The following is a 230,686-nucleotide window of genomic DNA, read 5'->3' as shown; positions in this document are numbered from 1 at the left end:
CGGGCCAGGCTGGAATCCATGCTGGAGCCGATCGAGGACTGACATGACCTATGTCGCAAGACGCAGCAAAGGAGCAGCGGGACAACCGCTGTTCCTGACATTTCATGGCACCGGCGGAACCGAGGACCAGTTTCACAGCTTTGCCCGCCAACTGATGCCCACCGCGCATGTCACGTCGCCGCGCGGTGATGTGTCGGAACATGGGGCGCTACGTTACTTTGCCCGCATGGCGGAGGGTCAGTACGATATGGGTGATCTGGCAAAGCGTAGCACAGCGATGGCCGATTTCATTGCGGCTGAGCGGGAACGGTTAGAGCCGTCCCGCGTGATAGGACTAGGCTATTCGAATGGTGCCAACATTCTGGCTTCTGTCGCATTGCAGGTCCCTGACTTGGTGGATGATCTGATCCTGATGCATCCGCTGATCCCATGGGGACCGGCCCCGCAACCGGGCTTGGCTGGTCGCCGTATCCTTATAACTGCCGGGCAGGCTGATCCGATTTGTCCTGCCCCGCTGACACAGACACTGGCAGATTACCTGCAAGCGCAGGGCGCCGATGTAGATCTGCATTGGCATCCGGGCGGGCATGAGATTGTGGAGAGTGAGGTCGAGGCCATTCAGAACTTCATCGCCACTTAAAACGGGCATTTCGCAGTCATGCGCACGCCCTGCCCACCATCGGGGTGCCGGAACTGCAGTGTTTCGGAATGCAACATCAGCCGTGGATGGTCGCGCGTCGCCCCGGTCGCATAGAATGGATCGCCCAGGATCGGGTGACCGATCGCCAGCATATGCACCCGTAACTGATGCGACCTGCCTGTGCGAGGCATCAGCCTGACCCGCGTTTCGTCTGTCGTACTGCGAACAACCCGCCAGTCTGTGATGGCCTGTTTGCCGTTTTCGTGATCAACCATCTGCTTTGGCCGGTTTGGCCAGTCGACAATCAGCGGCAGATCAACGGTGCCGGTCTTTTCCATCATCTGCCCGGAGACCCGGGCAATATAGGTCTTTTTGGTTTGCCGCTTTTCGAATTGCAGCCCCAGATGCCGCTGCGCATGCGGTGTCAGCGCAAAGATCATCACGCCGGAGGTGTCACGATCAAGCCGATGTACCAGCAATGCGGTCGGAAAGGCCGCCTGAACCCGCGTCAAAAGACAATCGGCAAGGTCCGGACCCTTGCCTGGCACGGAAAGCAGCCCGCTGGGTTTATCGACCACGATCACCTGATGATCGTCGTGCAGGATTGTCAGCGGATCTTGGGGTGGGCTGTATGGTGTGCTCAATCGTAAACACGCTCACCAAAGATCGCGGATCCGACCCGGATATGCGTAGCCCCAAGCGCGATGGCGGTTTCGAAATCACCGCTCATCCCCATCGACAGGCCACGCAACCCATTGCGTTCGGCGATCTTGGCCAGAAGGGCGAAATGCAGTGCGGGTTCTTCCTCGACCGGCGGGATGCACATCAGGCCGACCAGCGGCAGGTTCAGCGCGCGGACATCTGCAATGAACGCATCGGCCTCTTGCGGCAGAACACCGGATTTTTGCGGCTCTTCCCCGGTGTTGATCTGAACGAACAGATCAGGGCATGCCCCTGTTTCCTGTGCCAATCGCGCGAGGGTGTTGGCCAGCTTGGGCCGGTCGACCGTATGGATCGCTTGTGCAAGCTCCATCGCCTGTCGGGCCTTGTTGGTCTGCAGCGGGCCGATGAGGTGCAGGATGATGTCATCATATTGCTCGCGGAAGGCCGGCCATTTGCCAGCTGCCTCTTGCACCTTGTTTTCGCCAAAAATCCGGTGCCCTTCGTCGAGAATCGCCTGCACGCGGTCAAGCGGCTGCACCTTTGATACAGCGATTAACTCTACATCTTGGGTGTTACGCCCTGCGGCATCACAAGCGGCACTGATACGGGCCTGAATATCGGCGAGAGGCATGGGAGGCTCCGAAAAATAAGGATCACGCTGTGTTTCGGCCTGAAATAAGGTGATTTGCCCCTGTTGTCATGGGCCAAAACGCTGTGTGTCCTTGATGCATCATTTCCGGATCACAGGACATAAAGCCGCCCAAATTGCTTGAGTGTGCAGGCGGTAAGGCGCAGGTAGTCCGCAATGCTAGTAAATCTGGCATTCTTGGGAATGCAAAAAACACGAGGGAAAATATCCATGAAAAGCATCCTTCTTGCCACGACAGCTCTGGTCGCCTTCGCTGGTGCCGCTGCTGCTGATGGCCACACATCCATTACCTTCAGCGGTAACACAGAGATCGGTTTCAACGACAGCGATCCAAGCGACAACGCACTTTTCATCGACGGTGATCCACTTGCTGGCGACAACCCGGACTTCAACGATGACGAGCAGGGTTTCTACTGGAACACCGACATCGATGTGACAATGTCCGCCACACTGGACAACGGTCTGACCGCATCGACATCGTTTGAGATCGATATTGTTGGTGACCCCAACAACAGTGCAACGCTGAGCAGCGACGAGTGGGTTGCTTCGCTTGAGTCTGAAAATGCTGGTATCTTTATCGGCGATACATCCTTTGCTGCTGAAACTCACTGGGTTTCCGCTGGCGACATGGAAGGCGACAGCTTCTCCGAAGCTGATGGCGAAAGCGCGATCCGTGGTGACGTGAACATTGGTCCGGTCTCCGCATCGGTTTCATACGTGCTGACCGACGCTGATGCTGACCCTGTCAGCATTGACGAGGGTACTGACACATTCAACGCATACGATGATGATGTGGATCAGCTTTCCTTTGGTATGTCTGCCGAGTTTGGTGTGGTGACTATTGCCGCAGCCTATCAGGAAGAGTCGGTTGCAGATGGCGATGCGGACGACACTGCCGACCCAGAGGACTATGATCCAAGCGACGAAAACGGTGACTTCAACACTGATGAAGTGTTTGGTATCTCCGTTGCTGGTACTTTCGCTGGTGCAACCGTGACCGTTGCATATGCTGAAGAAACCAATGCCGACGAGCAGTCGACTGGTGTCAAAATCGCATATCCATTTGGCCCAGTAACAGCGACAGCCTACTACGTTTCTGAAGATGGTGCTGGCGATCCTGAAGATAACTACGGTCTGAATGTTGCCTACGCTGACGGTCCAATTGCTGTCACTGCTGACTACCAGGACGACCAGGGCACTGAAAAGTGGAGCCTGGAAGGGTCTTATGACGTTGGCAACGGTCTGTCCGTCTTTGCTGGTGTTCTGAATGACAACGAAGGCGACGAAGACTACTACGTTGCTGCGACCTACGACCTTGGTGGTGGTGCAGAGCTGCTCGTCTCCTATGCTGAAGATGACGACAACGACAACGAAGACGAAATCGGTGCCGACGACTACCAGAACGGTACAACTATCGAGTTGTCCTTCGCATTCTAAGCGAAACATATATCGAACTTAGTCAGAGCGGTCCTTTGGGGCCGCTCTTTCTTTTTGGCGCATGGCCTTTTGGATATCCGCTTGTGACAGTGCCGCCCCTTCGCTACATATTCGGCCAACGTGAATTGATCCCGCAGGGGGAAATGCTTTGATTGCGATGATACGTCTTGCCCGTGCAAGCCTGATGGTTCTGCTCATTGGTGCGCTGGCTGCCTGTGGTGGTGGCCCGGCCCCGACCCCGCGCGGTGCTGAAAATGTCGCCGTGAACCGGTATCTGTGGGCTGCGTCCCTTGATGTGCTCAGCTTCCTGCCGGTTCAGACGGCTGACCCCTTCACGGGCGTTATCTCAACCGGGTTTGGCACGCCGCCCGGAAGCGGCCGCGCCTATCGTGCGACTATCCAGGTGACCGATCCTGCCTTGGACGCCCGTTCGCTGAACGTGGCCCTGCAGTCGCGCAACGGTCCCGTCGCGCTTGAGACGCAGCGCGCCATCGAGGATGCGATCCTATCGCGCGCCCGCCAGCTACGCATTGCCGACGGTGCCCTATAGCCATCGGCAACCCGCCCGATTATGAATAGCGCCGGGCCACCTCGCCCGGCGTTTCCCGTTTGAGAGATCATGATATGACCACTTACAATCCCGCCGAGATCGAGGCGAAATGGCAGGCCGCATGGGCCGAGGCCGAGACGTTCAAGGCTGTGCGCAGTGCGGACAAGCCGAAATACTACGTGCTGGAGATGTTCCCCTATCCGTCCGGCCGCATCCACATGGGCCATGTGCGCAACTATACGATGGGCGATGTGATTGCCCGCTACAAGCTGGCGACCGGCCATAACATCCTGCACCCAATGGGTTGGGACGCCTTTGGGATGCCGGCCGAAAATGCAGCCATGGCATCAGGCGGGCACCCCAAGGACTGGACCTATCAGAACATCGCCGACATGAAGGCGCAGATGAAGCCGCTGGGCCTGTCGATTGACTGGTCGCGCGAATTCGCGACCTGTGACCCAGAATATTATGGCCAGCAGCAGGCCCTGTTCATCGACTTTCTGGAAAAGGGGCTGATCTATCGCAAGAAGGCGGTCGTGAACTGGGATCCGATCGATATGACCGTGTTGGCCAATGAACAGGTAATCGACGGCAAAGGCTGGCGTTCGGGGGCCGAGGTTGAGCGGCGCGAACTGGTGCAGTGGTTTTTCAAGATCAGCGACTATTCCGAGGAATTGCTGACCGCGATTGATACGCTGGATAACTGGCCCGCCAAGGTCAAGCTGATGCAGTCGAACTGGATCGGCAAGTCGCGGGGGATCGAGATTCCGTTCCATCGCACCGATGATGGCGACGCGATTTTGTGTTATTCGACCCGCCCCGACACGATGCGCGGTGCCAGCTTTGTCGCGATTTCACCGGAACACCCGGTGTCAGTTGCCATGGCCGAGGAGAACCCCGAACTGGCCGCGTTCATCGCCGAGACCCGCAAGATGGACACGACCGAGGCGGCGATGGAGAAGGCCGAGAAGAAGGGGATTGATACGGGCATCCGCGTCAAGCATCCGATTTATGCAGATCAGGAACTGCCTGTCTGGGTCGGGAACTTTGTTCTTATGGATTACGGCACCGGTGCCGTTTTCGGCTGCCCGGCCCATGATCAGCGCGATCTGGACTTTGCCCGCAAATACGGTTTGCCGGTCCGTAACGCGTTCCATATGCCCGGCGAAGATGTGGACGTCGCTGATGAGGCACTGGTGCCACCGAAGACCAACAAGGTGGTGTTCATCGACCATTTCGCCGGGATTTCCGAATGCACCAGCCAGGAGGCGATTGACGCGACCATCGATTACTTCGAGGCGCATGATCTGGGCACCGCCCAGGTCAAATACCGCCTGCGCGACTGGGGATTGTCCCGGCAGCGTTACTGGGGCTGTCCGATCCCTGTTGTCCATTGTGATGACTGTGGTGTGATCCCCGAGAAGAAGGAAAACTTACCGGTGGAGTTGCCTTACGATGTCAGTTTCGACATTCCGGGCAACCCGCTGGACCGCCATCCGACATGGCGCGATTGCGCCTGCCCGTCCTGTGGTAAGCCCGCCCGTCGAGAGACGGACACGATGGACACGTTTGTGGACAGTTCATGGTACTTTGCCCGCTTTACCGCCCCTCATGCAGAGACGCCTACTGATCTGGAGGATGCGTCATACTGGATGAATGTGGACCAGTATATCGGGGGTATCGAACACGCCATTCTGCATCTGCTGTATAGCCGGTTCTTTGCCCGCGCCATGCAGATGACCGGGCATTTGCCGCAAGGCACGGAAGAGCCGTTCAATGCGCTGTTCACCCAAGGCATGGTGACGCATGAAATCTATGTCACCCGCGATGAGCGGGATCGACCCGTCTATCACCTGCCGGAACATATTGAATGGACCGAAAGTGGTGCGCGGCTGGGTGCTACCGGCGAAGCTGTGGATGTCATCCCCTCCGCAAAGATGTCCAAATCCAAAAAGAATGTCGTCGATCCTGACAATATTTTGGCCAAGTACGGGGCAGATACCGCCCGTTGGTTCGTGCTGTCCGACAGTCCGCCGGAGCGGGATGTGGAATGGACCGCCGCTGGGGCCGAGGCGACGTACAAGCACTTGAACCGTGTCCATCGTATCGTGACCGAGATCGCGGACATGCCGGATGGAACCGCAGAGGGTGATGACGAATTGACCCGCGCGATACATCGCACAATCCATGATGTGACGATGGGCATTGAGACGTTCGGCTTTAATGCCGCGATTGCCAAGCTTTATGCGTTTACCAATGTTCTGGCAAAGTCCAAGGCGGGCGGTACGGTGAAACGTGCCGCGGCCAAGGCGCTGGCGCAGATGATGTCGCCGATGACACCGCATTTGTCCGAGGAAATCTGGTCCATGCTGGGCGAAGAGGGGCTGATCACCACTGCGCCGTGGCCTGTTGCCGATCCTGCCATGCTGGTCGAAGACATGATCACCATGCCGATACAGATCAACGGCAAGCGGCGGGCTGAAATTCAGGTGGCACCGAACGCGAGCAAGGACGCGGTTGAAGAGATCGTCATGGGGCTTGATGCCGTCCCGCGCGCGCTGGACGGTGCCAGCCCTAAGAAATTGATTGTGGTGCCAGGGCGGATCGTGAACATTGTCATCTGATCGCATCTCTCGCCGCGCCGCCGCTTTAGGCCTTTTGGCCTTGGGCGGCTGCGGCTTTGCGCCAGTCTATAGCGATGGATCTGCACTGCGCGGTCTTGTGACATTTCAGACAGATGAAACCGTTGCCGGGTATCGCCTGCGTGAGCGGTTGGAACAACGACTAGGTGTGTCGCAGAACGCCCGATACGAACTGCGCGTTGCGCTTTCCCAGAACAGCCAACCCGCGGCGATCACCGCCGCGGGTGACACGGTGCGTTTTAACGTGGTGGGCCGTGCCGATTGGTCCCTGCGTGCAATTGCGACCGGTCAAATCGCAGCCGAGGGTAAATCTGAAAGCTTCACCAGCTATGCCGCAACCGGGACCACTGTGGCAACACAAGCCGCGAGTACTGATGCCAATGCCCGCCTGTCTATTGCGCTGGCCGATATGATCGTCAGCCGCTTGCTGATCCTGTCCAACGATCTTTCACAATGAAACTGACCGGGAACGCCGCGACAGCCTATTTCCGCAAGCCTGATCCGGGGCATACGGGTCTGCTGATCTTTGGTGCGGACCCCATGCGGGTGGCGGACAAACGGCAAGAGGCGATTGCCGCACTGGTTGGACCCGCTGGCGAGGAAGAGATGCGCCTGACCCGCATCAATGCCGCCGACCTGCGCAAGGATCCTGCCTTGCTGGATGATGCAATCAAGGCGCAAGGGTTCTTTCCGGGGCACAGGGTCGCCTTTGTTGAGGATGCGACTGACGGGTTGACCAAGGTGCTTGATGCAGCGCTTCAGGATTGGAAGCCGGGCGATGCCCAGATCGTTGTCACGGCGGGGCAGTTGACGGCCAAATCGGCGCTGCGCAAGGCCTTTGAAGGTCACAGCAATGCGGTGGCCATAGGGATCTACGACGACCCGCCCACCGTGGCGGATATTAAGCAGACGCTGGCGCAATCGGGCATCGACACGCCTGATCGCGATGTGATGGACGCCCTGATGTCCCTGGCCGGGTCGTTGGAACCGGGCGATTTTCGACAGACAATTGAGAAGATCAGCCTTTACAAGCGTGGCGACGCGACGCCGTTGACCATTGCCGATGTGATGGCGAATGCCCCCCAATCGGCTGAGGTCGATGTGGATGACGTGTTGGAGGTCGTATCGCTGGGTCAAGCGGATCAGCTGGGTCCGGTACTGCGCAATCTCTATGCACAGGGCGTCACACCGGTGACCTTATGCATAGGCGCGATGCGCCACTTTCGCAGGCTCCACACAGTGGCATCCGATCCCGGCGGACCTGCCGCCGGTGTCGGGCGGTTACGCCCGCCGGTTTTCGGCCCGCGGCGTGACAAGATCGCCAGGCAGGCGGGCCACTGGGGCCGCGACAGGCTGGAACGGGCTTTAACGGCGCTCACGGATGTTGATTTGCAGCTGCGGTCCGCCAATACAGCCCCGCAAAGTGCGCTGATGGAGCGGACCCTTATTCGTCTTGCGATGATGGCGCGGCGTTAGGTGTCTATTGGCTCGCGGCAGCCAGTGCCATCAGTGCAAACGCACCTAGCAGTAGATAGCCGCCATTCACCGATCCCTGTGGAGGATCAAAGGGCGCTGCGGGTGCGGCGACGGTTGGTTCTTCTACAGGAGTGGCCAAGCCACCAGCATGCGCCAATGACCCGTTTAGGCAAATAGATGCAGCCAATACTGTCGCTTTGAAGTTTCGCACTCTGTGTATCCCTGTCGAAAATAAGAACCGACGAATAATGAATAAGTTATCGGCAGTTGATTGGGGCGGCAATACTGAACCCGCAGTGGCGGCGAAATCTGCGGTGTTATTGGGGTATTGCGGGAATCATGCTGTCAGGCAGCAATAAGATCCGAATTGGAACTGGCGCAACCGCCAGTTCCAAGACAGTTTTCGCTTAGTCGTTTGCGTTCACGGCAGCTGCAATCAGCAGAGCGGCCAGAACGCCTACAATCAGGTATGTGCTGTTGATCGAGGAGCCGGCTGGTTCAGGCTCTTGAACGATCACTGGGGGTGGGTCCATGACAACGGGGTCAAGACCGCCAGCCTGTGCGGCAAAACCGGAAACCGACAGTGCGGCGGCTGTAGCAAGTGTAGTTGCAAAGCGCATGTTTATTTTCCCTTGTTCCAAACGGCCGACATGTGCCGGCCGATCAATTGTTATTTTTGTTTTTCGACTTAGTCGTTTGCGTTCACGGCAGCTGCGATCAGCAGGGCAGCCAGAACACCAAGGATCAGGTAGGTGCTGTTGATCGAAGACCCGGCTGGTGCTGGTTCGTCAACGATGACGACGGGGGCTTCCATCACTTCAGGTGACATACCACCAGCATTGGCGGCAAATCCAGAAACAGCCAGAGCGGCTGCGGCGGCGAGCGTAGTTGTAAGGCGCATGTCGGTACTCCATTAATGCACGGGTGGACGACGGCCTTTCGCCGCCCCACATTCGCGCATTAAATCAGCACAGTAGGCAAAATCCAAGATACCATGGAATAGTTTAGAAGATGTCGATTTGAAGGTATCCGGCATCGGGTGAGATGGCCTGAAGGCTGCGAATAATTGTCCCTGCGTCATTTACCCAATAAACATTGGCGAATTGCAGGTTTTCATTTCCGCATTTTTCTTCAAAACGGGTCGTATTCTGCTTGATTTGCAGCCTTTCGACGACTTCTCGCCCTTGCGAAGCGATGCGGCACTGCAACAGTTCCGTCGAAATTCCGTCCATATTCGTCAGAAATTCATGCACACGCTGCGCTTCACCACCGCCTGAGCGAATTGCCGCCCATGATTGCGATACGTCCGCTGCCATCAAATCGCGCACCAGACCGCGGGTCGCGACAACAATCCCGTTTTCGAATGTCACGCTGATGTTGGCACTATCGACCCAGGTGGCCCGATTTGCATTGCTGCCAGCCTGCACGCTGGTATCCCACCGGTTCAGGTCACGTATGTTGACCCTTATGTATTTGCCCGGGTTGGACAAAATCTGGTCCTGCGGCACAGATGAACCAGGCACCGGCTGTGTCTCTGCCCCGGTGACCCGCCCCATCACCAGACCACCCAGTTGCGATGCTGTGCTGCCTTCGTTCAAGGGCCCGCAAGCGGATAATCCGATTAAGACCGCGCCGGCAGCCATAAACCATTTGGACAGTGTCATCGCCAGAACCTCCCCCAAGTGTCGGACAGATCGGGCAGGTGACCTTCCCGCACAACGTCGTACAAACGCCCATCGACCTGCAACCGTGCCCCGCCATCGCCGACCCTAGTGCGGAACGTATTGCCGTAGCTTCCGCGCGTCGTTGTCCCGGTAAAGAAATCCTGTGGGATCGTGACCTGCACACCCTTGTTGTAGGATCCGCTGCCGAAATCCTCGTAAGACATATCCGTTTGGGTCACATAGGCCCCGATCACCCAGCCATTGTCGAATTCGCGATCAACCGAAACAGTCGCCCCCCAGTCGCCCGCCAGATAGCGACCCACATCCAGTTGCGTGTGATACCCGTTGCCAAGGTCGTAATAGGCCGACACATGTCCGGTGGTGACGTCATAGTCATATTCGTCGAACCCAAAACCCATATCCGTATCACGCTGTGCGACCTGATTGACTTCGATCCCCAGTCCGAAACTGCTTTCGACGGGCTTCCACAACAGCTCACCCGACACACCACCGAACATCCGTTCCAGATAGCCGACGCTGACCCGGCCATAGAGATTGGTGCCGGGGCGGGAGAACTGGTTCAGCGTCAGATTTGCCAAAACCGGCACGCCGTCATTGCCGTAAAGGCTGCCGTCGGACCGGACGTTTTGAATGTCCGGTGTCCGCTCCACGCCTGTCGGGTCATCTTCGGGGGGCACCACGCTTTGTTCGATGGCCCCGGACAGCACCAGATTGGGCCTGATCCGATAGACCCCACGCAGGCTGAGCCCCAGATCGACATCAACAGAGCCATCATTGCTGAACGGGTTGATCCGGAAGTAAGGGCCAAGACCCCAGGAAAAAGCGTTTTCGTCCGATGCCACGGCATCGAGCCCTTGCGAGCCGCCCGCATCGCCGAACCCGGACCGGTCGAGCATGGCCGCCGTGCCGCCTGCGCGATTTTCAAGTTGTTCGATATCCCGCCGCGAAATGGTGATGGCTGAGATTGGGATACCACGGCGTTCGGGTTCCAGAATGAACGTGTCGATGGAGGGCGGCATCACCTGCGTCATCATGCGCGCGGTGCGGCCTGCCGCCTGCGCCTCTGACCGGAAAGAGCTGTTGATGTAGCGAACCCGCGCGGTGGTATTGGTCAGCTCCAGCCCCGTCAGGGTGATGTTTTCGATTTCCAGCAATCCGCCCAACGCCCGGCGCAGTGCCCTATCGGGCAAGGCGGTTCTGTCCCAGCTTTGCGCGGCCAAGCTATCGGCAGGTCGGACCTTGACGGGCGGGGGCGATTTGTCGAGCCCGCTTCCGGTGGCACGCGCGTTGGGGTTCAGTTCGAAGCTGCCCGAGACGCCAAGCTGCGTGCCATAAAGATAAGACAACCCCAATTGGACGCCGGGGCGCGGTCTGTAGGTCAGCCCGTAGTTGACCGGAGACTCTGTTTCGCGCACCACGCCAAAGGCGGTTTCGGTGTAGTCGATTGTCGAGTACTCGGCCTTGACGCCCCACCGGTCATTGATCTGATATTCCACCCCACCGAAAATCGCTGCATCGCCCCGGAACCATTGGTCGGACCCAAGTTGACCGCCGGGCAGATCGGGGGTGGGGCGGACCTCAAAATCGCCACCAAGGGGGTTGGCGAACCCGTCACGGGTGCCCATCGCGCCCCAGCCAATACCCGTCGTCACAATCAGATTGTCACCGAATGATTTCGATGCCACGACATATTCTGACTGGAACCGACCGGGGGTCAGAAAGTCGCGCAGGCCCACAGCGATGGCCGGCACATAGGTCGTTTCGTTGTTGAACCGGTATTGCAGGTCAAACCCCCGTTCAACCTCGCGCTCTGTTCCGCTTTCAGGGGGATCGTTGAACAGTTCGACATTTGCATAACGAAAGCTGGCCGAAAGGCGCTGGTTAACCTGAAAGGTCAGGGTTACCTGCCCAAGCCCTTCTGTATATGAGAACGTGGCCGCCAACGCGTTTTCCGGCGCGCTTTGCGCTGTGGGCATTTCCAGCAGACCAGGTGTCCCGTAAAGCGAATAGGTCGCTGTTACCTCTTGACCGATGGCGCCCGTCGCAATTGCAGTTGCAACCGATGACACCAGACAAATGCCTTTTGGCATAACACGCTCCCCATTCGACGTAATGCCTAAGGTCTATCCTGATGCTGCCGGTTTGGGAATCCCGAATGCCAAACGTCAGTCTTACCTATTTTTCAATACCCGCTATGCGTGTAAATACTTTGTTAATAATTTTGCCATCAACTCAACCTATGTTAGTGTCACATCGTTACAAGTTTGTCCTGTTTCCGGACCCGTTAGGTACCTGCTCGTGGATTTCCCACGCGCTGCAACCTTGGCTCGATCAACCCATCCCATCAAACCGCCGCAATTGCAGCAAAACCTTGTTGCATCGCGATATGTCGCCTGCCGAGGCAGCACAGGCGTTTGACAGAATGGATTTCGCCTTTGAGGATTACACCCGGATCGCGGTCATCCGCAATCCATACGCCAAGATGGCCCAGCTTTATTACCGGCTGGCAATCGCCGATCCCGTGTGGCGCGCGCGCCTTCACCTTGGGTTTGAACCGCCACGATTCAACCGTTGGCTGCGTGGAACCCGCGTAAATGGCACCGGTGCGGGCTATCGCGGCAGCCGCGGATGGCGCCGATTTGGTGCGTGGTCAGCTGACGCGTGGTGCGGTGATCAGATCACACATATGGTACGCGCCAGCAACGCGGCCGAGGAACTGACACCCATTTTCAACGGTCTGGGGATCAGCCCTGCATTCGGGCATCGTACTTGTCACGATCTGGGCCGCCAGCGCCTTGCCCGGCTTTATGACAAGGCAAGCTGTGATCTGGTCCGTGAAAGATATGCCGCCGATCTCGCGCTTTATCAGCGCGATGCGCCGGAATTGCGTCTGATCGACGGCGGCAAGCTTCCGATGGACAAGCAGCGTTACCGCTTCGTCGCGTAGCGGACAGCCCCCGCGGCAGCCCGGCGCCCTGTCGCCAGACAACCTGTGATCAGGTAGCCGCCTGTCGGCGCCTCCCAATCCAGCATTTCGCCGGCGCAGAAGACACCGGGGCGGTCCCGCAACATCAGATCATCTGTCAGCGCGTCAAAGCGAACTCCACCGGCTGTCGAAATCGCCTCATCCATCGGGCGCGGACCATCGTGCCGTATCGGGAGCGCCTTGATCAATGGGGCAAGGTCATCGGGGAAGGGTCGCCCGAACTCCGACAATAGGGCGATATGCACGGGATCAAGCCGCAAAGCCTTGCGCAGATGATTGGTGAGCGTTTCTTTCTTTCGTCTGCGCGACAGGGCCGCGCGCAATCGATCCAACGTCCAGTCAGGTGCCAGATCCAGCGTCAACGGCGCGCCGTCGCGGACAGCGGCAGAGACGGCATAAATCCCGCCACCCTCAATCCCTTTTGATGAGATGATGAATTCCCCACGCGATGTCAGCGCCCCCGCGCGCAGCATCGTCGATTTGACAGGTTGGCCCCAGAACCGCGTCATATGAGGCGACCAGGACACGACGAAGCCCATGTTCGCCGGGGCAAACGGAGCAACAGCATCAGGCAGAAACCGCGCCCACGCACCATCAGAGCCGAGCCCCGCCCAGCTTGCGCCGCCCAAGGCCAAGACAGTGACTTTCGGATCGATAAGGTGGCGCCCGTCCGGCGTATCAAAGATGAATTGGTCACTATCCCAGCCCTGCCAGCGCCAGCGTGTTTTCAGGGTGACCCCCTGCCTATCCAGCCGCGCAAGCCAGGCGCGCAACAGCGGCGACGCCTTCATGGCCTTGGGAAAGACCCGTCCTGTCGATCCGGTGAACAAGGGCTGTCCCAGCCCCTCGGCCCAGCCCATCACGGCGTCGGGTCCAAAATCGGCCACGGTTTGTTTCAGGACATCTGGTGCGTCGCCATACGCGGCCAACACAGCCTCAATCGGTTCGGATTTGGTCAGGTTCAGCCCCGATTTGCCTGCCATCAGAAACTTGCGGCCCACCGACGGCATCGCGTCCGCCACAGTGACAGACAAGCCATGGCTCGCCATAACCTCTGCCGCCATCAACCCGGCAGGACCCGCCCCAATGACAAGCGCATCTGTCACGCAGGCAACGTGCCTTTCAATTCGACAACACGGTGTGGGTAGGGGATTTCGATATCGTTGTTTTTCAATGCATTCCAGATCAGGAATAGCACGTCAGAGGCGTATTTGTTTTTGCCGTCATCAATGCCGTTGACCCAGAATTCGACGCCAAAATCGATCCCGCTTTCGCCGAAGCCACGCAGTTCGCAGTCGGGTCCCTCGGGATCGTCCAACACCTCGGGGTGGGTTGCAACGGCCGCTTCGATAATGGCCGGAACCGTGTTGATATCGGTGTCGTAGCTGACAGAAAACGCGACCTCCAGCCGGTTGGCCGATCCACTGTCGGAATAATTGACGACGCGGGTGGTGATGAAATCCTCGTTCGGGACGACAATCCAGCGCCCGTCAAAGGTTTCCAGAATGGTGGCGCGGGCGGTCATCTTGATGATCGTGCCCGCCTCGCCGCCGTCCAGTTCGATATAATCGCCGACGGTCGCCTGCCCTTCGACCAACAGGATCACACCCGATATGAAGTTGGACGCGATTTTTTGCAGGCCAAAGCCAAGGCCGACACCGACAGCACCCCCGATAATCGCCAGTGAGCTGAGGCTGATCCCCATGATGTTCATCAAGAGCAGGAACGCGATGCCGAAAATCGCAAATTCGGCCACCTTGACGATCAACTGCCGGATGGCGGGCCGCATCGGCTGCCTCTCGATATAGGCCACCGATTGCGTGTTTGACCATTGCCCCAGCCAGAACAGCAGGCTGCCAGCGATGAGGCCACGGATGATGGCCAAAGCAGAGAAGCTGATATTGCCAAGGCTGACGACGGTTCCTTCCAGGGCGGCGATGACCTGATCCAGAAAGCCCAGCGCGTAGAGTGCGGCGACCGGCACGAGCACGTAGCGGGCAAGCAATTTCAGGAACGGGTCCCGAATGATGTGTTTGGCTAGCGCCCGGGCCGCAAGGAACAGGAAAACGCGCTTGCCAAAGGCGATCACGGCACCGGACCCGAACAGGGATCGCGTCACAACCTCGCCTATCGCAGTGAAACCATAAGCCAGCAGCGGCAACAGCAGCGGCATAAAGATCAAAACGAAACGGCGGGCTTTGGCGATGATCGAGCTGTTGTCAGGCTCTGGCGTCAGAAGCCGGGTCAGACGGGGTGCAATGATCCGATTGGCCAGGCGCGCGACCAGATAGGCCCCCACCAGCAGCGCGAATTGTGACCATGCAGCCGGTGACAGCAACCATTCCTGCGCCAAAATCAACCCTTGATCGAATGCCGCGCGGGCCTGATCCATCAGGCTATCTGCTTGTTCCATCACTCGTTCCCCCGATGCCGATCGTCAAACCCCTGCTATCATGCCTTTGATACTGGCCACATGGTTGTTTGTCGCCGCCAATACATTCTGCGTCAGGCCACGCGCCGATTGCATCAGGTCACCGGGATCTACAATCCGGTCCACAAGCCCCCAGGCCTGGGCCTCTGTCGCGCTGATTTTCTGACCAGCCATCAACACCATTTTCGTACGGGCCGGTCCGACCAGCCGTTCCATACGGATCGGATCAGATGGTTGGGGCAGGAAACCCAGCTTCATCACAGGATAAAAGAAATTCGCTTTGGGCACTGCGATGCGCAGGTCACAGGCGAGCACCATACCAAACGCCCCACCGGCCACGGTTCCGTTCAAGGCAGCGATGGTCAGGCCAGACATCGCTGCGATTACCGCTGACAACCGTTCCCAGACCGGATCAGTCGCCAGACCGGCCTTTGCCGCCTCAAGATCGGCCCCAGCGCTGAACACCGTGCCCGTTCCGGTCAGGATTAACGCCTTGGCCGATTGGGCGTCTTCCGCAATATCGGCCAATTCCAGCAACATGTCGCGGGTCAGCGCGCCTGCCTTGTCCGGCCTGTCGATGGTCACGATCCACAAATCGCCGTCACGGTCGTGGCGGATCATACAAGCCCGACCTTTTCGCGGATGTCATCCTCGCGCAGGCTGATATCGGTGCCCAGATAGTCATCTGCCACGTCCGTACACATCCATAACAGCGCCTGTGCCGGCCATTCTGGCGGGATATGTGTGGACCAGTCCAACTGGCTGACCGGGTTGATGCCGGACGCCTTGATTTCGCGCTGCATGTCCGTGGCAACGGTGCCGGGGGACAGGCCCATGATGCGCAGGCCCTTGTTGCGCGCTTCCTTGTCTCCCATGCGGGTCAGCATGTAGACCCCGGCCTTTGAACTGCAATAAGCTGACCAGCCTTCGACCGGACCGTGGGCCGCGCCGGATGAGATATTGATGATCGTGCCATGCCCCTGCGCGATCATGCCCGGCATCGCCGCACGCATGCCGTACATGACCCCTTTGAGGTTAATATCGATCGTGCGCGCCCATGCTTCGACATCGGTCTCAGCCAAATGTCCGATGGGTTCGATGACGCCCGCATTGTTGATCAGCACGTCAAGACCACCAAATGTCCGGGCGGTCGCGTCAATTGCGGCCTCAACCTCTGCATGGCGGGACACGTCACAGGGAATCGCAAGCGCCTTTTCCCCGATTTCGCCCGCCAGTTCGGCAATGGCATCGGTGGTGCGGGCAACCAGTGCCACATTTGCGCCGGCATCGGCGAAAGCGCGGCCCGCCGCGGCCCCGATCCCACGGCTTGCACCGGTCACGAGTACGGTTTTCCCCACCATATTCATCTTTTTCACTGTTATCCCTTTCGATCCGCGCTTGGGGTGGCTACTTACTGAATCGTCAATTCCGCCCCTTGCCTTATACTACGAACGCTTGGATCGGTCCGAAAGATACATAACGAAAGGTAATTCTCAATGACCTACACCACTCAATTGCGCAGCGCGGCTTGCATCGCTGCCCTTGTCGTCGGCGGGGCCGCCAATGCTGATGTGACCGCAGCCCAAGTCTGGGAAGACTGGAAAGCGCAACTGAACATGTATGGTGAAAGCAATGTCACCGTTGGCACCGAAGAGGCGTCGGGTGACACGCTGGTCGTGCGCGACATCACCACAACCATGGACGATGGCGAGGTCAAAGTTGTCACCAGTCTGGGCGATCTGACCTTTACAGAGCAGGGCGATGGCAGCGTGGTTGTTACGATGGCCGAAAGCTATCCGATTGTGATGACCGTTGAAGATGACGTCGTGATCACCGTTCTGGTCAGCCAATCAGACCTGGAAATGGTCGTCACCGGTGATGAGAATATCAAGAATTACGATATCTCGTCTGACCAAGTCACAATTGAGCTGCAGGATATTGTGGATGGCGACATCACGTTTACCGGCGACGTGAAGCTGACGGCGAACGATCTGGCAGGCACCTATAGCTCTGAGGTCGGTGATCTGCGCGAGCTGACCTATGATCTGGCGATGTCTTCGCTTGACCTGATTGTTGATATTGAGGTGCCGGGCGACGCAGGTGAATACGTCGTGGCCAGCGGAAAGATCGAAGGCATGTCCATGCAGGCCGATATGTCGATCCCACTGGATGCCGATTTCGAAAACCCTGACAACCTGTTTGTCGATGGCTTTGCCGCGGCAGGGGGCTATGAGATTGAGCGCGGCAATTATGTATTCGATATCAATGCTGACGGCGATCAGCTGGCCGGTTCTGTCAGCACCGGTACGGCGAAGCTGACGGGTGAGGTCAACGGCCAGACGATCGCCTATGATACTGAAACCAACGATGTGGCTATCAATGTCACCAGTGGCGACTTTCCGTTCCCTGTTGAACTGGCGCTGGCTCAGTACGGCGTCGGGTTTGCGATGCCTGTAGGTAAAACTGAAGAACCCGCTGATTTTGGTCTGAGCGTCGACTTTATCGACCTGACAATCAACGACATGATCTGGAACATGTTTGATCCGGGTACCGTGTTGCCGCGCGATCCGGCCACTGTTCAGTTGGACGTGTCCGGTAAGGCCAAGCCACTTTATGACATGTTTGACCCGGCACAGGCCGACGCCATGGCCAGCAGCGATATGCCAGTTGAATTGGACAGCTTGACGCTGAACAACCTGCGGGTTGCGTTGGCCGGTGCGCTTGTTACCGGGTCGGGCGCCTTCACCTTCGACAACAGTGATCTGGCGACGTTTGACGGCATGCCGCGCCCCGAAGGCGATGCGACAGTCGAGGTCACTGGCCTGAACAAGCTGATGGATAACCTTGTCGCCATGGGTCTGGTGCCTGAAGATCAGATCATGGGTGGCCGGATGATGCTGGGTATGTTTGCCCGCACCACGGGTGATGATCAGTTGGAAACAACACTGGAAGTGAATGGCGAAGGCCATGTTCTGGTGAACGGGCAGCGCATGCGCTAAACTGGCGGACAATCGGCGGCGTGGTGGGTGACCACCGCGCCGTTTTCTTTTGCAAAATAGGATTTTGATGATGCTGCGCCGCAACCTGCCCCCCGCCTTGATCCTGCTGGCCAGCCCGGCAATGGCCGATATTTCGGCGGATGATGTCTGGACCAACACCGTTGCGTTCTATCAGGCTACAGGCGGGACGCTGACCGCGGAGTTGAACCGCGACGGCGACACAGTATTCGTGGACAATCCCGTCCTGAATTATCGTTTCCCTTTCGATGCGGGCAGCCTGCAGATCAGCATGCCGCCCATGACCATGGTTGAAGAGACCGACGGCAGCGTGACGCAGAAACTGCCAAAGAGTTTTGATCTGGCACTGGACCTGCAAACTCCGCCAATGATCATGGGTGATTTCAGCTTTGTCACTGTCGTCACGCAGGCGGACTTTGCGGCAACTGCGACGGGAACAGCCGGCGATATCACGTATAACCGTGACGCTGCGGCTTATGGGGCCACCATCGAATTTGATGTGGGCGAGGAAGAGTTCGGGGGGATCAGCATGGCCTTCGAAATCACTGGCGATGGCTACGCGCAAACGACCCGCGTCACTGAAGGCGATTTGATCGAAGTCGTCTCGGACAGCACAACAGAGCCGATGCGATACAGCTTTCGTAGCGACGAAGGCTATGGCTACAGGTCCGAGGGCAGTGGGACCTATGGCACGACCACTAGTCGGGTAAGGATGGCTTTGCCCCTGGCTGGTTTGGATTTCACCAATCTGGCTCCGGCCTTTGCTGCGGGAATGTTCGTTGAAGGCACCACCACCACAACCCGCAGCAGGGACGAAAGCGTGACCTATTTTGAGGACACCGTCGCAACCCGTGAAGTCACCAGTGTGGGTCCGGGCCAATCGACGCTGCGCCTTTCTGCGGATGGTTTGGTCGGCAGCGGTGAGGTGCAGGACATCGCCGTGATGTTCGAGGAAAATACCTTCACAGGTCTGAATGTATCGGTAGATATCGATAACGGGTCCGCCAGCTACCGAGTGCCGTTCATGGCTGCAGACGATCCGCAAGACCTGAACCTGAACATGCTACTTACCGGGCTGACACTAAACGACGAAACCTGGGATCTGTTTAATCCCGATGGCACCATACCGCGGGACCCGGCCGATCTGCGCCTTGATTTGTCGAGCACTGTGAATCTTGGCGTTGATCTGCTTGATTTCATGGGGCTAGAGGCCGCATTCGCCGGCGCGGATGTTCCGATAAAGATCGAAACGCTGACGCTTGATGTTTTCGACCTCGACGTCGCTGGCGTATCGGCCAATGGTACAGGCGCGTTTACTTTCGACAATGACGATCTGGAAACATTTGACGGCTTTCCCAGACCCGAAGGGAGCGGCGCAATTGAAATCACCGGCGCGAATGGTCTGCTGGATAAGCTGATCGCCGCTGGCCTTGTCCCGCAAAGTGAGGCTGGGATGGGTCGCATGATGCTGGGGATGTTTACGCGCCCGACAGGTGACGACCAGCTGACCTCAACGTTGGAGGTCAATGCCGAAGGGCAGATCCTCGTCAATGGTGAGCGTATCAGATAGGCTTGCGGGCGGCGCTGACCCGCACTAGGTCATGGGCAACAAAGGACAGTCCATGACACAATCACTTTCTGATCTGACCCAACAGATGTTGGACGTGGCCCGCCGTGCCGGGGCTGATGCTGCCGATGCGATTGCTGTTGATGGCACATCGGTGTCGATCAATGTGCGCGCCGGTTCGCTGGAACAGGCGGACCGGTCGGAAGGCATTGAAATCGGCTTGCGGGTTCTGGTGGGACAGCGACAGGCTTGTGTTTCATCCTCTGACACGAAACCCGACACGCTGGCACAGATGGCTGAACGGGCTGTGGCCATGGCCAAGGAGGCGCCGGAGGACCCTTACGCCGGGTTGGCTGATCCGGCGCAACTGGCCACACAAACAGACAGCGCGACGCTGGAAATGTACGACCCCAGCGAAGAGCCGGACCCTGCCACCCTGCAACAGGATGCGCTGCGGGCCGAGGCTGCGGCCTTGGCCAATGCGGGCGTCAGTCAGGTGCAGTCCGCCTCAGCCGGGTATAGCCGCCGTCGCATTCATCTGGCCGCAACCAACGGTTTTTCAGCCGGATATGCGCGATCCGAACGGGGCCTTTCCTGCGTTGCGATCAGTGGTACCGGGACCGGCATGGAACGCGACTATGACTATGACAGCCGCATATTTCAGTCCGATCTCCGGGATGCTGACGATATCGGGCGGACCGCTGCGGCACGGGCTGTTGAACGGGTTGGGGCCAGAAAGCCCGCAACCGGGGCATTTCCGGTGTTGTTTGACGAGCGGGTGGCGAATGCGCTGATCGGCAGCCTGCTGCAGGCGACCAACGGCACCACCATCGCGCGCGGTTCCGGCTGGTTGCGCGACAAGCTGGGCGAACAGGTATTGCCCAAGGGCCTGTCATTGGTCGAGGACCCGCATCGCAAACGCACCTCTGGCTCGCGCCTTTTCGATGCGGAGGGTTTGCCGACGGCCAGACGCGCGATTGTCGATGATGGCGTGCTGACCGGCTGGACAATGGATTTATCGACATCACGTCAGTTGGACATGCCCAGCACGGCCAACGCGGCGCGGGGCACAAGCGCACCACCTTCCCCAAGTGTGACGAACGTGGCGCTGACACAGGGCGCCCAAAGCCGTGACGACCTGATCAGACAGATGGGCACAGGCCTGCTTGTCACCTCAATGATTGGATCGACGATCAACCCCAACACCGGGGATTATTCGCGCGGCGCATCGGGGTTCTGGGTCGAGAACGGGGAAATCACCTATCCGGTCAATGAATGTACGGTTGCGGGCAATCTGCGCGATATGCTGATGACGATCATTCCGGCCAATGATGCGCGCACCTATCTGTCGCGCGTCGTGCCATCGCTGCTGGTCGAGGGGCTGACACTTGCCGGTGACTGATCAGGCGCTGTTGGTGGCAGCGGCCCGGGCCTCGGGCGAGATCGCAAAAGAGTTCTTTCAGAAAAGCCCCGGCGTGACGGACAAGCCGGACGGTGCTGGCCCGGTGACAGAGGCTGATCTGGCAGTGAATACGATGCTGGAACGAATGCTGCGCGCCGCGCGCCCGGATTATGGCTGGTTGTCTGAGGAAACCGAAGACAGCGATGCCCGGCTGACAACACAGCGCCAGTTCGTGATTGATCCGATCGACGGCACCCGTGCGTTCATCGAAGGCAGCAAAGATTGGGCCCATTCGCTGGCTGTGGTTGAAGATGGGCAGGTGGTCGCAGCCGCTGTTTACATGCCGATCCGGGATCTGATGTTCGCTGCCAGCCTTGGGGCAGGTGCCACAGTCAATGACCAACCGGCGCGGGTGACACGTGCGGGGCTGGATGGTGCGACGGTGCTTGGCGCCAAACCCAACTTCGATCCCCGGCTTTGGCAAGGTGGGACGCCACCGATCAAGCGCGTGTTCCGGTCATCGCTGGCCTATCGCCTGTGCCTAGTGGCCCAAGGGCGATTTGACGGCATGATGACCCTGCGGCCGAGCTGGGAATGGGACATCGCTGCCGGTGCCCTGATCGCAACCGAAGCAGGTGGCCGCGTCACCGACCCGGCGGGGCAACCGCTGCAGTTCAATAACCCGCATCCTCAAGTTCCCGGAGTCATGGCGGCGGGGCCGGAATTACATGAAGGGCTGACCCGGCGGCTTGAGCCGCAAGCCGCAAACCCCTAATGTGCAACGCAACACAGCCCTCAACAAAGGTTTTTCCCCAATGACTCAACGCCTGCACCTCGTCTTTGGCGGCGAATTGGTTGATCCAACCAAAAACGCATTCAAGGATGTCGACAAAATCGATGTGGTGGGAATGTTCCCGAACTACAAATCAGCTTATGACGCCTGGAAAAATGCGGCCCAGCGCACCGTTGACGATGCGCATATGCGTTATTTCATCGCCCATATCCATCGCCTGCGGGACGAGGAGACTGAAGCGTCCCCAACCGAAGAGCTTGGCAGCTAAGACGCAGGAATGGCGCGCTCACGGTCACTGTCAATTGCCGCCTTTCTGGCCGGTCGGGGGGAACCCTATCAGATCAAGCGGTTGGAAACCCAGCCGCCACGCCCTTTTGGCGTGGTCATCTGGGCCCGCTGCAGCCATCCTGACCAGTTGACCGCGATCGACACGCTGAACCGCAAGCTGACCGAAGATGGTGATCCACTGCAGGTGATCGCCACCATGCGGGACTGGGACAAATCAATGTCTGACCGCGCCTTGGAAGAACCCAAGGGACGCGACAACATCAAGCTGTTTCTCCAGCATTGGCAGCCGGTTATGGCGATCTGGATCCGTGGCGATCTTGATCCGATCCTGCTGGATGAATGGCGCGAGGCCGCTATTCCCTGCATGCTGGTTGATGCAACGGCAGAGGGGTTGGAACAGGTCGCGGGCAGCTGGGTGCCGGGTGCCATGCGGTCGCTTTTGTCCCAGTTCGAAGCCGTGCTGGCACTGGATCAAGCCGCGGCAGAGGGATTGATCCGGGCCGGTACCCCGCAAGAGGTCGTGCGCATTACCGGGCCGATGGAAGACTGCGAACCACCCTTGCACTGCGAAGATGCAGAGCGACAGGAAATGGCAAGGGTCATCGGCACCCGCCCGGTTTGGCTGGCAGCATCGGTCACGCCTGATGACTGGGCCGACATCGCGGCGGCCCACAGGGTCGCCAGCCGCCAGGCCCATCGACTATTGCTGATTATTGTGCCCCGCGACCCGCTGGACGCCTACGATTGCGCAGCACAGATGGTATCGGAAGGGTTCTATGTCACACTCCGCTCGGAGGAGGAGGAGCCGAGCGATGTCACCCAAGTCTATATCGCAGACACAGATGATGAGTTGGGCCTGTGGTACCGCATTGCACCGATCACCTATGTCGGAGGCACCTTGCATGGCGGCGGTTGTCGCGACCCGTTTGAACCGGCAGCGCTCGGATCCGCGGTTCTGTATGGCCCACATGTGGCCCCGTTCCAGAAACACGCCGCCCGGCTGAACGCGGCGGGTGCATCGCATCTGATCCGGTCTGGTGCTGATCTGGGTCCGCTGGTCGAAACGCTGCAATCCACTGACAAGGCCGCGACTCTGGCCCATGCGGCATGGGACGTGACATCGCGCGGCGCTGATGTGACGAACCGCATTGTGCGGATTATCCAGCGTCGGCTAGAGGAACTGGGGCACTAGATGCGTGCGCCCGATTACTGGTTTACGCCGCCTGACAAACCTGCCCTGATCGCCCGATTGCTGGCCCCTGCCGCCGCGCTATATGCCGCCGCAACCGCCCGCCGCCTGCGAAGGCCCGGATACCGCGCCGGTGTGCCGGTGATCTGTGTTGGCAATATCAATGTGGGCGGGACTGGCAAGACACCCACGACAATTGCCCTGATCGAGCGGCTCAAGGAGCGGGGGCGCACCCCGCATGTCGTCAGCCGCGGTTATGGAGGTTCGCTGGAGGGGCCTGTCGCCGTTGATCCGACCTTGCATACGGCCAACCAAACCGGCGACGAACCACTGCTGTTGGCGGCCTTTGCGCCCACATGGGTAGCACGCGATCGCGCCGCCGGCGTCAAAGAGGCCGAGGCGGCAGGCGCGGACGTGATCCTGCTGGATGACGGGTTTCAGAACCCTTCGGTGATCAACGACCTGTCGATTGTCGTGGTCGATGCGATGCGCGGTTTTGGCAATGGCCGGGTTATGCCCGCCGGACCGTTGCGCGAACCGGTAGATACGGGCCTGTCACGGGCTGATCTGGTTTTGTCCATTGGATCGCCTGCGGCACAGGATCAGTTTGCGGCCAACTGGACATTCACCAAGCCCCACATCATCGGTCATCTGGCCCCACTGCCAACAGGTATGCCATGGCGGGACCTGAACCTTTTGGCCTTCGCTGGTATCGGTCATCCCGAGAAATTCTTTACCACCCTGCGCGATATGGGCGCAAAGCTTGTGCGCGCTGAAGCCTTGGCCGACCACCAACCGCTGACCCCGGCCCTGATGAAACGGCTCGAGGTCGAAGCCGCAGCCCACAAGGCACAGCTTGTAACGACGGAAAAGGATGCAGTCCGTCTGCCAGATCAATTTCGGATGAAGGTGCTGACGCTGCCGGTGCGCCTGCAATTGGAGAATGGGGCACCGCTTGACGATGCCCTCACCCGATTAGGTCTTTAGCCTAGCTTGCCGTCCAATGTGGCTGCAAACTCATCATAAGCCATGTTCGAATACTTCTGGCCGTCGATGATGAAGCTGGGGGTCGAATTGATCCCGTCGCGTTCTGCATTTTCCTGATACCATGTGAACAGGCTTTCTGCCTTTGGCCCGTCGCTCAGGCAGGCATCAAGTGTCGCATCGTCCAGGCCGGCTGTTTTCGCCAATGTGCGCAGGTCCTGCACGATGGTCGCGGGGTCACCGCTGGCCAGCCATTCGCGCTGTTTTTCATAAAGCAAAGCGGACATGTTGAAGAAGAAATCCGTGTCGCCGGGGCAGCGGGCGATCATGGACGCCCAAAGGCCGGGGCGATCGAAATATACCTCGCGGTAGACGAACTTGATTTTCCCGGTGTCGATATAATTGGCCTGCAGCGCCTGATACTGGTTTGCGTGGAAAGTTGCACAATGTGGGCAGGTGAAGGAGGCGTATTCGATGACTTCCACGGCGGCATCGGGGTTGCCTTTGACCATTTCGACCACTTCAGGCAGATCGCCCGATGCTTCCTGTGCGTTTGCCGCGCCAGGCAGCAACCCGGTCTGTTCGTCCGGGCGGGTCAGCAAATAGCCGCCACCAAGGGCCAGAAGGGCACCGCCACCAGCGGCCAAAAGAGTTCTACGTTCCATGTTCACCTCGGATCAGGGTTTTTGTTTCGATAGGACATTTGTTCCAAGCGCCGCAAGGGCTGCGCGCAAGTCTTCGTTCTTTACGTCATCAGATAGGGCCTTGGCCGCCGATTTCACCTTTGGATCAACGGTTCTTACGGTTTTCGGCGCGGGCGAGAAAGCCGCGCGACCTTCGGCAAACCCTGTTGGCGCGGTCTGCGTGATCCGCACGCGCGAAATGGCACGATAACCGTAGCAGGCATTGACCTTTTCGCGGATCTGTTCCTTTTGCATTTCCAGCATCGGGGCCTGTGCGCCGGTTGTCAGCAAGGTCAGCGTCGCCCCCATCCCGCCCTTGCCGTAACTGACATTCACCGGTGTGGCGATCTGTGCGGTGGCGTCGCCCACAACCTCGGCCCAGTGGGTCAGGAGGCGCGTCACCGCAAAACCACGATCCTCGCTAGCCTTGCGGATGCGCGACTGGACCAATGTGGCCGCCCGGGAAAATCCGCGGGTTGTGCTGGTGTGCCGTGGCTGTTTCATATCTACGCTCTAATCTATGACACCTGACGCGCCAAGTCAGTGAAACTGCGACAACAGGTAAATAAATATTGCGTGACCTCAGTGATCAGCTTTTGGCCTGGTATGATATTCATGCCCGCCAGATGCCGTGGCGTGTGTCGCCCGCCGACCGTAAGGCCGGTGTGCTGCCTGATCCCTACGCTGTCTGGATGTCGGAGGTCATGTTGCAGCAGACAACAGTCGCCGCGGTGCGTGATTATCATCGCAAGTTCATGGGATTGTGGCCGAAGGTCACCGATCTCGCCGCGGCAGATGATGCCGATGTCATGGCGGCATGGGCCGGGTTGGGCTATTATGCCCGCGCGCGGAACCTGCTGAAATGTGCCCGGGTTGTGGTTGCCGATCACGGCGGTGTTTTTCCGGATGATTATGACACGTTGCTGACCCTGCCCGGTATCGGTCCGTATACAGCCGCCGCCATTGCGGCCATTGCGTTTGATCGTCCCGAAACCGTCGTTGATGGCAATGTAGAGCGGGTGATGGCGCGACTGCATGACGTTCATGAGCCGCTGCCCGGTTCAAAACCCGTCTTGACGGATCATGCGCGAACGCTGACGCCCGAGGAGAGGCCCGGCGACTATGCTCAGGCGGTGATGGATCTTGGCGCAACGATTTGCACACCGCGCAGCCCGGCCTGCGGGATTTGCCCTTGGCGTGATCCGTGTGCGGCACGGATGGCAGGCACAGCGCCGGAGCTACCCAAAAAAACACCAAAGAAACAGACACCTACACGCTATGGGATTGCCTATGTGGCGCAACGCAGCGATGGTGCTTGGTTGCTGGAAACACGGCCCGAGAGCGGGTTGTTGGGTGGGATGCTGGGCTGGCCGGGTTCGGACTGGTCCGACGCACCTGAACCCGCGCCACCGCTGGAGGCCGACTGGGCGGCATTGGGCGAAGAGGCACGCCACACCTTTACCCATTTTCATCTGCGCCTGAAGATCATGACGGCCGTTGTCCCGATGCAGACCAAGGTGCTGCGTGGTGTGTTCGTCCCGAAATCTGATTTCAGCCCGGCGGCTTTGCCCACGGCGATGCGCAAGGTTTATGATCTGGCCGCGACGCGTTTTATCGAGAGTTGAATAATTAGGGCGTATACCCTAAACTGGTCTTCGAGCCATGGCAGCAGAGGTTTGAGATGACAGCGATACCCGGAACTCCTCGCGTTGGGCGGCTGACTGCGGCGCTGCCCTTCTGGCTGTCGCTGGCGCTGGTGCCATTGGCGATTTGGGTGGCGATGCAGGGCGGTTGGGCCCTGCTGCTGTTGCCTGTGTCGACCTGGTATCTGTTTACCGGGTTGGATTATTTTATTGGCCTGAACACCGCGAATCCCGATCTGGAAACGCCGGAGGATCAGTTGGTCTGGTATCGGCTGATCACGCTTGTCTGGCCGCCGGTGCAATTGCTTACCATCTTTGGGTTAATGATTTATGTGACACAGACCGGTCATCTGAGCGGGTTCGAGGAATGGGCATTGTTTGCCGGGCTTGGCGTGCTGTCAGGTACAATCGGGATCACCTATGCGCACGAGTTGATGCATCAGAAGCCAAAGGTGGAACGCTGGATGGCGGATATCCTGATGGCGTCTGTGTTGTATTCGCATTTCCGGTCCGAACATCTGCTGGTCCATCACCGTTATGTGGCCACGCCGCGCGATCCGGTCACGGCGCGATATGGCGAAAGTTTCTGGCGGTTTTTCCCGCGTGTGTTGTGGCAATGTGTGATGTCGGCGTTTCGGGCAGAAAAGGCCATGCTGGCACGTAAGGGATTGCCTTGGCACGATAAATCCAACCCGTTCTGGCGCTATTGGGCGCTGCAGGGTGGCTTTGTGCTGCTGGCCGCCCTAATCGGTGGTTGGTGGGGTGTTTTCCTGTTTGCAACACAGGCATTCTGGGCGGTTTTCCAATTGGAACTGGTCAATTACGTTGAACATTACGGGCTGACCCGCAAGCATCTGGGCGACGGAAAATACGAGCATGTTCTGCCCCGCCATTCGTGGAATTCAGCACATCGCGCGTCAAACTGGCTGCTGATCAATCTGCAGCGCCATTCGGATCACCATTACAAACCGGATCGGCGGTTTCCGCTGTTGCAGACCTATACGGCGGATGAGGCCCCGCAACTGCCCTTTGGCTATCCGGTCATGACGATGGCGGCGCTGTCGCCAACGATCTGGCGCAATGTGATGAACCCACGGGTCAGGGCGTGGCGCGAGATGTATTACCCCGAGATCACAGATTGGTCGGACTACAGGTCGTCCGGCAACCCGATGCCACGCTAGGATGGGTCAAGACCCATCTTACGGTGGTGCAACGTTCGGTGCCCTGACCGGGGCCGTGCAACACCTGCTTTCACCGAATCACGGCTGGACCAGTTAACAGAGGGGTTTTGGCCGATTTCGGCGGTCGGCATCGCATCGGCAAAACGTCGGACATGCGTCGGACCCTTTTGCAGCATTTGGCCGGGTTAACGGACCGCACGGTGCAAATGTAAATGCGGCGTTAAGGACTTGAGGCGACACCAAATGGATCGCCTGCCAGTCAGATCACCCTGATCTTCGTCAATCCGGACACGCCGTGTGACGCGATGGCCAAGGCAAACGCCGATGCGGAATTCTGCACGGGGAAAGGTGCGGTTGGGGGATGTCAGGACTGCGGCTTATCTGCCGCAGGCAACTCTGCGCCTATGGCCATCCGGCGTCACGCACCAATATTTGCAACGATCTTTTGAAGTGACTTTTCGGTGACTGCCATCAGCTTGCAGCGTTGTGTCATGCTATTGTCAGATAAAGTACCCAGTTGGCTTTAGCATCAGCACTGTCAATGACGTGTTGTGATGCGTCTTAGCCATTGATCGATAGCGCATATCGGCCTTGGTTTTACGGCGCCGCAGGGTTCGACCACCAAGCATCGGAGTCGGCAGTGGACTCAAGCATTAGGTCAAATATGTGTCTGTTCCTGATACGGCTGGGTCGGGCATGGGTGGTGCTGTAATCACTCGGATGGTCGTGGCAATGCAATATCAAAATCCCTATTCAGTTTTGAAATCGGGCCTGGCTGAATAACCAAAACTCTTTCCGGCGCGCCATGGTAGTAGTGAAGCGACGCGCCAAGAATTCCCCGGCCGCCAACGGAGCGGCTGAAGAAATTCCTAAGTGGCCGATCATTACCATCCAGTGCAACGACGCGGACCAAGTTGCGCCTATAAAAGCCGCCGACGAGTATCATGTTACCCTTGACCTGAAGGCCCTGAGGCAAGTCATCAACGGAGTAATAATCCCTGAGCAAATCCGGGAAAAAGGTCACCTCCACCCTGCCAGCCACTCTTTGTGGGACTTCGTCAAAGTTTTGATGATAAAGCAACAATTGACCATCGAAGAAGGAGTAAGGCCGATTTTCGATGGCTGATTGACGTTCAGGAACGGTTACATCCATGACCTGGCCAGCCTGATTGTAAAATATCAGCGGCTCTATCAGTGAGAAGCGGCTTTCAGTGAAGTCAAAAAGGAGATCGCTGAGGGCTTGCCCTACATGAAAACGCACGTGAGAACTGGACGCAACAATATCGAAGGATTTTGCCACATCGTCAGCGGATAATGAAGCGGGCGATCTGGTAAGTCGCTTGGCCATTTGCAGATCAACCACCGGCATTCGCATCGGAATTGACATGTCGTCCAACCCATTTGCGTAGCGTTGGTGCGTGTAATCAACAACCGGCACCGAGATTGCATGTTCGACCGTTCTACCGCCTTCGGTTTCCGCGACATATACGGTTGCACTGGAGATGGGTGCGCCGAACGCCGCTCGCAAAGTGACACCATCTGACGCCTGACTGTTCAATGCGCGGGCGGCTTCCAGCGCCTTATCTTCGTTGATCTCATTTTTCAGGTACAGATCCAGTAACTCAGTCGTTGCTTCCCATTGACCCTGTGGATCGGTCACACGCGAAACCTGACTTTGCGTCGTACGCACGGCATGACCATTGGCATTTTCAGCCTCAACATAAGCTCGCAACTCGCCCGGACTGATCGATTGCCCATCTGCTTGTTCGATAAAGACTTCCAAGTAGCGATCTGCGTAGTCGACAACGCTTATGCGATGAGATGAAGAACTACGCACGGCGTTGGGTTCAATTCTATCAAACACATACCAATCAAGCGCACCTGGAACCTGCAACTTAATGGTCCCAAGAGCGGCAGTTGGCAAGGGCAATGACTTATCATCGGGGTAGTACGCAATATAGCCCAAATGTGAAGGCCACCATCGGAGGCCGGTTCGACCTTCGGACCAGTAGGGTTTTACTTCGACAATATCTCCTCCGAAGGACACAGATTGAAAATCCACCTCGTGCTCGAACGGATACTCGAAAGGCGGGACGAATAAGACGCGATCGTCCAAGTGAGGGCGACCGTATTCAGCCATGAACGCCGCGAGGTAGGTCGAAGTCATTTCTTCGACATCGGGATAGAATTGAACGGCGCCCAGTTTTTGAGGCCATTCCGACACTATTTGCGAAGCTGAACTACTCAGGGACAGAAGTTCAGTCTCCTCGGCCGCAAATGCCTGCGCGCCCAAGCTTGCGAACTCCAGTCGCAAGGCATTGAAAGGCAACTGATTGAGTTGCTCATGAAAACGATCGCGCACCTGATTGAGCTCATCGCGACGGTTTTCGAGGGTCTGCGCTACCGACGCGTTCGGCACGAAAAGGACAAAAATGAAAAAACTGACAGTAAGACGCAAGGAAAATAACCTGTGATTGATCTGTGCTTGAAGGTATAAACATCAGGTTCAGCGACACTATGCAATGATCGCAAGAAAAAGCCCCGCCATCATTTCGATGTCGGGGTGAAAGTTAGTGTACACGGACCTTTCCACCATGGAAAGGCTTGCCGCAGGCACCGACGGTATCAACGTGGGGAATGCATGTTGTGACCTTGTTCCTGGTCAGTGCTTCGCGGTTGAATTTGCGCGTGTTGGCGATCCGTTTTTCGGCGACCTTGCGGTATGCGGCATCGCGTCGGCAAAACGTCGGACTTGCGTCGGACCTTTTTGCAGCATTTGGCCGGGTTAAGGCCCCGCACAGTCGAATCGTGAATGCCACGGCCAGGTTTTGACACTGGCCTTCGAGTGCCGACCGCGACTGATCTGGATCATTCCCGGGTTGCCCTCTCCGGCTATTGTCAGCGACCAACCGACCAATGATGGCGGCAATGACAGTAGATAAACCACCAAAGACACAGTCACAGGCAGCGAGAACGAGTCTTGAGGATTTGCAGGACCGTATTTTGTCCAGTGATTTGATCCCGAGCCATGAGCCTCTGCGCGATGGCTTGGCCAAGAAGCTGGCCTCAATCCAAGCCGCTGGTGTGCAGAATGCCGCCGAGCTGCTGGTCACCTTGAAATCAGCGAGGTCATCCGCAGCGCTTGCGACCTCCACGGGCATTGATCTGACATACCTGCAACTGCTGCGCCGCGCGATCAACGGGTTTTTCCCAAAGCCCCGACCATTGAAGGACATCGACTGGTTGGGTGACGACGCCGTGGCCAGTTTGGCGACGGCCGGCATCAAGAATACCGGGCAGCTATTTGAGGCCGCGTCTGATCCGGTGGCGCTGACCCAGCAGACAGATCTGCAACACAAAACCCTGGGTGAGATGGTCGCCATTGCCGATCTGTGCCGTATTCAATGGGTCAGCCCCGGTTTTGCACGCGTGCTGGTCGCGGGCGGCCTGCGTACTGCATCCGAGGTAGCGCGTGCCGACCCGGATGCGCTGTGCGCTGCTATTGCAGCGACCAACGCCGAGGCAAAGTTCTACAAGGGGAAAGTAGGCCTGAGGGATGTCAAGAGGCTGGTCAAGGCTGCAGCTTATGTGCCGTAGGAACATTGCAGGGTTTTGTTGTGCAATCGTCCGGCGAGAGGCTTTGCCCGTTGCGGCGCAAGCGCCGAAACTGAAAACCCCGACGGGCCTGCGACATTGATCATTGGCGCCTTCTCTCGGCTGCCGAATGTCGAATGTACCGGAGTGCAAATTGCGATGGCCGGGCAGATGCAGGGACTGCGCAGGCGGTATTCTGGCTGTGCCAAAAAAAGCCCCGCCATCATGCGATGGCGGGGTAAAAGTTAGTGCATACGGACCTTTCCACCATGGAAAGGCTTGCCGCAGGCACCGGCGGTATCAACGTTGGGAATGCATGTTGTGACCTTGTTCCCGGTCAGTGCTTCGCCATTTCTGCGCGGATCTGCTGGCGCAGCAGATCAATGGGCACCTTTTGCCCGTCGCGTTTAAACTGCCAATAGGTCCAGCCGTTACAGCTTGGCGCGCCTTCCAGATGCGCCCCGACCTGATGGATTGATCCTTTGATATCGTCCCCGATGAGTGTGCCGTCGGCCCGGACCTTGGCCTTGTGCCGTCCGTTCATCGACCACAGTTCCTCGCCCGGGCGCAGCATGCCCCGTTCGACAAGCACCCCGAAGGCGACGCGCGGTTCGGCGCGTTTGGAGGTGGAGACCTCCAATGCTTCCTTGTCGAATTTTCGGGTGTTGGCGATGCGTTTTTCGGCGACCTTGCGATATTCAGCCTCGCGTTCGATCCCGATGAAATCTCGCCCCAGCATCTTGGCCACGGCCCCGGTGGTGCCTGTTCCGAAGAACGGGTCAAGAACAACATCACCGGGGTTGGTGGTGGCAACGAGAACCCTGTGCAGCAGCGATTGCGGTTTTTGGGTTGGGTGGGCCTTGTCGCCCGCGTCGTTTTTCAGGCGTTCATGTCCGGTGCAGATGGGCAGCACCCAGTCAGAGCGCATTTGCACGCCTTCGTTGAGCGCCTTGAGCGCTTCGTAGTTGAAGGTGTATTTGCTGGCCTCTTCCTTTGACGCCCAGATCAGGGTTTCATGGGCGTTGGTCAGGCGTTTGCCCCGGAAATTGGGCATCGGGTTGGATTTGCGCCAGACGACGTCGTTAAGAATCCAGAACCCCTGGTTCTGCAATTCTGTACCCATGCGGAAGACGTTGTGATAGCTGCCGATGACCCAGATTGCCCCGTTGGGTTTCAGCAGGCGGCGGGCGGCCTTGAGCCAATCGCGGGTGAATTTGTCATAGACCTTGAAACTGTCGAACTGGTCCCAGGCGTCATCAACCGCGTCGACCTTGGAATTGTCGGGCCGATGCAGATCGCCCTTGAGCTGCAGGTTGTAGGGCGGATCGGCGAAGATCAGGTCGATAGAATTCGCGGGCAGACTGTTCATCAATTCGATGCAGTCCCCGTCAAGGATCGTGTTCAGAGGGAGCGCTTTTGCGCCCTTAACTTCGGTCTTAATCGTCATACTTGCCTCGTAGCCCCGGCGGTTTGCCCGCTCATTTGCTTGGCCCTAATGTGATTCAGAGACGATTCGCTGTCAAAAACTTTATTGAATCAATCACTTACGATTTTATCTTGATACAAGATGTTGTGTATGGGGGCGAAGGAACGTCTATGATGGGGGGTGACCCCAAGAGCCTCTAACCCCTTTTTATGTTGGGCGGTGCCGTATCCGGCATTGGTTTCCCACCCATAGCCGGGGAACTGTTGCGCCAAATCCACCATGTGTCGGTCGCGCCACAGTTTCGCGACGATTGACGCTGCGGCAATCGACTGGCTGCGCCCGTCCCCCTTGATAATGGTTTCGCAGGATATCGTCAGACCGCGCGGCACCATGTTGCCGTCGATCAGGATATGATCGGGCCGTTGCGCCAGCCCGTCGATGGCCCGCATCATGGCAATATGGGACGCCCGCAGGATATTGTGTTCGTCGATTTCGGCCACGGTCGCCTCTGCGATGCTGACCACAGCGCTGGTCATGATCTGGTCAAACAGCGCCTCGCGCCGCTTGGCTGACAGTTTCTTGCTGTCGTTGAGCCCTGCGGGGATATGCACCGGATCGAGGATCACTGCGGCGGCCACGACTGGACCGGCAAGCGGCCCGCGCCCAACCTCATCCACACCGGCGATATGGGTGAACCCGTTACCGTGGGCGGTTTGTTCAAAGCTGAAATCTGGTGTGGTCATGCGGTCAGTGACCAGACTGCGCTGGCCACTGCAAGCAAAAAGGGGCAGAGAGCCATGTCCAAACTCTCTGCCCCTGTGGGCGCATGTGACTTCTGTTAGGCTTTTGTTGTTTTGAAGCCACTGGCCCAAGGTGGCGCGGTAACCGGGGCTGTGCGACCGCGCTACTGGTCGGGCGGTCTTAGTGCCGCCGATCAGATCGATAGCCTTGCTCGCGCAGGCAAAGGGGGTCGTAGCCGCGACGCGGTCCGTTATTGGTGTAGACACGGACGGCGCAGCGATCTGGCAGGCTGTTCACATGGTTATAGTTCCGCTCCAGACAGCGCAGGCCGAACATGCGCTGGGTGCCAAAGCGGGTTTCGATGTTGCGCAGACACGCATGCGGGATCACCCGGCGGTTGGTCTGGCGGTTCAGATCGGACCAGCGGTTCGCATTGTTGGGTGTGACGCGCGGTGCGCGCATGTCGCGGTCACGAACCTGGGTCGTGGACCGGTCTTCGCGCCGGTTTTCGAGCGCGGCGTTGAGGGCTGCGATGGCGGCGATACCAAGGATCAGTTTGCCCACATCGTCGCGATCAAGCCCACCGGCCTGTAGGGGTGTGGCAAGGGTCAGCGAGAGGGCGGTAATGCCTGCGATCAGGGGTTTCAGCATGGGCTTTCCTTTCTTAGCGGGACGCGAGGAGGCGTTGATGAAAGGATTTTGGGGCTGATCCACCCCGCCAGACAATAACGGGGGATGGTTATGCGATTGCCATCGCGATAACATCTGGCGTTATTGAATATCATCACAGCAAAGTGTCAGTTGAGCGTCATGAAACATCTTTCTTTCACATTCATGATCCTGTTGTTCGGCGCCAGCATGGCGCAGGCCGCCTGTTATGCGGATTACAAGGCAAAACAGGACAACCCCTTGCGTCTGCATTATGGCGTGGCTGAAGTGCAGGGCGACTGCTCTGTCTCATCGGCAGAGGGGCAGTTGCGGCAACGTCTTGCAGGTGGTGGCTGGCAGCTATTGAATGTGCTTGGTGTCTTTGATGATGCTGGGCTTGATGGAAGAAAGGACAGCGCAGGTGAATACTTCCTCCGCTACTGAGGCACGTGAAATTGGCAGCAGGATTGTCGTCGCAGGAATTGCGGCGATTGTCGCTATTCTGGCCATTGCAGCCATCCTGTTGTTCATTAACCTGCCCGATGCCAATGCGTTCAACGCCCGCGTCGAACAGCTGTTCGTCGAAAATGACAATCTGACCGGCAATGCCGAAATCAAGCTTTTGGAGATATTGGCGCAGTCCGGCACGGCGTTTTCTGACACGTTGGCCTCTTACCGGTTTGTGATCTTTGTCCTGCTGATCTTTGCGACCGCATTGCTGATTGCCGCTGTTGCCTTTCTGGTGATGTTGATTGCGCTGAACCGCCGTATGGGCCGGATCGAGCGACAGGGAATCGAGGTCAACTCCCTGACTATCAGCCGTGATCAGAAGGCAGTGTATCTGAATGACTTTGAATTCAAGCTGACAGATGCGGCGATTGAGACCCTGTCTGTCCTGGCCGAGGCCCGCATGGATGATGAGGTCCTGTCAGGCGCCGAGATCGAAGGGGTCATATCTGGCCGCAGCGCGGCTGATTGCGACGAAGCGGCGGGTGCCACGCGGATCAAGCGACTGCGCGACACGCTAGGCAACCAGATGATCAGCGAACTGCTGATCAAGAACATCGCGCGCAAAGGCTATATGCTCGCCATCGACAAGGATGTGATCCGGATGGTCTGAGCCGATCAGGCGCATCTGTGGCCTGATTCTGCGTCCTTGAGAGTTTTCCGAGTTGGCAACAGTGCCCAATCTGACACGACATTGGATATTTTTTGCATACTGACGGTTTTTCTGGCGATTGCCGCTGGGTCGGGAAAGATTCGCCGCAATTTGCCCACAATTTCATACTTTTTATTCGCGCATAACACGAACAGAACCACGCAGGCGCCAGGAAACGGCTGACACCTGCATCACTGATTTGACAACGCATTCGTCGGGTAATGGAGATAACGGCATGAACCATCTGAAAAAAGCCAGCGCAGTCGGGGCGATGACCCTGGCCGGCTTTCTTGCAACGGCAAGCAGTACATACGCGCAAGACATCACGCTTAGGTCAAGCGATGGTACGGTGAATATGAATGGTGAACTCGTTTCTTTCGAAGACAACTCTTACGTGATCCGCACTGCACTTGGTCAGCTGCGCGTGTCGGCCAGCCGGGTCAGCTGTACCGGCGCGGCCTGTCCGGATCTGGCGGTGGGCGATATTGATGTTGCCGCATCCGGTTCGGATGCTGTTGGTCTGGGTCTGATGCCTCTTTTGCTGGAGGGGTACGCCGCATCAATGGACGCCGCCGCGACGATCAACAACACCACCCAGATTGGTCAGTTTGCAGCGGGTCTGGTTGCCGATCAGGGTTTTGGCGATGATATTGCCACGATTCAGGTGACATCTACGGGCACATCCGATGGCTTGGCCGATCTGCTGTCCAGACGGTCAGAAATCGCAATGGCCGCCCGCCGCATTCAGCCGGTTGAGGCCGAGGCGCTGAGCGCCGATGGCGCAGGTGATATGTTTGACCCCGCTCAGGAACATATCGTCGCCGTTGACAGCCTGATCGTGATCACCCATCCCGACAACCCGATCCAGACAATGAATGTCCGCCAGTTGCTGGGCATTTACAGCGGTGCGATCAGCAATTGGTCGCAGGTCGGCGGCCCCGATCTGCCCGTGCAGGTTGTGATCCGCAATGTGGGCTCAAACCGTCGCGACGTGTTCGAAGCCCGTATCTTTGGCAGCGACGCAACGGCGTTGACATCCGATGCACAGGTTGTCGCCAACAGCAACGAAGTTGCCCAGGCGGTCAACGCAAACCCCGGCGCGATTGGCGTTGTGGGCTATGCGTTCCAGCGCGGCGCACAGTCGGTCAATATCGTCAATCAGTGCGGTATCACGATGGTCCCCGACACATTCTCGGCCAAGACCGAGGAATATGCTCTGCAACGTCGTCTGTTCCTTTATACCCGTGGCGATACGCTTTCCCCGGAAGGTCGCGACTTTGTGGAGTATGCCACATCTGCCGAGGCGGACAATGTGATCCGCAAGGCAGGATTCATTGGCTTTAGCGTGGATCGCCGGGAACAGTCCCTTGAAGACGTGCGCGCCCAGGCCCTGCTGAACCCGAATGCGGACCCGAACGAGGTCCCTTTCATGCGCCAGATGCTGGCCCGTATGATTGACTATGACCGTCTGTCGACCACGTTCCGCTTCCGCACCGGGTCTTCGCTGCTGGACGAGCGGGGCCGGATCGATAAGCTGCGTCTGGTCGAATATCTGGAGACCCAGCCTGCTGGAACCGAGGTCCTGCTTGTCGGTTTCACCGATGAGGTTGGCCCCTTCTCCAACAACCTGGCCCTGTCAGAGCGTCGGTCGGCCCAGGTCACTGCCGAGTTGCAGGAATTTGCCGGTACACGCCTGAACGGCATCAGCTTTGCATCCGTCGGCTATGGTGAAATCGCACCGGCAGGCTGCAATGCCAGCGAGGATGGACGCCGCATCAACCGCCGCGTCGAAGTCTGGATCAAGTCGCCAGCGTAAACCAGTTGTCAAGCGGTAAACGCGCTTTGTCTGCACTCGGGCGACAAGACGGAATGAGAATTCCGTCTTGTCGCGGACTGTCTGACCAGGGCGGTAAAGAAGAAAACGATGACCGCGAAAACAAGCCTGACGGGCGTAGCGGCATTGTGCAACTTGTTGCTGCACCATTGCTTAGGGTGACCGTTGCATCTGGTGCGCAGGCGGGGAAAATCCGGCGGTTTCTGGGCGCGAGCGCATCAATCTTGCCGGACCGTTGAGTACCCTGAGCCAACGAATCATCGCATCAGCTTGTAATGTGGATGCCGGCATCGCCGTTGTCCAAAGCAATGCTGTGCTACAGATTTCGGCCGACCCGTTTAGCCGGATCAACCGCGCCCCGCTACACGGGAACCGCGGCTTTGTCATTCGGGGCGAGGAAATCCGCTCGTGCACCCCGCAGGTGATCGCGCAATTCAGACGCAGGTTGGAGCCAAAGACACCGCCCAGCTCATCGCCGAAGATTGATCCCGGCGTATCCTGTATTGAACGTATCGTCTGATGAATGCGGATTTTTTTGAGTCGATGATGAAATCAAGCTGATCGCGGGTGAAGTAGCTGATGAGACATCCTGCAGAGTGACCATGATCTGACCGGCCACCATCGCCTCGATGTTGGTCAGCAACAGCGTCCGATCTGACAGCGCGACCTCTTTTTGGTCCTTGCTGGCCTCGGCGCAGACAAAGCCCGTCAGGCGTCTGCTTTCAGAAACAGCGTAAACGGACCGACAATGAAGAGCGTTTCACACCCGGGCAGCGGTACATTGACATCCGCCTACACCCAAGCGCGGCCTGCCTTTGTGTCCAGATCATGAGTGGCCTTGACCGCATTCTTCAGCCCGCCGGGAATGTTGGCGCGGGCAGCATATCCGGCAGCTTGATGCCACCCAGATCGGAGATGAGACGGCGCGGATGTGCAGACGACTTTCTGCGAAAGCGCTGGTGCTGCAATCAGCTGCGGTGGCTCAATTCCTGCCATTTGTGACATGCCACATTGTGCTCGGTTCCGGCGGCCTCGAGGATCGGTTCTTCCACGCGGCAGTGATCAATAGCATGCGGACAGCGGGTCTGGAACTTGCAACCTGGCGGTGGGTTGGTAGGCGAAGGGATTTCCCCTTCGAGTTTCTGCGCCTTGCCCCGGTCATCAGGGTCCAGCGAAGGGATCGCCGATAACAATGCCTTTGTGTAAGGGTGGCGCGGAGCAGAAAACAATGTCCGCGTCGGAGCCGTTTCCACCAGACGACCTAGATACATGACTGCCACGTGGTCGCAGACATGGGCCACGACGCTTAGGTCGTGGCTGATGAACAAGAATGTCAGCCCCATTTCTTCCTGGATTGCTTTGAGCAGGTTCAGCACGTCCGCTTGAATGGACACGTCCAGTGCGGCAACGCTTTCATCGGCGACGATAAACTTTGGCCCCGAGACCAAGGCGCGCGCGATAGAAATGCGCTGTCGCTGGCCACCGGAAAATGCGTGCGGGAACCGGCGCAGGTGTTCGACATTCAGCCGACACTTTGCCGCGATTTCGCGCACCCGATCGTCGGTTTCCGCGCGTGATTTTGTAAGCCCCATCACCTCCAGCGGTTCTGCAATAATGTCGCGCACCGTCATGCGGGGGCTGAGCGCAGCATAGGGATCCTGAAAAATAAGCTGCGCCCGTTTACGGTAGTCCTTCAGATCCTTCTTGCCGAGGTTCTTGAGGGAGTATTCCACCTCACCGTCGTCAAACAGAACATCGCCCTTGCTAATAGGCGCGGCTCGCAGCATCGCGCGGCCAAGAGTGGTCTTGCCCGACCCGGATTCACCGACCAAACCAAAGAAACTGCCCGGTGCGACTTCGATTGTTACGTTTTCAACCGCACGCACGAAGGGCGCAGGACCGATCAGACCGCCGCGCAATGCATAATGGACTGACAGACCCTGTGCCGTGATCAAAGGTTTCATTGTCACAGGGAACCGCTTTCTGAGTCATGAAGATGGCAGGCGGCTGTGTGATCTGCACTGACGTTTGAAAATGCCGGTACCTCGCGTGCGCATCGTGGGCCCAGAACCTCTTGGCAGCGGGTGTTGTAGACGCATCCTGACGGTCGTTCTAGCGGCGACGGGATATCGCCGGGGATCGGCGTCAGTGGGGCGTCGATATCATCCAAGGTCGGCAACGCGGCCAGCAATCCGCGTGTGTATGGATGTGCAGGCCTGCGAATGACATCCCGCACGCTGCCATGTTCCACCAACCGACCCAAATACATGACCGCGACCGTGTCGGCGGTTTGTGCAATGACCCCCAGATCGTGGGTGATGAATATGATCCCCATTCCGAACTCGGACACGATATCTTTCATCAGGTCAATGACTTGCGCCTGAATGGTCACATCCAGCGCTGTTGTCGGTTCGTCCGCAATCAGCAGCCTGGGTTTGGTCGACAGGGCCATGGCAATCATCGCACGCTGGCGCATCCCGCCCGACAGCTCGAACGCATATTGGCCGAACCTGGTTTTCGCGTCCGATATCCCGACCCGATCCAGCATTTCGATGGACAGTTCCTTGGCCTGCGTCGGTGAAAAGCTGGTGTGGATCAACAATTGCTCGACCATCTGGTCGCCGATGGAAATGGCGGGAGCGAAGCTGGCCATCGGTTCCTGAAAGATCAGCGATATGGACCCACCGCGCACGATCTTCATGTCGTGGTCGGTTTGCAGCGACATCACATCAACCGGGCCATCGTCCAGATACAGTGTGATATTCGTATCGGGGCCATAGATCGCATTGCGCGGGTTCAGCTTCATCAAGGATTTGGCGGTAACTGACTTACCTGACCCGCTTTCGCCGACCAGCCCCATCACCTCTCCCGCCTCAAGGCTGAACGAGACGTTGTCCACAGCCGTGATCCGTCCCTCGTCGGTATCGAATTGGAGGGTCAGGTTTTCGACGTCAATCAGTCGGCTCATTTCTTGGTGTCCCCATAGGGGTCAGCCGCATCGCGCAAGCCGTCGCCCACAAACACGAAGGCCATGACGAGAACGATGAAGAAGATCACCGGAATGAAATACCATTGGTAATTCAGCAGAACATCGGCGCTGGTCACGTTTTGCAGCATCACCCCAAGCGAATTGACCGGGTCCTTGAGGCCCAGACCGATGAAGCTGAGCGCGGTTTCTGACAGCACCATGTAGGGAAAGGAAATGACCAGATCGACGATGATGTAGCTGGTGAAACTGGGCAGCAGGTGCTTTCGGATCACATGTCCCGATGAAGCGCCGCAAAGCTGGGCAGCAAGCACATATTCCTGATTACGCTCGGTTAGCAGATGCGTGCGCACCCGCCTTGCAAGCGTTGGCCAACTGATGAAACCCAATATGACGGAGATGAAGAAGAACCTCTCTTCGGCGCTCCAAGTATCCGGGATGAAGGCGGCCAATGCCATGAAAAGCGGAATGGCCGGAATGGTGCGGACCGCGTCAGTCACCATCTGGATGAAACTGTCGATCCAGCCACCATAATAGCCCGATATCCCTCCGATGATCAGGGCCAGCACGAAGGCCAGGAACACGCCTATCGTGCCCACGGCCATGGAGGTGTTGATCGCATGAAAGGTGCGCGAAAAGATGTCTTTGCCGGTGGAATCTGTGCCGAAAAGGTGGATGAACCCTTCATCCACGCCAAAAAGATGGGTCGAAAAGGTCATGAACATAAGCTGGTATTCGCTACCCTGAACAAAGAATTCGACATAGCGCCGCTTGTCCTTGTTTTCGGTGGTCACCCAGCGGAAATTCGTGTCGATCGAGCGTTCGCGTTCGTGTGTGTAAATGAACGGACGGAGAGAGCAGCCATTCTCATCACAGAACTGAGGAATGGTCGGCGCGCCGTTCAGATAATCCTTGTCGCGACCGGCAATGGTCGGATCATAGGGCGTCAGGAATGGCGCGAACATGCCCGACAGGATCAGGATCACCAGAACCCAGGCCCCGACCATCGCTGCTTTTTGTTTCTTGAAACGGGTCCAGATCAGCTGGCTTTGCGAGGCGGTGAAATAGGCATCCTTGGCGCTTTGGTCGACGGATGCGTCATAAATATTGGTGTCACTCATGTCATTTATCCCAAAATGCTATGACGTATGCGGGGATCGACCAGCGCCAGCACAATATCCGTGATGAAGTTGATAGCGACGATACTTCCCGTCAGGAAAAAGATGATTGCGCCCGCAAGCTGCTGATCGTTTGACCGCGCCAATGCTTCGATCAGCAATGATCCCGCCTCGGTCAGCGTCAGAATCAGGGCCACGATTGGCAACTCGTTGAAAATACGGTTCAGATCGAAACCAAGCGAATTGATGATCGGGCTCAGCGCGTGTCGTGCAGGATAGCGCAGCAGCAACCTGCGCCCCGACACGCCACGCGCGGACGCCGCAGTTACGTATAGCTTGCTGATTTCATCCGACATCAGCGCTCGGACGGTCTGGATCGCAAACGCGGTGGCGGACCAGCCCAGAATGAACACTGGCAACCAGACGTGGCCAAGGAAATCCTTGACCCGCGCCCAGTCCCATGGCGCGTCTCGAAATTCGGGTGAGAAGAGCCCGGTCAGACTGTTCCCGAACATGACGGTCGAAAACAGCATGATGATCAGCGCGAGCAGAAAGTTCGGCAGCGCAAGCCCCAGATAGCTGACCAGACGCAGACTGTTGTTCAGGAACGGGTTACGCGATGTGGCGGCGATGATGCCGACCGGAATGGCGATGGCATAGGCCAGCAGCAACGAACCGAGGCAGATACCGACGCTGAGCCAAACCTTTTGACCTAGCAATTGGTTGATATCCAGACGCAGAATGCAGCTTTCGCCAAACTCGCCCCGAAATGCATTCAGAATCCAGCTTGTCCAGCGTTCCAGATAAGGTCGGTCCAGACCCAGCCGGACACGCTCCGCCTCAATATCAGCGATGGAAATCTGGGCGCCTTGCGAGTTCTTGAATGCAAGGTAGCGCTCAGCACAGTCCCCCGGCACCAGTTCCATCAGCGAAAAAACGATGAAGGACACCAGACAGAGCGTGAAAACAGCAAGGCCAAAACGGATTGTCGCGAAGCGTAGAAACTGGACCATCTGTCTGACACGCCCTTGCGTATTATACGCCCCTTTAGGCGCTGTTGTTTTGGGCTTCGGGCCACATCAGCAGCCCGAAACGGTTATTTGACGTCCGGCAATGGCTTATTCGTCAAGAAACCACTGTGAAGGTCGATAAGGATATGTCCGATAAAAAGCATATGACGCGGTTCTGAACTGTGTGAAATTTTTCAGTGCGGCGTTGCGATAGATCGGTTGCTGCCCTTTGACCGTACCAATGAAAAGCAGATTGCCCGTCATGTTTTCAACTAACCGCAGCGCAAGCGCGTCGGATTCAGGCGTGCCAACCGGTGTAGCCTGAAACGCCCTGACATCTTCCATCATCTGTTTGACGTAGTCTGGCGGTTCCACACCCGCGGTACCATCAGATTCCACATATTCACCCCAAAGCATCGCAGTGCGCATGTTGAAATAATTGTCGAACGGAGGAATGAAGATTTCGGCGTTGCCAAGTACAACGGATAACGGCACGCTTTTCTCGAACAGGGACACGTCCAACTGGTTCGACGATTGTGACGAACGATATTCGTCTGTCGTCACCTCTTTGACGGTGTTGTTGATGCCGACATCACGCCAGTTTTGCCCAACAAGTTCTACGATATTGATCGATATCCCTTGCGTGGCCACCTGCAAGTTCAGTGTCAATGGATCCCCATTCGGCAATTCGCGCATCCCGTCGCCGTCAAGGTCAACGACGCCGATTTCGTCCAGCAATGACCGTGCCAGCTCAGCATCGAATTGCGCGTAGTGCTGTTCCCATTCTGGCGTGATAAAATCAGGTGTTGGTGAGAAACCGATATACTGCTGCGGCGCACCAAGACCAAACAAGGCAACTTCGTTGATTTCGTCGCGGTTGATCGCGACTGACATGGCTTGACGGAACCTTAGGTCACCAAAAACCTTGCGCTTCTCCAGATCCTCAGAGGTTACGTTGAACGCGATGGTGGGCATGGTGATTTCAGGCTTCAGATCGACTACAAAACCGGCAGTTTCCTGATTTTCCAGCAACAGCGGGACGTAATCCACCTGCAAGGCCTGCGCCTTGTAGTCGACTTCGCCGTTCATCAGCATCAGCAGACGCACTTCGCTTTCGCCAACAAAAATCTCGTCCATCTCGTTGATATAGGGCAGCTGATTACCGGCCGTGTCGACCATGTAATAGTACGGGTTGGTAACATATTGGCGCCCCTCCGTGCTTTCAGCAATAACGATGTGGCTTTCCAAAGTGGGTGCCGCATTCAGTGGCAGGTTTGCGACCTTGTCAGGATGGGCCAACATCGGTGTTGGTGTGTCCATCCAGTCCGAACTGCCGTAGTAGGCCCTGACCAGATCGTAGCCACCTTCAAAGCCAAGCGATTGCGCAAGCTCATCGGCATCGGGATTGATCGCGGGGTGATATTGCCCCAGGAAATGCTTCGGCTGAAAACCCTGCGCGTAGTGGCTGGCAAAGTGAGACAGGAACCCCGGCTTTGGCGATGGCATGTTGAAACGCACGGTTTGCGCGTCAATCACATCGACTGTCATCGGCTCACCGCCCGCAAGGACATAGTCTTTCGGGCTTTCGATCACATTCGGATCAAGGGCCAGATTTTCGTACCAGAATTCGACGTCTTCAGCGCCGAACGGCTGACCATCGGACCATCTGTGGCCTTCGCGCAAAACAAAGGTCAGCTGAGTGAAGTCATCATTCCAGGACCAGCTCTTGGCGACATTTGGCACGATTGTCGTCAGATCATCGGCATAGCGTACCAAATTGACATGGCGCACTGACATGAAGTCTGACGTCCCAGCCTCTGTCGCGTTGGACAGCGCATTGAAGACACCGCCGTATTTTCCAATTTCATCATATGGCGCGACGACAAGCGGCTCGGCAGGTAGGCGATCCGCCAAAGCAGGCAAATCCGGGTTGCCCCGAATGCGCGCGTTCAATGCCGCGATATCCGGGTTTTCGGACATTCCCAGATCGCAATTTGCGAGGCTCTGGAATTCGCTCAGCTCATACTGTTGCGGGAACGCGCCAGCGGCGACGCCCATCGGATCCGACACGGTCACGGCAGGACAATTTGCCAGCGCCATCCCTCCAATGGCTGTCAATGCGGCACTGGATAATAGTATCTTCCTCATTCGTCGTCTCCTTGTTGGTCGTAAACAAAACAGTCTGAGATTTCGCGCGCAGTATCCGTTGCTCGAACAGACAGCGCGGCCCCGGTCGGACGTTCGCGCAATGGCTTTGACATCAGGAATCCCCAGCAACTGAAAAAAGTAGGTAATAAAACTTGCAAGGAGTCAATATATTACGTTTTTCTTGCAATGTATCAATAATGAGCGCCTTGTAGCAAAACCAGTCTTTGTCGCATCCCGCGCCGTCCAAGAGGTCGAATTTTTGATCTATGATTTTCTTGTAATCGGCGGCGGAATATCGGGCGCGTCAGCGGCTTATGGGCTTGCCGATGCAGGGACCGTCCTGCTGCTCGAAGCAGAGCAAACCATGGGTTACCACAGCACGGGCAGGTCCGCGGCGCTGTTTACGCGCAACTACGGCGGACCCGTCGTGCGGCAAGTCAATAAGGCCAGCGAGGCATTTTTCAGGTCACCACCTGTCGCCTTTTGCGACAGACCTTTGTTATCGCCCCGTGGTGCGCTGACGGTCGCAATGCCAGAGCATCAGGGTAAGTTGGACGCGCTGCTGTCCATGTCCGAGCCCGACGAGGAGGTCTGTTCGATCGATCCAACGGACGCCGTTGCAATGGTACCGTTTCTGCGACCAGAGCGCATCAGCCGCGCCGTGTATGAGGCCAACGCCACCGACATCGATGTCGCCAATCTTCATCTTGGATATCTGAAAGGCGCGAAGGCACACGGTGCTAAAACGCTGACATCACAGCCGGTAAGCAACCTCTCGTATCAATCAGGGGCTTGGCGCATCCAGACCAAGGATGATCAATTCGTTGCCGCAACGATCATTAATGCAGGCGGCGCCTGGGCCGACGAAATCGGCACGATGGCTGGCGCGCGCAGCATCGGTCTGGTGCCCAAGCGGCGCACTGCCATCATCATAAACGGGCCAGACGGGCTTGACTGCGGTGCGATGCCGTTGGTCGATTTTGCGGGCTTTGGCGCATACATCAAACCTGACGCGGGCAAGCTGATGGCGTCACCAGGCGATGCGACAGCAACCGACCCGCACGACGCCTGGGCCGATGACATGGACATTGCGGTCCTCGCGGACAGGATCCAGCAGGAAACAACCATCGAAGTCACCAAGATCGAACACAGCTGGGCCGGCTTGCGCAGCTTTGTGGCGGATGACGCCCCGGTTGTCGGGTTTGACCCGGACGTGTCGGGCTTCTTCTGGCTAGCGGGTCAAGGCGGATATGGCATCATGATGGCGCCAGCTTTGGGTGTCATAACAGCTGACCTTTGTTTCAACCGATCGGTGGCTGACAAAACATCGCTCGTAGAAGGCCTTTCACCGCATCGGCTGCGCTAATGCCCGGTCCATTGAGATATCGTAAGGAAACCAGAAACAATTGACTTTCCGCAAGTTACGCTACCAAATTTTCCCGATGATAGTGGAGGCAGAATGACAAAATCTCTGCGCGACCGCCTTAGTCAAGCCGCAGCATCTGCATCAAAGGCGGACCGCGCGATAGCAACCTATATGCTGGCCGAACTTGGTAACCTTCCTTTCGAGACTGCTGCAAGTCTGGCCGCCAAGGTCGAGGTAAGCGAGCCGACCGTTGGTCGGTTTTGCCGTTCTATTGGCTATGAAGGTTTCAAGGACCTCAAGAACAATTTGCGCAACGACATGGGTGACCAGCCCTGGTTGATCGGCGACCGGTTGCGGGATCTGCAGGAACGCACCAAGGCAGGCGAGGATCAACTGACTCGCGGTCTGGAACTGGAGATGGCCGCACTCGTCGCCGTCTACGAAACCACGCATACGCCGGAATGGGACAGGGTGGTCAAGCGTCTGGCGCGGGCTAAGTCGGTCTTTGTCGTCGGTTTCCAGACAGAGCGAGGCATCGCGCAGATTTTCGTTAATCAACTTCAATATCTACGCGATGGGGTGCATTTGGTCGATCTGGCAAGCGGCAATTTTGCCGATGTGCTGGCGATGGATGATACCGACACGGCCTTGGTCATGTTCGAAGCGCGCCGTTATTCCCGTCAGGCCCGGTTATTGGCACAAGAAGCGCACGCCGCTGGCATTCCCGTGACGCTGATTACGGACCCATATTGCGATTGGGGTCATAACGTTGCGGATGAAAGATTTGTCGTGCCCACGTCCTTCAACCTATTTTGGGAATCCACTGCTCAGATGGCCAGTCTTGCCAATCTTTTAGTCAACGGCGTGTTCATGGAACTGGGTCCCGAGGTCGAAGCCCGCATGAACAAGATCGCTCGGCTTTATGGCAAATTCACGGGTCACGTTGGTGCAGCAGGGTCCGACAAAACTGCGGCCAAGCCCTGATTGTGCTTATGCCAGTCCAACCACAGAACACGTTGCTGCCATGAAGGATACGATCAGTGGGCTTCAAAGTATTAAGCGCCGAAATATCTCACGAGACAAACACGTTCAATATTCATCCGACAACCCTGCAATGCTTCTATGACCGTTTCCTGTTGGACGGTGATCAGGCTGTCGCGGCGCGAGGTGAACAAAATACCGAGCTTGCCGGACTACTGGACACGGGTCGCGACTATGACTGGGACATAACCCATGTCATCAGCGCTGCCGCTGGACCGGGTGGCGTTGTCACACGCGAAGCCTTCGAGACGCTGACAAAGCCGCTGATCAATGCGGCACATCGTGATTGGGACGGCATATTTCTGATCCTTCATGGCGCAATGGTCACCGACTTTTGTGACGACGGCGAAGGAGAAATCCTGCGCCGTCTGCGTGCCATTGTGGGCCCGGACCTGCCAATCGCCGTCACGCTTGACCCACATGCCAACGTGACCAAAGCGATGTGTGATCTGGCTCAAATCCTAGTCTCTTTCACCACCTACCCGCATGTTGATATCCGCGCGACCGGGCGCCGGGTGGCGGAGCTTTTGCAGCGCACAATGTCAGGTGATATTCAGCCCAGAACGCAGCGCGCGCGCCGGCCCATGCTGGAAGAAGCCAACGGAGGTCGCACAGATATGGGCCCAATGATCGAACGCCATGCGCTTGCGCGTGCCTTTGAAACGCGCAAAGGGGTTTATGCCATCAGCATCAACGGCGCATTCCCTTGTGCGGATATCGCCGAAGTCGGCCCAACGGTTCTGGTCACATGCGACGAAGACACCGCAGCCCATCGTCTGATTGCCGAGACACTGGCGGACGACATCTGGAACCGTCGTCACGAGACCCTGAATACCTACCTGACCAGTACCCAGGCTGCGGTTGCCGCCAGGCAATGGAACGGCGACGCAGGTCCGCTGGTCATTGCTGACTATGCCGACAATCCCGGCTCGGGGGCATACGGGGATGCAACGGCGCTGCTTGCTGCCTTAATTGAGAGCGACATCAAGAACGCGTGTTTCGGGCCATTAGTCGACCCGGTCGCTGCCACGTTCCTTGGCACCAAAACCAAAGGAAGTCCGATCACACTGAACATTGGCGGCACAACGGCGCCGGAACTGGGCGGCGGGCCACTTAACGTGACGGGCATTGTCAAATGGGCCGGGGATGGCCGTGTCGTCGGGACTGGACCTATATTGGGTGGATTAGAGCGCAGCTTTGGCGCGACGGCAGTGCTCGAAGTTGGCGGCATCGACATCCTGATCGTCAGCATTGCGCACCAGATGTTGGACCTCAGGCAGTTTGAAGCTTTCGGGATTGATCCGGCGAAGAAATCTGTTGTCGCATTGAAATCGATGCAGCACTTTCGGGCGGCTTTCGCACCTATCGCGGGGCGCATCATCGTCTGCGATAGCGGTGCGTTATGTACGCTCAATTACTCGTCACTGGGCTACAGGAACGTGCCGCATCCGACATTTCCTTTGGACGAAAGGTCTGCTGACTGACGTCTTGAGATACGCGCTGAGACAAAACTGATTGCAAGAGCAGACATTACTATTGCGTCGAAGGATGGACCTGCCCCTCGCATTCAATGACTTGCACTCAGCTGCGCGGTTACTTTCTCAGGTAAAAAATTTCGACCAAAATTCAAAAGCAGCCATTCCTGAGCCGCGCAGCATTCAACACTCTGGGCTCGAAGCAGACATCAGAGGCAGCGCAGTATCAGACTGATCGGCTTTGGCTTTCGAGGGTGAGGACCGGCCCATACCGGATCTTCGATCGACATTGAGGATGCTGCGTTCGCAGCCCTCTTTGCGGACTTTAGGCGACCAACATGTCCGGCGCTGTCTGGGCCAGATACCAGGCCTTATTGAAGGTATCGCCAGCGAACCCGAGGCTGAAATCGCCGTCCCGCTCGGGGGGTGCGAGTTCCACCATGCATTGCCTATCGCCAGAAACCGCATGGCCGTTACAGAAAGTCGTCGCGACGCGGAGTGAAGCTATCAATCAACGTACCCGGCACCAGACACACGCAGTCATGCGTCTGGCCGGAGGGGATGACAAAGCTGTCGCCAGCTTCAAATGCTTCTTCCCTGTCGCCGAGGATGAACCGGAAGTGCCCGCTTTCGACATAGGTCGCCTCGACATGGGGATGAGAATGCAGTGCCCCAATGGCACCGGACGCGGCAAAGCGGAACGCCACAACCATAAGGTCAGGATGATCCGACAACACCTGACGCGTGACGACTTCGCCCGTCGTCACAATTGGAAATCGAGACGATGTTCCGTCCCCTCCTCTCACGAAAAGAGAATGCCGCCATTCAGATCGATGTTGGTCCCGGTGATAAAGGCGCTGTCATCGCAGGCCAGAAACAGCACCAGATTGGCCGCATCGTCCACATGTCCCTGACGCTTCAGGGGGGCGTTTGCCTCAAAGCCGCGCCGACCGGCGTCCGGGGTGTGGACATTGTGGAAATCGGTGTCGATCATGCCGGGACACAGCGCATTGACCCGGATGTCGGGGCCAAGTTCCTTGGCCAATCCGCGGGTCATGGTCATTACCGCGCCCTTGGATGTTGCATAGGCGACGGCGCCCGGCCCGCCGCCATCGCGGCCCGCCTGGCTGGCAAGATTGACGATGGCACCGGATGACATCGTGGTAAGACAGGCTTGCGTCATCAGAAAGGTGCTGGTCAGGTTCAGGCGCATCACCGCTTCCCAGTGGTCGAGGGACATCTCGGCAATCGTCTTGCGCGCGATCAAGCCACCGGCGTTGTTGACCAGAATGTCCACGCCGCCAAAGGTCTCAACCGTCTTGGACACCAGCGCATCGACGTCTGCTTTCAGGTTCAAATCACCCTGCATGGCGATGGCGCGACCCCCAGCCACCTTGATCTGGGCCACGGTGGCCTCGGCCCCTTCGGAACTCGAGTAGTAGTTGATGGCGACGCTTGCGCCTTCTGACGCGAGCTTGATCGCAACGGCGGCACCGATGTCACGGCCCCCTCCGGTCACGATAGCGGTTTTCCCTGCGAGTTTCATAATTGTCCTTCCTTTTGCGAAGCCTGCGCCTCGCGGTTGTTATCTCTCGGGCATTTAGGGCCCTAGCGAAACGCCCCCGGCATGAGCGCCTTGGGCAGCCAGAGGATGATTTCAGGGAACGCCGCGAGCAAAATCAGGATCACCAGCATTGGCGCCAGTATCAGAACGACCTCGCGCAGGACCTGCACCACATTGAGCCCGCCAATCGCGGCTGAAATCAAAAGGCAAAGCCCGTAGGGCGGTGTCACCAGCCCGAAGGCGAGTGAAACGATACCGATGATCGCAAAGGCGATCGGGTCGACCCCACCGGCCTGTGCAACCGGCATCAGAACCGTGCCGAGAATGATGATTGTCGGTATCGCATCAATGAAGAGGCCAAATATAAGGAACAGGGCGGCAATCAGCAGCGCCGTCCCGAACGGCCCAAGTTCCCACGCCGTCAGAACGCTGACGATGAGGCGCGGCGCGTTGTAGAACGACAGCAGCCAGCCAAAGGCCGAAGCCGTCCCAATCGCAAAGAGCGAAATTGCCGCAAAGCGCGCTGTGTCATAGAGGATGTGGCCAAGATCCTTGGGCGTCACGGTTCGATAGACGAACATGCCAAGAACCAGAGCGTAGCCCGCTGCTATGATGGCGCTCTCGGTTGGTGTCACCAGACCGCCGACGATGCCGCCGATTACGAAAACAGGGGTCAACAGTGCCAGTGCCGCACCTTTCCAGGCCGCCCAGAACTCGCTCCAGTTCGGCGACGCGGTGACGGGATAGTTGCGGGCCTTTGCAAAGCCATAGACCGTGGCCATCAGCGCCAGACCGATCATCAGCCCGGGGATTGCGCCGCCCAGAAAGAGCGCGCCGACCGACACCTGCATGACGCCGCCCCAGACGATCATCAGGATCGATGGAGGGATGATCACCCCCATCACCGATGAACAGGCCGTGATCGCGACGGCAAATCGGGTGTCGTAGCCCTCTTTCTGCATTGCGGGGATCAGGATTTTCCCGATGCCAGCCGCATCGGCGGTGGACGAACCGGAAATGCCTGCAAACAGCATCGAGACCGCCACGTTCACATGGCCCAGCCCGCCCGGCATCCAGCCGGTCAGCACGCGCGCCAGTTCAATCAGGCGGTCGGTCACTTTGCCGGAATTCATCAGGTTGGCCGCAAGAAGAAAGAACGGCACCGCGAGCAGGATGAACGAATTATAGGATTGGAACATCCGGTCAAGCACGATGAATGGCGTTAGCCTCAGTTCCAGCACGACGACCGGAATGGTTGCGAGCCCGAGGGCGAAAGCGACGGGAATGCGCATAAAGATCAGGATCAGAAATCCAACGATCAGCATCGTTGCGGCAGTGGCGGTGGTAAGGATCATGAGTGGGACGACTCGCCTGAGCGGAACTGCGCGAACGCCTCGAACAGCCGGTAGCTTGCCAAGAGAAGCCAGAATCCGCCTGCGATGGGCACAGATACATGCGTGATCACCAGATTGGCCCGCATCATCACCGAGCGTTGGTTGCTTCCAAACTCGGCATATTCAAAGCCGTAGAACAGGAAAAACACGCCAAAGATCATGATGGCGAGATGCACGACACCGTCCTGCAGGAACCGCGCCAGTGGAGAGTTTGCGTCCGGCGTGATGCGGACGTCGAAATGTGTCCCGTCCCAAACCGCGACGATGGACCCGATCATGACGATCCACACAAAGAGAAACGTGGCGAGTTCCTCGGTCCAGAGAAATGTCGGGATCAGTCCCGTGTAGCGGGAGATCACCTGCATCGCGACCGGGATCGCCAATGCCCCCATCATCACGCCAAGAAGGAGCCGCAAGGCACCGCAGAACCGTTCCAAAAGCCGTCCAAACATGCTCTGCCCCGCATCCTTCTGGGGATACCGCTATCGGTATCCGAATAGAGTTGACGGGCGGTCGTAGGAACCGCACCGCCCGTCAACGCCGGGAGTTTACATGCCGCGCACGTTCTCAAGAAGCTCGGTCGCCCCAAGCTCTGCCGCGTAAGCGTCCTGAACTGGTTGCACCAGTTCAAGCATCTTGTCGCGGCCGTCGAAGGCGTGGATTTCGATCTGACCGGCGTCGGCCATCTCTTGCAGGATTTTTCCGTCAGCGCCGCTTTCAAGGGCCCGACCAAACGCACCGGCTGCTGCGCCGGCATTCATGATAGCGGCCTGAAGATCGGCATCCAGACCATCAAAGGTCTTGGCCGACATCACGATCGGACGCACCGTGATCGTGTGCTGGGTGAGCGAGATATGCGGGGCCACCTCGTAGAACTTGAGGTTCTGGATTGATGCGGCTTCATTCTCAAAACCTGCGATCACGCCGGTCTGAATGGCGTTGTAAACCTCGTTATACGCGATAGCCGACGGGGCCGCGCCCACTGCATCAAAGGTCTTGGCCTGAATTGGGGCCCCCATCACGCGCATGCGGTGATCGGCAAGTTCTTCCATGTTGGTGATCGGCTCTGCCGATGCGAGGTTGCGCACGCCGCCGCCATGGTAGCCCACGATGACGATGCCCGCACTTTCGCGCAGATCAGCTTCGAGCGGCGCAAAGGCGTCGGATGACAGAACCGCGTTCCAGTGGTCGAGATCACGGAAGAGGAACGGCATGTCCATCAGCGGAATGGATTCAGAGAACACCGCCATGTTGGACGGCGCGAGGATCGTGTAATCGACGGCCACCCCCTGGTTCAGATAGGTGACATAGTCGCTTTCCACACCGAGTTCGCCATTCAGGCGCAGATCGAATGCCACCTCGCCGTTGTAGTTTTCAGCGACCATACGCTCGAATTCCCGCAAGGTCTTGGTGAAGGAGTGATCCTCATCAAACATGCTGGCCCCGCGCAGCGTGACTTCGGCCTGCGCAGTGGTAACGCCGCCAAGTAAAATGGCCGAAACCGCCATCGTCTTCAGAGTGAAGTTGAACATTCTATCCTCCCAGATCAGGTTCAAGTTTTGTCTTTTGGGCCGGTCCCACAGGGTCGGGTAATTCGTTCGAAACCTTGGTCGGCCGTGGTGCCAGATCGGTGTCAGCCGATTTGCGGATCTTCAGATACCCCTTTGGCACGCCCGGTTATTCCGTCCTCAGTTGCTGTAGTAACCAACACGAAAACTTGGATACTAGTCAACAACTAAGTTCATCGATCAAACAAAATATAATTTCTGCTATGCTGAGAATGGGGAGTAGCATGTCGTCTAGTATGCAAATTTACACTGTTGTTTTGCCAAAAACTCTGCCAAACTGCTCCCAAACGGAGGTTGCGGAAGCAAGGCATGGTCGCAGTGGAAACCCTAGAGCGAACAACAAGCAGCGACGTTGTCTTTGACACATTGTTCGGGCAGATCACCCGGCTGGAGCTTCTGCCCGGCACCAAGATCTCTGAAACGGACGTCGCAAAATCCTTCGGGTTTTCACGCCAGCCCGTGCGTGAGGCCTTTACGCGTCTGGCCAATCTCAACCTGCTTTTGGTGCGGCCACAGCGCGCAACCATTGTCAGGCAGTTCTCGCGGCAACTGATTGCCAATGCCCGGTTCGTGCGGACAGCTGTCGAGTTGGAAGTTGTCCGCTTGGCTGCCGGTACACGGGACAAATCCGTCGACGCCGCCTTGAAGGCAAATATGCGCAACCAGGCCGATGCGATCGCTGTCGAGGACGTCGGCACGTTCCACGAGTTGGACTATCAGTTTCACAAGCTTCTATGCGCGGCCGCCCGACAGTCCTTTGCCTTCGATATCATTGCCGAGAACAAGGCGCAGGTGGATCGTCTGTGTATGTTGGCCCTGACCAGCAAGGAGGCGATGGGGGTTCTTTTTGACGATCACCAGGCGCTCTTGCAGGCGCTGTTTGGCGGCGATGCGCAGGCAGCAGATCGGGTTTTGCGGCTGCATCTTGACCGGCTAACACCGACGATCGAGGCCATCTACACCACGCACAAAGCGTATTTTGATGAATAGGTACCGCAGATGAGAACACTGTTTCTTGCTCTGGTCGCGCTGATCGCTGTCCTGCACCTTTACATCGCGTGGTTCGAAATCTTCGCCTGGACAAGCCGCGGGCCCGTGGTTTTTGACACATTTCCAGCTGAACTGTTTCCCCAGACGACGCAACTTGCCGCGAACCAGGGCGTCTATAATGCCTTCCTTGCCGTCGGTCTGATCTGGGCCCTTTTCATCCGGGACAGCGTCTGGCAGCGCCGTGTGGCCATCTGCTTTCTCGGCTTCGTTCTGGTGGCCGGGATCGCCGCCGCGATCACCGTTTCGCTTCGGCCGGGCCTGTTTCAGATCGTGCCGTCATTGCTTGCGCTGCTCATCGTTGCATTTGACAGGCGTAGGTAACTCACGTCGACGCACCAAGCGCCAGCCAAGGCCGCGTCGCATGTTGCTTCCTGACTTGGACTGGTGCGTTGTCCACCGTGATCCGTTTCTCGTAGAACCCGAATTGCAACCGAGAACTTGCGAAACTCTCCAACGCAATCATGCGATTCCTGCTCGTCACGGGCATAGTTGATATTGCAAATCCGGTTGGAATAGGCGCTAACCATCCATCACTTGCCGTTGAGCACGGTCCCAACCGACGCGAAACCCGCCGATGAGTTCGGCCCAAAAGACCGTCCGCTGATCGATTCCCTTGCGGACACGGGAATCCCGCGGACAAGAACGGCTGGGGATTCGCTGCATCAGAGCATTCTGCAGGCCGCTATCTACCCATATACTGGCATCATGCGCTGACCATCCCCAAAAACCAGTGATCCGTCTTGCTCGGCGGTTACTGCGCTACAGCGGCGCCCGATACGGGGCAGCTCCATGCAAAGCTGATCCCTCTCGACAGCCCAGCTGCCAGTCATCGTTCCCAAAGGTCCGCGTCCCGCGATCGATCCATCTGGCTGGAACGTCATTTCCATCCGCATTGCCATCCGTCTGATTTCAAATGTTTGGCCGGTGATCCGGTCCAATAGCGCGTCAGCCGTCAACGTCTGCGCCGCCGCATGAAAGGGCGCGAGCAGCGCAAACAACAATGCAGTCCCAACAATTTTCATTCGGATCTCCATTCAAACGCTTGATTGAATTAGATCTCCAGACTAGGTGTGTCAAACGATTGTTTGAAATGTGGTCCTATGCCTTCAGTGAACAAAACCTTACCCAATAGCGACACTCGCAAAGACGAGACGAGGTCCCGACTGATCGAAGCCGCGATGCGGCAATTCGGGCAGCATGGTTTCGAAGCGACTTCACTGCGCGCCGTCGTGGGTGACGCGAAGCAAAACATCTCGTCGGTCAAATACCATTTCGGATCAAAGGATGGGCTTTTCGACGCCTGCGTCAGAGCTGCGGCGCAGCGTCTGAAGGCCGAAGGACCGGGCGGCATCGTGACCTCGGAGACGACAAACCTGTCCAGTCTGTCGCCTGAGCAGGCGCGGACAATGATCCGCGTAGTGATCGATGTAGCGCTCCGCGATGCATTGCGCCCCGAGCTCGCGCATGAACTACGGTTCCTGCAACGCGAAATCGTCATCGGCGGGCGCGGTGCGGGCATCTTTTACGACGAGGTTCTCAGAGATCACGTGGCATTTTTTGCCAAGCTCTTCTCGATCGCGGAGGCGCTAAACGAGGAAGAGGCCCGATTGCGTGCTCTTGCGATCATGATGCAGACCGTGCTGTTTCTCTCGGCTGGCCCGGTGATCGAAACCGGGATCGGCTGGCGCATCACGCCCGAGCGTATTCCGGAACTGGTGGATGCACTCTATCCCGAAACGAAAACGGATTCTTCCTCATGAACTGGCGTGCCCTTCTGTTCATCCCTGCGGTTGCCGCCGGTGTGTTCCTCTTCATGATCCAGCAACGCAGCGATGACGCCGTCGAAGCCAATGCAACACAGACGATTGCGAGACCTGTCGCGGCACTGAACGCAGCGCCCGCGCCGATCGATATCGTGATAACGGGTTTTGGGCGCGTCGAAGCTGTCCGCACGTGGGAGGCTGTCAGCCAGGTGGACGGTCGGGTCTTGAGCGCGGCTGACGCGTTGGCCACAGGTTCGATCGTCGAGGCGGGATTGACCTTATTGCGTGTAGATCCGCGGTCCTACGAGATCGCCCGTGACCGGGCTGCCGCCAACCTGCAAACCGCCGAGGCGCAGTTGGCGGAACTTGACGCGCAGGCTGAAAGCCTGTCCGAACAGATCGCGCTTGAGCGTCGCATCGAAGCCGTCTTTCAGGCCGAGAGCGACCGGCAGCGGCAGCTTCTGGATAGGGGTGCGATCGCGGAATCCCGTCTGGAGCAGGCCGAGCGCGACCTGATCACCCAACAGCGCCGTGTTCTGGATATCCAGAACCAGATCGATCTGATCCCCGTGCAGCGCGTCAGTGCCGAGGCAACCCGCCGGACCCGCGAGGTCGAGCTTGAAGAGGCAGAGCGCGACCTATCAAACACCGAAATCGTGGCTCCGTTCACGGGTCGCGTGCTGGAGGAAGATGTTTCAGAAGGGGAGTATATCCGCCCCGGCGACAGGCTTCTGACGCTTGCGGCTGTAGATGCCGTCGAGATCACCGCTGAGGTGCAACCCTCCGAGGTCGGCGCGGCGCTTTCCTTGTTGCTGCCGTCGGCGGACGACGGCTCGGTCCTACTTGACTTGTCGGATCAGGATGCCGCCCGCCAGGCTCTGAACACTTCGGGGGTAGAGGCAGTGGTCATTCTGAGCCAAGGTGGACGCCACGAATACGCAGGGCAGATCGAACGCGTCGATGGTACGATAGATGAGAGCACCGGCACCATCGGCATCGTCGTCCGTGTCCCAAATGGTGGCCTGCCCGATCTGGACCTGCGACGACCGCCCCTGACGATCGGGGCATTTGTGTCGGTCGCGTTCCGGGGCACCACCAAATCGGACTGGCGCGCGATCCCGCGCGGATCGCTTCAGTCGGAAGCAGAAGAGACATTCGTCTATGTCGCCGATGCCGCCGACACGCTTCGGCGACGGCCGGCAGAACGCCTTGGGCAAGTGAACGGCCGCGCGATCATCGACGCCACCCTTGAAGACGGAGACCGCATATTGGTTGCACCGCCGGAACCGGCAATTCTGGGCCAATCCCTGTCAGTCACGGAAAGCGCAAGCGAATGATCCGTTACTTCGTCCGCCACCCCGTCGCCGCGAACATTCTCATGATTTCGGCGGTGATCCTTGGGCTCTCCGTCATCCGAGACATGGAGCGGGAAAGCTTCCCCGAGTTCACGCCCTCGCGTGTCTCGGTCGCGGTTCTCTACCCTGGTGCGGCCGCCATCGATGTGGACGAGCAGATCTGCGCGGAAATCGACCGCGCCCTGAACGCTCTGAGCGATCTTGACGAACTGGAATGCCAGAGTGTCGAGGGCCGCGCCTCTGCCACGCTGACCATGACTGAAGGCGGCGACATCTCGCAATTTTTCAACGACACATTGTCAGAGGTGCAGGCGCTCTCCGATCTTCCATCCGATGCCGAAGAGCCGACCGTCGCGATTGCCGGGCGCGAAGAACAGATCGCGCTTCTGGCCATTTCGGGGATCGACCAGCGGGACAGCCTGCTGCGCTATGCCGACCGCCTTGCGGCTGAACTAGCCACCCTTCCACTCGTCGCGGATGCAACCGTCGGCGGGATCAGCGAACGCGAGGTGATGATCGCCCTCGATCAGCTTGCGCTGCGCCGCTATGGGCTGTCGGCCCGCGATGTCACGGACGCAATCAATGCCCGCTCCTTCAATCAACCCTTGGGGACCGCGCGGACGGCGGATCAGGAACTGACGCTGCGTTATCAGGGCGTAAGCCGGTCGATCGAGACGCTGGAGAATGTCGTCATCCGCGAGGCTGAAAATGGCGGGTTTGTCCGTGTGCGCGATGTTGCCGAAGTCCGGCTCGCCCCTTCCACGCCGGAGCTGCAATCCTTCATCGACGGTGCGCGATCCGCCACGATCTCGATTTCAAAGACGCAAGCCGCTGACGCGATAGACGCCTTCGCGTCCGTGAGAGAGGTGATCGACCGCGAGGAGGCGGCCCTGCCTGATCCGTTCTCAATCACGGTGGTCAATGACGCGACAGAAAACATCCTCGACCGCATCCGGATCGTGGTCGAAAACACGGGCATCGGGCTTGTGCTCGTTCTGATCGTGATGGCGGCGGTCTTCAGTTTTCGCGAAGCCTTCTGGATCGCAGCGGCCCTGCCGATTTCCTTTCTCGGCGGGTTCTTCATCCTCAATGCGCTCGGCGTGACGATCAACATGATCTCGCTGATCGCGATGCTCATGGCCGTCGGCCTGATCATGGACGATAGCATTGTGATAGCTGACAACATCGACAAGTGGCGCGGCCGCGTCGGTCCGAAAGACGCGGCCATTCGCGGCGCAGGCGAGGTTGCCCCCGGTGTACTGTCGTCTTTCCTGACGACCGCGTGTGTCTTCACGCCGCTGATGTTCCTCTCGGGCGAAATCGGGTCGATCCTCGAAGTCGTGCCGGTCGTTCTCCTCATGGTGCTTGGCGTCAGCATCGTGGAAGCCTTCCTCGTACTGCCCAATCACCTGAGCCACGTCACACCCGACCGGGAACGACAGGAACGGAGGCTGGCCCCTCGCGCAATCCGCTGGATGACCGACCGTGTCGTGGTTCCCGCAGTCACCGTCCTTGTTGATTGGCGTTATCTGACGCTGGGTCTGACCTTTGCCGCACTGATTGCGACAGTCGGCCTGATCACCGCGGGCACCGTGAAGGTGATCGGCTTCCCGACGACCGAGGGTGACACCGTCGAAGCCCGGCTGGCGCTGGACCCCGGCACGCCGTTGGAGCGCACCGAAGCGGTGGTCGCCCGCGCGTTGGCCGCGCTGGAACAGGTGAACGCCGAACTTTCGCCGCGAACCGAGGGCGGTGCCCCGCTGGGCGAGCAGGTGCTGGTGCGCTTCGCGACCAATCCAGATGTCAGAAACAATGGCCCGCACACGGCGACGATAACAGTCGACCTGTTGCCCTCGGCCCTGCGCAACGTCGAGGCAGACCGCGTGGCCGCCATGTGGGAGGCGGGCACAGGCCCTGTCCCTGACATGGCACAGTCGAGCTTCGTGCAGACCTCCGCCACACCGGGAGGTTCCGATCTGGACGTGCAGCTGTCCTCCCGCGATCTTGCGCAACTTGAAGCCGCCAGCGCGGCGCTCTACACGCGTCTTGTCGCCCGGCCGGACGTAACGGGCGCCTATCAGGATTTCTCCGGCGGTCAGGCGCAGGTGGAGATCGCGCTGAACACCTTCGGGGCTAGCACTGGCCTGACGCCCCAGAACCTGAGTGGGCAGCTGCGCGCCGCCTTTTCGGGCAATGAAACCGACAGCTTTACTGAAGGCTTCAGCGAGCTTTCGGTGCGGGTGGAACTGGGCGACAGCGTGCAGACCCTCGCCGATCTCGAAAGCTATCCGATCGCAATGCCGGGGGGCAGGGTCACGACGCTGTCGCAGGTCGCGGATATGGCGGTGGTGGACGGATACGCCCAGATCACCCGCCAGGACGGCGCGGCCATCGCGCGGATCATCGGCCAGATCGACCGGGAAGCAACCACCTCGGCCGCCATCTCCGAAGAGGTCCGCTCAGTCTATGCGCCCGAAATCGAAGCCGCGTTCCCGGGCGTGACCGTGGGCATCGGCGGCGCGACCGAGGCGCAGCTGGAAACGCAAAGTTCCATCGTCGTGGCGCTGCTGATCGGCCTGATCGGGGTCTACCTGATCCTTGCCTACCAGTTCCACAGCTACACCCTGCCTCTTGTCGTGATGCTGTCGATCCCCTTCGCGATCATCGGCGTCGTCTTTGGGCACCTTGCCGTGGGCATCGACCTTGCCATGCCGAGTTTCGTGGGCTTCGCCTCGCTCGCTGGGATCGTGGTCAACAACGCTATTCTCTTCGTCGCTTTTTTCGAGATGGAGAGCGAGGACAACGCCGTGACGGGCGCAATCGAGGCCGTGCGTCACCGCTTCCGGCCCGTGCTACTAAGTTTCATGACGACGTTTGTGGGCCTCTTGCCCATCATCTTCGAAACCTCCCCGCAGGCACAAACGATGGTCCCGCTTGTGACTGCAGTGGCCTTTGGCCTTCTGTCCTCAACGTTCCTGACGATCTTCGTGCTACCCGCCGCGCTTGCGATCTATTTTGACTGGGCGACCCTCGATAAATGGCGTGCAAGCCGGACCGCGATGTCGGAGCCGGACGGCAAGGAGGTTCCAGCGGAATGATCGGTCGTCGTGAAACCCTGTTCGGTCTTGCGTCGATGGGGCTGATGGGGTGCGTGCCGCGTGGTGACTTTGCGCCGGCGTCGTCGGCAGGCGTGATGAGAAGACGTCGCATGATCATGGCGACGAACCGTCTGAACCTTGAAACAGCAGAGCGCGGCGACGGACTATTCTGGTATGATCTGAGCGTCTCCGTCCCTGCGAACCGGACGCCCGGCACCGTCCCAGTCTCAGGCGCTTCCGCCTTCGGGACAGAACGGGTTCTACCTTTGGATAGGTTCCCAGACCTTGGCGCAGCGAATGGTGAACCGCTCGTCGTCTGGATTCACGGATACAACAACACCGCAGCCGAGGCGGTCTACCGACACACCCAGATGGCCGAGGATATCGGCATGAACGGCCCGCAGGTCAGTTTTGTCTGGCCATCCGCCGCAAGCGGTCGCGGTTACTTCCATGATCGTGACAGCGTGCTGGATGCGCGGCGGCCGCTTGCTGACACGCTGTTGGCCCTGCGCCGGCGCTGGTCCGGCGACATCCTAGTCGTCGCACATTCGCTTGGTGTGTTCCTCGTCATGGAGAGCCTGACACGACTTGCCGCACAAGGATTCCCGGTCACGGACATCGCAGATGGTCTGCTGTTTCTGCAACCCGACATCGACCCGGATGTGTTCGGGGAGCAGGTCCGGGACCTCGGTCCACTTCCGGCACGCTCCGTTGTCGTCCTGGCCGAGGACGATCCCGCCCTGCGGATCTCCGGGAGGCTGGCGCAAACCGGCACGCGTGTCGGCAATACGTCGCACTCCGTGCCGGAAGGGTTCGAGGCGATCGACCTCACCGATGTCCGCGACGCGGCCACCTCGCATCTGGTTGCACTGTCTTCGCAGCAAGTTTTGGCGTTTCTCCGACAGATTTACCGGAGCGGGTTGCGCTAGATAGGGTCTGGGCAGACACAGCGCTGGCGTTCCAAGGGCATCCACGCTCGAGAGTTTTCAACGTCGCCCTACCCTTCAGATACTTTTTGTGTGATGGCACGATTTCGAGTCGACCGCCCAGCCGTGGCATTCGCGCAAGCATTCCCGCTCTGGCCGGTCGCCGACCGGAAGCCCCCCATGAGATTGTTGGATCATGAACACAGCGCATGCCGCCCTCTCCCCTCATCAACACCGTTTGGTGGTCGGTGGGAATGGTGGGGAGGTTGCCGGGATCTGAAAGAGAGGAAAAAGTGTCGAAACAAATCCTCATGTCCCCCGACGTGCTTCTGACCGGTGCAATCGTCTTGTTGCTGGCCATTATTGCGTCGCGATTTCCAGCATTCATTGGACCTTCAAACCTCGCGAACGTCTTCAATGACACAGCACCGCTCATCCTGCTTGCTATCGGTCAGATGATCGTAATCCTGACCCGATGCATTGATCTGAGCGGGGCGGCGAATCTTGCGTTGACGGGTGTCTGACGTCAGCGCTTATGGGTCCAAATAGCGGCATTTGATAAGAGAGCGTTGTTGGCTCATCGTCACCACGAAGGAGTGGACGATACCGAAGTCTTTGGCAAAGTTGAAATGTCGACCGCGCGCAGACGTCAGGATTACGCCCTATGGCTCAAACTGCTGCGCGCAGGTGATAGGGCCCAAGCGGTTCCTGGTACATTGGCAACCTACCGACGTGGTTCAACATCACTATCTGCCAATAAGCTTCAGGCAGCCGTCGGGACATGGCGCGTCTACCGGCAAATGGAAGAATTGGACCTGATCAAGTGTAGCTGTTACTTCATGTACTATCTGGTCGGTACTGCTTGGCGAAGACTTGAGCAGAGAACCGCCCGAAAAAATCACCATCAGTCTTGAGATACCCTTTGCAGGGGTTTCCAGTCACACTTTATATTTGCTGTCAGTTGGCGCTATATTTCATGGCAAAGTCACCCACATCATATGCCAAAGCCGTACCCGACCCGCCGCATCCAGAATTGGAAGTCGCGGGCCGACTACTTCCCTTGTCGAACCTGTTGGAAAAATGTCAGGAGTTTACAGGCCGCTCTTGTCGCTCATGTCTGCGGTAAACTGATAGAACAGGCGGTTCTGAGAAACCTGCCTGACCGCTATACTTTCGGCACAAAACGCCCTATCACCATCGGATAAGGCCAAAAATTTTTTAGTACATTTTACACCAAGTGTCGCAAAGCAGAATGGTATCATGATTAAGACATACGCCAAGGTTCTTTCGCTATTTGACGCAAAAGAACGCCGCGGCTTTTACCTTTTGATGCTGATGATGGTTTTTGTGGCCTTTGCAGAAATCATCGGCATCTCATCTGTTTTGATGTTTCTGAACCTTCTGGCTGATCCAGATCGCGTGACCGAAAACGCGATGTTGGGCTGGATCTATGAATACTTCGCGTTTCAATCGACCTATGCTTTTCTGATTGCCATGTCGGTGGCCGTATTCTGCATTGTGCTTGCCAGTCTGGGTGTGAAGGCGCTGAGTGCATTTACATTGATCCGGTTCGCCAACATGCGTGGTTATGCGCTGGCGCGTCGATTGCTTCGTATCTACCTCTACCAGCCCTACGCGTGGTTCCTGACCAAAAACAGCGCCGAGATTGCGCGGAATGTGTTGAGCGAGATGGATTATCTGGTCTTTACCGTGATCGTTCCGCTGCTGCGGATTATCGCAGGGACCATATCGGCGCTGGCGATTGTGTGTTTCCTGATCGTTGTCGACCCCTTGGTATCGTTGCTGTCAGCCGGGCTGTTGGGCGGGTCTTATGCCGCGCTTTATCTGGCTTTGCGCCCGGTTATTCACAATGCAGGACGGCGCAGGCTCTTGGCGAGCGACCAGAAGTACAGGATCGTCGGTGAGGCGACCGGCGGCTTCAAAGAGGTCAAGTTGATGGGCTTGGAGGAGAATTACACCCGCCAATTCAAAGCACCCGCGCTTGATCATGCAAAGTATGCAGCCCGCAACCAGACGCTTGGCGAGTTGCCGCGCTATGCGCTTGAGGCGCTGACGTTTGGCATCATGCTGACCCTCATTCTCGTTTTGCTTCTGCGGAGTAGTGGTGATTTGGTCGCCATCATCCCGACGCTTGGTATCTTTGCGTTTGCGGTGATCCGCATTTTGCCGGCGATCCAGCAAATCTACCACAGTCTGGTGTCTGTGCGCGGTGGCGAAGTATTACTCAACCACATCGTTGATGAATACAACGCAGATTTCCCCATCGAAGTGGCTGATATCGAGGCTGATCAGGCAGCTGGTCGACCAGCTCTGCAATTGAACGAGATGCTGGAACTGCGCGATATCGGGTTTGGCTACGACGAAGCGCAGCGGCAGGCCCTTCATCAGCTGAACATGCAGATCAAGTCGCGAACAACTATTGGCATCGTCGGCGGTACGGGTGCCGGAAAGACGACGCTGATCGACCTGATCCTAGGCTTGCTTCCCGTACAGGACGGACAAATCTGCGTCGATGGGGTTGAGATTACGGATGACAACCGGCGTGCCTGGCAAAACACCATCGGATACGTTCCGCAGGAAATCTATCTTGTCGATGACAATATTGCTCGCAACATTGCCTTTGGTGTCCCACAAGATCAGATCAACATGCAAGCGGTCGAGAAGGCGGCTAAGGTTGCCGCGCTCCATGATTTTGTCATTGATGAACTGCCCCAAGGTTATGACACAATGGTGGGTGAAAGGGGTGTGCGTCTTTCGGGCGGTCAGCGCCAGCGCATCGGGATCGCGCGTGCCCTTTATACAAACCCAAGCCTACTGATCATGGATGAAGCAACCTCTGCACTCGACAATATCACTGAACGTGTTGTGATGGAGGCTGTTCACAATATTCGCGCCGACAAGACTGTGATCCTGATCGCGCACCGGCTAACAACGGTCAAGGATTGCGATCAAATATACCTGATGGAACATGGTCGGGTTGTGTCGAGCGGAACTTACGATGAACTGGTCAGTGGCAATGAGACGTTTCGGAAGATGGTGGAAGGCACCTGAAGCTTGGCTGGTTCAAGATCTCCACGAGGCGGGCAGTCAGCGCAACACAAGTTCTGCACCGTAGACGGCTGCAACTGGACACCAGTCACCATGTTGCCTAGTCTACATCGCATTAAAACAAGTTTATTATGACTGAAGCCACAATATGATTTCGTTCAGACCTTTGCACGGGAAAATGCGCAGCCTGTTGCGCCAACCTGTTCCCGATATCCTGTCGAAAGATGCTGATAAATGGGAAGTTGCGCCTGGCAGTCCCAGTCATGTACCGCCAGCTATTTTTTTGCCGGATCAGATCGAGCGCATCAGGGGCACTGAGTTTTCACCACCTGACGCCGTGATCAGGTCTTTTCGCGGTGAATTTGATGTGGAGCAGGAGCCGACCTTTGGTTATCGCCTTAAAAATGTCGACCTGGTAGATGGGGTACTTTACGCGGACGGGCGGCAGCGGCATTTGCGTGCGCGCACGTCGAAATCTTTGACCTACGCGGTTCCGACCGATGTGTTGCATGGTGTGATGTATGAAAGCTGGATCGGTAACCGCTGGTTCGGAACATGGCTGCGTCAGGACTGTCTGACACACCTGCTGGCGGAACCGGAAGGTCAAACCGTCACAACCGCGCCACCGCCCAAAGGTCATGTTCCGCGCTATGAAGAATTGTTGGGTATGAGGCCGTTACGCCGACAGCATGTGCATTTCGATGAGTTGGTGCTGTTCGAAGATTTGCCCAATAACGAAGGAAAAGCAGAGCGGGCCCGGGATTTACGCAAACGCATATTGGCGGGTCGCGAGGTTGCGCCTTTGCCCGGTGTGTTTATCCTGCGCGGCAGCACAGGTGACGAACGGGTTCTCGAAAACGAACGCGAGATTGCCGACCAGCTGGCAGAAACCTACGGGTTTCATGTCCTTGACCCGACGGCGGCGACCGTCGATGAAATTGCAGACGTCTGTGGAGAGGCCAAAGTTATCGCCGGGATTGAGGGCAGCCATCTCGCGCACGGTCTTGCAACGATGCCACCGGATGCAACGCTATTTGTGATCCAGCCGCCTGAACGCGTTGTTGCCACGTTGAAGATGGTGACCGACCGACAAGGTCAGGGCTTTGCATTTGTCGTCGCCGAAGGCACCGATACAAGGTTTCGCGTGGATTGGGAGGAGGTTCAACGCACTCTGGATCTGCTGCCGCAATGATACTGGCCCCCCCGATGATCACCCATCGCTTGTCTGAAATGCGCAACGAGCTGCTGTCAAACCGAACTGTGGCGGCCCAAAATACTTGTCGAATGAAGGCGCCTGTGAAATGTGTCCCGCTGTCGTGGCGACCAAGGTTGGAGGCAACCGCGTGTTCCGAGTGTTGAAGGGTGATTATGAACGTCATGGGCGGTCTCTGTTCGAGCCCGCATTTGTGTCGTTGGCGATTTACCGGTTTGGTCATTGGGCAATTCACCTTAAGAATCCGGTGGCCCGCTGGATTGCCAACAAAATATACGCCATCTTCAAGATATTCATTCTCAACGTGACGAAGGTATGGATTCCGCCGCAGGTCCAGCTTGGCGAGGATTTCCACATCATCCACGCAGAGGGCAGTCTGTCGCTGCACCCCGATGTGGTGATCGGGGATCGGTGTGGTGTTATGCATAACGTGACCATCGGGACCAATATGGGCGATGGTGCGCCGGTCATTGGTGATGACGTGTTTATCGGCGTGAATTCCACCGTGCTGGGCAACATCAAGATCGGTGATCGTGTACGTATTGGTGCAAACACGGCTGTCAGCACCAACATCCCATCGGATTCCACCGTCATTGGCTCTCCGGCCAAAGTCTATCCGCGTTTGGCTATGTTCGCCAAACCGGCAGAAAAGCCCGACGACAAGAAAGAAGAGCCGTGAAGATGACCGGGACGGTTTACAGACTGCTTGCCGATAATCTGCCAGCGAACGCTGAAAAGACAGCGCTTATCGATGCGAAGCGTTCGGTGAGTTATGCAGATTTTGTGTTCGAGGCAGATGTGGTGGCTGACTATCTGACGCGGATCGGGGTGCAGTCCGGCGACCGGGTCATCGTCCATCTTCGCAAGAGCATCGAAGAGGCTGTGGCCATGTTTGGCGCGGCCAAAATCGGGGCCGTCGTCGTCAACGTGAACACGCAATGGACAGCAGAGCAGCTTGGTTATGTTGCTAAGGACTCTGGCGCGCGGGCCCTGATCACAAATACCACCGCGCTGAAAGGATTGTCTGACGGCAAGATACCAGATGGGCTCCTCGGTATTCTTGTAGAGGGCAAATCGGGTGCTGAAGGTGCTTATGATCTGTGGAGCGATCAAACAAAAACCGACACATCTGCGGAGGTGGAACAGGCCGATACTGAGCTGGCGATGATCATCTATACGTCAGGCTCCACCGGGATGCCGAAGGGTGTGATGCTTAGCCATCGTAATATCCGGATCGGTGCGGAAACTGTTGTTGAATACCTGGGGCTGCGTGACACGGACCGGTTGTTGTCGGTTTTACCTTACAGCTTTGATGCAGGGTTGAACCAGTTGACAACCATGTTGTTGATCGGAGGCAGCGTGGTGCATCAGCCGGTCGTGATGCCGACCGAGGTTGTGAAGGCGATCCAGACCCACCATGTCACCGGATTTGCGGGGGTGCCGCCTCTTTGGAACCAGGTCGTCAGACTACTCGACAATGCGCCATCGGACCTGCCATCACTGCGGTTGATCACGAATACTGGCGGGAAAATCCCGCCTGATATCCTCGAAAAGATGCCAATGGTCTTTCCGGGTGTCGATATCTTTCTGATGTATGGGCTGACCGAGGCGTTCCGATCCACATATCTGCCGCCGGCCAAGTTTGCCGAAAAGATGGGATCGATAGGCCAAGCGGTCCCCAATTCGCAGGTGTTTGTGATCCAGCACGGCAAAGGCCGCGCCGGGTCGGGCGAGCAAGGTGAACTGGTGCATGCAGGCCCACTGGTCAGTCTGGGGTATTGGCAACAGCCGGGACTCAGTCGCGAAAAAATCCGTCCGTGCCCGGAATTGCATGATCTGATTGGCGACGCCGATGTCGTCTATAGTGGCGATCTGGTGCGCGTGGACGAGGATGGTGATTTGTGGTTCGTGGGCCGCGTGGACGACATGATCAAGACCAGTGGCTTCAGGCTTAGCCCAACCGAGGTGGAAGATCTCGTATCGCGCAGCGGGCTTGTTGCAGATGTTGTGGCCTACGGAGTCGAGGATCATGATCTGGGTCAGGTGGTGCACATAGCAGTAACGACGATTGATGATTTTGATCAGGCGGCTCTGACCGGCCATTGCCGCAAGGTTATGCCGCCTTACATGATTCCGCGCCATATCCATCACTGGCAGGGTGCCATGCCCCGCACCGCCAGCGGAAAGCTGGACCGCCCCGCCATCATTGCAGAATCGAAGACCCAAAGTCACAATACGGCTTCATAACTCGACCCTTTTCCATTCAAGGACTTATTGCCCATGGCGCTGACTACCCAACAGCTGATTGACTATCTCAAAGACACGCTGAACCTTGATGACGGTATTGATGCCGAAACCGAGCTGTTTTCGTCAGGGATACTTGATTCCGTTGCCATGATGAACGTCATCGGATTTGTTGAGGAAACCGCCAGGATCGAGGTACACCCGGCCGACGTCACCCTCGATAACTTCGACACGCCATCGCGGATTGTTCAGCTTGTCGAAAACCAGTCCTGAAATGAACAGACTCGACTCGTGTCTCGCCGAGGCTGCCGAACGGTTCGGCACGCCGTCCTATGTCTATTTGACCGATGCAATCGAGACGCGCATCGCCGAGATCGAAAGCACATTGGGCCGCTGGTTCAGCCTGAGTTACGCGATGAAATGCAATCCGAACCCCGGACTGCTCGAATGGCTGGCGAAGCGTGTTGAGTATGTTGACGTGTCTTCGATTGGCGAGTTTCGTTTGGCGCGACAGGCTGGCTGGGGGCCAGCACAGGCCAGTTTTACCGGACCGGGAAAGCGTGACGCCGAAATCGCAGAGGCCATCGACGGTGATGTAGGCGAACTGGTCGTGGAAAGCGTGCACGAGGCCATCGCTGCAAACCGTGTTGCGGGCGAGGCAGGTAAGATTCAGAACATCCTGATCCGCATCGCGCCGTCCTCAGTTCCCAAAGGATTTGGCGATCACATGGCAGGTCGGCCAAGCCCGTTCGGGATTGATATTGAAGATGCGGCAGAACAATTGCCGCAGATACTGGCGCTTCCGAACTTGTCGGTGGTCGGGCTGCATATCTACTCGGGAACGCAATGTCTGAAGCCAGATGCGATCTGCGAAAACTATCGAATCTTCATGTCCGTTTTTCGCGAGCTGTGCGAAGCTTATGACATCACTCCGCAAAAGCTGGTATTTGGTTCTGGCTTGGGCATCCCTTATCACGCTGGTGATACACCGCTGGATCTGACCGATGTGGCCAGCGTTATCGGTCCCGAACTGGATGACTTCCGATCCGAGGACCGTTTTGCCAAAACGCAATTGATCCTTGAGCTGGGTCGCTATCTTGTTGGCGAAGCGGGCTACTTTTTGACGAGCGTGGTCACAATCAAGGACTCTCGCGGCACCAAGATTGGTATCTGCGACGGTGGTATGAATAACCACCTACCGGCGTCCGGGCATTTTGGCATGGTCATCCACCGTAACTATCAGATGCATCGCGTCGGCGGTGGTGAGGCTGACGAAAAGATCAACCTTGTCGGTCCGCTTTGTACATCAATCGACAGGCTGGCCAGTGGTGTCATGCTGCCGCATTTAAGTGAAGGTGATATCGTTGCTGTTCATGCCAGTGGTGCCTATGGCATCACCGCCAGCCCGATTTACTTTATCAGCCACCCGGCGCCGAAAGAAGTTTTGGTCGAAGGCGGCCAATTGACCGACGTCTCAAGAAAGTTCGAACTGGCGCGATAAGCGAAAACGACTGTCAGAGCAGGCACCGTTCCACTCATCACACCCAAGAATGCAACCGGTTGCAAAAACACTCCATCGGCTCTAAGGTGATTCCGATAACGGTCGAAATATGTCCGGGGGGATGCAGCCGGTATGCTGCAAAATGCGCGAAACTACACTGGAGTATCTGCCGAAAGGCGCGGTCAAATGACTGAATTGGCAAGTGAAATCGGTTGTCAAATCTCTGAAGATTACAACAGTGCAGATACATCAATGGCAGTGCCAGTTCGTGCACATGACCTGCATTCAAATACTAGTCGCCCCACGGCGGCCCAAAACCTCGTCGAGATCGCGTATCTGACACGGATCGCATCATGAATTGAGGTGAAATCATCGCCCCCAAAAGGGGTCCCGGTCTTTTTGTTGCGTGTGCCGGGCACGTTTTCTGGGAGGAAACCATGAAAAAACTACTACTGACCGCTGGTTTGACAGCATTGATCGGCACCACGGCGATGGCGGAAACTATCGGCGCTTCGATCGCGCGCTTTGATGACAACTTTCTGACCGTGATGCGAAACGGTATGGTTGACTATGCCGCTGGCATCGACGGCGTTGATCTGCAAGTCGAGGATGCGACCGACGATGTGGCCAAGCAGTTGGACCAGATCAACAACTTCATCGCATCCGGCGTTGATGCGATCATTGTGAATGCTGTCGATACGTCAGCAACCGAAGCAATGTCGCAGGCTGCCGCTGCAGCAGGCGTGCCTCTAGTCTACGTGAACCGCGAGCCGATCAACGTCGATACGTTGCCAGACAATCAGGCGTTCGTGGCATCGAACGAGATTGAATCCGGCACACTGGCCGCGTTCGAGGCGTGCAAGATGCTGCGCGCTGCCGGCAAAGCAGGGGGCGCCAATGGCTACCTGTTGATGGGTCAGTTATCCAACCAGGCCGCCGTGCAGCGGACCAAGGACGTCGATGATGTCCTCGGTATGGATATGTGCAACTTTGTCAACATCATCGACCGCCAGACCGCCGAATGGTCGCGGGACAAGGCGCAGGATCTGATGACAAACTGGCTGTCATCGGGCGAGTCCTTCGACGTGGTCTTTGCCAATAACGACGAAATGGCGATTGGCGCAATCCAGGCGATGAAAGCCAATGGGGTCTCAATGGATGATGTCGTGGTTGTGGGCGTTGATGCCACACAGGACGCGCTGGTGGCCATGCAGGCCGGTGATCTGGACGCGACGGTGTTTCAGGATGCGTTCGGTCAGGGTGAAGGATCGGTCGATGCCGCATTGGCACTGGCCCGCGGGGAAGACGTTGACCAGAAGGTCTACATCCCCTTCCAACTGGTCACGCCAGACAACATCGACGACTTCCTCAGCAAGAACTGATGAACACGGCTCTGGGCGCTCTGACGCGCCCAGAGCGCACGACTGACATCGACGACAGAGGAGCGGGTCATTGGCAGAAGCATCGCATGGTGTCGGGGGGCTGACTTACGACAAGTCCAAGCGGTCCTGGCCGAATGAACTGAACATCTTTATTGCGCTGATCATCATCATCGCCATTTTCGAGATTCTGGGGCAGCTGCTCCCCTATATGAATGGGCAGAGCTTCCTCTTCGATACGCAGGACCGGTTCAATTCAATCTTCAACGAAGCGCGTCTGAGGATCATCATCCTGCAAGTTGCCATTATCGGCATCATTTCACTGGGTGTGACGCAGGTGATCATTTCTGGTGGGATTGACCTGTCTTCTGGTCCGTTGGTCGGGGCGGCGGCGATGATCGTGATGTCCTTTGCCCAGACCGAACTGGTCAACGGTAACCCAAATCCCAAGGCGGTGTTTGGTGACTGGGCGTTTGACCTTCCGGTGATTGTCCCCGTGATCGTTGGTCTCTGCTTCGGCGCGTTTATCGGCGCAATCAACGGCTCACTCATCGCATTCACACGTATCCCGCCCTTTATCGCGACATTGGGTATGTTCCTGATCTGCCGGGGTATCGCCCAATGGTGGACCAAGGGCCAGCCGGTGTCTTTTCCCACGGAGAGCTTTGCCTGGCTGGGGTCTGGTATGATGCCGGTCGTCTGGTTTATCATGCTGGCCGTCCTGTGTCACATCGCCTTGCGATACACGGTCTACGGCAAACACACCTACGCCATCGGATCGAATGAGGATGCAGCCCGCATGTCTGGTATCAATGTCAAACGGCACAAGGTGCTGGTCTATATGATCGCATCGATGCTGGCGGCGTTTGCAGCCATTATTCTAAGCTCCAAGAACCTTACCGCACAGACAGGCATGGGCCAGTTCTATGAACTTTTCGCCATTGCGATGGCTGTTATCGGCGGCGTCAGCCTGACCGGTGGGCGTGGCTCTATCATTGGTACGGTACTGGGTGCGATGGTGTTCGGGGCGATCCAGTCAGGGTTCACCTACATCAAGCTGGACGCGTTTTATCAGCTGATGGCGATGGGTACGATCATCATCAGTGCAGTGGTCCTTGACCAGTGGCGACAACAACGCGCAGCGTCAGCGGCCTAAGGGGAAAACCATGTCGGATATCATTCTGGAAACCCGCGACCTGACCAAACACTACGGAGGTGTGCATGCGCTGGAAGGCGCGGATTTCATCCTGAAACAAGGTGAACATGTCGCCATCATGGGTGACAACGGCGCGGGCAAATCCACCTTCGTCCGTCAGATCACCGGGGTGGAACAGCGCACACGAGGTCAGGTGATCTTTGACGGCAAACCCGTCAACTTCGCGGGTCCTCTTGACGCCCGTGAGGCGGGTATCGAGGCAGTGTTTCAAACACTTGCCTTAGCTGACCACTTGGATGTGCCCGACAATCTTTTCCTGGGCCGAGAAAAGACCAAATTCAATTGGCTAGGCCCGTTTCGGTTTCTTGATTACAAGGCCATGCGGCAGGACACGATCGACGCGCTGCAAAAGACGGGTGTGAAGATCCCCAACATCAACAATACAATCGAACGGATGTCGGGCGGACAGCGGCAATGTGTGGCCATTGCGCGGACAGCCAGCTTCCGGTCCAAGCTGACAATCATGGACGAACCGACAGCGGCACTTGGCGTGCAGGAAACTGCCCAAGTTGAAAACATTGTCCGTACGCTCAAGGAACAGGGCGAACCCCTGATCTTGATCAGCCATAATATGCGGCAGGTCTTTGACCTCGTGGACCGTATCATCGTGTTCCGACGCGGCAGGATTGTCGCAAATCTCAATAAGGAAGAGACTGACGGGCAAGATGTCGTGGCCTATATCACGGGCGCCAAAACAGGTGCTGAATACGAAGGCGCAGCGTAGCAGAAGTGTCATCATCACGGGCTGGCTTGGTGCTTCGAAATTGGATAAAGACCCTTGAACTGACACAGGAGAACGCAGCTTGGCCGTGACACTCAAAGACGTTGCAGCCCGCGCGGGGGTGTCGCGCTCTGCGGTCTCGCGTACCTATACGGAGGGTGCGTCCGTCTCTGAAAAGACTCGCGCCAAAGTGCAAAAAGCAGCAGAGGCGCTGGGTTACAGTCCAAACGCGCTTGCATCGTCGCTGACGACCGGACGAACCAAGCTGATCGGGCTGGTGTCCAACAACTTCCACAACCCCATTTTTCTTGAGGTATTCGACCGCTTTACAAAGGGCCTGCAAGAGCGCGGTTTGCGCCCACTTCTGGTCAATCTTACCGACGAAGTAGATCCGGAAAACTCAATCCGTATGCTGCGCGCCTATTCTGTGGATGGCGTCATTGTGGCGTCATCGACATTGCCTGTCGCCTTCGCCGAAGGGTTTCGTGATGCAGGTGTTCCTGTGGTGCACTCCTTTGGCCGCCACTCGGCCAGCCCCAATGTGAATGTGCTAGGCATTGATAACATCGAGGCCGGGCGCATGGCCGCCAATACGCTGATTGCGCGCGGCTATCGGCGACTGGCGTTTCTGGGCGGGCCGGAAACAGCGACATCGACCCAGGACCGGCTGAAAGGTTTTGCAGAGGTCAACAACGCAAACCCCGATGTCGAGATGACAGTCACGTTTGCCGACTCTTATTCCTTCGATGCGGGCCGCGCGGAAATGCGGCGCCTGCTGCGGGAAACCCCGGCAGAGGCCTATTTTTGCGGTGACGACGTGCTGTCGATTGGCGCGTTGTCGGCAATCCAGTCGGCTGGCCTGCAGGTCCCAGATGACATCGGCATTCTTGGTCTCAACGACATGGAGATGGCGGGGTGGGAGAACATCAACCTGACCACTATTCACAACCCGATCAAACAGATTATCGCCTCTTCGATCGAGTTGATTGAGGCATCATTGAAAGACGACACACGCTATCCGGAAGCACGATTATTTGCGTGTCATGTTGTCGAACGGGGTACCTTACGTCCGTTTTCATAGGCAGTTTCAACGAAACATGGGCGGTCGTGCATCCAGCCAAACACCTTCATTTTTCCCTGATTCAGCAACGGCGTAGACAGCCGCCATAGACCGCAGGCCATCTTCGGCGCGGGGGTAAAGGTTCGCCGCTGGGTCCATCACGCGGCCCTCTTTGCGGGCGCTGATCGCTTCTGCCAGATCAGTGTAGATATTGGCGAATGCGAGCGGCATGCCTTCGGCATGGCCGATGGTAACGCGCGTCGTCCGGTCCGCCTCCCGTGACAGGTTTGCCTCTCCACGTTCGATCACCTGCAGACGACCCCCAAGTGGCATATAGTACAGTTGGTTGGGCTGTTCCTGGCTCCAGCGCAGCCCGCCAGTTTCGCCGAAAACCTGAATGCCAAGCCCATGTTGACGGCCGATGGCGATGGAAGACGTCCAAAGCCTGCCAACCGCGCCACCATCTATGCGGAAATTGACCATGGCGTCGTCTTCAAGCGTACGCACATCAATGCATGACACGGTATCCGCCGAAAGTTTCGTCACCTCCTGTCCGGTGACAAAGCTGGCCATGTGCAGCGCGTGAATACCGCAATCGGCGAACTGGGCCGATACACCGGCCTGTGCGGGATCATAGCGCCAGCGGACGCGTGGGTTGTCCGCATCAGTGGCGTCGGCGTGGTGGCCGTGGGCAAACTCGGCGTTGACCAGACGGACCTTGCCAATATCACCACGTGCGATCATGGCGCGCATATGCCGGACCAGTGAATAGCCGGTATAGCCATAGTTCACTGCACAGATATTGCCGGTCTTTTTGGCGACTTCCACGATTTCTTCGCCTTCCTCGACAGTCATTGTCATGGGTTTTTCGCACAGCACGTGAAACCCGTTTTCCAGAAAGGCTTTGGTGATCTCAAAATGGGTCGCGTTGGGGGTCGCGACGGTGACCAGATCAACCTTGTCGTCGCGCTTTTTCTCGGCTTCCAGCATGTCCTGCCAACTGCCATAGGCGCGGTCACCAAGGCCAAGACGACGGCCATAATCGATGCCCTGTTCGGCCCGATGGTCCAGCGCGCCGGCTGCAAAAGTGAACAGCCCGTCCAGACGCGCACCCAACCTGTGGGCCGGTCCGATCTGGCTGCCTTCACCGCCGCCGATCATACCCCAATTCAGCACTGCCATGGCTCAGGCCCCCTCAAAACCGATGGATTGCAGATAGGCACGATTCAGTTTCGCATCATCGATGGGTGACGTGTCGCCTGTCGGGTCGCAATCCTGTTCGACCGTGCACCAACCGTCAAAACCGGCGTCAAGCAGCACCTGCCGCACAGCCGGGAAATCAACGTCGCCGTCGCCCAGATTGCAGAAAATACCCTGCCCGCAGGCCTTGTAAAAATCTGTCCGGTTGGCCACTGCATCGGCTTTGACCGCCGGATCGATATCCTTGAAATGCATATAGCTGATCCGGTCGATATGCCGCTTCATGAAGGCCACCGGGTCAAACCCTGCATAGGAATGATGGCCGGTGTCGAAACAGATCTTGAGAATGCTGTCGTCAACCTCGTCCAGCAACCGTTCAAGCTCTGGCTCAAAATCGATGAACCCCGCCGCGTGGGCATGAATGCCCACCGTCAGCCCGTAATCCCCGGCGCCCATTTGGGCCACAGTGGCGATCCGGTCGCGGAACGCGGCCCATTCGGCACTATCCATCTGCTCGGCCTCAGACGCACGACCAGCAGTCGGTGCGCGGCGGAGCGATATGCTGTCGATCAGCACCAGATGCTGCGCGCCATGGGCCTGCAACGCCTTGCAGGTACGCACCGCCCCATCCATAACATCGTCCCATTTGTTGGGATCGTGGAATGGGCGGAAAACCACGCCGCCGACCAGTTCCTGCCCGAATTCTTCCAGAGCATCGCCCAGAATAGTGGGGTCTTCGGGCATGAAACCAACCGGCCCCAGCTCTATCCCGGTATAGCCTGCATCGGCGTTTTCCTGCAGGACTTTGCGCCAATGCGGATTGCGCGGATCGTCCGCGAATTCCACGCCCCACGAACAAGGCGCATTGCCGATCTTGATCATTCCTATCGTTCCTTATCAGTAGTCGGCGACATTGACCCAGGCCTGCTTGCGGCTGGAGTCCATGACGGCTGCGACGATGCGATTGACTTCGAGGCCTTCCGCAAAGGTCGGCCAGATATTGCGGTTTTCATGGATGGCGGTCAGGAAATCCCGCGCCTCGATGATGATCTGATCCTGATAGCCGGTGCCATGGCCCGGCCCCTGACAGAATGGCAGGTAATCGGGATGCGCCGGGCCGGTCAGGATCTTGCGAAAGCCGCGTTCGGATTCCGGCCCTTCGGTCGTATAAAGATGGATCGCGTTCTGGTCTTCCTGATCGAACCGGATATGCCCTTTGGTCCCATGAATTTCATAGGCATAGCCCATTTTGCGCCCAGTCGCGACACGGCTGAAAAACATATGCCCCTGCATCCCGTTTTCGAACCGGCACATCATTTGCGCCTGATCATCATTGGTTACCGCCTCACCCGCCCGTTCGGGATGTACGGTTTCGACGCTGGCGCACAGGCTGGTAATCGGCCCGATCAGCGCGCGTGCAGCGTTGATCATATGTGGGGCAAGATCACCCATGCAGCCATTCGCATCACCCTGCCCACGCCAGCCGCCAATGGTGGGGTCCGCAAAGAAATCTTCCGTCATTTCGCCCCGGAACCATGTCAGCTGCCCGATCCGACCCTCGGTGATCAGTTGGCGGGCGAACTGTGATGCCGGTGTGCGGATGTAGTTGAAACCAACCATGTTGATAGCATCCGCCGCCTGTGCCGCAGCGACCATGGCATGGCTATCTGCAAGGGATGCACCCAGTGGCTTTTCACACAAGACCGGTTTGCCCAACGCAAACGCAGCCTCGGCAATGGCGCGATGGGTATGCTGGGGTGTTGCGACAACAATCGCATCGACATCCGGGTCATCTACCAGCTTGCGCCAGTTGCTGGTGGCCCGGGCAAAACCATAGGCCTGCCTGTAGCGTTCCGCGGAGTCCGGTGAGGTTGCGCACACCATCTCTAGCTTGGGCCGCAACGCGGTATCGAAGACAGCCCCAACTGCGGCAAACGCCACTGCGTGGGCCTTGCCCATATAGCCGCCACCGACGATTCCGATCCGTATGTCGGTCATTGCGGCGGCCCTCCCGAAAAACCAATTGCAACCGGTTGCAAAATGGTTATCTTTGGTTGCAGCGCGGGTCAACAGGAATGTTGGCCGTTTTCGGTTTCACCGCTTGGGGAGGGCAGCTTGGGACAGGCAACGATTACCTTGACTGTGGCGCAGGCCATCGTCCGCTATCTGGCCGCCCAATATATCGAGGTTGACGGTGTGCGGACCCGGGTCTGCGGCGGTGGCTTCGGCATTTTCGGCCATGGCAATGTGACGTGTCTGGGTGAAGCGCTGTATGATCATCAGGATTCCTTGCCGCTGTATCGTGGACAGAATGAGCAAGGGATGGGATTTGCCGCAGCCGCCTATGCCAAGGCCTATCTGCGCCGTCGTTTCATGTTTTGCACAGCCTCTGCCGGGCCGGGTACCGCCAATCTGCTGACCGCCTCTGCCCTTGCCCATGCCAACCGTTTGCCCATGCTGATGCTATGCGGCGATGCCTTTCTGACACGCCTGCCCGATCCAGTCCTGCAGCAGTTGGAGCATTACGGGAACCCCGCGCTGGGCCTGAACGATGCGTTCAAGGCGGTAACCCGGTATTGGGACCGCATTACATATCCGGCTCAGATTATCCAGTCACTGCCAGCCGCGTTGAACACCATGCTGGACCCCGCCGATTGTGGTCCTGCGTTTATCGGTTTGCCACAGGATGTGCAGGGCTGGACCTACGATTATCCGCTGTCTTTCTTTGAAGAGCGTGTGCATCGCATTCGCCGTCAGGCACCTGATGTGGCAGAGGTTGCCGACGCTGCCGCTGTCCTGGCCGGGGCCAAACGCCCGATAATCATTGCAGGCGGGGGTGTGCAGTATTCAGGCGCGGTCGCAGAACTAACTGCATTTGCTGAGGCGCATGGCATTCCGGTGGTCGAAACAATTGCCGGTCGCGCCAACCTTCTGGATGATCATCCGCTGAATATCGGCCCGATTGGCGTGACCGGATCAGACAGCGCCAATACAATTGCCGAGCAGGCGGATGTGATCCTGGCCGTTGGTACGCGCCTGCAGGATTTCACAACCGGATCATGGACTGCCTTTGCGCAGGATGCCCAGATTATCGGGTTGAATGTCGCCCGCCATGACGCGGCGAAGCATATGTCGCTGGCTGTCGTGGGCGATGCCAAGCTTGGGCTGGATGCTCTGGGTCAGGCTTTGGACGGATACAAGGCCCCTGATGCGTGGAAAGCGCAGGCGCAGGCCGAGCGTGCCAAGTGGGTCGAGTACGTTGCCGAAAATACCCGCGTGGGCAATGGCCCCGCCTCATACGCGCAAGCGATTGGGGTGGTGAATGCCCATTGTCACAAACGCGACCGCGTGGTTGCCGCAGCTGGTGGACTACCGGCAGAGGTAACGGCGAACTGGCGCACGCTGGATATCGGGACCGTTGATGTCGAGTTTGGTTTCTCCTGCATGGGTTATGAAATCGCCGGGGGCTGGGGCGCCCGGATCGCGCAGGCCGAGATGGAGCCGGAGCGAGATACGATCGTGTTTACCGGCGACGGATCCTATCTCTTGATGAATTCGGACATCTATTCATCCGTCCTGACCGAAAAGAAGATGATCGTGCTGTTGCTGGACAATGGCGGCTTTGCTGTCATCAACAAGCTGCAGAACAACACGGGCAACGAAAGTTTCAATAATCTGATCGCCGATACACCAACGGCAACGCATCAGGTCGAGGTTGATTTTGAGGCCCATGCCCGCGCCATGGGTGCCTTGGCCGAAACTGTGGATAACCCCGCCGGTCTCGCCGTTGCATTTGCGCGGGCCAAGGCGGCCGACCGGACCTATGTGATTTGTATGAAGGTTGACCCCTATGACGGCTGGACGACCGGTGGCCATGCCTGGTGGGAGGTCGGGACACCGCACGTTTCAGACCATGAAAAGGTGACCGCCGCCCACAAGGATTGGGAAAGCACCCGCAGCCGTCAGCGCAAGGGGGTCTGAATGCTGCGCTTTGACGCCACGAATGCTGATCCAGTGACCATCGTTGAAGAATTGCTCAACGAGAAAGGGGCAGTTCTGATTTCGGGCCTGTTCACTGCCGATCAGATCGCAGAGGCGCGGCGCATCATCCACGAACATTCTGCAGAGGCGGATACCGTGACCCACTTTCAGGGGCAGGCCGCTGCGGACGGCAAACTGAACCTGCAGCGTCGGGTCTGGAACCTGCTGGCCAAGGGCGATGTGTTTTCCGACATGGCCGCACATCCAGTGATCATGACAATCCTGCGCAGGTTTCTGGGGACCGAGTTCATCATGGGGTCCATCGCGGCAAACCGGATTCTTCCCGGCGGGCCGGGGCAGGAACCGCATGTCGATTATCCCTATTGGGATTTCTACAAGGCAGAGACGCATCCAGTCGGGTTGAACGGCTCTTTCCCGATGAATGCGCAGGTTTCTGTGCTGCTCGACCCGTTTACGGAAGAAACGGGCGCCACTGCCTATGTGCCCGGTTCGCAGAAAGAATTGCGCTATCCAACCGAGGCTGACAATTTCTATGACAGATGCGAAAGGATGCTGGGTGAACCCGGTGATGTCGCGCTGTTTTACGGCGTTGCCTGGCATTGCGCGATGCCGAACAAGTCCGATCAGGACAGGTCTGCCGTCCTGATCAATTATCTCCCCAAATGGGTCAAGCCGTTGGAAGACATGCCAGCCGCCCTGCCTGACGATTTTATGACCAATGCCTCGGCTGACCTGCGTCAGTTGCTGGGACTCAACTACCCTTACCCGGAGGTGCTGGATCAGGCCAAATCAGGCAATGCGGTGGGCCGCAAATGAAGCGGTTGATGGACGGCATAAAGGCCAACAGCTTTGTCATCATTGGGCGGGCTGGCATGGACTTCTTTCCTGATCCACCTGGAACGAAAACCGAAGATGGTGTGACATTCACTGCCGCACTTGGCGGGTCGTCCGCCAATATCGGTGCCGGTATCTGCAAGCTGGGCGGCAAGGCGGCGCTGGTTACCCGCGTCAGCGATGACAGCATCGGGCGTTACTGCGTGAACCAGCTAGAGCATTACGGCGTCGATCCCCGCCATGTGACGCCGGTGGGTGGCGAATACCGCAACTCGCTGGCAGTCTACGAAAGCCGGATCGATGATCATCAGACGGTTATCTACCGCAACGGCGCGGCGGATTTTCAGATGGACGACAGCGATGTGGCGGCCGTCGATTACAGCCAGTATGGCGCGCTGATCACAGCGGGCACCGTGTTTGCCGCCGAACCGTCCCGTGCTGCCACATTCAAGGCGTTTGATCTAGCCAAAGACGCCGGTTTGCCGATCATCTTTGACGTGGATTACCGACCCTATTCCTGGCCATCGCCCAAGGTTGCCGAAGAGGTTTTGAGCCGGGCCGCAACCCGTTGCGACATGATTGTCGGCAATGATGAAGAATTCGGTTTCATGGCCGGGCATATTGACAAGGGGCTGGACAAGGCGCGCGCCTTGTCAGCCGACAACGCAGGTATTGTTGTTTACAAGATGGGTCAGGACGGCGCGATCACCTTTGCCGAAGGGCGCGAGATCCGCACCGGAATATACACGGTCGAAGCCCTGAAACCCACCGGCGCGGGCGACAGTTTCATGGCGGGGCTGATGACCTCGCTCGCTGCCGGGCATGACCTGAAGACGAGCATTTTGCGCGGGTCGGCCTGCGCGGCCATTACGGTATCAAAGCCGGGCTGCGCCCCAGCCATGCCTGACACCGCCATTCTGGAACAGTTTCTGGCCGATCATCCCGGTCCCACCGACGCATAAAGGAGCCAGCACATGCATATCGCGCCCTATGACAACCAGAATAAACCGATTGTCGATATCGATGATCCGACGGTGCCCCTGAACTATTTCAACATCGTAAAGCTGAAAAAGGGTGAGGCGTTCGAATATGCCGTGCCGGGATACGAGACCTGTATCGTGCCCGCGACCGGGACGGTCGATATCGATATCGAAGGGTTCAAGGCCGCAGCACTTGGCCACCGGGTCGAGGATGTCTGGGATGGTGAGCCTGAGGGTGTCTATGTCCCCACGGCGGCCAAGGCGGTGATGGAGTGCAAGTCTGACGAGGCCGAGGTGTTTGTTTGCGGCGCCCGTTATGACAAAGTGCTGGATGCATTCGCTATCAGGTCAGATGAGCTTGATCTGGTGCAATACGGGTCGGACGACACCAAAACCCATCGCAAGATCAAGCATATCCTTGGCACCAAATACCATGGCAAGGTGGGTCGCCTGCTGGTGTCGGAACTGTTCACGGTCGGCGAAGGCGGCTGGTCAGGGTTTCCCAGCCACAAGCATGATACGGACCGTTTGCCCGATGAAACGCGCCATGACGAAACCTACAACTTCCGCTTCAAACCCAACCATGGGTCCGGTGTGCAGATGCTGCAACGCGAGGATGGCGAGCCGGGTGATGCCTACCACATTGTCGATGGCTCGACGATCTGCCTTGATAGCGGCTATCACCCTTGCGCGGTTCTGCCGGGCTATCAAATGTATTACTTCACTATTCTGGGTGGCCTGTCCCAGCGTTCGCTGATTCAGTATTTCCAGCCCAGCCACGCCTATCAGATCGAAACGATCCCGGGCATCAAAGACATGATCGCGAAGTTCAAATGACGCTCGCTACATTGGCAGAGGTGCTGCAACCTGCCATGGCAGGGGGCTACGCAGTGGCCGGGCTGGTCACGCTGGGCTGGGAGGATATGCGCGCCTTTGTCGCTGCTGCAGAGGCCGAGGAATGCCCGGTGATCCTGCAGGCCGGACCAAGCTGCCGCGCTCATACGCCGCTGCCTGTTCTGGGCAAGATGTTTCGTCATCTGGCCGAAAGTGCGCGCGTCCCAGTCGTGGGGCATCTGGATCACGGATATACGGTGGACGAGTGCAAGGAGGCACTGGATGCCGGTTTCACATCTTTGATGTTTGACGGCTCGCGCAAACCGCTAGCCGACAATATCGCAGAGACGAGGGCCATCGCCGAGATGGCGCATGGAGCGGGCATTTCCTGCGAGGGCGAGATTGGGTTTGTCGGCTACGCCGATGGCGAGAGCTCTGCCGGGACGGACCCGGAAGAAGCAGCCCTGTTCGCCCGCGAAACGAGTGTGGATGCTATGGCGATCTCCGTCGGGAATGTGCATTTGCAGCAAGATAAGCAGGGTGGGCTGGATGAAGGGCGTATCGCTGCCATTCAGGCGTTAACGGATGTGCCATTAGTGATTCATGGCGGATCGGGGGTGCCGGTTGATCAGCGCAGGCGCCTCGCTCGGACCAGCAATATCTGCAAGTTCAATATCGGGACCGAACTGCGCATGGCATTTGGTGATGCCTTGCGTGCAGCGGTGAATGCCGACCCGGACCGTTTTGATCGGGTGGCGATCCTGAAGGAGACTCATGACCCGATGGTTGCAGCAACCCGGCGGGTGTTGGCGGCATTGAAAGGATGACGAAATGCTGAATATCGGGCTTTTGGGTTGTGGGCGCATCGGACAGGTGCATGGCGCGACATTGCGCGGGATGACGACCGCGCGTGCCGTGGCGGTGTCCGATGCTGTACCAGCAGCCGCACAGGCGCTGGCGGGCAGTCTGGGCGCTAAGGTGATGAGCAGCGACGATTTGCTGGCTGATCCGGCTATCGATGCAGTGGTGATCGGGACGCCCACGACCACACATTACGATCTGATCCATCAGGCGGCCGCCAACGGTAAGGCGATCTTTTGCGAAAAACCAGTGGATCTTTCGGTCGACCGGATCGGGGAATGTCTTGCAGCGGTGGAAAAGGCCGGCGTGCCTTTCATGACCGCCTTCAACCGTCGTTTTGATCCGAATTTTGCGCATCTGCAGCGCCAGATTGCGGATCAGGTGATTGGCGATGTGGAACTGGTAACGATCCTGTCGCGGGATCCGTCCCCGCCACCGATTTCCTATATCGAAACCTCAGGCGGCATTTTCCGCGACATGATGATCCACGATCTGGATATGGCCCGTTTCCTGCTGGGAGAAGACCCGGTCGAGCTGCATGCATCCGGGTCCTGTCTGGTTGATCCTGCGATTGGTGAGGCCGGGGATTTCGACACGGCCGCCGTCACGCTCAAGACGGCCAGCGGCAAGATCTGCCAGATTTCGAACTCGCGTCGGGCCAGTTATGGCTACGATCAGCGGATCGAAGTGCATGGGTCCAAGGGCCTGCTGCGCGCCGAAAACCAGCTCCAGAATACGGTAGAGCTGGCTAACGAGGCCGGGTTCAAGCGAGCAGCGACAGAGCCGTTTTTCCTCGAACGCTACGCCGCGGCTTACCGAGCCGAGATGACGTATTTCGTAGAGACGGTTGCGTCAGGGGGCGTCATGACCCCGTCCGGTGAGGATGGGTTGAAGGCACAGATACTGGCCGATGCAGCGACAGCCTCTGCAAAGGATGGCCAGTTGAAACGGCTCTAGTCGTCCCAATCGATGTCGAACGCGGTGACCACGGCTTGCACCTGATCGTCAGTAAGGGCACGCGCTGTGACGCCACGCATCATCATCGCCAGTCGGGCCGTGTTTTCCAGTTCTTCGATGGCGTTGCAGGCGGCCTCTACATCCTTACCTGCGACCACCGGACCATGGTTGGCCAGCATGACAACACTGCGCTTGCCCGCCAGTCCGCGCACGGCCTCCCCCATCGCTGGATCGCCAGGCAGGAAGAAAGGCAACAGCTTCACCCTTCCAAGTTGCATCAGCCCGTAAGGTGTCAGCGGGGGCAGGAAGTTGTCGGGATCGGCATCAGGCATCATGGACCAGGCTACCGCGTGACAGGAATGCAGATGCACCACAGCCCCGGCCGTTTCGCGGGTTTCGTAGAAGGCTGAATGCAACGGCATCTCCTTGGTCGGTTTGTCACCACCAATCAATGCACCTTGATCATCAAAACGACTAAGCGATCCGGGGTCGAGCCGCCCGAAGCTGGTGCCTGTGGGCGAGACCAGCAGCCCACCGTCGGGCGTGCGCGCAGAGACATTTCCGGTGCTGCCATGGGTTAGGCCGCGATCAAACAGTGATTTGGCCAGCAGGCAAATCTGCTCGCGCAGCTTCGCCTCCGCGCTCATGAGCCGCGCAACATGGCATCGGCCTTCGCAAAGAAATCCTCTGAGCCGAAATTGCCGGATTTCAATGCGACGACCAGTTTGTCGCCTGCGCGAAGGGCGGGCACACCGGGATCAATTTCTGGCCCAATTTCCAGTTTTTTCAATCTCAAGCCTTCGACCACGGCACCCGACGTCTCGCCACCTGCGGTGATCACCCGGGTGGCGCCGCCCGCTACAGCGCGGCGTGCGACCTCGGCAAAGAAGGTTTCTAATGCGCTGGCGGATCGTTCGCGCCCGAATTCTGCTTGGACGTCTTTCACGACGGCCGGATCGGCCGAACTGTAGACCAGCGGTAAGTCGGTTTGATCCATCAGCCATGAAACGACATCGGTGGCCGTCAGCCGACCTTCGATCACATCTGCCGCGTTGATCTCGCGCGCCGGATGGTCAGCTTTGTGTTGCGCCACTTGGCCAAGGGTCGCAATCGAGCAGGACCCGGACAGCGCGATGGCCTTACCGGGTTGGCCGGTCCATGGCGGGGTTCCGGGGCTACAGCCGAAATTGGCAGGCAGGCCCAGTGCTACGCCAGAACCGCCGGTGATCAACGGCAACTCCCGCGCCGCCTGACCGATTGCATACAGGTCCGCATCGCGGATGGCGTCAACAACAATGTGCCGATGACCTGCCTGATGTTGCCTTTCAAGCGCGGCCGAGATTGCGTCTGGCCCGGCAAAAACATCCTGCACTCCAACATGACCAACACTGTATTTTGTCTGCGGCTTCAGCCATCGCCGGATATCCGAGTCAGTCATCGGTGTCAGGGGATGATTCTGCATACCGCTTTCGTTCAGCGGCTTGTCCCCGACAAACAGATGCCCCTGATAAAGCGACCGCCCCGTGCCCGGAAAGGCAGGACAAACAATGACCTTGTGCGCGTCCAGAGCATCGGCGAGCGCGTCTGCAACCGGACCGATGTTCCCTTTAGCCGTGCTGTCGAAAGTCGAGCAGTATTTGAAAAAGATTTGCCGGCAACCCTGCGCCAACAGCCAATCCAGGGCCTGTAGTGATTTGCGCACAGCCTCGCCCGGTTCAACAGAACGGGACTTGAGCGCCACAACACCCGCCTGAACGCCGGTGCCGGCCTTGGTGTCGGGCACACCGGTATACTGCGTCACGCGCATTCCGCCCTTGGCCAGCGTGTTTGCCAGATCGCTCGACCCGGTAAAGTCATCGCCGATACAGCCAAGTAACATTCTCACACTCCTACCGTCATGACGGCAGAAAACGCTGTCACGCGTCTTGCGTCAAGTATAATGTATACATTATTTTAATGTTGGCCGTGCTGATGTGCCGGTTATGATCCGGTAACACATACAAGGATTGATCAGATGAAGCTTTGCCGTATCCGGACTGATGGTGGAGTACGCCCTGCGCTGGTGGATGCCGATGGGCAACTGCGTGATCTTGGCGGGCATATCGCTGATGTGGACGGGGCAACTGTGGGTCCCGCAGCGTTGGACGCATTGCGGGCAATTGATCCTGCAGATCTGCCACTGATCAGCGGAGAATATGAGCCGATCCTGTCTGATATCCGCCGGATCTTCTGTATCGGCCTGAACTATTCCGACCACGCCATCGAGGCGAACATGCCTATCCCCGACCACCCCATTCTGTTCATGAAAGCTTGCCCTGCCACAGGTGCCAATGACCCGATCATCATCCCGAAGGAGTCGGAAAAGACAGATTGGGAGGTAGAACTGGGCGTCGTCATCGGCAGCGAAACAAGGCATGTTTCGCAAGCTGACGCCCTGTCTCATGTCGCTGGCTATTGCGTGGCCAATGACGTGTCCGAACGCAGCTTTCAGATGGATTTCGGCGGCCAATGGATCAAAGGCAAATCCTGCGACAGCTTTGCCCCTATCGGCCCGTGGCTTGTGACGAAGGATGAAGTGCCGGACCCACAGGCATTGGACATGTATCTGGACGTCAATGGTGAGAGGCGGCAGACGGGAAATACACGAACCATGATCTTTCCGGTGGCCGACATCGTATCATTCGTCAGCCGCTTTATTACCCTGATGCCCGGTGATGTCATCATGACGGGAACGCCGCCCGGCGTGGGCATGGGAATGAAGCCAGCGCAATACCTGCGGGCCGGTGATGTCGTCACACTGGGGATCGACGGGTTGGGCACTCAACGACAAGAGGTTGTCGCTTATCGCGCGTGATAGGTATTCCGCTAAAACTTGGCAATCTTTACAAGGCAGCGACGCAAGGTTGCCACCTCTTCATCAGTGAAAGGGGCTGTCAGGTTTGCCTCAAAATCCTGCGCGGCGCGGTAGAGATCACGGAATGCCGCGCGCCCCGCGGCTGTCAATTTCAGCGTTTCATGCCGCCGATCATCGGGTAGCGGCGTTCGGGTCAGAAAGCGCCGCTTTTCCAGCGCTGACACGGCCCTGCTGACCTTGGTCTTGTGGATGCGGGCGCGGATGCAGATTTCTTTCGCGGTCATGTCACCATAGTGCCCGAGATGGAAAACCACCCGCCATTCCGTGCGCAGCATCCCGTACCTGGCTTTGTAATAGCGCTGGAAATCAAGGCTCGACATTTCGGCGGCCTGATTGAGAAGGTAGGGCAGGAAATCCTGCAGGTCGAAAGGGGTATCATCGGTCATCGGCGGAAACTATGGCTTGTTAGTTACAAAAACAACTAATATCTGAAGGCGCAAGCAGGAGGTTGCCATGAACAAAGACATCTCGCCCCATGCGCTGCAATCGGCTGGAACCTCGGTCGGAACGGTGGCCGGCTACATGCCCGGCTTCGGAAACGACTTTGAGACAGAGGCGCTGCCGGGTGCCTTGCCGCAAGGCATGAATTCACCCCAGAAATGCAACTACGGGCTTTATGGTGAACAGCTTTCAGGCACCGCCTTTACCGCGCCGAGCCATCAGAATGAACGGACCTGGTGCTATCGCATCCGCCCGTCGGTGAAGCATACGCATCGGTTTCAGAAGATTGATTTGCCACATTGGAAATCCGCGCCGCATATCGACCCTGATGTGATCTCGCTTGGCCAGTATCGTTGGGATCCGGTGCCTCATTCGGATCAGCCGCTGAACTGGCTGACCGGCATGCGGACGATGACAACCGCAGGTGACGTGAACACACAGGTCGGCATGGCGAGCCATATCTATCTTGTGAACGAAAGCATGGTGGATGCCTATTTCTTTTCCGCCGACTCCGAGCTTTTGGTCGTACCACAGGAAGGTCGGTTGCGGTTCTGTACGGAGCTGGGTGTGATCAACATTGAACCGCAGGAGATTGCGATCATCCCGCGCGGGCTGGTGTACCGCGTTGAGGTGCTGGACGGCCCCTGCCGGGGGTTTGTCTGCGAAAACTACGGACAGAAGTTTGACTTGCCTGGGCGCGGCCCGATCGGGGCCAACTGCATGGCCAATCGCCGCGATTTCAAAACGCCTGTTGCGGCATTTGAGGATCGCGAGACGCCATCGACAGTCACGGTCAAATGGACGGGTCAGTTTCACCAAACCGAGATCGGCCATTCGCCGCTGGACGTGGTGGCATGGCACGGCAACTACGCGCCTTGCAAATATGATCTGCGGACCTATTGCCCGGTCGGCGCGATCCTGTTCGATCACCCTGATCCTTCGATTTTCACAGTTCTGACCGCCCCATCAGGGGTAGAAGGCACTGCAAATATCGATTTTGTGCTATTCCGTGATCGCTGGATGGTGGCCGAAAACACCTTCCGCCCACCGTGGTACCACAAGAATGTCATGTCCGAACTGATGGGCAACATTCACGGCATTTATGATGCGAAGCCCAAGGGCTTTGTGCCTGGCGGAATGAGCCTGCACAACATGATGCTGCCCCATGGGCCGGATAAGAACGCGTTTGAAGGGGCATCGAACGCCGACCTGAAGGCCGAGAAACTGTCGGACACCATGTCGTTCATGTTCGAAACCCGGTTCCCCCAGCATCTGACCAGATATGCAGCGCAAGAGGCCCCGCTGCAGGACGACTATATCGACTGCTGGAGCGACCTCGAGAAGAAGTTCGACGGAACACCGGGGGAAAAGTAGCGCATGCCGCTGATGAAAAGCTGGGTGGAAAGCGCAAACAATGCCGACCGCCCCTTTCCACTGAATAACCTGCCTTACGGCGTGTTTTCTGTTGGCGATGGCGATCGACGCTGTGGAGTAGCCATTGGTGACCAGATCCTTGATCTGCGCGGGTTGTCAGAGGCTGGGGTGATCAGCTTTCATGGCATGATACCTTCAGAAGTGGCCAACCCCTTCCTTGCCTCAACATGGAATGGGTTCATGGAACTCGGACCCGGTCTATGGAGATGGTTTCGAGAAACACTTCAGAAGTCATTGGCAGCAGAAAGCACCAAAGCAGACACGATCCGCCCTCATCTTGTGCCGCAAGGCGACGCGACCATGCATCTGCCGATTGAGGTTCGTGAATACACCGATTTCTATGCCGGCAAGCACCACGCGACCAATGTCGGCACCATGTTCCGCGGACCCGAGAATGCGCTGCCACCCAACTGGTTGCACATTCCCATCGGCTACAACGGGCGCGCCTCGTCGGTCGTGGTCAGCGGCACTGATATCGTTCGCCCCAATGGTCAGACAAAGGCACTTGATGCGGATATGCCATCCTTTGGCGCCAGCAAGCGGCTGGACATCGAGTTGGAGATGGGAGCGATCGTTGGCACCGCGTCGGAACTGGGTCGGCCCGTCACCGTTGCCGAAGCGGACGACATGATCTTTGGTTATGTGCTTCTGAACGACTGGTCTGCACGTGATATTCAAGCGTGGGAGTATCAGCCTTTGGGCCCGTTTCAAGCCAAGGCATTCGCCACATCGATCAGCCCCTGGATCGTGACCAAAGCCGCGCTGGAACCGTTCCGCACCTCGACCCCACAACGTGAAAAAGACCTTCTGCCCTATCTGCGTGAACCGGGGCCGATGCTTTATGACATAGACCTGCAGGTCACGATGGCGCCAAAGGGCAGGGGTGCCACCACCATTACGCACACCAACTACAACCAGATGTACTATTCCGCCGCGCAGCAATTGGCGCATCACGCCAGTTCCGGCTGCGCGATGAATACCGGTGATCTGCTGGGGTCGGGTACGATATCTGGCCCGGAGAAGGATCAGCGCGGCAGTCTGCTGGAACTCACATGGGGTGGCAAAGAGCCGTTGACCCTATCCACCGGCGAGACGCGCACCTTCATCGAGGATGGTGACAAACTGACTCTGCATGGTGCCGCCAAGGGTGACGGCTATCAAATCGGGTTTGGTGAATGTACCGGCACGATCAGACCGGCCCCCAAATTCCCAGTATAAGAGGACAACAACATTGGCTAAGGCTTTCGCATCCCAAGGGGACATGACCGAAAAGAAGATCAGCTTTGACGAGGTCGGGCGTGATCTGTGGGCCTTTACGGCCGAGGGTGATCCGAATTCCGGCGTCATTATCGGTGATGACAGCGTCATGATTGTCGAGGCGCAGGCGACGCCGTTACTCGCTGCGAAGGTCATTGAAAAGGTGCGCAGCGTGACCGACAAGCCGATCAGCCATGTGGTGCTGACACATTATCACGCGGTCCGGGTGCTGGGGGCCAGCGCTTATGATGCCGACCAGATTATTATGGGCGATACCGCGCGCGGCATGGTCGCCGAACGGGGGCAGGAAGACTGGGACAGTGAATTCCAACGCTTTCCGCGCCTGTTCGAAGGGCATGAAAGCATCCCGGGCCTGACATGGCCCACAACGACCTTCAGCGACACGATGACGGTCTATCTGGGCAATCGGCGGGTTGATCTGATGCATCTGGGCCGTGCCCATACCGCCGGCGACATCGTCATTCACGTACCGGATGAGAATGTCATGTTCACTGGTGACATCGTCGAGGACCATTCCGCCTGCTATTGCGGCGATGGTTATTTCAACGAATGGGGTCACACCCTCGACAATATCGCGGCGTTTGATGTGGATGCGATTGCACCAGGCAGGGGCGCTGCCCTTGTCGGTAAATCTGCGGTTGAACGGGCCATCGAAAGCACCCGTGATTTTGTCGATAGCACCTATGATCCGGTGGCCCGCATTGCGGCCTGTGGCGGCTCCTTGAAAGAGGCATGGGATGCCGTCCGCGCTGCTTGCGATCCCAAGTTCAAGGACTACGCGATCTACGAACACTGCCTGCCCTTCAACGTCGCCCGCGCCTATGACGAGGCGCGCGGGATCGAACACCCCCGCATCTGGACGGCCCAGCGCGATCTGGACATGTGGGAAGCCTTGCAGGGCTAGGGTGGTTATGGCTGCAAGGTATCAGACCGCGTTTACACTTTATCCGTACGCCCGAGTTCCGGCACAATCACAGGCACCCGTCAGACATCCGGTTGTCATCGTTGGCGGCGGCCCGGTGGGTCTGATCCTTGCCCTGGATCTGGGCAAGAAGGGCGTGCCGGTCCTTCTGCTCGACGATCATGAGGGGCCGGGCCTTGGCAGCAAGGCGATCTGTTTTTCCAAACGTACGCTGGACATCGCGCACCGGCTGGGTGCCTGCCAGCCGATGGTGGACAAGGGCGTTGTGTGGAACGTGGGCAAGGTGTTTCATGGGGATGGCAAGGTTTTCGAATTCAACCTGTTACCGGAAAAGGGTCACCGAAACCCGGCCTTCATCAATCTGCAGCAGCCATATTTCGAAAAGTTCCTGTTTGAAGAAATCCGCAAAGCGCAAGACGCCGGTGCGCCAATCGAAATTCGAGGAGGCAACTGTGTCACCGGTGTGACCGAAGCAGATGACCATACCGTGTTGGATATCGAAACGCCGGATGGGCCTTATCAGGTGCAGGCTGATTGGTTGATCGCATGCGACGGTGCCCGTTCACCGATCCGGGATATGATGGGTCTCAGCTTTGATGGTCGCGTGTTTGAGGATAATTTCCTGATCGCTGATGTCAGGATGAAGGCCGATTTCCCGACAGAGCGGTGGTTCTGGTTCGAACCCCCGTTTGAAGGCGCAGGGCAATCTGCCCTGCTGCATAAACAACCTGAAGATATCTGGCGCATCGATTTTCAGCTGGGCTGGGATATCGACCGCGCGGCAGAGCTGGACCCGGCCCGCATCCGCACTCGCGTCGATGCGATGTTGTCGTCGCAAAGCGGCACGATCCCGGATTACGAGCTGGAATGGACCTCGATCTACACATTCCAGTGTCGGCGGATGAAGAAATTCCGCCATGGCCGCGTGATCTTTGCTGGTGACAGTGCGCATCAGGTGTCGCCCTTTGGTGCCCGGGGCGCCAATTCAGGTGTACAGGACGCCGAAAACCTGGCCTGGAAGCTTGATCTGGTGTTGCAGGGTATTGCGGATGAGACTCTGCTGGACAGCTACGCCAGCGAACGCGAATTTGCCGCTGATGACAACATCCTGAATTCGTCGCGCGCGACCGATTTCATGACGCCGAAGTCCGAAATCAGCAAGGTGTTCCGCAACGCTGTGCTGGACCTCGCAGAACGGCACGCTTTTGCCCGACCATTGGTGAATTCGGGTCGGTTGTCAGTACCGTGCAAGTATGAGGGTTTTCCGCTTTTCGGCGAGGACGCGCTGGGCGGGCCTGCATTGATGGGCCCTGGTGCGGTCTGCGCCGATGCGCCGGTGGATGACCGCTATCTGCTGGATCATCTGGGCGGCAGCTTTACGATCCTTGCCATTGGCGCAGCACGGGCAGAGGCGGCTTCCACTGCGGATGTGACCGCGAAAGTATTGCATATCCCTGCACCGAAACCAGAATTGACAGAGCGGTATTTAGGTTCAGCACCACAGGCCGTCTATCTGATCCGCCCGGACCAGCATGTGGTGGCCCGTTGGGCAGATGCGGATCCGGATACCATCAAGGCTGCATTGCGTCTTGCCATAGGAAAGGCTGATCCATGACGATCAATCTGACACCGAACATACCCGATCCGGATGGTTTTTATGATGAGCTATTGGCCGCTCACGAGGGGCTGAGCAAAGCAGAAAGCGACGCGTTGAATGCGCGGCTGATCCTTGTGCTGGCCAATCATGTAGGGGATCGCGCGGTTTTGCGAGAGGCGTTGGCCGCTGCAAAATGAACCTTGATGTAAAGCGTTACAGCGATAACCCGGATATCTGTAATCTGTAACGCTTTATTGCCAGTGCCCTTGTTTTGCGCTATTTTCGCAGGATAGTCCGATCGGCCGTCGCTCGACAGCCAACCGGAAGAAAGGGTGATCCATGTATGCACAGATGATCAAGTCAGAGGCGACTGCTGATGATCCGGACAAGCTGAAGGCATTTCAGGCCCGCATCGATGCTGGCGAAAAGATCGAACCAAAGGACTGGATGCCCGAGGGGTACCGCAAAACCCTCATCCGGCAGATTGGCCAGCACGCCCATTCCGAAATTGTCGGCCAATTGCCCGAGGGCAACTGGATCACACGCGCGCCAACGCTGGAACGCAAGGCAATCCTGTTGGCCAAGGTGCAGGACGAGGCCGGGCATGGCCTGTATCTGTATTGTGCGGCCGAAACGCTGGGCGTTTCACGGGATGAGATGACCAGAATGCTGCTTGATGGCCGCATGAAGTATTCGTCCATCTTCAATTACCCGACCCTGACCTGGGCCGATATGGGTGCGGTCGGTTGGCTGGTCGATGGCGCCGCGATCATGAACCAGGTCCCACTGCAGCGCACATCCTACGGGCCCTATGCCCGGGCCATGATACGTATCTGCAAGGAAGAGTCGTTCCATCAGCGTCAGGGCTTTGACATCATGATGAAGATGGCCAGCGGTACACCAGCGCAGCGCAAGATGGCGCAAGACGCGCTGAACCGCTTCTGGTATCCATCGCTGATGATGTTCGGCCCGTCCGACAAGGACAGCGTGCATTCGGCGCAATCGATGCGCTGGCGGATCAAGATCAACACCAATGATGAGTTGCGTCAGAAATTTGTCGACCAGACGGTCCCGCAGGCCGAATATCTGGGCCTGACCGTGCCAGATGAGACACTGGCATGGAACGAGGAAAAGCGCGGCTATGACTTCGCCGAACCTGACTGGGCCGAGTTTTATGACGTCCTGAAGGGCAATGGTCCCTGCAACACAGACCGGATAGCGGCCCGGCAAAAGGCCTGGGATGACGGCGCATGGGTGCGTGACGGGCTGATGGCCCATGCGGCCAAACGCAAGGCAGCAAAGGCGGCAGCGCAATGACAACTGAAATGCCTCTGTGGGAAGTCTTTATTCGCGGCCAGCACGGGATGAGCCATCGCCACGTCGGCAGCCTTCATGCCGCAGACGCGGAAACCGCGCTCCTGAACGCCCGCGATGTCTATACCCGTCGCAACGAAGGTGTGTCGATCTGGGTGGTGCCTGCGGCGCAGATCACGGCGTCGTCCCCATCCGAGAAGGGGCCCTATTTCGAGCCTGCGAATGACAAGGTGTATCGGCATCCGACGTTTTTCGACATTCCTGATGAAGTGGGGCCAATGTGATGTCGGACCCATTGTTCGAATTCCTTCTGCGTCAGGGCGACAATACCCTAGTCCTTGGCCACCGGATTTCCGAATGGTGCGGTGTCGCCCCGGCGGTTGAAGAAGACATCGCGCTCGCCAATACCGCGCTTGACCTGATCGGACAGACGCAAATGTGGCTCGGCCTTGCGGCAGAGATCGAAGGCGCCGGGCGCAGCTCCGATGATCTGGCGTTTCACCGCGATGTCTGGGATTTCCGCAATCTCTTGCTGGTCGAACAGCCAAATGGTGATTTTGGCCATACGATCATGCGCCAATTCCTGTTCGATGCATTTCAGGTGCCACACCTGACTGCCCTGCAGAACGCCAGTGATGACCGGATCGCCGGGATCGCTGCGAAATCGCTGAAAGAGGCGCAGTATCATCTGGAACGGTCGCGGGAAACTGTGATTGCCTTGGGCGATGGCACCGAAGAAAGCAACAGTCGGATGCAGGCCGCGCTTGATCGGCTTTGGCCCTATGCGGGAGAGATGTTTTTGCGCGACAGCGTCGATGACGCGATGCATGAAAGCGGAATTGCCGCCGATCCAGTCAGCCTTCGCGCCACTTGGGACGATACGGTACAGACGACCCTTGGCGAGGCGATGCTGACCATCCCTGCCAGCGATTTCGCCCAGCAAGGCGGCAAATCCGGCAAACGCCATTCTGAACATCTGGGTCATCTTCTGGCAACAATGCAATTTCTGCCCCGGTCCTACCCCGATGCCCGTTGGTAGCATGACACGCCCCGACATTGATCAGGTCTGGAGATGGCTCGATGCCGTGCCTGACCCGGAAATCCCCGTGATCTCGGTTGTTGATCTGGGTATCGTCCGGGCCGTGGACTGGGATGGCGACGTGCTGGATGTGACGGTCACCCCAACCTATTCCGGCTGCCCGGCGACCCGCATCATCGCGATGGATATCGAAACCGCGTTGTGCGATCACGGGGTAAGCGATGTCAGGATCACCACAAAGATCACGCCGCCATGGACAACCGAGTGGCTGTCGGACAAAGGCCGCGCCCGGCTTGAGGATTACGGAATCGCACCGCCACAACCCGCAGGCGGCCCGACCCGTTGCCCGCATTGCAAATCGCACGCGGTTGAGCGGGTCAGCCAGTTCGGCTCCACCCCATGCAAGGCGCAGTGGCGGTGCACGGACTGTCTGGAACCCTTTGACTACTTCAAATGCATTTAGGCGGATCTCATGGCGCAATTTCACCCTCTTGTCGTGACTGACATCCATAGAACGATCCGCGATGCGGTGGTTCTAACGCTGCAACCCGAGGACCCCGAGGCATTCGATTTCATTCAGGGCCAGTACTTGACCTTTCGCCACTCGTTCGACGGGGAGGAGCTGCGCCGGTCCTATTCTATCTGCGCAGGCAAGGATGATGGCATGTTGCAGGTGGGGATAAAAAAGGTCGATGGCGGTGCATTCTCCACCTGGGCCAACACGGCCCTGAAGGTCGGTGACCGGCTAGAGGCGATGCCGCCCAAGGGGCAGTTTCATGTCGCCCTGCAGCCCGGTCAGGCGCGGCATTATCTGGGCTTCGCCGGTGGTTCCGGGATCACGCCGATCCTGTCGATCCTGCGCACCATGCTGGAACGCGAACCGTCGTCGCAATTCACGTTGGTTTATGCCAACCGCGCCGTGAACAGTATCATGTTTCGCGAAGAACTGGGTGATCTGAAAAACCGGTTCATGGCGCGGCTGAACATCATCCACGTTCTCGAACAGAACGCCGACGACAGCGGCGTCTTCACGGGCCGGGTCGATGCAGAGAAATGCGCGCTGCTGTTCAAGCACTGGATCAGTCCCGATGACGTTGATGTGGCCTTCATCTGCGGACCGGAACCGATGATGCTGACAATCTCGGATGCGCTGCAGTCGCACGGCCTGCCCAAGGACAAGATCAAGTTTGAACTGTTCGCCAGTGGTCAGCCCGGTCGCCTGAAACGACCGGTCCAATCATCCCAGGTGGCGCAGCACGCTACATCCGCAACGGTTACGCTGGACGGGGAAAGCCGCAGCTTTGACGTAGCCCCTGATCAAAGCCTGTTAGAGGCGGCATTGGCCAACAACATCGACGCACCCTTTGCCTGCAAGGCCGGGGTCTGTTCCACATGCAGGGCAAAGCTGACACAGGGCGAGGTCGAGATGGTCGCAAATCACGCGCTGGAAGACGGCGAAGTGTCACGTGGCTATATCCTGACCTGCCAAAGTTACCCGCTGACGGACAAGGTGGCGTTCGATTACGACAGCCACTAAAGGCCGGGGATTCCGCGCAGACACAGCCCGCAGACCAGATTTGCGTAATCTGCGCGTGCTCGGCTGTCTGCGGCCTTGTTCCACATGTAAAACCAGTTAAGCATCCCGAACACAGACATAGTTGTGGCCCGCAGCTTGGCTTTGTCCCCGTCAAAGACCTGTGGCGCGATATCCGCAATCAGATCGCCGGCATGGCGCACCAGATCACGCTGGTAGGCGCGCAAGATGTCCTGCTGCGCGTCGGGCAAGAATCCAAGGCTGCCGACCTGCAACCGGTGTTCGTTATCTGCACCCTGATAAGCGAGCAGGATTTCAACGACCATCTGCTGAAAACGTGTCTCGGGAGACAAGTCTTCGTGCGGTAGCCCGCAAATCCGATCCCTCAGGCCGGACAGATAATTGTCGAGAATATCGAACAGGATATCGTCCTTGCTGGAATAGTAGTGATAGATATTGGCCTTCGAAATCTCGCACGCCTGCGCGATCCGGCTCACCGATGCGCGATCAAACCCTTCATCTGCAAACAACCCGGCGGCGCGATCCAGAATGATCTGCCGTTTAGCGTCATAATCCTTGGCGATGGTGCGGGCCATATCAGCCGGCCCGATTGCGATTATCTATGACGCGTTTGGCCTTGCCTTCAGACCTTGCCGCGGTGCCGGGATCGCCCACGTCGATCACCGCGCTGACGCCTACGGTATTCTTGATCTGGCGGGCCAGCGCCTGTGCTGCGGCTGCCTTGCTGGCCGGGTCGGCCGCTTCTGGCTTGGCTTCCACATGCACACGCATGGCGTCCATCGTGCCATCGCGCGACAGGATGATCTGGAAATGCGGCGCAAGGCCGGGGGTGGCCAGCAACTGTTCCTCGATCTGGGTGGGAAAAATGTTCACGCCGCGCAGGATGATCATGTCGTCGCTGCGTCCGGTGATCTTCTCCATCCGCCGCATGGACCGCGCGGTGCCCGGCATCAGCCGGGTCAGATCGCGCGTGCGGTAGCGGATCATTGGCATCCCTTCCTTGGTCAAGGTGGTGAAGACCAGTTCGCCTTTCTCGCCGCCCTCCAGAACCTCTCCCGTCACCGGATCAATGATCTCGGGATAGAAATGATCCTCCCACACGTGAAGCCCGTCCTTGGATTCCACACATTCGTTGGCGACACCGGGACCAAGGATCTCGGACAGCCCATAGATATCGACCGCATGCATATCAAACGCCTGTTCGACTTCCGCCCGCATCGCATTCGTCCAGGGTTCGGCCCCGAAAATGCCCACCTGCAGCGATGATTTGCGCGGATCAATGCCGCGGTTCTGATACTCTTCCAGGATGTTGAGCATGTAGGACGGGGTCACCATAATCGCCTGCGGCTGAAAATCCTCGATCAGTGTCACCTGACGGGCCGTCATACCCCCGCTGACCGGCACAACGGTCGCCCCCAACCGTTCGATCCCGTGATGTGCGCCCAGACCGCCAGTGAACAACCCATAGCCATATGCGTTGTGCACCATCTCACCCGGGCGCACGCCGGATGCCCGCAAGGATCGCGCGACCATGTTGGCGAATAGATCGGTATCGGCCTTGGTATATCCCACAACCGTCGCCTTGCCTGTGGTACCGGATGACGCATGCAGGCGCACGATCTGTTCACGCGGCACCGCAAACAAGCCGAAAGGATAGTTGTCACGCAGGTCGTCTTTGACGGTAAACGGGAACTTGGCGAGATCGCGAAGCGATTGCAGGTCGTCCGGATGCAACCCGGCGGCATCAAATCGCGTCTTATACATCGGCACATTTTCATAGGCATGGGCCAGCGACCATTTCAGCCGGGCCAGCTGCAGCGTTTCAATCTCATCACGCGATGCGACCTCAATCGGCTCCAGCTCTGCCCGTTTTGCACCAAGGTCCTTCATGTGCTGTCTCCTTCGGTAAATACCTGCCCTCTGACCGCGCGCGATGCACCACGAAAACTCGCGATCAGTTCACCATTCTGATTGGTCACCGTTACATCAGTGATACCGCTGCGCCCTGTCAGGCTGATTTCCTCAGCCTGGGCGGTCAGCCTATCGCCCAGCATCGCGGGCCGGATGTAGCTGATGGTGTTATGCTGGGCTACGGTGGATTGGTTGCGGCTATTGCAGGCAAATGCAAACGCGCTGTCGGCCAGACTGAACGTCACCCCGCCGTGACAGATGCCGTGGCCGTTTACGTGATCCTCGCCAACTGTCAGCGCCAGCGTTGCACGTCCTTCATCCACGGCGACCAGTTCCATCCCGAACCACGTGCTGGCGCGGTCATCCGCCCACATGGCCGCTGCAGCCTTTTGTGCCCTCTCCTGCGGTGTCATCAGTACCCTCCCCCCGACGCATGGGAAATTCGTTGCATAAACCGTCCGGTTGGTCAATTAATTGCTGAAGGGGGGACAGGATCATGGGTCTTCAGGACATCAGCAGCTACGTCGCGGGCCATTGGGTCAGACCCGATTCCGGCGCGCGCGAGATCGAGAATGCGATCACCGGACAGGCATTTGCGCGGGCAGGGAATGCGACACTTAATGCCGGCACCATGCTTGAACATGCCCGCACCGTCGGCGGTCCGAATCTTCGCCGTTTGTCATTCCATGACCGCGCCCGCATGCTCAAGGCGCTGGCGCTGCATCTGGGCGCCCACAAACAGGCGCTTTACGATCTGTCATTCGCAACCGGCGCAACGCAAGCCGATCATCTGATTGATATCGATGGCGGCATTGGCACGATGCTGGTTTTCGCATCCAAAGGGCGGCGCGAAATGCCAGATGGGCATGTTTATGTTGATGGTGATGTTGAACAGATCAGCCGCAAGGGCAGTTTCCTTGGCCAGCATATCTGTACCCCTCTGCAAGGTGTGGCGGTGCATATCAACGCGTTCAACTTCCCCGTCTGGGGGATGCTTGAAAAGCTGGCTCCGGCGCTGCTGGCCGGGATGCCCGCAATCGTCAAACCCGCCACAGCGACCTGTTATGTCACCGAATTGGCCGTGCGGATCATGCTGGATAGCGGGCTGTTGCCGGAAGGCGCCTTGCAGCTCGTCAGTGGCAGTTTGGGCGACATGCTCGATCATCTGGACTGTCAGGATGTAGTCAGCTTTACCGGATCCACCAACACTGCGCTGCAACTGCGGTCTAACCCGAATATCCTGCAAAACAGCATCCGTTTCACAGCCGAGCAGGATAGTCTGAACGGATCGATCCTTGGCCCCGACGTGCAACCGGGCAGCCCCGAATTCGATCTTTTCCTAAAAGAGGTCCAGCGCGAAATGACTACAAAGGCGGGGCAGAAATGCACTGCGATCCGCCGCATTCTTGCACCGCAATCATCAATCGATGCCGTCATCAATGCCCTGAAGGCGCGCCTGTCTGAAATCACCGTCGGTGATCCGACGCAGAAGGAAACGGATATGGGCGCGCTCGTCTCTGCCGCGCAAAAGCGTGACGTTCTGGCGAAGATCGCCCTGATCGCATCAGAGGCCGAAAGGGTCTTTGGCGAACCCGATACGCATCCCATGGCGCAGTCCAAGGGCGCATTCCTGCCACCCATGCTGTTTCACTGCGCTGACCCCGACAATGCTGCCCATATTCACCAAACCGAGGCTTTCGGGCCGGTCTCCACCATCATGGGCTACCGCGATATCGACCATGCCATCGCACTTCTGAACCGGGGCAAGGGCAGTCTTGTCGCGTCAGTGATCACACATGATCCCGACGTCGCGCGGCAGGTTGCATTGTCTGCGGGCGCGTTCCACGGGCGGCTTTATTTCAACAACCGCGACAGTATGGGCGAAAGCACCGGTCACGGGTCGCCCCTGCCCCACATGGTGCATGGCGGACCGGGACGCGCGGGTGGGGGCGAGGAACTGGGCGGCATCCGCGCAGTTCTGCATTACATGCAGCGTACCGCCATCCAGGGCAGCCCCGACATCCTGTCGGCGATCACCGGCACATGGGTCCCAGGCACGGCAGAGGTACAAGCCCCGGCTCATCCCTTCACGCGCGGTTTTTACGCCCTGATGATTGGTGAGACTATCATCACAGCATCGCGGACCGTCACAACCGAGGATATCGAACATTTTGCCGCCTTCACCGGCGATACATTCTACGCCCACATGGATTCAGAAGCCGCCAAGCGAAACCCGTTCTTCCCCGACCGGGTGGCGCATGGCTATTTGCTGTTGTCTTTCGCCGCTGGTTTGTTTGTGGACCCGGATGAAGGGCCGGTGCTAGCCAATACCGGGTTGGACAATCTGCGGTTCATGAAACCGGTCGTTGCAGGCGACTCAATCAAGGTTCGCCTGACGGTCAAGGCAAAGACCCGGCGCAATGACGACTATGGCGAGGTGCGCTGGCACGTGACCCTGACCAATCAGGACGATGACCGGGTTGCTGAATATGAACTTCTGACCATGAACAGCTACTGACGACCCCGGCAAACTGACCTAGGGTGCGGGGATGACCCGCACGATGACAACCCTACGGCAGGACTTACTGGATTTTGGCGACCTCAAGGTCTGGTCTGTTCTTGTCACCCTTCTGGGTGATCTGGCGTCGGAATCGGATATGCAGGTATCCGGCCCCATGCTGAACACCCTGATGGGCAGGATCAACATACGACCAGAGGCGCTTCGTGTTGCCCTGCACCGCCTGCGCAAGGATGGTTGGGTCACCGCCACCCGGGATGGACGCATCAGCCTTTATGCCATGACCGATCACGCAAGAGCGGAGACCGACAAGGTGCGCGCACTGGTCTACAGCCCTCAAATTGAAACATCCGCACCATGGTATCTGGTGGCGGCGCCAGTTGGCCATGGCCACGGCCTTCTGCTGAAAAAGGGGCTGTGGATCACTGATACGCCACCTAAGAATGATCAGGAGGTCATGTGCGCATGTATCGAAGCAGATCCGATGCCTGATTGGGTGATTGATGATATCCTGACGCCGGAACTTCGCCGATCATGTGCCGAACTGGCCGGTTTGTTGGCGGGCGGTGTCCCTGCCGGGTTGTCCGTAAAGGATCAATATGTGGTGCGCCTGTTGGCATTGCATCATTGGCGACGCATTGTGTTGAGACAAACGCCTTTGGCCGCAGCCTTCCTTGCTCAATCAGCAGAAATCGCAGGATATCGGGCGGCTATCATTGAGTTTCTCGACGCAATTCCGTTGCCGCAGGATATCTAGGGCTTTGGCGGGCGAAACCCGGAGACAACATCCTGAGCGAACGTCACCAATTGTCCTGCAATCTCGCGCGGCGCAAACCGTGCGGCGACATCTTCGCGTCCCGCCCGACCAAGTTGCGCGGCCAATACCCGTTCGTTCAGCAGCTTTTGCATTGCCTCGGCGAGGGCCTGCGCGTCGTCAACCGGGATAAGCAGGCCGTTTTTTTGGTGCCGTATGATCTCGGTCGGTCCTCCCGCCGCCGTGCTGATCGTGGCTGCCCCGGCAGCAAGCGCCTCCAACACCACATAGCCGAAGGTTTCGTAGCGCGAAGTGACGACAGCGATCGCATGCTGCTGCCGCAAGCTGTCGATCTGTTCCTTGCTTTGACTACCCAGAAACGTGATGCGGCCCCGCGCATCGCTATTCAGCGCTGCCAGAGCCTTGGGAAACGTCCTGATCGAGCCATCGGCCTGTGTCACGCCGCTATCCGGCCCGACAAAGGTCAAATATGCATCCGCTCCACCTGCGATCAGATCGGCAAATCCTTGCAACAATATGTCTGCACCTTTGCGGAGATCATGTCGCCCTACAAATAGGATGCTTTTGCGCTGCTGGTTATTCAGTCTGTCGTAATCCACTGGGTCCTTCACGCGGATCGGATTGTGAATGACCGATTGTTTCGAGGTCAGGTCAGCAATCTGCGCCCGTGTCATATCAAGCACATGTTGTGACGGGGCGGTCAGACCAGCACAATCTCGAAACGCCCGCGCCTCGCGCTGCTCCCGGCGGCGTTCTGATTTGGACACCGGTTGGCTTTGCAGTGATGTCTGGATGAACCATGGACCATGTAACGTCACGATCACGGGGATCGGCAGCATCTCTTGCACGATACCCGCCCAGCCTTGGGTCTCTTCCATCACCAGCACTTCGATGCTGCGCGTGTCGATTGCTGTACGAGCCGCCCCTACGATCCGTTCGGCAAAACGCTGGTGCATCGGTTCGCCCAGGCCAAATGCAGCGGTTGCACGTTCCTGCAAGGTGGGGCGGCGGTTTTCCGGTAGCGGGATACAGCGCGGATCTTCATCGCTGTCCGGTGATAGTGGGATCACCGTCACCTCGTGCCCCAAGGCTTCCAAGCCTTCGACCAGATACACAACTGTTGTTGTGATACCGTTCGCATGCTTGCCGCCAGGCCAGGCCGGTGTCACCAACCCTATGCGCATAATGTCTGTCCTGCCATTAGTCTGCCCTGCGATCTTCAAAAAGACCCTTAGTCGGTTATTTCTGCGCGCTGGTATAGGGCGTTGACGTATCCGTAACCAGCGGTTTTCCTTGCTTCGACTGAACCTGAAAACCACCAATCCCGGCTCGCAAGCGATTTTTGCTTTATGCTTTGGTGCAGGGAGGTTACGGTAGGTGCTATATTTATTGAGTGCCCTGATTATAACAGGGTGGTGAGGAATATTTTTATGAAGTTCTTTTGTGCGTTATTCGCTGTCAGAGTGGTGGTGCCTATATTCGAATTGGGCACCTGCCGCATGTCCGATGATGTGACTGCGAAACCTGTTTAAGGGGACGGATATGGCGCCTGTTCCATTTAATCGACCTACACTCATCGGTAACGAAATCGCCTATATCAGAGAGGCCATTCAGCGCGGTCAATTGGCCGGCGATGGGTATTTCACTGCGCGCTGCCAAACCCTGATCGAGGATATGACAGGCGCGAAAAAGGCGCTTTTGACCCACTCCTGTACAGCAGCACTCGAGATGTCCGCCATTTTATGCGACCTCGGCCCGGGGGACGAGGTAATAATGCCGTCCTACACCTTTGTATCGACGGCTAATGCGGTTGTCTTGCGCGGGGCGGTGCCGGTCTTTGTCGATATTGAACGCGACACATTGAACATTGACCCGGTCGAGGTCGCCGCCGCTGTGACCCCCCGGACCAAAGCGATTTTCGCGGTGCATTACGCAGGATATCCAGCGGACATGGATGCGTTGGCAGAGATCGCAGAAGCGCATGACCTGCTACTGGTCGAAGATGCCGCCCAGGCGCTGGGGTCCACTTACAAGGGTCGAAAGGCTGGCAGCCTTGGTGACATGGCCGCGTTCAGCTTTCATGAAACCAAGAATATCATCAGCGGCGAAGGCGGTGCGCTGACCATTATGAGCCCCGACCTGATCGAACGGGCCGAGATCATCCGCGAAAAAGGAACGGACCGGTCAAAGTTCTTCCGCGGTCAGGTCGACAAGTATTCCTGGGTCGATATGGGGTCATCTTTCCTACCGGGCGAACTGATCTCGTCCTACATGTGCGCCCAGCTGGAAACGGCGGACGTCATCAATACGCGCCGCCTTGCGGTCTGCAACCATTATCGCGACGTGTTCACCGATCTGGAACAGCAGGGCCGCGTACAGCTCCCTCGCCATGCAAATATGGTCACCGGAAATGGGCACATGTTCTACCTGATCATGCGCGATTTGGCCGACCGCTCTGCCTTTATCGCTCATATGAAGGCTGCGGAGATCATCACGCCCTTCCACTATGTCCCTTTGCACAGCGCGCCAGCGGGCAAAACATACGGACGCGCCCATGGTGGCATGACCGTAACCAACGACATTTCGGATACGCTTGTCAGGCTGCCCATGTATTTTGACCTTGGCGCGAATATCGAACATGTGCTGAGTGCCGCGCTCGACTATTTTGAGGAAAACCCATGACCTCTGACAAGGCGATGATCAGCGTTGTTACACCGGTCTACGGTTGCACCGACTGCCTTGAGGCACTTGTTGATGCTGTCCGGCATGCCCTGTCAGAGACCGGATTGAACTGGGAACTGATCCTTGTCGATGACAGGGGACCGGACGATCCTTGGCCCACCATCTGCGAACTGTCGGCACTGGATAGCCGTGTGCGCGGCGTGCGGCTGTCGCGCAATCACGGGCAACATTTGGCGATCTGGGCGGGTTTGCAGGCTTCCAAGGGCGACTGGGTCGCTGTGATCGACTGTGACCTGCAGGACGACCCGGCAATCATCCCGGCGCTGCTGGAACAGGCGAAAGAAGATCCGGAATTACAGGCCGTCGTGGTCGAGCGCGGCAAATGGAAAGACAGCTGGTTCCGCCGGGCAGCATCGCGGTTCTTCTATTGGTTCATCGACACGCTTGTTGGCGTTCGGCTGAACAACAATGTGGGCAATTTCGGCATCTATAGCCGCAGGCTGGTCAACATCCTGTTACAGTTTCGGGAACAAGAGGTGTTTCTGCCGGTCATGGTGGCGCTGACCAGTCAGAAACGCGGGTTTTACGTTCTGGACAGGTCTGACAGGGCTGCTGGCGAAAGCTCTTACAATTTGCTGCGCCTGATGCGGCTTGCGGTGGCCATCATCATCCGGTTCTCGGACAGACCACTGAAGCTAAGCGTGATTGTGGGTCTGCTCTTCAGCACGGCGTCGGCCGGGTTTTCGGTGCTGATCCTGATTGCGTGGTCAGTCAACGCGTTCACCGTACCCGGCTGGACCAGTATCATCCTATCGGTCTGGTTTTTGTCGGGGCTGATCTTGGCGGTTTTGGGCGTGCACGGGTTCTATCTGGGCCGCGTCTTTGCAGAGGTGCAGCAACGCCCACGCATCCTGATCGATTGCGAAACGATCTCGGGCGAAGTGGTGGAGTTTACGCCAGAGCCCGTGCAGGCAAACCGTAAATGGTAGCGCAGGAACAGGTGGCGCGGTTCGGGCGATACGGCGTTGTCGGGATCGCCAGCAACCTGTTTTGCTTTCTGGTCTTCCTTGGTTTGATCGCCATCGACATTTGGCCGGTTCTAGCATCTGGTATGGTGTATATCCTTGGCCTGACCATCAGCTATATCGCCAACCGCAGCTGGAGCTTTCGATCCACCAGTGATCACCGGCAGGACCTGCCCCGGTTTCTGGTGTCTTACGGAATCGGCCTTGTGTTTTCGATGGCCAGCATGTGGGTGCTGATCATGTGGTTACACCCGGCTGTCGCCCAGATCATCACCACCGTCCTAGCGGCGATAGTGATCTATTCCTGTCTGACGGTGTTCAAATTCGGCCAAGGGACCAAGCACTATGCCGATTGAGATCAACGCCCTTGAAACCAAACGTTTTGGTGTGACCTGCGCGAAGCGGATTGACGCAAATGCCCCGCTGCAAGACGTCAATGCTGCCGCTATGGCACAAGGCGTACAGATGATCAGCACACGTATTGATGCGGGCGATCTGGCGCAGGTGCATGCGCTTGAGGATGACGGCTACCGTCTCATGGATGCACTGGTCTATTACGGTCGCAAACTTGATGGGGCGTGGTCAGAACCTGAACCACGCCATGACTACACCCTGCGCCTGGCGACCACTGCAGATGCCGATGCTGTGGCGCAGGTATCGCGAACGGCCTTCAAAGGTTACATGGGTCATTACCACACAGACCCGCGGCTGGATTCCAGGCAAGCTGATGCGGCTTATGTTGAGTGGGCGGAAAACTCGGTGCGGCATATGACAGGCGATGATACTGCCGTTGTGGTTGTAGACGGGGACACTGTCGTGGGGTTTGTCACGTTGCGCCGCAACAGCGACGCTCAGTTCGAACTGGTGCTAAGCGGCGTGCAGCCGGACTATCAGCGGTCGGGCATTTACGCCAGTTTGCTGACCCGCGGATTTTCTACCGCCCGTGATCGGGGCGCCAGTGAGGTGATCCTGTCCACCCAGATTAACAACTACGCGGTTCAAAAGGTCTGGGCGCGGTTGGGCATGCACCACCAATCCAGCTACTATACGTTTCACAAATGGTTTGACTGATGCGCGGGCTGCCATCACTGCGCACTGCTATTGCGCTTGGTCTGGGTCTTTCGATCTTCGCCTATGTGGTACTGGCTTTGATTGGCACGCAGATCATTGTCTACGACACACATCATTTCGGCGATACGAGCTTTATTCTTGGCGCGGGCTGGCGGGTCTATAGCGGGCTGGAACCGGCCATCGACTTTGGCCATTTTTATGGCGGTTTCATATCCAGTTGGCTGGCCCTGGCCATGTGGCTGTTTGAGCCGTCGGTTCATGCCTATCATCAAGCCACATTGATGATGTTTGTTGCCGCGAGCGTTGCTGCGCTGGCGATCTGCTGGCGGCGCGTGTCCGGCACCATGATTTTGGCCATTATACTGCTGATTGCGACACTGCTTTTTACCCTGCACCCGCTTGAGGTTGATCAGTCCGTGACACGTATCTGGTCGGCGCATTCGTTCCTGTATAATCGGGTTGGTTTTGTGTTGATGATCCTGTGCGCGCTGTTCCTGGTCTTGCCTGGTGGATCAATCCTGCGCGAAATCTGTGTTGGTGTACTGATCGGTGCAATCGTCGTTGCGGCAGCCTACACAAAATCGCCATTTACCATCCTTGGACCTGCAGTCTTGCTGGGGCTTTTCATTCAGGCGCGCTGGGCTGCAGCGGCTGGTGTCGCGGTGACGACAGTTGCGCTTGTTTTAGTCATTGATCCGGGTGCGCAGCGGTTCCTCGCAGCGCATGCCTATATCGATGCAAATGTAGGCGCACGGGATGACGCACAGGTTTTTGCACTGTTGCGCAAGGCTGTACAGATCATTCTGGCCCAACCCATCGCTTTGGTTGCTGTACTCGGGGCTGTCATCACGGCGCTGCGTTATGAATGGGCGGGACTACGTGCTGTGCTTGGCACGCTGATTATCGTCGGCGCCGGGATCGGCATGGCCACGACCATGGGTGGGGGCGGCAATCTGGGGCAACTTGCCCTGCCCGCAGCCTGTATCGCGCTGATCTGCCTTGCCGAGCTGGCAAAGAACCGTGCTGACATTACAGCACCATTTCTGGATCTGATGGCGCTGGTCGTTCTTGCAGCCTTTGCCATGCCTCATCTGGCCAATCTGGCCGGCGCACATCTGGAAGGCTATGCCAACCGGTCCAGCGCTACAATTTCAGAAGGACCTTATCGGGATTACCTCAGCGTTCCTGAGGACGGGACCGAGAACGGTCAGTTATCGCAATATCAGATGTTGTCGGAAGGATTGGCTGAACTAACGGCGCTAGAATTGGACAGCCGACTGGGCATCATTGCTGACAATGGCGTGTCGTTCGAATTCGCACGAATGGCCAGACCGGTGCCGGGCTATCCCTTGTGGCCCCGACCCAATGCCCCCGAACTGGCCGCCGACCGCCCCATCCCGCCAGAGGCGGATATCGTGATGCTGGGGCGTGGGGCGCAGACCGATACATATGTTGGTCCCGCTCTGCGGGGCAAGCTGACGGATGACTTTGTATTATGTGCGAGCAGCCGGTCATGGGACATTTTTGTCCGCGCAAATCAGATCGTGCCTGGCTGTCGGATTAATTGATCCGGGTGACCAACCAAGTATGACAATTTGTATCCTCGACCCATTTGCGCTATGATTTGCGAAGTCTGCAAGGTCGATTGCTTGAACCGGGACTTCGGTTGAAATTGCCGCAACCATGCGTTGAATTGATCACGATTAAGGGTCAAATCAGTACAAATCGTTGCACCAGTGATACGCAAATCGGGCGATCAGACGATCTGTCGATGTTTTGCTTTATGCTTTGGAAATAGAAGTTTACACTTCAAAGTGAATATAAAAATGCCCTGAATGGGTGGGCTAAAGGGATCTTTATGATGACATTCCTGCGCGTATTATTCGCCACGTTGGTGGCATTCCCCTTGTTGGCAATCACGGCTTCGGCGCAAAGTGACTACCGGGTTCGCAGCGGCGATATCCTGCAACTCGAGGTTCTTGAAGACAGCAGCCTGAACCGCGAACTTCTGGTGTTGCCCGATGGACGTGTGAGCGTACCATTTGTCGGCACTGTTCGGGCTGGCGGTCGGACGCTTGGGCAGATTCGCGCGACCATCCGTGACGGGCTTGCGCCCAGTTTTGCGGAACCGCCAAATGTTTATGTAGGCCTGAGCTTTCTGGCCGAGATTGAACCGCGTGAGCCTATCACCATTGATGTCTACGTCATGGGCGAGGTTACCGAGCCTGGCAAACGTGAGATCGAACCCGGTACAACCATCCTGCAGTTTCTTGCGGAAATGGGTGGATTTACGCAGTTCGCAGCAACCAAGCGCATCCAGCTGCGGACAGCGCGTACCGGTCGTGAACAGGTCTACACGCTGAATTACAACGACGTTGAACTTGGTGCCGGTGTCGGGACCTCGACCATTATGGCCGATGGTGATGTGATTATCGTGCCGCAGCGGCGGTTGTTCGAATAACAAGGGGCAAGATGGTGGCCGTCAAATTTGTCCTGCGTACTGGTATCGGCGGGGTGGTCTGCCTGACCCTTGCGCCCGCCCTTGCCCAAGAGGCGGGCGGCATCCAGACCACATTCGGCATCGAACAAGGTATCGAGCTTGGTCGCAATCCCGCCCTGAGCATCCCCGCAGACGGTGACCGTACGACCCTTGCCACGCGACTATCTTATGGGTTGGTGACCGAAACGCGGACCCAAAGGCTGAGTTTTGACGCTGAAAGCACCTTTCGCATCGAGGATGTGGATGGCGAAACCGAAAGCGCGTTTGAATCACCCGCACTGACGTTTGGTTACACACGCGAGGGTGCTAACAGTTCGCTGGAGCTGTCAGCCAATTACGTCAGGCGCGACATTGATACGCTGCCATTGCTCAGCGATTTCGTAGGTGATGACGGCGTACTGGATTTGCCTGACGATTTCACGGATCTGGTCGGGACAGGTGAGCGCACCAGTTATGCCGTCGCCGGGTCGCTAGTCGTTGGAACCAGTGCCCCGCTGCAGTTCCAGCTCGATCTGGGTGCCAGCGGAACCAGTTACGAAGACGCCACAGACCCCGATCTGGAAGATATCGAAAGCGCAAATATCGGTCTTCTGACGACGCTGCGGATTTCGCCAGTGCTGACCGGAACCGGGGCGCTGCGCTATTCCCGGACAGAGGAAGACGACGCGACAGAAACACTGCGTACCACCCGTAACATCGACGCCGGATTGATCTATGAAATTTCGCCACGCGCCACATTCGGGGCGACAGTCGGTACGGAGCGGACCGAGACCGAGGAAACGATTGGCGATACTGAAACGTCGGGCCTGACTGGCGGTCTGGACTATGCATATGACATGCCGAACGGCGATCTGACCCTAAGCTTTGATGCCAGCCGCGATGTGGCGGGTGATGAAATTCTGACCTTTGTCATCGGGCGCAGTCTGGAACTGCCTGTGGGAAGTCTTGCGGCAACGCTGGGTGTGACACAACCTGAAAACGATGATGTAGAAATGGTTGGCTCGCTTGACTGGACGCGCGAATTGCCGACCAGCCGTTTGTTGTTTCGCCTGAACCGGACTGTCACCGTCGATACCGACGCTGACACACGCCGCAGGTCCCAAGCTGCGGCCTATTACACCTATGTCGTCAATCCCGCATCTAGCCTGAATTTGGGCGCGTCATTTGTTGTGTCAGAAGAAAGCAGCGCCGAAAACCGGGTGGAACGCACGGATTTGACGGCCAGCTACAGCTATGCCCTGACCGAGAACTGGGATCTGAACAGCACGATTGGCTATACAATCCGCGACGAAGACACGGTTGGGCGTGCTGAGTCTTCGCTGATCACCTTGTCACTGGCGCGGGAGTTCAAGGCCCGGCGCTGAACCCATCGGCGCACCGGTGCCCAAAAGCACATTGTAATATGGAATTGCCCGATATGATCCCCTAAGAGGGTGATTAAGAGTAGAAGTTATTTCATGAGGGTCAGGTGCTATGATTGAAGAAACAGCACTGCCTGGCGTCAAGGTGATTACCCCGCGCTGGTTTCGTGACAATCGCGGTGCATTTTGCGAAACCTACAATCAAGCTACCTGGGCTGAACATGGCCTGATCCAGACCTTCGTACAGGACAATCATTCGATCAGCCGTGACGTTGGTACGGTGCGCGGCTTGCATTTCCAAAGCCCGCCACATGGTCAGGCCAAGTTGCTACGGGTTGTCGCCGGCGCGGTATGGGATGTTGCGGTCGATATCCGCCGTGGTTCGCCCACCTATGGGCAATGGGTGGGCGTTGATCTTTCTGCAGAGGACGGTCGGCAGATTTACATCCCGGAGGGTTTTTTGCATGGGTTTGTGACCCGCGCGCCGCATACCGAAGTGCTGTATAAATGCTCCGCCGTCTATGCCCCAACCGCAGAGGGTGCCGTGCGGTTTGATGATCCTGACCTGAATATCGATTGGGGGATCGAAGCTGACAAGGCGATCCTGTCCGACAAGGATGCGGCTGCTGGTCGTTTTGCAGATCTCTACAGCCCATTCATCTGTTCCGACCCGAAAGGCGCATCATGAAAATTCTTGTCACCGGCGGCGCCGGGTTCATCGGATCAGCCGTGGTCAAGGCAGCGTTGGCGAAGGGCCATGAGGTCGTCAATGTCGATTGTCTGACCTATGCCGCATGTCTGGCCAGTCTGGAGGATGTGGCCGGTGACCCGCGTTACAGCTTTGAACAGGTCAATATCTGCGACCGTCCCGCCCTGAACAGGGTTTTTGAGACCCACCAACCTGATGCGGTCATGCATCTGGCCGCCGAAAGCCATGTGGACAGGTCTATCGACGGCCCGGAAACGTTTGTCCAAACCAACGTTATGGGCACGTTTCACATGCTGGATGCGGCGCGGAGCCTTTGGGAGGCAAAGGGGCGACCGGATACATTCCGGTTCCACCACATCTCGACAGACGAGGTGTTTGGGAGCCTTGGCGAAACCGGCAAGTTTGACGAAGAAACCCGTTACGACCCCAGATCGCCCTATTCGGCGAGCAAGGCAGGCAGCGACCACCTGGTCCGGGCCTGGCACGAAACCTACGGATTGCCGATCGTCCTGACCAATTGTTCCAACAACTACGGCCCACGCCAATTCCCTGAAAAGCTGATCCCTGTCACCATTCTGAATGCGTTGGCGCGTAAACCGCTGCCGATCTACGGCGCGGGCCTGAACGTGCGGGATTGGTTGCATGTGGAAGACCACGCAGAAGCGTTGCTGCTGGTACTGACCAAGGCGGCACCGGGTGCAACCTATGCCATTGGGGGTGAGGCCGAGGCGAAGAACATCGATATCGTGCAGACCTTGTGCCGGATACTGGATGACCGCCGACCAGATGGCGCGCCGCATGCTGATCTGATCACCCATGTGACCGACCGGCCCGGCCATGACCAACGTTATGCTATTGATCCCTCGCGCATTCGGGCCGAGCTGGGCTGGACCCCGGCGCACACTCTGCAGCAGGGGCTGGAAGAAACAGTCGACTGGTATCTGGCCAATCAAGCGTGGTGGGAACCACTCCAAAGCCGCGATGGTGTCGGCACCCGGCTTGGGCAAAGCAAATGAAGGTTCTTGTCTTCGGACAAAGCGGCCAGGTGGGCCGGGCTTTGGCTGCGCAGGCGCCGCTGCGTAATGTCGATATCTTTCAACATGACAGGCAAGCTGCGGATTTGTCTGACCCGGCCCGCTGCGCCCTTCTGATCGAAAACACGGATGCTGATGCCGTCATCAATGCCGCAGCCTGGACTGCCGTTGATGCGGCAGAAGATGCACAGGAAAGGGCGCATGTGATCAACGCTGATGCGCCCGGTGCCATGGCAAGCGCCGCTGCCGCAAGGGATTTGCCGTTTATCCATATCTCGACCGACTATGTCTTTCCCGGCACCTTGGGCCCGGCATGGAAACCGGACGACCCGACCGGTCCGCTCAGCGCCTACGGCCATAGCAAACTGGCTGGCGAGGTCGCTGTGAATGCGGCTGGTGGATCAGCGATTATCTTGCGGACATCGTGGGTTTTTGACGCAAAGGGCAAGAATTTTGTGACCACCATGCTGCGACTGGCCGAAAGCCGTGACACGCTGCAGATCGTGGCCGATCAACATGGCGGCCCGACCCCGGCCGCCGCTATCGCCGATGCCTGCCTGACAATGGCTGAGACGCTTCTGAACGGACCCGGGAAGGCCGGGGTTTACCATCTGACCGGAACGCCGGATGTCAGTTGGGCGGATTTTGCCCGAGCCATTTTTTCCCGCAGCGGCCACCGGGTGACAGTGCAGGATATCGACACAACCGATTATCCCACGCCCGCCGCACGCCCCCTGAATTCGCGGCTGGATTGCACCAGTACCAAGGCGGAATTCGGCATTGAGCGGCCCGATTGGGGTGCCGCTCTCGACCAGATTATCAAGGAGATCCAGTCATGAAACAACGCAAAGGCCTGATCCTTGCTGGTGGAACCGGATCACGGTTGTTTCCGATCACAAAGGGGATTTCGAAGCAATTGATGCCGATCTACGACAAGCCGATGATCTATTATCCGTTGTCAGTGCTCATGCTGTCCGGCATTCGCGAGATTGGAATTATCACAACCCCCGAAGATCAGGCGCAATTTCAGAACCTTCTCGGCGATGGTGCGCAGTGGGGGGTGAGCCTGACCTATCTCATCCAACCGAAACCCGAAGGACTGGCGCAGGCATATCTGGTGGGTGAGGCTTTTCTAGACGGTCAACCATCTGCGATGGTGCTGGGCGATAACATCTTTTTTGGTCACGGCTTGCCAGAACTGCTGCTTGCCGCAGACAAACGGCCCAGTGGTGGCACAGTCTTTGGTTATCATGTGTCGGACCCGGAACGATATGGTGTTGTCGGGATGGATGCGGATGGCCGGGTCACCCAAATTGTTGAAAAGCCCGAAACGCCGCCTTCGTCCTATGCGGTCACCGGGCTCTACTTTCTGGATGAAACAGCGCCCGAACGGGCGCGTGGTATCACCCCCTCAGCGCGGGGTGAGCTTGAGATTACATCACTCCTTGAAACCTATCTGAATGAAGAAACCTTGACGGTTGAACGCATGGGCCGCGGTTTCGCGTGGCTGGATACCGGCACCCATGGCAGCCTGTTGGACGCCGGAAACTTCGTGCGTACCCTGCAATCGCGTCAGGGCATGCAAACCGGCTGCCCGGAAGAAATCGCCTTCCAGAAGGGCTGGATCAGTCGCGATCAGCTTCTGGCCCAAGCGGCGCTTTATGCAAAGAATGCGTATGGCAGCTACCTTGAGGGATTGCTGGAGGAGTAGCCGGACCTTGGAAAAGTGGGACGACGCCAGTTATTCGTCGGGGGTGCTGTCACGGCTCATTATATCAAACTTACGCAGCTTGACGTAAAGCGACTGACGCGACAGGCCGAGCATCTCAGCAGCTGCCACACGGTTGTTCATCGTCAGTTCAAGTGCTGTTTCGATACACATCTTTTCGACAACATTGGTCGTTTCAGCCACAATATCACGAAGCGTTGCGCTGCCCACCAGTTCGACCACGGACTGCATGCTTTCGTCGTCGCCCGCTTTTGCCGGATTGCGGGTTGTTTCGGCGTGGTTCGCATCGCGTACCACGAAGCCAAAGACGGTATGCTGCCCGGCCTGCAGTTTCGTTACCGATAGCTCGACTGACCGGGGGCTGCCATATTCACCGGCGATCTTGGTCGTGTAAATTCGCATCCGACCGGTCCGAGCGGCATTTTCCATCATGACCTTAAGATCGACACTGCCTCGTTGCAGGTAGTCCGACAGGTTGCGCCCGCGCAAATTCACATCATGGGCAACGTCAATCAGATCAAGAAACGCATCATTGGCGGACAAGACATCGCCAGCATCGGATGTAAAAATGATCGCTTCGGGGCCGTTGACATACAAGCTCTTTACATTTTGTGTCAGGTTGTCTGCCCGCATGTTCTTTTCGTCCAACGGAGCGATCCGACACAACAGGACCCGTTCACCCGCAGCCCGAAACAACGTTGGCAATAGGTTGACCGCCTGCCCACTCCCGCGCAGCACCGTCTTTACCGGGTCATCGCGATCAGAAATCGCCTGGGTCGTCAGGCTATCAATCAGATCACCCCGCTTACGTCCTTCGAAACAAAGCGCGACTGCTGTACCGATCAGGTCCTCTCTGGATCGGCCCAAGAGAGAGGCGGCGGCCGGGTTCGCCTCGGTAATTTCACCGGTTTGAACAGATGCAAAAATCACCGCATCGGCAGTGCTATCCATCAATACGCGGAAACGCGTGTCATATTCACGCTGTACCTCATAATCGCGCTCCAGCGCGAGTTGCGCCTTCACCAGTTGTTGCTGCATCTCGGCGATCGGGCGCAAATCGCGGCCCAACATCAGGATCGCACCATCAGGACCGATACGATGGAAACTGTACCGCACCGGAAATTCCCAGCGCCCTACATCATCTGAATGGTTCAGTTCGACCGGCCGAATTGGGCTCGCACCATCAAGAAACGCGGCCAACCTGCTGTCAAACTTAGACACGCTTTCAATTGTCAGTGCGCTGCGGATATCCTTATTTTCCCAGCGCTCCAGCTTCTGAAATGTTTCGTTTGTCGGGCTGACAAGAACGGACAACACTATGCCAGAGTCCGAGATCACAATGCCCAAATCAGCGACCTCGGCAATGATATCGCCCAGTATCTCTGGCGCTATCAATGGGATGGCGCCACTGCTCCAGTATTTTGTTCCCCGCGATGTCATATCAGACGCACTAAGTATAGAACCCGTATCACTGCTCAGGTCCTGCGCATCGTGGGCACGCTGTTGAGTGGCGTTGTGTTTAGACCGCAAAACTTCAGGGCCTCGTATACTTGTACTGTCGCATAGTCAGCGCCTGTCAGTGCCGTCACATCTTCTTTTGATTCGACCTCCAGCAGCGACCCCCCAACAACGACGGGTGGCGGCTGATCTGTCGCAGTTTTCACAACATCGACGATCCGACGAAGCGATTCAAGCGTTTCGCCTTGTGACGATGATATGAATACCGCGTCGTATTTAGTGCGTTGCATCCGTTCTGCAACCTCTTCTGCGCGCGCACCCAGCATCATCCTGACGGACAGGCCAATGCGCCTCAGTTGTCCGGCCAGAACCATCGCCCCCAGCGTGTGATAAACTTCTTGAGGGACAAGCAGCATGATGGACGGTGCTGCCGGATCGGCGGATTGGTCACCGGACCAGTCCGGGCCCAATTCGCGCAACATTGACTGCAGACGGGACACCCCGATGGTGACGCCTGCAAAGCCAAGTTCGTCCGAGCACCATTCGTCCCCCATACGGCGGGCCACGCCGGGAATATAGAAATCCGCGATGTCCTCGCGACGTACTCCATTGGCGAGCGCACGCACGAGGACGTGGCTGCAGGCCTGACGATCCGCGCTCAGTGCGGCCTGATGCAGGTCGTCGAGGATGACAGGATCAAGATGTCGCGGAACGTCGCGAACGACTGCCATAGCCGCCCGCGCCGCAGTCCTTCCGGTCTGCCGCTCTGGCACGTCATTTCGCGCTTTGGCGTCTATGTTCCGACGATCGGGCATCCACGCATCCTTTTGCTGAATCTGCGTAGTAGGGCAAAAATTGCAGCATTGTAAGATATTGTCGGTTGCAGGAGGTATAATGTCAAAGCAAATTGACATATTTGATCATCGGCGAGGTCAAAAACCATTTAAGCATCTGTTATTTAACTTATAAACGTTGTTACCCGGCAACCGTCCGCAAGTGTATTATCAACACTCACATTGTGTAAGTTAAAGTTGACACCTGGTCCAAATGACACCTAGTCTAGACACATGGAATTGTCAGGGGCAGTTTACATGTCAATTGCGAGCGCAGAAACGGCGACCAATCGGCCACTGCAAAAACCGGCGGGAAATCGTCTTTATACTGATGCCGAACGGGCGCGACGCGATGCCACAAAGTGGACCCTGGTTCAGGGCATTCTGGCTCCCCTACAATTTGCCGTCTTCCTCGTCTCTCTCGCATTGGTGATCCGCTACCTTTTGACCGGTGCCGGATATGACGCCGCGACGCTGTCCATCGTGATCAAGACAGCCGTGTTGCTGACCATCATGGTCACCGGCGCGATCTGGGAAAAAGTGGTCTTTGGGCAGTACCTGTTCGCTCCCTCCTTCTTTTGGGAGGACGTATTCAGCTTCGCTGTTATCGCATTGCATTTGCTTTATATTTTCGCCCTTTTCTCTGACGCACTCTCGCCAACGGGCCTGATGTATCTCGCCCTTGCCGCCTATGCCGCCTACGTCATCAATGCCGCCCAGTTTGTGTGGAAATTGCGCATGGCCCGGCTTGATGCGGAGGCCCGCAAATGAACGCGCCACTTACCCCTGCCAATGGCGGTTGCCGCGATGCCCCCGTGCTCAAGGAACGGGGCCAGCGCGAGGTGTTCTGCGGCCTGACCGGGATCATCTGGTTGCACCGCAAAATGCAGGACGCATTCTTCCTCGTCGTCGGTTCGCGCACCTGCGCCCATTTGCTGCAATCCGCCGCCGGCGTGATGATCTTTGCAGAGCCACGATTCGGGACGGCGATTCTGGAAGAATCAGATTTGGCTGGCCTTGCCGATGCCCATGAGGAATTGGATCGTGAGGTTTCGCGGCTTCTGGCCCGCCGCCCGGACATCCGCCAGTTGTTCCTTGTCGGGTCCTGCCCTTCCGAGGTGATCAAAATCGATCTGGCCCGCGCCGCAGAACGGCTTAGCCAGGTTCATGCGCCCCATGTCCGGGTGCTGAACTACTCCGGCTCAGGGATCGAAACCACATTCACCCAAGGGGAAGATGCCTGTCTCGCCTCCATGGTGCCGGTGCTGAAAGACACGACCGCCCGCGAATTGCTGGTTGTCGGCGCGCTGCCCGATGTGGTCGAGGATCAGATGCTTGGCCTGCTCACCGATCTGGGCATCGGCCCCGTCCGGCTCCTCCCCGCGCGCCGGATCGATGACACGACCGCCGTCGGACCCAACACCGTCTTCGCGCTGACCCAACCCTTCCTTGGCGACACTCATGCCGCATTGGAACGGCGGGGTGCCCGGCATATCGCAGCCCCATTCCCATTCGGCGACGAAGGCACAACCGCCTGGCTGCGCGCCATCGCCAGTGAATTCGGCGTGAGCGAGGCCACGTTCGAAACCGTCACCGCTGCCCCCCGCGCCCGCGCCCGCAAGGCAATCGCGCAAGCGTCAGAGGCGTTGCGCGGCAAATCCGTCTTCTTCTTCCCTGACAGCCAGCTTGAAATCCCCCTTGCCCGGTTCCTGACCCGCGAATGCGGCATGACCGCGGTCGAGGTCGGCAGCCCCTACATCCATGACGCCTTGCATGGTCCTGACCTTGATCTGCTGCCAGCCGGTCCGCAGATTTCCGAAGGGCAGGATGTGGACAAACAATTGGAGCGCGCCCGCGCCGCCCGCCCTGATCTGACCGTCTGCGGCCTGGGCCTGGCCAACCCGCTTGAGGCCGAAGGGCTATCCACGAAATGGGCGATCGAACTGGTCTTCACCCCGGTCCATTTCTACGAACAGGCCGGTGATCTGGCCGGTCTTTTCTCGCGCCCACTCCGCCGCAAATCGGTCCTCCAACTGGAGGCGGCAGAATGAAACTGACGGTCTGGACATATGAAGGCCCGCCGCATGTCGGCGCGATGCGCGTCGCCACGGCGATGAAAGGTCTGCACTACGTGCTGCACGCTCCGCAGGGCGATACCTATGCCGATCTGTTGTTCACCATGATCGAACGGCGCAACCACCGCCCGCCGGTCACCTACACGACATTCCAGGCGCGCGATCTGGGGTCGGACACCGCCACGCTCTTCAAACAATCCTGTCAGGAGGCCGTTGACCGCTTCGATCCGCAGGCGATCATCGTCGGCGCGTCCTGCACGGCGGAACTGATCCAGGACGACCCTGCCGGACTGGCCGAAACCATGGGCCTGTCCATCCCCGTCATCCCGCTGGAACTGCCCAGCTACCAGCGCAAGGAAAACTTCGGCGCGGATGAAACATTCTACCAGATCGTCAAACATCTGGCCCAGCCACTGGACCGCACCGCGCGGGTGACCTGCAATATCCTTGGGCCAACAGCCCTTGGCTTCCGCCACCGCGATGACGTGGAAGAAATCACCGGCCTTCTGTCCGACCTCGGGATCGACGTGAATGTCGTGGCCCCGCTTGGCGCTACACCCGCCGATATCGCCCGGCTACCCGCCGCCCATTTCAACGTCCTTCTGTCGCCCGAAACCGGCGAAAGCGCTGCGCGCTGGTTGGAAAAAACCCACAGCCAGCCCTTCACAAAGATCGTGCCAATCGGCGTCGGTGCGACCCGCGATTTCATCGCGGAGGTCGCAACAATCACCGGCCTGCCCTGCAAGCCGGACGAAAGCCGCCTGCGGATGCCATGGTGGTCGCGGTCCGTGGACAGCACCTACCTGACCGGAAAGCGGGTGTTCATCTTCGGCGACGGCACCCATGTGGCCGCCCACGCCCGCATCGCCCGGGACGAGATGGGTTTCGAGGTCGTCGGCATCGGCTGCTACAACCGCGAAATGGCGCGGCCCATCCGGGCGCTGGCCAAGGAATACGGTGTCGAGGCACTGATCTCAGACGACTATCTGGAAGTGGAACAAACGATCGAGGCGCTCAGCCCCGAGATGATCCTCGGTACCCAGATGGAACGGCATATCGGCAAGCGTCTGGGCATTCCCTGCGCGGTCATATCGGCCCCCGTCCATGTGCAGGACTATCCGGCGCGCTACTCCCCCCAAGTCGGGTTCGAGGGCGCGAATGTCATCTTCGATACGCTGATCCACCCGCTGGTGATGGGGTTGGAGGAACATCTGCTGATCATGTTCCGCGACGATTTCGAATTCCACGACGACGCAGGGCCAAGCCATCACGGCGGCAAGGCCAAGGCGCGGGTTGATGAGGTCGAAACGCCAACCCCGCAGCCGCAGGACGATAACATCATCTGGCTGTCCGACGCCGAAAAGGAACTGAAGAAAATACCGTTCTTCGTGCGCGGCAAGGCCCGCCGGAACACTGAAACCTTCGCACTGGAAAAGGGGCTGCACGAAATCAGCCTTGATACGCTTTACGAGGCAAAGGCCCATTATGCGCGATGAGGTGATGCATAAACCCTACCGCGTGGTGATCGTCACGCTGGATGCGCATGCCGCGGGGCCTGCGTTACGCGTTTCCGCCCGCCTCGCCCCCGATTTCCCGGGGCTTGAGGTGCAGGTGCTGTCCTCTGCCGAATGGGGCGAAAGCCCCGAAGCACTGGCCGAAGCGAAAGAGGCCATCGCGACAGGCGACATCATCATCGCCAACCTGCTGTTCCTTGAGGAACATATCCGCGCCATTTTTCCTGCGATGCAGGACCGCCGCGATGCATGCGATGCGATGATCGGCATGATCGCCGACGCGGAAATCGTAAAACTGACGCGCATGGGCGATCTGGATATGGGCAAGCCCGCCAGCGGCGCCATGGCGTTCCTGAAGAAGCTGCGTGGCTCCTCCAAGCCATCGACCGAAAGCGGCGCGAAGAAAATGCGCATGCTGCGCCGCCTGCCCAAGATCCTGAAACTGATCCCCGGCAAGGCGCAGGATCTGCGCGCCTGGTTCATGTCCATGCAATACTGGCTGGGCGGGTCCGACGACAATGTCGAACAGCTGATCCGTTTCCTGATCGGGCGCTATGCCAACCGGCCCGACTGGCGCGGGGCCAAGGCCGCAGCGCCCATCGAATACCCCGATGTCGGGCTTTATCACCCTGACCTGCCGGGCCATCACATCGTCACCGATCTGGCCGACCTGCCCGGTCCGGTGACCCCCGTGGCCACAATTGGCGTGCTGATGCTGCGCTCCTACGTTCTGGCATCGGACTGCGCCCATTACGACGCGGTCATTCGCGCGTTCGAGGCACGAGGCATGCGCGTCATCCCCGCCTTTGCCGGCGGTCTTGACGGTCGGCCCGCCATCGAAACCTATTTCCAGGGCCGGGTGGATGCGCTGGTCTCACTCACTGGATTTTCCCTGATCGGCGGCCCCGCCTATAACGACAGCGCCGCCGCGGTCGGCCTGTTGGAGGCGCTTGATGTGCCCTACATCGCCGCCCAACCGCTGGAATTCCAGACGCTTGGCCAATGGGCCGCCAGCGCGCAGGGCCTCGGCCCCATCGAAACCACGATGCTTGTCGCCCTGCCAGAGATTGACGGCGCAACAAACCCCACAGTATTCGCCGGGCGCCACGGCGATGCAGGCTGCAATGGCTGCGCCATGGCCTGCACCGGCCAGTCCGATTGCAAGGCCATGGCCCCCTGTCACGAGCGGATCGAAAGCCTGACGGAAAAAACCCTGCGGCTGGCCACGCTGCGCCGCAAGCAGAACGCCAACAAAAAGGTCGGGGTTGTCCTGTTCGGCTTCCCACCCAATGCAGGGGCCGTTGGCACCGCCGCCTATCTCAGCGTCTTTGAAAGCCTGCACAACACGCTGACCGCGATGCGTGCTGATGGCTACACGGTCGATGTCCCCGAAACCGTGGATGATCTGCGTGCCGCCATCCTGCAAGGCAACGCTGCACAATATGGTCAACAGGCCAATGTGGCCGCCCATGTAGATGCAGATACCATCGTGCGCACATCCAAACATCTGGCCGAGGTAGAGGCCGTCTGGGGCCCGGCCCCCGGCAAAAACCAGTCCGACGGGCGCGGCGTTTATGTTCTGGGTCATCAGTTCGGCAATGTCTTCGTGGGTGTCCAGCCTGCCTTTGGCTACGAAGGCGACCCGATGCGCCTGCTCTTCGAACGCGGCTTCGCCCCGACCCATGCGTTTGTGACCTTCTACGACTGGCTCCGCGATACATATCAGGCCGATGTCCTGCTGCATTTCGGGATGCATGGCGCGCTGGAATTCATGCCCGGCAAACAGGCAGGCATGGGGGCTGCGGATTGGCCCGACCGCCTGATAGGCGAAATGCCGAACGTGTATCTTTACGCCGCCAACAACCCGTCAGAGGCGACGCTGGCCAAACGCCGGTCGAACGCGGTGACCATCACCCATCTGACGCCGCCATTGACCACCGCCGGCCTCTACAAAGGACTGGCTGAGTTGAAGGACAGCCTGACCCGCTGGCGCGAAATGCCTGCTGATGACGACCAGCGCGGCGATCTGGAACAGCTGATCCGCGATCAGGCGAATGCCGTCGACATGAACGCCCGCAATATCGACGCGCTGTGGCTGAAACTGGCCGAAACCGAAGGCGCGCTGATCACCGAAGGTCTGCACGTGGTCGGGCAACCGCTGTCCGCTGCGGCCCGGGCCGACATGATGCGGCTGATGCCGGAAGGCGAGGCGCGGGACCGCGCCGCCGAACTGCTGAAGGCAGATCACGAACTGCCCGCGCTGATGCGCGCGCTATCCGCCCATTACATCGCCCCGGTCCCCGGTGGCGACCTGATCCGGTCGCCCGAGATCGTGCCGACAGGCCGCAATATCCACGCGTTTGACCCGTTCCGGATGCCGACCGCCTTTGCCATCGCCGAAGGGGCCAAACAGGCCGATCTGCTGTTGAAAACGCATGACGCCATCCCGCGCACCGTGGCGCTGGTGCTGTGGGGGTCGGACAACATCAAATCCGATGGCGGTCCCATCGGACAGGCCCTTGCGTTGATGGGCGCCGTGCCCCGGTTCGACAGTTTCGGGCGTCTGTCCGGTGCTGACTTGATCCCGCTGGAAAAGCTTGGCCGCCCCCGCATCGACGTGGTGATGACCCTGTCCGGCATCTTCCGTGACCTGCTGCCGTTGCAGACCCGGATGCTGGCAGAGGCGGCGCTGAAATGCGCCCAAGCCGATGAACCGCTGGACCAGAACTTTATCCGTGCCCACGCGCTGACCTACGCCCACGAGATGGGTTGCGATCTGGAGATGGCGGCGCTGCGGGTCTTTTCCAACGCCGAAGGTGCGTATGGGTCCAACGTCAATCAACTGGTCGATAGCTCAGCCTTTGGGGATGAGGATGAACTGGCCGATGCCTATGAGGCGCGCAAAAGCTTTGCCTATGGCGTCAACGGCAAGGCGGCACAGAACCCCGCGCTGCTGCAAAAAGCACTAAAAGATGTCGATCTGGCCTATCAGAACCTTGAGTCCGTCGAATTGGGTGTGACCACGGTCGACCATTATTTCGACACGCTGGGCGGTATTTCCCGGGCGGTACGGCGCGCCAAGGGCGGCGTCAGCGCACCGGTCTATATCGGCGACCAGACCCGCGGTTCGGCCAAGGTGCGGACATTGCAGCATCAGGTGGCGCTGGAAACCCGCAGCCGGTCCCTGAACCCCAAATTCTACGAGGCTTTGTTAAACCACGGCCATGAAGGCGTGCGCCAGATCGAGGCGCATGTGACCAATACGATGGGCTGGTCGGCGACCACGGGCGAGGTGGAACCGTGGGTTTATCAGCGCCTGTCAGAGACTTTTGTTCTGGATGACGCGATGCGCGAACGGCTGGCAGCGCTGAACCCGCAAGCGTCGATGCGCATGGCAAACCGGCTGCTTGAAGCTTCGGATCGCGACTACTGGGCACCGGATGAAGACACACTGGCAGCGCTGCAAGACGCAGCGGATGCGCTGGAAGATCGGATGGAAGGGGTGGCGGCAGAATGACCTTTTTCACAATGAATTCAATGGAAAGGAGGCTCTGATGAGCCCCAAGGATAATGTCCCGGACCTCAAGGGTCTGGATGGTGAAGGATCAGTTCAGGTTCATCAGCCGGACGATGCGAAAATCGAAGGCGCGAAGGTGTTTTCGGTTTACGGGAAGGGCGGCATTGGGAAATCGACGACCTCTTCAAACTTGTCTGCGGCGTTTTCGATGCTGGGCAAGCGTGTGTTGCAGATCGGATGTGATCCCAAGCATGACAGCACGTTTACGCTGACGGGCACGCTGGTGCCGACCGTGATCGACATCCTGAAAGAGGTTGATTTCCATTCCGAGGAATTGCGGCCCGAGGACTTCATCTTTGACGGCTTCAACGGGGTGAAATGCGTGGAGGCCGGTGGGCCGCCGGCGGGCACCGGTTGTGGCGGTTATGTCGTTGGCCAGACTGTGAAATTGCTTAAGCAACATCACCTTTTGGAAGACACAGATGTGGTCATTTTCGACGTGCTGGGTGACGTGGTTTGCGGGGGCTTCGCAGCGCCTTTGCAGCACGCGGATCGCGCTTTGATCGTGACCGCAAATGACTTTGATTCAATCTACGCGATGAACCGGATCATTGCGGCAGTTCAGGCGAAATCGGCGAATTACAAGGTGCGGTTGGCGGGTTGTGTGGCGAACCGTAGCAAGGACACCGATGAGGTGGACCGCTATTGCAAGACTGTTGGCTTCAACCGCATCGCGCATATGCCTGACCTGGATGCGATCCGCCGTAGCCGTCTGAAAAAGAAGACACTTTTCGAGATGGATGATGAGGAAGACATCGTTCAGGTGCGCAAGGAATACATCCGTCTGGCAGAGACGCTTTGGAACGGGACAGAGCCGCTGGCCCCCGCCCCGCTGCCGGATCGGGAGATATTCGAACTCTTGGGATTTGATTGATGAAAAGGCTGTCGGCAAAACGTCGGACAAACGTCGGACTTGCGTATGGCAAGGAGGTCCCGGATCAGGTCCGGGACTGCGGTGTGCATAGATGACGAGTTATGCCGCCACACGCGACCGGGTTGAGCATTATTTCGACCGCAGCGCCACCAAGGTATGGGAGCGGCTGACATCGGACGCGCCGGTGTCAGGCATTCGCGCCACCGTGCGTGCCGGTCGCGACCGGATGCGTGATCTGATGTTGCGGCAATTGCCCGATGACCTGCGCGGCGCGCGGATACTGGATGCGGGGTGCGGTACGGGTGCAATGGCGGTGGAACTGGCGCAGCGCGGTGCTGACGTTGTCGCGGTCGATATCTCGCCTGCGCTGATTGACATCGCAAAAGAGCGGATGCCTGCAGACCTGCCCGGGCAAATAGAATGGATCGCAGGCGATATGCTGGAAGGTACCCGTGGCGGTTTTGATCACGCGCTGGCCATGGATTCGATGATCTACTACAGCGCGCCTGACATCGCAGAGCTGCTGGGCCGCGCCGCTAACCGGGTGGATGGCAAGTTCGTGTTCACATTGCCGCCGCGCACCCCGGCTCTGATGGCGATGTGGCGGGTCGGTAAACTGTTCCCCCGCGCTGATCGCAGCCCGACGATGGTGCCTCATACGACGGCGGATGTGGCCAAGGCACTACGGACCGCAGGTGTAGCTGGCAACCTGCGTGAAATCGACCGGGTGAAATCCGGTTTCTATATCTCGAATGCGCTGGTGTTCGAAGGGGGGCGGGCATGATCTTCAAAGCGTCCGCCCTGAAAAGGATCTCAGTCAACATGTTGCCGTTTGGCGACGCGGTCAGTGATGATCTGCCGCTGGGCCAATTGCTGCGCCTGTCACTGTTCCAGGTGTCGGTGGGCATGGCGGCAGTGATGCTGTTGGGCACGCTGAACCGCGTGATGATTGTTGAATTGGACATTGGCGCGATGCTGGTGGCGGCGATGATCGCCATTCCGGTGCTGGTCGCCCCGTTTCGGGCATTGGTTGGGTTCAAGTCAGACAATTACAAATCGGCCATTGGCTGGAAACGCATCCCTTACCTGTGGTTCGGGACGATGTGGCAGTTCGGCGGGCTGGCCATCATGCCTATGGCCCTGCTGGTTCTTTCAGGTGATCGGACGCTGGATATTGAATGGGCCGGTTATGCCGGTGCTGGTCTGGCGTTTCTGCTGACGGGCATCGGGATGCATATGACTCAGACCGCAGGTCTGGCGCTCGCGGCAGACCGTGCAACGGATGAAACTCGGCCCAAGGTCGTGGCCTTGCTATATGTGATGCATCTAGTGGGCATGGCGATATCGGCCATCATCATTGGTGCGTTGTTGCGCGACTACAGCGCCTTGCGGCTGGTGCAGGTGGTCCAGGGCACGGCCGTTGTGACCCTGCTGCTGAACCTGATTGCCTTGTGGAAGCAGGAAAAGGTGCGCCCGATGAGCAAGGCGGAACGCGCGGCCGCAAGCCCCACATTCCGCGACGCATGGACCGATCTGGCCAGCGGCGGCGATGCGGGACGGCTGTTGATGGTCGTGTTCCTGGGCACCATGGCGTTTAACATGCAGGACGTATTGCTGGAGCCTTATGGCGGCGAAATACTGGGGCTTTCGGTTTCGGCCACAACGCTGCTGACGGCCATGTGGGCGGGCGGTGCGCTTGTGGGCTTTGGCGTTGCCGCGCGTTGGTTGGCCCGCGGCGTTGACCCTTACCGGATGTGTGCACGGGGCATTCTGGCTGGTGTCGCTGCGTTCTGTGCCGTGATCTTTTCTGCGCCGATGGGGTCGCCTGCCCTGTTCTATGCAGGTGCTGCCCTGATCGGGTTCGGGGGCGGTTTGTTCGGGGTATCGACCCTGACCGCCGCCATGACGATGCCAACGCTTGGCAATGCCGGGCGGGGCCTTGCCCTGGGTGCCTGGGGTGCGGCCCAAGCCACGGGTGCGGGCCTTTCTATCTTTATCGGGGGCACCTTGCGTGACCTTGTGAACCATGCCGCTGGGAACGGCACACTGGGAGAGGCGCTCGCCACGCCTGCCACCGGCTATTCGGTTGTTTATCATACCGAAATTGGCCTTCTTTTCATCACTCTGGTCGTCCTTGGTCCGCTTGTGCGGGTCATGGCCGTACCGAACAGGACATCTGGCAAGCTGGGATTGCCGGATTTCCCGACCTAACCACCGAAAGGACAAAACAATGGTTGGTGTAGAATTTTTTGGAAACTTCGATCTGGCGAGCGCGGCAATCTGGCTCTTCTGGATTTTTTTCGCAGGGCTGGTGATTTACCTGCAGACCGAAAACATGCGCGAGGGCTATCCGCTGCGCGATGACGATGACGATGTGCCAGCGAATGAAAGCCTTTGGCCGATCCCGAAGGAAAAGACCTTTCATCTGCGCGATGGGCGCGGTGAACTGACCGTGCCGTCGAAAGAGTATGAAGACAGCAAGATGCGCACCGATCTCGCCTTGGCCCGGTCGTCAGAGGCGAGCGGATCGCCCTGGGTGCCGACCGGCGATCCGATGAAGGACGGTGTCGGCCCCGCGTCATGGGCCCCGCGCCGCGACATTGCGGAACTGGATGCCCACGGGCATGCCAAGATCAAACCGATGTCCACGCTGGAGGACTTCAAGGTTTCTGCCGGGCGCGACCCGCGCGGCAAGGCCGTTGTTGGCGGTGACGGAGAGGTCGTGGGCCGTGTCACCGATATGTGGGTCGATGTACCCGAACAGATGGTCCGTTATCTGACCGTTGATCTGAACCCTGAAGGCACCGGCAAGACCCGCCTGATCCCCATGACGATGGCCAAGATCGGCACCGACCGCGTCACGGTCCGGTCGCTACATGCCCATAACTGGGACGGCGTGCCTGCCACCAAGAACGGGGACGAGGTCACGCTTCTCGAAGAGGACAAGATCACCGCCTATTACGCTGGCGGTACGCTTTATGCCTCGCCAGAACGGTCGCAAACCGTTCTTTGACACCAGGGCGGTCCCGGCTCGCCACCGGGGCTGCATGATTGCAGAGGGAACCTGCCATGAGCCACGATGATTTCAACTTTGAACCCGTAAAGGGCCTGCCAGAGCAGTTGCCCAAGGATGAACATATCCTATGGCAGGGTGCCCCTGATCCCCGCCGTCTGGCGCGCGAGGCGTTGGGGCTGCGATGGGTGGCCGGGTATTTTGCCCTGCTCACATTCTGGCGGGTGGGTGTGTCATCGGCTGATTTTCCCTTTGGCATCGCCCTGATGCACGGGCTGCCGTTTGTGGTGTCGGGTCTGATTGCGTGTGGCATTCTTTATGGCATCGCCTATGTGCAGGCCCGGTCCACGGTCTACACACTGACCAACAAGCGGGTGGCGATGCGCATAGGTGCCGCCCTGACCATGACCCTGAACCTGCCTTACGTCTGCATCGGGACGGCCAAGCTGGACCTGAAGCCATCGGGTACCGGCACATTGGCGTTCGAGCTGATCGGTGAGGCGCGCATTTCCTATCTGATGACCTGGCCCCATGTGCGGCCCTGGCGCATGGCGCGGACCCAGCCCGCCCTGCGCTGCATCCCGGACGCCGAAAAGGTCGCCCGCATCTTTGCCGATGCCGCCGAAACCCGGATTTCCCAGCCCCAGGTGTCGCGCGTCGCAACTCATGACGGCGATGCCGTCGCAGCGGAGTAGGCCCATGTCACAGCTTGAACAACAGATGCGCCATCGGGACAAGGAAATGGTCCCACGGATACTGGTGCAGGGCATGTTTGCCCTGATGCTCGCCAGCCTCGGGATCGTGGCCTATGCGCAATGGGCACAGGTGCCCAACCGCGGCGTTCTGGTCGAAGCACCCGTGGTGCAATCACTTGACATCGTGATGACCGGCGACCGCAACGGGATCTATCAGGTGATGGGGACAGACGGCACGCTGCTGGCGTCCTCGGCTGATCACAAGGCCGGGTTTATTGGTGTGATCGGCCGGGTCGTGGATCGCAAGCGCCTTGTCTACGGCCTGTCCAGTGAACAGCCCTTGCAGGTTGTTAGGCGCGAAAACGGCAATATCGCGATTATTGACGAAACCACCGCCATGTCGGTCGAACTGATCGGTTACGGGGCGGATAACGTGGCAGCCTTTGCCCGGCTGCTGGATTGAAACCGTGCGTGGGTTAGCCACCCGCGCGCATCAGATGTGAAAGGGAACTCACATGGGACTACTTTTTAGAACAAAGGAAACCGCGCCTTGTACGGTAACGATTTCGCATCGGTTCGAAGAATTGTCGGCGCATGTGCGTCTGGATAACGGGGCGGTCATCCATCCCGGTGACACGGTGCAGGTCCAGGGGCCGGAAATCATGGCCGCCTTTGGCGAGTTGGTTGAGGAAAAGCGGACAGCGGTGATCACCCGTGCCAGCAAACTGGAACAGATGTGGACCCGCGCGACGGGCGATCTGGAATTCATGGAACTGTGCGAATTCTCATTCAGCGAAGAGGTGATGTCATGAACATGCATTCATCCGACGCGGCCACCGCAGAAGAAGCCATCGCCGCCCAAGAGGCCCTGCCGCCTTTGACCAACGAAGAAGCGACGCAAGTGGCGATGTCCAACACGCTGCTGACCCCGCGCTTTTACACTACCGACTTTGATGAGATGGACGCGATTGACGTCACCCCCGTCCGCGAAGAGTGGGACAAACTGATCGCCCGCATGAAATCGGACCCCAACAAGGGTCATTTCAAGAAAAACGAAGACTGGGACACTGTCGATTGGGACGGAATGGAGCCGAAGCTGAAGGCTGAGTTCATCGACTTCCTGATCTCATCTTGCACCGCCGAATTCTCGGGCTGTGTGCTTTACAAGGAAATGAAGCGGCGCGGCTCGAACGAGGATATCACGACCCTCTTCCAACTGATGGCGCGGGACGAGGCGCGCCATGCCGGTTTCATCAACGACGCCCTGCGCGAAGCGGGGATCGCGGTGAATTTGGGCTTTCTCACGCAGGCCAAGAAATACACCTATTTCCGGCCCAAATTCATCTACTACGCCACCTATCTGTCGGAAAAGATCGGCTATGCCCGCTACATCACGATCTATCGGCACTTGGAAAAGCACCCCGAGCATCGGTTCCACCCGATTTTCAAATGGTTCTGCGAATGGTGCAACGATGAGTTTTCGCACGGCGAAGCCTTCGCGCTTTTGCTGAAGACCGATCCAAAGCTGACGGAAAGCTGGGTTAACCGCATGTGGATCAAGTTTTTCCTGACGGCTGTTTTTTCGACCATGTGGGTGCGCGACCATCAACGCCCTGAATTCCACAAGGCGCTGGGCGTCGATCCTGAATGGTACGGGCAAGAAGTGTTCCGCAAGACCTCTGAAATCTCGCGGCAGGTGTTCCCGATGGTGCTGGATATCGACCACCCCCGTTGGAAGCCGACTTTGCGCCGGATGGAAGCGGCCAACGTGCAGATCGCCCATGGCCGCAAGCAAGGCGGCCTTGGCGGCTGGCTGAAACGGATGGCCGGCTCGGCCAAGGCGGGGTTTGCCTTTGTGTCACTTCTGACCATCCCGGTCGAGAAAAGCACGGTTCCCGCCAGCCCCCGGATGGAGCCCGCCTACTGATGACTTCACCCTGGATCGCATCGCTGTTTGCCATTTTCGTCTGGTGGTTTTCCACCGGGGCGATTTTGGTGGCGGTGCGCCGGGCGGATCGTTTGGGCCGCCACGGCATGACCGTCTTTTGCTGGTTGCCAATGCTTGCAGCCGGGGTTGCGGCGGTGGCCCTGTCGTTGCCCGTTGCCAATGTGCTCGGGGCCTATATGGGTTTCATCGGAGCGCTCGCGATCTGGGGCTGGATCGAACTTGCGTTTTTGGCGGGTGTGATCACCGGGCCTATGCGGCAGGAATGCCCGCCCGGACTGTCAGGCAAGGACCGGTTTTTTCGGGCATTCAGCACCGTTGCCTATCATGAACTGGCGCTGGTGATTGGTCTGCTCGCCCTTGTCGTTGTCTCGGACGGCGCCGGGAACCGGATGGCGGTATCAACCTATCTGGTGCTGTTTCTTGCCCGGATCTTTGCCAAGCTGAACCTGTATTTCGGGGTGCCCCGCATCAATACGGAGTTTGTCCCCGACAGACTGGCACATCTGAAATCCTATTTCCGGCGCGGGCCTGTGACCCTCGCTTTTCCCGCCGCAATTACGGTGCTGACCGCGCTGCTGGCGGTCTGTGCCGAACGGCTGTGGTCCGCACAATCGGAGGCCAGCGTCGTGGGCTTTGCCCTGCTGACCGCCCTTGCAGCACTTGCCCTGCTGGAACACTGGCTGATGGTGGTGCCGCTGCCTGACGCAAAACTCTGGCGCTGGATGCTGCCCGCGCCCAAGACAATGACCAAAGAAGAAAGATAGACCGATGGATTTTGATGCCCTGTTCAACGCACAACTGACCACGCTCAAAGACGAGGGCAACTATCGCTATTTTGCCGAGTTGGAGCGGAAATGCGGAAAGTTTCCACGCGCTGCCAACCATGACGAGGATGGCGTGCGAGATGTAACTGTCTGGTGTTCGAACGATTATCTGGGGATGGGTCAGCACCCAAAGGTGATCGCGGCCATGTGCGAAGCGGTCGAGCGCACAGGAACCGGCGCGGGTGGCACCCGCAATATCAGCGGCACCAACCACGATCATCTGCTGTTGGAACAGGAACTGGCGGATCTTCACGGCAAGGAAGCAGCGTTACTCTTTACCAGCGGCTACGTATCAAACTGGGCCGCCCTCTCGACCCTTGGCAGCCGGTTGAAGGATTGCGTGATCCTTTCCGATGCAGGCAATCATGCCTCCATGATCGAAGGCATCCGCCATTCGCGGGCGACCAAGGTCATCTGGAAGCATAACGATGTGCATGATCTGGAAATGAAGCTGCGTACACTGCCAAAGGACGTGCCCAAGATTGTCGCCTTCGAAAGTGTCTATTCCATGGATGGCGACATCGCCCCGATCCGTGAGATTGTCGAAGTGGCCGAAAAATACGGCGCCATGACCTATCTGGATGAGGTCCACGCCGTCGGCATGTACGGCCCGCGCGGCGGTGGTGTCAGCGAACGCGAGGGGCTGGCGGATCGCATCACCCTGATCGAAGGCACGCTGGGCAAGGCGTTTGGCGTTGTTGGCGGCTACATCACCGGGTCTGTTGCCCTATGCGATTTTATCCGCAGCTTTGCGTCCGGGTTCATCTTTACGACTGCGTTACCGCCTGCGGTCGCGGCAGCAGCCCGCACATCCATCGCCTATCTCAAGGAATCGCAGATGGAGCGTGCCCGCCAGAAACGGCAGGTGGCGCGCCTGCGCGCCGCGCTGGACCGCGAAGGCATCCCGCATATGCATAACGAAAGCCACATTGTGCCAGTTCTGATCAAGGACCCGGTCAAGACCCGGATGCTGGCCGATTACCTGATGCGCGAATGGGATATTTATGTGCAGCCGATTAATTATCCGACCGTTCCAAAGGGGACCGAGCGGTTGCGGTTTACCCCGTCGCCACTGCACACGGACGCCGATATTGACCATCTTGTCAAAGCGTTAAGCGTCTTGTGGCGACAATGTGCGCTCGCCCATGCGGTCGCCTGACGGGGTTAACGCATTCTTTTGCAGATGGGGGTGGACCGTGCCGCCTGTTGCATTACATTGAGCCACGACTGGGGCAAACGGTCACCAAAGTAAGATCGAAAAGGAACACGATCATGAAAAAGTTTACTATTGCAGCCGCATTTGCCGTGCTCGCAGCGCCTGCTTTTGCAGACGGCCATGCATCCACCCAAGGTGATGCTGCCGCCGGTGAAGAGCAGTTCAACCGCCAGTGCGTCGCCTGTCACGTCGTGGCAGATGCCTCCGGCGAAGTTCTGGCCGGACGCAACGCCAAGACCGGTCCGAACCTCTACGGGATCGCGGGTCGCATCCCCGGCACCGAGGAAGGTTTCCGCTACAGCGATTCACTCATTGAACTGGGTGAAGCAGACCTGGCTTGGACCGAAGAATCCTTCGTGGCCTATGTGCAGGACCCCACCGGCTGGCTGCGTGAAGTGCTCGATAACCGCCGCGCCCGTGGCAAAATGGCCTATCAGGTCCGCCAGGAAGAGCAGGCTTATGACCTGTACGCCTATCTTTCGACGTTTGCCGCCGAATAAGACAGACCTATCGCTAGGTTTTGGGGCCGCGAGCGGAAACGCTCGCGGCTTTTCTTATTGGTTGATTAGGGTAGCGATCGTGTTGGCGTCTTCCTCGTGGGCCAGATGCCCCAGACCGTCAAGTTCTGTCAGTTTTGCGTTGGGAAGTTTGTCCACCGCGTCCCGGCTGACCTGCGGGGGAACGGCCGTATCGTTCAGTCCGGTGATCAGATGGACCGGCGCATCGATCTGGCCCAGCCGCGACAACAGCCCGTCCAGCGACCACTGCGCCATCATCGACAGGGTCGCGTCCACATGCCCCTTGTCCGTGGCCAGCCGATAGTAAAGTTCCAGCCCCTCCTGCTCCAGCGTCGAACCGGTCCCCCGGATCAGGTTGCGCACACTGCTGCGGGTTGTCGTCGCCGCGAACATGCTGGCGCTGAAGGGCGTGACCGCCAGCGCCTTGGCCATCATCGGAAACAGCCAGCCGGCAACCCCCTTGAACTTTCCCAAGGCGGCGTTGATGCCAACAATCCCGTCGACAGGGCGCAATCCCAGTTCCCACAGGCGCAAGGCAATCGCGGCCCCGGCGGAATGGCCGATGATCCGAGACGGCACCCAGCCCTCATGCCGGATCAGCCCCAGTATATCCTCTGACATATGATCCAGCCCGCAGCGCTGCTGCGCCCCCAGTTGGGTAAAGCCCTGGCCAGGCAGGTCGAACATGACGACATGGTGGTCCTGTGCCAAAAGTGGAAAGAGGCCGCGAAAGCTTTGCGTCGCGCCGCCTGCCCCGTGGATCAGTAGGATTGTGTCGCCCGTCCCATGTTCCTGTACATGCCAGCGGTGGGGACGGTGCAGGACTTGCCGGGAATGTTCGGTCAGGGGCCAGATGGCCGGGTCCGGGGGCCAGCGCATTCAGTCGCCAAGCGCCGTGGCGACGGATTGCGACAGCCTGTGCGCATCGGCCCGCGGCAACGGTAGGTAGGCTGCGTCGAGTGTCTGGGCGAGGTTGCGCAGGGCCGGTTCGGGCCTGTTGCCCGTGTCAATGACAATGGCATCGATGCCATGGGCGCGCAGCGCCTTCGCGATTTGCTGGGCATCGGTCGCGGCCTGTTTGCGGTCAGCGGTTCCGTCGAGTGCGATATTGGCACGCCCGTCGGTCAGGATAGCGATAGTGGGGGTCAGACCCTTGCGCGTCGCGTGCGTGGCTTGTTCGAAGGCGGCGACCATGCCAGCGGCGAGTGGCGTGCCACCACCGCCGGGCAATCCTGCAAGGCGGCGTTTGGTTTGCACGAGGGAGCGGGTTGGGGGGAGCAGCAGTTCGGCCTCGGTCCCCCGGAACGCGACCAGCGCCACGTGATCCCGCCGCGCATAGGCTTGGGCGAGCAGCAGTTCGACGGCCCCTTTTGCCTCTGCCAGCCGAGTCAGCGCCGCAGAGCCGGACGCATCGACGGTGAAGATCAGCAGCCGGTCGGATTTCTCTTCGAACCGTTTGTTGCGGAAATCGTTGGGGCGGATGCGCAAGCCGTCGCGTCCGGTCGCATTGCGCCGGATCGTTTGCCATGGGGCGGCGGTGCGCAGGGTGCCAATGATATCGATCCGCGCCCCATCGCTGAGTTTGCCCGCGCGGGATGGCAGCGGGCGGCCGCGCCGGTTGCCTTTGCGGGCTGCACCCGTGCCGTTACCGCGCCCCTGACGCGCCTTTTGTGCCGCCAGCCGGTCAAGCAGGTTGTCGGGGAGGAGTGCGCGGACCGCGTCGAGCAGCAGTTCGTCGGGGAGATCGAGCGTGTCTTCGGTGTTTTGGTTTTCCGTTTGCTCTGGCGGTGGGGCCTCGGGCTCTTGCGGCTGAGGTTCGGGGATGCGGGTTGCGCGGTGGGCGAGGGTCAGGGCGCAAGCGGTTTCGATGTCTTCGGTGGTGATGTGGTCCCGGTCGTTCAGGATCGCTTGGGCCTTAGCCGCGCGCAGGGCGAAGAGCGGGGCGCGGAGGCTGTCGATGCCAAGGTCAGATGCGATGCGGGTGATTTGGTCAATGATGTCTGGCGGAACAGAGGGCAGTGCCCGACCGCGGGTGGGGGTGAAGCCCCCGCCCATGGGGGCGGTCGGGGGCTGCCCGGCCTTGCCGGGCGGTTCGGTGGAGATGTCGCGCAGCGCTATATCGGACAGATCTATGTGGAACGCCAGCCGTTCGGCAAGCTTGGGGTCAAGCATCTCGTCGGGTTCGGCCCCTTCGTCGAGTGCGATGAGCGTATGCCCTGTGTTTTTGTCCAAGGCCACCGCCAGATGCGCGGCCAGCCGCACGGGTGCCCGTTCGGCCATCGCAAGGATCATGGGACCGGGCGTGGCAAGAAGACCCTGCTCCTGTACCAGATGCCCGGTCGTCAATGTGGCCGACAGATCAAGCCCACCAAACAGTGCTTCGTCAGATATGGCGGGATGGATGCGTTTGGCGGCGGGATCGACCTGCTTAAACAACGCATCGCGGACCGGTCCGGATCGGGCGCGGATCGTGACCCCACCGAGCCCCGGATCAATCGCCAGCAATTGCTGCGCCAGCGTGGCTTGCTGCCAGCTATCCAAGTACGTCTTCCACCGTGCGCGCGACGCGGGTGCCGCTGCCCGCTTCATCCAGCGGATCGCGGCGCAGGCGGTGGCGCAACGCCATCGGGGCCACATCACGAATATGCGCGCGGGTCAGGGCGGTGTCATCGCGCCACGCGGCATAGGCGCGGGCGGCCTTCAGCAACGTCAGTTCACCGCGCAGCCCGTCTGAGCCGAGGGCGAGGCACAGTTCGGCGACGTCTGTCAGTGTCTTTTCAGGCGTTTTGAGCTTTGTTAGAGATTTGCGCGCCTTGAGAATACGGTCGCGGATCGCGGCATCTTCGGCCTGCCAGCGCAGCATGAAGGCGGCATTGTCATTCTCGAATGCATCGCGGCGTTTGATGACTTCGACGCGGGTGTCGATTTCCTTGGGTGACGTGACTTCGACCGACAGACCGAACCGGTCGAGCAGTTGTGGGCGCAATTCGCCCTCCTCCGGGTTTCCGGAGCCCACGAGGACAAAACGGGCCGGATGGCGGATAGAAAGCCCTTCGCGCTCCACCACGTTTTCGCCGGATTGGGCGACGTCCAGCAGCAGATCGACAATGTGGTCTTCGAGCAGGTTGACCTCATCAATATAAAGATATCCCCGGTTTGCCTTGGCCAGCAGCCCCGGCTGGAACGCCTTTTCGCCCTTGGTCAGTGCCTTTTCGATGTCGAGCGCGCCGGTCACCCGGTCCTCAGTCGCGCCAAGCGGCAGATCGACCACGGGGGTCGGCGTTTCGTGGACGCGCTTGGTTTTGAGGTTGGCCCAACCCGGCACTTCGGCGGCCTTGGCACTGTTCACGGGACAGTTCTTGATTGCCTTAATTGGTGGCAGCAGGGCCGCAAGCGCACGAACAGCGGTGGATTTGCCGGTGCCCCTGTCGCCAAAGACCAGCACGCCGCCAATGGAGCCGTCGATGGCCGTCAGGATCATGGCGCGCTTCATCTCGTCCTGGCCGACGATGGCGGAGAAGGGGAAGGGGGTCATGCGGCCTCCGATAGTTTGGCAAGGGGCGAGGTGCCGTTCCATGTGCCCCGGTCGGAATGAACGGCGAAACGGGCAAAGAGTTCTTCGGAAAACCAGTTGCCTGCGCGAACGGCCTTGATCGCGGCACCATGCGGGCCGGTGCGGGCGAAACCATCCATCGTGGCCTTGTCCGGCCAAATGGAAAAGGTGATCTGGTCCAGCATCGGCAATTCGCCGATCCCCGCCTTGAACATCACGTTGGGGTCAGCCCCGATATTGGCGGAAATGTTGGGCACCTGTTTCCAGAATTGCATCAGGGCAGACTTGCGGATGGATGCGCGCGTCAGCGCGGCCATGGGGCCTGCGGCAGGCGTGTCATCCGGTGCAAATGGTGCGACACCGCCCCACGCGCCCCGCACGGAACGGGGCTGCAAGAAAACGGTCCAATCCTCGGCACTGCGGGCGCGGTAGCGTTGAAAAACAGGCGCGCTGGCGGTCCGGTCCTGCGCCAACTCCAGCGTTTGCCAGGTGGCAAGAATGGCAATCGTGTAGGGGTTGACCGTCGGGCTGAACCCTTCGCCCTTGCCCGCGCCGCACAGCTTCCAGAAACCGATATCGGGGGTCCGCGCCAGCGGGCGTCGCGCCGCCCCCATCATCATCAGCGCCCACGCCCGGGCGCGCAGCCCGGAGAAGCGAAAGAATGACAGGGTGACAGTCTGGGTCACGGGCGGAAACCTTACGTAGTGTCAATTTATCCTGACATAGGACCGGCCAGTTGGGAAGATCGCGCGATAATATTTGTCAACTTAACCTTACACTATTACTGTTGAGGTATGATGACACCTGATCAGAGCGACTCGCACGCTGCTATCGTTATCGGTGCGGGGCTTGGCGGCCTTGCCGCAGCGATGCGTCTGGGTGCCAAGGGCTATGCCGTCACCGTGCTCGACCGGCTGGATCGGCCCGGCGGACGCGGATCATCTGTCACGCAGGATGGACATCGATTCGACCTTGGCCCGACGATCATCACCGTCCCGCAAGTCTATGAACAGCTTTGGGCGGCCTGCGGGCGCGATTTTCACAAGGATGTCGATCTGCGCCCGATGGACCCGTTTTACGAGGTGCGTTGGCAGGACGGGTCAACCTTCACCGCCCGGCAGGATACTGACGCCATGCTGGCAGAGGTCGCCCGCCTCAGCTCTGGTGATGTGAAGGGATACAAGAAATTCCTCAAGGACAGCGAGCGCCGCTATGTTCTCGGCTTCGAAGGCATGGTCGCCAAGCCGATGCACCGGCTCTGGGAAACGATCAAGGTACTGCCGCAATTCGCGATGCTGCGCGCCGATCAATCAATCCTTGGTCTGGCCAAACGGCGGGTAAAAGACGCCCGCCTGCGCATGGCGCTGTCGTTTCATCCACTGTTCATCGGCGGCGATCCGCGTCATGTGACGTCGATGTATGCCCTTGTGGCGTATCTTGAGAAGGAATTCGGCGTGCATTACGCGATGGGCGGGGTGCAGGCGATTGCGGATGCGATGGTCAAGGTTATTCGGTCTCAAGGCGGGCAAGTTCGCCACGGGGTCGAAGTGGACGAAATTCTGGTGAAGGACGATGCCGCGCAAGGCGTCCGCCTGACCGATGGTGAATTGATCCAAGCGCCTTTGGTCGTCAGTAACGCGGATGCAGGGCATACGTATCAGCGGCTGCTGCGCCGTAAACAGCGGAAACGCTGGACCGACCGCAAGCTGACATCGCGCCGCTGGTCGATGGGTCTCTTCGTCTGGTATTTCGGCACCGAAGGCACGGCGCAGATGTGGCCGGATGTGGGGCACCACACGATCACCAACGCGCCGCGCTACGAGGGCCTGCTCAAGGACATCTTTATCAAAGGCAAACTGGCCGATGACATGAGCCTTTACATCCATCGGCCCGCGGTCACCGACCCCAGCGTCGCACCTGCTGGTGATGACACGTTCTATGTCCTCTCCCCCGTCCCGCATCTGGGTTTTGACGATCCCGTGGATTGGGAAACCGAGACCGAGACCTACAAAGCCAAGGTGCAGGCCGAGGTCGAAAAATACCTCCCCGGTTTCGCCGCCCATATCAGCACTGAAATGACGCTCACCCCCGCCGATTTCCGCGACCGCTACCTGTCGCCCAACGGCTCCGGGTTTTCCATCGAACCCCGCATCCTGCAATCCGCGTGGTTCCGGCCCCATAACATCAGTGAAGAGGCCAAGGGCCTTTATCTGGTCGGCGCGGGCACCCATCCCGGCGCGGGCGTGCCAGGGGTCATCTCCAGCGCTGAGGTGCTGGGCAAACTGGTACCCGACGCTCCGGCGCAACCCGAACTGAAAATGGCAGCTGAATGATCCAACCTGACGATTTAGAACACTGCAAAGAAGCGATCCGCCACGGGTCGCTGTCGTTTCATGCCGCCTCCAAACTCCTGCCCGCCAAGGTCCGTGACCCCGCGCTGGCGCTCTATGCGTTCTGCCGTTTGGCGGATGATGAGGTGGATGAGGGTGAGTATCAGGCGGGGGCCGTGTTCCGCCTGCAAGACAGGTTGGAACTGGCCTATGCGGGCCGGCCCAAGGACGCGCCCGAAGATCGGGCCTTTGCCGCGATTATCGAGGATTTCGAGATGCCGCGGGCCTTGCCCGAGGCCCTGCTGGAAGGGTTGGCATGGGACGCGGCAGAGCATCGCTATGACACGTTAAGCGGTGTTAGAGACTATTCAGCCCGCGTCGCCGCCGCAGTGGGTGCCATGATGTGTGTGCTGATGCGCGTGCGCGATGCCGATGCACTGGCGCGCGCCTGTGATCTGGGCGTCGCGATGCAATTGACCAATATCGCTCGCGATGTGGGGGAAGACGCCCGGATGGGTCGGATCTATCTGCCGCTCGATTGGCTGGCGGATGCCGGGATTGATCCGGTGAATTTCGTGCGTGAGCCGCTGCCCACCAACGACGTGCGCAAGCTAGTCAAGCGATTGCTGGCCGAGGCGGATCGCTTGTATCGCCGGTCAGAGGCCGGGATTGACGTGCTGCCGTTGCGGGCGCGCACCGGCATCTGGGCGGCACGGTTGATCTATGCCGGGATCGGCAAACAGTTGCGGCGGCAAGGCTATGACAGCATTTCGATGCGCGCCCGCACCTCGACCGCGCAAAAGCTGGGATGGCTGATGCAATCAGGCGCACGCACAGGTCTGTCGCTGATCATGCCGAAATCGGCGGTCATCTATGCCAAGCCGCTGGATGAGGTCGCTTTTCTGGTCGATGCAGCCAGTCAGGGTCGGGTCAATGCCGGGCGTTCTTCATCGGTGCTGGATATTCTGGCCGAGTTGAAGGCGCGCGAGACGGGCATTGGAACTGACCGCCCGATGGCCTAGTTGTTGCCCCGAAAGGGGCCTGACATGGATATTTGGCTTTTCTTGATGTTTCTGGCGGCATGCTTTGGCGCAGGGGCGACTGGTGCCATGTTCCCTCCGGGAGAGTGGTACGAGAAGCTGAACAAGCCGTCATGGGTGCCGCCCAACTGGCTGTTTCCAGTGGCGTGGACGACGATTTATCTGCTGATGTCCTTCGCCGGGGCGCGGGTGGCCGGCCTGGACGGCAGCGCCTATGCGATGGCCTTCTGGGCCATGCAGATCGCTTTCAACACACTCTGGACCCCGGTATTCTTCGGGCTGCGTCGGCTGAAAGGCGCGCTGCCGGTAATGGCGGCTCTATGGGTCGCGGTGCTGGGCTGCACGGTAACGCATTGGCAGCTGGATTTCTGGGCCGGGTTGGCATTTGTGCCGTATCTGGCGTGGGTGACCGTGGCCGGGGCGCTGAACCTCGCCATGGTGCGGCTGAACCCGAACGTGGAGCCTTTGGAGGTGGGGAAGGTTTGACGGTCGATGAAATCGAGCAACGTTGCTACGATGTGCTGTTTGCTGCTGCGCATCAGATGAAGATTGCTAAACTGATTGTGATTGCGTTTCGCGGTGAAGACACTCCCTGTGATAAACATATGAATGCCGCTTTGGACTTGCTGAGCAAAAGGGATGATATCTTCGTTCTCGGTAATGTTCGCCGCTGGCGTCATACGGAGATAAAGAGAATGCAAGTAGCCGCCTCTAGACTTGCGGTAAAGAGTTGAGGGCATCGCCCGACCTGGAGGGCGTTAGAAACATTTGCGTTGAACGATGCATTGCCCAAAGCGTGACCTTGCGCTTTTCCAAACATTGCAAAATCGCCCTCCGGGGGAAGGTCGGGCGATGCCCGGTGGTGCCACCGGGCGGTACAATTGCAGATGCATGTGCATCAATTCCCTGTTTGTCGCCTACAGAAAGTGTGGGTCTTGCCCTCCCCCAAAAACGGTGAAACCATTGGGGATGGAACTTCACTTCAAATCATGGGCTGAGTCGGCCCCCCGTCTGGTCGCCGTCGCTGCGGGTCGTGAACCTGCTGATCTGGTCATTCACGGCGCCCGGCTCGTCAATGTGCAGACCCGCGAAATCCTCGACTGGCAGGTCGCTGTCGCCAATGGCCGTTTCGCCTATGTCGGACCGGATGCCAGCCACTGCATCGGACCTGATACACAGGTGATCGACGCGAAAGGCCGCTATCTGATCCCCGGCCTTTGCGACGGGCACATGCATATCGAAAGCGGGATGCTGACACCTGCCGAGTTTGCCGCTGCGGTCATCCCGCATGGTACCACGACCATGTTCACCGACCCGCACGAGATCGCGAATGTGTTGGGCTTGCGCGGCGTGCGGATGATGCATGATGAGGCGCTGATGCAGCCGATCAACATCTACACCCAGATGCCCTCCTGCGCCCCATCAGCCCCCGGTCTGGAAACCACAAGGTTCGAGATTTCGGCGGAGGATGTGGCCGAGGCGATGGCGTGGCCCGGGATCATCGGGCTGGGTGAGATGATGAATTTTCCCGGTGTGATCAATGGTGATCCGCAGATGCTGGCCGAAATGGCCGCAACAATGAATGCCGGAAAAACCGTCGGCGGGCATTATGCGTCACCCGACAAGGGGATCGCATTCAGCGCCTACGTGGCTGGCGGGGCTGCCGACGATCACGAAGGCACGGCAGAGGCAGACGCGATTGCCCGCGTGCGCAACGGGATGCGGTCGATGATGCGGCTGGGGTCGGCGTGGTATGATGTGGAAAGCCAGATTACGGCAGTCACGGAAAAGGGGCTCGACCCGCGCAATTTCATCCTTTGCACCGATGATTGCCACTCCGGCACACTGGTGAATGACGGTCATATGAACCGGGTCGTGCGCCATGCCATCGCCTGCGGCTGTGACCCGGTTGTGGCGCTGCAGATGGCCACCATCAACACCGCCACACATTTCGGGCTGGAACGGGAGCTTGGGTCCATCGCGCCGGGGCGGCGGGCGGACATGATCCTGACCTCCGATCTGACAACGCTGCCGATCGAACAGGTGATCGCGCGCGGGCAAACCGTGGCGCTGGACGGCAAGATCACGGTAGATTGCCCGCATTACGAATGGCCCACTGACGCGCGACAAACCGTGCGGATGGGCAAGACGTTGCAAGACACCGACTTCGCCATCAAGGCCCCGGACGGGGCCAACAACGTCAAGGCCAAGGTCATCGGTGTCGTGGAAAACCAGGCCCCGACCGAGGCGCTGACAGCTGAACTGCCCGTCGTCGACGGTCTTGTCGAAGGCGAAGGCGATACCTATCAGATCGCCCTTGTTGAACGGCACCGGGGCACGGGCGATGTGGTCAATGGCTTCGTGTCTGGCTTTGGCTATACCGGCCAGATGGCCATGGCCTCCACCGTGGCCCATGACAGTCACCATATGATCGTGGTGGGCACCGACCGCGCCATGATGGCCGCAGCCGCCAACCGGCTGGATGAGGTCGGCGGCGGTGTGACCGTCTGGAAGGACAGGCAGGAAATCGCACTGGTCGAACTGCCCATCGCCGGCCTGATGTCCGACAGCCCCGCGGCCGAGGTCGCGGCAAAGGCCGACCGGATGGTCGCTGCCATGGCCGAATGCGGCTGTACGCTGAATAACGCCTATATGCAGCATTCGCTGCTGGCGCTGGTTGTCATCCCCTCGTTGCGCATCTCTGATCTGGGTCTGGTGGACGTCGACAAATTTGAAATTACCGAACTCTTCGAGGAAAACGCATGAACGTGGCGCAAAAGGTCCATATCCAGACACCGGATACCCCCAAGGCAGAGGCCTTTACTGACGCGGGCAAAGCCGTCGAACGGTTGCAGGAGCTGTACCAGAGCGCCGTCGGCTTCCTGTCCGAAAACTTCATCAAGGCCCTGCGCGAGGGACAGCCGGAAACACGGGTGCGCGCCTATTATCCCGAAATCCGGCTGACCACGACGACCTACGCCAAAACAGACACGCGCCTGTCATTCGGACACGTGGCCGAACCCGGCACCTACGCAACAACCGTCACCCGCCCTGATCTTTTCGCCGATTACCTGCGCCAGCAAATCGGCCTGCTGATCAAAAGCCACGGGATGCCGGTGATCATCGGCCCTTCGAAAACCGAAATGCCGGTGCATTTTGCCGCCGCCAATGACCCAAACCTGACCGTGCCACATGACGGATCGCTGGAATTCAACCTGCGCGACACGTTCGATGTGCCGGATCTCAGCACCACGCATGACAGTATCGTCAACGGCGAGGGGTTCAAATACCCCGACGGTGCCCTGCCGCTCGCCCCGTTCACGGCCCAGCGGATCGACTATTCGCTCGCCCGCCTGTCGCACTACACCGCCACCGCGGCTGAGCATTTCCAAAACCACGTTCTATTCACCAACTACCAGTTCTACGTCGAAGAGTTCGAGGCCTATGCCCGCCACATGCTCGCCGATCCCGACAGCGGCTACACCAGCTTTGTCAGCACCGGAAACGTCGAAATCACGCAGGCCGACGCGCCACTGCCTGTACCTGCCAAACTGCCACAAATGCCGACCTACCACCTGAAACGGGCCAACGGCGCCGGGATCACGCTGGTCAATATCGGCGTCGGCCCGTCAAACGCCAAAACCGCGACCGACCATATCGCGGTCCTGCGGCCCCATGCCTGGCTGATGGTCGGCCACTGCGCGGGCCTGCGCAATTCGCAACGGCTGGGGGATTTCGTGTTGGCCCACGCCTACCTGCGGGAAGATCACGTGCTGGATGATGACCTGCCTGTCTGGGTGCCGATCCCTGCGCTGGCCGAAATCCAGATTGCGCTGGAAACCGCCGTGGCGGATGTGACCGAACTGGAAGGCTACGAACTCAAACGGATCATGCGCACCGGCACCGTGGCCACTATCGACAACCGCAACTGGGAACTGCGCGAACAGGCGGGGCCGGTCCAGCGGCTTTCCCAATCGCGGGCGATTGCGCTGGATATGGAAAGTGCGACGATTGCGGCCAATGGATTCCGGTTCAGGGTCCCTTACGGCACCTTGCTTTGCGTCAGCGACAAACCCCTGCATGGAGAGCTGAAATTGCCCGGTATGGCGTCGAATTTCTATAAAACACAGGTGGCCGCGCACCTGATGATTGGTATAAGAGCGATGGAAAGGTTGCGTGAAATGCCACTTGAACGCATCCACAGCCGCAAATTACGTAGCTTTGAAGAGACAGCTTTCCTGTAATTCGGCAAAAAACGACCCAAAACCCGTTATTTTCACTTGAAATGTGCCACTAATCGTTGTGGTGTCCCACAACATACCGTTATATGAGCGGGTAAGAGGCCCAACTGCTGGGCGAACGAGGGAGACCAGTAAAATGGCGACAAAACCAATGACAAAGGCGCAGCTGGTAGCTGCACTTGCCGACGAAACAGGCATGGACAAGAAAGCAGCAGGGTCTGCACTGGATGCCGTAACTGGCATCATCACCAAGGAAGTATCCGGCGGCGGCGCCGTGACACTGCCAGGTGTTGGCAAGATCTATTGCCGAGAGCGCCCAGAGCGCATGGTCCGCAACCCGGCCACGGGTGAGCAGATCAAGAAGGAAGCCGACAAGGTTGTCAAAATGACAATCGCCAAGGCACTCAAAGACAGCGTGAACGGTTAATCCCTTCGCACGATACCCCGCTAGGGTTTCGGAAAGGGTCGCCTGAACAGGCGGCCTTTTTTGTTTGTCGATTGTGAGTTGTGAGACGTCAGATGACTTGGAACCTGACGTCACACGCTCACCTGATCAGCGGATGCTGCTTGCGCCGCTAATGACCAGATTGAACCCACGATGTCCAATCCCATGCATTTTCCTAATGGCGGTTCTGGCGCACGAAGTTGCACTTGATCGCGTTGACACAAAGGTTCGCCGTATTCAATTGAAGTGATCCCACTTTAAGAACGCTGATCGACGTAATAGGATTGCGCATGCAGTATCATCTTAATGGCTTCCGCACCGGAGACCCGTCAGTTGCCTCCGCCAGTTCAACCATGGCGAAGGAAACCACCGATGTACTCATTATTGGCTGTGGACCTGCTGGATTGACGCTGGCGACACAACTCAGTGCTTTTGGGGACATCTCGGTGCGTATAATCGAGCGCAAATCTGGCCCCCTGGAATTTGGTCAGGCGGATGGAATCGCCTGCCGCTCTGTCGAGATGTTCGAGGCGTTTGGTTTTGCGGAGCGCGTGATCAAGGAAGGTTATCACGTCAATGAGGTGAGCTTTTGGCGACCCGGCGCAAACGGGGCACCACTTGTCCGCGCTGACCGCATTCAGGATGTGGAAGATGATCTTTCTGAGATGCCGCACATCATTCTAAGTCAAGCCCGAGTTCATGACTTCTACCTTGAGAACATGGCCAAATCGCCGAGCCGCCTCGTTCCAGACTACCACAAAGAATTGGTTTCCCTGACACGAGCGGACGACCGCGACTTTCCAATTGAAGCAACAGTAGCCTGTTCGAATGGGCCGGAGGATACTGAAACCATTCGGGCCAAATATGTCGTAGGTTGCGATGGCGCACGCAGCAAAGTCCGGTCCGAACTGGGCCTTGCTCTTAAGGGAAAATCCGCGCGACAGCTTTGGGGCGTGATGGATGTTCTATGCAAAACCAGCTTCCCCGACATCAGATTAAAATGTGCAATCCAATCTGCGGATCAGGGGAGCATCCTGATTATTCCCCGCGAAGGCGGCTATCTGGTTCGCCTGTATATCGAACTCGATGAGCTAGGGCCTGATGAGCGAGCCGCTGATCGAGGTGTCACATCGGACCGGTTAATCGAAAAGGCGCGTGAGATCCTTTTCCCTTTTGACTTTGATGTAGCGCAAGTCGCCTGGTGGTCGGCATACGAGATTGGACAACGTGTTTGTGACGCCTTTGATGATGTTGCCGACGCGGAACGGGGAGCAAAATCGCCACGAATATTCATCGCTGGTGATGCCTGTCACACGCACAGCCCTAAGGCGGGACAAGGCATGAATGTCTCAATGGCCGATGCCTTCAATCTGGGTTGGAAGCTGGCCGCTGTTCTTCGCGGCCAATCGCCTGTTGAATTGCTGGACACCTACTCCACAGAACGCCGCGCTAAAGCGCAAGAATTGATCGATTTTGATCGCGACATGGCGCGTCTGTTTAGCGCGAAGCCTGAGACCAAAGAAGATGCCGCCCAATTCCAAGCATATTTCAAAAAGCATGGGCGTTATACGGCAGGTGTTGAAACCTGCTATGATGCATCGTTGATCAGGGGAGATACGCGCCATCAGGAATTGGCGACAGGTTACCCTGTTGGTAAGCGTTTCCACTCCGGGCCTGTCATCAGGCTTGCCGATGCGAAACCAATGCAGTTGGGGCATAGTTTGAAAGCTGATGGGCGCTGGCGGATCATCATCTTTGCGCCAAGGAAGGACGAAGGCGACGCGAATGGTCCTGCGGCCGCTTTGTGTGCAGACCTAACCGCGTTGTTGGAGCGAGTGTCGCAAAAGGATGCCGATATCGACGCAGTGATCGATGTCCGTGCAGTCTTTCAGGCCTCTCACCGAGACATGGATATCTCGAAACTGCCAGATCTACTGCGTCCTCAAAAAGGGTCACTGGGCCTCACCGACTACGAGAAAGTTTTTTGCCCAGCCCAAGAAGTGGGTGACATTTTTGACATGCGCGGGATCAATCGAAACCTGGGTGCGGTCATTGTTACTAGACCGGATCAATACGTGTCTTTGGTGACCCCAATCACAGGAGGCACAGAGATCAGAGATTTCTTCGCTCGCGTGTTACTGTCCTAGGCAATCCGTTTTTCATGCAGCACGCGAAGCCCGCCATTCACGCCAGCTCGGGTAAGTTCTGCTCTGTCCTGCTCAACGAACCTTTTGGGTGAGAAGTGCTCGATGTTGAGTCAGGAAACCCGATGGAAAAATCCGCCTGTGTTTGGACAACCGGAGCACTCGGTCGGAGGCTCATTACGTTCTGCAAAGGTGCCGTAGAATTCGCGTCGGTTTGGTCCGCCTCCATGGATATGAAGCCTAGTTTCCGGCATCGAATGTGTACGTGCAAATGCAGCAATAACGCTCATTAAACCTTAACGGTGTGTTCATCTTTGCGCCGCACGCTGGATTAACCGCCGGAATTCTGCCTCAGGGGTCCGACAAAAGTCCGACGTTTTGCCGACGCGTATCCGACCACCCAAAACCCTCACAAAACCCTGCGTTAACGCATGATTCGCCGATTTCCGGCGTTCAGCGCGCGGTGCCTCTCTGGCAACACCACCGAACGTTGCGTGGGGCTGCGGTTGCATCTCTGCTTTCCGTCGATGGCAGAAGCGCGTTAGGCCGGGCCATGGACATCAAAGCGATCATCATGGGGTTGGCCTTTGCGCTGATGTGGTCGTCCGCCTTTACATCGGCGCGGGTGATCGTGGAATATGCCCCGCCGCTGACGGCATTGGCGCTGCGTTTTCTCATTTCGGGGCTGATTGGCGTCGGGATCGCGTTTCTGCTGGGGCAAACCGCACGGCTGAGCCGCAAGCAGTGGATGGGCGTTGTGATCTTTGGCGTTTGCCAGAACGCGCTTTATCTGGGCCTCAACTTTGTGGCGATGCAGACGATTGCTGCATCGCTGGCTGCCATCATCGCGTCAACCATGCCACTGCTGGTGGCGCTTGCTGGTTGGCTGATTTTTGGCACCAAAGTCAAAGCGTTGGGGATCGCGGGGCTGATCGCCGGCCTGATCGGTGTGACCCTGATCATGGGTGCACGCATTCAGGGTGGCGTGGATATCTATGGGCTGGTGCTGTGCGTCATCGGCGTTGTGTCACTGACCGTGGCGACGATGGCGGTGCTGGGGGCCTCTTCCGGGGGGAATGTCCTGATGATCGTGGGCCTGCAGATGCTGGTGGGCAGTGCGTTGTTGTGGGCACCCGCACTTGCGTTTGAAACATTGGTGGTCACGTGGAACTGGCAGTTGATCGTCGCTTTTGCCTACACCACCTTGGTGCCGGGGCTGGCGGCGACGCTGGTGTGGTTTTTGCTTGTGCGGCGCATCGGGGCGGTGCGTGCATCGACCTTTCACTTTCTCAACCCGTTCTTCGGCGTGGCCATCGCTGCGGTCCTGTTGGGCGAGCGGATCGGTTTTCTTGATGTGGTGGGCGTAGCGGTGATCGCTGGCGGCATTCTGGCGGTGCAAATCTCGAAACAGGCCTAGCCCAACCCAACAGTGCCGTATTTCAGGATCACGGGGACAATCAGCTCTTCCTCATCCAGAAGATGCCGGTTCAAGAGCCGCTCCATCGTGGACAGTTGGGCTTGGAACGCCCCCGCGGCGGTCTGTAACGCGGACCGTTCCTCTGCCTTTGAAATCACGGTGTTTGCCTGTTCGACAAACGTGTTCAAGTGCCCGTCGATCGCGTGATGATCGCTGTCCAGTATATCAAAACCGCGGGTGATCCGCGTATCGCGCTGGGATAGTTTGGGGAAGTAATAGGTGTCTTCGATTGTGTGGTGTTCGTGCAGGCCATTCACGAACATGCCGCCATAGCGCGATACCATGACCCTATATCGTTCAGGGTCTTGGTTGTGATCAATCAATGCTTCGGTGCTGCTGCGCATTTCATCCATCAGGCGGCGAAACGTCAGATGGCGGTCAAGCCAGAACCGGATCAGCCCGTCAAAGCCGGGGGCGGCCTCCCACCCCTCGCGCGGGTAGTCTTCCAGAAGCACTCGCAGGGCGTCAGGCAATCCTTTGCGGGTCTCCAAGGCCAGTTCTGTCATCATCATTTCCCATGTTTGACACGCAACAGATAAGCCTGAAAACGCCGGATCGCCATCACCCGACGAATCAAAGCAGCAACGGGTGTCTGTGTCCAAAGTCACATAATTTTGCGGATCGGCGAAAAACTATCCACATCTTGCGCATGTTCCGGGTTCACCCCCGCCGCAAACAATTGTCCTAGCGTCAATCTCCGATAGGCCTTGCCATTTCCGTTAACTAATCAAAAGATACCTGCATCCGCGCAACCAGCGCGCGACGAAACCGAAAATTGCACCGGTCAACGGTGTAAAAACAAGGGAGATTTTCATGACATTGAAAACAAGACTGATGGCGACCTCCGCTGCATTCCTCATCGCGACAGGCGGTGCGGTTTATGCGGATGGCCACGCCACGCACCCCGAAACCGGCGAGGTTCTCGCCTCTGATCAGACCTTTACCTATCGCGATCTGGATGAAAGCCCATCCATCGATCCCGGCGTCGCAGAAGACAGCGCTGGCAGCGATATTCTGCGTGACCTGTTCGAAGGCCTGATGAACCAGGATGCCGATGGTAACCTTGTCGCGGGTGTCGCAACCAGTTTTGAGGTCAGCGACGACAACCTGACATACACCTTCACCCTGCGCAACAACGCAAAGTGGTCCAATGGCGACCCTGTTGTGGCCGGTGATTTTGAATTTGCCTGGAAGCGCGCCGCGTCTCCGGAACTGGCATCGCCCTACAGCTGGTATATCGAGCTGATGTCGATTGAAAACGCCGCCGCGGTCATCGCTGGTGAGATGGAGCCATCCGAACTGGGCGTGACCGCCATCGACGACACCACGCTTGAGGTCAAACTGAGCCAGCCGCTGCCTTATTTCCCGCAGATGGTCACGCATTTCACTACCTTCCCCGTGCATCAGGCCACCATTGAAGAACATGGTGATGACTGGACCCAACCCGGCAACATGGTGTCGAACGGTGCCTATGTGCTGACCGAGTTTGTGCCGCAGGAACGCATGGTGCGGGAACGCAACGAAATGTACTGGGACAATGAAAACACGATCATTGAAAAGGTTGTCCGCCTCGTGATCCCTGACGAAAACGTGGCCCTGACCCGGTATCTGGCAGGCGAACTGGACCGGACAGATGTCCCTGCGGGCCAATTCCCGCGTCTGGCGGCGGAATATCCTGAGCAGGCTGTATCCGTGCCGTTGGCCTGTTCCTACTACTACACGATCAACCTGACAGATGAGAATTCCAACCCAGCTTTGCTGGATCCGAAAGTCCGTCAGGCATTGTCACTGGCCGTGAACCGCGATGTGATCGTGGATAACGTGCTGGCCGGTGGTCAGAAGGCGGCATACACCTTTACCCACTGGGCGACCGCCGGGTTTGAGACACCAGAAACACCCATCGCGACGATGGATCAGGCCGAACGCGACGCGCGGGCCAAGGAACTGATGGCAGAGGCCGGGTATGGCCCCGACAATCCACTGTCCGTCAACCTGATCTACAACACGTCCGAAGCGCACAAATCGGTCGCTATCGCGATCAGCCAGATGTGGAAGCAAACACTGGGTGTCGATACCGAACTGGCCAACCAGGAATGGCAGACATTCCTCGAAACACGCGGCAATCAGGACTATGAAATTGCCCGTGCTGGCTGGTGTGCCGACTACAACGAAGCATCGACCTTCCTTGATCTGATGCAGTCCAATTCGGGCTACAACGATGCCAAGTACAACAATGCTGAAGTTGACGCGATGCTGGCAGAGGCGAAAACCTCTGACAACCCGCAGGCGCTTTACGAACAGGTTGAACAAATCATCGCTGAAGAAGTACCGATCATTCCGATCTACCACTATGCTGCCGTCAAGATGTTCAACGAGAACCTTGAAGGCTGGCCTTACAACAACTTCCAGCAAAACTGGTATTCACGCGACCTTTACAAGATCGCTGGTGAGTAAACCCACTGGATAATCATGCCGCGCCCCAGAACTGGGGCGCGGCACATTTCTTCACAATTGCCAAAATTTGTGGACCCCTGACATATGTTTAGCTTTGTCGTTCGCCGCCTTGCCGTGGCCATCCCGACCCTGTTGGTGCTGGTCATCCTGTCGTTCATCCTGATGTACGCGGCCCCCGGTGGCCCCTTCAATTCGGAACGTCCGTTGCCGCCTGAAGTACTGGCCAATATCGAGGCCAAATACGGGCTGGACCAACCGTTCTGGCAGCAGATCGCCAACTATGTTTGGGGCGTTGTGTCGAGCTTCGATTTTGGACCATCGTTTCAATACAAGGATCGCAGCGTAAATGACATCATCGCACAGGGTTTCCCTGTGACGCTGACATATGGGTTTTGGTCATTTGTTGTCGCCGTGACCATCGGGGTATCGCTGGGCGTTGCGGCAGCGATCCGCCAGAACTCCTGGCTGGACTATCTGGCTGTTGGCATTTCGGTCGGCGCGCAGGTGCTGCCGAACTTTGTCATGGCCCCGATCCTGTTGCTCATCTTCACCCTCTGGCTTGGCTGGCTGCCCGGCGGGGGCTGGAACGGCGGGCAATGGGAATATCTGGTTCTGCCCGTGATCGCGCTTTCCACGTCCTACATGGCGTCAATCGCCCGGATCACCCGGTCGTCGATGCTAGAGGTGTTGAACACTAACTTTATCCGCACAGCCCGCGCCAAGGGCTTGCCAATGCGCCGCGTGATCTGGCGTCATGCGATGAAACCCACGATGCTGCCTGTCCTGTCTTATCTGGGACCTGCGTTTGTGGGCATGATCACAGGTTCGGTTGTGATTGATGTGTTTTTCTCGACCGGCGGGATCGGGCAGTTCTTTGTGAACTCTGCCTTCAACCGCGATTATTCGGTCATTATGGGGATCACCATTCTGGTGGGCACCCTGACAATCCTGTTCAACCTTGTGGTCGATATCCTTTATGCGTGGATCGACCCCAAGATCCGTTACTAAGGGGGTCAGATCATGTTTCCCAACAGAGCAGCCGTTGAAGGTGTTGGCGAGGCCGCGCAGCTGGCCGAGGTCAAGGGCCGGTCACTATGGGCCGACGCCCGTACCCGATTTTTCCGCAACAAGGCGGCGGTCGTATCACTGATCGTTCTGGGTTTTGTCGGATGTTTTGCCTTGTTCGGACAGTTCTTTGCCCAGTACGAGCGTGATTTCGTGGATTTTACCCTGATCGGCAGCAATGCCTACAAGGGGGTCCCCTCAATAGAGACTGGCCACTATTTCGGGACGGACAGCAACGGGCGCGACCTGTTCGCGCGGACCGTACAGGGAACCGGTATTTCACTGATGGTCGGGATCGTCGGCGCGATGGTGGCGGTGATTGTCGGCACGCTTTACGGCGCGACTGCAGGTTACTTTGGCGGCCGGATTGATGGCGGCATGATGCGCGTTGTCGATGTGCTGATGTCGATCCCGTTCATGTTTGTGCTGATCCTGATGCTGGTGATCTTTGGGCGGTCGATTTTCATGCTGTTTTTGGGGATCGGGCTGATTTCCTGGCTGGATATGGCGCGGATCGCACGCGGCCAGACGCTGACGATCAAGAACAAGGAATTCGTGGAGGTGGCAGTCGCCACTGGTGTCAGGCCCATCAAGATCATCCTGCGCCACATCGTGCCCAACCTGCTTGGGATCGTGATTGTCTACGCCACGCTACTGGTGCCCAGCATGATCATCTTTGAAAGCTTCATCAGCTTTCTGGGCCTTGGCGTGCAGGAACCCAACACATCGCTGGGCGCGCTGATCAACGAAGGGTCGCGCACCATGCAGTTCGGATACTATTGGCAGATCGCCTATCCGCTTTTCTTCTTTGTCCTCACCATCTTTGCCTTCTTCTTTGTTGGCGACGGTTTGCGTGATGCGCTCGACCCCAAGGATCGTTGAACATGCCACTTCTTGAAATCGAAAACCTCGCGGTCACGTTCACGACCGCCGACGGGGATGTGAATGCGGTCAACGGGCTGAGTTTCGACATCGACAAGGGTGAAACCCTCGCGATTGTTGGGGAATCCGGATCGGGTAAAAGCCAGACCGCCTTTGCCGCAATGGGACTCTTGGCCAAAAACGGCCGCGCCACCGGCACGGCCAAGTTTGACGGGGCCGATCTTTTGGCGATGAACCAGCGCACCCTGAACAAGATCCGCAGCCGCGATATCGCGATGATCTTTCAGGATCCCATGACATCGCTGAACCCCTATCTGCGCGTCAGTGACCAAATGGCCGAGGTTCTGACGCTTCATAAGGGGATCAGCAAATCCGAGGCAGTGACCGAAGCGGTGCGTATGCTGGACGTGGTCCGCATCCCCGATGCACGGGCGAGGGTCACCATGTTCCCGCATGAGTTTTCCGGCGGTATGCGCCAGCGGATCATGATTGCCATGTCGCTTCTGTGTCAGCCACGTCTACTGATCGCCGATGAACCGACGACAGCGCTGGATGTGACCGTGCAGGCGCAGATCATGCAGGTGCTCAGCGATATCCGAACTGAATTCGGCACTGCCGTGATCCTGATCACCCATGACCTCGGCGTTGTGGCGGGGTTTTGCGACAGGACACTTGTCATGTATGGCGGCCAGATTATGGAAGAGGGGCCGACCGACGATGTATTCGCCAAACCTACCCATCCATATACCAAGGGCCTGCTGAAGGCTGTGCCGCGTCTGGACCGTGCTGATGCCACATTGGCAGTGATTGCTGGTGAGCCGCCGGATATGTCTCATCTTCCGGTGGGATGTCCGTTTTCGCCGCGCTGTGCGCAGGTTCTGGACCATTGCCGCGCGGACCGCCCGGCGCTTGAACAGGTGGGCGATCGCCGTCGTGCCTGCCATTTGCCTGTCAAGGAGGTCGCGTGATGTCCCCGATCCTGTCTGTTCGCGATCTTTCGGTCACTTTCGACGTCCGCCGCCCCGGATCATGGCCATGGACGCCGCCGCGCAAGCTGCATGCCGTGTCAGAGGTATCATTCGATCTGCAAGCGGGTGAATGCCTTGGCATTGTTGGCGAATCCGGGTCCGGGAAATCGACCATTGCCCGCGCCATTGTGGGCACCATCCCGTCATCGGGTGGCAACATCATGTTTGAAGGCCACGACCTTGCCAATATGGACCCGCGCCAGCGCCGCGTGCACAGGCGCGACGTGCAGATGATCTTTCAGGATCCGTTGGCTGCGCTGAACCCGCGCATGACCGTGGGTGAGATCATTGCCGAGCCGTTGATCACCCATGAACCCAACACGCCCCGCAAAGAGGTGAAGGCCCGAGTGGGTCAGTTGATGGAACGGGTTGGGCTGTTGCCCAATCTGATCAACCGCTATCCGCATGAGTTTTCGGGCGGGCAGTGTCAGCGGATCGGGATCGCGCGTGCGCTGATCCTGAACCCGAAACTAGTGATTTGTGATGAGCCGGTATCAGCGCTGGATGTTTCGGTGCAAGCCCAGGTCATCAATTTGTTGATGGAATTGCAGCGGGATATGGGGCTATCGATGATTTTCATCGCCCATGACCTGAGTGTGGTGAAACATATCAGCGACCGCACGCTGGTGCTGTATCTGGGCCGGGTGATGGAACTGGCCGACAGCGAAAAACTGACGACCGCACCAGAGCATCCTTATAGCCAGGCGCTGATTTCATCGGTGCCGATCCCGGACCCGGTGCTGGAACGTGCCCGGCCCCGGCCTATTCTGGAGGGCGAATTGCCTTCGCCGCTGGCCCCGCCATCAGGCTGTGTGTTCCGCACGCGCTGCCCCAAGGTGCAACCGTCCTGTTCAAAGGAGAAACCGGTGCTTGAGGATATTGGCGGGTCACATCTGGTGGCGTGCCCCTATCACGAGGCCGAGAAGGTCTTGGCGGTAAATGGGTGACCAGCTTCGCTATGATGCAGAACCAAAATCGTCGACCTGCCTGAAGCAGATCAACAAGACGACGGATATAAATGCGCGCTTCAGTGCCATTTGGTCAGCATATGGTGATGCGATCAGCCCTGTTCTGAAAACAGCACCTTGGCGTTTTTGATGTGCCGTGCGACCAGATGCTTGGCGTGCTTGCCCTTTGGTGTCAGGCGCGCAAGTGGTCGGTTCATGATCGGCACATCGCCAAAGATTTCCTGAATTTCCTGTTTGGCGTCCGGGCTCATCGCTTTCATGGCTTCGGGGCCGGTGTAGAGCGTTTCTGCCAAGGCGCCATCAGCCTCTACAATTTCATGGTCGTCGCACATGATGTGGTAGTAGGTGACATTCTTGATGTCCGTGGCGATCTCGATCCCCTCCACCTCAAGCAGGTGCTTGGCCGGAATCAGGATTTCGTTGGTGTCGAACATCCGGATCGCCACTTTGGATTTCACAAGGATGCGGTGTTGGGGCGACACGACCAGATCACGGGACGGGATCCCATCGCCCAGCGCACCGGCCCTGATCCGGATCGGGCGCAGATTGGGTTTGTTCGCAAGGGTTGTCGACCCGAGCTTTTCATGCCCGATCCAGCGGATCGGCTGCTGGCCATGGTCGCAGGTTTCGACAAGATCGCCCACCTGCAGGGATTCGACGGGGCACAACCCATCAGCCGTCCGGATCAATGTCCCATCAGCAAAACAGACAATGGAAAAGTCGATGTTTTCGAAGTTCTGGAAGGCGATATTGCCGACCTGCCCGTCCTCATCCCCGCTGCTGATCTGATATTGCCCTGCCGGGCCACGGTCGATCCCGTTATCGCCAGCCAGCATTTGGCTGAATGTCGGCTCGCCCGGTCCGCCGAATGAGATCGGGGCACTACCATCCTTGGGCAGGAACACACCAACAGCCGTGTCGTCAATGCCGCTGACATCACCGGCCATCAGGCCAGAGGCGGTCAGGGTGATGCTGTCATTCTCTTCCAGCGCCTCGTCAGCGATGAAGGTTTCGACGCTGGTAATCGTGTCGGTGGTGCCGTCGAGGGATTTGATGACAGTGCCATTGCCGTCATCATCGACATTCACAGTGATCGTTTCGCCGACCAGCGATGTGCCTTGTGACGCATCATAGGTGTCGCTGCCAGCGCCGCCATCAATTGTGTCGGTGCCGGAACTGATGGCAATTGTATCGCCATCGTCGCCGCCGTCGATATCATCATCGCCAACGCCACCATCGATAAAATCCGCACCGGTTCCGCCGGAAATCGTGTCGCTGCCCTGTTCACCAAAAATCGTGTCGGCCCCAACCCCACCATCGATTGTATCGTCAAAGCTGCTGGCCAGATCGGAGGGGACGGTGTCAAAGAAGATCTCGGTCAGGTCGATACGCTGACCGCCCGGTTCGAGGTTGCCATAGGAAATCTCGATCGAGGAAACCGGCCCTGCGATTTCCACCAAGAGAGAACTTGCCGCCGTGCCGGGATTGCTGTTCCCGCTGCCATCAATAGCGGTCGCCGTGTCGTTGCCGGCAATGCCATCGGTGTCGGACAGCACCATGTTGGCACCGCCTGTCAGTGTCACCTCAACCGGATTACCATCGGCGTTGAACGCCCGGATCGTGACGATATCGCGCCAACCGGAATCATCGATATCGTTCAGGCGGAAATTGACATTCTGCACCTCGTCATCGACGAGCGGATCATTGGACGAAAACGATATTGTCGTGGTTGAGGTGTCGCCGGTTCCGTTGCCGCTGAGCAAGATCGCGTCGTTGGTGGTCGCGTCGCCGTTGTTCAGCCCATCGGTGAATTGTGTATCGGAGTTGTTGAAGGAAAATCCGGCAGCCGGTGTACTTGGGTCATCGTCTGCAAAGCTGAGCGTGACCTGCATTGTGCCGGTGTCCAGGCTGACGCCACCACTGAGGTCGTCGCCGTCATCGATGGCTGTGCCATTGCCGCTGGGGTCTGGAATTGTGCTGAAATCCGTCCCCTCGGTGTTGATTTCGGCAGGATCAATTGTGGAGTCGCCCCGGATGACGTCAGCACCGTCGCCGCCATTGATGATATCATCGCCAGCACCGCCATAAACGGTATCGGCACCGCTACCGGCGTTGATCGTGTCGTTGCCGCTGCCGCCGTCGATCGTATCATCGCCACCTTCGGCGTTGATGGTGTCATCACCGGCCCCGGCAAAGATTTCATCCGCCCCTGTCAGATCGAGGTTGGAATAGGGCGCGTCGTCAATAACCTCGTCCTGCGACACCAGATCGGCGTAAGGAACCTCGTCCGGGTTTGGCGTGAAATTGACCGTTCCGACCGTTGCGATGCCCGCTGGCAGGTTTGGTGGCAGGATTGTGAAATCGACGCTGCCGCCGCCAGAATCTTCCTCGAAATGGTAGCCGGTGAATGTCTGACCGGCGATGGTGAAGGTGAATGACGATTCCAGATAGAATGTCTGACCGTTGAAGATAACAGTGCCGTCCGACTGTCTGGCAAAGACGAACTGATCGCCCTCTGCATCCTCGGAATCCTCCGTGGAATTGGAACCGCCATCGCTGTCGCCTTCGATCACAAGATCGCCGGTTCCATCGACCATCAGGATTTCAATCGGGTCGGTGGCAGCAGGGTCAAATGTGCCGGATGGGTTTTCGGATCCGAACAGGTCGGAGTTAAGGTATCCCGTGTAAGATCTGATCGCCATCGACGGCCTTTCCGCGCACTCTTTACCCACCACTCAATGGTTGCCCAAACCAATAAAATCGGGCGAAATCTAGGCGTTACGTTACCGCCACCTAACTTTTAGACAGGTTTTCGTTCAGAAAGTGTGAAGAAAATCTCCGTTTCACGCGGAGGTGGTGCAGTCGTCAGTAATCCCGCTCGAAGAATATCCCGATGCTGGTATCGCCTTCCTGATCGACACTGCCCTTGGCCGTGATCTCGTTGGTCAGATCCAGGTTGAGGTTGATCTCGGTCCCGCCTTCGCTGGTCACGGTCACATCGGTGTAGACATTTTCAGATAGATATTTGCCTGCCCGCAGCGCTGTGGCCCCTTCTTCATCGGTCGTGACATCAAAATCATCTAGCCCGATATTGCGCCTGAGCCGATCCACGGCGCCCCCGCCCCGCCCTGCCAGCGTGCTGATCGCCGAGGCCAGTTGCACAGCCTGTAGCGGGCTGATGCTATCGAGATCGCGCCCAAAGATCAGTTGTGAAAGCACCTCGTCCTGGGGCAATTCTGGCGTGGATTCAAATCGGACTTCAGGTTCGCCAGCGGGACCTTCGACGATGATGTTGATTGTTGTGCCGTTGTCGGTCTGGGTTGTCGCAACCAACCGGATAAAAGGGTCGAAATCACCTTGCAGTGTTGCGCTGCCTTCGGTCAGTTCGAACCGCTGCTGCAAGATGTCGATCCTCCCGCGCAAAAGCTCGAACCGGCCCACCGGGATCACGTTGTTCGAGGTGCCTGTGATGCTGAGGCTACCGCCCAGCTCCGCGTCAAGCCCGCGCCCCCGGATGAAAATCCGCGACGGTGCGTTGATAACGATATCCAATGGATAGCTGCGTCGTGGACCTGCCCGACTGTCCGCGCTACTGCCGCCGCTTGCGCCATCCACGCCAGCGCGGACCAGCGTTCTTTGAACGGCGGCGGATTGGCCGATATGGCGCACCTCTGGCAGATCGCCCAGCGTGCTAATGCTGGAGGATGGTACCTGAATATCCGTCTGCCCCAGTTCCAGCCGACCAACGACACGCGCGCCGCCCTGCAACGGTCCATTGACCGTGATCGTCCCTGCGACAGAGCTTGAATAAAGCTCGGGGTCTTTCAGCACCACATCACGCAGGGCGACGGTAATGCTGGCATTATTGGGGCCCGTCAGGCTGACGGGACCGGCGAGGGTCACGCCACCCCCGGCCTCAACATTGGCGCGCATATCGATCTGCGCATTTCCATCCCGCAGCCCGATCTGCCCACCGATATCCGTCAGCGCCTGTGCCAGTGTCGGGGCCGCTAGACGGCCATTGGTGAAGGTGATCTGCCCGCCCAGTGAGCCGATCTGCGGTGGCCCATTCACAGACAGATCGAAATTGGCGGTTCCGCTCAGCCGTCGTGGCTCAAGCGCGGTGTTGGCCAACGCCAATGGCGCGTTCCCGTCGATATCAAGGTTCAGTTGCAGGTCCGGACTGATCTGTCCTGCGATGTTGGCGGCCAGTCCTCCGGGACCGGTGCCGGTGGCATCAATACCCCAAGTCCCATTATCGTCCAGCGTCGCCTCGCCCCGCGCCCGAATGGGCCCACTGATCTGGTCGGTCAAAACACCAACGTCGCGCAAACTCGCGTTGAACCGTCCCTGTCCGATCCCGGCGCGCCCGTTCAGCGCCCCCACGATCGAGAATTGTGGCGTCGTTGCTTCCAACGTGGTGACCGATAACGTGCCATCATTCAAAGCAATTTCCGTGTTCACCCGCCCCGTACCGCGCAACAGCACGTCTGCTGTTGGGTTCCCGATAGCCAGATTCTCGCTGCGTAGGTTGATTTTGGTGTCGAACCGCGACAGGTCCGGCACGACAGAGCCGCTTGCTGTCAGGCCGACGCTGCCTGATACAGGCTGGCCGATCAGCGCCTGATAGGCCGCCAAGTCATCGACCTGTGCTGTCAGATCACCGCTGATCGCGTTATTCGAGCGGGCGATGACAGCATCCAGCGTAACGTCGACACCCGGCCCGTTTGCAGCAATGTCCACCGCCAAATCATCGTCGTCGGTTGGCACGCCATCAATTCGGACAGTGATTGGCCCGCTCAATGACGGGCCAATCAAGGCCGCGTCGTTGATCCGCAGATCAATGTCGGCACCTGTCGGACTAAGCCCGTCGATGCTGGCGTCACCTGCCACCCGCACAGCAGGCGTCACCAAAAGCAGGTCGGACACCTGAAAAATATCGGCGGTCGGTCTTGCGATTGCGGCTGTAAACTGGCCCACACCATCAAGAAACGGATCCAACCGGTCGATGCCGGTGGTCACATTCGTCGTTTGCCCGGCAATATCCACGTCAAAACGCAAGCCCTCGGTCAACAACACGCCGCCCAGGGTGAAGCGGGCTGCACCGCTCAGCGGGCGCTGCGCCAGATCGGCATAGCGCGACAGATCACTTACGCTGGCCGAGAGCGCTGCATTGACGGTTCGCCCGGTTTCCGAAGGATTAACGGTGCCTTGTGCGTCAAGTTGTGCGGCAGGCCCGGTCCCTTCAATATCAAAGTCGATCACGCCATTTGCGGCGGCCTGTACGGTGCCGGATACCTGCGCTGGCCCGTCAAGCTCGGGCAGCACCACTGCCACGTCATTGAGCCGGGCGCTGAATTCGGCATCGCTGCCATCGCTGGTCAGGGCAGCGCGGGCGGTGATCTGTGCTGCGTCAGTGCGGATCAGCAAGCTTTCCAGCCTTGTTCCATCCGCATCGCGGACCGCACTGGCCGACAGGCTGCCTGCCCCGGCAAGCACCGCATCAGCCTGCGGGATACCAACGCTGAGATTTTCGGTCCGTCCTGCGATGGTCACGGCGAATAAGCCGTCGAGCGGGGTGACGTCAGCCAGGCCGGTCAGTTCTGCCGCACCGCCGATCTCTTGCCCGATCAGGGTCGAAAAACGACCTAAACCAGCAACGTTCACGGTGGCCGTCGCGTTGGCCTGCAATCCGTCACGGGGACCCTGTATTGTGGCTTGCGCGCGGGCTTCTATACCGGCTCCGCTGAGGGTAAAGCGCGTTATTTCCGTGGGCTCACCTTCGACGCGTGATGCCTCAAACGTGCCGGTGACGGCGTCGCCCAGCGCCTGTGCAGCGCCAGCATCGTCCAGTTCCAGACCCCGCGCACCATAGCTCAGGGTAGCGGTCACAAGTCCTTTCTGATCGCCTTCACCGTTGCGCAGAACACCACCGCCCTCAAGCCCGAGTTCGTCGATGAACAGGCCGGGCCGGTCGAGGTCATCAACAGTGATTTTTGCGGTCCAGTCATCGGACAGACTACCGTCATAATTGATTGCCAGTCGCATACTGCTGACAAAAGTTTCCGGACCGGCAATGGGCAAAAGCACCGGTTCGCTGCCCCTGACGATGCCGCCAGACAGGCGAATGCGTTCTGGCCAGCCCTGTGCACCCACCTGCAGTGCGCCGGACAGGTTCAGCCGCTGGGATTCTAAACTAAGCGCGGAAACATCAATGCGCCCATCATTGGTCTGGCGCGCTTCTACGTAAAGCTGCGCGTCATTGCCGAAAAAGCTTTGATAGGCGGGATCGAAAAGCGGTGTAATGTCACCGCCGACATCCAATGTGACCAGACGTTCCGCCCCATCATTTGTGAGAATGAAATCGCCGGTCAGACGGTCTTCGCCTGCGGTGGAGATCGCCAGTGTCGCCGCAAAATCATCAAGCGGCGCATCGCCTTCGATGCGTAGCCCGATGGCGGGTCGCCCGGGTAGATCGAGGATGCGCGCGGCAATGCCATCTGGCCCCTCTTCAAGGTTCAGAAGCAGGCCCAGAACCCTTGTTTCATTGGCGTAGCTGCCATCGATTTCAAAGATCCCGCGCTTGTCGCCCAGCCGTTCAGCAACCACATTGGCGGATCCTTCCCCGCCGCTGAGTTCGGCCGTGCCCCGCAGGCTGATGGCGATGGGTTCGCCCAGAAATGCCTCGCCCAGTTCAATGCGACCGATCTGCAATTGCTGCAGCGACACGCTAACCGGCAGTTCGGGCAGGGAAAATGGCTGCGCCTCGGGTGATGGTCCGGTGTCTTCAGACACAGGCGGGCGCGATACGATGATCCGTTCAGCACTGATTTCATCCACGTCAATGGCCCCGCGCAAAAGCGCGCTGCGCGTCCAGATGAGGGTGATATCTTCCAGTGTCAGCCACACACCTTCGGCATCGGCGATAGTCAGCACGTCAATCGTGGCTTCGGAACTCAGCGCGCCTTCGAAACCAATGATGTTCACCTCGCGACTGACACCTGACAGGTTATCCTCGATCAGGGAGGCGATGTAGCTTTGATCCTCTTCCTCCTGCGTTTGCTGGGCATGAGCCAGAAACGGGGCAAACAGTAAAGTGATGATCCAGATCAGATGTCTCAAAACGCTTGTCCGATCCCGATGTAAACCTCGACCCGTTCGCCTGCGTTGTCGCCGCTGGCCGGGGTGCCGATATCCAGGCGGATCGGGCCAATACCGGTTTCATAGCGCAGGCCGATCCCGGCACCAGCGTGCCAATCCCCATCGTCGAGCGGCGTTGCTGTTTCACCCACGTAACCGGCGTCGTAAAAGCCAACCAGCGACAGCCGGTCACGTAGACCAAAACGTGCCTCTAGCTGGGCACCGGCAAAGGATGCGCCACCGGTGCTGACTGTCTCGGTTCCAGATACCCTGTCGATACCCAGCGATTGATAGGGTTGCCCCCGGACTGTGCCGCCACCACCGGAATAAAACAGAAAGTCGGCCGGAGCTTCATCCAAATCCGGTCCCACAACGCTGCCCACCTGCCCACGCGCCGCAAGGGTCAAGCGTTCGCCAAACGTGTAATAGGTCCTGGCATCAGTGAATAGCCGGACCCCTGTGATCTCACCGTCGATGCTGATGAAGGGCGTGGTGGAGACGTCGATATAGTAGCCGTCTTTTGCGTTTGTTTCATTATCCCGCCGGTCCAGCGTCGCTTTCAGCGGCAGGGTCAACAATGTGTATTCGCGGTTGCCAACATCGCTTTCCTCGCGGGCCCGCAGGAGGCCCACACCAACCTGCACAGTCAGATCATCATTGATGATCCGGGTGAAGCCGGTTTCGACCGCGATCTTGTCGAGTAGATAATCCGGTTCATCCTCGCGGGAAATCTCACCTGACAAGAAGTATTCCGTGTCTGCTCCGAAGGTCGCGGGTCGGGTGAATTTGCCCCGCAGAGAATAGTCGATACCACCGGTTTCGCCGTTGATGCCTGCCACCTCTCCGTCGATACGCAACCGTTCTGCCCCGCCAAGCAGATTACGATGCAGCCAAAACGAAGACACAGTCAAACCTTCGATAGAGGACAATTCCAAACCAAAACCGATCCGGCGCGGCTTGGATTCGACCACTTGCGCACTGATGGGCAGCGTATCGTTGGGGCCAACCGTATCGCTTTCGGTGAAAGCCACGCTGTCAAAGGCCCCCGTGCGCCGCAATCGCCGCTCTGCCGCCTCCATCGCGGCGGGTGAATAAACCTCACCCGTGGGCAGGCCAGCAATCTCCCGGATCCGTTCGGTGCGCACATCGTCGTTGCCGCGGATCGTCAGCGGGCCGAATGTCAGCCGCGGGCCGGTCTCGATATTCACGGTCACATCCAACCGGCTATCGTCATGGCGCGCGACGACTTGCTGGCCCGCCACCCGCACCTTGGCGAAGCCTTGATCGCGCCAACTGCGCAGGCCAGCACCGACGGCGCTTTGAATTCGGTTTGATGCAGCGGTGCGGCCCGGCGAAAACTCTTCCGGCAGGGTCGCAGTAGGTGGAAGTGGGGTAATACTGGCGGCTCCAAATGTGAACTTTGGGCCGCTGTCAACGGTGATGACGACGCTGTTGATCACTGATGGCGCAGCGAGCGGCGACAGATTTGCCGCCTCAGCCCCATCAATCGTGATTGAAATTGTGCCGCCGTAATACCCTTCCGCGTAAAGCGCTGTCAGTAGACGGCGGTAATCCGCACGCGCGGCGGCGATATAGTCTTGCGGAACGGCATCATCGTCCAGTTGCCGTAGAAGAGAAGCTTCGCTGAGCGCATCACGCGCGGTTTCTGCGACCAGCCGCACCTCTTGCGCAGCCGCGCTGCTGGCCCAGGCCATCGCGGCCAGCAAAACCAAGACTCTGTGCGGCACTGCGTTAGCCCCTTTACTTGTCACCCGGCCCCATACTGAAGGATAACCCCGCTAACCGCCACAGGTTCCACGCGAATTCACACAAGCCCATCGTCACTTTTTGGCTAGGTCCCGTCACAAGGTGGCGCTAGTCTGCGCGGAATGAAGGATCACAGCTCACCCGCACAGGTCCCGCTGCGGCAACCTGAAACCGTGATGCGCTTGCGCCGACTTGGCGCGAGCTTCCCCACCCGTTTGTCATTTCTGCGCAGCCTGATGCGGGCGTTGGGCGCTGATAACGTCAAGGTGCATCGCCCGATATGGGAGATTGACGCAAAAGGGTTTGGTCACGCGGTCTATACCTTGCGGTTTCGCAGCCATGACTATGCACTGGTGGCTGTTTCTACCGAACTGCCGGATGAAATGCGCACTGACCGGGTGATCGCGACGGCGTGGGATACGACCTATGTGCTTTATGACGGTGTTCCGGACCAGGCCGAGATTGACCGGATCGTCGCCAACGCACCCCTGCAGGAGGCCGCGCGCTTTACCCATCGCGATCTTGTTCTGAGCCGGGCCAACAAATCGGTCCGCCTTTTCGATCATGTGGTGCAAGCCCTACGGGCGGGGCGGCAGCCTGATCCCGATCTGGTCCACAAGACGGGCTATCTGATGCGCACCACCGCCGTTTACGGCAACGGAAAATTCGGCATTGCAGATCGCACCCATATTGCCGAACGCCCCGGTCTGGACGGACCCTTCATGGCTGAAATGCTGACGATCTGGCTGATCCGTGGTTTCACACATGATCTGGTGGAACATGTCGGGGGCGCCGCACTCGACCGCGCGACCAAACGCCATCTGGGGATTGGGAATGCAACCGGTCTCGGTATGGCCCCGTTTCTGGTGAACCACCCGCTGTTGCTGGATGCCTGGATACAGGTTCGCGAGATTGCATTGGCCCGCGTGCGCGCCATCGCGCAACTGGAACCACACGATATCTCGCGTATCTATGAATTGGTGGCCCGGGCGGCACAGCATCTGGCGGAATGGAAGGTACCAGACCCGTTGGCCGCCGAACGGATCGCCACCATACGCTGCGAATGGCCCGCTTTTGCGGATGCGCTGACCCCGGACGCATTGATGGCAAAACGGCCCATTGATCGGATCATCAGAGAGAGCAGCCAATGGTCGGTTGATACGCAAGAGTTGATCATCGCGCTGATGCTGGAGCCATTTGGCGACCTGATTGATGAACTGACCTGCTGCATGGCTACGCCGTTTGTCCCGCGACTTGACCCCGGCATGCCCTGTCAGAAATTACGGGATCTGATTGATCGCGACTGGGCCTGGGCCTGCGCCGTCGACTTTGATGATCCCCAGGCCTGCGCCCGCTTCTGGTATGTCTCCGAGGAAAAACTGGAGCCGCGACTGGGTCATCGCCACAGCGAAGCAGGTGCAGAGCTGGAAACGCCGCTGGATATTGCCCGGCAGGTAAAGGCACTGGCGACCGATCTAACCGCTACGGGAAATGTGGCAACCTTTCTGGCGGCCTTCCCACATCATCGTGCAGCGGTCCGCCGGGTGCAGACGCTGGAACGCCATCCTTACGGCGAAATCCGCGACAACCTGATTGATGCCGATTGCCTACCCATCGACCTTCTGCGTTGCAAGCTTGCGTTTTTCGGGGCTGCCAAGTTCGACCCCAAATCTGATCTGTGGACGCGGATCACATTGGCGCAGGGCGCGCCGTTGTTTGACGAACTGGACCATGCCGATGACTGGTGGTTGCCGGTGGCACCGTCATGATGCGCGCGCTCAGCGAAGTGGGCGCCATCGTCCACAAGGCCGCGCTTGGCGCCGGTATCCCCGTGGGACAGGCCGATGACCTCGCACGCACCGCCGTGCATATGGCTGGGCATCGGGAAGCGCTGAAGCCGATCGTGGACGCGCTGACCGAACCGCAAGAGGCGGTTGATGTGGCGTGGGGCGGTGACCGGCTGGTGATCAAGGCGGGCCATGCGGCGATGACTGCACCGATCGTCAAAGACGGGTTTGCCACCGGGGTGCGCAAGGTCCGTTTGTGCCGCCCCAGCCATCTGTCGCTGGTCATCGCGATGTTGGCAGAGGCGGGGATGCAAGTGCAGGCTGATGGAACATTGATTGAAAAGATCGGCTTTGCGACACCTGACCCTGTCATGGGCCCGGTCGATGTGCCGGCCGAAATCTGGAACGCTTTCGCGACGCTAGCCGCCAAGACCTATGTCCCTGCATCCGAAACATCGCGGTCAGGTGGGGCTGGGGCTGGCCTGACTGACAATGATTGGGCGAACGGATCGGTCGGATAGCGCACCGCTGCCAGATAAAGGCCTTGTGGCGGACTGACCGGGCCGCACCTGCTACGGTCCCTCGCCTCCAGCGCGGCTGTGACATCATCAGGTGTCCACGCCCCGGCACCGATCCGCTCCAGCGTGCCAACAAAGCTGCGCACCTGATTATGCAGAAATGACCGCGCCCGCACGTGAAATCGGTACTCCATTCCGAACCGCCGGGGGATCGTTTCGACCCTTAGTTCATCCAGTGTCTTGACCGGGCTTTTGGCTTGGCAAATGGAGGACCGGAAGGTTGTGAAATCATGATGGCCCACCAGCCTGTCAGCCCCTTTTTGCATCGCATCTGCGTCCAATTCATGGTTCACGCGCCACATCTGTCCCGCCTCTGACGTCAGCGGCGCCCGGCGCGAGATCAGGCGGAACAGGTACTGCCGTTCGACCGCGTCGAAACGGGCGTGCCAATCATCTGGAACTTGTGCGCAAGCGAGGATCGCGACGGGATCGGGTTTCAGATGGTAATTCAACGCCTCTGACAGGCGAAACGGGTCCCAATCCTTGTCCAGATCGCAATGGGCGACCTGACCTGTGGCATGAACGCCCGCATCAGTCCGCCCCGCAGCAGCAATCGTGTGATCGCCCGGCTCCAGCTTGCCCAGCGCCCGTTCAATCGCGCCTTGCACCGACGGCAGGTCCGTCTGCCGCTGCCAGCCTGCAAACGGGGCACCATGATATTCAACCAAAAGAGCATAACGAGGCATTTCGGTGGCTTAGGGCCGCACCCCGGCAAAATCAATCCCTACACAACCCGGTCCAGCAGCCCTATCTTGCATCGCAAAGGTCAAAGGGGCAGCCAGTGGTCATCGCAACAATCGCCGATCAGATCGCACGCGGTATCGAAGGCGTGGCCGATACGCTGACCGCGCCGTTTTCCGATCCGGTCATCCGGCTGGGGGTCACGGGTCTTTCCCGAGCTGGTAAGACGGTTTTAATCACGTCACTTGTGGCTAATCTGATGGATCGTGGTCGTATGACCGGGCTGGCCGCTGCGGCCAACGGTGCGATCCGCACCGCATATCTGCAGCCACAGCCTGATGATACGGTGCCCCGTTTTGCCTATGAGGCACATTTAACCCGGCTGACCGCACCTGAACCGTCATGGCCCGAAGGGACAAGCCGTATCAGCGAGTTGCGCCTGTCCTTACGGGTCCAGCCCAGTGGATTGCTGTCCGGTTTTTCCGGGCCACGTACCGTACATGTCGATATCGTGGATTACCCCGGCGAATGGCTGTTGGATCTTGGCCTTCTGGATCGGACATATCAGGACTGGTCAGCAGGGGCGTTGGAGCGGGCCAAGGGGCGGCCCGGCGGTGATACTTATCTGGCCACAGTTGCAGACAGCGACGCATCTGCAAAGCTGGAAGAGCCTAACGCGCAGGCCCTGGCCGAAAGCTATACCGCGCATCTGAAAGCGTCGCGCGAGGCGGGGTTTTCAGACTGTTCGCCCGGACGTTTTTTGCTGCCCGGCGACATGGCCGGATCGCCTGTGCTGACATTTGCCCCCCTGGAGGGTGCCAGTTTCCCCCGCGGATCGCTGGGGCGCGAGTTTGAGCGACGCTTTGAAAGCTACAAACGCAATATCGTCAAACCATTCTTTCGCGACCATTTTGCCAAGATCGACAGGCAGATCGTGCTGGTCGATGTGCTGGGCGCGATCCATGCCGGCCCCGCTGCGCTGGACGATCTGCGTACGGCCATGGCACGCATTCTGGGGGCGTTCCGGCCGGGGCGAAATGCCTTCCTGACCCGGATCTTTCAGGGACGGCAAGTGGAACGCATCTTGTTTGCGGCCACCAAGGCCGACCATCTGCATCACAGCCAGCACCCGCAACTGACCGCTATCACTGAGGCACTGTTGCGCGAGGCAAAGGATCGGGCCGATTTCGCAGGGGCCAAGACGGCCGCGATGTCGATTGCCGCCTTGCGCACGACGGTCGAAGAAACAGTGGAGCACCGGGATGGCCCGCTGGATGTGGTGCGGGGGCGGTTGCTGGAAAACGGCAAGCAGGCGGCGTTCTACCCCGGCAAGCTGCCCGCCGATCCGTCACATCTGTTGGCCCCGGCGCGTGAAGGGTCGGACAAATGGCTGGATGCGGATTACAGCATCATGAACTTTGCGCCTGCGCCACTAACCTTGCGCCCGGGCGACGGACCACCCCACATTCGGCTGGACAAGGCCGCGCAGTTCCTCCTCGGTGATCGCCTATGATTTTGCGGGCGGCAACAAATCAGGATGTGAAGGCGATGGCGCAGATTATCGGTGACTGGTTCACTGCGACGCCATTTGTACCGCGCCTGCATACCATCGAAGAGGACCGTTGGTTCATCGGCCAAGCCGTTGAAAAGGATGATGTTATCGTTGCGGATGATAGCAGCGTGAAAGGATTTGTCGTGCGCAACGGTACAGAGATCAGTCAACTTTATCTAGCAGCCGCAGCACGGGGCCTTGGTATCGGCTCTGCCTTGCTGGAAAAGATGAAGACGCGGTCAGACCAGTTATCGTTGTGGTGTTTTCAGCCAAATACGGGCGCGCGCCGGTTCTATGAACGACACGGGTTTATCGCCGAAAGGTTTACGGACGGCGCCAAAAATGAGGAACAGGTCCCCGATATCCGCTATGTCTGGAGGGCTGGGTCATGAGCCGTGGACCTGTACTGATCGATCTCGAAGACGCCGAAGACGCCAAGCCAGAGGCTGCCCCTGCTGTCCCCGACATTGTCGGCCCTGAAAAGGCGGCAGCGATGCAACAGGTCGCCGCATTGGCGGCCCGCCGCCCGTCCCGCTTAACGCGATGGTTCTGGTCATTGGCGGTGGCGCTGATTGGCTTTGTCGCCTCGCTTGCTGCATGGGATTACGTGACCGGTTTGCTGGAACGGTCCGTCATCCTTGGCGGGATCGCCACGGCGCTGGTGATTTTGCTGGTACTGGTTCTGCTTGTCGTGGCCTTGCGGGAACTGGCGGCCTTTGGCCGGTTGCGCAGGCTGGACACGATTCAGCATCAGGCGGCAGATGCGTTGGCCGCATCGGACCTGAAAGGGGCTCGGGCGGTGATTGCCGCGCTCGACCGGCTTTATGCGGCACGCGAAGACACGGCGTGGGTCCGCGCTGAATTGACTGAGCGACAGGCGGATATTCTGGATGCTGATGGGTTACTGGGCCTCGCTGAAACGACATTAATCGCGCCACTGGACGCCCGCGCGATGCGCGAGGTCGAGGCGGCGGCCCGGCAGGTGGCCACGGTCACAGCGATTGTGCCCATTGCCTTGGCCGATTTGTTCACAGCATTAACCGCCAATCTGCGGATGATCCGCAGGATTGCGGAGGTTTATGGCGGGCGTGCCGGAACGTTGGGCAGTTGGCGATTGACCCGATCCGTGCTGACACATCTGGTCGCAACAGGTGCCGTAGCCGTAGGCGATGATCTGATCGGGTCAGTGGCCGGTGGCAGCGTGCTGTCTAAAGTATCGCGCCGGTTTGGTGAGGGCGTCGTGAACGGCGCCCTGACGGCGAGGGTTGGTGTGGCAGCGATTGAGGTGTGCCGACCATTGCCGTTCCACTTGGCCAAGCGCCCGTCTGTGACAGCATTGGTGCGCCGGGCATTAACAGGTTTGTTCGGGCGAGACTAACGCAACCGCGGCGCCGGTCCGATGGGCAACGGCCCGACTGACATGAATCCGTTTTGAAAACTGATCGGCAGTTCCAGCGTCTGGCCCTCTTGCGCCATGGTGCTGGCCATATTGGTGATTGTCGGGGCCACGCCGGGTTGGATCGCGCCGGCATTCACCAGTAGATCAATAATCTCGCGCCATTGATCGGTTTTGATTGTGATCCGGCCATCAGGCACGCCCAGCGCATCAATATCAATGGTTCCTGCGGCGGCCAGGGCGATATCACCCCAGTCAATGGCAAACCTGTTCAAGGTGAAAGACTGTGCAAGAGGGTTCGCAGCGTGTCGATCCAATGGTTGATCAAGCGTGACCTGGCTGTCCAAAACCAAACGATCAATCACATCAGTCAGTTGGTTCTTGGGATCAATTTGGGCAATCAGGTCGGCTGGCAAGATTAGACCATCTGCATCCATGTAAACATCATAGGTATTGGCCGCATCGGCGGCGCGGGTGGCAATCAATGCCCGCTCAAGCGCCGCAACCCAGCCGAAATCCGACGTGACCGACAAAGCGCCACTTTCAATTGTGGCCGAGTCAAACGATAGATCGGTATTGGCCTTCACCCCTGCACTGGCGCGCAAATCCTCCGTCATTAGCTGCAGGGTCTGGTCGCCCAAACGCAGGTTGTGATCGGGCGGGAAGGCGGCAATCACCTTGTTGGGCTGGTAGCTGAGCGCGAAGACCTGCAGGAACGGGGCCTGCCAAGACCAAAGGCCATCTGCAGCTGTTAAGGTCAGGTCGGTGACGCTGGTGTCGAAGCGCGACGGAAAACCGACCGTCTGCAGGGCGCTGTAGGACACGCCCCACCCGTCTTGCTGCGCCTGTTCGATGGCTTGCAACGCGCCCTGCTCAACCGAACGGGCACCGTAGAACCAGTATCCGCTGTAAAGCGCGCCAAGGATGAGCACCAGAAATGTCAGTTTGCGCATTATTTGGCCCCGATGATTTGCCGCCAGTGTCTAGCGTTGTGGGGCCTGTAGGGCCAGCGCGATGATGAGGTGGTGTCACAGACCGGAGGTTTTCAGCCGGACCATGGCCAGGAGCCCGCCAAGTTCCCGCGCTTCGCCCAAAGAAATCTTGCCACCATATGCGTGGGCGAGGTCGGCCGCGATTGCGAGACCCAGCCCCGTACCCGGCTTGGACGTATCCAACCGCTGCCCGCTGAGAGTAGCCAGTCCGTAATCATCTTCAGAAATGCCCGGACCATCATCTTCAATCAGGATTTCAACCTCGTCATCCGCCTGTTTTGCCGCGATGTAGATCGTACTCTCTGACCATTTCATCGCGTTATCCATCAGATTGCCAATGACCTCTTCAAAGTCGTTCTGATCCATCCGAACCCGCAGACCGGGATCAATGGCGGAAGTGAGTGCTTTATCCTGATTGCGTGCCAGCGCGCTGAAGGCGCGGGTCATGCGGCCCAGCGAGGTATCCAGGTCGGTGTAGGTGTGCATGGCCGCACTGCCTCCATCGGCACGCATACGGGCAAATGACCGTTTCAACTGGGCATCAAGACGGTCCAATGCCTCAATCGACGCACCCATCGGCTGCCCCGCCTTTGCCAGTTTTTCCAGTTCGTTGCGCACGATGGCCGAAGGCGTTTTCACCGCATGCGCCAGATCAGCGGCCTGACGGCGCGAGCGGCTCACAATTTCGCGGTTCCGTTCCAAAAGCGTGTTGATATCTGTCACAAGCGGCGCGACCTCAATTGGATAAGCAGCCGCATCCAGATCACCTTCGGTATCCCAGCGCGACAGCACATCGCGGCGGAGATCGTTCAGAGGGCGTAGGGTCGTTGATGCCTGTAAGAAAGCGCCAATGACACCGAGTGTCGCAATCAGACCAAAAGCCAGAACCAGATTACCGCGCAGCTTTGCTCTATCTTCAAACAGACTTTGCAACGACGCTGCCACCTGCACATGCCAGACCGACCCATCTTCCAGCGTGAGCCATTCTTCGATCCGGCGCAGTCGCTCGCCTGTCGGGCCGACAAAGTTCCCAATCGAAATGCGGCCGATCTGCGGACCCGGACGCGGCAAAAGCGTATCAACCAAAGAGGCTGAAACGTAAATCCCGCCATCAGGACCTTCGACCTGCCAGTATTGACCAGAGAAGGGCTGCCGATAAGCCGGATCACCGATGCGGTTTGCGATTTGATCTGGATTTTCATAGGCGTTGGCGACTTCGATCACGGCTTGTGTGTGGCGCGTGATCAATAGCTCGTCAAAGCGCGCTTGTGTCTGAGTATCGAGATATGATGCAAGCCCGAAGACGCCGATGAGGATGGAGCAGATCGCCCAAATAATCCCGCCGACAACAGCCCGAGTCCGCAAGGACCTCATGCAGCAACTTTGATGACGTAGCCGCGGCCCCTGACAGTTTCGATGAGTTCGTTGCCCAGCTTCTTGCGTAGACGGTTGACGAAGACAGCGATGGTATTGGAATCTCGATCGCCATCGTATTCGTAGATATGCTCCGACAGCTCGGTTCGGGACACCAGACGATCTGAGTTATGGAACAGGTAAGACAGAACCGCAATTTCCTGGGCCGTCAGTGTAGCCGGAATACCATTCAACGTCACTTGGTTGCTGCGCGTATCAAAGACCACATTACCCTTTTCAAACACGGGGTTTGTCTGGCCTGACTTGCGTCGGATCATGGCCCTTACACGGGCTGACAGCTCTGGCATGTGGAACGGCTTCGTCAGGTAATCGTCAGCACCGGCATCAAGTCCGTCAACCCTGTCGGACCATCCATCGCGCGCCGTCAGGATCAGCACCGGCGTGTCGATCTGCTTGGCGCGCAGATTCTTGAGAACGGTCAGGCCGTCACGTTGGGGCAGGCCAATGTCCAGAACGATGACGTCGTAAGGTTCCGTCTCTCCCAGAAACTGGGCTTCGGCACCGTCATGGACAACGTCAACAACACGGCCTTCAGAGCAAAGAACGCTTTTGATTTGGCTTGCGAGCACATGCTCGTCTTCTGCAAGTAATATACGCATAACGATGTGGCTAATCTGCCCTAATGTCTTTTTTGGGGCAAGTTTTTGGCTGACCTGGCGTTATCCTCGGCCATTTCCGCGGCCATTCCCGCCGCCGCTGTTGCCACCACCGTTACCGTTGCTGCCGGCACCGCTACCGCCGCCATTGCCGTTTCCGTTATTGCCACGGCCGTTGCCGCCGCCGCCACTGTTTCCACCGCCGTTGCCGTTGCTTCCGGCGCCGCTGCCGCCGCTATTGCCGCCGCCGTTTCCACCGCCGCTATTGCCGCCGCTGTTGCCACCACCGTTTCCGTTGCTTCCGGAACCGCTGCCGCCGCCATTTCCATTGCCGTTGCCATTGTTGCCATTGCCGTTCCCGCCGCCATTGCTATTGCCGCGATTCAGCAGGCCACTGGACGTGTTGCGACCGTTTCCGTTGGACTCCTTTGCAGTCGTAACGGCGCTTGGCGTGCGTGAAAGCTCGGTTACTTGGCGTCCAGCGCGAGATGTAGGTGTAATTGCGTGTCCGGTGCTGCCATCAACCATGATCGTTCCAAGCTGACCGTCGGGCTGGCGAACAAGCGCCCGGTAGGCGAGGATACCATCAACCAGAAATGCACGTACTTCGACGACCTGACCACCGGTATATCTTTCTACCCCGTTGATCAGGCGTGACGTTGCAATAACGTCAGAAGACGCAACAACGGACCGCAGCTCGGTTTGAGAGAGCTCCTGGATGTCGGCAAACGATGCCGAAGGCGCTAACCATGTTAGCATCACGAATGTCGGCAGCCACGATTTCATGGTAGCTCACTATTTAACTGGCCCCCACCAATTTCACACGAGATAAAGACGTCGTCCCCTATGATCTGGCTCTGATGCGCAGATCAGCAACTTCTGTGTCGCTGGTCAAGCGGTCAATGATATCATCAACCTTGGGAAAAGGATCAATCTCGATCGGTTTGGAGCGTTGCGGTGTATCTTTGCCCTCATTGCGCTTGCCAGCCATGAACTTGCGATGGCTGGAAATATGGGTCACGCAATCCGTCTGATCGACTGCGACGCATTCGTCTGTGGGGAACTGCCCGATAAACATGTAACACTCCATAATCCGGTACTTGTTCTGTCCTGCCTCCCCAAAGACATTAAGAACCCGTTAAAACCGGTATGAAAGGTGCATCATGAACGGTCAGAAAACACCTTGTTCATCTTCGGTTAATGTTGCGGGAATACCCCATTTATTGCGGCTTGACATACTTAACCCATAGTAAATTATCGATATTTATTCAACAAAATAAGGGCCTTACGGAAATCATGCCAAAAAAGAAATATTTATCTATTTTTAGGCTGACGTTGCGGAAATTTGGCGCTTAAGCGGGATAATGCCGATCCCAAGCACAACCTCTGCTAGAAAAACGCAATATCTTAGCCGAATCAATACCTTGCGATTCTCGTGTCCTCGCATTGACTTTAACTGAACGCCTGTTCATTTTTCTTGCGGGGAGGGCAGCGTGTTGCACCAACAGCCAACGATAGCAGAAACGCGAGATGCGTTTTGCTGGGCGATCCCCGAATACTACAATATTGGCGTGGATATATGCGACAGACCTGCAGCCACGGCCCCTGACAGCCCAGCCATCATCGATGTAGCTGCTGACCGTCGATCTGTTGTCCACACCTTCGCGGATTTGCGCCGCATGTCGAACCAACTGGCGAACGCGTTGACCGACCATGTGCCGCAAGGATCACGCATTGCCGTGCTGTTGCCCCAGTGTGTCGAAACCGCTGTCGCGCATGTCGCTATAACCAAGATGGGCGGCATTTCCCTGCCGCTTTTCACGCTGTTTGGGCCGGACGCGCTTTTGCACCGCCTGCGGGATTCTGCAGCGAGTGCAGTCATCACGAATGCAGACGGTGCAGCAGTGTTGGCAACCTTGCGTGACCAACTTCCCGATCTGTCCATCATTCTGAGCATTGACGGGGCCAGCAATGGCGCCGAAGACCTGCACGCGCTCACCACTACTCAATCTGATAATTTTTCTCCGGTACCGACCAAGTCCGACGATCCCGCGATCCTGATCTACACCTCCGGCACCACCGGCGCCCCCAAGGGCGCATTGCACGCCCATCGCGTCCTGCTTGGCCACCTGCCTGGGGTCGAGATGAGCCATGATTTCTTTCCCCAACCTGGCGACCGGATCTGGACCCCGGCGGACTGGGCCTGGATCGGCGGCCTGCTCGATGTGCTGATGCCCGCCTTGCACCATGGTGTTCCCGTTGTGGCCTGCCGGTTCCGCAAATTCACCGCGCACGCCGCGTTCGACCTGATCCGCACGCACAATATCCGCAACGCCTTCCTGCCGCCCACCGCGCTGAAACTGATGCGGCTCGATACACCGACCGAACCTGTGCCGATGCGGTCCGTCGCCAGCGGTGGTGAGACGCTGGGCAAGGAGCTGATCGCCTGGGGGCAGCAGGTATTCGGCACCACCATCAACGAATTCTACGGCCAGACCGAATGCAACATGATCGTATCCTCCTGCGCTGCATTGGAACCGGCGGAACCTGGGGTCATGGGCTTTGCAGTGCCGGGCCACACGGTCGAGGTGATTGATGAAAACACCCAGCGCATCTGCGACACGGACGAGGAAGGCAGCATCGCCGTCCGCGCACCCGACCCGGTGATGTTTCTGGAATACTGGAACAAGCCTGACGCGACCGCCGCCAAATTCATCACCATCGACGGTCAAAAATGGCTGCTGACCGGCGACAAGGGCTGCAAGACCCCCACCGGTCGCATCCGTTTCATCGGGCGCGACGACGATATCATCAGTTCCGGCGGCTACCGCATCGGCCCGGCCGAGATCGAAGATTGCCTGCTCACCCATCCTGCCGTGCAACTGGCCGGGGTCGTGGGTAAACCCGATCCGATCCGCGGCACCATCGTCGCGGCCTACATTCAGCTTGCCGCGGGGCACAGCCCGTCCGATGATCTGGCCAGCGATATCGCCGCCCACGTCAAAACCAAACTCGCCGCCTACGAATTTCCCCGAGTGGTGCGTTTCATCGACGACATGCCAATGACCACCACCGGCAAGATCATCCGCGCAGACTTGCGCGCCCGCGCCGAAAAGGAAGCAGAAGATGAACAATGAACCTGTCCTCTACCACGCCGAAAACGGCGTCGCGATTGTCACCCTCAACCGTCCCGATCAACGCAACGCGATCAACCCGGCAGTCTGCGACGCCCTGCGCGACGCATTCGACCGGGCCGAAGGCGACAAGGATGTGCGCGCCGCCATCCTGACCGGCGCAGGCAAATTGTTCTGCGCAGGCATGGACCTCAAGGCCTTCGCCGAAGGCGCCGCACTGGCCGGCGGGTTCGAGATGATGCTGACCTGCGACATGGCCATCGCCGGCCAATCCGCCCAATTCGCTTTGCCAGAGGTCCGGATCGGCCTGATCCCCGGCGCAGGCGGGGCCATCCGGCTGCCGCACTACATCCCCCGCGCCTTGGCCAATGAACTGCTGCTGACCGGCAAACCCTACGGCGCCGATCAAATGGCGCAATGGGGTGTGCTGAACAAGGTCACACCAGATGGCGAGGCCCTGACCGCAGCCAAGGCGCTGGCATCTGAGATTGCGCAAAACGCCCCCTTGGCCGTTCGTGGCACGCTTGAGATCGCAACCCGCGCCTACGAGGAGATGGATATCGCCCAATGGCCGTCCAATGATCAGATCATTGGCAAGATCGGTAATAGCGCGGACGCAACAGAAGGCGCGCGGGCCTTCATCGAAAAACGACCACCTGTCTGGAAAGGAGAATGATGCGGCGACGTAACGGAAACCTGACCGTCGTTTGACAAGCCCGGCACAACCGCAACTATGATCCACAACAAAAAGTAAACGACAGGGATCATCGCCATGGACGCGCTCATTTCAATCTTCCTGCCGATATCCCTCGGGATCATCATGTTGTCACTCGGGCTGGGGCTGGCCGTCGGCGATTTCGTCCGGATCATCCGGCAGCCCCGCGCCCTGATCGCGGGCCTGTTCGCGCAGGTGGTCCTGATCCCTTTGGTCGCCTACTGCTTCGTGATGATCTTCGGCATGTCAGGCGAACTCGCCTTTGGAATCATGATCCTGTCCGTCTGCCCGGGCGGCGTCACCTCAAACATCCTGACCAAACTGGTGGGCGGCACGCTGGCGCTCTCTATCTCGCTCACCGGGCTGATCAGCCTTTTGTCGGTGGTAACCGTGCCGATCCTCGTCGTCTTCTGGGCGGGACTGTTCATGGATGCGGGCAGTCTGGACATCAACATCACCAGCCTTGCGCTCGCCATGTTCGCGATTACCACGGTGCCAGTCGTGCTGGGCATGATCCTGCGGGCGGTGGCCCCGACATTTATCGGGCGGATCGAAGGGGCGGTATCCGTCCTCGCCACCATCCTCTTCGTCGTCATCGTCATTGGGGCGCTGGCCGCATCATGGGATGTGTTCACCGCCAATCTGGCCACCCTCGCCCCGCTGACATTCTGCATGGTCGTGGTACTGCTGGCCCTTGGCTGGGCCATCGCCACCGGCGCCGGGCTTGGCGTGCGTGACCGGGCGGCCATCGCGATGGAAACCGGCATCCAGAACTCCACCCTCGGCATCACGCTCGCCGGGATTATCCATGCGGGGCCAGAGGCGCTGCCAGCCATCGCCCTGCCTGCGGCCATGTATGGTATTCTGATGTATCTGGGGGCCTTGCCCGGCGGTTACCTGATGCGGCGGGCCACAAAGGGGGCGGCATGATGCAAAGCGATGTGGTGATCATCGGCGGCGGGCTGGCCGGGCTGGTTGCCGCCAATGAACTGATCGACCGGGGCAAAACCGTCACGATCCTTGATCAGGAAGGGCGGCAGAACCTCGGCGGACAGGCATTCTGGTCGCTCGGCGGGCTCTTCATGATCGACACGCCCGAACAGCGGCGGCTGCGGATCAGGGACAGTCACGCGCTGGCCCTGAATGACTGGATGGGTTCAGCCCAGTTCGACCGGCCCGAAGACCACTGGCCGCGTGAATGGGCCAACGCCTATCTTGATTTCGCGGCCGGCGACATGCGGCCCTGGTTGCACAGCCTCGGCATGCGCTGGTTTCCCGTGGTCGGCTGGGCCGAACGCGGCGGCAGCTTTGCCGATGGGCACGGCAATTCGATCCCGCGCTTTCACATCACATGGGGCACCGGCCCCGGCGTGCTCAAGCCGTTCGAAGACCGGGTGCTGGACGCAGAGAAGGCGGGCAAGGTCACCTTCGGCTTCCGCCACCGGGTCACGCAGCTGGACATCACAAACGGCAAGGTCACGGGCGTCGCCGGTGACATCCTCGCCCCCGATGACGCCGCACGCGGGGCCGCCACCAACCGCGACGTGATCGACTGTTTTGACATCCGCTGTGATCAGGTCATCGTCACCTCCGGCGGGATCGGCGGCAATTTCGATCTGGTCCGGCGCAACTGGGACGCCAGCAAATCCGGGCCACTGCCGGAAAAAATGGTGTCCGGCGTGCCCGAACATGTGGACGGGCTGCTGCTTGATATCGTGCGCGATGCCGGGGCCGAACTGATCAACACCGACCGGATGTGGCACTACACCGAAGGGGTGCATAACTGGGATCCGATCTGGCCCAAACACGGCATCCGCATCCTGCCTGGCCCCTCATCCATGTGGTTCGACGCCACCGGCGAACGGCTGCCAGCCCCCTGCCTGCCCGGTTTCGACACCATGTCGACCCTGCATGAAATCTGCAGACGCGGGCATGACCACACCTGGTTCGTCCTGACGCAAAAGATCATCGAAAAGGAATTTGCCCTCTCAGGCTCCGAACAAAACCCCGACCTGACCGGCGGGCAATGGCGGGGCGTGCTCAAGGAACGGCTGGGCAAGGGTGCCACAACGGCGGTCGAGGCGTTCAAGGAAAAAGGCGAGGATTTCGTCGTCGCCAATGATTTCGACACGCTTGTGCGCGGCATGAACCAACTCGGCGGCAACCTGATCGACCCCGCCCGCCTGCGCGCCCAGATCGACGCTCGCGATGCGCAGATCGACAACCCCTTCACGAAGGACGCCCAGATTTCCGCGATCCACACCGCGCGCAACTACTTGGGTGACAAACTGATCCGCACCGCCAAACCGCACAAAATCCTCGACCCGACCAAGGGACCGCTGATCGCCGTCAAACTGCATATCGTGACGCGCAAGACGCTGGGCGGCATCCACACCGACCTTGACGCGCGGGTTTTTGCGCCGGGTGGCAAAACCATCGACGGGCTCTATGCAGCGGGCGAGGCGGCAGGTTTCGGCGGTGGCGGCTACCACGGCAACAACGCGCTGGAGGGCACATTCCTTGGCGGTTGCATCCATTCCGGGCGGCGGGCCGGGCGGGCCGCGGGATGATCACGGTTCTGGGGGCCGGGTCCATCGGTTGCTATGTCGGTGGCATGCTGGCGGCAGCAAGGCACCCCGTCACCCTGATCGGGCGGGACACGCTTGTCACCGCACTGGCCAATGGGCTGACCGTCAGCGCGATGGACGGCACACCCCATCGCAGCACCCCGATTGTCACCGCCGACCCCGCGGCGCTGACCGATGCGACGATGATCCTGCTCTGCGTGAAATCGTCCGACACCGCCAGCGCGGCACAGATCATCCTGGACCATGCACCGGACACGGCACAGATCATCAGCCTGCAAAACGGGGTCACCAACTGCGACATGCTGGGGCAGGCGCTGGGGCCTGACCGGATCACCCCGGGCATGGTCGGCTTTAACGTCGTGCGCAGCAGGCCTGACCATTTCAGCCAGACAACCGACGGCGAAATCATCCTTGGGCCGACCGGGCGCGCGCTCTGCGATGCGCTGGCCAACACACCGCTGACCGCTCTTTGCCATGACAATATGCAAGGCGTGCAATGGTCCAAACTGTTGATGAACCTCAACAATGCGCTCAACGCGCTGTCCGGCCTGCCCTTAAAAACCCAGCTGGAAGATCGAAACTGGCGGCGGGTGCTGGCCGCCTGCATCAGCGAGGGGCTTGCCGTGGCCCGCGCCGAAGGCATCCGGCTGGAACGGCTGGGCAAGGTGCATCCACGCATTCTGCCCACACTGCTGCGCCTGCCCGATTTCATCTTCCTGCGGATCGCCCAATCCATGCTGCGGATCGATCCGGCAGCACGATCCTCAATGGCCGATGACTATGCACTCGGGCGGGCGTCCGAGGTTGCATGGCTCAACGGGCATATCGTCGCGCGTGGCGAGGTTCACGGCGTTCAAACCCCAGTAAATGCGAGGGTTAGTGCCATGATCGAAGGGGCGTTTGCCGATCCCCAGCGACCACCATTGCAACATCGCGCAAGGTTAATTTTGTCTTAACTTCTGTGGCGAATGTGCGCTGCGACACAGACCGTTCCCGCCGCAAGTTTTACCGTTTAGTCAACCTTGATTGGATAGCCTTCCATCAGGGTGCAACGGAGCCAGGGACAAAATGGAACCAATTATCGGACAGATCATGCTGTTCGCGGGCAGTTTCGCGCCGCGCGGATGGGCGTTCTGTGATGGTCAGCTGGTCCAGATTTCCCAGAACGAGGCCCTATTCGCCATTCTTGGTGTGACCTATGGCGGCGATGGCCGCACGACCTTTGCGCTGCCTGATCTTCGGGGGCGCACCCCGGTGCATGCGGGCCAGGGGGACGGGCTGACAGCGCGCAATCCCGGCGATGCCATGGGACAGGAAGACGTCACATTGACAGCTGCACAAATGCCCGCGCATCGCCATGACATGTCGGTCTGCAAGCGTGCCACCCATAACACACCCAAACCCGGCGACGCGCTTGGCCGGGCCAAGATCTATGTTCCACCGGTTGATGACGCCGCCGAGCCGGACATCCCGCTCAATGACAAAACCATCGGTTCCGCCGGCGACGGCGCACCGCACAACAACATGCAGCCATCGCTCTGCATCAACTACATCATCGCATTGCAAGGCATTTTCCCGTCCCGAAGCTAGCCTTGCATGAAGGGTAACGAGTAAACGGCGCGTCCCCGCGGCGCGCCACTTTCCAAAATCAGAAACCAACCAATAGAATGAGAGGCCCGATGTTCAACTTCTCCCCCGCCATTCCCGGACGCAGCGACCTTGACTGGTGCTGGTATCTGCGCCGCCATGGCGAGGCGGGCGAAGCGCTTGAGCGGGTGCTGCACAATATCGGCGTTATGGACCCCGGCGGCTGGGCGGCCTGGGGACGCAGCCAGTTGACTGCGACAGGCGCACCTGTCGAGATGCTGTTTTCTTCTGGTCAGCCGGACCTACAACTGACGACCGAGGTTGCCGACCCCATCACGGATCCCACCAGTCGGGTGGCAGAGGTTTGTCGGATCATGCGCAGCCTTGGGGCAAAAACGCCCCCATCCTCGCTGCGCGATGTGATCAGCGCCGCGCAAGGCACAGGCCCTCTGCGATATGGTGCGTGGCTTGGGCTGCGCCAAAGCTCCGATGGCCTGCATTGCACACTTTCCGCTGAACTGCCCGCGACCGCATCTGATCTGTCCGATCTTATCTGTTCCGATGGTGGTTGCCCGTCGATCACTGATCTGGGTGACAACACCAAGGCGACGATGGTCAGCTTTGACGGCACCACTGGGCAGGTCACGCTTCACTTTGAAATGCAAAATGCGACGCGCCGCTGCCTGCCGGACCTCGCCAAACGGGCGCAAGTCTGCCCCGAGGTTTTGTCGATGACCATTGACAGTATCACCGACAGGCCGGCGTCTACAGCAGCCCTGCCTGTCTCAACCCTGGGGTTCAGCTATACTATTGGCGGTGCAGGTGCGCTGCCGATCCTGACGCTTAGCCTGTCTGCGATCGACGCATTCGGGTCCGACGCCAAGACGGCGCGCCGGATCAAGCGTTTCGATGGGCAACGGCTGATGGGTTACGGCGCATTGGTCGACAATCTGCCGCTCATGTCGGGCGGTCAGTGCCATCACGGCAGAATTGGCCTGACGGCTCGCGTCAACGCAGCACCACAACTCTCCATCGGTGTTGCAGCACCGTGGAGCTGCCTTTTCGATGACAACTCAGCAAAGGATCCGATCCCGATAAACTGATCTGTATCGCCCGGTTCACGGGCAAATTGTGATTTCGATCAACTGACTGGCGCGCGTGACGCGGACTGGCCCGGCGGAGCCATTCCTGCATCAGACCATAGTATGTATGGACAATCGGGCGACGTTGGGTCACATCTGGCATACCCCTCTGCCACTGCCCCGCACTGCGGCACCGGCGCAACGCAAGCTGGACGCTGGATGAACGCTGAACAACTTCTGTCGTATAATTTGCCGCTTTTTGAAGGGCTTAGCCCGGCTGATCTGAGCGGAATTAACCTGAATTTCAGCGAACAGAAGCTGGCGGCGTGGCAAACCGTGTTTGACCAGCAAGACCCATCGTTTGATCTCTACTTTCTATTGTCCGGGTCGATTCTGGCGGTTTTCTGGACAGATGAGGGTCGCGAGATCGTCTTTTCCCGTTTCCCGGAAGGGGCCTATTTCGGCGAACTCGCCGCGCTCGATGGGATCCCCCGTTCGCTCGCGGTTTTCGCCAAAACCGAGGCACGGGTGCTATCACTGAAGCGGGACAGTTTCCTGGCGATGTTCAACAACGTGCCGTTGGTGCGTGACCGGATCACACAGCAGCTTGTCGCGCGGATCAGAACGCTGACAGAACGCAATATGGAAATGACCACCATGTCTGTGGAACAGCGGGTTGGCACCTACCTGCTGCGGCTGGCCGCAGAACATGGCAAGCTGGCCAGTGGCGCCGTGATCAACAATGCGCCAACCCATGCCGAAATCGCTGGCAGTATTGGTGCGAACCGGGAAATGGTCAGCCGGTCCATCAGCAAACTGGTTAAGCGCGGGGCGATCAAATCATCGCGTCAGCGCATCGAAATCCTTGATCTCGATGCACTTTCCGAAAGTTCGACATAATTTTTCGGATTAAGTGACAAAACGCACAGAACCCCGCAGCCGTTTGGCGTAGTCTCTGTCTTGTAACGAGTGGGGAGGTAAAGAGTTCATGCGTTTTATGAGTGTTCTTGGCCCCGAAGCGACAACCTTTATCGCAGTGGCGTTGTTGGCAATGATCATCAACATTCTGGGGTAGAACAAGGACAAAGACTTTTTAGTAGGTAAGATCTATTTTAAACTTTTCAAAATTTTCGGGCCCCCAGCATGTTGCAGGGGGCCTTATTATTTGCGCCGGGTCAAGTTACGCTCGGCCTGACCCATGCCACCACTGCCGACTTCGACGGCCTGGTTGTCATTGTTCTTGGCCTGTTCGGCAAGTTGCCGAATATCCGCCAAGGAGCTGATTTGCGGTCAATAAAGTGATTGAACGCGCCAGCGAAAATGCCCAATCGCTGGCGGTTGGTAAATCGATATGGACTCATGTGTTCATGTTTTGTACTATTTACGCAGAACAATCTCACCGTGTATTCCTTTGCGTCGTCCTTGGTCTGGCCGAAAACCCACACATCTGGATCCCACCAAAAAAATGCTTGGGGAACCGGGTGACCTTGGGTTAAACCACCCGAACACGATCACGAATCAAGGAGAATGCAATGCTCAGAAAGGATAACCTCACCCTCTGGTGCTAGGCCACGGCATTGCATGTCGGCGGCCCTGAATGGCCCGCTGATTTTTCCCAAGACGACATTCTGATCGGATACACAAATGCATCCCCCATTTTTCACGGTCGATCACAAGATCGGACCGGACATACACCACCAAAGCGACAGTCGGCCTGCCAAACGGCGCGGGATTGCAGAACGCTTGCGGTTGAGCCCTGCAGTCGCGGGCTGGCCACCGGCGCCATTGGTGGCCCCGTGGATATTGAGCGATGGTGAGGTAGAGCTGCCATCAGGCGCACCGGCGCTGGGACGGCCACAGCTAAAGGTTGTACCACCACCACGCCGGACCTTGCGCGATACGTTTGGTCGGTGGTTGATCCGGATGGGCCAGCGGATGATCCTGCAAAACCGCCTCGGGTAATTGACCCGGGGCGCGTCATCCTTAGGTTAAGGGCAGCCATTACAAGGAATGATCATGCTTCTGCGCCTCGCTGCCATTTTTTTTACCCTGATCGGCCTGCCCGCCGCCGCGCAATGTGTCGGTGAAAGCTATCTGAACCAACTGTCAGCGCAGGACAGGGCAGAACTGGCCGCAGCCGTCGCTGAAATGCCGTATTCCGAGGGGCTGCTGTGGACCGCCACAAAAGATGACAGGCGGGTTACCGTCGTCGGCACCATGCATATCTACGATCCACGGCTGGAAGATATCCGCGCCCGCATCCAGGACACGGTTCAATCGGCTGACCTGATCATGCTGGAAGCCACGCCAGAGGACAAAAAAGCGCTGGAACAGTTGCTGATCACCGACCCGGGCATCCTGTTTATCAACGAAGGGCCGACATTGCGCGATCTGGTGGACGATGAAACATGGGGGCTGATCGCTGACGCGGCCAACGCCCGGTCTATCCCGCCATTCATGGCCGCCAAGATGCAGCCCTGGTATCTGTCGGTTATGCTATCCGTGCCGCCCTGCGCGATGCAAGGCATGATGGCCGGCGATCTGGGGCTGGACCTGATGATCATGGAAGATGCCGAAAGCGCCGGGGTCCCGATGCAATCGCTTGAGGATGTCACCACCCTGTTTGATATCTTTAATAGTGACCCGATTGAGGATCAGATCGACATGCTGCGGATCAATCTGCTGTCGCCTGACGCCCAGAAACAGATGTTCGTGGCAATGCTGGATCGCTATTTTGCCGGGGACGTGGGCACATTATGGGAAATGTCGCGCTTTGCGATCATGACCACACCGGGCGTTGATCCGGCCGAGGCCGAGGATTTGTTCGCCCAGACCGAAGCCGCCCTGCTGATCGACCGCAATCGCAACTGGATGCCCGTGATCCGCGACGCAACGCAGATGCATGATGAGATCGTCGTTGCTGTCGGTGCTGCACATCTGATCGGCGATGACGGGATCCTGCAGTTTCTGGATGACGAAGGCTGGACCTTGCAGCAGATGCAATAGCGTTCAGACGTCCCCGTAATCTGCAAGCCCCTGATGACCAGCCTCTGTCAAATCATAGACGCCGCGGCTGACACGCTGAAACCAGCCATAATGATCGGCGGCCATGATACGGGTGGCATCCGGCACTTCGGCCCAGTTTTTGACAATCGCCCCTTTTGATGGACCGTGGACTGCCAGAAACCGGGCGCAGCGCAGGGCATCCTGCCGGTAACCTGTCACAATGCCATGCCGGGTCGCGCCGCCGCTGTTGGGGTCGCCCTTCAGGCGATCATAGGCGCGCAAGAGCCGCGCCGCCTTTTTCTTAGACCTGCGCGGCGCATATGGCCCGGGGTCGGCCAACACCTCGACATGTCCATCGCGCAGTCGCACGGTCATCACACCCAGACCAACCCTGCGGGCAAGCTTCACATTCGCCTTCAGCGCCTTGGTCTTTCCACCGGCTGGTATAGCCAGGTAAACCAGATCAGTAATCGCCAACCGCTCGATGCCCTGATGAAACAAGGCGAGCGAAAATCCAAGTTTCAACTCGACGATAACCGGCGCTTCGGCACGGCGCCGGGCCACAACATCAGCGGCCCCCACCTCGCCTTTTACGTCATAGCCTTGCCGCTTAAGATAGGCTTTTATCGGGGGGTATAAATCGGCCTCTCGCAGTTTTGTCATGGCGTGTAACTTGCGCAATGGATGTGATCATTTCAAACGGAAACTTCGCTGACGTGCACGGGTTAACCTTGTAACTACAAGGAAACGATCAACAAAAAATGTGTGCTGGCGTTAACACTATTTCGCGCAAGAGACCCGTATCCCCCCGTCAACCATTGACGCCCGCATATAACCTGCGAAGCTATCCCCAAAAAGCGTTCGAAACACTTGTGTGTACAAAGGCAAATCCACCGGACGAGCAGCCTTGGTTTGTATCCTTCCAATGACCAATTACGACAGGACGAATTCATGACCTTCACAATGAACAGCAAAGCTTCCATAGCGCTGGCCACGCTCGCATTGACCGCTTGCACTGGCGAAACATCAGACGGCGAAACTGTCTTTACCCCTCTGGCCCAGACCGGATTTGCCACACCAAGCGATGAAATTGCCTCATCGATCAATTTCCGCTCGCTCAGCGATGGGCGCATTGTCGTCTCAAACTCATCAGGTGATGCGCAGACCGTGCCGGTTTCGGTCCGGTTCGTCAGCGGTGAGACCCAGGATGGCCAGACAAGCGATCTCGCGAGAATGGTCGTCACGGTAGATGGGGATACGAGAACCCTTTTCCGCCAAAGTCCGACCAGCGACAGCTATGTCAGGTTTACCGGCAACGCCCTGGAAACAGATGCCCGGTTTACGACAGAACGGACGGCTGACGGGGCGGGTGGCACGGTCGTTCAGTCGGGGCTGCTGGAGTTCGACAACCCGGAGGATCCGAACAACAGCAGTGGCTATATCGTATTCGGATTTGATACAGACCCTGCGTTCATCGCGACCGAAACAGGATCTGTCGATTATAACGGTGGCATTGATGTGGTTGGATACAGCGACGGTGTATATGCCAACGCAGAAGGTACGATCACCGTGAGTGTGAATTTTGATGACCCGCGCAGCGTGACCGGTAGCCTCAACCACGGCGCCATAGAAAATATGCTGGACGCCCAGACATATCTGCTTTTGGACGGCGCTATAGATGCAAACGGGGTCACAGCCAGCCTTTCACCGCGAGACGCCTTTCAACCAGGTGAAACTTTTGACGGCGGCACCCTCGAAGGTACCTTCTTCGGTGCAGGGGCGGAGGCCATTGGCGGCACCGTATCCTTTAGCGTGAGTGAACTCGGCGACGACGAGGTGCTGGTGCAAGGCGGCTTCATCGCAGAACGCTGACGCCGGCGGTCCAACCGGGTTCGCCTTCGTCGTATCGACTCGCCCCACCCGCCGGGCCACGATATCTGCCGCGCCGACCTCGCCTTTTACTTCATAGCCTTGTCGCTGAAGATAGGTCTTGATGGGGGATATAGATCGGCCTCACGGGGCATTCGGGGACTCCTTTCAAGGCCAGCCAAATGCAATTCGAACGCTCGTGTAAGCCCCGTCGCCTTTGATCGGCGACGGGGCTATCAACTATCGTCCGCCCAACCGACCGGGGAAGCGCGGCGGGCGTTTGCTGTCACGCCGCTGCCGGTTCGGGCTTTGGGGGACATTGCCGGGTCGCCCGCCCACCGGATCAGGGCGAATGACCCTGCGGTTCGTGACGGACAGGGGTTTTGCGCCCGTCTTGCGGGGCTTTGGTGTTTTATGGGGCATCTTTGCACCTCATCTGTAAATGATCATGGGGCCGAAACGGCCAAACGGATCGCCAAATGGCGTCAGTCAGTCATGTCCATTGTCAGGGTGCTCCTTCTCAAAAGGGTGGCGGGCATCCTTGCCCATTGATCAATGCAAGCGGTTTAAGCGAGTTTGTCCATTGTCAGGTTCCTCCTATTGAGCGCCGCAAGGTTACCATAATCCCAACCATAACGTCAAACCACAGCCATGGGGTGACAGCCCTGACAGACACTCATATACACGGGGCAAATTGCGCCCTGATGGAAAGTGACCCCCATGACCACACTCGTTTTCGGCCACAAAGCCCCCGACACTGACAGCACCGGTTCGCCCCTGATCTGGGAATGGTTCCTGAACCACACCGGGATCGACGCCAAAGCGGTGCTGCTTGGCGAACCCAATACAGAGGCTGAGTTTGTCGCCAAAAAATGGGGCTTTACCCTGCCCGACGTGATCAAGGACGTCGAGAACGATCAGGAATGCGTCATCGTTGACACCAACAATCCGGCCGAACTGCCAGAGAACATCAATAACGCTAAGGTCATCGCGATCATCGACCATCACAAATTGACCGGCGGGCTGGAAACTAAGAACCCGATCAACATCACGATCCGGCCTTTGGCCTGCACCGCCACGATCATGCATCAGATGATGGGAACGGCGGCCACCAAGATGCCAAAGAACGTCAAGGGGCTGATGCTGTCCTGCATCCTGTCCGACACGCTGGCATTCCGGTCCCCCACCACCACACCGATGGACAAGGAACTGGCCGAGAAGCTGGCGGATGAGCTGAATATCGACCTGCACGGCTATGCGGGTGAGATGTTTGCGGCGAAATCCGATGTATCTGCATTCTCCGAGGCCGAGCTGTTGCGGATGGACAGCAAGGAATACGAGGTCGATGGCAAGAAGTTCCGCGTCTCGGTGCTGGAAACCACCGCGCCTGATGTAGTGCTGGATCGCAAGAAGGCACTGATCGATGCAATGCCGACCGTCGCCAAGGAAGACGGCGTTGATCAGGTCTTGCTGTTTGTGGTTGATATCCTTTCCGAAGAAGCAACACTGCTGATCCCCAACGATTTGACCAAAACCCTGGCCGAAAAATCATTTGACGCCAAGGTCAGCGGCGACAGCGTGGTTCTGCCCGGCATCATGAGCCGGAAAAAACAGATCATTCCGAACCTGAAACTGTCTTAACGGAACGTTCGCAGGGGTCCGACGTTTTGCCGACGTAAGTCCGACGCAACGCCGACCGCCGAAAAGGTGCCATTTCATGACCCAGATCATCACCCGTTTCGAAGAGATTTCGGGGCAATATGACGCAGCCTTTGTCGACCTGTGGGGCTGCATGCATAACGGCATTCACGCCCTGCCCGATGCAGTCGCGGCCATGCAGAAATACAGGGCCGCTGGCGGGTTGGTCGTGCTTGTCACCAACTCCCCCCGCCCCTGGGATTCGGTGGCGCGCCAAATCAGCGGGTTCGGCGTGCCGGAAGATGCATGGGATGCCATTGCCACTTCTGGTGATAGCGCGCGGGCGGCCATGTATCGCGGGATCGTCGGGCAAAAAATCTGGTTCATGGGCGAAAGCCCACGCGATGATGATTTCTTCAAGCCTTTGAAAATCATCGAAGATCCGGTGGACATCCAGAAGGTTCCGCTGGACGAAGCCGAAGGCATCGTCTGTTGCGGCCCCTTTGATCCACTGGCCGATGTTGATGTGAACCGGCCAGAGTTTCTTTACGCAAAGACAAAGGGGCTGAAGCTGCTTTGCGCCAATCCCGACATTGTCGTGGACCGGGGCGAGGTGCGGGAATGGTGTGCCGGTGCCTTGGCTGCGCTTTATACTGAAATGGGCGGCGAGAGCCTTTATTTCGGCAAGCCGCACCCGCCAATTTACGACCTGGCCCGCCGCAGGCTCGCTGCGTTAACCGGTGCGCCATCCGATCCGCGTATCATCGGGATCGGTGATGGAATCGGTACCGATATTCTGGGCGCCGTGCAGGAAGATATCGACGCGCTGTTCATTTCCGGCGGATTGGCAGCGAAAGAGACGAAAACAGACACGCAACCCGACCCTGATGCGCTGGCCGACTATCTGCAATCGCAGCAGATGAGTGCGACTTATTCAATTGGTCACCTTCGCTAATGGAATCGCTTGATTTTTCTGCGTTTGCAAAGTAATTAAATTTCAATATCATTACGATACTTGGATTTTTGTTACCTTATGGAGCGTGATATGCTTGATAATGCCCCCCGCGGAACGATCTGCATCGAAGATATCGAGATCGGGATGGTGCGGTCGCTGCGCAAGATCGTGACCGACCGCGATATCGAGCTGTTCGCCGAAGTGTCCACCGACCGGAACCCAGTTCATCTGGACGAGGAATACGCACGAGACACCATATTCGCGGGCCGTATTGCCCACGGCATGCTGACTGCCGGGCTTGTCAGCGCGGTCATTGGTGAGCAACTGCCCGGTCATGGCACGGTCTATCTGGGGCAGAACCTGAAATTCCTCGCACCCGTGCGTCCAGGCGACATGGTACTGGCCGAGGTTGAGGTGACCGAGATCGATCATTCCAGACGCCGGGTGAGGATGGATACGCGTTGTCTGGTCAATGACAAGAAGGTGCTTGTCGGGGACGCCACAGTCCTCGCGCCGTCGCGGAAATTCGACTGACCTTGCACGCCCGCGCGGCCCACGCTACGCAAGGCCATGCGCATTATCCGAGACACTGTTTACATTGATCCTGCCGACCGCGGCGCAGCGGCAGCCATCGGTAATTTCGACGGTGTTCATATCGGCCATCAGGCCGTGATTGATCTGACGCGGAAGGTCGCGCAGGACGCACAGGTGCCGCTTGGCATCATGACATTCGAACCCCACCCGCGCAGTTATTTTTCCAAGGATCCCAAACCGTTCCGCCTGATGAATGCTGAGGCCAAGGCAAACAGGCTGGCCAAGCTTGGCGTCGAAAAGCTGTATGAGGTCCCTTTTAACGACGCACTGGCCGGCCTGACCCCGCGCGCGTTTGCACAAAACATCATCGCCGATCAGTTAGGTCTGACACATGTGGTCGTTGGTGCCGACTTCTGCTTTGGAAAAGGTCGCGCCGGGACAACAACCGACCTTCAGGCGTTCGGCGCAGAGATGGGGTTTGGCGTGACCATCGCCCCGATCGTGACCAATGATGCGGGTGCGGTGTCATCCACCGCCATCCGACAGGCTCTGACGGATGGTCAGCCCCGTGATGCGGCGGCAATGCTGGATCACTGGCACCGCATCGAAGGCGAGGTTATTCGCGGCCATCAGCGCGGTCGTGATCTGGGTTATCCCACCGCCAATATGTCGATAGCTGACCTGCATCCGCCGAAATTCGGTGTCTATGCCGTCAAGGTTGATGTGTTGGGCGGACCGCATGAAGGCACCTACGATGGTGCCGCATCCATCGGGGTGCGTCCGATGTTCGGGGAGAACCTGCCAAATTGCGAAACGTTCATTTTTGATTTCAAGGGCGATCTGTATGGGACCCACCTGTCAGTGGCGCTTGTCGATTTCCTGCGCCCGGAGCTGAAATTTGACGGTGTTGAAGCGTTGATCAGCCAGATGGGCACCGATTGTGATCAGGCCCGTGGAATTCTGGCCGATGTCCAGTGAAATCCCCCGGAACGGGCTGACGCCCCGGTTCTGGCAAACCAAACCAATGAACAAACTGAACCGAGAGGAATGGGAGGCGCTGTGCGATGGCTGCGGCAAATGCTGCCTGAACAAGCTGGAAGATGACGAAGGCACCGTCGCTTTGACCCGGATCGCCTGCCGCCTGTTGGATGACAGCACCTGTCTGTGCGGCAACTATGCCAACCGTCACGATTTTGTCCCTGAATGCATCGTGCTGACCCCCAAGACACTCAAGGACAATATGTACTGGCTGCCGCAGACCTGTGCCTACCGCTTGGTCTATGAAGGTCGGGATCTTTATGATTGGCATCCGCTGATTTCGGGTGATCCGGTGTCGGTCCATGACGCGGGCGTGTCGGTGAAGGATCTGACAATACCGGAATTCAAAGTTGATGAAGATGACTGGGACGACCACATCATCGAGGAGCCGAATTAGATGTTTTTTGCCTCTGACAACGCGGGCCCGGCCCACCCCAAGGTGATGGAGGCGCTGGTCGCCGCCAATCAGGGCTATGCCATGGGCTACGGCGCTGATCCGATCATGGAAGAAGTGCGTGCTAAGGTCCGCGACATCTTTGAAGCGCGAGAAGCAGCCGTTTACCTGATCATCAACGGCACAGCGGCCAATTCCGTATTGCTCGGTACCATGTCCCAGCCCTGGCAGACGATTTTCTGTTCCGAATGCGCGCATATTCACGAGGATGAATGCAACGCCCCGGAATTCTACACGCAGGCCAAGCTGACACTGGTTCCAACAGCCGACGGCAAGATGTCCGCCGATGCGCTGCGCACAAAAATCCTGGCTGAAGAAAACCGTGGCGTGCATGGCCCGCAGCGCGGGCCGCTGTCGATCACTCAGGTGACCGAAAAAGGTACGCTGTATTCGCTGGATGAGATTGCGGCGCTGACAGATGTGGCTCGGGAATACGGCCTCAAAACCCATCTGGACGGCGCGCGCTTTGCCAACGCGCTGAGCGCACTCGACTGCTCACCAGCCGAGATGACGTGGAAGGCGGACATCGATACGGTCAGCTTTGGCGGCACCAAGAACGGGGCGCTGGGCGTTGAGGCCTGCGTGATCTTCGACCCCGATCTCGCCTGGGAATTTGAGTTGCGCCGCAAGCGTGGCGGGCATTTGTTGTCCAAGCATCGTTATCTGTCGGCCCAGATGCAGGCCTATCTGGCTGATGGGCTATGGCTTGATATGGCCCGGTCGGCCAACGCGCGCTGTGCCCAACTGGCCGCAGGCTTGCGCGGGCAAAACAGAGTCGAGATGCTGTTTGAACCGCAGGCCAATATCATCTTTTTCCAGATGCGCCGGTCTGAACATAAGCGAATGCTGGACGGTGGAGCGGTCTATTACGTGATGAGCGGCGATCCGGAAATCGGCGACCCTGACGAGATGTTGATTGGTCGACTGGTAACAGATTGGTCGATGACCGAAGAGGGTGTCAGCCAGTTTCTTGATCTGCTGCGCGGATAATCCGGGCCACCTCTTCCACATGGGTGAGCGGCACCATGTGACCGGCGCCCGCCACAACATGATCGGTGGCATTGGGAATACGACTGACAAGGCTGTTATGGATTGCCTCGATTACCGGCTCAGAATCGGCACCCCGGATCAACGAAACAGGGATCGAAAGCGCCGATAGCTTTTCGGCAGAGATGATCCCGTCTGCATCTTCTTCGATCGCTGCTGCACCTGCCACGATCAGGTGAATCCGCTCTGTCAGGTAGGCTTGCCGACGCTCTGACAGGTCCGCCCACGGCGTGTCGCCCCAGAGGGCGTTGAATATCTCTGCCGCCTTCGCCTCTTCCCCTGTCAGCATGGCACCGACAAAAGGGCGAAACTTTATAGCATGGGCCTGATGGGCCTCGGCCCCCTTGGCGGCGGCAAAATAGACCGGTTCAATCAGTGTCAGGCGATTGACCAGATCGGGTCGTGTGACCGCAAGACGCAGGGCGGCTGTTGCACCAAAGGAATGACCGATCAGGTGGGTTGGACCGTCGCAGAAGCTGGCGGCAATGTCGGCCACGAGTGACTGATATTCGGTTGTTCCGTCCCAGTCAGCGCTGCGCCCGTGGCCGGGCATGTCGAACAGCGTGGCGCGACAGCCAAGCGCGTTGGCCAAAGGCAGCAGGACCTTGTACCGCGCCAGCGCGCAGTGGATCACGACCGCAGGCGCGCCGGACCCGACGGTTTCAAATGCAATTTCGTGTCCGGCGATGGTGTGCACTAAAGATCGCCAGCCAGATGTGCATCCAGATCATCAAGGCGGTCCTGACCCCAGAACCGTTCATCCGTATCCGTGATGAAGAACGGGGCACCAAAGGCCCCCTGCATGACGGCATCTTCAAGGTTTTTGGCAAAGGTATCGGCGCTGGTCATCAGACCCTTGTCGGCTAGCGCGGGATCGAAGCCAGATTTTTCCAACACTTCCCGCACAACGTCATCCTGTGCGATATCGCGGTCCTCCGCCCAACAGGCGGCACCGAAATTGTGCACAAGCTGGCCCACATTGCCGCCTTCGTTCTGGGCGGTAATGATGGCATAGGCCGATGGCGCCCCGTTGGTTGGCCAGTGGACCGGTTTGGGGTTCAGTGGCAGCCCTGCAAGCTTGGACCGGCGACGCAGTTCCTGCAGCCGATATTCCTGCCGGTTCGGGTGCCTGTCCTTGGGGGGTGTGCCGCCGGTCCGACCAAACAGCGCCATGATATCAAGCGGTTTATAGGTGATGGTTGCGCCGTGTTTATCCGCAATTTCCTGCGGACGCGTACCCGACAGGTAGGTGAAGGGTGAGAGCGTTGCAAAGAAGTAATCGATATGGGCCATTTCCGTCTCCTGGGGTGCGCTGCATGTTTGCGGGACGGTAACCCTGTGCTACTCGGTGTCAACGCTACGAATCTGTTACATGCCAGTAACCCCTTCTGCCAAAGGACCCCCTGATGCCCACCATGATCGAGCCGAAGCTGATTTCCGGTAACGCGAACCAGCCGTTGGCCACCGCAATTGCCCGCCGCATGTCGATGCACCGGGGGATGGAAGTTGGATTATGTGATGCGCGGGTCGAACGGTTCAACGATGGTGAGATTTTTGTCGAGGTGTTCGAAAATGTGCGCGGCGAGGACATGTTCATCGTCCAGCCTACATCGAACCCGGCCAATGACAACCTGATGGAACTCTTGATCATCGCGGACGCCCTGCGTCGGTCCTCTGCCGCCCGTATTACCGCCGTGATCCCCTATTTCGGCTATGCCCGCCAAGACCGCAGGTCCAAGGCCCGCACCCCGATCACGGCCAAGCTGGTGTCGAATATGATCGTAGAAGCCGGTATCGAGCGCGTTTTGACCCTGGATTTGCACGCCACGCAGATTCAGGGTTTTTTCGATATTCCGGTCGATAACCTCTACGCCTCACCCATTTATGCGCTCGATGCGATGCACAATTTCCGCGATCGGTTGGACGATGTCATGATCGTCTCACCTGATGTGGGCGGCGTGGCCCGGGCACGCGATCTGGCACAACGCATCGGCGCACCCCTGTCTATTGTGGACAAACGCCGCGGCAAGCCCGGTGAAGTGGCCGAAATGACGGTGATCGGTGACGTGAAAGACAAAGTCTGCGTGATCGTGGACGATATTGTGGATACGGCCGGGACACTTTGCAAAGCTGCAGAAGTGCTGATGGAAAACGGCGCGAAGGAGGTTCATTCCTATATCACGCACGGCGTTCTTTCCGGGCCAGCGGTCGAGCGAGTCTCAAAATCAGTGATGAAAAGCCTTGTGATCACCGACACGATTGCACCCACGGCGGCGGTGAAAGGCTGCAAGAATATCCGTATCGTGCCAACCGCGCCTATGTTCGCCCAAGCCATTCTGAACACCTGGAACGGGACATCAGTATCATCGCTCTTTGATCACAAGACGCTGGGGCCGATCTATGAAGGGCTTTATGCTGCGGAGTAGCATGAGCCACGTCCGGGACGATGGTTCAATAAAGATCCCACCCATCATCATTTGGCAACTCGCCAATTGATGTCCATGCCACCCGTGCACGAGCCACTTGCGTATCGGCCCATGTGCGAAACACGATGTCAAAGCCTGAATTGGTGATATTTTCGGCCTGAACATCCACACGGGTGTTCGTCTTGTTCGAGATATCCCACATGGATATCGACACCTGGACATGCGGGGGGTTCAGATAGGGCGTTGCAAAAACCACCGCTTGCCGATTTTGCCGCGGTCCTTCGCCACGCCACATGTCACCATCATGTTCAAAGTCAGAGAACAGCACCACATCACCATGGTCAATTCCGACCGTACCACTCTGCAACCTACGCATGACTGCCCTTCGCGTTATTCAGCATCGATTGTTCTTTCCGGTCCGACCGAAAGGCCAGTCGCCCTTCAGCGCGGTTTTCCCAACAGAGATAATAAATAGTTCATGAATAAGAGATAACTTGATTTGCAGTTTAATAGAATAGTCGGGTTTTGCTGTGACGACCACTTGGCTTCGTCTTCTGACAGCGTGCATGCTGCTCGCTTGTTTTGCATCCTGCGGTGGAGGTTCCGGGGAAGGCCGCACCAACGGTGATGGGGTCGGTTCAGGCCCGGATGGGGGTGGCAGCGGCTCGTCCGACCCTCCTGTCGTCGGAACGACAGCGTTGAATGTGCTGACAGCAGCCGAACGGGTCAGTTACGAGACTGACCTTCTAAGCGATTTTGCCGTTGTGACAGATGCTGCTACCGGGGGCGGTCAAACCGTATTTGGTAGCCAGCCAGCAACAGGATCGGTTTCATATGACGGCTACATGCAGTTGATCATGGGGAATGCATCGGTGTCGGCCAATGTCATCGGGAATGCCATGCTGCAACTGGATATCGTAAATGCCACGCTTTCAGGTACCGCGACAGGTTTTCAGGGGGTCACCGACGACGAATTCGATTTCCCGCAGGTGGCGCATTATGATGGGGTGGTCACGATTACGGACGCCACGGTTGGTGTAAGTCCCGATGGTCATTACGCCGTGGGGTTTGGCATCAACGGCGTCTTGGACAACGGCCTCAACAGCTTTGGGATTGATGGCAATCTGATCGGTGCCCTTTACGGAGCAGAGGCCGAAGGGCTGTATGCGATCGGCAGCTATACCAACATTCACGGCAGCATGGACATCACGATTGATGGTGTCGACACGCCGGAAGATATCGGTATTGCCACGGTTTCCACCTTGAAACCGTGATGTTTCAAAAAGAAAGGGCCCCGCGACTGCAGGGCCCTTCTCAAGAGTGATTGCGTGGTTCAGTTTTTCGGGCTGAGCCCAATTGTTCCGCCAATCGCTACCATGTCCGCCAGCAATTTGGCAGCGTCATCGACCGGGCCAGGTTCGTTCTTGAAGGTCTCTTGCGCCTTGCCGTAAGCCTCTTTGGCGTCGGCAACCATCTGGTCGTATATCTCTTGCGTCACTTCGCCCTTGGGCAGCGCATTTTCCGCCAGAACTGAAACGCTTTCCGCCGTGATCTCGGCAAAACCGCCAGACACGACATATTCGTCGCTTCCGCCCTTATGGACCACGGTCAGCACACCGGGGCGCAGCGTTGTGATCGTCGGCGCGTGATCGGCCATCGCCGTCATGTCGCCATCGGCGCCAGGGATCTGCACTTCGGACGCCTCGACCGAGGCCAAGCGGCGTTCGGGCGAGACCAGATCAAATTGTAGGTTTGCCATGTCGGCTCCTTACGCTGCGTCTGCAGCCATTTTCTCGGCTTTGGCTTTCACTTCGTCGATGCCGCCGACCATATAGAACGCACCTTCGGGCAGATGGTCATATTCACCGGCGACTACGGCCTTGAAGGACGAAATCGTGTCTTCCAGCGGGACCTGTACGCCGGGCGAACCGGTGAACACTTCGGCCACGTCAAATGGCTGCGACAGGAAACGCTGGATTTTCCGGGCGCGGGCCACGGTCAGCTTATCCTCTTCGGACAGTTCGTCCATACCGAGGATGGCGATGATGTCCTGCAGTGACTTGTAGCGCTGCAACGTGTTCTGCACGTCCATGGCGACGCGATAATGCTCCTCACCCAGAACGGCGGGGTCCATCAGGCGCGACGTTGAATCGAGCGGGTCAACGGCAGGATAGATGCCCAGCTCGGAAATCGCGCGATTCAGAACGGTGGTCGCGTCCAAGTGCGCGAACGATGTAGCCGGTGCAGGGTCGGTCAAGTCATCGGCAGGCACGTAGATCGCCTGCACAGAGGTGATCGAGCCATTCTTGGTCGATGTAATCCGTTCCTGCATCTGACCCATATCGGTCGCCAGTGTTGGTTGGTAGCCCACGGCGGATGGGATACGGCCCAACAGCGCTGACACCTCGGAACCGGCTTGCGTAAAGCGGAAGATGTTGTCGACAAAGAACAGAACGTCTGTACCGGACTGGTCGCGGAATTGTTCGGCCATGGTCAGACCGGACAGGGCCACGCGCATACGCGCACCGGGAGGTTCGTTCATCTGACCGTAAACCAGCGCCACTTTGGACTTGGTCAGGTCATCGGCGTTGATAACGCCAGATTCGATGAATTCGTAGTAGAGGTCGTTGCCCTCACGGGTCCGTTCACCCACACCGGCGAAGACCGAATAGCCGGAGTGCACTTTGGCGATGTTGTTGATCAATTCCTGGATCAGAACCGTTTTGCCCACACCGGCACCACCAAAGAGGCCGATTTTACCGCCCTTCGCGTAAGGGGCCAGAAGGTCGATCACCTTGATACCGGTGACGAGGATTTCCGACGATGTGGACTGCGCCTCGAACGTTGGTGCGTCACCATGGATGGTGCGGGTTTCCTTCGTTTCGATCGGACCTTTTTCATCAATGGGCTCGCCCACAACGTTCATGATCCGGCCAAGGGTCGCGTCGCCAACCGGCACGCTGATCGGGCCGTCAGTGTCAGTCACAACTTGACCGCGCACCAGACCTTCGGTCGCGTCCATGGCGATGGCGCGCACGGTGTTTTCACCAAGGTGCTGGGCAACTTCGAGGGTCAGCTGCTTGCCATTGTTGTCGGTTGTCAGGGCGTTCAGAATCTCAGGCAGATGCTCATCGAACTGCACGTCAACGACGGCGCCGATGATCTGCGTGATCTTACCTTTTGCGTTTGCCATAATGGTTTTCTCCGGGGGTACTAGAGCGCTTCCGCGCCCGAAATAATTTCAATCAGCTCGTTGGTGATCACGGCCTGACGCGAGCGGTTGAACTCGATCGTCAGTTTGTCGATCATTTCACCGGCGTTGCGGGTCGCGTTGTCCATGGCGGACATGCGGGCCCCCTGTTCGGACGCGCCATTTTCCAGCAATGCGCTGAAAATTGCGGTCGCGACGCCGCGCGGCAGCAGGTCGGCCAGGATTTCTTCCTCGCCGGGTTCATAGTCGTAAAGCGTGGCTTCCTTGTCGGCCACCTCTTCGAACTTGGCGGGGATGATCTGCTGGGCCGTCGGGTGCTGGGTGACGACATTCTCGAAACGCGCGAAAAAGATAGTTGCGACGTCGAATTCACCCGCATCGAACCGCGCCAAGACATCCTTGGCGATCCCCTGAGCGTCAGCGTAGCTAACCCGCTTCACCTCTGTCAGGTCCACGTGATGGACGAAATGGTCGCTCAGGTCACGCTTAAGCGCATCACGGCCTTTCTTGCCGACCGTTACGACTTTCACGGTCTTGCCTTCGGCGATCAGCTTTTGCGCATGTGTACGCGCCAGTTTGGCGATATTGCCGTTGAAGCCGCCGCACAGACCACGTTCCGCCGTCATGACGATCAGCAGCTGCACCTGATCACTGCCCGTTCCCGATAGCAATTTGGGTGCTGAGTCCGATCCGCCAACCGATGCCGCAAGCCCCGCCATCACGGCATTGAACCGTTCCGTGTAAGGGCGCGACGCCTCAGCAGCATCCTGGGCGCGGCGCAGTTTTGCTGCCGCAACCATCTGCATGGCCTTTGTGATCTTGCGGGTCGATTTGACCGACTCGATCCTGTTTTTCAGGTCCTTAAGACTGGGCATAAGGCTCTCCTATGTCCAAGTATCAGGCGAAATCTTTGGCGAAGGCTTCGACGGCTGCCTTGATCCTGTCCTCGGCCTCGCCTTTGATCTTTGGATCTTCCTTAGTGATGTAGTCCAGCACGTCAGACGCATTCGTGCGCAGATGCTTCAACAGACCTGCTTCGAACCGGCCAACATCCTTGACGGCGATCTTGTCCAGGTAACCCTTTGTACCCGCATAGATCACGCAGACAATTTCCGCATTGGTCAGCGGCGAATACTGGGGTTGCTTCATCAGTTCGGTCAGACGGGCACCACGGTTCAGCAGCTGCTGCGTGGATGCATCAAGGTCAGAACCGAACTGCGCAAAGGCCGCCATTTCGCGATACTGCGCCAGTTCCAGCTTCACCGGACCGGCGACGGATTTCATCGCGTTGGTCTGGGCCGAAGACCCCACGCGAGACACCGACAGACCGGTGTTCACGGCAGGGCGGATACCCTGATAGAACAGTTCGGTTTCAAGGAAGATCTGGCCGTCGGTGATCGAAATCACGTTCGTCGGAATAAAAGCCGACACGTCACCACCCTGGGTTTCGATGATCGGCAGCGCGGTCAGCGATCCGGCACCGTTATCTTCGTTCAGCTTGGCCGAACGCTCCAACAGGCGCGAATGCAGGTAGAAAACGTCACCTGGGTACGCTTCACGCCCGGGTGGGCGGCGCAGCAGCAGCGACATTTGACGATAAGACACAGCCTGCTTGGACAGGTCATCATAGATGATCAGCGCGTGGCGGCCATTGTCGCGGAAATGTTCGGCCATCGCGGTGGCGGAATATGGGGCGAGGTACTGCATCGGCGCAGGCTCTGACGCGGTCGCGGCAACGACGATGGAATATTCGATCGCGCCGGATTCTTCGAGACGCTTCACCAACTGCGCAACGGTCGAACGCTTCTGACCGACAGCCACATAGATGCAGTACAGCTTCTTCGATTCATCATCGCCAGCAGCATCGTTATAGGATTTCTGGTTCAGGATCGTATCCAGCGCCACGGCGGTCTTGCCGGTCTGACGGTCCCCAATGATCAGTTCGCGCTGGCCGCGGCCAATCGGGATCATGGCGTCAACGGATTTCAGACCGGTCGCCATTGGTTCATGCACGGATTTGCGGGGGATGATGCCGGGGGCTTTGACGTCGGCAACCAGACGCTTAGACGCGTTGATCGGGCCTTTGCCATCCAGCGGGTTACCAAGCGCGTCAACAACACGCCCCAGCAGCTCGTCACCAGCAGGCACGTCCACGATGGATTTGGTGCGCTTGACGGTGTCGCCTTCTTTAATGTCGCGGTCAGAACCGAAGATAACCACACCGACGTTGTCGGATTCGAGGTTCAGGGCCATCCCGCGAATACCGCCCGGGAATTCGACCATTTCACCGGCCTGCACGTTGTCGAGGCCATACACACGGGCGATACCATCACCCACGCTCAGTACCCGGCCAACCTCGGCCACTTCGGCTTCTTGACCGAAGTTCTTGATCTGGTCCTTCAGGATCGCAGAGATTTCAGACGCTTGGATCGCCATTATCCGACCTCTTTCATAGTGTTCTGGAGTGCGTTGAGCTTGGAGGCGATCGACGTGTCGATCATCTTGGAGCCCACTTTAACGATAAGACCGCCAATGATGCTTTCATCGACAGTTTCTTTGATGGTGACAGATTTACCCACTTGGGCCTTGAGTGTTTTTGCCAGCTTGTCGGACTGTGCCTTGGTCAGGGCCTTGGCGGTGGTGACTTCGGCGGTCACTTCGCCACGCTCTTCGGCCAGACGGTCCTGCAGTACGCGGACAAGGTGCGGCAGAATGAACAGACGGCGTTTCGCGGCCAAAAGACCGAGCACATTGCCCGTGGTGTCGGAGAGTTCCATTTTCTTGGCGATAGCAGCAACCGCGGCTGACTGTTCTTCCCGGCTGTAAAGCGGTGAGGTCAGCAACGTGCGCAGATCGGCGCTTTCGTTCATTGCAGCTTCCAAAGCTGCGACATCTGATTCGAGAGCCTTGATCGCCTTGCCTTCTTTAGCCAAGTCAAACACGGCAGTTGCATAGCGGTTTGCGATGCCTGTCGAAATACCAGCAGTTTCGGACACGTGTAGCCTTCCGATGTGTTAGGCCCGGCTTTAGCAGACCCAGCGATGTGGGCAGCAAAGGGGCAGCTTGTTTGGCCCCCGTTTTCACGAAAGCAGCAAAATCCTGCGCGATGTAGCAGAGGTCCTATGGTGTCGCAAGCACCCTGCGACAAGAATCCGCTTCTGTTCTGCCCATACGGGTAAAGGTGTCGGTATGACCAGAAGAATTATGATGCCGCAGCTGGTTTTCCATGTGCTGAAACGGAAAAACGCGCGAAACCTTTCGGCTTCGCGCGCTGTTTTTTGCGTTTTGACTGATAGTACGAGTCGGTTCTAGAACAGGTCCTGCCAGATCGTTCCATCGAAACATCGCAGCTTTGCGCTTGTCGCGTCAAAATAGATATCGCCGGCGGCAGCACCGGCGGGCGCGGCCCCGGGATTCAATCGCAGCACCTCACCGATCTGAACGTGACCGGTCGCCGCCGTGATCGTAATTGCGGTCGCCCAGGACGCGCCATCATCCGTCACCTTGATACTGAAATCGTCGTTTCCCGCGAGGCCCATCTCGGCCCGCCCCGAAAAACTGGTCTGATAAAGCAGTGATGCCGTGTCGCCAGCGCTGGCCTTATTGATCTTGACCTGATGTCCAGCGCCGTCGTTGTTCAATAATGTCGCGTCGCTGGACACGCTTAAACGATTTGTCGTGTCAGCCGTTGCGTTGATGCCCACGCCAGACAGATTGTCCAGTTCCGGCGTACCGCCTTTTGTGGTCCATACGCCACCAGAAAAAACCTGCAATTCACCGATCCCACGAACCCAGGCCACCCAACCGTCGAGCGGCGTCACGAAAAACCAGCCGCCGCCGCGCCACGTGGCAATCATATTGCCCTGCCCTGCCCATGCACCTGTCGGCGCGGCACCCAGCGCCCACGCCTGTCCTTCATCTGCCAAACCCGGCGGCGTCGTGGCCCCGGTCTCTTCCAGTGTGAGTTGGACGATCATATCAAGCAACTCGATCGCTTCGTTATGCGTCACATGCTTTTGTGCCTGTGCAGGCAGAATGAATGGCAAGGACAGGTTTGGTGTTTGATCTGGCATGGATAATTGCGCCTTCCGGGACTGAATGAAATCGCGCGCAGTATCCGCGTGGCAAGGTAAACGATCTCTTTCACCTCCGGTCGGGGTTAAGACACTGTTTATCTAAATGATTTGTTAAGACCTGTCGGACACCAATGACCCGGGGCGGCAGTTTGGGACTATTCACCATGAAACGCGCGTTGATAACCGGAATTACGGGCCAGGATGGTTCATATCTGGCCGAGCTTTTGCTTGAAAAAGGATATGAGGTGCATGGGATCAAAAGGCGCGCCTCACAGCTGAATACAGACCGGATTGATCACATCTATCAGGATCCGCAGACCGATGATGCGCGCTTCATCCTGCATTATGGCGATTTGACGGACAGTTCGAACCTGACACGTATCATCGCCGAGGTACGGCCAGATGAGGTCTATAATCTGGGCGCGCAATCCCATGTCGCCGTCAGTTTCGAGGCCCCTGAATACACCTCCGATGTGGACGCGATGGGCACCTTGCGGTTGCTCGAGGCGATCAGGTTTCTAAAACTGGAGAACAAGACGCGGTTTTATCAGGCCTCAACATCAGAACTCTATGGTTTGGTTCAGCAGACGCCCCAGACCGAAACGACCCCCTTTCATCCGCGTAGCCCTTATGCGGTTGCCAAGCTTTACGCCTATTGGACCTGCGTGAACTATCGCGAGGCTTACGGCATGTATGCCTGCAATGGGATCCTCTTTAACCACGAAAGCCCGCGCAGGGGCGAAACCTTTGTCACCCGCAAGATAACAAGAGGTTTGGCAAGTATTGCGATGGGGCTTTCTGAATGCCTTTATATGGGCAATATCGATGCCTTGCGCGATTGGGGCCACGCGAAAGACTATGTGCGGATGCAGTGGATGATGCTGCAACAAGATACGCCGCAGGATTATGTCATTGCGACCGGTGAACAGCATTCCGTGCGTGACTTCATCATCTGGACGGCGGGAGAGCTTGGTTTGAAACTGGCGTTCTCGGGCCACGGCGTTGATGAGATTGCCACCGTCAGCGCCATAACCAGCGATATGGCTGCGCATGTGAGTGTTGGCGATGTAGTGATGCGCATTGATCCGCGATATTTCCGTCCCGCCGAGGTGGAAACACTGTTGGGTGATCCGTCCAAGGCCAAGGCGCAGCTTGGCTGGACACCGGCAATTACAGCACGACAGATGTGTGCGGAAATGGTCGCCGAGGATCTGTTGACCGCACAGCGCCACGCGTTGTTACGCCATCATGGTTTTGACATGCCTTTATCCGTCGTTACCTGATCCGATGCGCATCTACATCGCCGGTCACAATGGGATGGTGGGGGGAGCCATACTCCGTCGCTTGCGGGCGGAAGGCCAGGATGACCTGATCGTCGCAGATCGTGATGCCCTTGATCTGACCGATCAGACCGCGGTGCGCCGCTTTTTTGCAAGAGAGCGTCCAGAATTGGTCATTCTGGCTGCAGCGAAAGTAGGCGGCATTTTGGCCAATGACACTTATCCCGCCCAGTTCATCTATGAGAATCTGATGATTCAGGCGAACGTCATTCATCAGGCCTTTGCCGCTGGGGTATCGCGTTTGTTGCAACTGGGATCATCTTGCATCTACCCCCGCGATGCGGCTCAGCCCCTGACGGAAAACTGTCTGCTGCAAGGCCCCCTTGAACCAACCAACGAACCCTATGCGATTGCCAAGATTGCCGGGATCAAACTGTGTGAAAGCTATAACAGGCAATATGGCACCGACTACCGGTCGGTCATGCCAACGAACCTGTACGGTCCGGGCGACAATTTCCATTCCAAGAACTCTCATGTTCTGCCCGGGCTGATCGCTCGATTTCACGAGGCTACCGAAAAGGGCGCTGAGGAGGTGCAAATCTGGGGCAGCGGTATGCCCCGCCGCGAGTTCTTGCACGTGGACGACATGGCGGCAGCCGCGTTGTTTGTGCTGAACCTTGATCGGCACACCTATGAGGCCGAAACTCAACCAATGCTTAGCCACATCAATGTTGGAACAGGCACCGATATCTCTATTCGGGACCTTGCAGAAGTGGTGGCAGAAATTACAGGTTTTGATGGCCAGATCATCTGCGACACGACCAAGCCGGACGGCGCGCCACGCAAGCTGATGGATACCACACGGCTGACCCGATTGGGTTGGACTGCCGCAATCCCGTTGCGCGAAGGGATCGTTTCAACCTATGACTGGTACCGAAGCCAGCTTATTTCTGGCCAAGATCTGCGGCATAGGTAAGGAAATCTTTGTTATGATTACGCCCGTTTTGTTGTGTGGCGGCTCTGGCACGCGGCTCTGGCCGCTGTCGCGCAAGAGCTATCCCAAGCAATTTTCGCCGCTCACCGGCGAGGAAAGTCTGTTTCAGGCCAGCGCCCGACGGCTCCAGGGCAGCCTTTACCGCGACCCCGTCGTGGTCACCGCCGATCCATTCCGTTTTATTGTCGTTCAGCAACTTGCTGCGACCGGGATCACACCGCAGGCTGTTCTGATCGAACCGGAGGGGCGCGACACGGCCCCTGCAATTCTCGCCGCCGCGCTGCATGTTGCCAGTACTGATCCAACCGCGCTGATACTCGTCGCGCCCTCTGACCACGTGATCCCGGACCGCGACGCATTTGATCAAAGCGTCGCCGCTGCGATCCCCGCTGCCGAAGCCGGACAATTGGTGACCTTTGGTATCGCCCCCGATCGACCGGAAACCGGTTATGGTTATCTGGAGCTCGACGACGCTCCTGCGGAAGATATCGTTCCAAAGCCGCTGCGATCTTTTGTAGAAAAGCCGGATGCAGCCACAGCTGCCAAGATGCTGGCTGACGGTCGGTTTTTGTGGAATGCGGGCATTTTCCTGTTCAAGGCCGAAACGATCCTGCATGCATTCCGGGACAATGTGCCGGATATGGTCACCGCCGTGCAGGCGGCGACAAAGGGCGCAAAGACGGACCTTGGTTTTTTGCGGCTGGCGCCCGATCCTTGGGCGCAGGCCGAAGCGATTTCCATTGACTACGCGGTGATGGAAAAGGCCAATAATCTTAGCGTGGTGCCCTACCGGGGAACCTGGTCAGATCTGGGTGACTGGGCGGCGGTCTGGCGCGAAACCGAACACGGTGGGCTTTCACTGTCCGACACCGCCACGGCAATTGATTGCAAGAATACCCTTTTGCGGTCCGAGGTCGCCGAACAGGCAATCGTTGGCATTGGTCTGGAAGACATCGTTGCCGTCGCCATGCCGGATGCCGTTTTGATCAGCCACAAAGATCGGACACAGGATGTCAAACAAGCGGTCGCCGCGCTGAAAACCAAGAATGCCCCTCAGGCCGAGTCGTTTCCAAAAGATCACAGGCCATGGGGCTGGTTCGAAAGCCTTGTCGTCGGCGATCGTTTTCAGGTGAAGCGGATTGTCGTGCATCCCGGTGCAGCCCTTTCGCTGCAGTCACATCACCACCGGGCCGAACACTGGATCGTGGTAGAGGGCACCGCAAAAGTTACCGTTGATGATGAGGTTCGCCTGATTAGCGAAAATCAGTCAATCTATGTCCCGCTTGGCGCGGTGCACCGCATGGAAAACCCCGGCAAAGTGCCCATGGTGCTGATCGAAGTGCAAACAGGCAGCTATCTCGGCGAGGATGACATCATTCGTTACGAAGACGTTTATTCGCGGAACTAGTTGCCGCCGGTCTTATCCAAACCTACTAATGCGCAACGCAATGGGGGTTTGACACATGCGGGTCTTAGTCACTGGTGGTGCGGGCTATATCGGAAGCCACACGTTGCTTGAACTCATGGCCCAAGGGCATGAGGTTTGCGTGGTCGACAATTACTGCAATGCATCGCCAGAGGTTCTCGTGCGCATCCGCAGCCTGTCCAATGGCACATTGGTCGATCACATCGGTGATGTGCGCGACAGCGTCAAGCTCGATGATATCATGGATGCGTTTCAGCCGGAGGCGGTGATCCATTTTGCAGGGCTCAAGGCCGTTGGCGAAAGTCAGGAACGCCCGCTGCACTATTACGATATCAACGTCTCGGGCACACTTTGCCTGCTGCGGGCGATGGATCGGATCGGCTGCCGGAAGATTGTATTCTCATCATCTGCGACGGTTTACGGGGTCCCGAAATACCTGCCCTATGACGAGGCACATCCGACCAACCCCACCTCCGTCTATGGCCGGTCGAAGCTGATGGTCGAACAGATATTGACCGATTGGACAGCCGCACAAACCGATGCCACTGCGGTACTCTTGCGGTACTTCAACCCGGTGGGCGCGCATGCCTCTGGCCAGATTGGCGAGGATCCCAGCGACATTCCCAACAACCTGATGCCCTATATCGCGCAGGTCGCCATCGGCAAGCGTGACGCGCTGACTGTCTTTGGCGATGATTATGATACCGCTGACGGGACGGGGCTGCGGGATTACATCCATGTTGTCGACCTCGCACGCGCCCATGTGGCCGCGCTTGGCTATGCTGACAAGGCGACCGGCGCGCGGGCCTTCAATGTCGGAACCGGCCAGAGCTATAGCGTGCTGGATATGGTCGCCGCCTTTGAACGGACCAGCGGCAAGACGATACCCACTAAAGTCGCGGCGCGTCGGGATGGTGACATTGCTGCCATGCAGGCCGATGCGACACGCGCAAGGCACGAACTGAAATGGGTCGCGGAACACAATCTGGATGACATGACATCCAGCACCTGGGTCTGGCAATCAGGCAACCCGAATGGGTACAAATCCTGAATTAGAGGACATCCGCAGTGGCCGTTCGCAACAGTGCCAACCCGTCGTCCAGTGTCTTGGCGGCACGCGCGATTGTTTCCGCCTCTACATAAAGACGCAGTTCAGGCGCATTCCCGGAAGGTCGAAGATGCACGATGCGCCCATCATTCAATGTCATTCGCAACCCATCCAAGGTTGAATGATCCGACTCGCTCCCTGAAAGTTGTTTCAGAAAATCCGCGCGCTTCTCTGCATCATTCGCCAGCGCTTCCACAAGCGCAGCGGAACGTTCGGTAGGGATGTCCTGTAACCGGTCCGCTGCCGTAAACCGCGGTGCCTCTTGCGAAACGACTGCTGATACGCCTTTCCCACGCGCGGCGGAAAGACAGCACAACATTGGTAATAACGCATCGCGGGTGATTAGCTTGGGTAGCGAGCCGGACGGACCCATTGCATCATAACCAAGCAAAAATCCCCCGTTCGCTTCATAGCCGACGATACGTGACGTGGTCTTGGCCATCTCGGCAATGACATAAGGCGATCCAATCTTGGTGCGGATCACTTTTTCAAACTTGACGCCGGCCTCGACCCCGGTGTTGGACGAAATGGGTGTGACCACAACCTCTGCCTTTAGCATCGCGGCGGCGATCTGGCCCAGCACGTCACCTGGCACGATCTGACCACGCGCATCCGTCACAAGCGGGCGGTCACCATCGGCATCGGTCGAGACAATTGCGTCAAACTCCGCAGAGCTGGCCCAGCTTTTGAGCTGCTGGCGCACATCTGGCGCGACAGCTTCGGTGTCAACGGGAATGAAAACATCCGAAGAGCCAAGCACGCTCACCTCCGCGCCCAATCTTGTCAGCAACCCTGCCATCATGTCCCGACCGACAGCACTATGAGCGTAAAGGCCGATTTTCATACCGTCGAGGGCGGCACCAAATGCGGTCAGATACCTGTTCGTGTAGGCATCGGCGACTGTATCATTTGCGACAACCGCCGGGCCATCAACAGCAGTACTTTCTGCACCCAGATCGGCGAGTATGGCGCTTTCGTCGGCCTTCGTGATCTCACCGTCCGGCGTATAGAATTTCAACCCGTTACGATCAGCCGGTATATGGCTGCCGGTGACCATGACGGCTCCGGCACCAGCGCTCATGGCCGCAAGGGCCAGTGCCGGCGTGGGCACTGCGCCGCACTTGATCACGGCAACGCCTTGCTGCCGGGCCGCAGTGGCAACCATCCCGGCAATATCAGGGGACGAATCGCGCAGGTCATGGCCAAGATACAAACCAGTCCCGACATTACATGATGCAATGAAGGCCGCGATGTGATCGTTCACGCATTGCACCGTCAGCTCTGTCACGAGGCCCCGCAATCCACTGGTTCCGAATTTCGGCGGCATCGCACGCTCCTGTCTGTTGGATGCATGTCGTTCTAGCCTGCACGATGACACAGCTTCAACGTCGAAACCTCTACTATCGACTAAAATACACGATGTTATTGAGCCAATTGCCGGTCAAGGTTCACGCCTGCGCCCCAATTCGGACATCGGCAGGTCGCCCCCAAAAGACATCCTGACATCAAGCCATATTGGTTGTCGGTCCTGGGGGGGACCATCCATGTCATCATTCTATCTCGTAAGCTATACGACCGCCGAGATTGATCTGGAAAGATCCCGGATCACCGATCTAGAAGTCGTCTATAACAACGGCAATCCGGTTCTTCTGAGCACCACACGCTATGATGGGGTCCTGCAAAGCTGGCAAATGGATACCGGTTCTATCGCGCTGATCGACACGTTGAACTTTGACGGCGGCGACAGGCCGGGCGGTACCAGCACGCTGACAGCGTTTGGCCCGGGCGTCGCAACCGGGTTGGTGACCGGCGGCGGAACCGGGGGGGTTCTGCAGACGCTCACTCTACAATCTGATGGTACATTCGCGGTCGATGATACATTGGACACGTTGCCTGCCATTTTTGGCGGTTTTCAGTACGGCGCAACGATCAATTTGGCGAGCGGTGATCAGGCCGTTTTTGGAGCATTGGCCGGCAATGCAGGTATCGCGCAACTCTCCTTCAACAGTACTGGGGCGCTGACTGATCACGCCATCATCCTGACCCCCGATACTGGGCATGCCGGCAATATCGCCGCAGTGGCAAAAGCCGATATTGGTGGCACAAACTACCTGTTTACGGCCAACCCGCTCCAAAACGCAGTGACAAGTTGGGCCGTGGCACCCGACGGTTCGGTCCGCACCAGCGACCATATCAATCCTGATGAGGGACTGTGGATCAGTGCGCCGAGCGTGATGCAAACCGCAATGGTTGGCGGTAGCACCTATCTGTTGCTGGGTGCTGCGGGTAGCAGCACCATCAGCGTCATGCAGGTCGGAATTGATGGCAGTCTGACCATGCGGGATCATCTGCTCGACAGCCTGAATTCCCGGTTTGCCGGAATCACAGCGCTGGAGGTCGTCAACCATAACGGCCAGACTTACGTCATCGCCGCCGGGGCAGATGACGGTGTTTCCATCTTTGTCCTGCTGGAGGGGGGATACCTGTTGTCCCGCGCCCATATTGAGGACACGGTCGATATGGGATTGGATAATATAAGCGCCATTGCCGCGCGCAGTCGCGATGACGGTTTGGACATCTTTGTCGCCAGCAGCAGCGAAACCGGGATAACGCAACTGCGTTATGACGGCGGACCAACGGGCGTCACAACAACAGCGATTCTGGCTGGCGGGCTTTTGTCAGGAACAATAGGCAATGACATTCTACAGGGCCACGATGGCGATGATCTGATTGAGGCAGATCAAGGAGACGACATTCTGCGCGATGGCAATGGCAGTGACACTCTGACCGGCGGCGCCGACGCGGATGTGTTTGTTCTGTCGCGCGATGGCGTGGTCGACACAATCACAGACTTCACCTTGGGTGAAGACAAGCTCGATCTGTCTCAGTGGTCATTGCTGCGCGATATCAGTCAATTGACCTTCACCATTCAATCCTATGGCATGGATATCGCCTATGGGGATGAATTGCTTATCGTGCGCGGCGCTGACGGGTCTTTCATCGACTACAGAGAACTGACAACTGCCGATTTGATCGGGGATGGCATGCGGTTCTCGACAACCATCGAGCCGGGATATCCCGGCCCGGCAACACCATCCCCCGATACCAATCCGACAGGCCCTGACGGTCCTGCCAACGAACCGGGTGGTTCAATGGATGACGGGGGTGTGATCGCCGTGGTCAAGGCAACCAGTCTTTCGGGCTTGCGGGATGCACTTACGGGTGGTTCGGGTTTGGCGTCCTTCAATGCGGCGCTGATTGAAGGAAGCGCTGGCAACGACGATCTGATCGGCGGTGACGGCATGGATATCATCATTGCGGGCGCCGGTGATGATAATGCTGCCGGTGGTGGCGGTGCCGACGTTCTGCTGGGTCGTGCCGGATCGGATTTGCTACGGGGCGGGGCCGGGGATGATCGGCTCTATGGTGGCGCAGGCGATGACCGACTAGAGGGTAATGCGGGCGACGACTTGCTTGCCGGTGGCGCGGGTGCCGACACGTTTGTATTCAACGGTGGAACCGATACGATCACCGATTTCACACAAGGGCTGGATCAGATCACACTTGATGCATCGTTATGGACCGGGTTGACCTCTGCGCAGGATGTGCTGGCGGTCTATAGCTCGTTCGACGGTACTCGTGCCACGATTGATCTAAACGATGGCAATGTACTGCATATCGATGGGGTCACGAATTACAGCACACTCGCGCTGGATATCGATCTGTTCTAATGACCTAGTTCGATATCGTTGTTATCGTCCGGAACACGTTCACCAGCGTAAACGCAGGGCCGAGCGCACTTTCGGTACCATAGACAAGATCATTGGGCTGGATTGCAAATTGCGCTGCCGAAAACAGTCCATCAGCGGATGTCAGATCAAGGGTAAAAACAACACGCTCCTGCGGTGGTCCGGCCCCGTCAGTGCGCACATCGCTGACATCATATTCACGTAGAACCAAAATGCCCTGCGGGTTAGCGCGGCCCGGGTTCACGCCGCCAACAATGGCCAATGCATCAAGAGCCGTCACATGATCCTTGGGAAACGGGTGAATGGCTTGCGTGCCGGTAGCTCCCAATGACAGGAAACTGCGATCCTCTTGTTCGACATATACACGGTCACCACCGCGAATGGTCGTGTCCAGTCGAGGATCCTCCAGCAGCCGCTCATAGGCGATGCCATAAACGGTATTGCCCCGCGCAAGGCGAACCTGCGGGTTGATCGTATCAGGTGGAACACCACCAGCTAGCGAAAGAAGATCCAGCAAGCGGGTATTGCGGTACTCCAACGGATAGATACCCGGGGCACCGACACCGCTGACAACATTTGCCGTATTTGTGCGTCCCGGGGTCACGATTAGCTGAACCTGTGCGGATGGTATGGTCTGCGTCAGCTGTTCTTCGATCCGCGCACGTGCGGTCGTGGGCGACATGCCTGACACCTTCAATTCGCCGATATATGGCACAAAGATCTGACCACTTGAACTGACTTCAATATCCTGTAGCGGGGTCACGCGCTGCCCGGTTCCGGACAGTAAAGAGTTTTCCGATGCATCCCAGACCGTCAACTGCATCTTGTCGCCCGGTGCGATGATCAGGGACGTCGCCGACTGATTATCCGGTACCCAACGATAACGCCGCGCATCTTTGTCCGGCCATGACTGCAGTGTTGGCAATGTTTCGCGGGTAACGTCGAAAACGGCAAAATCACGAACCTGCTCAACGCCAGTCTCAGTTTGCTGGACAGACGACGCCGCCAATACCTCTGACTGGAAACCTGCGCCGCGCGGGATGCCGCAACCAGCAAGGCTGAAACAAAGCAAGGCGGTCAGGACATATCGAGAAGTTTGCAGCATGATTCCCCCGTTATCGTCGAAAAACCATATCAGGTGGTTACAACGCACAACACCGATATTCCTAGTGTGTGGTCTGCTGGCTAGGCAAGAGGATTTGAATCGCGCACCCGATTAACCAATGATCCCGCGCACCCCACCCGTCTGGCCACGATCCAGCAGCAGATGATCAAGAATGACACAGGCCATCATCGCCTCGCCCACCGGCACCGCCCGAATGCCCACACAAGGATCATGGCGGCCCTTGGTAATGACCTCTGTCTGTGATCCGTCCATACGAATGGATTTGCGTGGCGAAAGAATGGAAGAGGTCGGCTTGACCGCAAAGCGCACGACGATGTCCTGCCCGGTGCTGATACCGCCCAATATACCACCCGCATGATTGGACGCATAGGCAGGCTGACCGTCATTCCCCATATAGATCTCATCGGCATTGTCGCGACCCGTCAGGGCGGCGGCGGCCATACCTTCGCCAATCTCCACACCCTTGACGGCGTTGATCGACATCATGGCAGCGGCCAGATCCGTGTCCAGCTTGGCATAGATCGGAGCGCCGATGCCCGCTGGCACCCCACGTGCGACAACTTCGATAATGGCTCCAACCGAATTGTGGTCATCCTTGCGCAACCAAGCCAGATAATCGTTCCACTCAGCTGCCGCGGCCGCGTCCGGGCAAAAGAAATCATTCTGGTCAATCTGGTCCCAGTCCATGCGGTCCCGGTCGATCTGCTTGGTGCCCATCTGGGTCATATAACCCCTGATCTCGACCCCCGGCGCAATTGATTTGATAGCTTCGCGGGCCACGCCGCCCGCTGCCACGCGTGATGCGGTCTCGCGGGCACTTGATCGGCCACCGCCCCGATAATCGCGCAATCCGTATTTCTGGTGATAGGTGATATCCGCATGGCCGGGGCGGAACGTATTAGCGATATCGCCATAATCTTTCGAACGCTGATCAGTATTGCGGATCATCAACTGAATAGGCGTGCCGGTTGTGCGGTCCTCAAACACACCGGACATGATTTCAACCGCATCGGGTTCATTTCGCTGGGTCGTGTTCTTGTTCAGGCCGGGGCGGCGCTTGTCCAACCATTGCTGGATCATCGCGGGTTCCAGCGGCACGCCGGGCGGGCATCCATCAACTGTCGCCCCCAATGCCGGTCCATGGCTTTCACCCCAGGTGGTGAACCGGAACAGATGACCGAAACTGTTGATCGACATCGGATACCCCTTTGCTGTCCGCACGGGTCTAGCGGGCGTGACAATCAGGCTCAAGAGGTTTCCCTTGTCACCGACGCTGATCCAGCCTAGCTAGGGCACACCTCGGGGGGCCAGAGATGGCTGAGATGCGTAAGCGGACCCGTTGAACCTGAACCGGTTAAGACCGGCGGAGGGAAGGTATGGCACTCTCGCTTACCCCCAAATCCGCCCGTCGCATTTGGAGGATAAGATGCACAAGACCACCTATCTGCCAGCTGTTGCGGGACTCGCCCTTTGTGCTTCTGGCGCATTGGCAGAGACCCCGGTGCTGCAGGTCCTGACATATGACAGTTTTACCAGCGAATGGGGGCCGGGTCCGGCGATTGAAACCGCGTTTGAAGAGGTATGCGGTTGCGACCTGCAATTTGTGGGCGCCGGCGACGGTGCTGCGCTGCTCGCCCGGCTGCAATTGGAAGGGCCAAGGACCGACGCCGATATCATTCTGGGGCTTGATACCAATCTGACTGCCGCTGCGCGGGACACAGGGCTTTTCGCGCCACATGGCGTCGAGGCGGAACTGAGCCTGCCGATTGCATGGGAAGACCCTAACTTTCTGCCATTTGACTGGGGTTACTTCGCATTTGTGGGCAATGCAGGCGAACCCGCACCGACATCACTGCGGGCGTTGGCCGATAGCGACATCAGCATCGTCATTCAGGACCCGCGTTCATCAACGCCCGGCCTTGGGCTACTGATGTGGGTCAAAACTGCCTATGGCGATAAAGCCCAGAGCATTTGGGCCGATCTGGCCGACAATATTGTGACAGTGACACCCGGCTGGTCAGAGGCCTATGGTCTGTTTCTGGATGGCGAGGCGGACGCCGTATTATCCTATACCACATCACCCGCCTATCATCTGATCGCCGAAGAAGATGCCAGCAAGATCGCTTGGGGCTTTGACGAAGGGCACTATTTGCAAGTCGAAGTTGCCGGAAAGCTGGCGAGCACTGACCAGCCCGAATTGGCGGACCAGTTTATGGCCTTCATGGTCACCGATGCATTCCAAAACGTGATCCCAACCACAAACTGGATGTATCCAGCAGCGACCCCCGTTGACGGGCTGCCTGATGGTTTTGATACGTTGCTCACCCCAACGAAAGCACTGCTGTTGTCGCCGGAAGAAGCGGCAGCCGCCCGCGACGCGGCATTGGATGAATGGCGCTCCGCCCTTTCTCAATAGCACCGCGGTGGCCCGGGGTTACTGCGTCAGCGCTCGTCATCGCGCTGACGCTTGGCACTCTGGCCGCCGTGGCGTGGCGGGCAGAGTGGGACGATGGGATATCGGTCGCTGATTGGGCTGCAATCCGTTTCACTGTGTTGCAAGCATTAGCGTCGGCCGCGTTCAGCACGGTTCTGGCCATCCCGGTTGCCCGTGCGCTGGCCAGGCGACAATTTGCTGGGCGCGGTTTGCTGATCACGCTTCTGGGCGCACCATTCCTGCTGCCAGTGATCGTGGCGGTCATGGCGCTGCTGACCATCTTTGGGCGGAGTGGCGTGCTGAATACCGCGCTGGGCGTGATCGGGCTGCCCACATTCTCGATCTACGGCTTCCACGGCGTCGTGTTGGCGCATGTCTTTTTCAATCTGCCGCTTGCCACACGTCTGATCCTACAGGGCTGGCTGGCGGTACCGGCAGAGCGGTTCCGGCTGGCGGCCACATTGAATGCTCCGGTCTGGCAGTTACTTGAGCGGCCCATGCTACGATCGGTCGTACCGGGGACGTTTCTGGTCATATTCCTGATTTGCCTGACCAGCTTTGCCGTCGCACTGACGCTGGGCGGCGGTCCAAGGGCCACAACGGTCGAACTCGCGATCTATCAGGCATTGCGATTCGACTTTGATCTCGGGCGTGCGGCCCTTCTGGCAAGTGTGCAGTTTGCCCTGTGTACTGCCGCTGCATTGCTCGTCTGGCAGGTCAGCCAACACGATCAGCTGAGTGGCGGGCTGGATCGGACTGTGCAACGCTGGAACCTGCCCGCCCCGTTTGCCGACGGCATTGTGATCGCTCTGGCGGCCCTATTTCTGTTGCTACCGCTTGGAATGATCATCGTCCGCGGGATCCCCGGCCTATTTGATATGCCAATATCAATCTGGTGGGCTGCCTTACGATCAATAGCGGTGGCGAGCCTGTCCGCAATTCTTTGCACCGCAATGGCTATAGCACTGGGGCTATCGACCAATCGGACAGTCACAATAATTGGCGCGTTGCCACTTGCGGCTTCTGGACTTGTGGTCGGCACAGGCGCGTTTCTGTTGGTCTATCCGTATGTTAACCCGGCCAAGGTCGCCTTGATCGTGACGGCGCTGGCCAATGCAACACTCGCGCTGCCTTTTGCATTGCGGTCAATTGCGCCGGCGATTGCCAGTGTGAGACAGGATTTCGAACGGCTTGGTGCCACACTTGGGCTGGGGCCTTGGGCGTGGCTTTGGATTGTGGTTTTGCCGCGGATTCGCCGCCCACTGGGTTTCGGGGCGGGTATTGCAGCAGCACTCTCGATGGGTGATCTCGGCGTCATCGCTCTGTTCGCCAGCGAAACGCAAGAGACATTGCCCCTCGCCATGTACCGACTGATGGGCGCCTACCGGATGGAGGCGGCGGCGAGCGCGGGGCTTCTCTTGCTGGCGCTCAGCCTGCTGGCGTTCTGGCTGTGTGATCGAGGGGGCCGCGCCAATGCTCAACTGTGAAAATGTCCAGATCAGACAGGGGAACTTTGTACTGCGCGCAGACATTGCATTCACCAAGGAAACGATCACCGCGCTAATCGGTCCATCCGGTGCGGGAAAATCAACATTGTTGTCTGTGCTTGCCGGATTTCTGGCGCCCTCCGCTGGTCGCATATTGTATGAGAGCGCCGACATCACTGATTTGTCACCAGGCGAGCGGCCAATCAGCATTCTCTTTCAGGACAACAATCTGTTCCCACATCTTACTGTTGCGCAAAATGCTGGTCTTGCCTTGCAACCGCGCCTCGCGCTGTCGTCGAAAGAGCAGACCAAGGTCATGCAGGTTCTTGATCAGGTCGGTCTGAATGGGATGGGCGACCGTAGACCGGCGGCACTTTCAGGTGGCCAGCAAAGCCGGGCCGCCCTGGCGCGTGTTTTGCTGGCCGATCGCCCCGTCGTCCTTCTGGACGAACCTTTTGCGGCGCTTGGCCCTGGCTTGAAAGACGAAATGCTCGACCTGGTGCAGCAGACGCTGCTGAAGGCAGGCCGGACTGTTATCATGGTGACGCATGATCCGGCAGACGCCAAACAGGTGGCTGGCGAAACGGTGCTTGTCGCTGATGGCATTGCCGCCGCGCCAGTACCAACGACAGAACTGTTTGCATCACCGCCGCCCGCCTTGGCCAGCTACTTGGGGCAATCAGGTTGACTCCGTAATGAATAAGGCCCGCCAATTGGCGGGCCTTTGCATTCTTGAGCAAATACAGCTCAGTCTTTTTTCTTATGCGGTGCCCAAAGACGCTTGTTCGTCAGATAAAGCAGCACTGAAAGGACAGTAAGGAAAATCACACCGGTCAGACCAGCTTGCTTGCGCGCCATCATCTTCGGCTCGGCCGTCCACATGAGGAATGCCGATACATCCTCGGCGACGTGGTGCAGGTCTGTTGCATGGCCGTCGGCATATGCAACATCGTCACCATAAAGCGGCGGTGCCATGGCAATCCAGCTGCCCGGTACTTTGTGCTTGCCGTTCTCATCCTTGCAACTGTCAGGGAAACCACCGGCGGCAAAGGCAACGTTGTAATAGCCGTCCATCGGGTCGCCTTCCAGCGCGCATTCAGGTTCGTCCTCATAGCCCGTCAGCAGCGACGCAATATATTCAGCGCCACCCATACCCTTAACAAGTTGGTTGATCCCCGTGCCCGCGGGGCCGTGGAAACCGGCCCGCGCCTTGGCCATCAGACTAAGGTCCGGGGCGTTGGACAAGCTGGAAGAGGGGAACTTGTCGGCTGGTGTTGCCGGGCGGAAGTCACCCTCGCCATCAAACAGGCTCTGGTCAAAGATCTCATAGAATTCGGCATAAGCCCGCATCTGATCTTCGGGCAAGCCGGGGCCACCTTCGTCAGACAGGTTGCGGAATGCGACGTATTCCAGCCCGTGGCAGGCCGCGCAGATCTCGGTATAGACCTGCAGACCGCGCTGAAGTTGCATCTGGTCATAGCTGCCAAACGGGCCTTCGAACGAAAACGCAAAGTCTTCGATATGCGTTTCGACTTCCGCCGCCATGGCCTGCCCTGAAGTCAGGGCAAGGGCCGTTGCAGCAGTCATTGTGAGTTTGCGGAACATCAGTCTTGGATCCTTTCTCACTCGGCCGGCTTGACCAGGGTTGTTGTGCCCCCGGTTTTCGGCGCGTAGTGCGCGTTGAAGTCGTCTTCGATAGTTGCTGGCGGCGTCAGCGGCTTCTCAATCACACCAAGCAGCGGCAGGATGATCAGGAAGTAAGCGAACCAGTAGGTGGACGCGATCAGCGAGATCCAGTCATACGGGAACTCTGCCGGGCGGGCACCAACCCACATCAGCACGATGAAGTCGACAACCAGCAGCCAGAACCACCATTTGAACATCGGGCGATACCGACCGGATCGCACGGTTGATGTATCCAGCCATGGGGCCAGCGCCATCACGGCGATAGCACCGAACATGGCCAGCACCCCAAAGAATTTGGCGTCGATGATGCCAAAGCTCAGGAACTGAACAATCTGAACAACCCACACATCGGCCGTAAACGCGCGCAGAATGGCGTAGAATGGCAGGAAGTACCACTCAGGTACAATATGTGCAGGTGTGGCCAGCGGGTTGGCAGGGATATAGTTGTCCGGGTGGCCAAGATAGTTGGGCATGAACCCGACAACAGCCATGAAGATGGCCAGAATAACCGCCAAGGCAAACAGATCCTTGATCACGAAATAGGGCCAGAACGGCAGCGTGTCTTTCTGCGCGTCTTCCTTGCTGGTGCGGCGGACTTCGACGCCGGTCGGGTTGTTGTTGCCAGTCGTGTGGAACGCCCACACATGAACAATCGTCAGACCCAACAGAACAAATGGCAGCAGATAGTGCAGCGAAAAGAAGCGGTTCAGTGCCGGCTGACCAACAGCTGATGCGCCCAGCAACCAGGTCTGAACTGATTCACCAACAAACGGGATCGCCCCGAAAAGACCGGTAATCACGGCAGTCCCGTGGAACGACATCTGACCCCAGGGCAGCACATAACCCATGAACGCCGTGCCCATCATCAGCAGATACATCAGCATCCCGATGATCCATGTCACCTCGCGCGGGGCCTTGTAGGATCCGTAATAAAGCGACCGGAACATGTGGGCATACACAGCGACAAAGAACAGCGATGCGCCGTTCTGGTGGAAATAGCGGATCATATGGCCGCCATTCACGTTGCGCATGATATGTTCGACCGATGCGAACGCCATATCGACATGCGGCACATAATGCATGACCAGAACAACGCCGGTAGCGATCTGTAAAACAAGCGTGAAAACCAGAACGATACCCCAGATCCACATCCAGTTCAGGTTCTTGGGCGTGGGGATCATCAGTGTATCATACAGCAATCCGACAATCGGCAGACGCGAGTGAAGCCACTTTTCACCCTTTGATGTTGGTTCGTAATGGTCGTGAGGAATACCAGCCATGGCGCTCTCTCCTTAACCGAGTTGAATTGTTGTTTCGTCCACGAAGGACGCTACAGGAATGGGAAGATTGCGGGGTGCCGGACCGCGGCGGATACGACCGGACGTATCATAATGCGATCCATGACAAGGGCAGAACCAACCGCCAAAATCGCCATCTTCGCCCAATGGCACACAGCCCAGATGCGTACAAACGCCCATCTGAACCAGCCACACACCATCTTCAGACAATGCACGGTTTTCGTCCGTTGCCGGCACTTCCCCCAGATTCTCATTGTAAGCATCGGGATCAGGAAGCGAGTCGACATCAACAGCCCGCGCCTCGGCAATCTCATCTTCCGTGCGCGCCCGAATGAAAACCGGCTTGCCCTGCCACAGCACCGTAATCTGCGTGCCGGGCTGAACAGCGCTGATATCAACACGGATTGAGGCCAGCGCCAGCACGTCCGCAGACGGGTTCATCTGGTTGACAAGGGGCCAAACCGCAGCACCCGCAACAACTGTCACGGCACCTGCAGTTGCATAGTATAGGAAATCCCGGCGTGTGCCCGAGTGTTCATCTGTATGTGACACGGGGTGATTCTCCGATATTTTTAGGGCGATTGCCCCCACAAGACAAAAGACCGACACAGCAGGCGGCCCATTCCGGCGCTGTTTAGCCATCAAAACATGATCAGTCCAGCGGACATTAGCGCGCATCCATGGATGGTCTATACCAATGACCGAAATCCACCAAGACATCGTAAAGAAATGCCATCAATCCAAATCGGCGATTCTGATCTGTTGCGAAAGAATCATGCGCAAGCGATTGGCGCATAAGTCGTGTGTATGAGCCAGTTTTTGCCGGTTTGGTGCCGAATTTCCTGTTTTGGGGCTGGATTCGTGTCAGGGCTGACACAAGCTGTTCGTAATGCTTAGCGATCACTTAATGTTTTGTTGTCAGACTGGTCACTCGGACCTAACTCTTATTTCAAGACCACTCACGTCGGGAAACGTTGATGATCCGCGCAATTGCTGCCAGCATATGCCTAATCGCCGCACCAGCCGCTGCTACCGCAGAGGTTGAGTTGAGCTTTTATGGCGGAATCCAGTCTGCACCCTCCTCTGACATTGCGATTCGCGGCGACAGCGAGATTGACAACGACGATTTCTCGCAAGCCTGGGAGGGGCGGTCGTCCAGCGCACCGCCATATTACGGTATCCGCGCGACGCGCTGGCAGTCCGATACATTTGGCTATGGTTTGGACTTTACACATAACAAGGTCTACCCCAAGAATGACGAGTTGCCGGCTGGCTATGAGGTATTGGAATTCACCGACGGTCTGAACACCCTCACGGTTAACGCCTACCGACGCTGGTCTGGTGCGTTTGGTGAGGTAACCCCTTATGTCGGTGGTGGACTGGGTGTTTCGCTGCCCCATGTCGAGGTGACAAGTGGCACGTCCGAGACATTTGGATATCAGCTGACCGGCCCCGCGGCGACCTGGATCGCCGGCGCCACCTACCCGATCAACGACCAGTGGTCGGTTTTTGGCGAATACAAGGGTACTTTTTCATCAAATACAGCCGATCTTGATACCGGTGGCACGCTGGAAACCGACATCATTACCAACGCCGTTAACCTCGGCGTCAGCTTTAACTTCTAAACCTCGGGCTTCGTCGTGACCATGCTGTCGCGCGTGCTGAATTCTGCATGCCAATCCGCAAGTGCCGTGTTGTCAGATCGCCAGCCGCGCGCATCATGGCGCAGATCAAGATAAGACAGAGCGCAGGCCATCCCGATCTGGCCGATATTCAGCTTGCCGGACAAATGGCTCATCCAGCGGTTGTTCACCGCCGCGACGCCGCGTTCGACCTTGCCCCACTGCGCCTCTATCCAATCAGGTGATTGTTGCGTATCGGGGCGCAATCTGACCTCGTAGGCCATGCTGACGGCGGCATCCATGATCGCATCCGCGGTCGCCTCAAGCGTCAGGATTTCCCATAGACCGCTTTGCGGATAAAGCCCGGCGCCAGCACGATCATCTAGAAACCGGGTGATCACCCGGCTGTCATAGATCGCAGGACCGTCATCACGGATCAATGCCGGTATCTTGCCCAAAGGGTTGGCCGCGATAACCTTTGGGTCGCTGGCCATCGGTGTTGTCGATACATCGACCTCTTCCACTTGCGATAGCAGATCAGCCTCGCGGATCAGAACGCGCACCTTGCGCACAAATGGGGAAGCGGGCGAGATCAGCAATTGCATTGGTCAGTTCCTTTTCCGGTGTTACGCAGGAAACAAGACCCCATCCTGCCCCTCTTGCCAAGGCGGGTATTTGGGCATGATGGCAGCAAACGCATCCGATTCCAGAAAATCGTCGAGCCAAGCCGTCAGAGGGCCAAGCCCGCAGCCGTCAAACCAGGCACGATCCGTATTCGCAAACTGCCGCACAAACGGAAGGATCGCCATGTCAGCAAGTGTACGGCGCGGGCCCATCAAAAAGCGCGTATCGCTCAGACGATCATTCAGCGTCCGAAGGAAGGTCAAGGCCTTTTCCCGTTCCTCCGCTTCATCCAGATCGGGAAACCGAACCGCATACTTGGTGTGATCCAGCGCCGTTTTGAAAGGGCCGTCGCACATATCAATCAGGGTGTGACCCTCGGGCGGCATGTCCAGCCAGCCGTCAGGATCACTGCGGGACAAGGCCCAGATCATGATATCGCGGCTTTCTTCCAGAACCTCCTGGTCAGTATCCAGTACCGGCACTGTCGCCTTTGGCGATGTTGCAAGAAACTGGGCTGGTTTATCCCGCAGCAGGATTTCCCGAAGGGCCACCTGAATCCCACTGGATCGGATGGCAAGACGCGCCCGCATGGCATAGGGGCAACGCCGGAACGACCACAGGATCGGGAGGTCCGTCATGCTCAGGCCGTCAACTGTTGGCCCGCAACCCCGGTGATGGTCGCGTGCACAATCTGACTTTCCGGCTGATCACTGGCAAAGCGGACTTCGGTAAATTGTGCCGTCCGTCCCATCCGGGGGCTTTCCATCAATACCTCATGAACCTTGCCAATCTGAGCGTTCAGATGCGTGGTGACCCGGGCGTCGCCGGCACCTCGTAGCGCGGCGGCGCGCGCTTTGATTGTCTTGCCATTTATTTGCGGCATTCGGGCCGCTGGCGTGCCGGGACGGGGTGAATAGGGAAAGACGTGAAGCCACGTCAGATGGCAATCATCGACCAATGCCAGCGAATTCGCGAACATCTCATCCGTCTCGGTCGGGAAACCCGCAATGATATCGGCGCCAAATGTCATGTCCGGACGCAAGCGCCGGGCCTCTTCGCAGAACCGGACGGCATCGTCGCGCAGATGGCGGCGCTTCATCCGCTTCAGGATCAGGTCATCTCCATGTTGCAGCGACAGGTGCAAATGCGGCATCAGCCGGGGTTCGGCCGCAATCGCCTGCATCAGGTTGTCATCAACTTCGATGCTGTCGATGGAGCTGATGCGCAGCCGCGGCAAATCCGGCACCAAGCGCAAGATGCGCATCACCAGGTCACCCAGCTTGGGCGCGGCGGGCAGATCAGCCCCCCAACTTGTCAGGTCGACACCGGTCAGCACAACCTCATTGTATCCACGATCGACCAATCGCTTGATCTGGTCCACGACAACCCCCGCAGGGACAGACCGGGAATTGCCCCGCCCATACGGAATGATACAAAACGTGCAGCGATGATCACATCCGTTCTGGACCTGCACATAAGCGCGGCTGCGCGTGCCAAACCCGTCAATCAGGTGTCCAGCCGTTTCGGTGACCGACATGATGTCATCCACCCGCACCGGTTCGGTCTGGCCGATCAGGTCGGGGGCCATACCCCGCCATGTGGCCGGGTCCATCTTTTCGGTATTACCTAGGACAACATCGACCTCGGCCATAGTGGCAAAAGTGTCTGGTTCTGTCTGGGCCGCGCAACCGGTGACAATCAGCTTGGCATGCGGATTATCGCGGCGCAGCTTGCGGATATCCTGCCGGGCCTTGCGCACGGCCTCTGCAGTCACAGCGCAGGTATTCACGATCACCGCATTCTCAACACCGGAGGCAGTGGCGAGTTCTTTCATCGCCTCTGTTTCATAGGCATTCAACCGGCAGCCATGATTGGAAAAAAGGGGGGCTTTGCGATCCATCAGAGCCGCCATTGGCCGTCAAATACATGGGCAGTGGGGCCGGTCATCCAGACACCATCATCGCGCCAACTGATCTGCAAATCACCACCGTCCAGGGTGATCGTTACATCCCGCCCGGTCAGACCACGCCGGGCCGCAGCGACAGCCGTCGCACAGGAAGAAGAGCCAGAGGCAAGTGTGACACCAACCCCACGCTCCCATACACGCATCCGCAGGTGATTATCTGCAAGCAAGCTGGCGAATTGCACATTGGTTCGCTGGGGAAACAGGCGGTGATGCTCCATCGCGGCGCCACGGGTAGTCAGATCAATGGCCTCCGCGTCTTCAACGAAGAAGGTGCAGTGCGGATTACCCATGCCAGTGGCCGTTGGCGCGCCGTCTATCGGCAATTCGAGAGTATCCATCGCGCGCGCCAGCGGCACCGCATCCCACTCCAGCTGCGGCTGGCCCATATTGACGGAAGTTTGCCCGTTCTCGGTGCTGCGCGCCTCCAGAATGCCGCGTGCTGTGGCTATCCGCAAACTGTCCTTGCCGCCGTTCTCCATCAGGTAGTTTGCGATGCAACGGGTGGCGTTGCCGCAGGCGGCTGATTGCGACCCATCGCTGTTCCAGAATGTCAGATGAACATCGGCATCGTCAGTGTCCGACAAAACGGCCAACTGGTCAAAGCCCACACCACGATGCCGGTCCGCCATCGCCAGGGCAACAGCCGCAGCGACACGCGGAACGATTCCCCGTTCGTCCACAACAACAAAGTCATTGCCGAGCCCATGCATCTTCATGAAGGGCAGATATGTCGCGTCATCAGTGGCCATAGCGGGCATATAGACAAAGCCTTGGGACTTATCCAGAGATCAGGGCATTTGGGGGTTGACCGGAACGCAACGGCTTTCTAAGTAGCCCCTCACGTGGGCCGTTAGCTCAGTTGGTAGAGCAACTGACTTTTAATCAGTAGGTCGATGGTTCGAACCCATCACGGCTCACCATTTTAATTGTCTGGCGTCAGCGCCTATGGGTCCAAATAGCGGTATTTGCTAAACTGAACGCGTTCTATTGCATTTTTCTCAACACAGCCTCTGCGCAGTCTTTTGTCTTGGCTGTTCCGCCCAAGTCTGCGGTCTTGCTGCCACTGCGCAAGAGAGTTTGTTGCATGGCGCCTTCGACATCGTCAGCTGCGCCTTCTTCGCACAGATGCTGCAGCATCGTTGCCACGGTCCAGATCGCAGCGATTGGGTTCGCAATACCCTTTCCCGCAATATCAGGTGCAGATCCATGCACAGGTTCGAACATCGATGGAAACTCGCGTTCTGGATTGATGTTGGCTGACGGGGCAATACCGACCGACCCTGCAATCGCAGGGCCGAGGTCTGATAGAATGTCACCAAACAGATTGGAGGCGACGACCACATCAAACCAGTCGGGATTACGGACAAAATGGGCGGTCAGGATGTCTATGTGAAATTGATCCGTGCTGACCTCTGGATAGGCCTTTGACATCTCTGCAAAGCGTTCGTCCCAGAATGGCATGGAATGCTTGATACCGTTGGATTTGGTGGCTGATGTGACGTGTTTGCGGGCGCGTTTCTGGGCCAGCTCAAACGCGTATCGCATGATGCGGTCTGTGCCCTTGCGGGTAAACACGGCCTCTTGAAATGCCATTTCGTCAGGGGTGCCCCGGTTCATGCGTCCGCCAATGTCGGAATATTCGCCTTCCACGTTTTCCCGCACGACGACAAAATCTATATCGTCTGGTTTGCGCCCGGCAAGCGGTGATGTGATGCCGTCAAGCAATCGCACATGACGCATATTGACGTATTGGTTCATCTCTCGCCGGATAGGCAAAAGAAGGCCCCACAAGGACACATGATCAGGTACGGTTGGCCACCCGACAGCACCAAGGTAAATTGCGTCAAAGGCCTTGAGCTGCGCAATGCCGTCGTCGGGCATCATCTGCCCGGTTTCAAGATATCGTTCGCACGACCAGTCAAATGGGGTCCATTCAATGGAAAAACCATGTTTCCGGGCAGCACGATCAGCGACGGCTTGCCCATAGGGCAGGACCTCTTTCCCGATCCCGTCGCCAGGTATGCTGGCAATTCTATATGTCTTGGACATGTGTTTGATCTTTCTTTGATGCGGGTTGGTCGATCACGCAGACGGTCGGTTCCAAAACCACGGTAGGGTCCTGTGTTGATCTTTTTCATAGGTTTGGATTTGGGGAGACATATCCAAGGTGCGTTGGATATGGTCTGCACCGGTTAGCAGCAGTTGCTTGCGGTTCTGATTGATCTTGAACGGCATGGCCAAACCGTCTGCTTTGATCATTTCTGCTTTGAGATTGATTTCCATGGTGCAAGTGTCACGCCCCACCGCACGGGATAAAAGAAGTGCGACGTCAGACTTTGGCAGAGTGATCGCCAACAAACCATTCTTCTCACAATTGCCAAAGAAAATGCCGGCAATCGAGGGGGCGATAATGGCGCGAATACCAAGCTGTAAAAGGCCCCACACCGCGTATTCACGGCTGGAGCCGCAGCCAAAGTTATCGCCACAGATCAGAAACTTCGCAGCGCGATAGGGATGCTGGTTCAGGATGAATTCAGGCCTTTCCACGCCTGTTGCGTCAAAGCGAAGATCGTGAAACGCACCAATCGCCAAACCCTCTCGGTCGATCCGTTTGAGGAACTGTTTTGGCATGATCACATCGGTGTCGATATTGGGTGTCGGCAAGGGTGCCGCAATGCCAGTGACGGTGGTAAAGGGCGTCATACGGCGGCCTCCATGATCTCACGCACATCCGACAGTTTGCCAATCAGGGCTGCCGCAGCGACCATTTCCGGGCTCATTAAATGGGTGCGCGCGCCGCGGCCCTGACGCCCTTCAAAGTTGCGGTTGGTGGATGAGGCGCAGCGTTCCCCATCAACGGCGACATCGTCATTCATCGCAAGACACATCGAACATCCTGAGCCACGCCATTCGAAACCTGCCTGTCGAAATACTTGATCCAGTCCTTCGGCCTCTGCAGCCCTGCGAACCTGTTTCGATCCGGGCACAACAATGGCCGTCACACCATCAGCGACCTTACGCCCATCCAAGATGCGGGCCGCCTTGCGCAAATCCTCGATCCGAGCGTTGGTACATGATCCGATGAAGGCCCTGTCAATGCGGATATCTGTCAGGTTTTGGCCCGCTGACAGCCCCATATAGGCAAGCGCACGTTCATGTGCTTCGCTCGCAGGTTCTGGAACAACCGACGTGATCGGAGCGGATTGATCAGGGCTGGTCCCCCATGTGACTAATGGTGCAATATCTGCCGCGTTCAGCTGAACGATACGGGCGAACTGGGCATCAGGGTCCGATTGCAAGCTGCGCCAATGGGCCTTAGCGGCCTCCAAATCTCCCGGTTTTGGCGCATGTGGTCGATCTGCTAGGTAGTCAAACACCTGTCGATCCGGTGCTATCACAGCCGCCCGCGCGCCAGCCTCAACAGCCATGTTGCACAATGTCATGCGCGCTTCCACACTGAGCGCGCTGACCGTTGTTCCCGTAAACTCCACCGCATAGCCAGAAGCGCCCGCCGCACCGACATCTGCCACGAAGGCCATCACGATGTCCTTGGCCGTCACCCCAAAAGGCAATACGCCATCAACCACTACCAGCATCGGTTTCAGCGTTTTGTAGACTAGTGTCTGTGTTGCCAGAACATGTTCGATCTCGGACGTGCCGATGCCAAATGCCAAGGCACCAAAGGCACCATAGGTCGTGGTGTGGCTGTCGCCACAAGCGATGACCATGCCGGGCCAGGCAAACCCGTTTTCAGGCACGACCACATGCTCGATCCCCTGTCTGGGATCGAAAAGGTCAAACAACTGAATGCCATGGCGACTACAGTTTTGCGTCAGTGTCTCAATCTGCAGGCGTCCCCCAGCATCCGCGATTTCGTGCAGCGATCTGATGGACTGTGTCGGATTCACATGGTCGACAACGGCAAGATGCGCCTCCGGGCGTCGGACCGATCGCCCTGCGGCATGTAGCCCGGCAAAGGCTTGCGGGCTGGTGTATTCGTTCATGATATGGAAATCGACGTAAAGCAGAACATGTTCCGCGTCGATTTCGGCAACCATATGCTGGTGCACCAGCTTTTCATAAAGTGTGAGGGACATGACAGCCTTAGGGTAATGGAACGTTAAGAAGTTGACCAAAGATCATCGCCATCAGCAGCACCAGCCCCACGAGCCCCACAAACTGCAATGCCAGTGTCTTTGGCGGGACCTTGGTTTGCTGCGCGATCAACATGCACAGGCCCGCGCCGATCAGCGAGGTTGGGATGAATCCCAAAACCGGGAGCAGTACGGACCAACCAAACAGGCTCACCAGCATCAGGATCGGACGCAGCAGCGTGCCTTTGGCAGGTGTTGTCACGGGGGCTAAGACCACGGCGCGCAGGGCCAGTGTCAGCGCACCCAATACCAGACCCCCACCGGCAAGCTGCGGAAAGATCGCGCCGAAAACTGACATTTCACGTGCTTCCCACAGGGCGTAGCTGCCGAAGATGAACAGGCCGATTGCTGGGATCAGATCTCGGTGCAGGACCCTATTCATTTTGCAGGGCCCCCTTTAGCGCGCGGCCCTTACGACCGGTCCACACCGGCCAAAGCAAGGTCAGCATGGTGAAAGCGATGATTGCGATGGAAATTGGACGAGTAAAGAATTCGCCCCAGATATTGCCCGCAGCATTGCCGATCAGATAGCCTTGGACAAAGCCCTGCTCGGCAATCGGCCCAAGGATCAGGCCCAACACAATTGGCGATGCCTCGAACCCGTATTTTAGCGCGACCCAGGCAAAAGCGCCAAGTGCCACCATCATCACGACATGGGTGGCGTTCTGTTCCACTGCAAAAGAACCAATCATGATCAAAACACCAATGGCCGGGGCCAGCACTGCCTTGGGGATGGAGGAGATCGTCCGAAACGCCGTGCGCCCGATCAGCAGACCCACCGGGATCATCAGGATTGTCGCAAACAGCAGCCCGAAGATGAACGTATAAACGGTTGAAGCCTGTTCAGCAAAAAGCTGCGGACCAACGCGGATTCCCTGCACCATCAGAGCGCCCAGAATGATAGCGTCAGGGGGCGTGCCGGGGATGCCCAAAACCAGTGTCGGAACAAAACCGCCCCCGACCGTAGCGGAATTAGCGGATTCTGACGCGATTACGCCGTCAACAGCCCCTTTGCCGAATTCATTGGGTTGCTTTGATGTTCGCTGCGCCTCTGAATAGGCGACCAGACCTGCAACAGCACCTCCAGCGGCAGGCAAAATACCAACAACTGTCCCGATCACAGAGCTGCGGACGAGGTTGAACTTGGACCGCCACATCAGGCCCAAGGCCTCACCCACGCGGGCACCCTTGCCGCCTGCAGCACGCTCGATATGCGGGTCTTGCGTCGCGACCATGTTCAGCAGAACCGGCACGCAATACAGGCCAATCAGCGCAGGGATAATGTGGATGCCACCCAGCATGACGGGATTGCCGAAGGTATAGCGGACATCACCGCCCACAACGGCTGAGCCGATGGTCGACAGGCCAAGGCCAAGGAAGCCGCCAATCAATCCCTTCAACGTTGCCCCCTTCGACAGTACCGCAATCAGCGACAACCCAAAGATCGCAAGCCAGAAATATTCGACCGGTCCAAACTTCAGCGCAATTGTCGCAAGCGGTGGAGCCACGATCAGCAGCGCAAGCGCGCCAACCAACCCGCCAAAGGCAGAAGCAAAACAAGAAATCGTTACAGCCAGATCACCATCACCGCGCTTGGCCATCGGGAAACCATCAAGGGCAGTTGCAATCGCAGCAGGCGTGCCGGGGGTGTTCACAAGAATGGAGGCATAGGCTCCGCCATAAATCGCCCCGGTATAGACCGCGCCCAGGGCGATCAGCCCTGATGCAGGGTCCATGGTGAATGTAAACGGCACCAGAACAGCCACGGCCATTGTCGCAGACAGCCCCGGCAAGGCACCGATAACTGTTCCAAGCACGACACCGATCAAGGCCAGCATCAGGTTAAAGGGCGTTGCCGCCGACAATAGGGCGTCGATCATATGAACCTCTTGGGAAACGGGTCCCCCCACGCGATGCGGCTGTTCCGCGCGGGGGAATGGGCGTTATGCCGATTTCAGGCGTTCGATCGCAGGGGCGTACGCGGCCCTGCGCTCTTCAATGAAACCGGGCACGTCACCCAGAGGAACGTCAATCACTTCGTACCCGGCGGCGGTCATCTGCGCCTGGAAGTCAGGGTTCGCATTGATCTGTTGCAGGATGTCGGACAGGCGCTGCTGAATGTCCTGCGGCGTTCCAGCGGGCACGGCGACGCCGCGATAGGCCCCGCCGACGTGATCATAACCCAATTCTTTGAACGTTGGCGCATCAGGCAAAGCCGCAACCCGTTCATTCGTGGCAACCGCAAGCGTGCGCACCCGTTCGCCGGCCTTGACGCCTTGGGTCGTATAGCTCATCGCGGCGGCGATTTGCCCACCCAGCACAGCCGTCATTGCCGGGGCTGACCCGCGGAATGGAATGTAGGTTGTGATAGCGCCTGTCATATCCATAAAAATCTGCGATGCCAGATGGTTGGCTGTGTTGGTGCCAGAGCCGCCGAAGGTCACAGTGCCAGGGTTAGCCGACGCGTCATCAATCAGGTCCTGTAACGTCTGATAGGGGCTGTCTGCCTTCACGACAATCGCGTCGGGCGTATAGTGGAAGAAGAAGACATTGTTGATGTCAGCGGTCTGATATCCCACGTCTTTCATGGCTGGCTGCAAAACGGTGTGTGGTACGATTGTGTTCATGATCGTGTGACCATCGGGGTCAAACCCATTCAACTGCGCCCAAGCCGTTGCGCCGCCGGCACCCGGCTTGGATTGGATCACAACGCTTTGGCCGGTGATCTCTTCGAAGAACGGTTGCTGGAACCGAGCGGTCACATCGCTTTCGCCACCGGGATTGAACGGAATTATGTAATTGATCGCGCGACTTGGATAAGTATTTGCGCGCAGGATAGACGGTGCTCCAAGCGCGGCAGCCGTCAGGCCGAGCCCAAGCGCGCCCTTGCCAAAATGGCGTCTTGTAATGTTTTTCATGATGTTTCCTCCCTGATCGTTGCACTTTTCTAGGGCCACCAGCACCGAATAATTGAGCGGAAAGCATTTATATGTATTTCTACATTAATCTCGAAATTGATCTCGACTATGGTTCGTCGAAACTTTCTGCAGACGAGATGGCCATGGGTTTGAATTTTACGACCGCATTATCCGAAGCACTTGTCGCCGATTGCTTCTTTGATGGATTTCGCGAAGAGTTCATTGATGTACATGCAGGGCGGGTATTTTGCAGGATAGCTGGCAAGGGCCCTGCGGTTCTCCTGCTACACGGGTATCCACAAACCTCTGCAATGTGGCACAAGGTGGCCCCGCAATTGGCGCAGAACTACACAGTTATTTGTGCCGATCTGCGTGGTTATGGCAGGTCGCACAAGCCAAAGACGGACGCAGATCATGCGCCATATTCCAAGCGGTCAACCGCCATTGACATGGTTGAGGTAATGGATGCGCTTGGCCATTCACGGTTTTTCATAGGGGCGCATGACCGAGGCGCGCGCGTCGCGCATCGACTTGCGGCCGATCATCCCGAGCGGGTGATTGCGCTGGCTTCATTAGATATTGCGCCGACACGCGAAATGTACCGAGATGGCGACAGTGAATTCGCCCAGACATACTGGCACTGGTACTGGCTGACCCAGGCCTATCCGTTTCCAGAAACACTGATCCAAGGGACAAGCGACTACTATTGGCTCAAAAAATGCGGTTCAGGGTCGGCGGGGCTGCAACCTTTTGTCCGCCAAGCGCTTGATGAATATCTGACCTACTTTCGCGATCCCGCGGTTATCCACGCCTCTTGCGAGGACTATCGGGCCGCGATCACGATCGACCAGGCGCATGATGACATGGATACGAAACGTCTCAGGATGCCCGTGCTCGCATTGTGGGGGAGGCACGGGGCAATTGAAAAACATTTCGACTGTCTGGCGCTGTGGCGCGAAAGAGCAGAAGATGTCCGCGGTTGGCCCATAGATGGTGGGCACTACCTCGCGGAAGAGAAATCCGCGGATGTCGTATCAGCATTTCAGGGGTTTTTTGCGAGCGCGCTAGACGATGAGCTTGCGGCAAGCACCGGGTAGGTATGCGAGACTCAGGCAACGCCCCAACCTGACCCTTGCGTAACACCAAGTACGTGCAAGGCAAAACGGGCCCCATGAAGGGCCCGTTTCTTTGGTAGGTGAGTGGGTAGGTTTGCGTTCGGGTTGGGTTAATCGAAAGGGTTGGCGTTCGCGTTGATCTCAAGCGCACGATCAACAAAACTTTCGCCAATGGCCGGTTTGAATTCATCAAAGATCGGCTCGAACGCATCGCGCCAGGCTTGCCGCTCCTCATCCGTCAGACTGATGACGATACCGTCATCCTCGATGATGTTCTGACGGCTGATCTGGTTCAACTCAAAGGCAAATCGGTTCCGTTCGTGCGATACAAGTTTCATCGTGTCGATAAAGATATTGCGAGTCTCCGGATCAAGACCGTCGAGGAACGATGTTGTTGTGAACACGAGGTATCCCAGATAATGATGACTGGTCTCAGTGGTCGCGGCCTGGGCGGTGTAGAAACCTTTGGAGTCGATATTCGAGAAGGTGTTTTCCTGCCCTTGAACCTCGCCCGATTGAAGGCCGCCAAGTACGTCAGCAAAAGCCATCTTGCGTGGGGTGACACCCATCGTTTCTAACATTGCCGCCATGATCGGCGATGAGGATTGGACACGGAAAGTCAATCCATCGGCATCGCGTGGCAATCGCATCGGGCGTGTGGCCGAGAAGTGGCGCATGCCGTTCGACCAGAAGGTCATGCCATAGAAACCATCATCTTCCAGCTGCTCATAGATTTCCTCGGTGGCATCAGAGCTAAGGAACTCAAGCGCGTGCAGCGGGCCGTCAAACAGAAATGGAAGGTCAAACAGCGCCAGCTTGTTGGCAAACTGGGTCATCTTGGTGGGGCTGGGCGCTGCAAAATGCACTTCACCATCCAACATCGCCTGCCACAGCTTTTCATCATCGGCGTAAAGTTCGCTATTACCAACGACCTCAATACAGTAGCGACCATCAAGCTGCGTGTTGACCTGCTCGGCATAGGCCAGTGCAGCTTCGCCCTTGGGATGGCCTTGCAGCGATGTGATAATGCTGAAGATCAGCTTTTGTTCCCCTTGATCGCATTGCGCGATGAGTTGGGCCGGAAACGCTGCAAGCGCGGCGAGTGTGAGTGTTTGTAGAAATTTCATTGTTCTGTCCTCGTTTGGAGGGATGCTGGACGGAGATCGCGACATGAGTTTGTCAGATCCGTGTTGA

At 58.1% G+C, this 230,686-nt stretch carries 216 protein-coding genes, 1 tRNA gene, 1 pseudogene and 1 riboswitch (1 of these 219 cut by a window edge); of the genes and pseudogenes, 136 read left to right on the top strand and 82 right to left on the bottom strand.

Annotated features, from left to right (window positions below; genetic code table 11):
• Window positions 1-42 carry the end of a VOC family protein gene (locus ACFWW2_RS27655; RefSeq protein ID WP_393934101.1) on the top strand. The gene continues 888 nt to the left of window position 1, outside the view, so only the last 42 of its 930 coding nucleotides appear in the window; its start codon lies off the left edge, out of view; it ends in the stop codon at window positions 40-42.
• A gap of 1 nt (window position 43) precedes the next feature.
• On the top strand, window positions 44-640 hold the full coding sequence (locus ACFWW2_RS27650; RefSeq protein WP_393934099.1) for an alpha/beta hydrolase: 597 nt from the start codon (window positions 44-46) through the stop codon (window positions 638-640).
• On the opposite strand, the gene ACFWW2_RS27645 is transcribed toward ACFWW2_RS27650, so the two are convergent.
• Both ACFWW2_RS27645 and ACFWW2_RS27640 read right to left on the bottom strand, forming a co-directional pair.
• The gene (locus ACFWW2_RS27645; protein ID WP_393934097.1) at window positions 637-1,284 is read right to left on the bottom strand and encodes an RluA family pseudouridine synthase; all 648 of its coding nucleotides are present in this window, start codon (window positions 1,282-1,284) and stop codon (window positions 637-639) included. The two genes, ACFWW2_RS27650 and ACFWW2_RS27645, sit on opposite strands and share 4 nt — an antisense overlap.
• Entirely contained in the window at window positions 1,281-1,934 is a 654-nt protein-coding gene (locus tag ACFWW2_RS27640; RefSeq protein WP_393934095.1) for a YggS family pyridoxal phosphate-dependent enzyme, read from the bottom strand. Before ACFWW2_RS27640 ends, ACFWW2_RS27645 begins: the two co-directional genes overlap by 4 nt.
• A gap of 228 nt (window positions 1,935-2,162) precedes the next feature.
• Here ACFWW2_RS27640 and ACFWW2_RS27635 point away from each other — a divergent pair, with 228 nt between their 5' ends.
• The 5 genes from ACFWW2_RS27635 (at window position 2,163) to holA (ending at window position 8,057) form a co-directional block, all read left to right on the top strand.
• Entirely contained in the window at window positions 2,163-3,389 is a 1,227-nt protein-coding gene (locus ACFWW2_RS27635; protein ID WP_393934093.1) for a porin, read from the top strand.
• Window positions 3,390-3,546: 157 nt separating this feature from the next.
• Complete coding sequence (locus ACFWW2_RS27630; protein ID WP_393934091.1) at window positions 3,547-3,939, top strand: DUF3576 domain-containing protein; 393 nt, start codon at window positions 3,547-3,549, stop codon at window positions 3,937-3,939.
• Window positions 3,940-4,013: 74 nt separating this feature from the next.
• On the top strand, window positions 4,014-6,563 hold the full coding sequence (leuS, locus tag ACFWW2_RS27625; RefSeq protein WP_393934089.1) for a leucine--tRNA ligase: 2,550 nt from the start codon (window positions 4,014-4,016) through the stop codon (window positions 6,561-6,563).
• Entirely contained in the window at window positions 6,553-7,038 is a 486-nt protein-coding gene (locus ACFWW2_RS27620; protein WP_393934087.1) for a hypothetical protein, read from the top strand. Before leuS ends, ACFWW2_RS27620 begins: the two co-directional genes overlap by 11 nt.
• Entirely contained in the window at window positions 7,035-8,057 is a 1,023-nt protein-coding gene (gene holA, locus ACFWW2_RS27615) for a DNA polymerase III subunit delta (protein WP_393934085.1), read from the top strand. Before ACFWW2_RS27620 ends, holA begins: the two co-directional genes overlap by 4 nt.
• Before the next feature lie 4 nt (window positions 8,058-8,061).
• Here holA and ACFWW2_RS27610 read toward each other — a convergent pair whose 3' ends face one another.
• The 5 genes from ACFWW2_RS27610 to ACFWW2_RS27590 all read right to left on the bottom strand — a co-directional run bounded on the left by ACFWW2_RS27610 (window position 8,062) and on the right by ACFWW2_RS27590 (window position 11,832).
• Window positions 8,062-8,196 carry a hypothetical protein gene (locus tag ACFWW2_RS27610; protein WP_393934083.1) on the bottom strand — a complete coding sequence of 45 codons (135 nt, stop codon included), beginning with the start codon at window positions 8,194-8,196 and terminating at the stop codon, window positions 8,062-8,064.
• Window positions 8,197-8,464: 268 nt separating this feature from the next.
• Window positions 8,465-8,677: a hypothetical protein gene (locus tag ACFWW2_RS27605; RefSeq protein ID WP_393934081.1), complete on the bottom strand. Its 213-nt coding sequence runs from the start codon at window positions 8,675-8,677 to the stop codon at window positions 8,465-8,467.
• A 68-nt stretch (window positions 8,678-8,745) separates the two neighbouring features.
• Window positions 8,746-8,958 (bottom strand): hypothetical protein, encoded by a 213-nt coding sequence (locus tag ACFWW2_RS27600; protein WP_393934079.1) that lies wholly within the window; start codon window positions 8,956-8,958, stop codon window positions 8,746-8,748.
• A gap of 103 nt (window positions 8,959-9,061) precedes the next feature.
• Window positions 9,062-9,721 carry a YjbF family lipoprotein gene (locus ACFWW2_RS27595; RefSeq protein ID WP_393934077.1) on the bottom strand — a complete coding sequence of 220 codons (660 nt, stop codon included), beginning with the start codon at window positions 9,719-9,721 and terminating at the stop codon, window positions 9,062-9,064.
• Window positions 9,718-11,832 carry a YjbH domain-containing protein gene (locus ACFWW2_RS27590; RefSeq protein ID WP_393934075.1) on the bottom strand — a complete coding sequence of 705 codons (2,115 nt, stop codon included), beginning with the start codon at window positions 11,830-11,832 and terminating at the stop codon, window positions 9,718-9,720. The genes ACFWW2_RS27595 and ACFWW2_RS27590 overlap by 4 nt, the downstream gene beginning before the upstream one ends.
• 281 nt (window positions 11,833-12,113) lie before the next feature.
• On the opposite strand from ACFWW2_RS27590, the gene ACFWW2_RS27585 reads away from it, so the two are divergent.
• Window positions 12,114-12,689 carry a hypothetical protein gene (locus ACFWW2_RS27585; protein WP_393934073.1) on the top strand — a complete coding sequence of 192 codons (576 nt, stop codon included), beginning with the start codon at window positions 12,114-12,116 and terminating at the stop codon, window positions 12,687-12,689.
• On the opposite strand, the gene ACFWW2_RS27580 is transcribed toward ACFWW2_RS27585, so the two are convergent.
• The 4 genes from ACFWW2_RS27580 to ACFWW2_RS27565 are packed head-to-tail and all read right to left on the bottom strand — an operon-like array spanning window position 12,671 to window position 16,526.
• Window positions 12,671-13,834 (bottom strand): TIGR03862 family flavoprotein, encoded by a 1,164-nt coding sequence (locus ACFWW2_RS27580; protein WP_393934071.1) that lies wholly within the window; start codon window positions 13,832-13,834, stop codon window positions 12,671-12,673. The two genes, ACFWW2_RS27585 and ACFWW2_RS27580, sit on opposite strands and share 19 nt — an antisense overlap.
• Window positions 13,831-15,141: a mechanosensitive ion channel family protein gene (locus ACFWW2_RS27575; RefSeq protein ID WP_393934069.1), complete on the bottom strand. Its 1,311-nt coding sequence runs from the start codon at window positions 15,139-15,141 to the stop codon at window positions 13,831-13,833. The genes ACFWW2_RS27580 and ACFWW2_RS27575 overlap by 4 nt, the downstream gene beginning before the upstream one ends.
• Window positions 15,142-15,165: 24 nt before the next feature.
• Complete coding sequence (locus ACFWW2_RS27570) at window positions 15,166-15,780, bottom strand: enoyl-CoA hydratase/isomerase family protein (RefSeq protein WP_393934067.1); 615 nt, start codon at window positions 15,778-15,780, stop codon at window positions 15,166-15,168.
• A complete protein-coding gene (locus ACFWW2_RS27565) occupies window positions 15,777-16,526 on the bottom strand; it encodes an SDR family oxidoreductase (RefSeq protein ID WP_393934133.1) in 750 nt (249 codons plus the stop codon). The genes ACFWW2_RS27570 and ACFWW2_RS27565 overlap by 4 nt, the downstream gene beginning before the upstream one ends.
• 129 nt (window positions 16,527-16,655) lie before the next feature.
• Here ACFWW2_RS27565 and ACFWW2_RS27560 point away from each other — a divergent pair, with 129 nt between their 5' ends.
• The 7 genes from ACFWW2_RS27560 (at window position 16,656) to lpxK (ending at window position 24,402) form a co-directional block, all read left to right on the top strand.
• Window positions 16,656-18,158, top strand: a complete 1,503-nt coding sequence (locus tag ACFWW2_RS27560; RefSeq protein ID WP_393934065.1) for a DUF2125 domain-containing protein — start codon at window positions 16,656-16,658, stop codon at window positions 18,156-18,158.
• Between the two features lie 67 nt (window positions 18,159-18,225).
• On the top strand, window positions 18,226-19,746 hold the full coding sequence (locus ACFWW2_RS27555; RefSeq protein WP_393934063.1) for a DUF2125 domain-containing protein: 1,521 nt from the start codon (window positions 18,226-18,228) through the stop codon (window positions 19,744-19,746).
• Window positions 19,747-19,798: 52 nt separating this feature from the next.
• On the top strand, window positions 19,799-21,145 hold the full coding sequence (locus ACFWW2_RS27550) for a TldD/PmbA family protein (protein WP_393934061.1): 1,347 nt from the start codon (window positions 19,799-19,801) through the stop codon (window positions 21,143-21,145).
• Window positions 21,132-21,920 carry an inositol monophosphatase family protein gene (locus ACFWW2_RS27545; protein WP_393934059.1) on the top strand — a complete coding sequence of 263 codons (789 nt, stop codon included), beginning with the start codon at window positions 21,132-21,134 and terminating at the stop codon, window positions 21,918-21,920. Before ACFWW2_RS27550 ends, ACFWW2_RS27545 begins: the two co-directional genes overlap by 14 nt.
• A 40-nt stretch (window positions 21,921-21,960) precedes the next feature.
• On the top strand, window positions 21,961-22,206 hold the full coding sequence (locus tag ACFWW2_RS27540) for a DUF4170 domain-containing protein (RefSeq protein WP_393934131.1): 246 nt from the start codon (window positions 21,961-21,963) through the stop codon (window positions 22,204-22,206).
• A 9-nt stretch (window positions 22,207-22,215) separates the two neighbouring features.
• A complete protein-coding gene (locus ACFWW2_RS27535) occupies window positions 22,216-23,418 on the top strand; it encodes a 3-deoxy-D-manno-octulosonic acid transferase (protein ID WP_393934057.1) in 1,203 nt (400 codons plus the stop codon).
• Window positions 23,419-24,402, top strand: a complete 984-nt coding sequence (lpxK, locus tag ACFWW2_RS27530; protein WP_393934055.1) for a tetraacyldisaccharide 4'-kinase — start codon at window positions 23,419-23,421, stop codon at window positions 24,400-24,402.
• On the opposite strand, the gene ACFWW2_RS27525 is transcribed toward lpxK, so the two are convergent.
• Entirely contained in the window at window positions 24,399-25,064 is a 666-nt protein-coding gene (locus ACFWW2_RS27525) for a DsbA family protein (protein WP_393934053.1), read from the bottom strand. The genes lpxK and ACFWW2_RS27525 overlap by 4 nt on opposite strands.
• A 12-nt stretch (window positions 25,065-25,076) precedes the next feature.
• Complete coding sequence (locus ACFWW2_RS27520; protein WP_393934051.1) at window positions 25,077-25,586, bottom strand: DUF721 domain-containing protein; 510 nt, start codon at window positions 25,584-25,586, stop codon at window positions 25,077-25,079.
• A gap of 68 nt (window positions 25,587-25,654) precedes the next feature.
• Here ACFWW2_RS27520 and mutY point away from each other — a divergent pair, with 68 nt between their 5' ends.
• On the top strand, window positions 25,655-26,707 hold the full coding sequence (mutY, locus tag ACFWW2_RS27515) for an A/G-specific adenine glycosylase (RefSeq protein ID WP_393934049.1): 1,053 nt from the start codon (window positions 25,655-25,657) through the stop codon (window positions 26,705-26,707).
• Window positions 26,708-26,763: 56 nt separating this feature from the next.
• On the top strand, window positions 26,764-27,906 hold the full coding sequence (locus ACFWW2_RS27510) for an alkane 1-monooxygenase (RefSeq protein ID WP_393934047.1): 1,143 nt from the start codon (window positions 26,764-26,766) through the stop codon (window positions 27,904-27,906).
• Window positions 27,907-28,618: 712 nt separating this feature from the next.
• Here the strand turns inward: ACFWW2_RS27510 and ACFWW2_RS27505 are convergent.
• Window positions 28,619-30,364, bottom strand: a complete 1,746-nt coding sequence (locus ACFWW2_RS27505; RefSeq protein WP_393934045.1) for a hypothetical protein — start codon at window positions 30,362-30,364, stop codon at window positions 28,619-28,621.
• A 470-nt stretch (window positions 30,365-30,834) separates the two neighbouring features.
• Here ACFWW2_RS27505 and ACFWW2_RS27500 point away from each other — a divergent pair, with 470 nt between their 5' ends.
• Complete coding sequence (locus ACFWW2_RS27500; protein ID WP_393934043.1) at window positions 30,835-31,503, top strand: DUF4332 domain-containing protein; 669 nt, start codon at window positions 30,835-30,837, stop codon at window positions 31,501-31,503.
• 334 nt (window positions 31,504-31,837) lie between these two features.
• Here ACFWW2_RS27500 and ACFWW2_RS27495 read toward each other — a convergent pair whose 3' ends face one another.
• The 3 genes from ACFWW2_RS27495 to ACFWW2_RS27485 form a co-directional block, all read right to left on the bottom strand.
• Window positions 31,838-32,947 (bottom strand): site-specific DNA-methyltransferase, encoded by a 1,110-nt coding sequence (locus tag ACFWW2_RS27495; protein WP_393934039.1) that lies wholly within the window; start codon window positions 32,945-32,947, stop codon window positions 31,838-31,840.
• An 89-nt stretch (window positions 32,948-33,036) separates the two neighbouring features.
• The gene (locus ACFWW2_RS27490; RefSeq protein ID WP_393934037.1) at window positions 33,037-33,669 is read right to left on the bottom strand and encodes a ribonuclease HII; all 633 of its coding nucleotides are present in this window, start codon (window positions 33,667-33,669) and stop codon (window positions 33,037-33,039) included.
• A gap of 178 nt (window positions 33,670-33,847) precedes the next feature.
• Window positions 33,848-34,318 carry a hypothetical protein gene (locus ACFWW2_RS27485; RefSeq protein WP_393934035.1) on the bottom strand — a complete coding sequence of 157 codons (471 nt, stop codon included), beginning with the start codon at window positions 34,316-34,318 and terminating at the stop codon, window positions 33,848-33,850.
• Window positions 34,319-34,477: 159 nt separating this feature from the next.
• Here ACFWW2_RS27485 and ACFWW2_RS27480 point away from each other — a divergent pair, with 159 nt between their 5' ends.
• The 4 genes from ACFWW2_RS27480 to ACFWW2_RS27465 all read left to right on the top strand — a co-directional run bounded on the left by ACFWW2_RS27480 (window position 34,478) and on the right by ACFWW2_RS27465 (window position 37,828).
• Window positions 34,478-34,759 (top strand): hypothetical protein, encoded by a 282-nt coding sequence (locus ACFWW2_RS27480; RefSeq protein ID WP_393934033.1) that lies wholly within the window; start codon window positions 34,478-34,480, stop codon window positions 34,757-34,759.
• Window positions 34,716-35,435 carry a transcriptional regulator gene (locus ACFWW2_RS27475; protein WP_393934031.1) on the top strand — a complete coding sequence of 240 codons (720 nt, stop codon included), beginning with the start codon at window positions 34,716-34,718 and terminating at the stop codon, window positions 35,433-35,435. Before ACFWW2_RS27480 ends, ACFWW2_RS27475 begins: the two co-directional genes overlap by 44 nt.
• A 274-nt stretch (window positions 35,436-35,709) precedes the next feature.
• Window positions 35,710-37,290 carry a substrate-binding domain-containing protein gene (locus ACFWW2_RS27470; protein WP_393934029.1) on the top strand — a complete coding sequence of 527 codons (1,581 nt, stop codon included), beginning with the start codon at window positions 35,710-35,712 and terminating at the stop codon, window positions 37,288-37,290.
• A gap of 253 nt (window positions 37,291-37,543) precedes the next feature.
• Window positions 37,544-37,828 (top strand): hypothetical protein, encoded by a 285-nt coding sequence (locus tag ACFWW2_RS27465; protein WP_393934027.1) that lies wholly within the window; start codon window positions 37,544-37,546, stop codon window positions 37,826-37,828.
• A 448-nt stretch (window positions 37,829-38,276) separates the two neighbouring features.
• Here the strand turns inward: ACFWW2_RS27465 and ACFWW2_RS27460 are convergent, their stop codons facing one another.
• The 5 genes from ACFWW2_RS27460 to ACFWW2_RS27440 all read right to left on the bottom strand — a co-directional run bounded on the left by ACFWW2_RS27460 (window position 38,277) and on the right by ACFWW2_RS27440 (window position 44,570).
• Window positions 38,277-39,272, bottom strand: a complete 996-nt coding sequence (locus tag ACFWW2_RS27460; protein ID WP_393934025.1) for an ABC transporter ATP-binding protein — start codon at window positions 39,270-39,272, stop codon at window positions 38,277-38,279.
• A 2-nt stretch (window positions 39,273-39,274) separates the two neighbouring features.
• Window positions 39,275-40,276 carry an ABC transporter ATP-binding protein gene (locus tag ACFWW2_RS27455; RefSeq protein WP_393934023.1) on the bottom strand — a complete coding sequence of 334 codons (1,002 nt, stop codon included), beginning with the start codon at window positions 40,274-40,276 and terminating at the stop codon, window positions 39,275-39,277.
• Complete coding sequence (locus tag ACFWW2_RS27450) at window positions 40,273-41,415, bottom strand: ABC transporter permease (RefSeq protein ID WP_393934021.1); 1,143 nt, start codon at window positions 41,413-41,415, stop codon at window positions 40,273-40,275. The genes ACFWW2_RS27455 and ACFWW2_RS27450 overlap by 4 nt, the downstream gene beginning before the upstream one ends.
• A gap of 5 nt (window positions 41,416-41,420) precedes the next feature.
• On the bottom strand, window positions 41,421-42,425 hold the full coding sequence (locus tag ACFWW2_RS27445) for an ABC transporter permease (RefSeq protein WP_393934019.1): 1,005 nt from the start codon (window positions 42,423-42,425) through the stop codon (window positions 41,421-41,423).
• Window positions 42,426-42,530: 105 nt separating this feature from the next.
• Window positions 42,531-44,570, bottom strand: a complete 2,040-nt coding sequence (locus ACFWW2_RS27440) for an ABC transporter substrate-binding protein (protein WP_393934017.1) — start codon at window positions 44,568-44,570, stop codon at window positions 42,531-42,533.
• A gap of 259 nt (window positions 44,571-44,829) precedes the next feature.
• On the opposite strand from ACFWW2_RS27440, the gene ACFWW2_RS27435 reads away from it, so the two are divergent.
• The 3 genes from ACFWW2_RS27435 (at window position 44,830) to ACFWW2_RS27425 (ending at window position 48,461) form a co-directional block, all read left to right on the top strand.
• The gene (locus ACFWW2_RS27435) at window positions 44,830-45,936 is read left to right on the top strand and encodes an NAD(P)/FAD-dependent oxidoreductase (protein ID WP_393934015.1); all 1,107 of its coding nucleotides are present in this window, start codon (window positions 44,830-44,832) and stop codon (window positions 45,934-45,936) included.
• A 93-nt stretch (window positions 45,937-46,029) separates the two neighbouring features.
• On the top strand, window positions 46,030-46,920 hold the full coding sequence (locus ACFWW2_RS27430; protein WP_393934013.1) for a MurR/RpiR family transcriptional regulator: 891 nt from the start codon (window positions 46,030-46,032) through the stop codon (window positions 46,918-46,920).
• A gap of 56 nt (window positions 46,921-46,976) precedes the next feature.
• On the top strand, window positions 46,977-48,461 hold the full coding sequence (locus ACFWW2_RS27425; protein WP_393934011.1) for a M81 family metallopeptidase: 1,485 nt from the start codon (window positions 46,977-46,979) through the stop codon (window positions 48,459-48,461).
• A 464-nt stretch (window positions 48,462-48,925) separates the two neighbouring features.
• On the opposite strand, the gene ACFWW2_RS27420 is transcribed toward ACFWW2_RS27425, so the two are convergent.
• From ACFWW2_RS27420 to ACFWW2_RS27400, 5 genes are all read right to left on the bottom strand, one after another.
• A complete protein-coding gene (locus ACFWW2_RS27420; RefSeq protein WP_393934009.1) occupies window positions 48,926-49,219 on the bottom strand; it encodes a cupin domain-containing protein in 294 nt (97 codons plus the stop codon).
• Window positions 49,220-49,254: 35 nt separating this feature from the next.
• Complete coding sequence (locus ACFWW2_RS27415; RefSeq protein WP_393934007.1) at window positions 49,255-49,998, bottom strand: SDR family NAD(P)-dependent oxidoreductase; 744 nt, start codon at window positions 49,996-49,998, stop codon at window positions 49,255-49,257.
• Between the two features lie 62 nt (window positions 49,999-50,060).
• Window positions 50,061-51,371: a TRAP transporter large permease gene (locus ACFWW2_RS27410; RefSeq protein ID WP_393934005.1), complete on the bottom strand. Its 1,311-nt coding sequence runs from the start codon at window positions 51,369-51,371 to the stop codon at window positions 50,061-50,063.
• Window positions 51,368-51,862, bottom strand: coding sequence for a TRAP transporter small permease (locus ACFWW2_RS27405; RefSeq protein ID WP_393934003.1), 495 nt, complete (start codon window positions 51,860-51,862; stop codon window positions 51,368-51,370). Before ACFWW2_RS27405 ends, ACFWW2_RS27410 begins: the two co-directional genes overlap by 4 nt.
• Window positions 51,863-51,958: 96 nt before the next feature.
• Window positions 51,959-52,942, bottom strand: a complete 984-nt coding sequence (locus ACFWW2_RS27400) for a TRAP transporter substrate-binding protein (protein WP_393934001.1) — start codon at window positions 52,940-52,942, stop codon at window positions 51,959-51,961.
• A gap of 345 nt (window positions 52,943-53,287) precedes the next feature.
• Between ACFWW2_RS27400 and ACFWW2_RS27395 the strand changes: the two genes are divergently transcribed.
• Window positions 53,288-53,968, top strand: coding sequence for a GntR family transcriptional regulator (locus tag ACFWW2_RS27395; RefSeq protein ID WP_393933999.1), 681 nt, complete (start codon window positions 53,288-53,290; stop codon window positions 53,966-53,968).
• 9 nt (window positions 53,969-53,977) lie between these two features.
• Window positions 53,978-54,349, top strand: coding sequence for a DUF1304 domain-containing protein (locus ACFWW2_RS27390; RefSeq protein ID WP_393933997.1), 372 nt, complete (start codon window positions 53,978-53,980; stop codon window positions 54,347-54,349).
• Window positions 54,350-54,714: 365 nt separating this feature from the next.
• Here ACFWW2_RS27390 and ACFWW2_RS27385 read toward each other — a convergent pair whose 3' ends face one another.
• Entirely contained in the window at window positions 54,715-55,050 is a 336-nt protein-coding gene (locus tag ACFWW2_RS27385; protein WP_393933995.1) for a hypothetical protein, read from the bottom strand.
• A 78-nt stretch (window positions 55,051-55,128) separates the two neighbouring features.
• On the opposite strand from ACFWW2_RS27385, the gene ACFWW2_RS27380 reads away from it, so the two are divergent.
• From ACFWW2_RS27380 to ACFWW2_RS27310, 15 genes and pseudogenes are all read left to right on the top strand, one after another.
• Window positions 55,129-55,788 (top strand): TetR/AcrR family transcriptional regulator, encoded by a 660-nt coding sequence (locus ACFWW2_RS27380; protein WP_393933993.1) that lies wholly within the window; start codon window positions 55,129-55,131, stop codon window positions 55,786-55,788.
• Window positions 55,785-57,128, top strand: coding sequence for an efflux RND transporter periplasmic adaptor subunit (locus ACFWW2_RS27375; RefSeq protein WP_393933991.1), 1,344 nt, complete (start codon window positions 55,785-55,787; stop codon window positions 57,126-57,128). The genes ACFWW2_RS27380 and ACFWW2_RS27375 overlap by 4 nt, the downstream gene beginning before the upstream one ends.
• Window positions 57,125-60,244: an efflux RND transporter permease subunit gene (locus tag ACFWW2_RS27370; protein ID WP_393933989.1), complete on the top strand. Its 3,120-nt coding sequence runs from the start codon at window positions 57,125-57,127 to the stop codon at window positions 60,242-60,244. Before ACFWW2_RS27375 ends, ACFWW2_RS27370 begins: the two co-directional genes overlap by 4 nt.
• Complete coding sequence (locus ACFWW2_RS27365; protein ID WP_393933987.1) at window positions 60,241-61,173, top strand: alpha/beta hydrolase; 933 nt, start codon at window positions 60,241-60,243, stop codon at window positions 61,171-61,173. Before ACFWW2_RS27370 ends, ACFWW2_RS27365 begins: the two co-directional genes overlap by 4 nt.
• A 308-nt stretch (window positions 61,174-61,481) precedes the next feature.
• Window positions 61,482-61,691 (top strand): annotated as a pseudogene (locus ACFWW2_RS27360) (ABC transporter permease); the annotation flags it as partial.
• A 739-nt stretch (window positions 61,692-62,430) separates the two neighbouring features.
• A complete protein-coding gene (locus ACFWW2_RS27355; RefSeq protein WP_393933985.1) occupies window positions 62,431-64,242 on the top strand; it encodes an ABC transporter ATP-binding protein in 1,812 nt (603 codons plus the stop codon).
• A 175-nt stretch (window positions 64,243-64,417) separates the two neighbouring features.
• The gene (locus ACFWW2_RS27350; protein ID WP_393933983.1) at window positions 64,418-65,431 is read left to right on the top strand and encodes a glycosyltransferase 61 family protein; all 1,014 of its coding nucleotides are present in this window, start codon (window positions 64,418-64,420) and stop codon (window positions 65,429-65,431) included.
• Between the two features lie 109 nt (window positions 65,432-65,540).
• Window positions 65,541-66,131, top strand: a complete 591-nt coding sequence (locus tag ACFWW2_RS27345; RefSeq protein ID WP_393933981.1) for a serine O-acetyltransferase — start codon at window positions 65,541-65,543, stop codon at window positions 66,129-66,131.
• A 2-nt stretch (window positions 66,132-66,133) separates the two neighbouring features.
• A complete protein-coding gene (locus tag ACFWW2_RS27340) occupies window positions 66,134-67,699 on the top strand; it encodes an AMP-binding protein (protein WP_393933979.1) in 1,566 nt (521 codons plus the stop codon).
• Between the two features lie 33 nt (window positions 67,700-67,732).
• Window positions 67,733-67,969: an acyl carrier protein gene (locus ACFWW2_RS27335; RefSeq protein ID WP_393933977.1), complete on the top strand. Its 237-nt coding sequence runs from the start codon at window positions 67,733-67,735 to the stop codon at window positions 67,967-67,969.
• Between the two features lies 1 nt (window position 67,970).
• On the top strand, window positions 67,971-69,197 hold the full coding sequence (locus tag ACFWW2_RS27330; RefSeq protein ID WP_393933975.1) for a type III PLP-dependent enzyme: 1,227 nt from the start codon (window positions 67,971-67,973) through the stop codon (window positions 69,195-69,197).
• 437 nt (window positions 69,198-69,634) lie between these two features.
• A complete protein-coding gene (locus tag ACFWW2_RS27325) occupies window positions 69,635-70,579 on the top strand; it encodes a substrate-binding domain-containing protein (RefSeq protein ID WP_393933973.1) in 945 nt (314 codons plus the stop codon).
• A gap of 70 nt (window positions 70,580-70,649) precedes the next feature.
• Window positions 70,650-71,732: an ABC transporter permease gene (locus ACFWW2_RS27320; RefSeq protein WP_393933971.1), complete on the top strand. Its 1,083-nt coding sequence runs from the start codon at window positions 70,650-70,652 to the stop codon at window positions 71,730-71,732.
• Window positions 71,733-71,742: 10 nt separating this feature from the next.
• The gene (locus tag ACFWW2_RS27315) at window positions 71,743-72,516 is read left to right on the top strand and encodes an ATP-binding cassette domain-containing protein (RefSeq protein WP_393933969.1); all 774 of its coding nucleotides are present in this window, start codon (window positions 71,743-71,745) and stop codon (window positions 72,514-72,516) included.
• A 79-nt stretch (window positions 72,517-72,595) separates the two neighbouring features.
• A complete protein-coding gene (locus ACFWW2_RS27310) occupies window positions 72,596-73,594 on the top strand; it encodes a LacI family DNA-binding transcriptional regulator (RefSeq protein ID WP_393933967.1) in 999 nt (332 codons plus the stop codon).
• A gap of 6 nt (window positions 73,595-73,600) precedes the next feature.
• On the opposite strand, the gene ACFWW2_RS27305 is transcribed toward ACFWW2_RS27310, so the two are convergent.
• From ACFWW2_RS27305 to ACFWW2_RS27295, 3 genes are read right to left on the bottom strand one after another with little or no spacing between them, the layout of a single operon-like run.
• Entirely contained in the window at window positions 73,601-74,755 is a 1,155-nt protein-coding gene (locus ACFWW2_RS27305; RefSeq protein WP_393933965.1) for a Gfo/Idh/MocA family protein, read from the bottom strand.
• Between the two features lie 3 nt (window positions 74,756-74,758).
• Window positions 74,759-75,655, bottom strand: coding sequence for a TIM barrel protein (locus tag ACFWW2_RS27300; protein ID WP_393933963.1), 897 nt, complete (start codon window positions 75,653-75,655; stop codon window positions 74,759-74,761).
• A gap of 15 nt (window positions 75,656-75,670) precedes the next feature.
• Window positions 75,671-76,771 carry a Gfo/Idh/MocA family protein gene (locus ACFWW2_RS27295; RefSeq protein ID WP_393933961.1) on the bottom strand — a complete coding sequence of 367 codons (1,101 nt, stop codon included), beginning with the start codon at window positions 76,769-76,771 and terminating at the stop codon, window positions 75,671-75,673.
• 117 nt (window positions 76,772-76,888) lie between these two features.
• Here ACFWW2_RS27295 and iolD point away from each other — a divergent pair, with 117 nt between their 5' ends.
• Genes iolD through iolG form a run of 6 tightly spaced genes read left to right on the top strand, consistent with a single transcriptional unit; the run spans window position 76,889 to window position 83,241 of the window.
• Complete coding sequence (gene iolD / locus ACFWW2_RS27290) at window positions 76,889-78,754, top strand: 3D-(3,5/4)-trihydroxycyclohexane-1,2-dione acylhydrolase (decyclizing) (RefSeq protein ID WP_393933959.1); 1,866 nt, start codon at window positions 76,889-76,891, stop codon at window positions 78,752-78,754.
• Window positions 78,755-79,591, top strand: coding sequence for a phytanoyl-CoA dioxygenase family protein (locus tag ACFWW2_RS27285; protein WP_393933957.1), 837 nt, complete (start codon window positions 78,755-78,757; stop codon window positions 79,589-79,591).
• Window positions 79,588-80,571, top strand: coding sequence for a 5-dehydro-2-deoxygluconokinase (iolC, locus tag ACFWW2_RS27280; RefSeq protein ID WP_393933955.1), 984 nt, complete (start codon window positions 79,588-79,590; stop codon window positions 80,569-80,571). Before ACFWW2_RS27285 ends, iolC begins: the two co-directional genes overlap by 4 nt.
• A gap of 12 nt (window positions 80,572-80,583) precedes the next feature.
• Entirely contained in the window at window positions 80,584-81,426 is an 843-nt protein-coding gene (locus ACFWW2_RS27275) for a 5-deoxy-glucuronate isomerase (RefSeq protein WP_393933953.1), read from the top strand.
• Entirely contained in the window at window positions 81,423-82,250 is an 828-nt protein-coding gene (locus ACFWW2_RS27270) for a class II fructose-bisphosphate aldolase (RefSeq protein ID WP_393933951.1), read from the top strand. Before ACFWW2_RS27275 ends, ACFWW2_RS27270 begins: the two co-directional genes overlap by 4 nt.
• A 4-nt stretch (window positions 82,251-82,254) precedes the next feature.
• Window positions 82,255-83,241: an inositol 2-dehydrogenase gene (gene iolG / locus ACFWW2_RS27265; RefSeq protein ID WP_393933949.1), complete on the top strand. Its 987-nt coding sequence runs from the start codon at window positions 82,255-82,257 to the stop codon at window positions 83,239-83,241.
• Here the strand turns inward: iolG and ACFWW2_RS27260 are convergent.
• The gene (locus ACFWW2_RS27260; RefSeq protein WP_393933947.1) at window positions 83,238-83,888 is read right to left on the bottom strand and encodes an aldolase; all 651 of its coding nucleotides are present in this window, start codon (window positions 83,886-83,888) and stop codon (window positions 83,238-83,240) included. The genes iolG and ACFWW2_RS27260 overlap by 4 nt on opposite strands.
• A complete protein-coding gene (gene otnK, locus ACFWW2_RS27255) occupies window positions 83,885-85,120 on the bottom strand; it encodes a 3-oxo-tetronate kinase (RefSeq protein WP_393933945.1) in 1,236 nt (411 codons plus the stop codon). The genes ACFWW2_RS27260 and otnK overlap by 4 nt, the downstream gene beginning before the upstream one ends.
• A 135-nt stretch (window positions 85,121-85,255) precedes the next feature.
• On the opposite strand from otnK, the gene ACFWW2_RS27250 reads away from it, so the two are divergent.
• Window positions 85,256-86,095: a fumarylacetoacetate hydrolase family protein gene (locus tag ACFWW2_RS27250; RefSeq protein WP_393933943.1), complete on the top strand. Its 840-nt coding sequence runs from the start codon at window positions 85,256-85,258 to the stop codon at window positions 86,093-86,095.
• A gap of 11 nt (window positions 86,096-86,106) precedes the next feature.
• Here the strand turns inward: ACFWW2_RS27250 and ACFWW2_RS27245 are convergent, their stop codons facing one another.
• The gene (locus tag ACFWW2_RS27245; RefSeq protein ID WP_393933941.1) at window positions 86,107-86,541 is read right to left on the bottom strand and encodes a MarR family winged helix-turn-helix transcriptional regulator; all 435 of its coding nucleotides are present in this window, start codon (window positions 86,539-86,541) and stop codon (window positions 86,107-86,109) included.
• Between the two features lie 67 nt (window positions 86,542-86,608).
• Here ACFWW2_RS27245 and hmgA point away from each other — a divergent pair, with 67 nt between their 5' ends.
• From hmgA to ACFWW2_RS27195, 10 genes are all read left to right on the top strand, one after another.
• Window positions 86,609-87,970, top strand: a complete 1,362-nt coding sequence (hmgA, locus tag ACFWW2_RS27240) for a homogentisate 1,2-dioxygenase (RefSeq protein WP_393933939.1) — start codon at window positions 86,609-86,611, stop codon at window positions 87,968-87,970.
• Window positions 87,971-87,973: 3 nt separating this feature from the next.
• Entirely contained in the window at window positions 87,974-89,248 is a 1,275-nt protein-coding gene (gene fahA, locus ACFWW2_RS27235; protein ID WP_393933937.1) for a fumarylacetoacetase, read from the top strand.
• Window positions 89,249-89,261: 13 nt separating this feature from the next.
• Window positions 89,262-90,212 (top strand): MBL fold metallo-hydrolase, encoded by a 951-nt coding sequence (locus tag ACFWW2_RS27230; RefSeq protein ID WP_393933935.1) that lies wholly within the window; start codon window positions 89,262-89,264, stop codon window positions 90,210-90,212.
• Window positions 90,213-90,219: 7 nt separating this feature from the next.
• Window positions 90,220-91,845 (top strand): FAD-dependent oxidoreductase, encoded by a 1,626-nt coding sequence (locus tag ACFWW2_RS27225; protein WP_393933933.1) that lies wholly within the window; start codon window positions 90,220-90,222, stop codon window positions 91,843-91,845.
• A complete protein-coding gene (locus ACFWW2_RS27220; RefSeq protein ID WP_393933931.1) occupies window positions 91,842-92,024 on the top strand; it encodes a DUF2783 domain-containing protein in 183 nt (60 codons plus the stop codon). The genes ACFWW2_RS27225 and ACFWW2_RS27220 overlap by 4 nt, the downstream gene beginning before the upstream one ends.
• A gap of 142 nt (window positions 92,025-92,166) precedes the next feature.
• Window positions 92,167-93,144 (top strand): 1,2-phenylacetyl-CoA epoxidase subunit PaaA, encoded by a 978-nt coding sequence (gene paaA / locus ACFWW2_RS27215; RefSeq protein WP_393933929.1) that lies wholly within the window; start codon window positions 92,167-92,169, stop codon window positions 93,142-93,144.
• Complete coding sequence (paaB, locus tag ACFWW2_RS27210; RefSeq protein ID WP_393933927.1) at window positions 93,141-93,425, top strand: 1,2-phenylacetyl-CoA epoxidase subunit PaaB; 285 nt, start codon at window positions 93,141-93,143, stop codon at window positions 93,423-93,425. Before paaA ends, paaB begins: the two co-directional genes overlap by 4 nt.
• Complete coding sequence (paaC, locus tag ACFWW2_RS27205; RefSeq protein WP_393933925.1) at window positions 93,425-94,180, top strand: 1,2-phenylacetyl-CoA epoxidase subunit PaaC; 756 nt, start codon at window positions 93,425-93,427, stop codon at window positions 94,178-94,180. The genes paaB and paaC overlap by 1 nt, the downstream gene beginning before the upstream one ends.
• A 1-nt stretch (window position 94,181) precedes the next feature.
• Window positions 94,182-94,643 carry a 1,2-phenylacetyl-CoA epoxidase subunit PaaD gene (gene paaD, locus ACFWW2_RS27200; RefSeq protein ID WP_393933923.1) on the top strand — a complete coding sequence of 154 codons (462 nt, stop codon included), beginning with the start codon at window positions 94,182-94,184 and terminating at the stop codon, window positions 94,641-94,643.
• A gap of 9 nt (window positions 94,644-94,652) precedes the next feature.
• Window positions 94,653-95,717 (top strand): 2Fe-2S iron-sulfur cluster-binding protein, encoded by a 1,065-nt coding sequence (locus tag ACFWW2_RS27195; protein WP_393933921.1) that lies wholly within the window; start codon window positions 94,653-94,655, stop codon window positions 95,715-95,717.
• On the opposite strand, the gene ACFWW2_RS27190 is transcribed toward ACFWW2_RS27195, so the two are convergent.
• The 3 genes from ACFWW2_RS27190 to paaI are packed head-to-tail and all read right to left on the bottom strand — an operon-like array spanning window position 95,714 to window position 98,059.
• Window positions 95,714-96,310: a TetR/AcrR family transcriptional regulator gene (locus ACFWW2_RS27190; protein ID WP_393933920.1), complete on the bottom strand. Its 597-nt coding sequence runs from the start codon at window positions 96,308-96,310 to the stop codon at window positions 95,714-95,716. The two genes, ACFWW2_RS27195 and ACFWW2_RS27190, sit on opposite strands and share 4 nt — an antisense overlap.
• Before the next feature lies 1 nt (window position 96,311).
• Window positions 96,312-97,625, bottom strand: a complete 1,314-nt coding sequence (gene paaK / locus ACFWW2_RS27185; protein ID WP_393933918.1) for a phenylacetate--CoA ligase PaaK — start codon at window positions 97,623-97,625, stop codon at window positions 96,312-96,314.
• Window positions 97,622-98,059 (bottom strand): hydroxyphenylacetyl-CoA thioesterase PaaI, encoded by a 438-nt coding sequence (gene paaI, locus ACFWW2_RS27180; protein ID WP_393933916.1) that lies wholly within the window; start codon window positions 98,057-98,059, stop codon window positions 97,622-97,624. Before paaI ends, paaK begins: the two co-directional genes overlap by 4 nt.
• Window positions 98,060-98,142: 83 nt before the next feature.
• On the opposite strand from paaI, the gene paaZ reads away from it, so the two are divergent.
• Complete coding sequence (gene paaZ / locus ACFWW2_RS27175) at window positions 98,143-100,164, top strand: phenylacetic acid degradation bifunctional protein PaaZ (protein WP_393933914.1); 2,022 nt, start codon at window positions 98,143-98,145, stop codon at window positions 100,162-100,164.
• Window positions 100,165-100,195: 31 nt separating this feature from the next.
• On the top strand, window positions 100,196-100,921 hold the full coding sequence (locus tag ACFWW2_RS27170; protein WP_393933912.1) for a hypothetical protein: 726 nt from the start codon (window positions 100,196-100,198) through the stop codon (window positions 100,919-100,921).
• Here the strand turns inward: ACFWW2_RS27170 and ACFWW2_RS27165 are convergent.
• A complete protein-coding gene (locus tag ACFWW2_RS27165) occupies window positions 100,918-102,123 on the bottom strand; it encodes a glycosyltransferase family 4 protein (protein WP_393933910.1) in 1,206 nt (401 codons plus the stop codon). The two genes, ACFWW2_RS27170 and ACFWW2_RS27165, sit on opposite strands and share 4 nt — an antisense overlap.
• A gap of 358 nt (window positions 102,124-102,481) precedes the next feature.
• Here ACFWW2_RS27165 and rffA point away from each other — a divergent pair, with 358 nt between their 5' ends.
• The 11 genes from rffA to rfbA all read left to right on the top strand — a co-directional run bounded on the left by rffA (window position 102,482) and on the right by rfbA (window position 113,032).
• On the top strand, window positions 102,482-103,621 hold the full coding sequence (rffA, locus tag ACFWW2_RS27160) for a dTDP-4-amino-4,6-dideoxygalactose transaminase (RefSeq protein ID WP_393933908.1): 1,140 nt from the start codon (window positions 102,482-102,484) through the stop codon (window positions 103,619-103,621).
• Window positions 103,618-104,610, top strand: a complete 993-nt coding sequence (locus ACFWW2_RS27155; RefSeq protein WP_393933906.1) for a glycosyltransferase family 2 protein — start codon at window positions 103,618-103,620, stop codon at window positions 104,608-104,610. The genes rffA and ACFWW2_RS27155 overlap by 4 nt, the downstream gene beginning before the upstream one ends.
• Window positions 104,604-105,002, top strand: a complete 399-nt coding sequence (locus ACFWW2_RS27150) for a GtrA family protein (protein ID WP_393933904.1) — start codon at window positions 104,604-104,606, stop codon at window positions 105,000-105,002. The genes ACFWW2_RS27155 and ACFWW2_RS27150 overlap by 7 nt, the downstream gene beginning before the upstream one ends.
• A complete protein-coding gene (locus ACFWW2_RS27145; protein WP_393933902.1) occupies window positions 104,992-105,717 on the top strand; it encodes a GNAT family N-acetyltransferase in 726 nt (241 codons plus the stop codon). Before ACFWW2_RS27150 ends, ACFWW2_RS27145 begins: the two co-directional genes overlap by 11 nt.
• Window positions 105,717-107,285, top strand: coding sequence for a hypothetical protein (locus ACFWW2_RS27140; protein ID WP_393933900.1), 1,569 nt, complete (start codon window positions 105,717-105,719; stop codon window positions 107,283-107,285). Before ACFWW2_RS27145 ends, ACFWW2_RS27140 begins: the two co-directional genes overlap by 1 nt.
• Before the next feature lie 293 nt (window positions 107,286-107,578).
• Window positions 107,579-108,178: a polysaccharide biosynthesis/export family protein gene (locus ACFWW2_RS27135; RefSeq protein ID WP_393933898.1), complete on the top strand. Its 600-nt coding sequence runs from the start codon at window positions 107,579-107,581 to the stop codon at window positions 108,176-108,178.
• 14 nt (window positions 108,179-108,192) lie between these two features.
• Window positions 108,193-109,581: a hypothetical protein gene (locus tag ACFWW2_RS27130; protein WP_393933896.1), complete on the top strand. Its 1,389-nt coding sequence runs from the start codon at window positions 108,193-108,195 to the stop codon at window positions 109,579-109,581.
• Window positions 109,582-109,690: 109 nt separating this feature from the next.
• The gene (gene rfbC / locus ACFWW2_RS27125; RefSeq protein WP_393933894.1) at window positions 109,691-110,266 is read left to right on the top strand and encodes a dTDP-4-dehydrorhamnose 3,5-epimerase; all 576 of its coding nucleotides are present in this window, start codon (window positions 109,691-109,693) and stop codon (window positions 110,264-110,266) included.
• On the top strand, window positions 110,263-111,303 hold the full coding sequence (rfbB, locus tag ACFWW2_RS27120) for a dTDP-glucose 4,6-dehydratase (RefSeq protein WP_393933892.1): 1,041 nt from the start codon (window positions 110,263-110,265) through the stop codon (window positions 111,301-111,303). The genes rfbC and rfbB overlap by 4 nt, the downstream gene beginning before the upstream one ends.
• Window positions 111,300-112,160 (top strand): dTDP-4-dehydrorhamnose reductase, encoded by an 861-nt coding sequence (gene rfbD / locus ACFWW2_RS27115; RefSeq protein WP_393933890.1) that lies wholly within the window; start codon window positions 111,300-111,302, stop codon window positions 112,158-112,160. Before rfbB ends, rfbD begins: the two co-directional genes overlap by 4 nt.
• The gene (gene rfbA, locus ACFWW2_RS27110) at window positions 112,157-113,032 is read left to right on the top strand and encodes a glucose-1-phosphate thymidylyltransferase RfbA (protein ID WP_393933888.1); all 876 of its coding nucleotides are present in this window, start codon (window positions 112,157-112,159) and stop codon (window positions 113,030-113,032) included. Before rfbD ends, rfbA begins: the two co-directional genes overlap by 4 nt.
• Window positions 113,033-113,062: 30 nt before the next feature.
• Here rfbA and ppsR read toward each other — a convergent pair whose 3' ends face one another.
• On the bottom strand, window positions 113,063-114,490 hold the full coding sequence (gene ppsR, locus ACFWW2_RS27105) for a transcriptional regulator PpsR (protein ID WP_393933886.1): 1,428 nt from the start codon (window positions 114,488-114,490) through the stop codon (window positions 113,063-113,065).
• Between the two features lie 35 nt (window positions 114,491-114,525).
• Entirely contained in the window at window positions 114,526-115,323 is a 798-nt protein-coding gene (locus tag ACFWW2_RS27100; protein WP_393933884.1) for a cobalamin B12-binding domain-containing protein, read from the bottom strand.
• 276 nt (window positions 115,324-115,599) lie between these two features.
• Between ACFWW2_RS27100 and bchF the strand changes: the two genes are divergently transcribed.
• The 15 genes from bchF (at window position 115,600) to ACFWW2_RS27025 (ending at window position 131,577) form a co-directional block, all read left to right on the top strand.
• Entirely contained in the window at window positions 115,600-116,112 is a 513-nt protein-coding gene (gene bchF, locus ACFWW2_RS27095) for a 2-vinyl bacteriochlorophyllide hydratase (protein WP_393933882.1), read from the top strand.
• Window positions 116,109-117,392: a ferredoxin:protochlorophyllide reductase (ATP-dependent) subunit N gene (locus ACFWW2_RS27090; RefSeq protein WP_393933880.1), complete on the top strand. Its 1,284-nt coding sequence runs from the start codon at window positions 116,109-116,111 to the stop codon at window positions 117,390-117,392. Before bchF ends, ACFWW2_RS27090 begins: the two co-directional genes overlap by 4 nt.
• The gene (gene bchB, locus ACFWW2_RS27085) at window positions 117,389-118,912 is read left to right on the top strand and encodes a ferredoxin:protochlorophyllide reductase (ATP-dependent) subunit B (RefSeq protein ID WP_393933878.1); all 1,524 of its coding nucleotides are present in this window, start codon (window positions 117,389-117,391) and stop codon (window positions 118,910-118,912) included. Before ACFWW2_RS27090 ends, bchB begins: the two co-directional genes overlap by 4 nt.
• Entirely contained in the window at window positions 118,902-122,447 is a 3,546-nt protein-coding gene (locus ACFWW2_RS27080) for a magnesium chelatase subunit H (protein ID WP_393933876.1), read from the top strand. The genes bchB and ACFWW2_RS27080 overlap by 11 nt, the downstream gene beginning before the upstream one ends.
• A gap of 37 nt (window positions 122,448-122,484) precedes the next feature.
• Window positions 122,485-123,381, top strand: coding sequence for a ferredoxin:protochlorophyllide reductase (ATP-dependent) iron-sulfur ATP-binding protein (gene bchL / locus ACFWW2_RS27075; protein ID WP_393933874.1), 897 nt, complete (start codon window positions 122,485-122,487; stop codon window positions 123,379-123,381).
• Window positions 123,382-123,472: 91 nt separating this feature from the next.
• Window positions 123,473-124,165, top strand: coding sequence for a magnesium protoporphyrin IX methyltransferase (gene bchM, locus ACFWW2_RS27070; protein ID WP_393933872.1), 693 nt, complete (start codon window positions 123,473-123,475; stop codon window positions 124,163-124,165).
• Window positions 124,162-125,592, top strand: coding sequence for a PucC family protein (locus tag ACFWW2_RS27065; protein WP_393933870.1), 1,431 nt, complete (start codon window positions 124,162-124,164; stop codon window positions 125,590-125,592). The genes bchM and ACFWW2_RS27065 overlap by 4 nt, the downstream gene beginning before the upstream one ends.
• A gap of 19 nt (window positions 125,593-125,611) precedes the next feature.
• Window positions 125,612-126,394 (top strand): photosynthetic reaction center subunit H, encoded by a 783-nt coding sequence (gene puhA / locus ACFWW2_RS27060; protein WP_393933868.1) that lies wholly within the window; start codon window positions 125,612-125,614, stop codon window positions 126,392-126,394.
• A gap of 56 nt (window positions 126,395-126,450) precedes the next feature.
• Window positions 126,451-127,089 (top strand): photosynthetic complex putative assembly protein PuhB, encoded by a 639-nt coding sequence (gene puhB, locus ACFWW2_RS27055; RefSeq protein WP_393933866.1) that lies wholly within the window; start codon window positions 126,451-126,453, stop codon window positions 127,087-127,089.
• A 4-nt stretch (window positions 127,090-127,093) separates the two neighbouring features.
• Window positions 127,094-127,552 (top strand): photosynthetic complex assembly protein PuhC, encoded by a 459-nt coding sequence (gene puhC, locus ACFWW2_RS27050; RefSeq protein ID WP_393933863.1) that lies wholly within the window; start codon window positions 127,094-127,096, stop codon window positions 127,550-127,552.
• Window positions 127,553-127,604: 52 nt separating this feature from the next.
• Entirely contained in the window at window positions 127,605-127,901 is a 297-nt protein-coding gene (locus ACFWW2_RS27045) for a hypothetical protein (protein WP_393933860.1), read from the top strand.
• A complete protein-coding gene (acsF, locus tag ACFWW2_RS27040) occupies window positions 127,898-129,016 on the top strand; it encodes a magnesium-protoporphyrin IX monomethyl ester (oxidative) cyclase (RefSeq protein WP_393933857.1) in 1,119 nt (372 codons plus the stop codon). Before ACFWW2_RS27045 ends, acsF begins: the two co-directional genes overlap by 4 nt.
• On the top strand, window positions 129,016-129,801 hold the full coding sequence (gene puhE / locus ACFWW2_RS27035; RefSeq protein WP_393933854.1) for a putative photosynthetic complex assembly protein PuhE: 786 nt from the start codon (window positions 129,016-129,018) through the stop codon (window positions 129,799-129,801). The genes acsF and puhE overlap by 1 nt, the downstream gene beginning before the upstream one ends.
• A gap of 4 nt (window positions 129,802-129,805) precedes the next feature.
• Window positions 129,806-131,020 (top strand): 5-aminolevulinate synthase, encoded by a 1,215-nt coding sequence (gene hemA, locus ACFWW2_RS27030; RefSeq protein WP_393933852.1) that lies wholly within the window; start codon window positions 129,806-129,808, stop codon window positions 131,018-131,020.
• Between the two features lie 113 nt (window positions 131,021-131,133).
• Window positions 131,134-131,577, top strand: coding sequence for a c-type cytochrome (locus tag ACFWW2_RS27025; RefSeq protein ID WP_393933850.1), 444 nt, complete (start codon window positions 131,134-131,136; stop codon window positions 131,575-131,577).
• 54 nt (window positions 131,578-131,631) lie between these two features.
• Here the strand turns inward: ACFWW2_RS27025 and bchO are convergent, their stop codons facing one another.
• Genes bchO through crtA form a run of 4 tightly spaced genes read right to left on the bottom strand, consistent with a single transcriptional unit; the run spans window position 131,632 to window position 135,834 of the window.
• Window positions 131,632-132,474, bottom strand: a complete 843-nt coding sequence (gene bchO, locus ACFWW2_RS27020) for an alpha/beta fold hydrolase BchO (protein ID WP_393933848.1) — start codon at window positions 132,472-132,474, stop codon at window positions 131,632-131,634.
• Complete coding sequence (locus tag ACFWW2_RS27015) at window positions 132,475-134,184, bottom strand: magnesium chelatase subunit D (RefSeq protein ID WP_393933845.1); 1,710 nt, start codon at window positions 134,182-134,184, stop codon at window positions 132,475-132,477.
• The gene (gene bchI / locus ACFWW2_RS27010) at window positions 134,129-135,130 is read right to left on the bottom strand and encodes a magnesium chelatase ATPase subunit I (RefSeq protein ID WP_393933843.1); all 1,002 of its coding nucleotides are present in this window, start codon (window positions 135,128-135,130) and stop codon (window positions 134,129-134,131) included. The genes ACFWW2_RS27015 and bchI overlap by 56 nt, the downstream gene beginning before the upstream one ends.
• The gene (gene crtA, locus ACFWW2_RS27005) at window positions 135,127-135,834 is read right to left on the bottom strand and encodes a spheroidene monooxygenase (protein WP_393933841.1); all 708 of its coding nucleotides are present in this window, start codon (window positions 135,832-135,834) and stop codon (window positions 135,127-135,129) included. The genes bchI and crtA overlap by 4 nt, the downstream gene beginning before the upstream one ends.
• A gap of 108 nt (window positions 135,835-135,942) precedes the next feature.
• Here crtA and ACFWW2_RS27000 point away from each other — a divergent pair, with 108 nt between their 5' ends.
• The 9 genes from ACFWW2_RS27000 (at window position 135,943) to ACFWW2_RS26960 (ending at window position 146,765) form a co-directional block, all read left to right on the top strand.
• On the top strand, window positions 135,943-137,481 hold the full coding sequence (locus tag ACFWW2_RS27000) for a phytoene desaturase (protein ID WP_393933839.1): 1,539 nt from the start codon (window positions 135,943-135,945) through the stop codon (window positions 137,479-137,481).
• Window positions 137,478-138,500: a 15-cis-phytoene synthase gene (crtB, locus tag ACFWW2_RS26995; protein WP_393933837.1), complete on the top strand. Its 1,023-nt coding sequence runs from the start codon at window positions 137,478-137,480 to the stop codon at window positions 138,498-138,500. Before ACFWW2_RS27000 ends, crtB begins: the two co-directional genes overlap by 4 nt.
• Window positions 138,501-138,524: 24 nt before the next feature.
• Window positions 138,525-139,004 carry a tryptophan-rich sensory protein TspO gene (gene tspO, locus ACFWW2_RS26990; RefSeq protein ID WP_393933835.1) on the top strand — a complete coding sequence of 160 codons (480 nt, stop codon included), beginning with the start codon at window positions 138,525-138,527 and terminating at the stop codon, window positions 139,002-139,004.
• Complete coding sequence (locus tag ACFWW2_RS26985) at window positions 139,001-139,252, top strand: hypothetical protein (protein WP_393933833.1); 252 nt, start codon at window positions 139,001-139,003, stop codon at window positions 139,250-139,252. Before tspO ends, ACFWW2_RS26985 begins: the two co-directional genes overlap by 4 nt.
• Window positions 139,253-139,487: 235 nt before the next feature.
• Window positions 139,488-141,284, top strand: a complete 1,797-nt coding sequence (gene ade / locus ACFWW2_RS26980) for an adenine deaminase (protein WP_393933830.1) — start codon at window positions 139,488-139,490, stop codon at window positions 141,282-141,284.
• Entirely contained in the window at window positions 141,281-142,762 is a 1,482-nt protein-coding gene (locus tag ACFWW2_RS26975; RefSeq protein ID WP_393933828.1) for an AMP nucleosidase, read from the top strand. The genes ade and ACFWW2_RS26975 overlap by 4 nt, the downstream gene beginning before the upstream one ends.
• Window positions 142,763-142,895: 133 nt before the next feature.
• Window positions 142,896-143,186, top strand: a complete 291-nt coding sequence (locus tag ACFWW2_RS26970) for an HU family DNA-binding protein (RefSeq protein WP_393933826.1) — start codon at window positions 142,896-142,898, stop codon at window positions 143,184-143,186.
• A 308-nt stretch (window positions 143,187-143,494) separates the two neighbouring features.
• Window positions 143,495-145,351 carry an FAD-dependent monooxygenase gene (locus tag ACFWW2_RS26965; RefSeq protein ID WP_393933823.1) on the top strand — a complete coding sequence of 619 codons (1,857 nt, stop codon included), beginning with the start codon at window positions 143,495-143,497 and terminating at the stop codon, window positions 145,349-145,351.
• A 550-nt stretch (window positions 145,352-145,901) separates the two neighbouring features.
• Window positions 145,902-146,765 (top strand): DMT family transporter, encoded by an 864-nt coding sequence (locus ACFWW2_RS26960; protein ID WP_393933821.1) that lies wholly within the window; start codon window positions 145,902-145,904, stop codon window positions 146,763-146,765.
• Here the strand turns inward: ACFWW2_RS26960 and ACFWW2_RS26955 are convergent.
• The gene (locus ACFWW2_RS26955; protein WP_393933818.1) at window positions 146,762-147,331 is read right to left on the bottom strand and encodes a hemerythrin domain-containing protein; all 570 of its coding nucleotides are present in this window, start codon (window positions 147,329-147,331) and stop codon (window positions 146,762-146,764) included. The genes ACFWW2_RS26960 and ACFWW2_RS26955 overlap by 4 nt on opposite strands.
• A 307-nt stretch (window positions 147,332-147,638) precedes the next feature.
• On the opposite strand from ACFWW2_RS26955, the gene ACFWW2_RS26950 reads away from it, so the two are divergent.
• From ACFWW2_RS26950 to ACFWW2_RS26930, 5 genes are all read left to right on the top strand, one after another.
• Window positions 147,639-149,279, top strand: a complete 1,641-nt coding sequence (locus tag ACFWW2_RS26950) for a peptide ABC transporter substrate-binding protein (protein ID WP_393933816.1) — start codon at window positions 147,639-147,641, stop codon at window positions 149,277-149,279.
• 84 nt (window positions 149,280-149,363) lie between these two features.
• Window positions 149,364-150,287: an oligopeptide ABC transporter permease OppB gene (oppB, locus tag ACFWW2_RS26945; protein WP_393933814.1), complete on the top strand. Its 924-nt coding sequence runs from the start codon at window positions 149,364-149,366 to the stop codon at window positions 150,285-150,287.
• A gap of 12 nt (window positions 150,288-150,299) precedes the next feature.
• Entirely contained in the window at window positions 150,300-151,226 is a 927-nt protein-coding gene (locus tag ACFWW2_RS26940; RefSeq protein WP_393933812.1) for an ABC transporter permease subunit, read from the top strand.
• A gap of 2 nt (window positions 151,227-151,228) precedes the next feature.
• Window positions 151,229-152,194, top strand: coding sequence for an oligopeptide/dipeptide ABC transporter ATP-binding protein (locus ACFWW2_RS26935; RefSeq protein WP_393933809.1), 966 nt, complete (start codon window positions 151,229-151,231; stop codon window positions 152,192-152,194).
• Window positions 152,194-153,201, top strand: a complete 1,008-nt coding sequence (locus ACFWW2_RS26930) for an oligopeptide/dipeptide ABC transporter ATP-binding protein (RefSeq protein WP_393933807.1) — start codon at window positions 152,194-152,196, stop codon at window positions 153,199-153,201. Before ACFWW2_RS26935 ends, ACFWW2_RS26930 begins: the two co-directional genes overlap by 1 nt.
• Before the next feature lie 113 nt (window positions 153,202-153,314).
• Here ACFWW2_RS26930 and ACFWW2_RS26925 read toward each other — a convergent pair whose 3' ends face one another.
• From ACFWW2_RS26925 to ACFWW2_RS26915, 3 genes are all read right to left on the bottom strand, one after another.
• Window positions 153,315-155,924 carry a Hint domain-containing protein gene (locus ACFWW2_RS26925; RefSeq protein ID WP_393933805.1) on the bottom strand — a complete coding sequence of 870 codons (2,610 nt, stop codon included), beginning with the start codon at window positions 155,922-155,924 and terminating at the stop codon, window positions 153,315-153,317.
• 163 nt (window positions 155,925-156,087) lie between these two features.
• Entirely contained in the window at window positions 156,088-160,344 is a 4,257-nt protein-coding gene (locus ACFWW2_RS26920; protein ID WP_393933803.1) for a translocation/assembly module TamB domain-containing protein, read from the bottom strand.
• Window positions 160,341-162,077, bottom strand: a complete 1,737-nt coding sequence (locus ACFWW2_RS26915; protein ID WP_393934129.1) for an autotransporter assembly complex protein TamA — start codon at window positions 162,075-162,077, stop codon at window positions 160,341-160,343. Before ACFWW2_RS26915 ends, ACFWW2_RS26920 begins: the two co-directional genes overlap by 4 nt.
• Before the next feature lie 174 nt (window positions 162,078-162,251).
• Here ACFWW2_RS26915 and ACFWW2_RS26910 point away from each other — a divergent pair, with 174 nt between their 5' ends.
• Together ACFWW2_RS26910 and ACFWW2_RS26905 are read left to right on the top strand one after the other, a co-directional pair.
• Window positions 162,252-163,898 (top strand): hypothetical protein, encoded by a 1,647-nt coding sequence (locus tag ACFWW2_RS26910; RefSeq protein ID WP_393933801.1) that lies wholly within the window; start codon window positions 162,252-162,254, stop codon window positions 163,896-163,898.
• Window positions 163,874-164,437 carry a hypothetical protein gene (locus ACFWW2_RS26905; protein ID WP_393933799.1) on the top strand — a complete coding sequence of 188 codons (564 nt, stop codon included), beginning with the start codon at window positions 163,874-163,876 and terminating at the stop codon, window positions 164,435-164,437. The genes ACFWW2_RS26910 and ACFWW2_RS26905 overlap by 25 nt, the downstream gene beginning before the upstream one ends.
• On the opposite strand, the gene truA is transcribed toward ACFWW2_RS26905, so the two are convergent.
• Window positions 164,350-165,180 (bottom strand): tRNA pseudouridine(38-40) synthase TruA, encoded by an 831-nt coding sequence (gene truA / locus ACFWW2_RS26900; protein WP_393933797.1) that lies wholly within the window; start codon window positions 165,178-165,180, stop codon window positions 164,350-164,352. The genes ACFWW2_RS26905 and truA overlap by 88 nt on opposite strands.
• A 95-nt stretch (window positions 165,181-165,275) precedes the next feature.
• Between truA and ACFWW2_RS26895 the strand changes: the two genes are divergently transcribed.
• From ACFWW2_RS26895 to ACFWW2_RS26885, 3 genes are read left to right on the top strand one after another with little or no spacing between them, the layout of a single operon-like run.
• A complete protein-coding gene (locus tag ACFWW2_RS26895) occupies window positions 165,276-166,688 on the top strand; it encodes a YcjX family protein (protein WP_393933795.1) in 1,413 nt (470 codons plus the stop codon).
• A gap of 35 nt (window positions 166,689-166,723) precedes the next feature.
• Window positions 166,724-167,119: a GNAT family N-acetyltransferase gene (locus ACFWW2_RS26890; protein WP_393933793.1), complete on the top strand. Its 396-nt coding sequence runs from the start codon at window positions 166,724-166,726 to the stop codon at window positions 167,117-167,119.
• On the top strand, window positions 167,116-168,105 hold the full coding sequence (locus ACFWW2_RS26885) for a YcjF family protein (protein WP_393933791.1): 990 nt from the start codon (window positions 167,116-167,118) through the stop codon (window positions 168,103-168,105). Before ACFWW2_RS26890 ends, ACFWW2_RS26885 begins: the two co-directional genes overlap by 4 nt.
• On the opposite strand, the gene ACFWW2_RS26880 is transcribed toward ACFWW2_RS26885, so the two are convergent.
• From ACFWW2_RS26880 to ACFWW2_RS26860, 5 genes are all read right to left on the bottom strand, one after another.
• Window positions 168,102-169,076 (bottom strand): DUF2125 domain-containing protein, encoded by a 975-nt coding sequence (locus tag ACFWW2_RS26880; RefSeq protein ID WP_393933789.1) that lies wholly within the window; start codon window positions 169,074-169,076, stop codon window positions 168,102-168,104. The two genes, ACFWW2_RS26885 and ACFWW2_RS26880, sit on opposite strands and share 4 nt — an antisense overlap.
• 75 nt (window positions 169,077-169,151) lie before the next feature.
• Entirely contained in the window at window positions 169,152-170,339 is a 1,188-nt protein-coding gene (locus ACFWW2_RS26875; protein WP_393933787.1) for an ATP-binding protein, read from the bottom strand.
• Between the two features lie 146 nt (window positions 170,340-170,485).
• Window positions 170,486-171,148 (bottom strand): response regulator transcription factor, encoded by a 663-nt coding sequence (locus tag ACFWW2_RS26870; protein WP_393933785.1) that lies wholly within the window; start codon window positions 171,146-171,148, stop codon window positions 170,486-170,488.
• A gap of 60 nt (window positions 171,149-171,208) precedes the next feature.
• On the bottom strand, window positions 171,209-171,931 hold the full coding sequence (locus ACFWW2_RS26865; RefSeq protein ID WP_393933783.1) for a hypothetical protein: 723 nt from the start codon (window positions 171,929-171,931) through the stop codon (window positions 171,209-171,211).
• A 58-nt stretch (window positions 171,932-171,989) separates the two neighbouring features.
• Window positions 171,990-172,223 carry a hypothetical protein gene (locus tag ACFWW2_RS26860; protein ID WP_393933781.1) on the bottom strand — a complete coding sequence of 78 codons (234 nt, stop codon included), beginning with the start codon at window positions 172,221-172,223 and terminating at the stop codon, window positions 171,990-171,992.
• A gap of 415 nt (window positions 172,224-172,638) precedes the next feature.
• On the opposite strand from ACFWW2_RS26860, the gene ACFWW2_RS26855 reads away from it, so the two are divergent.
• The 10 genes from ACFWW2_RS26855 to ACFWW2_RS26810 all read left to right on the top strand — a co-directional run bounded on the left by ACFWW2_RS26855 (window position 172,639) and on the right by ACFWW2_RS26810 (window position 183,257).
• A complete protein-coding gene (locus ACFWW2_RS26855; RefSeq protein WP_393933779.1) occupies window positions 172,639-174,282 on the top strand; it encodes an AMP-binding protein in 1,644 nt (547 codons plus the stop codon).
• Window positions 174,272-174,955 carry an enoyl-CoA hydratase-related protein gene (locus ACFWW2_RS26850; protein WP_393933777.1) on the top strand — a complete coding sequence of 228 codons (684 nt, stop codon included), beginning with the start codon at window positions 174,272-174,274 and terminating at the stop codon, window positions 174,953-174,955. The genes ACFWW2_RS26855 and ACFWW2_RS26850 overlap by 11 nt, the downstream gene beginning before the upstream one ends.
• A gap of 96 nt (window positions 174,956-175,051) precedes the next feature.
• The gene (locus ACFWW2_RS26845; protein WP_393933775.1) at window positions 175,052-175,924 is read left to right on the top strand and encodes a bile acid:sodium symporter family protein; all 873 of its coding nucleotides are present in this window, start codon (window positions 175,052-175,054) and stop codon (window positions 175,922-175,924) included.
• A complete protein-coding gene (locus tag ACFWW2_RS26840; protein ID WP_393934127.1) occupies window positions 175,924-177,564 on the top strand; it encodes an FAD-binding dehydrogenase in 1,641 nt (546 codons plus the stop codon). The genes ACFWW2_RS26845 and ACFWW2_RS26840 overlap by 1 nt, the downstream gene beginning before the upstream one ends.
• Window positions 177,561-178,538: a 2-dehydropantoate 2-reductase gene (locus tag ACFWW2_RS26835; RefSeq protein WP_393933773.1), complete on the top strand. Its 978-nt coding sequence runs from the start codon at window positions 177,561-177,563 to the stop codon at window positions 178,536-178,538. The genes ACFWW2_RS26840 and ACFWW2_RS26835 overlap by 4 nt, the downstream gene beginning before the upstream one ends.
• Before the next feature lie 112 nt (window positions 178,539-178,650).
• Window positions 178,651-179,172: a phage tail protein gene (locus ACFWW2_RS26830; protein ID WP_393933771.1), complete on the top strand. Its 522-nt coding sequence runs from the start codon at window positions 178,651-178,653 to the stop codon at window positions 179,170-179,172.
• Between the two features lie 89 nt (window positions 179,173-179,261).
• Window positions 179,262-180,272: a hypothetical protein gene (locus ACFWW2_RS26825; protein ID WP_393933769.1), complete on the top strand. Its 1,011-nt coding sequence runs from the start codon at window positions 179,262-179,264 to the stop codon at window positions 180,270-180,272.
• Window positions 180,273-180,470: 198 nt separating this feature from the next.
• Window positions 180,471-181,151, top strand: a complete 681-nt coding sequence (locus tag ACFWW2_RS26820; RefSeq protein ID WP_393933767.1) for a Crp/Fnr family transcriptional regulator — start codon at window positions 180,471-180,473, stop codon at window positions 181,149-181,151.
• A 744-nt stretch (window positions 181,152-181,895) separates the two neighbouring features.
• The gene (locus tag ACFWW2_RS26815) at window positions 181,896-182,213 is read left to right on the top strand and encodes a hypothetical protein (protein WP_393933765.1); all 318 of its coding nucleotides are present in this window, start codon (window positions 181,896-181,898) and stop codon (window positions 182,211-182,213) included.
• A 54-nt stretch (window positions 182,214-182,267) separates the two neighbouring features.
• A complete protein-coding gene (locus tag ACFWW2_RS26810; protein WP_393933763.1) occupies window positions 182,268-183,257 on the top strand; it encodes a TraB/GumN family protein in 990 nt (329 codons plus the stop codon).
• Between the two features lie 3 nt (window positions 183,258-183,260).
• Here ACFWW2_RS26810 and ACFWW2_RS26805 read toward each other — a convergent pair whose 3' ends face one another.
• The gene (locus ACFWW2_RS26805; RefSeq protein WP_393933761.1) at window positions 183,261-183,920 is read right to left on the bottom strand and encodes a DUF2161 domain-containing phosphodiesterase; all 660 of its coding nucleotides are present in this window, start codon (window positions 183,918-183,920) and stop codon (window positions 183,261-183,263) included.
• Between the two features lie 288 nt (window positions 183,921-184,208).
• Here ACFWW2_RS26805 and ACFWW2_RS26800 point away from each other — a divergent pair, with 288 nt between their 5' ends.
• Window positions 184,209-185,129 (top strand): transferrin-binding protein-like solute binding protein, encoded by a 921-nt coding sequence (locus ACFWW2_RS26800; protein ID WP_393933759.1) that lies wholly within the window; start codon window positions 184,209-184,211, stop codon window positions 185,127-185,129.
• Between the two features lie 237 nt (window positions 185,130-185,366).
• On the opposite strand, the gene ACFWW2_RS26795 is transcribed toward ACFWW2_RS26800, so the two are convergent.
• A complete protein-coding gene (locus tag ACFWW2_RS26795; protein ID WP_393933757.1) occupies window positions 185,367-185,549 on the bottom strand; it encodes a hypothetical protein in 183 nt (60 codons plus the stop codon).
• 297 nt (window positions 185,550-185,846) lie between these two features.
• On the opposite strand from ACFWW2_RS26795, the gene ACFWW2_RS26790 reads away from it, so the two are divergent.
• From ACFWW2_RS26790 to ACFWW2_RS26765, 6 genes are all read left to right on the top strand, one after another.
• Window positions 185,847-186,767: a manganese-dependent inorganic pyrophosphatase gene (locus ACFWW2_RS26790; protein ID WP_393933755.1), complete on the top strand. Its 921-nt coding sequence runs from the start codon at window positions 185,847-185,849 to the stop codon at window positions 186,765-186,767.
• A gap of 76 nt (window positions 186,768-186,843) precedes the next feature.
• Window positions 186,844-187,719: a TIGR01459 family HAD-type hydrolase gene (locus ACFWW2_RS26785; protein ID WP_393933753.1), complete on the top strand. Its 876-nt coding sequence runs from the start codon at window positions 186,844-186,846 to the stop codon at window positions 187,717-187,719.
• Between the two features lie 90 nt (window positions 187,720-187,809).
• Window positions 187,810-188,253 carry a MaoC family dehydratase gene (locus ACFWW2_RS26780; RefSeq protein ID WP_393933751.1) on the top strand — a complete coding sequence of 148 codons (444 nt, stop codon included), beginning with the start codon at window positions 187,810-187,812 and terminating at the stop codon, window positions 188,251-188,253.
• A 36-nt stretch (window positions 188,254-188,289) separates the two neighbouring features.
• Window positions 188,290-189,231, top strand: coding sequence for a bifunctional riboflavin kinase/FAD synthetase (locus ACFWW2_RS26775; protein ID WP_393933749.1), 942 nt, complete (start codon window positions 188,290-188,292; stop codon window positions 189,229-189,231).
• The gene (locus tag ACFWW2_RS26770) at window positions 189,221-189,688 is read left to right on the top strand and encodes a YcgN family cysteine cluster protein (protein ID WP_393933747.1); all 468 of its coding nucleotides are present in this window, start codon (window positions 189,221-189,223) and stop codon (window positions 189,686-189,688) included. Before ACFWW2_RS26775 ends, ACFWW2_RS26770 begins: the two co-directional genes overlap by 11 nt.
• On the top strand, window positions 189,689-190,735 hold the full coding sequence (locus ACFWW2_RS26765; RefSeq protein ID WP_393933745.1) for a threonine aldolase family protein: 1,047 nt from the start codon (window positions 189,689-189,691) through the stop codon (window positions 190,733-190,735).
• On the opposite strand, the gene ACFWW2_RS26760 is transcribed toward ACFWW2_RS26765, so the two are convergent.
• Together ACFWW2_RS26760 and ACFWW2_RS26755 are read right to left on the bottom strand one after the other, a co-directional pair.
• Complete coding sequence (locus tag ACFWW2_RS26760) at window positions 190,704-191,489, bottom strand: alpha/beta fold hydrolase (RefSeq protein ID WP_393933743.1); 786 nt, start codon at window positions 191,487-191,489, stop codon at window positions 190,704-190,706. The genes ACFWW2_RS26765 and ACFWW2_RS26760 overlap by 32 nt on opposite strands.
• Window positions 191,489-192,085 carry a 2-hydroxychromene-2-carboxylate isomerase gene (locus ACFWW2_RS26755; protein WP_393933741.1) on the bottom strand — a complete coding sequence of 199 codons (597 nt, stop codon included), beginning with the start codon at window positions 192,083-192,085 and terminating at the stop codon, window positions 191,489-191,491. The genes ACFWW2_RS26760 and ACFWW2_RS26755 overlap by 1 nt, the downstream gene beginning before the upstream one ends.
• Before the next feature lie 113 nt (window positions 192,086-192,198).
• Here ACFWW2_RS26755 and ACFWW2_RS26750 point away from each other — a divergent pair, with 113 nt between their 5' ends.
• Complete coding sequence (locus ACFWW2_RS26750) at window positions 192,199-193,218, top strand: ribose-phosphate pyrophosphokinase (protein WP_393933739.1); 1,020 nt, start codon at window positions 192,199-192,201, stop codon at window positions 193,216-193,218.
• A 25-nt stretch (window positions 193,219-193,243) separates the two neighbouring features.
• Here the strand turns inward: ACFWW2_RS26750 and ACFWW2_RS26745 are convergent, their stop codons facing one another.
• The gene (locus tag ACFWW2_RS26745; protein WP_393933737.1) at window positions 193,244-193,594 is read right to left on the bottom strand and encodes an H-type lectin domain-containing protein; all 351 of its coding nucleotides are present in this window, start codon (window positions 193,592-193,594) and stop codon (window positions 193,244-193,246) included.
• Between the two features lie 190 nt (window positions 193,595-193,784).
• Between ACFWW2_RS26745 and ACFWW2_RS26740 the strand changes: the two genes are divergently transcribed.
• A complete protein-coding gene (locus ACFWW2_RS26740; RefSeq protein WP_393933735.1) occupies window positions 193,785-194,492 on the top strand; it encodes a hypothetical protein in 708 nt (235 codons plus the stop codon).
• A gap of 59 nt (window positions 194,493-194,551) precedes the next feature.
• Here the strand turns inward: ACFWW2_RS26740 and ACFWW2_RS26735 are convergent, their stop codons facing one another.
• The 6 genes from ACFWW2_RS26735 to ACFWW2_RS26710 all read right to left on the bottom strand — a co-directional run bounded on the left by ACFWW2_RS26735 (window position 194,552) and on the right by ACFWW2_RS26710 (window position 200,502).
• Entirely contained in the window at window positions 194,552-194,977 is a 426-nt protein-coding gene (locus ACFWW2_RS26735) for a F0F1 ATP synthase subunit epsilon (protein ID WP_393933731.1), read from the bottom strand.
• Between the two features lie 9 nt (window positions 194,978-194,986).
• A complete protein-coding gene (gene atpD / locus ACFWW2_RS26730) occupies window positions 194,987-196,411 on the bottom strand; it encodes a F0F1 ATP synthase subunit beta (protein WP_393933729.1) in 1,425 nt (474 codons plus the stop codon).
• Window positions 196,412-196,431: 20 nt separating this feature from the next.
• Window positions 196,432-197,304, bottom strand: coding sequence for a F0F1 ATP synthase subunit gamma (locus ACFWW2_RS26725; protein ID WP_393933727.1), 873 nt, complete (start codon window positions 197,302-197,304; stop codon window positions 196,432-196,434).
• 22 nt (window positions 197,305-197,326) lie between these two features.
• Entirely contained in the window at window positions 197,327-198,865 is a 1,539-nt protein-coding gene (gene atpA / locus ACFWW2_RS26720; protein WP_393933725.1) for a F0F1 ATP synthase subunit alpha, read from the bottom strand.
• A complete protein-coding gene (locus ACFWW2_RS26715) occupies window positions 198,865-199,425 on the bottom strand; it encodes a F0F1 ATP synthase subunit delta (RefSeq protein WP_393933723.1) in 561 nt (186 codons plus the stop codon). The genes atpA and ACFWW2_RS26715 overlap by 1 nt, the downstream gene beginning before the upstream one ends.
• Window positions 199,426-199,737: 312 nt before the next feature.
• The gene (locus ACFWW2_RS26710; protein ID WP_393933721.1) at window positions 199,738-200,502 is read right to left on the bottom strand and encodes a DUF2793 domain-containing protein; all 765 of its coding nucleotides are present in this window, start codon (window positions 200,500-200,502) and stop codon (window positions 199,738-199,740) included.
• Window positions 200,503-200,669: 167 nt separating this feature from the next.
• Between ACFWW2_RS26710 and gmd the strand changes: the two genes are divergently transcribed.
• From gmd to galE, 4 genes are read left to right on the top strand one after another with little or no spacing between them, the layout of a single operon-like run.
• Window positions 200,670-201,788: a GDP-mannose 4,6-dehydratase gene (gene gmd, locus ACFWW2_RS26705; protein WP_393933719.1), complete on the top strand. Its 1,119-nt coding sequence runs from the start codon at window positions 200,670-200,672 to the stop codon at window positions 201,786-201,788.
• Window positions 201,754-202,761 carry a GDP-L-fucose synthase family protein gene (locus ACFWW2_RS26700; protein WP_393933717.1) on the top strand — a complete coding sequence of 336 codons (1,008 nt, stop codon included), beginning with the start codon at window positions 201,754-201,756 and terminating at the stop codon, window positions 202,759-202,761. The genes gmd and ACFWW2_RS26700 overlap by 35 nt, the downstream gene beginning before the upstream one ends.
• A gap of 13 nt (window positions 202,762-202,774) precedes the next feature.
• Window positions 202,775-204,187, top strand: a complete 1,413-nt coding sequence (locus tag ACFWW2_RS26695; RefSeq protein ID WP_393933715.1) for a mannose-1-phosphate guanylyltransferase/mannose-6-phosphate isomerase — start codon at window positions 202,775-202,777, stop codon at window positions 204,185-204,187.
• Window positions 204,188-204,242: 55 nt separating this feature from the next.
• On the top strand, window positions 204,243-205,256 hold the full coding sequence (galE, locus tag ACFWW2_RS26690) for a UDP-glucose 4-epimerase GalE (protein ID WP_393933713.1): 1,014 nt from the start codon (window positions 204,243-204,245) through the stop codon (window positions 205,254-205,256).
• 1 nt (window position 205,257) lies between these two features.
• On the opposite strand, the gene ACFWW2_RS26685 is transcribed toward galE, so the two are convergent.
• Window positions 205,258-206,640, bottom strand: a complete 1,383-nt coding sequence (locus tag ACFWW2_RS26685) for a phosphomannomutase (protein ID WP_393933711.1) — start codon at window positions 206,638-206,640, stop codon at window positions 205,258-205,260.
• 217 nt (window positions 206,641-206,857) lie between these two features.
• Between ACFWW2_RS26685 and ACFWW2_RS26680 the strand changes: the two genes are divergently transcribed.
• Complete coding sequence (locus ACFWW2_RS26680; protein ID WP_393933709.1) at window positions 206,858-209,044, top strand: M10 family metallopeptidase C-terminal domain-containing protein; 2,187 nt, start codon at window positions 206,858-206,860, stop codon at window positions 209,042-209,044.
• 4 nt (window positions 209,045-209,048) lie between these two features.
• Here ACFWW2_RS26680 and ACFWW2_RS26675 read toward each other — a convergent pair whose 3' ends face one another.
• Entirely contained in the window at window positions 209,049-210,167 is a 1,119-nt protein-coding gene (locus tag ACFWW2_RS26675) for a polysaccharide biosynthesis/export family protein (protein ID WP_393933707.1), read from the bottom strand.
• A gap of 111 nt (window positions 210,168-210,278) precedes the next feature.
• Window positions 210,279-211,385 carry a chorismate synthase gene (aroC, locus tag ACFWW2_RS26670; RefSeq protein ID WP_393933705.1) on the bottom strand — a complete coding sequence of 369 codons (1,107 nt, stop codon included), beginning with the start codon at window positions 211,383-211,385 and terminating at the stop codon, window positions 210,279-210,281.
• Between the two features lie 93 nt (window positions 211,386-211,478).
• A riboswitch (TPP riboswitch) is annotated at window positions 211,479-211,577 on the top strand.
• Between the two features lie 37 nt (window positions 211,578-211,614).
• Between aroC and thiB the strand changes: the two genes are divergently transcribed.
• From thiB to ACFWW2_RS26655, 3 genes are read left to right on the top strand one after another with little or no spacing between them, the layout of a single operon-like run.
• Window positions 211,615-212,604 (top strand): thiamine ABC transporter substrate binding subunit, encoded by a 990-nt coding sequence (thiB, locus tag ACFWW2_RS26665; RefSeq protein WP_393933703.1) that lies wholly within the window; start codon window positions 211,615-211,617, stop codon window positions 212,602-212,604.
• On the top strand, window positions 212,580-214,109 hold the full coding sequence (locus ACFWW2_RS26660; RefSeq protein ID WP_393933701.1) for a thiamine/thiamine pyrophosphate ABC transporter permease ThiP: 1,530 nt from the start codon (window positions 212,580-212,582) through the stop codon (window positions 214,107-214,109). The genes thiB and ACFWW2_RS26660 overlap by 25 nt, the downstream gene beginning before the upstream one ends.
• Window positions 214,096-214,797 carry an ATP-binding cassette domain-containing protein gene (locus ACFWW2_RS26655; protein WP_393933699.1) on the top strand — a complete coding sequence of 234 codons (702 nt, stop codon included), beginning with the start codon at window positions 214,096-214,098 and terminating at the stop codon, window positions 214,795-214,797. Before ACFWW2_RS26660 ends, ACFWW2_RS26655 begins: the two co-directional genes overlap by 14 nt.
• A 59-nt stretch (window positions 214,798-214,856) precedes the next feature.
• Here the strand turns inward: ACFWW2_RS26655 and ACFWW2_RS26650 are convergent, their stop codons facing one another.
• From ACFWW2_RS26650 to petA, 3 genes are read right to left on the bottom strand one after another with little or no spacing between them, the layout of a single operon-like run.
• Window positions 214,857-215,714 (bottom strand): cytochrome c1, encoded by an 858-nt coding sequence (locus ACFWW2_RS26650; RefSeq protein WP_393933697.1) that lies wholly within the window; start codon window positions 215,712-215,714, stop codon window positions 214,857-214,859.
• A 17-nt stretch (window positions 215,715-215,731) separates the two neighbouring features.
• Window positions 215,732-217,075, bottom strand: coding sequence for a cytochrome b (locus tag ACFWW2_RS26645; RefSeq protein WP_393933695.1), 1,344 nt, complete (start codon window positions 217,073-217,075; stop codon window positions 215,732-215,734).
• Between the two features lie 12 nt (window positions 217,076-217,087).
• Window positions 217,088-217,645, bottom strand: coding sequence for a ubiquinol-cytochrome c reductase iron-sulfur subunit (petA, locus tag ACFWW2_RS26640; protein ID WP_393933693.1), 558 nt, complete (start codon window positions 217,643-217,645; stop codon window positions 217,088-217,090).
• Between the two features lie 425 nt (window positions 217,646-218,070).
• On the opposite strand from petA, the gene ACFWW2_RS26635 reads away from it, so the two are divergent.
• The gene (locus tag ACFWW2_RS26635; RefSeq protein ID WP_393933691.1) at window positions 218,071-218,718 is read left to right on the top strand and encodes an outer membrane protein; all 648 of its coding nucleotides are present in this window, start codon (window positions 218,071-218,073) and stop codon (window positions 218,716-218,718) included.
• Here ACFWW2_RS26635 and ACFWW2_RS26630 read toward each other — a convergent pair.
• Genes ACFWW2_RS26630 through dapF form a run of 4 tightly spaced genes read right to left on the bottom strand, consistent with a single transcriptional unit; the run spans window position 218,715 to window position 222,054 of the window.
• Window positions 218,715-219,320, bottom strand: coding sequence for a glutathione S-transferase (locus ACFWW2_RS26630; protein ID WP_393933689.1), 606 nt, complete (start codon window positions 219,318-219,320; stop codon window positions 218,715-218,717). The genes ACFWW2_RS26635 and ACFWW2_RS26630 overlap by 4 nt on opposite strands.
• 21 nt (window positions 219,321-219,341) lie before the next feature.
• Window positions 219,342-219,977, bottom strand: a complete 636-nt coding sequence (locus ACFWW2_RS26625) for a glutathione S-transferase (RefSeq protein WP_393933687.1) — start codon at window positions 219,975-219,977, stop codon at window positions 219,342-219,344.
• Window positions 219,978-219,979: 2 nt separating this feature from the next.
• Window positions 219,980-221,251 (bottom strand): tRNA (N(6)-L-threonylcarbamoyladenosine(37)-C(2))-methylthiotransferase MtaB, encoded by a 1,272-nt coding sequence (gene mtaB / locus ACFWW2_RS26620; protein WP_393933685.1) that lies wholly within the window; start codon window positions 221,249-221,251, stop codon window positions 219,980-219,982.
• Entirely contained in the window at window positions 221,239-222,054 is an 816-nt protein-coding gene (gene dapF, locus ACFWW2_RS26615) for a diaminopimelate epimerase (RefSeq protein WP_393933683.1), read from the bottom strand. Before dapF ends, mtaB begins: the two co-directional genes overlap by 13 nt.
• A gap of 95 nt (window positions 222,055-222,149) precedes the next feature.
• Here dapF and ACFWW2_RS26610 point away from each other — a divergent pair.
• A tRNA-Lys gene (locus ACFWW2_RS26610) sits at window positions 222,150-222,225 on the top strand.
• Between the two features lie 64 nt (window positions 222,226-222,289).
• On the opposite strand, the gene ACFWW2_RS26605 is transcribed toward ACFWW2_RS26610, so the two are convergent.
• The 6 genes from ACFWW2_RS26605 to ACFWW2_RS26580 form a co-directional block, all read right to left on the bottom strand.
• Window positions 222,290-223,354, bottom strand: a complete 1,065-nt coding sequence (locus ACFWW2_RS26605) for a tartrate dehydrogenase (RefSeq protein WP_393933681.1) — start codon at window positions 223,352-223,354, stop codon at window positions 222,290-222,292.
• Window positions 223,355-223,387: 33 nt separating this feature from the next.
• The gene (leuD, locus tag ACFWW2_RS26600; RefSeq protein ID WP_393933679.1) at window positions 223,388-224,008 is read right to left on the bottom strand and encodes a 3-isopropylmalate dehydratase small subunit; all 621 of its coding nucleotides are present in this window, start codon (window positions 224,006-224,008) and stop codon (window positions 223,388-223,390) included.
• Window positions 224,005-225,402: a 3-isopropylmalate dehydratase large subunit gene (gene leuC / locus ACFWW2_RS26595; protein ID WP_393933677.1), complete on the bottom strand. Its 1,398-nt coding sequence runs from the start codon at window positions 225,400-225,402 to the stop codon at window positions 224,005-224,007. Before leuC ends, leuD begins: the two co-directional genes overlap by 4 nt.
• 7 nt (window positions 225,403-225,409) lie before the next feature.
• On the bottom strand, window positions 225,410-225,841 hold the full coding sequence (locus tag ACFWW2_RS26590; protein WP_393933675.1) for a tripartite tricarboxylate transporter TctB family protein: 432 nt from the start codon (window positions 225,839-225,841) through the stop codon (window positions 225,410-225,412).
• Window positions 225,834-227,339 (bottom strand): tripartite tricarboxylate transporter permease, encoded by a 1,506-nt coding sequence (locus tag ACFWW2_RS26585; protein WP_393933673.1) that lies wholly within the window; start codon window positions 227,337-227,339, stop codon window positions 225,834-225,836. Before ACFWW2_RS26585 ends, ACFWW2_RS26590 begins: the two co-directional genes overlap by 8 nt.
• A gap of 63 nt (window positions 227,340-227,402) precedes the next feature.
• Complete coding sequence (locus ACFWW2_RS26580) at window positions 227,403-228,377, bottom strand: tripartite tricarboxylate transporter substrate binding protein (RefSeq protein WP_393933671.1); 975 nt, start codon at window positions 228,375-228,377, stop codon at window positions 227,403-227,405.
• Window positions 228,378-228,520: 143 nt separating this feature from the next.
• On the opposite strand from ACFWW2_RS26580, the gene ACFWW2_RS26575 reads away from it, so the two are divergent.
• Window positions 228,521-229,474, top strand: coding sequence for an alpha/beta fold hydrolase (locus ACFWW2_RS26575; RefSeq protein ID WP_393933669.1), 954 nt, complete (start codon window positions 228,521-228,523; stop codon window positions 229,472-229,474).
• Window positions 229,475-229,602: 128 nt separating this feature from the next.
• Here ACFWW2_RS26575 and ACFWW2_RS26570 read toward each other — a convergent pair.
• On the bottom strand, window positions 229,603-230,686 hold a 1,084-nt coding region (locus ACFWW2_RS26570), incomplete at its 5' end, for a DctP family TRAP transporter solute-binding subunit (protein ID WP_393933667.1).

This window comes from Yoonia sp. R2-816 (genome assembly GCF_046762905.1).
Taxonomy (GTDB): domain Bacteria; phylum Pseudomonadota; class Alphaproteobacteria; order Rhodobacterales; family Rhodobacteraceae; genus Yoonia.
Note: the sequence above shows the minus strand (reverse complement) of the source record. Positions and strands in the feature narration are given on the sequence as shown.

Coding starts and splice junctions, on each gene's coding strand:
- ACFWW2_RS27650 (WP_393934099.1), top strand. CDS start 44: ATGACCTATGTCGCAAGACGCAGCAAAGGAGCAGCGGGACAACCGCTG.
- ACFWW2_RS27640 (WP_393934095.1), bottom strand. CDS start 1,934: ATGCCTCTCGCCGATATTCAGGCCCGTATCAGTGCCGCTTGTGATGCC.
- ACFWW2_RS27635 (WP_393934093.1), top strand. CDS start 2,163: ATGAAAAGCATCCTTCTTGCCACGACAGCTCTGGTCGCCTTCGCTGGT.
- ACFWW2_RS27630 (WP_393934091.1), top strand. CDS start 3,547: ATGATACGTCTTGCCCGTGCAAGCCTGATGGTTCTGCTCATTGGTGCG.
- leuS (WP_393934089.1), top strand. CDS start 4,014: ATGACCACTTACAATCCCGCCGAGATCGAGGCGAAATGGCAGGCCGCA.
- holA (WP_393934085.1), top strand. CDS start 7,035: ATGAAACTGACCGGGAACGCCGCGACAGCCTATTTCCGCAAGCCTGAT.
- ACFWW2_RS27605 (WP_393934081.1), bottom strand. CDS start 8,677: ATGCGCTTTGCAACTACACTTGCTACAGCCGCCGCACTGTCGGTTTCC.
- ACFWW2_RS27600 (WP_393934079.1), bottom strand. CDS start 8,958: ATGCGCCTTACAACTACGCTCGCCGCCGCAGCCGCTCTGGCTGTTTCT.
- ACFWW2_RS27595 (WP_393934077.1), bottom strand. CDS start 9,721: ATGACACTGTCCAAATGGTTTATGGCTGCCGGCGCGGTCTTAATCGGA.
- ACFWW2_RS27590 (WP_393934075.1), bottom strand. CDS start 11,832: ATGCCAAAAGGCATTTGTCTGGTGTCATCGGTTGCAACTGCAATTGCG.
- ACFWW2_RS27575 (WP_393934069.1), bottom strand. CDS start 15,141: ATGGAACAAGCAGATAGCCTGATGGATCAGGCCCGCGCGGCATTCGAT.
- ACFWW2_RS27570 (WP_393934067.1), bottom strand. CDS start 15,780: ATGATCCGCCACGACCGTGACGGCGATTTGTGGATCGTGACCATCGAC.
- ACFWW2_RS27565 (WP_393934133.1), bottom strand. CDS start 16,526: ATGAATATGGTGGGGAAAACCGTACTCGTGACCGGTGCAAGCCGTGGG.
- ACFWW2_RS27560 (WP_393934065.1), top strand. CDS start 16,656: ATGACCTACACCACTCAATTGCGCAGCGCGGCTTGCATCGCTGCCCTT.
- ACFWW2_RS27555 (WP_393934063.1), top strand. CDS start 18,226: ATGATGCTGCGCCGCAACCTGCCCCCCGCCTTGATCCTGCTGGCCAGC.
- ACFWW2_RS27550 (WP_393934061.1), top strand. CDS start 19,799: ATGACACAATCACTTTCTGATCTGACCCAACAGATGTTGGACGTGGCC.
- ACFWW2_RS27540 (WP_393934131.1), top strand. CDS start 21,961: ATGACTCAACGCCTGCACCTCGTCTTTGGCGGCGAATTGGTTGATCCA.
- ACFWW2_RS27535 (WP_393934057.1), top strand. CDS start 22,216: ATGGCGCGCTCACGGTCACTGTCAATTGCCGCCTTTCTGGCCGGTCGG.
- lpxK (WP_393934055.1), top strand. CDS start 23,419: ATGCGTGCGCCCGATTACTGGTTTACGCCGCCTGACAAACCTGCCCTG.
- ACFWW2_RS27525 (WP_393934053.1), bottom strand. CDS start 25,064: ATGGAACGTAGAACTCTTTTGGCCGCTGGTGGCGGTGCCCTTCTGGCC.
- ACFWW2_RS27520 (WP_393934051.1), bottom strand. CDS start 25,586: ATGAAACAGCCACGGCACACCAGCACAACCCGCGGATTTTCCCGGGCG.
- ACFWW2_RS27510 (WP_393934047.1), top strand. CDS start 26,764: ATGACAGCGATACCCGGAACTCCTCGCGTTGGGCGGCTGACTGCGGCG.
- ACFWW2_RS27500 (WP_393934043.1), top strand. CDS start 30,835: ATGACAGTAGATAAACCACCAAAGACACAGTCACAGGCAGCGAGAACG.
- ACFWW2_RS27495 (WP_393934039.1), bottom strand. CDS start 32,947: ATGACGATTAAGACCGAAGTTAAGGGCGCAAAAGCGCTCCCTCTGAAC.
- ACFWW2_RS27490 (WP_393934037.1), bottom strand. CDS start 33,669: ATGACCACACCAGATTTCAGCTTTGAACAAACCGCCCACGGTAACGGG.
- ACFWW2_RS27485 (WP_393934035.1), bottom strand. CDS start 34,318: ATGCTGAAACCCCTGATCGCAGGCATTACCGCCCTCTCGCTGACCCTT.
- ACFWW2_RS27480 (WP_393934033.1), top strand. CDS start 34,478: ATGAAACATCTTTCTTTCACATTCATGATCCTGTTGTTCGGCGCCAGC.
- ACFWW2_RS27475 (WP_393934031.1), top strand. CDS start 34,716: ATGGAAGAAAGGACAGCGCAGGTGAATACTTCCTCCGCTACTGAGGCA.
- ACFWW2_RS27470 (WP_393934029.1), top strand. CDS start 35,710: ATGAACCATCTGAAAAAAGCCAGCGCAGTCGGGGCGATGACCCTGGCC.
- ACFWW2_RS27460 (WP_393934025.1), bottom strand. CDS start 39,272: ATGAAACCTTTGATCACGGCACAGGGTCTGTCAGTCCATTATGCATTG.
- ACFWW2_RS27455 (WP_393934023.1), bottom strand. CDS start 40,276: ATGAGCCGACTGATTGACGTCGAAAACCTGACCCTCCAATTCGATACC.
- ACFWW2_RS27450 (WP_393934021.1), bottom strand. CDS start 41,415: ATGAGTGACACCAATATTTATGACGCATCCGTCGACCAAAGCGCCAAG.
- ACFWW2_RS27445 (WP_393934019.1), bottom strand. CDS start 42,425: ATGGTCCAGTTTCTACGCTTCGCGACAATCCGTTTTGGCCTTGCTGTT.
- ACFWW2_RS27440 (WP_393934017.1), bottom strand. CDS start 44,570: ATGAGGAAGATACTATTATCCAGTGCCGCATTGACAGCCATTGGAGGG.
- ACFWW2_RS27430 (WP_393934013.1), top strand. CDS start 46,030: ATGACAAAATCTCTGCGCGACCGCCTTAGTCAAGCCGCAGCATCTGCA.
- ACFWW2_RS27415 (WP_393934007.1), bottom strand. CDS start 49,998: ATGAAACTCGCAGGGAAAACCGCTATCGTGACCGGAGGGGGCCGTGAC.
- ACFWW2_RS27410 (WP_393934005.1), bottom strand. CDS start 51,371: ATGATCCTTACCACCGCCACTGCCGCAACGATGCTGATCGTTGGATTT.
- ACFWW2_RS27405 (WP_393934003.1), bottom strand. CDS start 51,862: ATGTTTGGACGGCTTTTGGAACGGTTCTGCGGTGCCTTGCGGCTCCTT.
- ACFWW2_RS27400 (WP_393934001.1), bottom strand. CDS start 52,942: ATGTTCAACTTCACTCTGAAGACGATGGCGGTTTCGGCCATTTTACTT.
- ACFWW2_RS27395 (WP_393933999.1), top strand. CDS start 53,288: ATGGTCGCAGTGGAAACCCTAGAGCGAACAACAAGCAGCGACGTTGTC.
- ACFWW2_RS27390 (WP_393933997.1), top strand. CDS start 53,978: ATGAGAACACTGTTTCTTGCTCTGGTCGCGCTGATCGCTGTCCTGCAC.
- ACFWW2_RS27385 (WP_393933995.1), bottom strand. CDS start 55,050: ATGAAAATTGTTGGGACTGCATTGTTGTTTGCGCTGCTCGCGCCCTTT.
- ACFWW2_RS27380 (WP_393933993.1), top strand. CDS start 55,129: ATGCCTTCAGTGAACAAAACCTTACCCAATAGCGACACTCGCAAAGAC.
- ACFWW2_RS27375 (WP_393933991.1), top strand. CDS start 55,785: ATGAACTGGCGTGCCCTTCTGTTCATCCCTGCGGTTGCCGCCGGTGTG.
- ACFWW2_RS27370 (WP_393933989.1), top strand. CDS start 57,125: ATGATCCGTTACTTCGTCCGCCACCCCGTCGCCGCGAACATTCTCATG.
- ACFWW2_RS27365 (WP_393933987.1), top strand. CDS start 60,241: ATGATCGGTCGTCGTGAAACCCTGTTCGGTCTTGCGTCGATGGGGCTG.
- ACFWW2_RS27355 (WP_393933985.1), top strand. CDS start 62,431: ATGATTAAGACATACGCCAAGGTTCTTTCGCTATTTGACGCAAAAGAA.
- ACFWW2_RS27350 (WP_393933983.1), top strand. CDS start 64,418: ATGCGCAGCCTGTTGCGCCAACCTGTTCCCGATATCCTGTCGAAAGAT.
- ACFWW2_RS27345 (WP_393933981.1), top strand. CDS start 65,541: ATGTGTCCCGCTGTCGTGGCGACCAAGGTTGGAGGCAACCGCGTGTTC.
- ACFWW2_RS27340 (WP_393933979.1), top strand. CDS start 66,134: ATGACCGGGACGGTTTACAGACTGCTTGCCGATAATCTGCCAGCGAAC.
- ACFWW2_RS27335 (WP_393933977.1), top strand. CDS start 67,733: ATGGCGCTGACTACCCAACAGCTGATTGACTATCTCAAAGACACGCTG.
- ACFWW2_RS27330 (WP_393933975.1), top strand. CDS start 67,971: ATGAACAGACTCGACTCGTGTCTCGCCGAGGCTGCCGAACGGTTCGGC.
- ACFWW2_RS27325 (WP_393933973.1), top strand. CDS start 69,635: ATGAAAAAACTACTACTGACCGCTGGTTTGACAGCATTGATCGGCACC.
- ACFWW2_RS27315 (WP_393933969.1), top strand. CDS start 71,743: ATGTCGGATATCATTCTGGAAACCCGCGACCTGACCAAACACTACGGA.
- ACFWW2_RS27305 (WP_393933965.1), bottom strand. CDS start 74,755: ATGGCAGTGCTGAATTGGGGTATGATCGGCGGCGGTGAAGGCAGCCAG.
- ACFWW2_RS27300 (WP_393933963.1), bottom strand. CDS start 75,655: ATGATCAAGATCGGCAATGCGCCTTGTTCGTGGGGCGTGGAATTCGCG.
- ACFWW2_RS27295 (WP_393933961.1), bottom strand. CDS start 76,771: ATGACCGACATACGGATCGGAATCGTCGGTGGCGGCTATATGGGCAAG.
- ACFWW2_RS27285 (WP_393933957.1), top strand. CDS start 78,755: ATGCTGCGCTTTGACGCCACGAATGCTGATCCAGTGACCATCGTTGAA.
- iolC (WP_393933955.1), top strand. CDS start 79,588: ATGAAGCGGTTGATGGACGGCATAAAGGCCAACAGCTTTGTCATCATT.
- ACFWW2_RS27275 (WP_393933953.1), top strand. CDS start 80,584: ATGCATATCGCGCCCTATGACAACCAGAATAAACCGATTGTCGATATC.
- ACFWW2_RS27270 (WP_393933951.1), top strand. CDS start 81,423: ATGACGCTCGCTACATTGGCAGAGGTGCTGCAACCTGCCATGGCAGGG.
- iolG (WP_393933949.1), top strand. CDS start 82,255: ATGCTGAATATCGGGCTTTTGGGTTGTGGGCGCATCGGACAGGTGCAT.
- ACFWW2_RS27260 (WP_393933947.1), bottom strand. CDS start 83,888: ATGAGCGCGGAGGCGAAGCTGCGCGAGCAGATTTGCCTGCTGGCCAAA.
- otnK (WP_393933945.1), bottom strand. CDS start 85,120: ATGTTACTTGGCTGTATCGGCGATGACTTTACCGGGTCGAGCGATCTG.
- ACFWW2_RS27250 (WP_393933943.1), top strand. CDS start 85,256: ATGAAGCTTTGCCGTATCCGGACTGATGGTGGAGTACGCCCTGCGCTG.
- ACFWW2_RS27245 (WP_393933941.1), bottom strand. CDS start 86,541: ATGACCGATGATACCCCTTTCGACCTGCAGGATTTCCTGCCCTACCTT.
- hmgA (WP_393933939.1), top strand. CDS start 86,609: ATGAACAAAGACATCTCGCCCCATGCGCTGCAATCGGCTGGAACCTCG.
- fahA (WP_393933937.1), top strand. CDS start 87,974: ATGCCGCTGATGAAAAGCTGGGTGGAAAGCGCAAACAATGCCGACCGC.
- ACFWW2_RS27225 (WP_393933933.1), top strand. CDS start 90,220: ATGGCTGCAAGGTATCAGACCGCGTTTACACTTTATCCGTACGCCCGA.
- ACFWW2_RS27220 (WP_393933931.1), top strand. CDS start 91,842: ATGACGATCAATCTGACACCGAACATACCCGATCCGGATGGTTTTTAT.
- paaA (WP_393933929.1), top strand. CDS start 92,167: ATGTATGCACAGATGATCAAGTCAGAGGCGACTGCTGATGATCCGGAC.
- paaB (WP_393933927.1), top strand. CDS start 93,141: ATGACAACTGAAATGCCTCTGTGGGAAGTCTTTATTCGCGGCCAGCAC.
- paaC (WP_393933925.1), top strand. CDS start 93,425: ATGTCGGACCCATTGTTCGAATTCCTTCTGCGTCAGGGCGACAATACC.
- paaD (WP_393933923.1), top strand. CDS start 94,182: ATGACACGCCCCGACATTGATCAGGTCTGGAGATGGCTCGATGCCGTG.
- ACFWW2_RS27195 (WP_393933921.1), top strand. CDS start 94,653: ATGGCGCAATTTCACCCTCTTGTCGTGACTGACATCCATAGAACGATC.
- ACFWW2_RS27190 (WP_393933920.1), bottom strand. CDS start 96,310: ATGGCCCGCACCATCGCCAAGGATTATGACGCTAAACGGCAGATCATT.
- paaK (WP_393933918.1), bottom strand. CDS start 97,625: ATGAAGGACCTTGGTGCAAAACGGGCAGAGCTGGAGCCGATTGAGGTC.
- paaI (WP_393933916.1), bottom strand. CDS start 98,059: ATGACACCGCAGGAGAGGGCACAAAAGGCTGCAGCGGCCATGTGGGCG.
- paaZ (WP_393933914.1), top strand. CDS start 98,143: ATGGGTCTTCAGGACATCAGCAGCTACGTCGCGGGCCATTGGGTCAGA.
- ACFWW2_RS27170 (WP_393933912.1), top strand. CDS start 100,196: ATGACCCGCACGATGACAACCCTACGGCAGGACTTACTGGATTTTGGC.
- ACFWW2_RS27165 (WP_393933910.1), bottom strand. CDS start 102,123: ATGCGCATAGGGTTGGTGACACCGGCCTGGCCTGGCGGCAAGCATGCG.
- rffA (WP_393933908.1), top strand. CDS start 102,482: ATGGCGCCTGTTCCATTTAATCGACCTACACTCATCGGTAACGAAATC.
- ACFWW2_RS27155 (WP_393933906.1), top strand. CDS start 103,618: ATGACCTCTGACAAGGCGATGATCAGCGTTGTTACACCGGTCTACGGT.
- ACFWW2_RS27150 (WP_393933904.1), top strand. CDS start 104,604: ATGGTAGCGCAGGAACAGGTGGCGCGGTTCGGGCGATACGGCGTTGTC.
- ACFWW2_RS27145 (WP_393933902.1), top strand. CDS start 104,992: ATGCCGATTGAGATCAACGCCCTTGAAACCAAACGTTTTGGTGTGACC.
- ACFWW2_RS27140 (WP_393933900.1), top strand. CDS start 105,717: ATGCGCGGGCTGCCATCACTGCGCACTGCTATTGCGCTTGGTCTGGGT.
- ACFWW2_RS27135 (WP_393933898.1), top strand. CDS start 107,579: ATGACATTCCTGCGCGTATTATTCGCCACGTTGGTGGCATTCCCCTTG.
- rfbC (WP_393933894.1), top strand. CDS start 109,691: ATGATTGAAGAAACAGCACTGCCTGGCGTCAAGGTGATTACCCCGCGC.
- rfbB (WP_393933892.1), top strand. CDS start 110,263: ATGAAAATTCTTGTCACCGGCGGCGCCGGGTTCATCGGATCAGCCGTG.
- rfbD (WP_393933890.1), top strand. CDS start 111,300: ATGAAGGTTCTTGTCTTCGGACAAAGCGGCCAGGTGGGCCGGGCTTTG.
- rfbA (WP_393933888.1), top strand. CDS start 112,157: ATGAAACAACGCAAAGGCCTGATCCTTGCTGGTGGAACCGGATCACGG.
- ppsR (WP_393933886.1), bottom strand. CDS start 114,490: ATGACATCGCGGGGAACAAAATACTGGAGCAGTGGCGCCATCCCATTG.
- ACFWW2_RS27100 (WP_393933884.1), bottom strand. CDS start 115,323: ATGCCCGATCGTCGGAACATAGACGCCAAAGCGCGAAATGACGTGCCA.
- bchF (WP_393933882.1), top strand. CDS start 115,600: ATGTCAATTGCGAGCGCAGAAACGGCGACCAATCGGCCACTGCAAAAA.
- ACFWW2_RS27090 (WP_393933880.1), top strand. CDS start 116,109: ATGAACGCGCCACTTACCCCTGCCAATGGCGGTTGCCGCGATGCCCCC.
- bchB (WP_393933878.1), top strand. CDS start 117,389: ATGAAACTGACGGTCTGGACATATGAAGGCCCGCCGCATGTCGGCGCG.
- ACFWW2_RS27080 (WP_393933876.1), top strand. CDS start 118,902: ATGCGCGATGAGGTGATGCATAAACCCTACCGCGTGGTGATCGTCACG.
- bchL (WP_393933874.1), top strand. CDS start 122,485: ATGAGCCCCAAGGATAATGTCCCGGACCTCAAGGGTCTGGATGGTGAA.
- bchM (WP_393933872.1), top strand. CDS start 123,473: ATGACGAGTTATGCCGCCACACGCGACCGGGTTGAGCATTATTTCGAC.
- ACFWW2_RS27065 (WP_393933870.1), top strand. CDS start 124,162: ATGATCTTCAAAGCGTCCGCCCTGAAAAGGATCTCAGTCAACATGTTG.
- puhA (WP_393933868.1), top strand. CDS start 125,612: ATGGTTGGTGTAGAATTTTTTGGAAACTTCGATCTGGCGAGCGCGGCA.
- puhB (WP_393933866.1), top strand. CDS start 126,451: ATGAGCCACGATGATTTCAACTTTGAACCCGTAAAGGGCCTGCCAGAG.
- puhC (WP_393933863.1), top strand. CDS start 127,094: ATGTCACAGCTTGAACAACAGATGCGCCATCGGGACAAGGAAATGGTC.
- ACFWW2_RS27045 (WP_393933860.1), top strand. CDS start 127,605: ATGGGACTACTTTTTAGAACAAAGGAAACCGCGCCTTGTACGGTAACG.
- acsF (WP_393933857.1), top strand. CDS start 127,898: ATGAACATGCATTCATCCGACGCGGCCACCGCAGAAGAAGCCATCGCC.
- puhE (WP_393933854.1), top strand. CDS start 129,016: ATGACTTCACCCTGGATCGCATCGCTGTTTGCCATTTTCGTCTGGTGG.
- hemA (WP_393933852.1), top strand. CDS start 129,806: ATGGATTTTGATGCCCTGTTCAACGCACAACTGACCACGCTCAAAGAC.
- ACFWW2_RS27025 (WP_393933850.1), top strand. CDS start 131,134: ATGAAAAAGTTTACTATTGCAGCCGCATTTGCCGTGCTCGCAGCGCCT.
- bchO (WP_393933848.1), bottom strand. CDS start 132,474: ATGCGCTGGCCCCCGGACCCGGCCATCTGGCCCCTGACCGAACATTCC.
- ACFWW2_RS27015 (WP_393933845.1), bottom strand. CDS start 134,184: ATGAAGCGGGCAGCGGCACCCGCGTCGCGCGCACGGTGGAAGACGTAC.
- bchI (WP_393933843.1), bottom strand. CDS start 135,130: ATGACCCCCTTCCCCTTCTCCGCCATCGTCGGCCAGGACGAGATGAAG.
- ACFWW2_RS27000 (WP_393933839.1), top strand. CDS start 135,943: ATGATGACACCTGATCAGAGCGACTCGCACGCTGCTATCGTTATCGGT.
- crtB (WP_393933837.1), top strand. CDS start 137,478: ATGATCCAACCTGACGATTTAGAACACTGCAAAGAAGCGATCCGCCAC.
- tspO (WP_393933835.1), top strand. CDS start 138,525: ATGGATATTTGGCTTTTCTTGATGTTTCTGGCGGCATGCTTTGGCGCA.
- ade (WP_393933830.1), top strand. CDS start 139,488: ATGGAACTTCACTTCAAATCATGGGCTGAGTCGGCCCCCCGTCTGGTC.
- ACFWW2_RS26975 (WP_393933828.1), top strand. CDS start 141,281: ATGAACGTGGCGCAAAAGGTCCATATCCAGACACCGGATACCCCCAAG.
- ACFWW2_RS26970 (WP_393933826.1), top strand. CDS start 142,896: ATGGCGACAAAACCAATGACAAAGGCGCAGCTGGTAGCTGCACTTGCC.
- ACFWW2_RS26965 (WP_393933823.1), top strand. CDS start 143,495: ATGCAGTATCATCTTAATGGCTTCCGCACCGGAGACCCGTCAGTTGCC.
- ACFWW2_RS26960 (WP_393933821.1), top strand. CDS start 145,902: ATGGACATCAAAGCGATCATCATGGGGTTGGCCTTTGCGCTGATGTGG.
- ACFWW2_RS26955 (WP_393933818.1), bottom strand. CDS start 147,331: ATGACAGAACTGGCCTTGGAGACCCGCAAAGGATTGCCTGACGCCCTG.
- ACFWW2_RS26950 (WP_393933816.1), top strand. CDS start 147,639: ATGACATTGAAAACAAGACTGATGGCGACCTCCGCTGCATTCCTCATC.
- oppB (WP_393933814.1), top strand. CDS start 149,364: ATGTTTAGCTTTGTCGTTCGCCGCCTTGCCGTGGCCATCCCGACCCTG.
- ACFWW2_RS26940 (WP_393933812.1), top strand. CDS start 150,300: ATGTTTCCCAACAGAGCAGCCGTTGAAGGTGTTGGCGAGGCCGCGCAG.
- ACFWW2_RS26935 (WP_393933809.1), top strand. CDS start 151,229: ATGCCACTTCTTGAAATCGAAAACCTCGCGGTCACGTTCACGACCGCC.
- ACFWW2_RS26930 (WP_393933807.1), top strand. CDS start 152,194: ATGTCCCCGATCCTGTCTGTTCGCGATCTTTCGGTCACTTTCGACGTC.
- ACFWW2_RS26925 (WP_393933805.1), bottom strand. CDS start 155,924: ATGGCGATCAGATCTTACACGGGATACCTTAACTCCGACCTGTTCGGA.
- ACFWW2_RS26915 (WP_393934129.1), bottom strand. CDS start 162,077: ATGGCCTGGGCCAGCAGCGCGGCTGCGCAAGAGGTGCGGCTGGTCGCA.
- ACFWW2_RS26910 (WP_393933801.1), top strand. CDS start 162,252: ATGAAGGATCACAGCTCACCCGCACAGGTCCCGCTGCGGCAACCTGAA.
- truA (WP_393933797.1), bottom strand. CDS start 165,180: ATGCCTCGTTATGCTCTTTTGGTTGAATATCATGGTGCCCCGTTTGCA.
- ACFWW2_RS26890 (WP_393933793.1), top strand. CDS start 166,724: ATGGCGCAGATTATCGGTGACTGGTTCACTGCGACGCCATTTGTACCG.
- ACFWW2_RS26885 (WP_393933791.1), top strand. CDS start 167,116: ATGAGCCGTGGACCTGTACTGATCGATCTCGAAGACGCCGAAGACGCC.
- ACFWW2_RS26880 (WP_393933789.1), bottom strand. CDS start 169,076: ATGCGCAAACTGACATTTCTGGTGCTCATCCTTGGCGCGCTTTACAGC.
- ACFWW2_RS26870 (WP_393933785.1), bottom strand. CDS start 171,148: ATGCGTATATTACTTGCAGAAGACGAGCATGTGCTCGCAAGCCAAATC.
- ACFWW2_RS26865 (WP_393933783.1), bottom strand. CDS start 171,931: ATGAAATCGTGGCTGCCGACATTCGTGATGCTAACATGGTTAGCGCCT.
- ACFWW2_RS26860 (WP_393933781.1), bottom strand. CDS start 172,223: ATGTTTATCGGGCAGTTCCCCACAGACGAATGCGTCGCAGTCGATCAG.
- ACFWW2_RS26850 (WP_393933777.1), top strand. CDS start 174,272: ATGAACAATGAACCTGTCCTCTACCACGCCGAAAACGGCGTCGCGATT.
- ACFWW2_RS26845 (WP_393933775.1), top strand. CDS start 175,052: ATGGACGCGCTCATTTCAATCTTCCTGCCGATATCCCTCGGGATCATC.
- ACFWW2_RS26840 (WP_393934127.1), top strand. CDS start 175,924: ATGCAAAGCGATGTGGTGATCATCGGCGGCGGGCTGGCCGGGCTGGTT.
- ACFWW2_RS26835 (WP_393933773.1), top strand. CDS start 177,561: ATGATCACGGTTCTGGGGGCCGGGTCCATCGGTTGCTATGTCGGTGGC.
- ACFWW2_RS26830 (WP_393933771.1), top strand. CDS start 178,651: ATGGAACCAATTATCGGACAGATCATGCTGTTCGCGGGCAGTTTCGCG.
- ACFWW2_RS26825 (WP_393933769.1), top strand. CDS start 179,262: ATGTTCAACTTCTCCCCCGCCATTCCCGGACGCAGCGACCTTGACTGG.
- ACFWW2_RS26820 (WP_393933767.1), top strand. CDS start 180,471: ATGAACGCTGAACAACTTCTGTCGTATAATTTGCCGCTTTTTGAAGGG.
- ACFWW2_RS26815 (WP_393933765.1), top strand. CDS start 181,896: ATGCATCCCCCATTTTTCACGGTCGATCACAAGATCGGACCGGACATA.
- ACFWW2_RS26810 (WP_393933763.1), top strand. CDS start 182,268: ATGCTTCTGCGCCTCGCTGCCATTTTTTTTACCCTGATCGGCCTGCCC.
- ACFWW2_RS26805 (WP_393933761.1), bottom strand. CDS start 183,920: ATGACAAAACTGCGAGAGGCCGATTTATACCCCCCGATAAAAGCCTAT.
- ACFWW2_RS26800 (WP_393933759.1), top strand. CDS start 184,209: ATGACCTTCACAATGAACAGCAAAGCTTCCATAGCGCTGGCCACGCTC.
- ACFWW2_RS26795 (WP_393933757.1), bottom strand. CDS start 185,549: ATGCCCCATAAAACACCAAAGCCCCGCAAGACGGGCGCAAAACCCCTG.
- ACFWW2_RS26790 (WP_393933755.1), top strand. CDS start 185,847: ATGACCACACTCGTTTTCGGCCACAAAGCCCCCGACACTGACAGCACC.
- ACFWW2_RS26785 (WP_393933753.1), top strand. CDS start 186,844: ATGACCCAGATCATCACCCGTTTCGAAGAGATTTCGGGGCAATATGAC.
- ACFWW2_RS26780 (WP_393933751.1), top strand. CDS start 187,810: ATGCTTGATAATGCCCCCCGCGGAACGATCTGCATCGAAGATATCGAG.
- ACFWW2_RS26775 (WP_393933749.1), top strand. CDS start 188,290: ATGCGCATTATCCGAGACACTGTTTACATTGATCCTGCCGACCGCGGC.
- ACFWW2_RS26770 (WP_393933747.1), top strand. CDS start 189,221: ATGTCCAGTGAAATCCCCCGGAACGGGCTGACGCCCCGGTTCTGGCAA.
- ACFWW2_RS26765 (WP_393933745.1), top strand. CDS start 189,689: ATGTTTTTTGCCTCTGACAACGCGGGCCCGGCCCACCCCAAGGTGATG.
- ACFWW2_RS26755 (WP_393933741.1), bottom strand. CDS start 192,085: ATGGCCCATATCGATTACTTCTTTGCAACGCTCTCACCCTTCACCTAC.
- ACFWW2_RS26750 (WP_393933739.1), top strand. CDS start 192,199: ATGCCCACCATGATCGAGCCGAAGCTGATTTCCGGTAACGCGAACCAG.
- ACFWW2_RS26745 (WP_393933737.1), bottom strand. CDS start 193,594: ATGCGTAGGTTGCAGAGTGGTACGGTCGGAATTGACCATGGTGATGTG.
- ACFWW2_RS26740 (WP_393933735.1), top strand. CDS start 193,785: ATGCTGCTCGCTTGTTTTGCATCCTGCGGTGGAGGTTCCGGGGAAGGC.
- ACFWW2_RS26735 (WP_393933731.1), bottom strand. CDS start 194,977: ATGGCAAACCTACAATTTGATCTGGTCTCGCCCGAACGCCGCTTGGCC.
- atpD (WP_393933729.1), bottom strand. CDS start 196,411: ATGGCAAACGCAAAAGGTAAGATCACGCAGATCATCGGCGCCGTCGTT.
- ACFWW2_RS26725 (WP_393933727.1), bottom strand. CDS start 197,304: ATGCCCAGTCTTAAGGACCTGAAAAACAGGATCGAGTCGGTCAAATCG.
- atpA (WP_393933725.1), bottom strand. CDS start 198,865: ATGGCGATCCAAGCGTCTGAAATCTCTGCGATCCTGAAGGACCAGATC.
- ACFWW2_RS26710 (WP_393933721.1), bottom strand. CDS start 200,502: ATGCCAGATCAAACACCAAACCTGTCCTTGCCATTCATTCTGCCTGCA.
- gmd (WP_393933719.1), top strand. CDS start 200,670: ATGAAACGCGCGTTGATAACCGGAATTACGGGCCAGGATGGTTCATAT.
- ACFWW2_RS26700 (WP_393933717.1), top strand. CDS start 201,754: ATGGTTTTGACATGCCTTTATCCGTCGTTACCTGATCCGATGCGCATC.
- ACFWW2_RS26695 (WP_393933715.1), top strand. CDS start 202,775: ATGATTACGCCCGTTTTGTTGTGTGGCGGCTCTGGCACGCGGCTCTGG.
- galE (WP_393933713.1), top strand. CDS start 204,243: ATGCGGGTCTTAGTCACTGGTGGTGCGGGCTATATCGGAAGCCACACG.
- ACFWW2_RS26685 (WP_393933711.1), bottom strand. CDS start 206,640: ATGCCGCCGAAATTCGGAACCAGTGGATTGCGGGGCCTCGTGACAGAG.
- ACFWW2_RS26680 (WP_393933709.1), top strand. CDS start 206,858: ATGTCATCATTCTATCTCGTAAGCTATACGACCGCCGAGATTGATCTG.
- ACFWW2_RS26675 (WP_393933707.1), bottom strand. CDS start 210,167: ATGCTGCAAACTTCTCGATATGTCCTGACCGCCTTGCTTTGTTTCAGC.
- aroC (WP_393933705.1), bottom strand. CDS start 211,385: ATGTCGATCAACAGTTTCGGTCATCTGTTCCGGTTCACCACCTGGGGT.
- thiB (WP_393933703.1), top strand. CDS start 211,615: ATGCACAAGACCACCTATCTGCCAGCTGTTGCGGGACTCGCCCTTTGT.
- ACFWW2_RS26660 (WP_393933701.1), top strand. CDS start 212,580: ATGGCGCTCCGCCCTTTCTCAATAGCACCGCGGTGGCCCGGGGTTACT.
- ACFWW2_RS26655 (WP_393933699.1), top strand. CDS start 214,096: ATGCTCAACTGTGAAAATGTCCAGATCAGACAGGGGAACTTTGTACTG.
- ACFWW2_RS26650 (WP_393933697.1), bottom strand. CDS start 215,714: ATGTTCCGCAAACTCACAATGACTGCTGCAACGGCCCTTGCCCTGACT.
- ACFWW2_RS26645 (WP_393933695.1), bottom strand. CDS start 217,075: ATGGCTGGTATTCCTCACGACCATTACGAACCAACATCAAAGGGTGAA.
- ACFWW2_RS26635 (WP_393933691.1), top strand. CDS start 218,071: ATGATCCGCGCAATTGCTGCCAGCATATGCCTAATCGCCGCACCAGCC.
- ACFWW2_RS26630 (WP_393933689.1), bottom strand. CDS start 219,320: ATGCAATTGCTGATCTCGCCCGCTTCCCCATTTGTGCGCAAGGTGCGC.
- ACFWW2_RS26625 (WP_393933687.1), bottom strand. CDS start 219,977: ATGACGGACCTCCCGATCCTGTGGTCGTTCCGGCGTTGCCCCTATGCC.
- mtaB (WP_393933685.1), bottom strand. CDS start 221,251: ATGGCGGCTCTGATGGATCGCAAAGCCCCCCTTTTTTCCAATCATGGC.
- dapF (WP_393933683.1), bottom strand. CDS start 222,054: ATGGCCACTGATGACGCGACATATCTGCCCTTCATGAAGATGCATGGG.
- ACFWW2_RS26605 (WP_393933681.1), bottom strand. CDS start 223,354: ATGTCCAAGACATATAGAATTGCCAGCATACCTGGCGACGGGATCGGG.
- leuD (WP_393933679.1), bottom strand. CDS start 224,008: ATGACGCCCTTTACCACCGTCACTGGCATTGCGGCACCCTTGCCGACA.
- leuC (WP_393933677.1), bottom strand. CDS start 225,402: ATGTCCCTCACACTTTATGAAAAGCTGGTGCACCAGCATATGGTTGCC.
- ACFWW2_RS26590 (WP_393933675.1), bottom strand. CDS start 225,841: ATGAATAGGGTCCTGCACCGAGATCTGATCCCAGCAATCGGCCTGTTC.
- ACFWW2_RS26585 (WP_393933673.1), bottom strand. CDS start 227,339: ATGATCGACGCCCTATTGTCGGCGGCAACGCCCTTTAACCTGATGCTG.
- ACFWW2_RS26580 (WP_393933671.1), bottom strand. CDS start 228,377: ATGAAAAACATTACAAGACGCCATTTTGGCAAGGGCGCGCTTGGGCTC.
- ACFWW2_RS26575 (WP_393933669.1), top strand. CDS start 228,521: ATGGGTTTGAATTTTACGACCGCATTATCCGAAGCACTTGTCGCCGAT.